General features: G+C 35.4%; 195 protein-coding genes, 3 tRNA genes, 6 pseudogenes and 1 riboswitch (2 of these 205 cut by a window edge). Of the genes and pseudogenes, 108 read left to right on the top strand and 96 right to left on the bottom strand.

What is annotated here, in order from left to right; all coding sequences use genetic code 11:
• On the bottom strand, positions 1 to 3,041 hold the 5' portion of the coding sequence (locus tag ACQH3L_RS03985) for a UvrD-helicase domain-containing protein (RefSeq protein ID WP_425384635.1). The gene continues 223 nt to the left of window position 1, outside the view; the window shows 3,041 of its 3,264 coding nt (coding positions 1-3,041); its start codon is at positions 3,039 to 3,041; its stop codon lies beyond the left edge, outside the window.
• Positions 3,042 to 3,122: 81 nt separating this feature from the next.
• Here ACQH3L_RS03985 and ACQH3L_RS03980 point away from each other — a divergent pair, with 81 nt between their 5' ends.
• The 9 genes and pseudogenes from ACQH3L_RS03980 (at position 3,123) to ACQH3L_RS03940 (ending at position 10,872) form a co-directional block, all read left to right on the top strand.
• Positions 3,123 to 3,989 carry a 4-(cytidine 5'-diphospho)-2-C-methyl-D-erythritol kinase gene (locus tag ACQH3L_RS03980; protein WP_010082535.1) on the top strand — a complete coding sequence of 289 codons (867 nt, stop codon included), beginning with the start codon at positions 3,123 to 3,125 and terminating at the stop codon, positions 3,987 to 3,989.
• A gap of 3 nt (positions 3,990 to 3,992) precedes the next feature.
• Positions 3,993 to 4,358, top strand: a complete 366-nt coding sequence (locus ACQH3L_RS03975) for an Mth938-like domain-containing protein (protein WP_425384634.1) — start codon at positions 3,993 to 3,995, stop codon at positions 4,356 to 4,358.
• Between the two features lies 1 nt (position 4,359).
• On the top strand, positions 4,360 to 5,160 hold the full coding sequence (locus tag ACQH3L_RS03970; protein WP_010962536.1) for a metal ABC transporter permease: 801 nt from the start codon (positions 4,360 to 4,362) through the stop codon (positions 5,158 to 5,160).
• A 172-nt stretch (positions 5,161 to 5,332) separates the two neighbouring features.
• A complete protein-coding gene (locus ACQH3L_RS03965; protein WP_341820248.1) occupies positions 5,333 to 5,470 on the top strand; it encodes a hypothetical protein in 138 nt (45 codons plus the stop codon).
• A 5-nt stretch (positions 5,471 to 5,475) separates the two neighbouring features.
• The gene (holA, locus tag ACQH3L_RS03960) at positions 5,476 to 6,468 is read left to right on the top strand and encodes a DNA polymerase III subunit delta (protein WP_010962537.1); all 993 of its coding nucleotides are present in this window, start codon (positions 5,476 to 5,478) and stop codon (positions 6,466 to 6,468) included.
• A gap of 169 nt (positions 6,469 to 6,637) precedes the next feature.
• Positions 6,638 to 7,672 (top strand): Fic family protein, encoded by a 1,035-nt coding sequence (locus tag ACQH3L_RS03955; RefSeq protein ID WP_209472855.1) that lies wholly within the window; start codon positions 6,638 to 6,640, stop codon positions 7,670 to 7,672.
• Between the two features lie 494 nt (positions 7,673 to 8,166).
• A complete protein-coding gene (gene dapB, locus ACQH3L_RS03950) occupies positions 8,167 to 8,952 on the top strand; it encodes a 4-hydroxy-tetrahydrodipicolinate reductase (RefSeq protein ID WP_010962542.1) in 786 nt (261 codons plus the stop codon).
• Entirely contained in the window at positions 8,949 to 9,707 is a 759-nt protein-coding gene (gene pstB, locus ACQH3L_RS03945; protein WP_006280935.1) for a phosphate ABC transporter ATP-binding protein PstB, read from the top strand. Before dapB ends, pstB begins: the two co-directional genes overlap by 4 nt.
• Before the next feature lie 78 nt (positions 9,708 to 9,785).
• A pseudogene (locus ACQH3L_RS03940) lies at positions 9,786 to 10,872 on the top strand (IS3 family transposase).
• A gap of 136 nt (positions 10,873 to 11,008) precedes the next feature.
• Here the strand turns inward: ACQH3L_RS03940 and prfB are convergent.
• A protein-coding gene (gene prfB, locus ACQH3L_RS03935; protein ID WP_425384633.1) for a peptide chain release factor 2 occupies positions 11,009 to 12,113 on the bottom strand; the annotation gives its coding sequence in 2 pieces (ribosomal slippage) (positions 11,009 to 12,037 and positions 12,039 to 12,113; 1,104 coding nt in all).
• A 153-nt stretch (positions 12,114 to 12,266) separates the two neighbouring features.
• Here prfB and mgtE point away from each other — a divergent pair.
• Positions 12,267 to 13,637, top strand: coding sequence for a magnesium transporter (gene mgtE, locus ACQH3L_RS03930; RefSeq protein WP_006280192.1), 1,371 nt, complete (start codon positions 12,267 to 12,269; stop codon positions 13,635 to 13,637).
• Positions 13,638 to 13,892: 255 nt separating this feature from the next.
• Here the strand turns inward: mgtE and ACQH3L_RS03925 are convergent, their stop codons facing one another.
• Positions 13,893 to 15,356: a TrkH family potassium uptake protein gene (locus ACQH3L_RS03925; protein WP_425384632.1), complete on the bottom strand. Its 1,464-nt coding sequence runs from the start codon at positions 15,354 to 15,356 to the stop codon at positions 13,893 to 13,895.
• Between the two features lie 281 nt (positions 15,357 to 15,637).
• Here ACQH3L_RS03925 and ACQH3L_RS03920 point away from each other — a divergent pair, with 281 nt between their 5' ends.
• Positions 15,638 to 16,570 (top strand): hypothetical protein, encoded by a 933-nt coding sequence (locus tag ACQH3L_RS03920; protein ID WP_425384631.1) that lies wholly within the window; start codon positions 15,638 to 15,640, stop codon positions 16,568 to 16,570.
• Between the two features lie 72 nt (positions 16,571 to 16,642).
• Here the strand turns inward: ACQH3L_RS03920 and ACQH3L_RS03915 are convergent, their stop codons facing one another.
• Entirely contained in the window at positions 16,643 to 17,659 is a 1,017-nt protein-coding gene (locus ACQH3L_RS03915; protein WP_070356802.1) for a substrate-binding domain-containing protein, read from the bottom strand.
• 141 nt (positions 17,660 to 17,800) lie between these two features.
• Between ACQH3L_RS03915 and dcd the strand changes: the two genes are divergently transcribed.
• The gene (dcd, locus tag ACQH3L_RS03910) at positions 17,801 to 18,358 is read left to right on the top strand and encodes a dCTP deaminase (protein WP_006280485.1); all 558 of its coding nucleotides are present in this window, start codon (positions 17,801 to 17,803) and stop codon (positions 18,356 to 18,358) included.
• On the opposite strand, the gene ACQH3L_RS03905 is transcribed toward dcd, so the two are convergent.
• A complete protein-coding gene (locus ACQH3L_RS03905) occupies positions 18,359 to 19,369 on the bottom strand; it encodes a hypothetical protein (protein ID WP_425384630.1) in 1,011 nt (336 codons plus the stop codon).
• A gap of 281 nt (positions 19,370 to 19,650) precedes the next feature.
• Here ACQH3L_RS03905 and ACQH3L_RS03900 point away from each other — a divergent pair, with 281 nt between their 5' ends.
• From ACQH3L_RS03900 to ACQH3L_RS03875, 6 genes are all read left to right on the top strand, one after another.
• Positions 19,651 to 22,986 (top strand): glycoside hydrolase/phage tail family protein, encoded by a 3,336-nt coding sequence (locus ACQH3L_RS03900; protein WP_425384629.1) that lies wholly within the window; start codon positions 19,651 to 19,653, stop codon positions 22,984 to 22,986.
• Between the two features lie 57 nt (positions 22,987 to 23,043).
• Positions 23,044 to 23,859 (top strand): hypothetical protein, encoded by an 816-nt coding sequence (locus ACQH3L_RS03895; RefSeq protein ID WP_022626257.1) that lies wholly within the window; start codon positions 23,044 to 23,046, stop codon positions 23,857 to 23,859.
• A gap of 394 nt (positions 23,860 to 24,253) precedes the next feature.
• Positions 24,254 to 25,417 carry a multidrug effflux MFS transporter gene (locus ACQH3L_RS03890; RefSeq protein ID WP_425385014.1) on the top strand — a complete coding sequence of 388 codons (1,164 nt, stop codon included), beginning with the start codon at positions 24,254 to 24,256 and terminating at the stop codon, positions 25,415 to 25,417.
• Between the two features lie 133 nt (positions 25,418 to 25,550).
• Positions 25,551 to 25,916: an ankyrin repeat domain-containing protein gene (locus ACQH3L_RS03885; RefSeq protein ID WP_425384628.1), complete on the top strand. Its 366-nt coding sequence runs from the start codon at positions 25,551 to 25,553 to the stop codon at positions 25,914 to 25,916.
• An 11-nt stretch (positions 25,917 to 25,927) separates the two neighbouring features.
• Entirely contained in the window at positions 25,928 to 27,241 is a 1,314-nt protein-coding gene (locus tag ACQH3L_RS03880) for an ankyrin repeat domain-containing protein (protein WP_425384627.1), read from the top strand.
• A 36-nt stretch (positions 27,242 to 27,277) separates the two neighbouring features.
• Positions 27,278 to 27,451 (top strand): hypothetical protein, encoded by a 174-nt coding sequence (locus ACQH3L_RS03875; RefSeq protein WP_425384626.1) that lies wholly within the window; start codon positions 27,278 to 27,280, stop codon positions 27,449 to 27,451.
• 260 nt (positions 27,452 to 27,711) lie between these two features.
• Here the strand turns inward: ACQH3L_RS03875 and tkt are convergent, their stop codons facing one another.
• Positions 27,712 to 29,784, bottom strand: a complete 2,073-nt coding sequence (tkt, locus tag ACQH3L_RS03870; protein ID WP_425384625.1) for a transketolase — start codon at positions 29,782 to 29,784, stop codon at positions 27,712 to 27,714.
• Between the two features lie 113 nt (positions 29,785 to 29,897).
• On the opposite strand from tkt, the gene rpsD reads away from it, so the two are divergent.
• The 8 genes from rpsD (at position 29,898) to ACQH3L_RS03830 (ending at position 34,706) form a co-directional block, all read left to right on the top strand.
• Entirely contained in the window at positions 29,898 to 30,512 is a 615-nt protein-coding gene (gene rpsD, locus ACQH3L_RS03865; RefSeq protein ID WP_010962555.1) for a 30S ribosomal protein S4, read from the top strand.
• Between the two features lie 9 nt (positions 30,513 to 30,521).
• A tRNA-Leu gene (locus ACQH3L_RS03860) sits at positions 30,522 to 30,608 on the top strand.
• Positions 30,609 to 30,638: 30 nt separating this feature from the next.
• Positions 30,639 to 30,839 (top strand): Fe-S cluster assembly protein IscX, encoded by a 201-nt coding sequence (gene iscX / locus ACQH3L_RS03855; RefSeq protein WP_010962556.1) that lies wholly within the window; start codon positions 30,639 to 30,641, stop codon positions 30,837 to 30,839.
• A gap of 435 nt (positions 30,840 to 31,274) precedes the next feature.
• Entirely contained in the window at positions 31,275 to 31,616 is a 342-nt protein-coding gene (locus ACQH3L_RS03850) for a DciA family protein (RefSeq protein ID WP_425384624.1), read from the top strand.
• A gap of 37 nt (positions 31,617 to 31,653) precedes the next feature.
• Complete coding sequence (gene rpmB / locus ACQH3L_RS03845) at positions 31,654 to 31,968, top strand: 50S ribosomal protein L28 (protein ID WP_006279619.1); 315 nt, start codon at positions 31,654 to 31,656, stop codon at positions 31,966 to 31,968.
• Complete coding sequence (lipA, locus tag ACQH3L_RS03840; RefSeq protein WP_010082514.1) at positions 31,961 to 32,824, top strand: lipoyl synthase; 864 nt, start codon at positions 31,961 to 31,963, stop codon at positions 32,822 to 32,824. The genes rpmB and lipA overlap by 8 nt, the downstream gene beginning before the upstream one ends.
• 53 nt (positions 32,825 to 32,877) lie before the next feature.
• Positions 32,878 to 33,594 carry a bifunctional demethylmenaquinone methyltransferase/2-methoxy-6-polyprenyl-1,4-benzoquinol methylase UbiE gene (ubiE, locus tag ACQH3L_RS03835; RefSeq protein WP_010962557.1) on the top strand — a complete coding sequence of 239 codons (717 nt, stop codon included), beginning with the start codon at positions 32,878 to 32,880 and terminating at the stop codon, positions 33,592 to 33,594.
• On the top strand, positions 33,591 to 34,706 hold the full coding sequence (locus ACQH3L_RS03830; RefSeq protein ID WP_010962558.1) for an FtsW/RodA/SpoVE family cell cycle protein: 1,116 nt from the start codon (positions 33,591 to 33,593) through the stop codon (positions 34,704 to 34,706). The genes ubiE and ACQH3L_RS03830 overlap by 4 nt, the downstream gene beginning before the upstream one ends.
• Positions 34,707 to 35,076: 370 nt before the next feature.
• On the opposite strand, the gene ACQH3L_RS03825 is transcribed toward ACQH3L_RS03830, so the two are convergent.
• The 7 genes and pseudogenes from ACQH3L_RS03825 to ACQH3L_RS03795 form a co-directional block, all read right to left on the bottom strand.
• Positions 35,077 to 35,817 (bottom strand): Rpn family recombination-promoting nuclease/putative transposase, encoded by a 741-nt coding sequence (locus ACQH3L_RS03825; protein ID WP_010962559.1) that lies wholly within the window; start codon positions 35,815 to 35,817, stop codon positions 35,077 to 35,079.
• Positions 35,814 to 37,361 carry a group II intron reverse transcriptase/maturase gene (ltrA, locus tag ACQH3L_RS03820; protein ID WP_006280223.1) on the bottom strand — a complete coding sequence of 516 codons (1,548 nt, stop codon included), beginning with the start codon at positions 37,359 to 37,361 and terminating at the stop codon, positions 35,814 to 35,816. Before ltrA (ACQH3L_RS03820) ends, ACQH3L_RS03825 begins: the two co-directional genes overlap by 4 nt.
• Before the next feature lie 37 nt (positions 37,362 to 37,398).
• On the bottom strand, positions 37,399 to 37,542 hold the full coding sequence (locus tag ACQH3L_RS03815) for a hypothetical protein (RefSeq protein WP_173862902.1): 144 nt from the start codon (positions 37,540 to 37,542) through the stop codon (positions 37,399 to 37,401).
• A gap of 438 nt (positions 37,543 to 37,980) precedes the next feature.
• Positions 37,981 to 38,226: pseudogene (locus ACQH3L_RS03810) on the bottom strand (PD-(D/E)XK nuclease family transposase); the annotation flags it as partial.
• 307 nt (positions 38,227 to 38,533) lie between these two features.
• Positions 38,534 to 40,354, bottom strand: coding sequence for a glutamine--fructose-6-phosphate transaminase (isomerizing) (gene glmS / locus ACQH3L_RS03805; RefSeq protein ID WP_425385013.1), 1,821 nt, complete (start codon positions 40,352 to 40,354; stop codon positions 38,534 to 38,536).
• Positions 40,355 to 40,434: 80 nt separating this feature from the next.
• Positions 40,435 to 40,806 (bottom strand): preprotein translocase subunit YajC, encoded by a 372-nt coding sequence (gene yajC / locus ACQH3L_RS03800; protein WP_010081840.1) that lies wholly within the window; start codon positions 40,804 to 40,806, stop codon positions 40,435 to 40,437.
• Between the two features lie 137 nt (positions 40,807 to 40,943).
• Positions 40,944 to 41,020, bottom strand: a tRNA-Asp gene (locus tag ACQH3L_RS03795).
• 191 nt (positions 41,021 to 41,211) lie between these two features.
• Here ACQH3L_RS03795 and rpsB point away from each other — a divergent pair.
• The 7 genes from rpsB to ACQH3L_RS03760 are packed head-to-tail and all read left to right on the top strand — an operon-like array spanning position 41,212 to position 45,807.
• Positions 41,212 to 42,030, top strand: coding sequence for a 30S ribosomal protein S2 (gene rpsB, locus ACQH3L_RS03790; RefSeq protein ID WP_425384623.1), 819 nt, complete (start codon positions 41,212 to 41,214; stop codon positions 42,028 to 42,030).
• A gap of 10 nt (positions 42,031 to 42,040) precedes the next feature.
• Positions 42,041 to 42,901, top strand: a complete 861-nt coding sequence (gene tsf / locus ACQH3L_RS03785) for a translation elongation factor Ts (protein WP_070356839.1) — start codon at positions 42,041 to 42,043, stop codon at positions 42,899 to 42,901.
• Between the two features lie 16 nt (positions 42,902 to 42,917).
• Entirely contained in the window at positions 42,918 to 43,655 is a 738-nt protein-coding gene (gene pyrH, locus ACQH3L_RS03780; protein WP_425385012.1) for a UMP kinase, read from the top strand.
• Between the two features lie 7 nt (positions 43,656 to 43,662).
• Entirely contained in the window at positions 43,663 to 44,220 is a 558-nt protein-coding gene (frr, locus tag ACQH3L_RS03775; protein ID WP_010962658.1) for a ribosome recycling factor, read from the top strand.
• A 5-nt stretch (positions 44,221 to 44,225) separates the two neighbouring features.
• A complete protein-coding gene (locus ACQH3L_RS03770; RefSeq protein WP_010962657.1) occupies positions 44,226 to 44,489 on the top strand; it encodes a hypothetical protein in 264 nt (87 codons plus the stop codon).
• Between the two features lie 6 nt (positions 44,490 to 44,495).
• Entirely contained in the window at positions 44,496 to 45,191 is a 696-nt protein-coding gene (gene uppS / locus ACQH3L_RS03765; RefSeq protein ID WP_425384622.1) for a polyprenyl diphosphate synthase, read from the top strand.
• Entirely contained in the window at positions 45,181 to 45,807 is a 627-nt protein-coding gene (locus ACQH3L_RS03760) for a phosphatidate cytidylyltransferase (protein WP_010082212.1), read from the top strand. The genes uppS and ACQH3L_RS03760 overlap by 11 nt, the downstream gene beginning before the upstream one ends.
• A 16-nt stretch (positions 45,808 to 45,823) precedes the next feature.
• On the opposite strand, the gene ACQH3L_RS03755 is transcribed toward ACQH3L_RS03760, so the two are convergent.
• Positions 45,824 to 46,015: a zinc-finger domain-containing protein gene (locus tag ACQH3L_RS03755; RefSeq protein ID WP_006279326.1), complete on the bottom strand. Its 192-nt coding sequence runs from the start codon at positions 46,013 to 46,015 to the stop codon at positions 45,824 to 45,826.
• A 68-nt stretch (positions 46,016 to 46,083) separates the two neighbouring features.
• Positions 46,084 to 46,590 carry a pantetheine-phosphate adenylyltransferase gene (coaD, locus tag ACQH3L_RS03750; protein ID WP_006279325.1) on the bottom strand — a complete coding sequence of 169 codons (507 nt, stop codon included), beginning with the start codon at positions 46,588 to 46,590 and terminating at the stop codon, positions 46,084 to 46,086.
• A gap of 79 nt (positions 46,591 to 46,669) precedes the next feature.
• On the opposite strand from coaD, the gene ACQH3L_RS03745 reads away from it, so the two are divergent.
• The 3 genes and pseudogenes from ACQH3L_RS03745 to ACQH3L_RS03735 all read left to right on the top strand — a co-directional run.
• A tRNA-Phe gene (locus tag ACQH3L_RS03745) sits at positions 46,670 to 46,742 on the top strand.
• 218 nt (positions 46,743 to 46,960) lie between these two features.
• A complete protein-coding gene (locus ACQH3L_RS03740) occupies positions 46,961 to 47,824 on the top strand; it encodes a gamma-glutamyl-gamma-aminobutyrate hydrolase family protein (protein ID WP_022626263.1) in 864 nt (287 codons plus the stop codon).
• 221 nt (positions 47,825 to 48,045) lie between these two features.
• Positions 48,046 to 48,424: pseudogene (locus tag ACQH3L_RS03735) on the top strand (IS4-like element ISWosp8 family transposase); the annotation flags it as partial.
• 46 nt (positions 48,425 to 48,470) lie between these two features.
• Here ACQH3L_RS03735 and ACQH3L_RS03730 read toward each other — a convergent pair.
• Positions 48,471 to 49,556 (bottom strand): annotated as a pseudogene (locus tag ACQH3L_RS03730) (IS3 family transposase).
• A gap of 85 nt (positions 49,557 to 49,641) precedes the next feature.
• On the opposite strand from ACQH3L_RS03730, the gene ACQH3L_RS03725 reads away from it, so the two are divergent.
• The 3 genes from ACQH3L_RS03725 to ltrA (ACQH3L_RS03715) all read left to right on the top strand — a co-directional run bounded on the left by ACQH3L_RS03725 (position 49,642) and on the right by ltrA (ACQH3L_RS03715) (position 51,971).
• On the top strand, positions 49,642 to 50,184 hold the full coding sequence (locus tag ACQH3L_RS03725; protein WP_245994758.1) for a hypothetical protein: 543 nt from the start codon (positions 49,642 to 49,644) through the stop codon (positions 50,182 to 50,184).
• 382 nt (positions 50,185 to 50,566) lie between these two features.
• Entirely contained in the window at positions 50,567 to 50,695 is a 129-nt protein-coding gene (locus ACQH3L_RS03720) for a hypothetical protein (RefSeq protein WP_255324786.1), read from the top strand.
• On the top strand, positions 50,658 to 51,971 hold the full coding sequence (gene ltrA / locus ACQH3L_RS03715; RefSeq protein WP_006280268.1) for a group II intron reverse transcriptase/maturase: 1,314 nt from the start codon (positions 50,658 to 50,660) through the stop codon (positions 51,969 to 51,971). The genes ACQH3L_RS03720 and ltrA (ACQH3L_RS03715) overlap by 38 nt, the downstream gene beginning before the upstream one ends.
• Before the next feature lie 361 nt (positions 51,972 to 52,332).
• Here the strand turns inward: ltrA (ACQH3L_RS03715) and gatA are convergent, their stop codons facing one another.
• Complete coding sequence (gatA, locus tag ACQH3L_RS03710) at positions 52,333 to 53,802, bottom strand: Asp-tRNA(Asn)/Glu-tRNA(Gln) amidotransferase subunit GatA (protein WP_010962643.1); 1,470 nt, start codon at positions 53,800 to 53,802, stop codon at positions 52,333 to 52,335.
• A 389-nt stretch (positions 53,803 to 54,191) separates the two neighbouring features.
• On the opposite strand from gatA, the gene mtaB reads away from it, so the two are divergent.
• Both mtaB and ACQH3L_RS03700 read left to right on the top strand, forming a co-directional pair.
• Entirely contained in the window at positions 54,192 to 55,418 is a 1,227-nt protein-coding gene (gene mtaB / locus ACQH3L_RS03705; protein WP_425384621.1) for a tRNA (N(6)-L-threonylcarbamoyladenosine(37)-C(2))-methylthiotransferase MtaB, read from the top strand.
• A 66-nt stretch (positions 55,419 to 55,484) separates the two neighbouring features.
• Entirely contained in the window at positions 55,485 to 56,396 is a 912-nt protein-coding gene (locus ACQH3L_RS03700) for an outer membrane protein (protein WP_070357048.1), read from the top strand.
• Between the two features lie 7 nt (positions 56,397 to 56,403).
• Here ACQH3L_RS03700 and ACQH3L_RS03695 read toward each other — a convergent pair whose 3' ends face one another.
• The 3 genes from ACQH3L_RS03695 to ACQH3L_RS03685 form a co-directional block, all read right to left on the bottom strand.
• Positions 56,404 to 57,891: a type II secretion system protein GspD gene (locus tag ACQH3L_RS03695; protein ID WP_015588942.1), complete on the bottom strand. Its 1,488-nt coding sequence runs from the start codon at positions 57,889 to 57,891 to the stop codon at positions 56,404 to 56,406.
• Positions 57,892 to 58,025: 134 nt separating this feature from the next.
• Positions 58,026 to 59,390: an ankyrin repeat domain-containing protein gene (locus ACQH3L_RS03690; protein WP_425384620.1), complete on the bottom strand. Its 1,365-nt coding sequence runs from the start codon at positions 59,388 to 59,390 to the stop codon at positions 58,026 to 58,028.
• A 766-nt stretch (positions 59,391 to 60,156) separates the two neighbouring features.
• The gene (locus tag ACQH3L_RS03685) at positions 60,157 to 60,831 is read right to left on the bottom strand and encodes a septal ring lytic transglycosylase RlpA family protein (protein ID WP_010082236.1); all 675 of its coding nucleotides are present in this window, start codon (positions 60,829 to 60,831) and stop codon (positions 60,157 to 60,159) included.
• Positions 60,832 to 60,857: 26 nt separating this feature from the next.
• Between ACQH3L_RS03685 and murC the strand changes: the two genes are divergently transcribed.
• The 4 genes from murC (at position 60,858) to fumC (ending at position 66,421) form a co-directional block, all read left to right on the top strand.
• Positions 60,858 to 62,354 carry a UDP-N-acetylmuramate--L-alanine ligase gene (gene murC / locus ACQH3L_RS03680; protein ID WP_425384619.1) on the top strand — a complete coding sequence of 499 codons (1,497 nt, stop codon included), beginning with the start codon at positions 60,858 to 60,860 and terminating at the stop codon, positions 62,352 to 62,354.
• Between the two features lie 4 nt (positions 62,355 to 62,358).
• On the top strand, positions 62,359 to 63,633 hold the full coding sequence (eno, locus tag ACQH3L_RS03675) for a phosphopyruvate hydratase (protein WP_425384618.1): 1,275 nt from the start codon (positions 62,359 to 62,361) through the stop codon (positions 63,631 to 63,633).
• Positions 63,621 to 64,643, top strand: coding sequence for an Obg family GTPase CgtA (cgtA, locus tag ACQH3L_RS03670; RefSeq protein ID WP_006280016.1), 1,023 nt, complete (start codon positions 63,621 to 63,623; stop codon positions 64,641 to 64,643). Before eno ends, cgtA begins: the two co-directional genes overlap by 13 nt.
• 383 nt (positions 64,644 to 65,026) lie before the next feature.
• Positions 65,027 to 66,421, top strand: coding sequence for a class II fumarate hydratase (fumC, locus tag ACQH3L_RS03665; RefSeq protein WP_010962632.1), 1,395 nt, complete (start codon positions 65,027 to 65,029; stop codon positions 66,419 to 66,421).
• A gap of 194 nt (positions 66,422 to 66,615) precedes the next feature.
• Here fumC and grxD read toward each other — a convergent pair whose 3' ends face one another.
• Both grxD and ACQH3L_RS03655 read right to left on the bottom strand, forming a co-directional pair.
• Positions 66,616 to 66,939, bottom strand: coding sequence for a Grx4 family monothiol glutaredoxin (gene grxD, locus ACQH3L_RS03660; RefSeq protein WP_006280013.1), 324 nt, complete (start codon positions 66,937 to 66,939; stop codon positions 66,616 to 66,618).
• A gap of 15 nt (positions 66,940 to 66,954) precedes the next feature.
• Positions 66,955 to 67,173, bottom strand: coding sequence for a BolA/IbaG family iron-sulfur metabolism protein (locus ACQH3L_RS03655; RefSeq protein WP_006280012.1), 219 nt, complete (start codon positions 67,171 to 67,173; stop codon positions 66,955 to 66,957).
• 111 nt (positions 67,174 to 67,284) lie between these two features.
• On the opposite strand from ACQH3L_RS03655, the gene ACQH3L_RS03650 reads away from it, so the two are divergent.
• A complete protein-coding gene (locus tag ACQH3L_RS03650) occupies positions 67,285 to 68,211 on the top strand; it encodes a P44/Msp2 family outer membrane protein (RefSeq protein ID WP_425384617.1) in 927 nt (308 codons plus the stop codon).
• Between the two features lie 14 nt (positions 68,212 to 68,225).
• Here ACQH3L_RS03650 and ACQH3L_RS03645 read toward each other — a convergent pair whose 3' ends face one another.
• Entirely contained in the window at positions 68,226 to 69,548 is a 1,323-nt protein-coding gene (locus ACQH3L_RS03645; RefSeq protein WP_425385011.1) for a malic enzyme-like NAD(P)-binding protein, read from the bottom strand.
• 134 nt (positions 69,549 to 69,682) lie between these two features.
• On the opposite strand from ACQH3L_RS03645, the gene pgsA reads away from it, so the two are divergent.
• The 11 genes from pgsA (at position 69,683) to ACQH3L_RS03590 (ending at position 81,351) form a co-directional block, all read left to right on the top strand.
• Complete coding sequence (pgsA, locus tag ACQH3L_RS03640) at positions 69,683 to 70,216, top strand: CDP-diacylglycerol--glycerol-3-phosphate 3-phosphatidyltransferase (protein WP_425384616.1); 534 nt, start codon at positions 69,683 to 69,685, stop codon at positions 70,214 to 70,216.
• A gap of 120 nt (positions 70,217 to 70,336) precedes the next feature.
• Positions 70,337 to 71,278, top strand: coding sequence for a hypothetical protein (locus ACQH3L_RS03635; protein WP_010962628.1), 942 nt, complete (start codon positions 70,337 to 70,339; stop codon positions 71,276 to 71,278).
• Positions 71,279 to 71,338: 60 nt separating this feature from the next.
• Positions 71,339 to 72,046: an outer membrane protein assembly factor BamD gene (locus ACQH3L_RS03630; RefSeq protein WP_010962627.1), complete on the top strand. Its 708-nt coding sequence runs from the start codon at positions 71,339 to 71,341 to the stop codon at positions 72,044 to 72,046.
• Between the two features lie 59 nt (positions 72,047 to 72,105).
• Complete coding sequence (locus ACQH3L_RS03625) at positions 72,106 to 72,846, top strand: YebC/PmpR family DNA-binding transcriptional regulator (protein WP_425384615.1); 741 nt, start codon at positions 72,106 to 72,108, stop codon at positions 72,844 to 72,846.
• A gap of 3 nt (positions 72,847 to 72,849) precedes the next feature.
• Entirely contained in the window at positions 72,850 to 73,788 is a 939-nt protein-coding gene (locus ACQH3L_RS03620; protein WP_038198862.1) for a M23 family metallopeptidase, read from the top strand.
• A 7-nt stretch (positions 73,789 to 73,795) separates the two neighbouring features.
• The gene (locus tag ACQH3L_RS03615; protein ID WP_010962624.1) at positions 73,796 to 74,641 is read left to right on the top strand and encodes an SPFH domain-containing protein; all 846 of its coding nucleotides are present in this window, start codon (positions 73,796 to 73,798) and stop codon (positions 74,639 to 74,641) included.
• A 76-nt stretch (positions 74,642 to 74,717) separates the two neighbouring features.
• A riboswitch (TPP riboswitch) is annotated at positions 74,718 to 74,820 on the top strand.
• Positions 74,809 to 75,084 carry a SemiSWEET family sugar transporter gene (locus tag ACQH3L_RS03610; RefSeq protein ID WP_006280002.1) on the top strand — a complete coding sequence of 92 codons (276 nt, stop codon included), beginning with the start codon at positions 74,809 to 74,811 and terminating at the stop codon, positions 75,082 to 75,084. (Overlaps the previous riboswitch by 12 nt.)
• Entirely contained in the window at positions 75,065 to 75,757 is a 693-nt protein-coding gene (locus ACQH3L_RS03605) for a thiamine diphosphokinase (RefSeq protein ID WP_425384614.1), read from the top strand. The genes ACQH3L_RS03610 and ACQH3L_RS03605 overlap by 20 nt, the downstream gene beginning before the upstream one ends.
• Before the next feature lie 1,098 nt (positions 75,758 to 76,855).
• Complete coding sequence (locus ACQH3L_RS03600) at positions 76,856 to 78,250, top strand: malonyl-CoA decarboxylase (protein ID WP_038198837.1); 1,395 nt, start codon at positions 76,856 to 76,858, stop codon at positions 78,248 to 78,250.
• A 75-nt stretch (positions 78,251 to 78,325) separates the two neighbouring features.
• Positions 78,326 to 80,122 carry a translation elongation factor 4 gene (lepA, locus tag ACQH3L_RS03595; RefSeq protein ID WP_010082651.1) on the top strand — a complete coding sequence of 599 codons (1,797 nt, stop codon included), beginning with the start codon at positions 78,326 to 78,328 and terminating at the stop codon, positions 80,120 to 80,122.
• A gap of 854 nt (positions 80,123 to 80,976) precedes the next feature.
• A complete protein-coding gene (locus ACQH3L_RS03590) occupies positions 80,977 to 81,351 on the top strand; it encodes a TrbC/VirB2 family protein (protein ID WP_006279664.1) in 375 nt (124 codons plus the stop codon).
• Here the strand turns inward: ACQH3L_RS03590 and ACQH3L_RS03585 are convergent.
• The 3 genes from ACQH3L_RS03585 to ACQH3L_RS03575 form a co-directional block, all read right to left on the bottom strand.
• Positions 81,327 to 82,325, bottom strand: coding sequence for a pyruvate dehydrogenase complex E1 component subunit beta (locus tag ACQH3L_RS03585; protein ID WP_010082654.1), 999 nt, complete (start codon positions 82,323 to 82,325; stop codon positions 81,327 to 81,329). The two genes, ACQH3L_RS03590 and ACQH3L_RS03585, sit on opposite strands and share 25 nt — an antisense overlap.
• Before the next feature lie 547 nt (positions 82,326 to 82,872).
• Complete coding sequence (locus ACQH3L_RS03580; protein ID WP_425384613.1) at positions 82,873 to 83,868, bottom strand: ATP-binding protein; 996 nt, start codon at positions 83,866 to 83,868, stop codon at positions 82,873 to 82,875.
• A gap of 770 nt (positions 83,869 to 84,638) precedes the next feature.
• Complete coding sequence (locus tag ACQH3L_RS03575) at positions 84,639 to 85,586, bottom strand: IS110 family transposase (RefSeq protein WP_425384612.1); 948 nt, start codon at positions 85,584 to 85,586, stop codon at positions 84,639 to 84,641.
• Between the two features lie 483 nt (positions 85,587 to 86,069).
• Between ACQH3L_RS03575 and ACQH3L_RS03570 the strand changes: the two genes are divergently transcribed.
• On the top strand, positions 86,070 to 86,336 hold the full coding sequence (locus tag ACQH3L_RS03570; RefSeq protein ID WP_038198831.1) for a hypothetical protein: 267 nt from the start codon (positions 86,070 to 86,072) through the stop codon (positions 86,334 to 86,336).
• A gap of 178 nt (positions 86,337 to 86,514) precedes the next feature.
• Positions 86,515 to 87,717 (top strand): MFS transporter, encoded by a 1,203-nt coding sequence (locus ACQH3L_RS03565; protein WP_244226872.1) that lies wholly within the window; start codon positions 86,515 to 86,517, stop codon positions 87,715 to 87,717.
• Positions 87,718 to 87,757: 40 nt separating this feature from the next.
• Here the strand turns inward: ACQH3L_RS03565 and ACQH3L_RS03560 are convergent, their stop codons facing one another.
• The 3 genes from ACQH3L_RS03560 to secG are packed head-to-tail and all read right to left on the bottom strand — an operon-like array spanning position 87,758 to position 90,115.
• Positions 87,758 to 88,165: a nucleoside deaminase gene (locus ACQH3L_RS03560; RefSeq protein ID WP_010962617.1), complete on the bottom strand. Its 408-nt coding sequence runs from the start codon at positions 88,163 to 88,165 to the stop codon at positions 87,758 to 87,760.
• 25 nt (positions 88,166 to 88,190) lie between these two features.
• Positions 88,191 to 89,795, bottom strand: coding sequence for a CTP synthase (locus ACQH3L_RS03555; protein WP_015588967.1), 1,605 nt, complete (start codon positions 89,793 to 89,795; stop codon positions 88,191 to 88,193).
• The gene (gene secG, locus ACQH3L_RS03550) at positions 89,795 to 90,115 is read right to left on the bottom strand and encodes a preprotein translocase subunit SecG (RefSeq protein ID WP_010962615.1); all 321 of its coding nucleotides are present in this window, start codon (positions 90,113 to 90,115) and stop codon (positions 89,795 to 89,797) included. Before secG ends, ACQH3L_RS03555 begins: the two co-directional genes overlap by 1 nt.
• Before the next feature lie 144 nt (positions 90,116 to 90,259).
• On the opposite strand from secG, the gene ACQH3L_RS03545 reads away from it, so the two are divergent.
• The gene (locus ACQH3L_RS03545; RefSeq protein ID WP_425384611.1) at positions 90,260 to 90,775 is read left to right on the top strand and encodes a gamma carbonic anhydrase family protein; all 516 of its coding nucleotides are present in this window, start codon (positions 90,260 to 90,262) and stop codon (positions 90,773 to 90,775) included.
• Between the two features lie 50 nt (positions 90,776 to 90,825).
• On the opposite strand, the gene ACQH3L_RS03540 is transcribed toward ACQH3L_RS03545, so the two are convergent.
• Positions 90,826 to 92,025 (bottom strand): hypothetical protein, encoded by a 1,200-nt coding sequence (locus ACQH3L_RS03540; protein ID WP_425384610.1) that lies wholly within the window; start codon positions 92,023 to 92,025, stop codon positions 90,826 to 90,828.
• Positions 92,026 to 92,274: 249 nt separating this feature from the next.
• Here ACQH3L_RS03540 and ACQH3L_RS03535 point away from each other — a divergent pair, with 249 nt between their 5' ends.
• The 6 genes from ACQH3L_RS03535 to ACQH3L_RS03510 all read left to right on the top strand — a co-directional run bounded on the left by ACQH3L_RS03535 (position 92,275) and on the right by ACQH3L_RS03510 (position 100,693).
• Positions 92,275 to 94,890: a valine--tRNA ligase gene (locus ACQH3L_RS03535; protein ID WP_425384609.1), complete on the top strand. Its 2,616-nt coding sequence runs from the start codon at positions 92,275 to 92,277 to the stop codon at positions 94,888 to 94,890.
• Positions 94,891 to 94,915: 25 nt separating this feature from the next.
• Complete coding sequence (locus ACQH3L_RS03530; protein WP_425384608.1) at positions 94,916 to 96,355, top strand: AAA family ATPase; 1,440 nt, start codon at positions 94,916 to 94,918, stop codon at positions 96,353 to 96,355.
• Between the two features lie 176 nt (positions 96,356 to 96,531).
• Complete coding sequence (locus ACQH3L_RS03525) at positions 96,532 to 97,650, top strand: hypothetical protein (protein ID WP_182282615.1); 1,119 nt, start codon at positions 96,532 to 96,534, stop codon at positions 97,648 to 97,650.
• A gap of 168 nt (positions 97,651 to 97,818) precedes the next feature.
• Positions 97,819 to 99,141, top strand: a complete 1,323-nt coding sequence (locus tag ACQH3L_RS03520; RefSeq protein ID WP_010962610.1) for a hypothetical protein — start codon at positions 97,819 to 97,821, stop codon at positions 99,139 to 99,141.
• Positions 99,142 to 99,171: 30 nt separating this feature from the next.
• Positions 99,172 to 99,846 carry an orotidine-5'-phosphate decarboxylase gene (gene pyrF, locus ACQH3L_RS03515; protein WP_425384607.1) on the top strand — a complete coding sequence of 225 codons (675 nt, stop codon included), beginning with the start codon at positions 99,172 to 99,174 and terminating at the stop codon, positions 99,844 to 99,846.
• Between the two features lie 49 nt (positions 99,847 to 99,895).
• Positions 99,896 to 100,693: a hypothetical protein gene (locus ACQH3L_RS03510; RefSeq protein WP_425384606.1), complete on the top strand. Its 798-nt coding sequence runs from the start codon at positions 99,896 to 99,898 to the stop codon at positions 100,691 to 100,693.
• 192 nt (positions 100,694 to 100,885) lie between these two features.
• Here the strand turns inward: ACQH3L_RS03510 and ACQH3L_RS03505 are convergent, their stop codons facing one another.
• On the bottom strand, positions 100,886 to 101,179 hold the full coding sequence (locus tag ACQH3L_RS03505) for a hypothetical protein (RefSeq protein ID WP_425384605.1): 294 nt from the start codon (positions 101,177 to 101,179) through the stop codon (positions 100,886 to 100,888).
• A 48-nt stretch (positions 101,180 to 101,227) separates the two neighbouring features.
• Here ACQH3L_RS03505 and ACQH3L_RS03500 point away from each other — a divergent pair, with 48 nt between their 5' ends.
• Complete coding sequence (locus ACQH3L_RS03500) at positions 101,228 to 102,427, top strand: phage major capsid protein (protein WP_425384604.1); 1,200 nt, start codon at positions 101,228 to 101,230, stop codon at positions 102,425 to 102,427.
• Positions 102,428 to 102,817: 390 nt separating this feature from the next.
• Here ACQH3L_RS03500 and ACQH3L_RS03495 read toward each other — a convergent pair whose 3' ends face one another.
• Genes ACQH3L_RS03495 through ACQH3L_RS03485 form a run of 3 tightly spaced genes read right to left on the bottom strand, consistent with a single transcriptional unit; the run spans position 102,818 to position 104,824 of the window.
• The gene (locus tag ACQH3L_RS03495; protein WP_425384603.1) at positions 102,818 to 103,459 is read right to left on the bottom strand and encodes an amino acid ABC transporter ATP-binding protein; all 642 of its coding nucleotides are present in this window, start codon (positions 103,457 to 103,459) and stop codon (positions 102,818 to 102,820) included.
• Positions 103,443 to 104,090, bottom strand: a complete 648-nt coding sequence (locus ACQH3L_RS03490; protein ID WP_022626279.1) for an amino acid ABC transporter permease — start codon at positions 104,088 to 104,090, stop codon at positions 103,443 to 103,445. Before ACQH3L_RS03490 ends, ACQH3L_RS03495 begins: the two co-directional genes overlap by 17 nt.
• Complete coding sequence (locus tag ACQH3L_RS03485) at positions 104,090 to 104,824, bottom strand: ABC transporter substrate-binding protein (protein ID WP_038198776.1); 735 nt, start codon at positions 104,822 to 104,824, stop codon at positions 104,090 to 104,092. The genes ACQH3L_RS03490 and ACQH3L_RS03485 overlap by 1 nt, the downstream gene beginning before the upstream one ends.
• Positions 104,825 to 104,949: 125 nt before the next feature.
• On the opposite strand from ACQH3L_RS03485, the gene ACQH3L_RS03480 reads away from it, so the two are divergent.
• A complete protein-coding gene (locus tag ACQH3L_RS03480) occupies positions 104,950 to 105,405 on the top strand; it encodes an arginine repressor ArgR (RefSeq protein ID WP_010081874.1) in 456 nt (151 codons plus the stop codon).
• Between the two features lie 53 nt (positions 105,406 to 105,458).
• Here ACQH3L_RS03480 and tatC read toward each other — a convergent pair whose 3' ends face one another.
• The gene (gene tatC, locus ACQH3L_RS03475) at positions 105,459 to 106,220 is read right to left on the bottom strand and encodes a twin-arginine translocase subunit TatC (RefSeq protein WP_010962605.1); all 762 of its coding nucleotides are present in this window, start codon (positions 106,218 to 106,220) and stop codon (positions 105,459 to 105,461) included.
• Positions 106,217 to 107,314, bottom strand: a complete 1,098-nt coding sequence (locus ACQH3L_RS03470; RefSeq protein WP_010962604.1) for a type I glyceraldehyde-3-phosphate dehydrogenase — start codon at positions 107,312 to 107,314, stop codon at positions 106,217 to 106,219. Before ACQH3L_RS03470 ends, tatC begins: the two co-directional genes overlap by 4 nt.
• A 1,253-nt stretch (positions 107,315 to 108,567) precedes the next feature.
• Between ACQH3L_RS03470 and ACQH3L_RS03465 the strand changes: the two genes are divergently transcribed.
• The 3 genes from ACQH3L_RS03465 to ACQH3L_RS03455 all read left to right on the top strand — a co-directional run bounded on the left by ACQH3L_RS03465 (position 108,568) and on the right by ACQH3L_RS03455 (position 111,010).
• On the top strand, positions 108,568 to 109,101 hold the full coding sequence (locus ACQH3L_RS03465) for an HK97 family phage prohead protease (RefSeq protein ID WP_070357044.1): 534 nt from the start codon (positions 108,568 to 108,570) through the stop codon (positions 109,099 to 109,101).
• Positions 109,102 to 109,236: 135 nt separating this feature from the next.
• Positions 109,237 to 110,148, top strand: a complete 912-nt coding sequence (locus tag ACQH3L_RS03460) for a hypothetical protein (protein WP_425384602.1) — start codon at positions 109,237 to 109,239, stop codon at positions 110,146 to 110,148.
• The gene (locus ACQH3L_RS03455) at positions 110,114 to 111,010 is read left to right on the top strand and encodes a hypothetical protein (RefSeq protein WP_425384601.1); all 897 of its coding nucleotides are present in this window, start codon (positions 110,114 to 110,116) and stop codon (positions 111,008 to 111,010) included. Before ACQH3L_RS03460 ends, ACQH3L_RS03455 begins: the two co-directional genes overlap by 35 nt.
• Here ACQH3L_RS03455 and ACQH3L_RS03450 read toward each other — a convergent pair.
• Together ACQH3L_RS03450 and ACQH3L_RS03445 are read right to left on the bottom strand one after the other, a co-directional pair.
• Entirely contained in the window at positions 110,994 to 112,169 is a 1,176-nt protein-coding gene (locus ACQH3L_RS03450) for a CCA tRNA nucleotidyltransferase (protein ID WP_010962599.1), read from the bottom strand. The two genes, ACQH3L_RS03455 and ACQH3L_RS03450, sit on opposite strands and share 17 nt — an antisense overlap.
• Before the next feature lie 75 nt (positions 112,170 to 112,244).
• Complete coding sequence (locus ACQH3L_RS03445) at positions 112,245 to 113,177, bottom strand: hypothetical protein (RefSeq protein ID WP_095742689.1); 933 nt, start codon at positions 113,175 to 113,177, stop codon at positions 112,245 to 112,247.
• 117 nt (positions 113,178 to 113,294) lie between these two features.
• Here ACQH3L_RS03445 and ychF point away from each other — a divergent pair, with 117 nt between their 5' ends.
• From ychF to ACQH3L_RS03420, 5 genes are all read left to right on the top strand, one after another.
• The gene (gene ychF / locus ACQH3L_RS03440) at positions 113,295 to 114,389 is read left to right on the top strand and encodes a redox-regulated ATPase YchF (RefSeq protein ID WP_010962597.1); all 1,095 of its coding nucleotides are present in this window, start codon (positions 113,295 to 113,297) and stop codon (positions 114,387 to 114,389) included.
• Positions 114,390 to 114,656: 267 nt separating this feature from the next.
• Positions 114,657 to 115,850, top strand: coding sequence for an ankyrin repeat domain-containing protein (locus ACQH3L_RS03435; RefSeq protein WP_425384600.1), 1,194 nt, complete (start codon positions 114,657 to 114,659; stop codon positions 115,848 to 115,850).
• Positions 115,843 to 117,648 (top strand): pentapeptide repeat-containing protein, encoded by a 1,806-nt coding sequence (locus tag ACQH3L_RS03430; protein WP_070356815.1) that lies wholly within the window; start codon positions 115,843 to 115,845, stop codon positions 117,646 to 117,648. Before ACQH3L_RS03435 ends, ACQH3L_RS03430 begins: the two co-directional genes overlap by 8 nt.
• Positions 117,632 to 118,237 carry a guanylate kinase gene (gmk, locus tag ACQH3L_RS03425; protein ID WP_022626283.1) on the top strand — a complete coding sequence of 202 codons (606 nt, stop codon included), beginning with the start codon at positions 117,632 to 117,634 and terminating at the stop codon, positions 118,235 to 118,237. The genes ACQH3L_RS03430 and gmk overlap by 17 nt, the downstream gene beginning before the upstream one ends.
• A 294-nt stretch (positions 118,238 to 118,531) precedes the next feature.
• Complete coding sequence (locus tag ACQH3L_RS03420; protein WP_038198760.1) at positions 118,532 to 120,430, top strand: ankyrin repeat domain-containing protein; 1,899 nt, start codon at positions 118,532 to 118,534, stop codon at positions 120,428 to 120,430.
• Here the strand turns inward: ACQH3L_RS03420 and sdhA are convergent.
• Together sdhA and gltX are read right to left on the bottom strand one after the other, a co-directional pair.
• Positions 120,402 to 122,201 (bottom strand): succinate dehydrogenase flavoprotein subunit, encoded by a 1,800-nt coding sequence (gene sdhA / locus ACQH3L_RS03415; protein ID WP_425384599.1) that lies wholly within the window; start codon positions 122,199 to 122,201, stop codon positions 120,402 to 120,404. The two genes, ACQH3L_RS03420 and sdhA, sit on opposite strands and share 29 nt — an antisense overlap.
• Positions 122,202 to 122,945: 744 nt before the next feature.
• Positions 122,946 to 124,367, bottom strand: a complete 1,422-nt coding sequence (gene gltX / locus ACQH3L_RS03410) for a glutamate--tRNA ligase (protein ID WP_010962590.1) — start codon at positions 124,365 to 124,367, stop codon at positions 122,946 to 122,948.
• A gap of 149 nt (positions 124,368 to 124,516) precedes the next feature.
• Here gltX and ACQH3L_RS03405 point away from each other — a divergent pair, with 149 nt between their 5' ends.
• Positions 124,517 to 125,272, top strand: a complete 756-nt coding sequence (locus ACQH3L_RS03405) for an ankyrin repeat domain-containing protein (RefSeq protein WP_425384598.1) — start codon at positions 124,517 to 124,519, stop codon at positions 125,270 to 125,272.
• Between the two features lie 72 nt (positions 125,273 to 125,344).
• Positions 125,345 to 127,420 (top strand): acetyl-CoA carboxylase biotin carboxylase subunit, encoded by a 2,076-nt coding sequence (locus tag ACQH3L_RS03400; protein WP_425384597.1) that lies wholly within the window; start codon positions 125,345 to 125,347, stop codon positions 127,418 to 127,420.
• Here ACQH3L_RS03400 and ACQH3L_RS03395 read toward each other — a convergent pair.
• The 6 genes from ACQH3L_RS03395 to ACQH3L_RS03370 are packed head-to-tail and all read right to left on the bottom strand — an operon-like array spanning position 127,369 to position 131,963.
• Complete coding sequence (locus ACQH3L_RS03395; RefSeq protein WP_425385010.1) at positions 127,369 to 128,397, bottom strand: COX15/CtaA family protein; 1,029 nt, start codon at positions 128,395 to 128,397, stop codon at positions 127,369 to 127,371. The two genes, ACQH3L_RS03400 and ACQH3L_RS03395, sit on opposite strands and share 52 nt — an antisense overlap.
• Positions 128,379 to 129,977, bottom strand: a complete 1,599-nt coding sequence (locus tag ACQH3L_RS03390; RefSeq protein ID WP_038198745.1) for a glycosyltransferase family 2 protein — start codon at positions 129,975 to 129,977, stop codon at positions 128,379 to 128,381. The genes ACQH3L_RS03395 and ACQH3L_RS03390 overlap by 19 nt, the downstream gene beginning before the upstream one ends.
• A 5-nt stretch (positions 129,978 to 129,982) precedes the next feature.
• Entirely contained in the window at positions 129,983 to 130,459 is a 477-nt protein-coding gene (locus ACQH3L_RS03385; protein WP_070356812.1) for a hypothetical protein, read from the bottom strand.
• 8 nt (positions 130,460 to 130,467) lie between these two features.
• Positions 130,468 to 130,947, bottom strand: a complete 480-nt coding sequence (locus ACQH3L_RS03380) for an ATP synthase F0 subunit B (RefSeq protein WP_010962584.1) — start codon at positions 130,945 to 130,947, stop codon at positions 130,468 to 130,470.
• Positions 130,948 to 130,950: 3 nt separating this feature from the next.
• A complete protein-coding gene (locus tag ACQH3L_RS03375; protein WP_006014985.1) occupies positions 130,951 to 131,178 on the bottom strand; it encodes a F0F1 ATP synthase subunit C in 228 nt (75 codons plus the stop codon).
• 59 nt (positions 131,179 to 131,237) lie between these two features.
• On the bottom strand, positions 131,238 to 131,963 hold the full coding sequence (locus ACQH3L_RS03370) for a F0F1 ATP synthase subunit A (RefSeq protein WP_022626288.1): 726 nt from the start codon (positions 131,961 to 131,963) through the stop codon (positions 131,238 to 131,240).
• Positions 131,964 to 132,192: 229 nt separating this feature from the next.
• Between ACQH3L_RS03370 and ACQH3L_RS03365 the strand changes: the two genes are divergently transcribed.
• Together ACQH3L_RS03365 and pheT are read left to right on the top strand one after the other, a co-directional pair.
• Positions 132,193 to 132,456, top strand: a complete 264-nt coding sequence (locus tag ACQH3L_RS03365; protein WP_010962582.1) for a hypothetical protein — start codon at positions 132,193 to 132,195, stop codon at positions 132,454 to 132,456.
• A 112-nt stretch (positions 132,457 to 132,568) separates the two neighbouring features.
• A complete protein-coding gene (gene pheT / locus ACQH3L_RS03360) occupies positions 132,569 to 134,908 on the top strand; it encodes a phenylalanine--tRNA ligase subunit beta (protein WP_010962581.1) in 2,340 nt (779 codons plus the stop codon).
• On the opposite strand, the gene ACQH3L_RS03355 is transcribed toward pheT, so the two are convergent.
• Complete coding sequence (locus ACQH3L_RS03355) at positions 134,899 to 137,388, bottom strand: hypothetical protein (RefSeq protein ID WP_425384596.1); 2,490 nt, start codon at positions 137,386 to 137,388, stop codon at positions 134,899 to 134,901. The genes pheT and ACQH3L_RS03355 overlap by 10 nt on opposite strands.
• A 68-nt stretch (positions 137,389 to 137,456) precedes the next feature.
• Positions 137,457 to 140,792 (bottom strand): class I tRNA ligase family protein, encoded by a 3,336-nt coding sequence (locus ACQH3L_RS03350; protein ID WP_425384595.1) that lies wholly within the window; start codon positions 140,790 to 140,792, stop codon positions 137,457 to 137,459.
• 176 nt (positions 140,793 to 140,968) lie between these two features.
• Between ACQH3L_RS03350 and ACQH3L_RS03345 the strand changes: the two genes are divergently transcribed.
• Positions 140,969 to 142,435: a peptide MFS transporter gene (locus tag ACQH3L_RS03345; protein WP_425384594.1), complete on the top strand. Its 1,467-nt coding sequence runs from the start codon at positions 140,969 to 140,971 to the stop codon at positions 142,433 to 142,435.
• A gap of 139 nt (positions 142,436 to 142,574) precedes the next feature.
• Here the strand turns inward: ACQH3L_RS03345 and miaB are convergent, their stop codons facing one another.
• From miaB to hemJ, 3 genes are all read right to left on the bottom strand, one after another.
• Complete coding sequence (gene miaB, locus ACQH3L_RS03340) at positions 142,575 to 143,894, bottom strand: tRNA (N6-isopentenyl adenosine(37)-C2)-methylthiotransferase MiaB (protein ID WP_425384593.1); 1,320 nt, start codon at positions 143,892 to 143,894, stop codon at positions 142,575 to 142,577.
• 613 nt (positions 143,895 to 144,507) lie between these two features.
• Entirely contained in the window at positions 144,508 to 144,786 is a 279-nt protein-coding gene (locus tag ACQH3L_RS03335) for a hypothetical protein (protein WP_138265071.1), read from the bottom strand.
• Positions 144,787 to 144,839: 53 nt separating this feature from the next.
• Positions 144,840 to 145,268 carry a protoporphyrinogen oxidase HemJ gene (hemJ, locus tag ACQH3L_RS03330; protein WP_010082641.1) on the bottom strand — a complete coding sequence of 143 codons (429 nt, stop codon included), beginning with the start codon at positions 145,266 to 145,268 and terminating at the stop codon, positions 144,840 to 144,842.
• A gap of 55 nt (positions 145,269 to 145,323) precedes the next feature.
• Here hemJ and pdhA point away from each other — a divergent pair, with 55 nt between their 5' ends.
• Together pdhA and ACQH3L_RS03320 are read left to right on the top strand one after the other, a co-directional pair.
• On the top strand, positions 145,324 to 146,304 hold the full coding sequence (gene pdhA, locus ACQH3L_RS03325; RefSeq protein ID WP_006279887.1) for a pyruvate dehydrogenase (acetyl-transferring) E1 component subunit alpha: 981 nt from the start codon (positions 145,324 to 145,326) through the stop codon (positions 146,302 to 146,304).
• Positions 146,305 to 146,712: 408 nt separating this feature from the next.
• Complete coding sequence (locus ACQH3L_RS03320; RefSeq protein ID WP_006279888.1) at positions 146,713 to 147,636, top strand: RluA family pseudouridine synthase; 924 nt, start codon at positions 146,713 to 146,715, stop codon at positions 147,634 to 147,636.
• Between the two features lie 7 nt (positions 147,637 to 147,643).
• On the opposite strand, the gene ACQH3L_RS03315 is transcribed toward ACQH3L_RS03320, so the two are convergent.
• Both ACQH3L_RS03315 and aspS read right to left on the bottom strand, forming a co-directional pair.
• Positions 147,644 to 148,906, bottom strand: coding sequence for an MFS transporter (locus ACQH3L_RS03315; protein WP_425384592.1), 1,263 nt, complete (start codon positions 148,904 to 148,906; stop codon positions 147,644 to 147,646).
• Between the two features lie 61 nt (positions 148,907 to 148,967).
• On the bottom strand, positions 148,968 to 150,770 hold the full coding sequence (gene aspS / locus ACQH3L_RS03310) for an aspartate--tRNA ligase (protein ID WP_038198726.1): 1,803 nt from the start codon (positions 150,768 to 150,770) through the stop codon (positions 148,968 to 148,970).
• A 185-nt stretch (positions 150,771 to 150,955) separates the two neighbouring features.
• Between aspS and ACQH3L_RS03305 the strand changes: the two genes are divergently transcribed.
• From ACQH3L_RS03305 to ACQH3L_RS03295, 3 genes are all read left to right on the top strand, one after another.
• Positions 150,956 to 151,387: a hypothetical protein gene (locus ACQH3L_RS03305; RefSeq protein ID WP_010082661.1), complete on the top strand. Its 432-nt coding sequence runs from the start codon at positions 150,956 to 150,958 to the stop codon at positions 151,385 to 151,387.
• 3 nt (positions 151,388 to 151,390) lie between these two features.
• Positions 151,391 to 152,014 (top strand): heme ABC exporter ATP-binding protein CcmA, encoded by a 624-nt coding sequence (gene ccmA, locus ACQH3L_RS03300; RefSeq protein WP_007548816.1) that lies wholly within the window; start codon positions 151,391 to 151,393, stop codon positions 152,012 to 152,014.
• 1,028 nt (positions 152,015 to 153,042) lie between these two features.
• Positions 153,043 to 154,338 carry a Na+/H+ antiporter NhaC family protein gene (locus tag ACQH3L_RS03295; protein WP_425384591.1) on the top strand — a complete coding sequence of 432 codons (1,296 nt, stop codon included), beginning with the start codon at positions 153,043 to 153,045 and terminating at the stop codon, positions 154,336 to 154,338.
• A 1,000-nt stretch (positions 154,339 to 155,338) separates the two neighbouring features.
• Here the strand turns inward: ACQH3L_RS03295 and ACQH3L_RS03290 are convergent.
• The 5 genes from ACQH3L_RS03290 to ACQH3L_RS03270 all read right to left on the bottom strand — a co-directional run bounded on the left by ACQH3L_RS03290 (position 155,339) and on the right by ACQH3L_RS03270 (position 159,858).
• Positions 155,339 to 155,641: a type II toxin-antitoxin system RelE family toxin gene (locus ACQH3L_RS03290; RefSeq protein WP_233395579.1), complete on the bottom strand. Its 303-nt coding sequence runs from the start codon at positions 155,639 to 155,641 to the stop codon at positions 155,339 to 155,341.
• Positions 155,619 to 155,843 (bottom strand): hypothetical protein, encoded by a 225-nt coding sequence (locus ACQH3L_RS03285; RefSeq protein ID WP_010962565.1) that lies wholly within the window; start codon positions 155,841 to 155,843, stop codon positions 155,619 to 155,621. The genes ACQH3L_RS03290 and ACQH3L_RS03285 overlap by 23 nt, the downstream gene beginning before the upstream one ends.
• 94 nt (positions 155,844 to 155,937) lie before the next feature.
• Positions 155,938 to 157,644: an arginine--tRNA ligase gene (gene argS, locus ACQH3L_RS03280; protein ID WP_010962564.1), complete on the bottom strand. Its 1,707-nt coding sequence runs from the start codon at positions 157,642 to 157,644 to the stop codon at positions 155,938 to 155,940.
• A 93-nt stretch (positions 157,645 to 157,737) separates the two neighbouring features.
• Positions 157,738 to 157,956, bottom strand: a complete 219-nt coding sequence (locus ACQH3L_RS03275; protein WP_425385001.1) for a hypothetical protein — start codon at positions 157,954 to 157,956, stop codon at positions 157,738 to 157,740.
• Between the two features lie 195 nt (positions 157,957 to 158,151).
• On the bottom strand, positions 158,152 to 159,858 hold the full coding sequence (locus ACQH3L_RS03270) for an ABC transporter ATP-binding protein (protein WP_425385000.1): 1,707 nt from the start codon (positions 159,856 to 159,858) through the stop codon (positions 158,152 to 158,154).
• A gap of 1,064 nt (positions 159,859 to 160,922) precedes the next feature.
• On the opposite strand from ACQH3L_RS03270, the pseudogene ACQH3L_RS03265 reads away from it, so the two are divergent.
• The 9 genes and pseudogenes from ACQH3L_RS03265 to ACQH3L_RS03225 all read left to right on the top strand — a co-directional run.
• Positions 160,923 to 161,168: pseudogene (locus tag ACQH3L_RS03265) on the top strand (PD-(D/E)XK nuclease family transposase); the annotation flags it as partial.
• A 438-nt stretch (positions 161,169 to 161,606) separates the two neighbouring features.
• Positions 161,607 to 161,750 (top strand): hypothetical protein, encoded by a 144-nt coding sequence (locus ACQH3L_RS03260; protein WP_173862902.1) that lies wholly within the window; start codon positions 161,607 to 161,609, stop codon positions 161,748 to 161,750.
• A gap of 37 nt (positions 161,751 to 161,787) precedes the next feature.
• A complete protein-coding gene (gene ltrA / locus ACQH3L_RS03255; protein WP_006280223.1) occupies positions 161,788 to 163,335 on the top strand; it encodes a group II intron reverse transcriptase/maturase in 1,548 nt (515 codons plus the stop codon).
• Entirely contained in the window at positions 163,332 to 164,117 is a 786-nt protein-coding gene (locus ACQH3L_RS03250) for an Rpn family recombination-promoting nuclease/putative transposase (protein WP_425384999.1), read from the top strand. The genes ltrA (ACQH3L_RS03255) and ACQH3L_RS03250 overlap by 4 nt, the downstream gene beginning before the upstream one ends.
• On the top strand, positions 164,118 to 164,831 hold the full coding sequence (locus ACQH3L_RS03245; RefSeq protein ID WP_015588934.1) for a pyrimidine dimer DNA glycosylase/endonuclease V: 714 nt from the start codon (positions 164,118 to 164,120) through the stop codon (positions 164,829 to 164,831).
• A gap of 139 nt (positions 164,832 to 164,970) precedes the next feature.
• On the top strand, positions 164,971 to 166,413 hold the full coding sequence (locus ACQH3L_RS03240; protein WP_425384998.1) for a cytoplasmic incompatibility factor CifA: 1,443 nt from the start codon (positions 164,971 to 164,973) through the stop codon (positions 166,411 to 166,413).
• 53 nt (positions 166,414 to 166,466) lie between these two features.
• Complete coding sequence (locus ACQH3L_RS03235; RefSeq protein ID WP_425384997.1) at positions 166,467 to 167,456, top strand: hypothetical protein; 990 nt, start codon at positions 166,467 to 166,469, stop codon at positions 167,454 to 167,456.
• Positions 167,446 to 168,060: a hypothetical protein gene (locus ACQH3L_RS03230; protein WP_425384996.1), complete on the top strand. Its 615-nt coding sequence runs from the start codon at positions 167,446 to 167,448 to the stop codon at positions 168,058 to 168,060. Before ACQH3L_RS03235 ends, ACQH3L_RS03230 begins: the two co-directional genes overlap by 11 nt.
• A gap of 128 nt (positions 168,061 to 168,188) precedes the next feature.
• Positions 168,189 to 169,889 (top strand): hypothetical protein, encoded by a 1,701-nt coding sequence (locus ACQH3L_RS03225; protein ID WP_425384995.1) that lies wholly within the window; start codon positions 168,189 to 168,191, stop codon positions 169,887 to 169,889.
• Between the two features lie 486 nt (positions 169,890 to 170,375).
• On the opposite strand, the gene ACQH3L_RS03220 is transcribed toward ACQH3L_RS03225, so the two are convergent.
• Positions 170,376 to 171,710, bottom strand: a complete 1,335-nt coding sequence (locus ACQH3L_RS03220; RefSeq protein ID WP_425384994.1) for an ankyrin repeat domain-containing protein — start codon at positions 171,708 to 171,710, stop codon at positions 170,376 to 170,378.
• A 692-nt stretch (positions 171,711 to 172,402) separates the two neighbouring features.
• Positions 172,403 to 173,464, bottom strand: a complete 1,062-nt coding sequence (locus ACQH3L_RS03215) for an ankyrin repeat domain-containing protein (RefSeq protein WP_151808102.1) — start codon at positions 173,462 to 173,464, stop codon at positions 172,403 to 172,405.
• A gap of 825 nt (positions 173,465 to 174,289) precedes the next feature.
• On the opposite strand from ACQH3L_RS03215, the gene ACQH3L_RS03210 reads away from it, so the two are divergent.
• Positions 174,290 to 178,216 (top strand): ankyrin repeat domain-containing protein, encoded by a 3,927-nt coding sequence (locus ACQH3L_RS03210; protein ID WP_236514645.1) that lies wholly within the window; start codon positions 174,290 to 174,292, stop codon positions 178,214 to 178,216.
• 113 nt (positions 178,217 to 178,329) lie between these two features.
• Here ACQH3L_RS03210 and ACQH3L_RS03205 read toward each other — a convergent pair whose 3' ends face one another.
• The 26 genes from ACQH3L_RS03205 to ACQH3L_RS03080 all read right to left on the bottom strand — a co-directional run bounded on the left by ACQH3L_RS03205 (position 178,330) and on the right by ACQH3L_RS03080 (position 200,109).
• Positions 178,330 to 179,412 carry a WD_0033/WD_0034 family tandem repeat-containing protein gene (locus ACQH3L_RS03205; protein ID WP_236514646.1) on the bottom strand — a complete coding sequence of 361 codons (1,083 nt, stop codon included), beginning with the start codon at positions 179,410 to 179,412 and terminating at the stop codon, positions 178,330 to 178,332.
• A 67-nt stretch (positions 179,413 to 179,479) separates the two neighbouring features.
• Complete coding sequence (locus ACQH3L_RS03200; protein ID WP_425384993.1) at positions 179,480 to 180,967, bottom strand: recombinase family protein; 1,488 nt, start codon at positions 180,965 to 180,967, stop codon at positions 179,480 to 179,482.
• Positions 180,960 to 181,400 carry a DUF2924 domain-containing protein gene (locus ACQH3L_RS03195; RefSeq protein ID WP_236514648.1) on the bottom strand — a complete coding sequence of 147 codons (441 nt, stop codon included), beginning with the start codon at positions 181,398 to 181,400 and terminating at the stop codon, positions 180,960 to 180,962. Before ACQH3L_RS03195 ends, ACQH3L_RS03200 begins: the two co-directional genes overlap by 8 nt.
• Positions 181,401 to 181,405: 5 nt before the next feature.
• Positions 181,406 to 181,858 (bottom strand): ankyrin repeat domain-containing protein, encoded by a 453-nt coding sequence (locus ACQH3L_RS03190; protein ID WP_236514651.1) that lies wholly within the window; start codon positions 181,856 to 181,858, stop codon positions 181,406 to 181,408.
• Between the two features lie 33 nt (positions 181,859 to 181,891).
• A complete protein-coding gene (locus ACQH3L_RS03185; RefSeq protein ID WP_425384678.1) occupies positions 181,892 to 182,587 on the bottom strand; it encodes an ankyrin repeat domain-containing protein in 696 nt (231 codons plus the stop codon).
• Positions 182,588 to 182,755: 168 nt separating this feature from the next.
• Positions 182,756 to 183,922 (bottom strand): phage tail protein, encoded by a 1,167-nt coding sequence (locus tag ACQH3L_RS03180; protein ID WP_425384677.1) that lies wholly within the window; start codon positions 183,920 to 183,922, stop codon positions 182,756 to 182,758.
• Positions 183,923 to 184,193: 271 nt separating this feature from the next.
• Positions 184,194 to 184,985, bottom strand: a complete 792-nt coding sequence (locus tag ACQH3L_RS03175; protein WP_425384676.1) for a baseplate assembly protein — start codon at positions 184,983 to 184,985, stop codon at positions 184,194 to 184,196.
• A 2-nt stretch (positions 184,986 to 184,987) separates the two neighbouring features.
• A complete protein-coding gene (locus ACQH3L_RS03170; RefSeq protein WP_264376986.1) occupies positions 184,988 to 185,323 on the bottom strand; it encodes a GPW/gp25 family protein in 336 nt (111 codons plus the stop codon).
• Positions 185,324 to 185,325: 2 nt separating this feature from the next.
• Positions 185,326 to 185,580 (bottom strand): PAAR domain-containing protein, encoded by a 255-nt coding sequence (locus ACQH3L_RS03165; protein ID WP_425384675.1) that lies wholly within the window; start codon positions 185,578 to 185,580, stop codon positions 185,326 to 185,328.
• Positions 185,577 to 186,041, bottom strand: a complete 465-nt coding sequence (locus tag ACQH3L_RS03160) for a phage baseplate assembly protein V (protein WP_047759504.1) — start codon at positions 186,039 to 186,041, stop codon at positions 185,577 to 185,579. The genes ACQH3L_RS03165 and ACQH3L_RS03160 overlap by 4 nt, the downstream gene beginning before the upstream one ends.
• Positions 186,028 to 186,507: a hypothetical protein gene (locus tag ACQH3L_RS03155; RefSeq protein WP_425384674.1), complete on the bottom strand. Its 480-nt coding sequence runs from the start codon at positions 186,505 to 186,507 to the stop codon at positions 186,028 to 186,030. The genes ACQH3L_RS03160 and ACQH3L_RS03155 overlap by 14 nt, the downstream gene beginning before the upstream one ends.
• Positions 186,508 to 186,516: 9 nt before the next feature.
• Complete coding sequence (locus ACQH3L_RS03150; RefSeq protein ID WP_425384673.1) at positions 186,517 to 187,008, bottom strand: phage tail protein; 492 nt, start codon at positions 187,006 to 187,008, stop codon at positions 186,517 to 186,519.
• A complete protein-coding gene (locus tag ACQH3L_RS03145; protein ID WP_425384672.1) occupies positions 186,993 to 187,307 on the bottom strand; it encodes a head-tail joining protein in 315 nt (104 codons plus the stop codon). Before ACQH3L_RS03145 ends, ACQH3L_RS03150 begins: the two co-directional genes overlap by 16 nt.
• A 97-nt stretch (positions 187,308 to 187,404) precedes the next feature.
• Positions 187,405 to 188,409: a major capsid protein gene (locus tag ACQH3L_RS03140; RefSeq protein WP_425384671.1), complete on the bottom strand. Its 1,005-nt coding sequence runs from the start codon at positions 188,407 to 188,409 to the stop codon at positions 187,405 to 187,407.
• A 37-nt stretch (positions 188,410 to 188,446) separates the two neighbouring features.
• Positions 188,447 to 188,818, bottom strand: coding sequence for a head decoration protein (locus tag ACQH3L_RS03135; RefSeq protein WP_425384670.1), 372 nt, complete (start codon positions 188,816 to 188,818; stop codon positions 188,447 to 188,449).
• Positions 188,819 to 188,885: 67 nt separating this feature from the next.
• Positions 188,886 to 189,935: a S49 family peptidase gene (locus ACQH3L_RS03130; protein ID WP_425384669.1), complete on the bottom strand. Its 1,050-nt coding sequence runs from the start codon at positions 189,933 to 189,935 to the stop codon at positions 188,886 to 188,888.
• Positions 189,932 to 191,350 carry a phage portal protein gene (locus tag ACQH3L_RS03125; protein WP_425384992.1) on the bottom strand — a complete coding sequence of 473 codons (1,419 nt, stop codon included), beginning with the start codon at positions 191,348 to 191,350 and terminating at the stop codon, positions 189,932 to 189,934. The genes ACQH3L_RS03130 and ACQH3L_RS03125 overlap by 4 nt, the downstream gene beginning before the upstream one ends.
• Positions 191,351 to 191,478: 128 nt before the next feature.
• Complete coding sequence (locus ACQH3L_RS03120) at positions 191,479 to 191,676, bottom strand: type II toxin-antitoxin system RelE family toxin (protein WP_425384991.1); 198 nt, start codon at positions 191,674 to 191,676, stop codon at positions 191,479 to 191,481.
• Between the two features lie 93 nt (positions 191,677 to 191,769).
• A complete protein-coding gene (locus ACQH3L_RS03115) occupies positions 191,770 to 192,048 on the bottom strand; it encodes a hypothetical protein (RefSeq protein ID WP_425384990.1) in 279 nt (92 codons plus the stop codon).
• A gap of 39 nt (positions 192,049 to 192,087) precedes the next feature.
• Complete coding sequence (locus ACQH3L_RS03110) at positions 192,088 to 192,321, bottom strand: gpW family head-tail joining protein (protein ID WP_208571804.1); 234 nt, start codon at positions 192,319 to 192,321, stop codon at positions 192,088 to 192,090.
• Position 192,322: 1 nt separating this feature from the next.
• Positions 192,323 to 194,149 (bottom strand): phage terminase large subunit family protein, encoded by a 1,827-nt coding sequence (locus ACQH3L_RS03105; RefSeq protein WP_425384989.1) that lies wholly within the window; start codon positions 194,147 to 194,149, stop codon positions 192,323 to 192,325.
• The gene (locus tag ACQH3L_RS03100) at positions 194,146 to 195,630 is read right to left on the bottom strand and encodes an ankyrin repeat domain-containing protein (protein WP_425384700.1); all 1,485 of its coding nucleotides are present in this window, start codon (positions 195,628 to 195,630) and stop codon (positions 194,146 to 194,148) included. Before ACQH3L_RS03100 ends, ACQH3L_RS03105 begins: the two co-directional genes overlap by 4 nt.
• Before the next feature lie 18 nt (positions 195,631 to 195,648).
• Positions 195,649 to 196,134, bottom strand: coding sequence for a hypothetical protein (locus ACQH3L_RS03095; protein ID WP_425384988.1), 486 nt, complete (start codon positions 196,132 to 196,134; stop codon positions 195,649 to 195,651).
• A 175-nt stretch (positions 196,135 to 196,309) separates the two neighbouring features.
• The gene (locus ACQH3L_RS03090; RefSeq protein ID WP_425384987.1) at positions 196,310 to 198,193 is read right to left on the bottom strand and encodes a hypothetical protein; all 1,884 of its coding nucleotides are present in this window, start codon (positions 198,191 to 198,193) and stop codon (positions 196,310 to 196,312) included.
• Positions 198,194 to 198,326: 133 nt separating this feature from the next.
• Positions 198,327 to 199,538: a DNA modification methylase gene (locus ACQH3L_RS03085; RefSeq protein ID WP_425384986.1), complete on the bottom strand. Its 1,212-nt coding sequence runs from the start codon at positions 199,536 to 199,538 to the stop codon at positions 198,327 to 198,329.
• A gap of 103 nt (positions 199,539 to 199,641) precedes the next feature.
• Positions 199,642 to 200,109, bottom strand: a complete 468-nt coding sequence (locus tag ACQH3L_RS03080; RefSeq protein WP_425384985.1) for a crossover junction endodeoxyribonuclease RuvC — start codon at positions 200,107 to 200,109, stop codon at positions 199,642 to 199,644.
• Positions 200,110 to 200,334: 225 nt separating this feature from the next.
• Here ACQH3L_RS03080 and ACQH3L_RS03075 point away from each other — a divergent pair, with 225 nt between their 5' ends.
• Both ACQH3L_RS03075 and ACQH3L_RS03070 read left to right on the top strand, forming a co-directional pair.
• Positions 200,335 to 201,567, top strand: coding sequence for a hypothetical protein (locus tag ACQH3L_RS03075; protein WP_425384697.1), 1,233 nt, complete (start codon positions 200,335 to 200,337; stop codon positions 201,565 to 201,567).
• Positions 201,533 to 202,648: a hypothetical protein gene (locus ACQH3L_RS03070; RefSeq protein ID WP_425384984.1), complete on the top strand. Its 1,116-nt coding sequence runs from the start codon at positions 201,533 to 201,535 to the stop codon at positions 202,646 to 202,648. The genes ACQH3L_RS03075 and ACQH3L_RS03070 overlap by 35 nt, the downstream gene beginning before the upstream one ends.
• A gap of 625 nt (positions 202,649 to 203,273) precedes the next feature.
• On the opposite strand, the gene ACQH3L_RS03065 is transcribed toward ACQH3L_RS03070, so the two are convergent.
• The 6 genes from ACQH3L_RS03065 to ACQH3L_RS03040 are packed head-to-tail and all read right to left on the bottom strand — an operon-like array spanning position 203,274 to position 209,349.
• Positions 203,274 to 205,433, bottom strand: coding sequence for an AAA family ATPase (locus ACQH3L_RS03065; RefSeq protein WP_425384983.1), 2,160 nt, complete (start codon positions 205,431 to 205,433; stop codon positions 203,274 to 203,276).
• Positions 205,434 to 205,468: 35 nt separating this feature from the next.
• Entirely contained in the window at positions 205,469 to 206,644 is a 1,176-nt protein-coding gene (locus ACQH3L_RS03060; protein ID WP_264707735.1) for a helicase RepA family protein, read from the bottom strand.
• Complete coding sequence (locus ACQH3L_RS03055) at positions 206,641 to 207,132, bottom strand: hypothetical protein (protein WP_264687470.1); 492 nt, start codon at positions 207,130 to 207,132, stop codon at positions 206,641 to 206,643. The genes ACQH3L_RS03060 and ACQH3L_RS03055 overlap by 4 nt, the downstream gene beginning before the upstream one ends.
• 33 nt (positions 207,133 to 207,165) lie before the next feature.
• The gene (locus ACQH3L_RS03050; RefSeq protein WP_425384982.1) at positions 207,166 to 207,972 is read right to left on the bottom strand and encodes an AAA family ATPase; all 807 of its coding nucleotides are present in this window, start codon (positions 207,970 to 207,972) and stop codon (positions 207,166 to 207,168) included.
• Between the two features lie 23 nt (positions 207,973 to 207,995).
• Positions 207,996 to 208,808: an ATP-binding protein gene (locus ACQH3L_RS03045; protein ID WP_264707821.1), complete on the bottom strand. Its 813-nt coding sequence runs from the start codon at positions 208,806 to 208,808 to the stop codon at positions 207,996 to 207,998.
• 52 nt (positions 208,809 to 208,860) lie between these two features.
• Complete coding sequence (locus ACQH3L_RS03040) at positions 208,861 to 209,349, bottom strand: sigma-70 family RNA polymerase sigma factor (protein WP_264707737.1); 489 nt, start codon at positions 209,347 to 209,349, stop codon at positions 208,861 to 208,863.
• Between the two features lie 251 nt (positions 209,350 to 209,600).
• On the opposite strand from ACQH3L_RS03040, the gene ACQH3L_RS03035 reads away from it, so the two are divergent.
• The 9 genes and pseudogenes from ACQH3L_RS03035 to ACQH3L_RS02995 form a co-directional block, all read left to right on the top strand.
• The gene (locus tag ACQH3L_RS03035) at positions 209,601 to 210,284 is read left to right on the top strand and encodes a hypothetical protein (RefSeq protein ID WP_425384694.1); all 684 of its coding nucleotides are present in this window, start codon (positions 209,601 to 209,603) and stop codon (positions 210,282 to 210,284) included.
• 6 nt (positions 210,285 to 210,290) lie between these two features.
• Positions 210,291 to 212,228, top strand: coding sequence for a DUF4815 domain-containing protein (locus ACQH3L_RS03030; RefSeq protein WP_425384693.1), 1,938 nt, complete (start codon positions 210,291 to 210,293; stop codon positions 212,226 to 212,228).
• Between the two features lie 11 nt (positions 212,229 to 212,239).
• A complete protein-coding gene (locus tag ACQH3L_RS03025) occupies positions 212,240 to 213,421 on the top strand; it encodes a hypothetical protein (protein ID WP_425384692.1) in 1,182 nt (393 codons plus the stop codon).
• Positions 213,422 to 213,425: 4 nt separating this feature from the next.
• Positions 213,426 to 213,620 (top strand): hypothetical protein, encoded by a 195-nt coding sequence (locus ACQH3L_RS03020; RefSeq protein ID WP_214303255.1) that lies wholly within the window; start codon positions 213,426 to 213,428, stop codon positions 213,618 to 213,620.
• Positions 213,617 to 215,074 (top strand): hypothetical protein, encoded by a 1,458-nt coding sequence (locus ACQH3L_RS03015; RefSeq protein WP_425384981.1) that lies wholly within the window; start codon positions 213,617 to 213,619, stop codon positions 215,072 to 215,074. Before ACQH3L_RS03020 ends, ACQH3L_RS03015 begins: the two co-directional genes overlap by 4 nt.
• A gap of 317 nt (positions 215,075 to 215,391) precedes the next feature.
• Positions 215,392 to 216,558 (top strand): phage tail sheath subtilisin-like domain-containing protein, encoded by a 1,167-nt coding sequence (locus tag ACQH3L_RS03010; protein WP_425384980.1) that lies wholly within the window; start codon positions 215,392 to 215,394, stop codon positions 216,556 to 216,558.
• Between the two features lie 11 nt (positions 216,559 to 216,569).
• The gene (locus tag ACQH3L_RS03005; RefSeq protein ID WP_423348839.1) at positions 216,570 to 217,076 is read left to right on the top strand and encodes a phage major tail tube protein; all 507 of its coding nucleotides are present in this window, start codon (positions 216,570 to 216,572) and stop codon (positions 217,074 to 217,076) included.
• Between the two features lie 46 nt (positions 217,077 to 217,122).
• A complete protein-coding gene (locus tag ACQH3L_RS03000; protein ID WP_262986494.1) occupies positions 217,123 to 217,380 on the top strand; it encodes a phage tail assembly protein in 258 nt (85 codons plus the stop codon).
• A gap of 109 nt (positions 217,381 to 217,489) precedes the next feature.
• Positions 217,490 to 218,509 (top strand): annotated as a pseudogene (locus ACQH3L_RS02995) (phage tail tape measure protein); the annotation flags it as partial.
• 15 nt (positions 218,510 to 218,524) lie between these two features.
• Here the strand turns inward: ACQH3L_RS02995 and ACQH3L_RS02990 are convergent.
• The 3 genes from ACQH3L_RS02990 to wmk all read right to left on the bottom strand — a co-directional run bounded on the left by ACQH3L_RS02990 (position 218,525) and on the right by wmk (position 222,544).
• Entirely contained in the window at positions 218,525 to 220,585 is a 2,061-nt protein-coding gene (locus tag ACQH3L_RS02990) for a recombinase family protein (protein ID WP_425384979.1), read from the bottom strand.
• Positions 220,586 to 220,937: 352 nt separating this feature from the next.
• The gene (locus tag ACQH3L_RS02985) at positions 220,938 to 221,453 is read right to left on the bottom strand and encodes a JAB domain-containing protein (protein WP_425384978.1); all 516 of its coding nucleotides are present in this window, start codon (positions 221,451 to 221,453) and stop codon (positions 220,938 to 220,940) included.
• Between the two features lie 170 nt (positions 221,454 to 221,623).
• Positions 221,624 to 222,544, bottom strand: coding sequence for a WO male-killing family protein Wmk (wmk, locus tag ACQH3L_RS02980; protein ID WP_425384977.1), 921 nt, complete (start codon positions 222,542 to 222,544; stop codon positions 221,624 to 221,626).
• A 129-nt stretch (positions 222,545 to 222,673) separates the two neighbouring features.
• Between wmk and ACQH3L_RS02975 the strand changes: the two genes are divergently transcribed.
• A complete protein-coding gene (locus ACQH3L_RS02975) occupies positions 222,674 to 223,594 on the top strand; it encodes an Rpn family recombination-promoting nuclease/putative transposase (protein ID WP_425384976.1) in 921 nt (306 codons plus the stop codon).
• Here the strand turns inward: ACQH3L_RS02975 and ACQH3L_RS02970 are convergent.
• A protein-coding gene (locus ACQH3L_RS02970) for a hypothetical protein (protein ID WP_425384975.1) crosses the window boundary here: on the bottom strand, positions 223,576 to 230,686 show its 3' portion. 2,969 nt of this gene lie beyond the right edge of the window; 7,111 of the gene's 10,080 nt are visible here — the last part of the coding sequence; its start codon lies off the right edge, out of view — the gene reads right to left on this strand; the stop codon is at positions 223,576 to 223,578. The genes ACQH3L_RS02975 and ACQH3L_RS02970 overlap by 19 nt on opposite strands.

Here is a 230,686-nt window from a genome sequence, read left to right as displayed (position 1 = left end):
TCAATTGTTCCACTCAGTGTAATCTCTGATTTGCCTTCCAAGTCAAACAAATAGCCATATTTTTCATTAAAGGCTAATATTTTACTGTAAATTTCATCCTTATCTTCGCTGATGTTATCAAGGTATTTTCTGACCCAATTTTTTCTCCTTTCTTTTTCTATCTTGGGCATATACTGCAATATGCTGTGAATAATCAGGCCTCTTGCATAACCATCTGTCATCCAAGTAGCTGACACTGGGATCCATTCTGCTCCTTCTTTTTCACTGGATTCCAGCGTCACGCGCTGGGATGACACCGAAGAGTGGGCTAAAGCTGGTGGAAGGGAAATGACCGGAACGTCAAAATAATCACGTTTTTTATAAATGTAAGGGTAGTTTGCATTCACGCATAATACTTCAACTTTTTCTTTAAATATTGGCTGTAAATCCCTTTGTTTCTTTTCATATGGCTCTCCGTACTTAGTGATTAGATCATACCAAGAGCCCTTTTGCACTGGCTCTTTACTTAAGATGTATAACTCATCTTCAGCACGCGTGAGTGCTACGTATAATAAACGCAAATATTCATTATAATCCTCTAGTTTTTTCTCTCTTTTTACTTGATCGCAATAAGCGTTGTTGTTTTTTCCACACCAAAATGGCACTTCTGTTCCATCAAAGATAATGCTTTCACTGTTTCTTGGCACTGTGTTTGTATCAACCAAAAATACTATGGGAGCTTGCAGACCTTTTGATTTGTGAATTGTCATTATTCGCACAGCATTGCGTTCTGATTGCATATCATTCTTAATCTCCGGATTATTCTCCTTGATCCATTGAACAAACGCTTGAAGAGATGGGTTTTCAAATTGCAACACGAGGTTCATAAATTCGTCTAGAACCTCAAAGCACTCAAGACCTAGCCTTGCAGCAAATTTCTTCTTACCTGTACGCAATATATGTGTAAATAGTGCAAGAGGAGACTCTATGCGAGATAAGTTAATGAGATAGTTTAATTCACTATAGATAACCACAGAATAATCCTGAATTCTTTCCCATAGTGAATGCTCTTTACGGTCGTATGCAATGTTAAATAAATCATCCTCGGTGAAATTAAATAGCGGTGATTTTAAAGCATTTGCAAGAGCTAAATCATTTGCCTGGAGGAGTAAAAATTCGGCCAAAGCTATTAAGTCCTGCACGGCTATATAGTCCATAATTCTAAAATAATCCCGGCCTACAACTGGCACGTTTGCTTTTTTAAGTTCGCTTATTATGTAATCAACTAATACGTTTCGTTGCCGTACCAAAATCATAATGTCTCTTGGCTCTATATGGCGATCTTTAGCGACTAAAATTCGCCCTTCATTTAACCAATTGTGAATTCTGTTGGCTATTGTTTGAGCAAGTAATCGGTCTGCTATTATATAATTTTCCCTGCATGTCAGAGGAATTTGTAAAGCTTGCTGTTCTTTCTCTTTGCGCCTTGGTAACGCTGGCCAAATTTCAATATATCCTTGGTCATTTTCTCTATGTGGAACATGTTTTATTTCATTATCATTAAAAGATATTTCTGCGCGGAAGTTATTAAATATTCTATCTACAAGCATCAAAACTTCTGGAGTTGAGCGAAATGACTTTTCAAGTTGGCATGATATCCAATCTCTACCACCAGTTTTCGTATGAAAGTATTGTTGCATATAGTTGAATAGATGGGGATTTGCTCCTTGAAATCTGTATATGGATTGTTTTACGTCACCAACAACAAATAAGGTTCGCTTTTCATCATTACCGGCAAAAAATTCATCGCAGAGATTTGTTATAATTTTCCACTGGCTGATGCTATTGTCTTGTGCCTCTTCAACAAGGATGTGATCTATTTTTTGATCCAAGTTAAACAATATCCAATCTTTATAGTTTGGATTGCTAAGAAGATTTGTTGCTAAGTTGATTATATCATTGTAGTCAAGCAGTGCATTTTTTGATTTTTCACTATTATATAAATCAACATATACTTTAAATACACCAAGTAAGCTACTGGTTCTCTTGAATATTTGATAAGAGTTCATGTCTCTTATATGGGTAAATACTACATTCTGAACGCTCTCTATTATTTGCTCTGCATCTTTGAATTTCTCCAAAATACTTTTTGTTGCAATGGATGATATGCTCTTTTTTTCGTGCGATTCTGATTTTAAAAAGACCTTGGCTAGGTTTTCTACTTTAGTGTCATTCCAGCGCGTGACGCTGGTTCTTTTCTTCTGGATCCCAGCTGGGATGACAGTAGAATAAAGTATTTCACTATAACTCTGATCTCTTTTACTGCCTTCACTTAATATCTCGGCTAGTCTTTCCACGTGCTCAATTGTTTCACTCTGTAAGTCATGAATTTCATCTGGGGCGCTCAATTTATCTTTGATATATTTCGAATCATTTGCTGACGCTGATCTTTTTACACATAAAGTATAAAGCAAATCGCGTAGTTTATTTTCATCAATTTCAGTTGCAATAAGGTTGATATCATCCTGCACAGTTTCGTTATGAAGCACTTTATTGAATATGATGGAATGTAATTCTTTGCATTCGCTCAGCGTGCAATTTGGAGCAATGCCAGCTTCTATAGGAAAGCTGGAGATTAATTTGTAACAGAAAGCGTGTATGGTTTGTATAGTTAGACCAAGATTTTCCAGTTCAGAGAAAAGCCTTCTTGCTCTTGTTAAATAATCTTTATTTTTTCTGGATCCCAGTGTCACGCACTGGGATGACAAGTAGGGGTGCTGAGATCCCAGTGTCACGCACTGGGATGACATTGGAAAGAAATCTAGTTGTTCTAGATCTGCTGCCAACACACTATCTGAACATATTGCCCACTTACTGAGTATGCTGTGAATGCGATTCTCCATTTCGTTTGCTGCAGCATTGGTGAATGTTAAGCAAAGAATATTTCTTTTGTTTTCTAATAAAAGTCTCAATACTCTGTCTATTAAGATTTTTGTTTTGCCTGTACCAGCGGACGCATTTACCCACACAGAGAAATTAGGATTTATGGCATTTGATCTCATCAGAAGTGCGAGAACCTTATAAAAGTTGACTAGAATAGCATTATACATATAATGTAAAAATAGTGTTAGTGAAGATATATAATGAAAAGTTTTTGTGTAAAGGCGCCTGCAAAAATCAATCTTTTTTTGCATGTTGTAGACAAAAAAGAAACAGGGTATCACTTGATTGAAGGTTTATTTGTCTTTGCTAATCTCTCTAATTTTTTGGAAATAAAAGTAGGTGAGAAGGATTCTAGATACGATAACTCTACAGTTGAATTTATAAACTCCGAGTCTAAAATAAATAACCAATATAACACTGTAATGAAAGCGGTTAATCTGCTGCTTAGGCATGCTCCTGTACGCACTAAAGTCACTGTAAAGGTTGTAAAAAACATACCAATTGCTGCAGGACTTGGTAGCGGATCCTCAGATGCTGGAGCTGTGGTACGTACGCTAGGGAAGCTATGGGAGATTGATAGGACGATTTTAAATGAAATAGCCTTAAACGTTGGTGCTGATGTTCCCGCAAGCGTAGATAGCAAGCCAGTTTTTGTTAGAGGTATTGGCGAAGAATTATGCCACATTAAAAAATTCTCTTTACCTACAAATGTGGTGCTTGTGAAACCGAAAAAAAGGTTTTTGAGTACACCAGAGGTATTTTCCAAACATGAAGGAAAATTTTCTGAGCCAATTAAATGGAGCGATGACGCTGAAAAGGATTTGTTGAAGTTTCTAAAAGAGACGAGAAACGATCTTCAAGAAATAGCAATAAGCTTTGTACCTGAAATTAAGGATGTGATATCAACACTTAAGTCACAAGAAGGCTCTATACTTTCTCGCATGTCAGGCAGTGGTGTATCATGCTTTGGAATATTCGATAGTGAGGAAAATGCAAAAGCTGCTGCAGTTAATATCGGAAAAAAGCAACCAGAATGGTGGGTATGCAACACTCAATTAATAGTTTGACTTATGGATATAACTCCCTTAATTTCCGAGAATAAAAATCTTATAAATGGTTACAGGGAAGGAAAATTTTTGGTAAACAATCAAGAATATTGCGGCTCAATTATAATTTTTCCTGAAAAGGTGATAAAATTGAAAGAAAGTGATATAAACAACAAGGAGTATTTTGAATCTTTTTTAACAGAGGAAATAGAAATTTTGTTAATAGGTACTGGTAAAACACGCAATATACTAAGTTCTTCAGTGAAGTCCTATCTTATGGAACAAAAAGGTTTAAATTTTGAATTTATGACAACAGGTTCTGCATGCAGAACCCATAATATTCTGATATCCGAAGATAGATTTGTTGTCAGTTATCTAATAGCCATATAGCATGCTTACCCAGGACTTTTTCATCAACAGTCTAGTTGCAGTAGTTGTAATTAGCCTAGTAACAGGCGCTTTAGGATCGTTTATGATATGGCAAAGGTTATCTTATCTTGGTGATAGTTTGTCCCATTCTTCGTTGCTTGGTGTTGCACTTGCTTTAATCTTTAAGATTAGCCCATCGCTTAGCATAATGCTCATTGCAATTACATTTGCTATACTACTTTCTCTTAATTTTAACAGATTATATTCTGCTGATACGATATTGAACATTGTTACCAATGTAGTTTTATCATCGAGTTTAATACTTATGTCTTTTCTTCCATCTGGCAATAATAGTATTATTAGCTCACTGTTTGGTGATATATTAACGCTCGATCAAAGTGATATAGTATTGATTTTTTTAACCTCTGCAGTAGTTACTTTGATATTAATATTTAGATGGCGTTATTGGTTAATGATTTCAATTAATCAAGATTTAGCAGTAGTTGAAAAAATTAATGTTACCTTTGTTAGACTAGAATTTTTAATCACTCTTGCTATATTTATAGCAATTGCTGCCCAACTAATAGGAATATTACTCATTGCTGCATTTTTGCTAATACCAGCAGCATCTGCAAGGCTCATTTCGAAAACTCCAATGCAGATGATTATTGTTGCAACAGTTTTTTCTGTGATCTCTGGGATATCAGGTCTCATGTTATCTGCAAGTTTTGATTTGTTAACTGGACCTGCAATTATACTTGTTGCAGCGGTATATTTAATTATCGCTTATTTTATAAGGCTAGTATTAAGCAGGTTGGCTTAATTTTGATCTCGAATGTTAATAATTTTGTAATATACTCATTATAAAACATCACTATCTTAGCACAAAATAGTTTTTGCTATACTATTATTTATATGCTAATGATAAGTTGTTAATTTTATGGAGTAAGCAATATGAGCGAAGAAGGATTTTTTCCAAATATATATCTCAACCTGTGAAAAAATTTTATAATTATATTACAGGAAAAACAGAAGAGTCAGATGATGTAGCAGGTGATGTGCATAATATTGCACAAGGAGACTCAGAGTCTTTGGATACTCATGTACAGTCAAATGAGAATGATATCATATAGATAGCATGAGGGTCACACCATCCAAAGTTAAAAAATTCCTAGAGAAACCTGATGCTTTACGTGGTGTGTTAATTCATGGAAGTGATAACAGTAGGGTTGATTTTTATGTACAAGAAATAATTGCTAATTTGGGTGAGTATTCAGTTCAGGTGATGGATTTTGCAATAGTGAATAAGTCACCCAGTTTACTGTTTTCTGAATTGGCAAACGTTTCGATGTTTACCAGCAAAAAATTAATTAAGCTGATAAATGTGAGTGGAGGTATATCCAAGGAGTTAAAAAATGTATTGGATTATAACGCAAGTGGTCATTATGTAATGATGGTAGCAAATGATCTTCCATATAATTCTGCGACTAAAAGTTATATGGAGAGTTCAAAAATTTTTGGTGTGATTGCTTGCTATAAGGACAGCAACAGCAATCTTTATGACATTATATCAAGTTACTTAAAACAAAATGATATAAAATGCACAAATGAGATAATCTACCATTTGCAATCTTACTTTAATCATAGCAAGCTGCCTATATGTTCAGAACTTGAGAAGTTAGTTTTATACTTAGGGGAGAGAAAAGACCTAAAACTTACTGATATAGAATTATGCTTTTCAACTTCCGGCAACGACTATGCTACACTTGATGATCTATGCTCTGCCATAGCAAGTAAAGATATGTCGCGTTTCATTAGAATTTCTGATGCATTGATATCGCAAGAAAATTTTTCACCGATAGCACTAATTCGCATTATATCAAATTATTTCCTACGCCTTGAAAACGTTTTGCTGTCAGTGCAAGGTGGAATGAGTGAGCAGGCTGCGATTGATCAGCTAAGCCCTCCATTGTTTTTTAAACAATTGCAGAGTTTTAAATCTCATTTGAAAAGTTTGCAACTTTCAGAACTTAAGAAGATCTTGGAAAAATTGATAAGCTTAGAAGTTACCTGTAAAAAAACTGATTTAGATCATAAAATGATTTTTCAACATGCACTGACAGGTAGCTGACTACTCGGATCCAGCCTTTCTTATAATTTCATCAAAATGTTGTATTTTAACATAAAAAAGCTGCTTTTATGCCTACCAAAATTCATTCTTTAGTGTGTGTCTCATAAGTATTCTTTGCTAATAGGATATTTTCGAATATAATTGAATATAACTAGATAAAAATACAGATATGTTTGACATTTCAAAAATTGTAATAACACCTGAAATGTTAAAATTAGTTGCTGAAATTGATGAATTTAAAGGAGCATGGCAATTGTTTGGTAATTTAGCTCCAGAACGTTTACAAATGCTCAAGAAAATTGCAACAATTGAAAGTATTGGTTCTTCTACTCGTATTGAAGGGGCAAGATTATCAGACCGTGAAGTTGAGCAATTACTATCCAAACTTGATACACGCTCATTTCGTTCTCTAGATGAACGAGAAATAGCCGGATATGCGTATGTGTGTGAAGAAGTATTTCAAAACTTTAACAAGATGCCATTTACAGAAAACACTATAAAACAGTTTCACATCTGGCTTTTACAATTTTCATATAAAGATCAAAGGCACATGGGAGAATATAAAAAATTCCCCAATCATGTTGAAGCGTTTGATGAATCTGGAAAAAGCTTGGGCATAGTTTTTGAGACAGCCTCTCCATTTGAGACAGCAACACAAATGCAAGAACTTATTTATTGGACTAGCCAGCAATTAGAGGTGAAATCGTTACACCCTCTATTAATTATTGGCATTTTTATAGTTACTTTTTTAGCTATTCATCCCTTCCAGGATGGAAATGGCAGATTATCACGCATTCTCACAACTTTCTTGTTACTAAAGTTAGGGTATATCTATGTACCTTACAGTTCCCTTGAAAGTAATAAGGAGAGTTACTACTTAGCTTTGCGTCGTACTCAACAATCCTTGAAGACGAGCAGCTATGATTTTAATCCATGGCTTATATTCTTTTTAAGGTCACTACAAAAGCAAAAATTTCATCTTGAACAAAAGGTGTCACATGAAAAAGTGTTAAATCTCTATTTACCACCACTTTCTGCTAAAGTATTAGCACTACTCAGCAAACATGGACGTCTTACAATTAAGGATTTGGAAAATATTACTAAAGCAAACTGCAATACCTTAAAGAAGCACGTATCTAATCTCGTAAAGAGTAATCACATCACTCAGCATGGAAAAGGCAAAGCAACCTGGTATGTAATATAGAGCTCAATAGGATATGTATTCATTTTGAATTGTTAAATTATTCAGCTATAGAATATAGATCACAGCTGTACAAACATTGTAGTTTGAGCCCACTAGATCCCAGTGTCACGCACTGGGATGACAAAAAAAGGAGCACTGGAATGACAGTAGTCCTACGTCATACCGCGATTCATTCGCGGTATCTTTTAGCATAGATCCCGCTAACAAGTAGCGGGATGACGGTTGTCAGGGTGTCATCCCAGTGCCCAGACACTGGGATCCAGAAAAGTTTGCTTGTAAGCAAGCAAACTAGCATAGAAAAACGTTTTCGATGAGATTGCAGAAAGGCTAGATTCCAGACTGGAATGACATCGTTCACTATGTACCATATTGCAATAGTTGTGGTCAAGGCACTGGGATCTGAAATTGCAGTGTTCGTACAGCTATAGAATATAGATCAGAAGTGACAGAGCTTAAAAAAAGGCCTAACATTCTTAATAAACGTAAAAAGCTTTATGAAAATCAGAGTTGGAGTAATAGGCTGCTTAGGCAGAATGGGCAAAAAAATACTCAATGAATTAATTACAAATACCAAAGTGGAAATAGCAGGTGCTGTTGCCCGTTCAGGTAGTAAGTACATAGATTCAGATATTGGACCAATTATAGCCAATCTAGGAATTAAAGTTACAAGTTCTATTAGTGGCATATTTGAGTCATCTGACGTTGTAATAGATTTTACAACTAAAGAATGTATGTTAGACTGCCTTAAAGCAGCTGTAAAATTTAAAACACCGCTGGTTAGTGGCACAACTGGAATAGAAGGTGTCGATTTGAAAGAATATGCTGCTGAAGTTCCAATATTATGGTCAGCAAATATGAGTGTTGGGGTTAATGTGTTGCTGAAATTGGTAAAAAAAGCTGCTGAGCTTTTAGGTAATGAATATGACGTTGAGATTTGGGAAATGCATCATAACTTAAAAAAGGATTCACCATCTGGAACAGCTATAGAACTTGGCAAAACAATTGCTAACGCTTCAAAAGTGGATTTTCAGTCCAATCAATATTTACATAGTGGTTCAAACATAAGGAAAAAGGGGGGAATAGGTTTTGCAGTATCTCGTGGAGGTGGAGTAATAGGAGATCACAGCGTGATGTTTGTTAATTCTGATGAACGGATAGAACTAAACCACAAAGCAATTGATCGCACAACATTTGCTAGAGGAGCTGTTCAAGCAGCAGTATGGCTATACGAAAATAAAAGAGAAATTCCGGGGCTCTATTCAATGCAGGATGTGATATGAGCAATACACGTGCCTCTGTTAAAGATTTAAATCTCTGGTACGGCTCTAAGCAAGTTTTATTCGATATAAATTTGAATATTTATAAAAGAAAAGTTACTACTTTTATCGGACCATCCGGGTGCGGTAAATCAACATTTTTGCGTTGTTTTAATCGTATGAATGACTATGTACCAGGTTGCAAAACTGTTGGTGAATTAGATATCGATGGGCTGGGTGATATATATTCACGCGATATGGATGTTGTACTACTTAGAGCAAAAGTTGGTATGGTATTTCAAAAGCCAAATCCTTTTCCAAAATCAATATATGATAATGTTGCTTGTGGGCCAAAATTGCATGGTATGGCGAAGGATAAGCAAAAATTGAATGAGATGGTGGAAAATAGTTTAACCAAGGTTGGTTTATGGGAAGAATTGAAGGACAGATTGCAAGATAGCGCACTCAATTTATCCGGTGGCCAACAACAGAGGCTATGCATCGCTCGCGCAATTGCAGTGAAGCCAACTATTTTATTAATGGATGAACCGTGCTCTGCTCTTGATCCAATGGCAACCAATGCAATCGAAAATCTTATACAAGAGCTAAAATTAAGATTTACTATAATTATGGTGACTCATTCAATGAAGCAAGCTAAAAAGTTATCTGATAGTGTAATTTTCTTTCATAATGGCAGAATTGTTGAGTCTGGAAGCACTCAAGAAATATTCGAAAATGCTCAATCTCCCTTAACAAAGGAGTATATCCTGGATCATTAAATTTCTGACCTTACCCAGAAAAAGTGGAGAGAAAGAAAAGAGTTTTTTTGGGTAAAATAAAATTTTGGAGGATTAGAAATGGTAAGAGAATATACAGCAGAATTCAAATTGGAAGCTGTTAAACTGGCAAATGAACAAAGAAAGGCAGGTCAAACAATTACAAAAACAGCAAAGGATTTAGGAATAAAGGGTGGTTTATTAGGAAAATGGATAAAGAAACACAACGAAAAAAAGTCGGCAGCAGATGCATTTCCAGGTAGAGGTAACATGGCTCCTTACGACAAAGAGAGGTTTGATTTACAAAGCAAGAGTAACAAGGGAAAGAGACATTTAAAAAAAAGCCCTGGCCAGTCAAAAAGAGTAAAATATTTTTTTATATAGTAACTGCTATAAAGTACAGGAATTATGTAGGATTTTCTGCTAGTGGCTACTATAAGTGGACCACAAGAAAAATAAGCAGTAGAGAATCAGCAAATAAAGAGCTACTCGCAGCTATTCAAAAAATATATCAAGTTTCTAAATGTAGATATGGAGCTCCTAAAATTCATGCTGAATTGAAGGCTTTGGGTAAAAGTTGCAATTTGAAAACGGTGCAAAGTATTATGCAGAAAAATGACATCAGGGCTATACTGAGAAGAAAGTTTAAAATTAAAAAACAACAAACAGATAATAGAGCTGTAGCTCCCAATATACTAGATCAAAACTTTATTGTTGATCAACCAAATAAAGTATGGGATTACTTACATCAAAACCAAGGAGGGATGGCTATATTTGGCAGCAATAATTCTCACGTATGGTAGTTAATGAGTAGTGCAATAAATAAACAATTGGTTATGAACTCTTTATTAATGGCCATTAATAGGCGTAAACCTGTTAAAAATCTACTGCTGCACAGTGACCAAGGTTCACAATATACTGCGCAAGGGTATCAATATCTCTTAGCTGTAAAGAATATAGATGAGTAATAAAGGCTGTTGTTACGACAATTCTGTTGCAGAAAGCTTCTTTAGCTCATTGAAAAGAGAAATACTTATTGATACTTCACAACACTCTGCTCAACAAACTAGAACTGCAATATTTGAATACATAGAAATTTTTTATAACAAACAACGTCACTATTAACTATTGCATTCCAGAACAATTTGATGCATCATTCTTTTTGTAAAAAACATTCCACACTTTCTCTCCACTTTTTCTGGGTAAGGTCACTTTTCCACTGATCATATTTAATCGCCATAACTTTACTCCTACTTTAACAATATTTTAATTATCATATATTATGGCAAGAAAGTCAACCCTACCTAATTTTGCTTAGTAAGCACACTAACTATGAAACAATCTATATTACCATCAAAAACAGAATTTATATTGCCCACTTCATGTCCGGTTCTTAAATCCTTCACCATTTGATATGGATGCATAACGTACGATCTGATCTGATTGCCCCAGCCTATATCGCATTTTTTACCATATTCTTCAGCCATTTTCTGTTCTTTTTTTTCCAGTTCAATTTGGTATAAACGTCCTTTAAGTAATTTTAACGCCTCATCTTTATTTCTGTGTTGAGAACGACCATTTTGGCATTGAACTACAACACCAGTTGGAATATGCGTAATGCGTACCGCACTTTCAGTCTTGTTCACATGCTGACCGCCTGCTCCGGAAGCACGATAGGTGTCGATCTTTAGATCCTTTTCATCCACAGCAATATCAATTGAATCTTCTATCACTGGAGTTACTCCTACACTTGCAAAACTGGTATGACGTTTACCATTTGCATCAAATGGCGATATTCTAACCAGCCTGTGAATTCCACTTTCACTTTTTGCCCACCCATAAGCTTTTTCTCCAACGATTTTTATCATTGCAGACTTTATACCAACTGACTCTCCTTCTAATTTTTCTACAACTTCAACTTTAGAGTTGTGATAAATTTCTGCCCACCTTATATACATGCGCATCAGCATTTCAGCCCAATCATTGCTCTCGGTTCCGCCAGCTCCTGAGTGGATTTCTAAAAAGCAGTTATTATTATCTGCTTCACCAGTAAATAAGGACTCTGTTTCTTTATACTTGATTAATTTCTCTAGCTTAGCTAATTCATTTTCAACTTCAGAGAAAAATTCTTCATCATTTTCATCAATAGCAGACTTCATTAAGCTGATGGCATCGTTGTAATCGCTTTCCAGCTTTAAAAACGACTCTACGTCATTCTTAATTTTAGAACGTTCTTTTAAAACTTCTTGTGCTTTTTGGTTATCTTGCCATAGGTCATCATTCGACGCTTGGGAGTCAAGCTCTTCAAGACGCAACTTTAATTTTTCTATGTCAAAGACACCTCCTGATAAGAGAAATACTTTTATTTAAGCTTTGAAAGTGTTCAAGAATTTCTGGATAAGTTTTCATTATACTTTAGATTTTAATATATTTACTATCAATAACAATAACAGTAAACAAAATAGAAATTTAACCATATGATAGTTAATTTAAATAATTTCATTATACTTTAATGTTTAAGGAAATCAAGCGCGTATATTTATTAAAAAACAAGGTAAAGTAATGAATATTGAAATAAGTTCCCATTATGGTTTAGACAAAAAGGCTATTGATGACTTAATAGAGTCACTTGATAACGAGGAGCTAGAGAATGTTCGTAATATTGTAAAAACGATAGACAGTGTTCAGTTAGCTTATTTTTTATCTACTTCGATCAGTGATCACAGGGAGAAATTAGTTAATATCCTCGATCAACATTTGTTAAGTGATGCCCTAGTGCATGTAGTGCCAGATTTACAAATAGAGATCATAGAAACATTGGGAATAGAAAATACAGCAAAGTTACTAATGCTCCTTGATGTAGAAGATATAGTAACCATAGTGAAAGATTTAGATAGAAAGTCTGTAGAAAATATACTTTACTATTTGCCCAGCAAAACTCAGAAATCGGTAGAGGAGTTGCTATCATATCCAGAAGAAAGTGCAGGAAGGTTAATACATAAAGATATGGTTATAGCTCCATATTATTGGACAATAAATCAACTGACAGAATTTGTGTGCAACTATAAAAAAATACCAGAAAAATTTCACCAGATATTCATTATCAACTCAAAATTAGAGCCTATAGGCAGTGTTAATTTAAATAAGGTAATATCTCACTCAGGAGACACAATAATAAAAGAGATAATGGATCATGACATAAAAATCATTAAAACTGGAATAGACCAAGAGGAAGTAGCAAGAATATTTAAAGATTACTCTCTATTATCGGCTCCGGTAGTAAATAAGAATGGTAAAATTATTGGTGTGATCTTAATTGAAGATGTGATAAAAGTTGTTCAACAAGAAACAGAAGAGGATGTACTCAAAATAAGCGGTGTATCTTCTAAAGCCGATATAAATGCCCCTATACATAAAACTATAATTAAAAGGCTACCTTGGTTACTGTTTAACCTCTTAGCTGCAACAATGTGTTCCATAGTAGTTGGCTTTTTCGATGATGTAATAAAAAGTTTTATAGTGCTGCCAATAATCATGCCGATAATTGCATCAATGAGCGGAAATGCAGGATCCCAAACAGTAACGCTAACCATCCGGGCAATCGCAACAAAATATCTAACTGAGCAAAATGCAAAAAGAATACTGATGAAAGAATTTTTAATAGGTCTTATAAACGGGGTGATCTTATCTACTATTTCATTAGTAGTGTTAGCAATAAGGTTTCACAACTTCAAAGTGGAGATGATTTTTGTGGTCTCCATGATTATGATGTCAATTATTGCAACGTTCATCGGAACTTTCATTCCTATAATGCTTCATCGCTTAAAGTCTGACCCTGCCGTTTCTTCTTCAATCCTAACATCGGCAACAACTGATATTCTCTCAGCTTTTATATTTCTTGGTTTAGCTACGATCTTTTTATTAAATAGCTAATACTATCTATAGCTATACCGCCGCGAACCGTCATGCCGCGATTCATTCGCGGTATCTCTTAGCATAGATCCCGCTAACAAGTAGTGGGATGACGAGAAAGGGGCTACTTGGATGACATTCTTCTTGGTGTGCCCAAATCACAATGTTCGTACATCTGTGGATTTATTCGCGGTATAGATATCGCTAACGAGTAGCGGAATGACGGTTTTTCAAATTGTCGTAAGTCAGTTTAGCTATAATATCAAGTTTCACCAACTATTTCTCTCTATTAAATAAGAATAAATTACCTATACAAAAATAGATTGGCAATATTTTAAGTCTGCCAAGCAGCATTAAAAACGATAGAAATAATTTTACTTCATTACTGAAAGAAGAATAGTTACCTGAAGGACCTATTAAGTTGCTGAACCCTGGACCAGAGTTTGTAAGCGTTGCAGAGACTGAACTGACGCTAGTTATAAAGTCTGCATTGCTTAAGTAAGACATCACTATTGATGAAATGGTAAACGTTAACATGAAAATTGCAAAAAATATAAAGACAGAGTGAATTTCATCATTCTCCAGGGTTTTTCCATTGAATTTTACTCCATTGTCTGCATCAGGGTTTAATAAAAGGTAAAAGTAATTTCTTATAGACCTTAAAAGAACAATCAAGCGGAAGATTTTGACACCACCACTTGAAGAACCACTACATCCACCAACAAAGGTGAGAAAAAAAGCTAAGACTGAAATGAAACTCCAATCTATATGATTACAGATTGCATAACCAGTTGACGTAATCAAGGAAGTGATGGTAAATGTGCTGCATCTAAATGATAATGACACTCCTAAATCAACATTTTTATACAACCAAAAACAAGCAAATAAAGATGAGATAGTAGCTATCTTAACAAAGTAAGAGACCTGTTCATCATAGCAAATGTCTAACCGTCTTATAATTTTTAAATAGCTAAGAAAAGGCAGAGAACCCAAAATCATAAAAATGATCGTTATGACTTCTAACATAGGGTTATTATAGTGCCCTATAGAATCGTTATAGTTAGCAAATCCACCAGTTGATACAGAGGACATTCCGTGGCATATTGCATCAAACAGTGGCATACCAGCTAGATAATAGGAAAATATACATAACAAAATTAAGCCATAATATATTGCCGTAACATGAATCACTACGCTTCGCGTATTCGGCAACTTCCTTTTGGTAGCATCTGAATACTCAGAATAAAGTAAATTATTTAGGCTGAGAACCTTAAACATAGGAAAAACTGCAATTCCTAAAGTGATTACACCAAAACCCCCCCCCATGCCATGTAGCATTGCTCTCCATAGCAGTATTCCTGGAGATTGTTTTTCAATATCATTAAATATAGTTGCTCCTGTGGTTGTGATGCCAGATATCGTTTCAAACAATGCATCAACATAGCTCAGATTATCAAAATAGAAAGGAATAGCTGCAAACAGAGACAAGGCAATCCAGGTGCAACTAGTAATCGCAAAAATTGCTGGCATTCCATGCAATCTACTTAATTTACCGAGTAAAATAAAAATTGCGCCAGATGTGCAGGTAATTATGAATCCAGCGAGGAAATTTTTCCATTTGTAGCTGAGACATTTATTAGTAATAGCAGGAATAAGCATTGCTAAGCTAAACAGCAATAGGAATATTCCCACAATAAATACAATTGAACGCAAATTTTGTAAACGTTGATGATTTTTCATAGAATTACTTCCTCGCTATACAAAGCCATAAAAGCTACTCTAACGTCAAGCATTTTGTTGGCCTTTATTAACAGTTATTAACAATATACTTGATTTACTTGTAAATATGTGTGATAATTAAATTTTTATTAGAGGTAAGATATGGTTGAATTAACTGATATACAAAAAAAAATTCGAGCTTCATTAATTATAGCAATTAGCAATTAGCAATTAGCAATAACTACCCTCAAAAGGTCCAGGGCATATTCGACAATAATGAATGTGATAATATACAAGCAGTTTTGAACCACGAGGGGATTGGGGCTGGTTACAAAGATAATTTTTTAGATTTTGCTATTATTGGTCTTGACGCTGGAGTTAAAGTTCAAGGAGAAATTGGAGAAAACGTAGAGATCATTAAACAAATTTGGAAAGTTGCTAATCAGAAAACTCGTGATTTTGTGTGTTGTCGTGCAATAGAGAGTTTTCGAGGATTTGGCCTTTATAACATACCTGCTCTTAAAACAGTTATTCAAGAAATAGAAGAGCACAAGAGGGTAATGGATCTTGATATGGCACTAAGGCGTGCAATAAGAAGTCTTAATGTTGATCAAGTTAAAACAGCACTAGAGAATTGCGGTGAAGATGTAGAAAGTGTTTTGACGCGAAATGTATATTGGAGTGATGCTACTGATATTGATTGCTTGTTAATTTATCCTCTGATGGTTGACTATGAAAGAAATCTTGGCAAAGAAGAATTTGAAAAGATAAAAGAGATCACTAAACTTCTTTGGGATAAAGCTTCCCCTGATGTTCGTAACTTCTGGCTTGAAGACCACATGGTTAATAGAGAAGGTCAAAATACAGAAGATAACTATATAATAGGTTCTCTTGAAAAGCAACAAAAAGAGTATGCTAATGTAGCTGGTGAGGGATGGCTTGAAGACTTTATTCAAGAAGTTAAGGGTTATAAAAAGGACAGAGAAATAAAGCTTAATGAATACAAAGGGAAGATCGCTCTAGGCGTTGTTGGACTATGTGTAGTTGGTGCTATTGCAGCCTATGTGCTGGCATATCCTGTAGTTGCATTAGTTTTAGAAGTTTCAGCAGTTTCAGCATTGGCTGTACTAGCTTATATTGGAGGAGTTTGTGAGAAATCAGAAAGTCCAAATACGAAAAGTTTGAACCCGGTTGTTTCTGGGTGTTGCAACAACGCAGAACTGCCTAATCAGTAATCCATTGTCATCCCAGCGCGCCGCGCTGGGTCTGACTACGCTAGAACAAAGAATATAAAAGAAACGTTGCCGTCACGTTATATCATAAACCTTTGCTGAAGCTTTCTTTATATCTTCACTTGAAAGTGGAATTAGACCAAGCCTAGATAGGTACCCATCTTCAATGCCGATCGAATCTATAATTTCTTTTACGAATTCTCTTAATCCATCAACAGTATCCAAGTGTTCCCTCTTTATGTAAAGGTATAGAGGTCTTGCTAATATATATTTTCCCGATGATATATTTTCGTAAGTTGGCTCAATTCCTGCAATTGTGCTCCCTTGTATTTTATCTTGATTCCTCATTAAAAAGCTGAAACTAAATATCCCTAAGGCGTTCTTGTTACTTTTCAATTTTTGTATTATTATATTTTCATTAATTCCAACTTCTATATACCTTCCGTCATCCCTTATATTACCACATGCTTTCTTTCTTTCTTCCTGATCTTTATAATTCTCTTTGAAAATTCTCGAGTTCATGCATGAATATTGATCAAGCATAATAGAATTAACCAAAGTTTCGTATGTACCTGTATTTTGATGTGGACCATAAATTTCAATTTCTGTTTTTGGTAAGGCTTGATTGACATTAGACCAAAACTTCTTATTATTTTTTACTAATTTATCATTTTCTTGAGAATATGCAGATAAAGTTTCAAATAAGTCCTTCTTTGTGAAATCAAATCTATGGCTTTGATTTGAATTTGCAATGACAACTCCATCATAGCCAATGATGATTTCTATCACTTCATTAATTTTATTCCTTTTACATAGTTCTCTTTCTACTTCCTTCATAGGGCGAGATGAAGTGGTGATGTCTGGAGTGTCTTCCCCTATTCCTGAGCAAAACATTTTGAATCCTGATCCACTTCCTATCGATTCCACAACTGGAGTCTTAAAGGAGAATACACGGTTGAACTCTTCGGCTATAAACGAGATAAAAGGAAAAACAGTTGAAGATCCAACAATTCTGATGTATTTCCTGGCATCAGCATTTGATAGCGGCGTGAATAATACGAATACAAAAATCAGGAGAAAGTTTCTAAGCATTATTTTTAGTTAAGAACATAAATCTAATTATTGTAATAAAAAATCAAACTGAAAAGCTTTAATTGCATGACAAAAGCTACAGTTTACATTTAAATTTTATTTTATATTATTGTAAGTATTACACAACTTTAAGGGGCAATTATGGCAGTTATGCCAGATAAATGGATAAGAGAAAAAGCTGAAAATTTTGGAATGATAGAACCTTTTGTGAACCACAAAAGCAGCAAAGGTGTTATATCTTTCGGACTATCATCTTATGGTTACGATGCAAGAGTGGATAATAAATTTAAAATTTTTACTAACGTTAATTCAGCCATCGTGGACCCTAAAAATTTTTCTGAGAATAGTTTCATAGATAAGGAAACAGACGTATGTATAATTCCACCAAATAGCTTTGTGCTTGCAAGTACAGTGGAATATTTTCGTATACCAAGGAATGTACTGGTCATTTGTGTTGGTAAATCAACTTACGCAAGATGTGGAATTATAGTAAACGTTACTCCCTTAGAACCTGGATGGGAAGGTCATGTCACACTCGAATTCTCAAACACCACTCCACTTCCTGCGAAAATTTACGCTAATGAAGGCGCATGCCAATTCGTATTTTTAAGCGGCGAAAGTGAATGCGAGAAATCATATGATGATATGAAAGGAAAATATATGAATCAGCATGGTATTACTTTGCCGCTGGTGAAATAATTACTGCTTTCGTTGTGAGCTACCAAACTGCTCTATAGACAATATTCCACTATCACCAGATAGCAAAGTTCGCGCTGATTCACTTTGCTTAAGATGTTTAATTGCTTGCTTTTTGTCAGTTCCAGTGCGCATACTGCAGCCAAGTTGGAAATCTATTCCATTTTCAACAATGTTACATGAAAACCCCATAGCAGTAGCGAAACCTTCTTGTTTATTAGTAGCATTTCCGGTAACAATACCACAAGCAGTGAAGTTACGATCATTTCCAACTGTTCGCACCATCATTCCACCATCTCGTATACCATCATTATTTATATCCTTTGCTATAACAGTCTGGTCTACAAATCGCGTATTACCCACTTCTCGAGATATTACTTCTACAGTCGGTTGATTATGTAGTTGACCATTACTTACTAATGCTTGATTATATGCTGAATGGTGTTGTTCTGAATTACTTTGACTATTACTCCTTAGTTCATTTTGCTCGTGCTCTTCATTATTTTGATGTTGGTCAGTTCCTGATATGCTAGCTTCTTTTTCAACACGCTCATTGTATTCTTTATCATTACTTATCTCAACTTTATTTACTGGTTGACCTTGACTGTTTTCTATGTCTTTTTGACTAAACATGTCTTTATTAATGTAATAAAAAATAAGACCAGGTATCAGTGAAATTATTAGATTTAATACAATGCACGGAATTAAAACCACGGTAGCAGCTATATAGATTAGAGAGCTAACTATAAACTTTATTACTTTAGATAATTTAGAATCATCTTTTTGAACATTAACAGCATTCAAAAAAAGCATAGTTAAGCTAAGAGATAATGCTGTTATAGCAGTAGGCACGATGATTGGAACAAGTAAAAAAGCATTGATTAATTTTTTTCCAGAACTAGTTGGTTTAGTGCTATTATTCAGTGATGTAAGATAGTTTTGACCAACATTAGTAATCCATTTTGTACCAGACAAGACTCTTTTACTATTTTCTTCCGACATTTCAAATTTCATTGGCACCCCCAGATTATAATGCTAAATTGTACTAAAAATTAATATAAAATCAACATAAATTTTTCACTTCCGCACTTTTTCATTGTTGCTTACAATAACTATAGCTACACGATTTACTTGTGTGCTTTTCTTAATTAAAAGCTTCAACTATCCATTGTAAGCTGCTGAATTTCTTATCATAGTATCTGTCATCCCAGTACCACTTTCTTGTCATCCAAGTAGCGTGACACTTGGATCTTCTCTCAACAATTTCAAAAAAATCTATCAAAAGGAGGATTACCATGTCTACAATAATTTTATCATCAATTTTTGGTCAAGCAGGCAGCATTTTTGGTCCAATTGGCCGGATTATCGGCTCAGAACTCGGTGCTCTTCTTGGTGCACAGCTAGATGGGGCAATGTTCGGCCTTGATGCCGAGCAAAAAGTAACGCATGGTGCGAGACTAAAAAATCTGCAAGTTCAAACCTCAACCTACGGCAGAACGATTCCAATTATCTATGGCACTGCTCGTGTTGCAGGGAACATTATTTGGTCACAGCCAATAAAAGAAGAGGCGATAACCACCAAAAGCAAAATTGGAAGAGGTATGAACGTTACATATAATTACTACGCAACGCTTGCAATTGCGATCTGCAAGGGGAAAGTAGAAAAATTAAACAGAATCTGGGCAGATACAACATCACTTAGCTTTGATGAAATAGATTATACTTTTTACAGCGGCAGAGAAGACCAAAATCCTGATCCATTTATGTCATCAATTGAAGGAGAGGGGAATGTGCCGGCTTATAGGGGAATATCTTACATAGTCATCAAGAATTTTCCTTTAGCAGACTATAACAATCGCGTCCCGATATTTACATTTGAAGTGCGAACTGCATTAAAGCCCGTTGGGTTTTCAATAGCGGAAAATATTCGGAATATCAATATCATACCAGGTTCAGGTGAGTTTGTATATGATACAAAAATACAGAAGAAAATCGCGCAAGAGAAAATAAGCAGCAACCAATATATCCCATATGGGCTGGCGCAAAGGGTAAATCACAACAACCACACTAAAAAGAGCGATGCAATGCTTTCTTTGGATCAATTAAAAGAAGATTTGCCAAATGTTGAGTTGGTGTCGGTGGTAGTCAATTGGTTTGTGAATGATCTGAACATTAAAGATTGTAAAATATATCCTGCAGTTGAATTTCAAGATGATTCCGCAATATTACCTGATGATTGGCAAGTAGGGAGTGTAACCAGAGATAATGCTCAGCTAATTTCAAAAGATGCGAGTGGAAACCCAAGGTATGGTGGCACAGTTAGTGATGCAGCGTTGATAAGATATATAGAAGAGCTACACAGCAGAGGCTACAAGGTGATGCTCTATCCAATGCCCTTACTTGACACAAAGAACAAAGAGTGGCGAGGAAAATTGAGCGGGACCCCTGGGGATATAAGTGATTTTTTTGAGAATCAATATAACAAATTTATAGAGCATTATGCAAGCATTGCCAAACAAACTAAAGTGGAAGGGTTTATCATCGGATCTGAATTTGCGCAACTTACCAAAATCAGGGATGAACAAGGGAATTACCCTGCCGTTATAGAGCTAGTTAAGCTTGCAAAGCGAATAAAACTTCAGCTTGGAAAAGAAGTAACGGTAACTTACGCTGCTGATTGGAGTGAATACCATTCATATGATGGTTGGTATAATATGGATGAGCTTTGGTCTTCAGAGTACATCGACGTTATTGGCATAGATGCTTATTTTCCACTGACTGATGGTCCAGAGCCTCCTTTTGGTTATTCTGCGGAAGATGTAATGGGTGGTTGGAGCAGTGGAGTGGGGTATGATTATTTCTATGATTACTCAAAGAGTGAACCTGAAAAAGTAAAGTATAACGACAGCAGGTATGCGTGGAAAAATATAGAGAAATGGTGGAGTGAAACTCACATAAACCCCAGTGGTAGTAAAACGAAATGGCAACCAAAAATGAAAAAAATATGGTTTACTGAGTATGGATTTCCCAGTATGAACGGCTGCACTAATGAGCCAAATGTGTTTGTTGATAAAGGCAGCATAGAGAGCAAATATCCACGATATTCAAACGGAGAGGTGAGCTTTCTTTCGCAAAAAATTGCAATTGAAGGAACGCTAAAGAAGTGGCAAAGCTCGGAAATGGTAGAAAAAATGTTTCTCTGGGCATGGGATGCAAGGCCATTTCCTTATTTCCCCAATTTGTGTGATATGTGGACTGACTGCCATAATTGGCAGACAGGACATTGGATTCAGGGAAAGCTTTCACAGCTTAATATTTCCGATGTTTTATCGGATCTATTACAAAAAGCAGGTTTAAAAAGCGATCAGTTCGATACGAGTGATGTTAAAGGATTATTGTCTGGATATGTAATAAATGACCAGCAATCGGTACGTTCAATTATTAAAATGCTGCAAAGTTGCTATTTTTTTGATGTGGTTGAACAGGACTCTAAACTGAAATTTGTCCAAAAGGGCAGGGGAGTTACGACTGAAATACCAATTGGTGAAACGGTTTTCAGTAACAATTCAAAACTTGCTAATATCAGTCAATTAGATTTAAACAATAAAGTTAACGTCGTTTATTTTAATCGCAATTTTGGCTATCCAATTGATGTTAAATATGCTGAGTTGCCAAAGCAAGGCGCTGCTATAACAGTTGAAATACCGCTCATTATGGAGGAGGGAGAGGCGCAAAATATCGCTGAGGTTTTACTTTATTCTTCGTGGCAAGAGAGAAATATATACAATTTCAAGCTACCGATAAAATATGCGTGGCTTGTGCCAAGTGATGTAATAACGATTTTAGACAGTGAGAAAAAACATACGGTGAGAATTATAAAAACGAAATTTGAAAGCATGTCCATTCAAGTAATTGGCGTTGGTTATGATCACTCTATATATAAGCTTTCTTTTCCTTCAACAAGGTCACTTATGCTGAAGGAATACCCTCCTTCTCATATCAGCAAAACCATCGTAGAAATGATAGATTTACCGGATATTAAAGGTAATAGTGCAAGCTTTACTTTAATTAGTGAGGAAAAGAATTGGAAAGGAGCAACACTCTTTATTTCGTACAACGATAAGGATTATAAGCCTATCGCAAACACAAACAAGCAGTCTACTTACGGATATGTAATGGAATCTACCGACGAGGGGCTTATAGTAGTGTTACGTTTTGGTGTATTGAGTTCTTCATATAACCATTATTTAAGTGATGGTGTCATTCCAGCGCTTGACCATATTTCTCCTGGATCCCAGTGTCTGGGCACTGGGATGACAGAAGAGGGTTTTACAAGCACTAATGTTAGTACTATAAATGTAAGCAATTTAGCACTGGTTGGAAAAGAGATAGTAAAATTTCAGAGTGCCGAACTTATAGATAAAAATAAATATAAGCTTAGCAACCTAATTAGAGGGCAAGAGGGCACCAAAGAGTATCAGCACACCGCAGGTGAAAAATTTACTCTGCTTGATGATTCAGTAATATCTTTCGAAGTGCAAAGGGGAAAAAAGTTTTACCTAAAAGCAGTGACTTACGGTGACTCGCTGGAAAATACGGAAGTGAAAGTGATAAATTCATTTAGTAATTGAAATTTAATAAAGTAAGTGCTAGAATTAATATACAGGTATTAATGGTAGAGATATAACATGTCAAAGGAAATGGTCAATGCGTTGAAAGCTGAAGTGAAGAAGCTCAAATATGCTGATTTCAAAGCTAACACTTGGGACGAAGTAATTTCTGGTGAGGGAACATATAAGGATCTTAATAGAACACACGGCCTTGCTATTAACGGACAAAAAATAACTAACGAATTTATTAACAATCTGTATTCAAAACATAAAAATCTAATTCTACGGGATGAAAACGGAAAAGGGAATTATCGTCCATTTCTCAGACAAATTTTTACAGAAATGTTTAAACACGTTGGTGCAACAATTCCCAATAACTCTATTATTGAGGAGTTAATAAATAACTATTATCAGGGCGGATATACTCATTTTCTTCCTAATGATATGAGTCAAGCTCTTGGATCTTTTCATTTGTCAACGCAAAGCAACTGTATGACAAGAGAGTATATTATGGATTGTCGTGAACCCAATTGTATAAAGCTTAGTTTTAGCATGAAATATACAAAAATGCTTAACTATGATGATTGTACATATATCGAAACACCAGGTTTTTGCAGTTCAGCGGAGTTTAAACTGAAATGTGAAGATAAAAATGTAACATATGAAGATGGTAAAGTACTTCTTACCATTCCTAAAGAGCTAAAAAACTACAAAGTAAGTGGTAAGAATTTGTTTGATGTTATTGTTGAATATTTTCAGAAGCTTTGCGAAAAATTGGGCTTTAAATTTGAGACAAAAGTGGAACATAGCCTTGGTGAACCACTAAAGGTAGTAAGTGAGGCAAATGCATCTTCTGTTGAAGACTTAAAGCTTAAAGTGAATAATCAAAGGTAAGATATTGAAATTCGTGCTTTTCATGATTTTAGCTTAAGATTTCAGTGTCAAAGCACATAACTGTACGAACATTGTGATTTGAATCCACTAGGAGGGTGTCATCTAAGTAGCCTCCTTCTCCTGTCATCCCAGTGCCATGACTACTTGGATCCAGAAACTTAATTGCAAGTAAGTAAACTGCTTTGATGAAATTGTATAATGGAAACTAGATCCAAGTAGTCATGGCACTGCCCTACTGGATAGAGCCTTCACAGGCTTTTTCTTGAATAGCTACTCTTAATTTCAGTAGTTAATTTAATATACTAATGAAAAAAATACATTATAATTAAGTATATTTAATCCAGTAAATCATTAAGTGAAAACAGCTCTTTCGCAAAATATCATCTCTCTTATTATGATATTGTCTGTAGCAATTGTCGATATGGCAACTGACCTATACTCAGTTGCACTACCAAGCATTGCCAATTATTTTAAAGTAGAAGGCAGTGTAGTGCAGCTTACAATTAGCTTAAATCTAGTTGGATTTGCGGTATCTGGCTTAATTTATGGTCCATTATCGGACCATTATGGTAGGCGTCCAATGATGCTGATTGGTATGACAATTTTTACTTTGGCAAGTGTCATGTGTTATATAGCCGACAGTATTATGCTCTTGATACTAATTCGCTTCATACAAGGGGCAGGAGCTGGTGTTGCAGGTGTTGTTGGGTATGCAGCAATAAGGGATATGTACTCGGGTAGTGAATACTCGAGAGTAATTTCAAAATTAAATATGGTTGTGGCACTCTCACCTGGAATAGCTCCAGTGGTGGGCAGTTATATAATTTCACATGGGTATCATTGGAAATTTTTGTTTTTTATGATGTCACTCGCGGCAATTGCTATACTTATTTTTATCTACTTTAAGTTACAAGAAACACTCACTGTAAATAAAAATGAAACCAGTATAACTAACATAACTACTAATATCTTCAAGCAATATATATCAATATTTAGAAATTATCGTTTCCTTGGGTTTTCAGCCATTCATGGATTAACTTTCATGTGGCTTTGGGCATACATTGCTAACTACCCGTTCATATTTGAATCGATGGGCATTGAAGTACAGTATTTTGGCTACCTCATATCGATCATAGTCATATTCTACATAATTGGAACTTTAATTAATAGAAGGTATGTACCAAAAGTAGGGGTTAGCAAAATGCTAATAATAGGTTTGGTGTTACCGATAATATCCGATAGTTTATTGGTATATTTTTATTTCGCGGACAAGTTGAATATATTCATTCTTCAAACTGCTTGGATTCCAGCCAATATCGGACTTGCATTAATAATAAGCAATAACGTAACTTCTGCTTTAGAAACGATCAAAGGTATAGGGCTTGGTAGTGCAGTCCTCTCATTCTGCAATATGATGTTTGGGGCTATTGGAATATATATAGTAGGAAAATTTTTTCGCTATGGTATTTTACCAAATTTACTATTAACAATAGCATGCTCTACAATTGCGATTCTTATGTACAGCCAGCTCAAATGTACTGAAAAACACAGGGAATAACCATTATTTGCGTGATCCAGAGCTCATGGGTTATTAATGACTTTATCATGATAATATAATTTTACAGGGGGTGAGAGCTCATAGATTATTAACGACTTTATCATAACAATATAGTTTTACAAAGAGGTGTAGGATGAGTAGTTCACAAAGTAGAGATAATTTTTTTAAGGCTGTTGAAAGAGGTGATATTGATGCAGTAAACCGTCTAATAAGTGAAGGAGCAGATGTTAAGGTAGAAAATGATAAAGGAGAGACTCCTTTACATATTGCTGCTGTATGGGGCCATAAAGAGGTAGTAGAAGCCCTATTGGGAAAAGATGGAATCAATGTTAATTTACCAAATAACAAGAAAGATACTCCTTTACATTCTGTTCTTAAAAAGGACAACATAGATATAAATGTATTGAACGCTCTACTGGGAGCAGAAGGAATCAACGTTAATGCACAAGATGAATATGGCGAAACTCCTTTACATTTGGTCCTTAAAAGGGCAATATAGACATAAATGTATTGAACGCTCTACTGGGAGCAAAAGAAATCGATGTTAATGCACAAGATGGAGATAGGGCTCCTTTACATTTGGCTGCTGAAAAGGGCCATAAAGATGTAGTAGACGCCCTACTGCAAGTAAAAGGGATCAATGTTAATGCAACAGATTGGTCGAAAAGGACTCCTTTACATATTGCTGCTGTATGGGGCCATAAAGAGGTAGTAGAAGCCCTACTGCAAGTAAAAGGAATCGATGTTAATGCAACAAATCAGCAGAAAGAGACTCCTCTACATTGGGCTGCTGAAAAGGGCCATAAAGAGGTAGTAGAAGCTCTATTGGACAAAGGGGCAAATGTTGATGCAGAAGATGAAAATGGAGACACTCCTTTAGATTTAGCCACTACTCAAGACATACGAACTCTATTACAAAACACAGATGAATTACTTAAGGCTGCTGGAAGAGGTGATATCGATACAGTAAACGATCTAATAAATCAAGGAGCAAGTGTTAATGCAACAGATCAAGATGGAAAGACTCCTCTACATTGTGCTGCTAAAAATAGCCATGAAGAGGTAGTAGAAGCCCTATTGGGAAAAGATGGAATCGATGTTAATTTAGCAGATAAGAATAAAGATACTCCTTTACATTCTGTTCTTAAAAAGGGCAACATAGATATAAATGTATTGAACGCTCTACTTAGAAAAGAGGGAATTGATGTTAATTTAGCAGATAAGAATAAAGATACTCCTTTACATTCTGTTCTTAAAAAGGACAACATAGATATAAATGTATTGAACGCTCTACTGGGAGCAAAAGAAATCAATGTTAATGCACAAGATAAAGATGACAGGACTCCTTTGCATTTGGCTGCTAAAAAGGACAACATAGATATAAATGTATTGAACGCTCTACTGGGAGCAGAAGGAATCGATGTTAATATAAAAGATAAACTTGCAGAACAGACTCCTTTACATTGGGCCGTTGTAAAGGGCCATAAAGAGGCAGTAGAAGCCCTATTGGGAAAAGATGGAATCGATGTTAATATAGAAGATAAACATGGAAACACTCCTTTCAAATTAGCCACTGATGAAGGAATAAAAACTCTATTGCAACCCGCAGAAAAATCTGATGATGGTTCAGCGGGTGGATCATCGACAGATAGTGAAGGGGGGCAAGAGGAAGAAAAACGAGTAGGTGATGATACTGAACTACAATCAGATAATAGCAAAGAAGGGGAAAAAACCAGCACCACCAGTGCAGAACAAGGAACTGATGTACAAGACAACGATGTAGGTCCTGTTGCTTCCACAGAACCTGCACAAACAGAAGAATAGCCGAGCTCTTTTTTTGGTAGTTTGTTTAGTATACTTATGAAGCCTTTTTCATTAATTGCATCATTTTTTGGTGGTTTTTTTTCATGGTTGTTTGGGTCTGACGAAGAAAAGTCTGACACACAACCTTATGATGATTCTTCTTCACCTGGGGTCGATCAATCAGTTGAACAAAATAATGGTGATCATAATGACCAGAGCAATGTGATTTGATAGTGATCTTCTACCGGAAAAGGTGTCATCCCAGTGCTTGACACTGGGATCCAGGAAACTTAATTGCAAGTAATGCATTGGGTTTGGTGAGTATGGGTTTTGCGGTATAGAATGAAGCACTTTTGGTGAATTTGTAAAGAAAACTAGATGCCAGTGTCAAGTGCTGGAATGACATCATCTTGGATGGAAATAACGTCACGTAAACGTCACGTACTGGGATGACAAAGAAGAGTGGGCTTTCATATGGTTATGCAAGAAGTCTACTGAATGTAAACCAGTTTCTCACACACACATTTTACCACATGATCTGCGCTGATATTAAAATGCTCATAGAGTGTTTTATAAGGTGCTGATTCTCCGAAGCTTTTCATGCCAATAAATATACCGTTTGAACCTATATATTTATGCCAACCCATTTCACTTCCGGCTTCAATTGCAACTTTAATGCTGTCATTATTTAATATTGCCGCTTTATATTCATCGCTTTGCTCGTCAAAAAGCCTCCAGCATGGCATAGAAACAATCCTTGTACCTATACCCTTTTCCTGCAATTTCTCCCTTGCTTCAACTGCAATTTCAACCTCGGACCCCGTAGCAAATATCGTCACTTTTAATTCTTTTGAACATTCACACAAAATATATGCACCAAACTTCGATAAATTAGCAGATTGATCGATATCAGAGTAGAACTTGCGCATGTAACTTACGTTTTGCCTTGAGAGCGCAAACAGTGCTGGAGATTCTTTCTTTTCGAGTGCAATGCTAACACACTCCAGAGTTTCAACTGCATCGGCTGGCCTAAAAACATATAGATTTGGTATAGCACGCAAAGAGGCTAAATGCTCTATTGGCTGATGAGTCGGGCCATCTTCTCCCACTCCAATTGAGTCGTGAGTCATGACATACATAACCTGCTGCTTCATCAGAGCTGAAAGACGTATAGCAGGACGACAATAGTCGGAAAATACCAAAAAAGTGCCGCCATAAGGAAGAATCGCGCCGTGAAGTGCCATACCATTCATACATGCTGCCATAGCGTGCTCTCTCACTCCATAGTGGACATAAGAGCCACTATAATTATTGCTATTTATTACCTGCATGTGCTCATATTTAGTGCAATTTGACCCGGTAAGATCAGCAGAACCGCCGATTAATTCCGGCATAGACTCAGTTAAAAGTTCCATTACTCTGCCGAAAGAAGATCGAGTAGCTTCGTTTGGCATTAGCTCACATATTTGTTTCTTCAGGTCAGCTAAAACACCAGCGGTATTATCTGGTAGATGTTTATCTAACCGTCTTTGAAGTTCTGCATGATACCCTGTCATCCCAGCATTCTCTTCTGTCATCCCAGTACTCTCTCTTGTCATCCCAGTGCTTGACACTGGGATCCATTCTTTTTCTTCTTTCCTGGATTCCAGCGTCACGCGCTGGAATGACATCGTGTAGTTTTGTTTTGCTCTCTCAACAGTTTTCTTCCAGGCATTTTTCACATCTTCTGGTACATGGAATGGTTCATAATTCCAGTTTAATTTCTCTCTCATCTGTTTTATGTCTTCCTCCGAAAAAGCACCACTGTGAGCAGAGGATGTGCCAGCACGGCTTGAAAATTTTCCGATAATAGTTTTGCAGCAGATCATTGTAGGTTTATCAGACTTTTTTGCTTGCTCTATTGCAAGGGATATGACATCAAAATCATGGCCATCAATTTTGTCAACATTCCATCCATACGCTAAGAAGCGTTTCTCTACATCGTCAGAACAGGAAAGGCAAGTAGCGCCATCTATAGAAATATCATTATCATCAAAAAGAGCTATAAGCTTATTCAATTTAAGATGCCCAGCAAGTGATGCTGCTTCATGGCTTATTCCTTCCATAAGACAGCCATCCCCTAGCATCACATAAGTGTAGTGATTGATTCTAAACTGCTTTTCAAGTATCGATTCAGCAAGTGCCATGCCAACAGCAGCGGCAAACCCCTGACCGAGCGGGCCTGTTGTTGCCTCTACCCCGGAAGTCAAGCCGAACTCTGGATGACCTGGGGTCTTGGATCCCATTTGTCTGAAGTTTTTTAGCTCATCTACGCTAATATAACCTGTCAAATATAATATTGAGTATAGTAACATTGACCCATGACCGTTTGATAAAACAAAGCGATCTCTATTGAACCATTTAGAATCATCAGGATTATGATTCAGATATTTAGCAAACAAAACAGTTGCAACATCTGCCATGCCAAGTGGCATACCTGGGTGTCCAGAGTTTGCTTTTTGTACTGCATCAATTGATAAAAAACGGATGGCGTTTGCCATAGATTTTAAATGTGAATGATTCATGTGTTAATAGAAAAACTTAAAAATGAAGTATAAAAGATTATACCAGCAAAAACAAGTTGACACTGAGTGCTAAAATCCTTAATAATCTAAAGTTAAATCGTGAGAGTTTTTATATGACAACTGTTATCACTAGAAAGTATAGGATTAGCCGTAGACTTGGTGTAAATTTATGGGGTAGAGCTAAAGACCCAGTAAACAAAAGGAAATACCCTCCAGGTCAACATGGTATTCTTGGATTCAAGAAGTTATCCGACTTTGGTAAGCAGTTTGCTGCGCATAAGAAATTTAAGTTTTACTATGCGATTTCAAGTAAGCAGCTCAGACGTACATTTTTAGATGCTTATAACAGAAAGGGTTATACGGCTGATAATTTTATCGGTATCTTAGAATCGAGATTAAGTTCTGTTTTATACCACTCTGGTCTTGTTCCAACAATTTACTCAGCAAAGCAGCTCATATCTCACAAGCACGTTACAGTTAATGATAAGGTGGTTAACATATCGAGTTATCGAGTGAAGCCAGGTGATATAATAAAAATAAGAGAAAGGGCAGCAAAAATCCCTGTAGTAGTAGAGGCTGAACAAAAACAAGAGCGCAAGGCTCCGGATTATTTAGAAGCAGATAGTAAAGAGCATTCAGTGAAGTATTTGAGGTCACCTCAATATTCTGAGGTTCCTTATTCAGCAGACATGGAAGTCAATTTAGTAGTAGAGTTTTACTCTAGATAGATAAAAAAAGCCCGTGTGGCGGAATCGGTAGACGCAGCGGACTTAAAATCCGTGGGTTTTGCGACCTTGGGAGTTCAAGTCTCCCCATGGGCACCAATTTAACTTAGCAGATAAATACAAAAAAGTATGAAATGGCTTGATATAGAAGATATTGTAGAAGCTCTGGAAGAAAAATTTCCAGATGAGAATATAATTAGTATTAGATTCACTGAGCTTAAAAAAAAGGTATTGAGTTTAGAGGAATTTGATGATGATGAAAAACGCTGTAACGAAAAAATACTCGAAGCTATTCAAGCAGCTTGGATTGAGGAAAGATTAACTGCATAGCAATAAACCATACGCAAACGTGATTTCTATTGCAATTTGCATATTGATTATGCTATTTTTTGGATCTAGCCTGGCAAGTTAATAATAATTTAACCAATTACAATTAAAACAGCTATAAGGTTAATTATGAGGCAAAACAAAAATTTTTGAATGGAACGATCTTGACAAGTGCTACGTTGAGATAAGTTTTGCATAAAAATACTGCTTTTGCGGTGTGAGGCCAGAGGGTAGAGTCTTTGTAAAGCAGTCATCTAAGTAGCGTGACCAGAGCTAGATTCCGCGAACACGCCGCGGAATGACGACTATGCAATATGCGTTGCGGAGTGACGATTATGGTCATACCGTCACGGTATCTCACAAACATGTAGCAGTAATGACAAAATCTCAAGTTATATGTATACTTTTATATTATCTACTTACTAAAAAAACAGAAAAATGCTCAAACGTAGCGGTCCAAAAAAATTAAAGTCTATAATTCAAAACTATGCATTAAAATGCATGAAAAATAAGATTAGTAAAAATGAAATACGTCTTATTTTAAACTGGCGAAATATAGTAGGGAAAGAAATAGCAGAGTGTACAAAACCGAAAAAGATCTCATATGCACAGAATATAAATTCGGGTGTGTTGCATCTGGTAGTAACAAATGGCAGCAAAGCATTGGAAATTCAGCATATGATTTCTCTTATAATAGAAAAAATTACGATATTTTTTGGTTATAAAGCAGTATATGGTATAAAAATTAAGCAAGAGAGTATTGACTATTTGACTATATAAGGTAATCTAAGTACATAGAATAATTTGGTATATTGAAGTGAGTAGAGTTTGTGAATTAACAAATAGAAAAAAATCTTTTGGTAATAAGGTATCACATTCGAATCGTAAAACAAAGCGTACCTTTCTTTTAAATTTACATAAGGTTACGTTGACAAGTGATATATTGAATAAAAAGTTTAGATTTCGTGTGGCAACAAGAACTTTGAGAACTATAGATTACAAAGGTGATTTAGATGCTTTTTTGCTCAACACAAGAACGATTAAACTAAGTGAGAAAGCGCAGAAGATAAAAAGAAGGTTGAAAAAAGTTTTAGTAAAGCAAGAGGTAGAGTTAGCAGTTTCAGATGCATAGCAAACCTCAATGGCTCAGAGCAAAAGCTCCGACCGGTGAAGTATTCAATGAGACCTTAAACATCGTTAAACTGCATAACTTGCATACAGTGTGCGAAGAGGCTGCATGTCCAAACATTGGTGAATGTTGGAATAAACGTCATGCTACTGTGATGATTCTCGGTTCTGTTTGCACTCGTGCTTGTGCATTTTGCAACGTTGCAACTGGCATTCCTGATAAACTAGATCCTCATGAACCAGAAAATTTAGCAAAAGCAATAAAAAAGTTAAACTTAAAACATGTTGTCATTACTTCCGTTGATCGTGATGATTTGCCAGATGGTGGCGCAAATCAGTTTATACAGTGCATAGAAGAAATTAGAAAGATAACTTCAGAAACAACAATAGAGATTTTAACTCCTGATTTTTTAAATAAGAAAGGAGCATTTGAAGCAATCGCTGTTGCATCACCTGATGTCTATAACCACAATATTGAAACAGTGCCGAGATTGTATGCAAAAATAAGACCACGAGCTCGCTATTTTCATTCACTATATTTGTTGAAGATGGTAAAGCAGATTAATCCTAAAGTTTTCACAAAGTCAGGGCTTATGGTTGGTCTTGGAGAAACAAAAGAGGAAATACTTCAGGTTATGGACGATTTGCGCAGTGCTGAGGTTGATTTTATTACAATTGGTCAATATCTACAACCAACTCCAAAACATGCAAAACTTGATAGGTATGTTACCCCAGAAGAGTTTGAGCATTATAAATACATTGCTTACTCCAAAGGTTTCTTAGTGGTTGCATCAAGCCCACTAACTCGGTCATCATACCACGCTGAAGAAGATTTTAACAGGCTCAAGGCCTGTCGTTGACATTTGTGTTAATTCAAATTAATTTTTACTAATTATAAAGGAGTTTTTACGTAATGTCTACTATAAAAATCGAGAAGAAATCACAATTAGTTAAAGAGGTATTCGATTCCGTGGCAAGTCGCTACGACACCATGAATGATATAATGAGCCTCGGAATGCACAGATTATGGAAAGATAAGATGGTAAATAGTGTGCATTTTACAAAAAACTCTAAGGTTTTAGATGTTGCTGGAGGAACTGGAGATATAGCAATAAGAGTAGTAAGAAAAGAGCCAAGTGCTAAGGTTACAGTATGCGATATAAATCAAAACATGCTAAACAGAGGACGTGATAAAGCTATAAATTCAAACCAAATTAATTTTGATTGGGTATGTGCAAGTGCAGAAAGTTTACCATTTGAAGACTCCGAATTTGATTATTGCACAATAGCTTTTGGCATTCGAAATGTTTCTGACCGCAAGAAGGCTTTAAATGAGGCGCACAGGGTATTAAAACCACATGGGAAATTTATCTGCTTAGAATTTGCCCCTATGCACTATCAAAATGAGATATTTACCAAACTTTATGACTTATATTCATTTAAAGTAATTCCTAAAATTGGCAGCATAGTTGCTAAAGACAAGAGTTCTTATGAATATTTAGTGAGGAGCATTAGAGAGTTTCCAACTCAGGCTGATTTTAAAATGGAAATTGAAGAGGTAGGCTTTAAGAATGTTGAGTTTCATAATATGAGCTATGGAATAGTGGCATTACACATTGGAACAAAATGAATATTAAACTCTGGTATAGAACGCTGGATTATTATCTCATCCTTCCAGTGTTTTTTTTGCTCACTATAAGCTTCATTCTCGTTTATTCAGCAAGCCCTGTAATTGCGCAGCGTCTTTCTCTACCACAGGATTATTTTATACGGCGCCATACAATTTATATAGTCCTGTCACTAATTACCTTGGTGACATTTTCTTTTCTCAACACAAGAACTATACTTAACCTCTCATTCGCAGGTTTCGCTTTATTTACTATTCTAGTAGCAACTGCGATAATACTTGGTATAGAGGTAAAAGGTGCGAAACGATGGTTACATATTGTCAAAATTTCTGTTCAACCATCTGAGTTCGTAAGGCCATTTTTTTCTGTTGTTATAGCTAGTATCTTGGCCAGCGAAATGAAGTTTAAAATACACATATCAATCATAATATTTCTGTTAGTTTTTGTGTTGTTACTTTTGCAACCTGATTTCAGTATGTCTATGCTTTTAACATATTCTTTTATCGGTCAAATGTTTATTGCATGTATACCATTTTTATACTTTCTATGCATAATAGGAATGGCCACAACTGGAACTACAATAGCTTACTTATGCCTCCCACATATAAAGCAAAGGATTTACAATTTTGTCTTTTTTACGCAGCGCGATAACTTTCAAGTCACAAAATCATTAGAAGCATTCAAAAGAGGTCAATTAACTGGAGTTGGACCTGGTGAAGGTAGCGTAAAAGCCTCTCTTCCTGATTGTCATACAGATTTTGTGTTTTCTGTTTTAGCAGAAGAATTTGGTTTGATTACGTGCTTAGCCACATTGATGTTATTTGGCATCATTTCCGCCCGCTTGCTTTACATTGCATATAGGGAAAATGAATTATTTAATCTGTTGGTGATTCTCGGTATCTCAATGCAATTCATCACACAATTCATAATAAACATAGGGGTAACATTGAGTGTTTTTCCTACCACCGGCATAACCCTGCCGTTACTTAGCTATGGTGGTTCTTCTCTTTTATCTTCGAGCATCGCACTTGGCATAATGCTGTCTTTCAGTAGAAACCAAGCTATCGCATTAAAGTTTCGTGAGCGTGTTATGCTTGGAAGGTATATGGACTAAACTTGTACCGCTCACAACTATTATTGGTATCCCTCCAAAATGGGTATCTGTTCAGATGAGTGGCAAAATAAGGTAGACGAGAAAAGCAACTATAGGAACAAATGGGTGTCATGCAAGTAGCTGACACTGGTATCCAGTCCTTTTGCACAGTTCCATCAAAAACGTTGTAAAGCGCTTTCGTGTTTACCAACTTAGTGCCCAATCTGGATCCCAGACTGGGATGACAAAAAAAGGAGCACTGGAATTTTTGTTTCAGCATTAGCCATGCATCTGAACAGATACCAGAAAATATTCCACTGACATGCTGAACAACAAATACATCACTATGTCGTTTATCGCAAAAACTTATATTTTTCGTAACCATTCACACTTAATTCTGCAATTCTTTGATCTCACTCATAGAAAGACCAGTAGTTTGAGCTATAATATTAAAAGAAACACCTGCTTTAAGTAGATTCTTTGCGACTTCAATTTCCCTCTCTTTTCTACCTTCCTCTTTAGCAAGATCAAGTCTGTATTCAAGAATGGCTTCTTCTTTGCGCAGATCCATTATTCTTTCTTCATAAGTTATTAGATCTTTTTCATTCCAGTGAAACTTATCTAATTCATCATATGCTAGCTTTATTATTGGTGATTTTTCCGCAATTTTTCTGAGATCTTCGTCCGTTGTTTCATCTGCATATTTGAAAAAAAATAGCCAACGGTCTACTACACTTTCTAGTTGTTCTTCTCTACTCTTAGGAAATTTTGGCAGCTCTATGAAGATAAATTGAAAATCTTTTAAGTCATGCTCATTGGTTTTTTCATCTCTTATGGTATGGCTAGATATATAGTCAAGCTTATCAGGGAATAAGGTACAATTTGAAATCGCGATAAAGAAAATCTTCTTTAAATCAACGTATTTACCAGATTTATCAGCTTGTCTTGAGTAAGCCTTAGCAGCATAAAGTTGTGCGCGTTTTTCAAAGCCTTTAGTTTTGGCAACTTGGTTAGGTAAGGAAGTAGTATTGCTACTACTCCCTCCCTTAGAAACGCAGCATGCAGGTTTCCCCACACTACGCTTGAGCCCCTTATCTAAGTCCTTCTTTTCTCGAACCGGCTTGTCCTTCATGATTCCTCAGAAAACATCATTCTTAATGGTGACACCAACAGTAGAGAACCTTCTCTTGAGAAAGAGCTTGCTAACATTTTTGTTTGTTTCACTCTTTCATCAAAATACTTTTTCCATTTTAAGTCAAGTGGATTTGCATCCGCCCTGATTTTAACATGTCGTCTGATAGGTATATCAATCAACCTAAGCAGTCTTAAATACCTTATCTCTTTCGGTTTGTTCTTGCATATGGGTGCAGCAAAGACCCATTGGCGTTGTTTCATTACCTTGAAGTAACGATTCTTTATCCAACGTAATCCTTTACGAGGATGTCTTTTCTTTGCCCATTTCCATAGAGCACACATAATTTCATGGTCTATTTTGTTAAAAGCTCTTTTCGCACACACATGGCTGTAGTAATTTCCCCATCCCCTTAATAGGGAATTGAGCAACTTGATTAGTACGGCCTGAGTGTTCGCTATGTTTGCCTTTATCAATGTACGTGCTTTATTAAGAAGTTTCTTAATACTTTCTTTTGAAGGTTTTATAATTAACTTCTTATTATACCTGCGTACATTACAACCAAGAAAGTCAAACCCTGTTGTAATAGATGTAATTTTTGTTTTCTCTTCGGAAAGGATAAGACCTCTCTCCTGAAGAAAGGACGATACTAGAGGTTTTACTTCATTTTCCAGTACTTCACGTGTGATTCCTGAAATGATAAAGTCATCTGCGTACCTGATTACATTTACTCCACTTCTGATTTTGCTTCTTCTTTTACTGCCAAGTTTACCAAATTGACTTTCCAATGATTTTTCAAGTCCATTTAGGGCTAGATTTGCTAGTATTGGAGAGATGATACTACCTTGTGGGGTACCTGCAGTTGTGGAATACAGAGTTTTTGATTCTAGGAAGCCAGCTTTTAACCAGCTATGAAGAATTTTCTTCTCCATAGGAATATGCTTCATGAGCCATTCATGGTTAATGTTATCAAAACACCCTTTAATATCACCTTCGAGTATCCATTGTAGTTGGTTACGGCTTGCCAGTAACAAGTGACAAGCCACAGTAGCGTCTGCGCAGGATCTTTTTGGTCTAAAACCATAAGAGTGACGATCACTGATCGTTTCAGCTATCGGTTCCAAAGCAAACAAGTATAATGCTTGCATGGCTCTATCTTTTATCGTAGGGATTCCAAGAGGTCTTCTTTTGCCATTAGACTTACTGATGTATATCCGTTTTAGCGGAGAAGGTTTGTATCCTCTTTGTTTTAATAGCTTTATTCCTTGAAATTTTGTGTTGCAAGTTGACCATATTTGACGATCTACACCTGCTGTGTTTTTTCCTTGGTTTTCAGTTACTCTCTTAACCGCCAAAGCTTTGCCGCTAAAAGAGCGTGTGAGAAGGTGTTGTAAAGTTTTCACCTTACCCCATCTGCCTTGTTGGACAGCCTTAACAATACGCCTCTGTAGCCTCATAACAACTTTTTGGCATTTCTTCCAGGGTAACTGGTTCCATGCTTCGGAGTTATTGGTAGGTGCACTTACAGTTGTACTTGTAATCATCTGCTTTCCTACCTTAAGTGGTTAACAAAGTTTCTTGTCATGAGGGACCAAATGGAAGTCTGCTCGTTTTCACGCGAATTAATGTTACAAATTCTATCCATTTCGTTACAAAATGGCATTCGCTTTCTCCATTATCCTTTACCTGCACATCCATCAGCATTCCTTGCGGGTTGCCTGCCATATAGGCGAAAATACAGGCTTATCCTGTTCCTTTTGTCATACAATAGTGGGTTAGGTGGCTTCTCTATACCGGTGATTTGCGTACATCCAGAAATGAAAAATGTCACATTACCTTTTGGTCGGAGCTTATCAGCATCTTTAGCTCTTTAATCGTTACGATACTTATGAAGCTTCACTTACGTTCACCATACCACTAAGCCTAGCCCTCCAACCACATGATGCTTGTAGTTTATGCTTTCTCTCACGATTGAGCATCTTCTTTATCAAGAGGAGGTTCATTGTCCGCGTCGCTCGGCACCAACTGGTTACCCAATTCGCACTGATGCGTAGACTCAGATGGCAAAACATCTGGTTCAATAAGCTTTAGAATCCTTTCAGTTTCTTTCTGAATGAATTCCTCTCCTTTTAAACAATATGACCGAAGGCTTTCAGGTCGCACCATCTCAATTATATACCTGTTCCCACTAGAGTCCCTGCAAAGAACATCAACTATACTTTGCTTATCAGAGGCAATTTCAGGATCCATTATAGTACTGAGGAATTCCACTTCTTGTATAGTATTTATCTCGGTAAACCCTAAAATATCATTCAAAAAATGTACGAGAATATTCTTATTTTTTTCAGTGCCAAATATTTTTTTGAAGGTTAAATCCAGCTTAGGGTCGAGAAACTTAGATAAAGCCATAGCCAAAGTGCTTAAAAATATTAATAATTATACACTATTATTAACAACTATTCAACCATATTTTTGAAGATAGCTATGCCGCCGCGAACCGTCATACCGCCGCGGTATCTCTAGATCCCGCTAACAAGCAGCGGGATGACGAATTACTTAACCGTCATACCACCGCGAACCTTCATACCGCCGCGGTATCTCGGCATAGATTCCGCTAACAAGTAGCGGAATGACGATTGTGTATCGTGTTTTGCTAAAAATCACAGAATGCAGTCTGGTCACCTTAATTAGAAGTTTAGCTTTAACTTTAAATGGACTACTCAACCGTGACAGACTTAGCTAAATTTCTTGGACAATCTGCATCTAACCCTTTTTTTGCTGCAGTAAAGTAAGCAAGGAATTGCATAGCAACACTGTAGATGATTGGAGAGATAAAATTATCAGTGTCTGGAAGTTGCACCACATCTGCGCAAACTCCCCTTAGGAATGGCGCTCCTTGTTTATCACTGAAGGCAATTACTTTGCCTTTTCTTGCAATAATCTCTTGTATATTAGATAGCGTTTTAAAGAATAAATCATCATAAGGGATAATTGCTATAACAAGCACAGTAGAGTCTATTAAAGCAATAGAACCATGCTTCATTTCTCCCGCTGCAATACCAGTTGTATTGATATATGAAAGCTCTTTTATTTTCAATGCGCCTTCCATTGCAACTCCGTATGAACTTCCTCTGCCGATTAAAATAACGTTATTGTGTTCTAATATACTGTCCGATATATGTTGTATTTTCATCACATTCAAAACGTGCTCAACATACTCGGGAATAGAGTTAATAGCGTTGCTTAGCTGTTTTACTCTCTCTCCACCCAGTACACCTTTTATTTTTCCAAGCTCCACGGCAAAGCATGCTAAAGTTGCAAGTTGCGCAGAAAAGGTTTTTGTTGAAGCAACACCAATTTCTGGCCCAGCAAGAGTATGTAACACAATATCTGAGATCTTTTCAATGCTGCTGCTAAATGTATTAGTTATACTAATGATTGTTTGCTTCTGTGATTTTGCATAACGCAGCGCTTCTATGGTATCTGCAGTTTCACCAGATTGAGAGATAAATAACCCAATGCTGCCTTCTTCCAGCTTGACGTTGCTATACCTAAATTCTGATGAGATTTCTAGATATACTCGAACTTGAGCGACATTTTCCAGCCAATACTTTGCTATTAGCCCAGCAAAATAAGATGACCCGCATCCAACTATAGTAATGTAACTCAGCTCAGAAAACAATTTTTTGTTAGCAAATATTACCTCTTTATATTGCTTGTAAAATTGATTTATTGTTTTGTTTAATGCACGCGGTTGCTCAAAAATCTCTTTTAACATGAAGCTAGGGTAACCATTTTTGCTAATTAGAAAATCACTTGGACTACTATTTTCTATACTGCGTTTAACTTGTGTACCATTGTTGTATATACTAACTCCACTAGATTTTATCACTGCAATGTCATCATCTTCCAAATGCGATATTCTTTCCACAAATGCACTTAAAGCATTAGAGTCAGATGCAGCAAACACTGTGTTACAGTTATAGCCTATTGCTAAAGGCAAATTTCTCTTCGCAACAAATAAGGCGTCTGGATATTCTGCAAATAATAAGACCAAGGCAAATGAGCCATGTAAGTTGTTTAAACACTTAAATAGAGAATCAATTGGCGACAATCCTTCATCAAGATATAAGGTTAGCATGTTTGGTATGATCTCTGTGTCAGTGTCAGTATGGAATGACATGCCCCTTTCTTCTAGACCCTTTTTTAGCAGATTGTAATTCTCAATTATGCCGTTATGAGCAACAACAACATTATTTGTACGAATGGGGTGAGCATTTTTAAGGCCTGGGACTCCATGTGTAGCCCAGCGAGTATGTGCTATACCAACTGTACTGTGAGACATCTTGCTGTCATCAACAACTTCACATAACCTTTCGACTTTACCTTCTGATTTTTTGACTTCTATCTTACCTTCGTTATTTATGATTGCTATACCTGAGGAATCATATCCCCTATATTCCAATTTTTGTAACCCAGTTAGTAAGGTTGGTATTACTGAATCACCGCTACTTACTACACCAAATATTCCGCACACAAATGGATCACCAAACAAACTTTTTTCTAAACATGTTAAGCATTTTTGCCTTTATTACTGGTTGATTTATATTCTTTTTATCATTCTTTCGATTTTACCTTTTTAATTGGTTTAGCTGCTACTTTTTGAGTTTCTTTGCTTAAAACCTCAGATATAGCGGACTTTAGAACTTTTATCTCAACTTTTGGTGCTATTTCTATTATAAATTGTGCATTTGCCTCATCAACTTTATTAACTTCACCTATTATTCCACCAGAAGTAATGACTGTATCACCACGTTTTATTTGATCTATCATCTTTCTATGTTCTTTTAGTTTTTTTTGTTGCGGGCGAATAATGAGAAAATAAAATACCACAAATATTAAAATCAGTGGAATAAAACTAGCAAAAGATGCGCCGATACTTGATGTATTGCTAGTTGCATCTGCTGCAAAAACTTCAGAAATGAGCATATTTAATCCTAATTGTTAATGATAAAAACAAACCTATTTAAGTATTAATTACAATACCATGCCATGTCAAGTTTGGTGAAGGCGTTTCTCAATACCGGCAATAATACTGCGAATTCTAAGTTATGCTAAAACTAATATGGCGGGAGTGATGAGACTTGAACTCACGACCTCATGCGTGACAGGCATGCGCTCTAACCAACTGAGCTACACCCCCCTAATTTCTTTTTAGCATTTTCGGGCTTCAACTTTAAAGCTAATAAACATGTTGCCCTTTGTCAATATTTTTTGTTTGCGCTTTGCTGTCTTTTCTATTACTATGTAAATAATTTAATTTCACACATGGCTTGTACAAGTAGTCCCATTAGGGTTATGCCATGGAAGATAAACTATTTGGAGGAATGATATATGACAAATTTGCCTAAAGTCACTGTGCGTGATTTAGCTGAATCTGGTGTACATTTTGGTCACAAAATTAGTCGCTGGAACGCAAAAATGGCTCCATACATATATGGAGTGCATCAAGAAAATCGTATACATATAATTGATTTGCGAAAAACACTACCATTGCTACAGGTGGCCATGAAGGCTTTATATGACGTTGCATTTCAAGGTGGTCGCATTCTATTTGTTGGTACAAAGTTTCAAGCTTTTGATATTATTGCAAGTGAAGCGATTCGTTGTGGTCAATATTATGTGAATCATCGTTGGCTTGGTGGTATGCTTACTAATTGGGGCACTGTTTCTTCTTCGATAAAAACCTTGATGCAATATGAGAAAATATTAAATGACGAGGATAGCATTTTAACAAAGAAAGAATTGGGAAACATTGAAAAGAAAAAGCAAAAGCTTGATAAGGCGCTTGGCGGTATTAGAGAAATGGGAGCAATTCCTGATATCTTATTCATCATTGATACTAATAAAGAGCATATAGCGGTTAAGGAGGCTAAGAAGTTAGGAATTCCAATAGTTGCAATACTTGATACTAATTCTGATCCAGATGGTATTACTTATCTAATACCTGGAAATGATGACTCAAGAAAATCAATAGAGCTCTATTGTAAATTAGCTACCGACTCTATATTAGCTGGAATAGAGTCTAGTCTAGCAAAATCTGGAGTTAAGATTGATGATATAAGGGGTGATGAGTTTATTCAAGAAAAAGAAGATGGTATTGTGCAAACTAAAAGGAGACGTAGTAAAGTTTACAAAGAAGAAGAAAGGTAGGTAGTAACAAATGAAGATGAATCCAGATGATATAAGAGAATTACGTGATAGAACAGGGCTTGGCTTAAGTGACTGTAAAAAAGCATTAGAAGAATGTGATGGTGACATTAAGAAAGCCGTTGATAAGTTACGTACAATAGGTCTTGCTAAAGCTGACAAAAAATCTGATAGAGTAGCTTCAGATGGGCTCGTTGCTATGTGTTTGACTGAAAATTGTGGTGTATTGATTGAACTCAATTGCGAAACCGATTTTGTCGCAAGGAATGAGAAATTTATAGAGTTAGTTTTAAATTTAGCATCAATTGCTCATCAAGAACGCTGTACTAGCGTTGATGAGTTAAAAAATGCCAAGTATGAAAGCATTGGCACAGTGCAGGAAGCTATTATGAATGGTACGTCAGTTCTTGGTGAGAAGCTAGAGTTAAGCAAGCTTTGTTACTTAGAAGCTAAGGATGGAGTTATTGCTGGCTACGTACATGGTGATGTGTGTGGCTTAGGTAAGATTGGTGCTTTAATTGCATTGCAATCATCTGGTGATAAGGCGAAGCTACAAGAGATTGGGAAACAAATAGCTATGCATGTAGTTGCTATGAAGCCTGAAGCTTTGTCTATAGATGATTTAGATCAAATGAAGTTGAACAACGAACGTTCTATAATTGAAGAGCAAGTGAGGAGCTTAAATAAACCTGAAGAAGTAGCAAAAAAAATAGTAGATGGACGAATGGCTAAGTACTATGAAGAAGTTGTTTTACTGGAGCAAAAATTTATAAAGGATGATAAGATGAAGATTTCTGATTTTATAAAATCAAGCGAGTTGAGTGCTGTTAAACTCTCTAATTACAAGTTACTTGTTTTGGGTGATGCAGATTAAATAGCAAAAAATGTTTATTTCAACAAATGAAAAAAGCGAAATAAAATATTCCAGGGTGTTATTTAAAATCTCTGGTGAGGCTTTGATGGGATCAAAGCAATTTGGTCACGATATGGAGACTATAGGTGAGTTATCTAAAGGCATAGTTGAAGTTTGTAATCTTGGAGTTCAGGTATGTATTGTTGTTGGTGGTGGTAATATCTTTCGTGGCACATCTGCGTCTTTAAGTGGTTGTGAAAGAGCAAGCAGTGATTATATTGGAATGCTTGCAACTATAATCAATGCTTTAATTTTACAAAACTTTTTAGAAAAAAATTTAGTAGCTTCTAGGGTATTATCTGCAATACCCATGGCCACTGTATGCGAACCTTACATCAGAAGGAAAGCTATTCGTCATTTAGAAAAAGGTAGAGTGGTAATTTTTGCAGCAGGCACAGGCAACCTATTTTTTACTACAGATACAGCTGCAGCCTTACGTGCTGTTGAAATGAATTGTGATGTTATTCTAAAGGGTACGCAAGTAAATGGTGTATACTCCGCTGATCCGAAAAAAAATGAGGATGCTGTAATGTATGATAGGCTTTCTTACACGGATTTATTGACTCGTGATTTAAAAGTTATGGATGCATCAGCAATTTCACTTGCTCGTGAGAATTCTATTCCAATTATAGTTTTTTCTTTGAAGGGAGAAAAAATAGTCAATATTATTAAGGGTCAAGGTACTTATACTATAGTTTCAGATTGTAAACAGTAGGTAATTTATGTTAAATGAAATAAAAGCTAAAACAAAAGAAAGAATGCTAAAAACTATTCAGTCCTTTCATGATGATATTAAAGGCGTACGCACTGGTAGAGCTAGTGCATCTTTGCTTGATGGTATAGTTGTAAACATCTATGGTGGGCATCAAAAGTTAAATCAAGTTGCAGGCGTTTCGGTTATAGATAACAAAACCCTATCAATTAAAGTTTGGGACATTAGTGTTGTAGGTGAAGTGAAAAACGCTATATTAAATGCTAACCTGAATTTAAATCCTGTTGTCGAGGGTAGCACCATACGTATAGCTCTTCCGGACTTGACACAAGAAACCCGTGAAAAATTAGTGAAATTATTGCATCAGTTTGCTGAAAATGCACGGATTGCCATTAGAAATATACGTAGAGATATTATGGAAGAAACAGAAAAAATGAAGGAAAATAAAGAAATCTCAGAAGATGATTTTCATGGTGCTAAGAAGGAAATACAAAATATTACTGATGATAATATAAAAAAGATTGATGGTGAATTGTCCATCAAAGAAAAGGATATACTGAATCACTAAATGATATGGAGAAAGCTTACATAGCAAATGATGTCATTCCAGTGTTTGACACTGGAATCCAGTCTTTACTATACAACTATCTGATGCACTTGTTTGAAATCAAATTTCCTGGATCCCAGTGTCGGAGCACTGGGATGACACCAATTTTGCATTCAAGTATCAACTATTGGTGTCACTACAGTAACTCTCTTCCTGTCATGCAAGTAGCTGACACCTTCCAGGTGTCCATTGAAATCCAAAAAATTTCACTCAAGTCAAAATTAGGTTAAATTTAAATGTTGAATCAAGAATCTTTACCGAAACATTTAGCAATTATTATGGATGGTAATGGTAGATGGGCGAACAATCAAGGAAGGGTAAAAATTGATGGTTATAAAAAGGGCAGTGAAGTTGCATACGATATTGCCAAGTATTGTACGGACTTAACTATACCCTACTTAACTTTGTATGCATTCTCTATGGAGAATTGGCTTAGACCTAAAAACGAAACTGACTGTCTATTTGATTTATTTTACTCCGTTTTAACTAATGAAGATAAAGTCAATTTCATTTACAATTGTAACATTAAGTTGAATTTTATTGGCAATTTAAGTCTGTTACCCAGTAAAATATTGGATCAAATTAAAAAAGCAGAAGAAATGACACATAAGAACGATGGTTTATTACTCACTGTGGCAGTCAGTTACGGAGCAAAGCAAGAAATTACACAAGCTATAAGCAATATTATAAAAGATAATATTGCTTATGTATCAGAAGAGGAATTTGAAAAATTTCTGTATACTAAAGATTTGCCAAAATTGGATTTATTAATTCGCACTGGCGGCGAAAAAAGGTTAAGCAACTTTTTATTATGGCAAGCAGCTTATGCTGAATTGTATTTTTGTGATACTTTATGGCCTGATTTTTCTTGTCAAGATTTGAGTAAAGCATTAGAAGATTATACAAAAAGAGAGAAAAAATATGGTAGATAATAATTTTATAATTAGAATGTTGTCCTCAATAGTAATATTATTCATATTTTCCTTTGCTACATATTTCAGTGATTTATCGTTTTACCTATTGATTTTTTCGATAGCAGTTTTATCTTCTTTTGAATGGTATAATCTAACCCAGGGAAACAAAATTTTATACGTTTTTGCATTATTATTGATTGCACTACCAAGCGCCTCATTAATATATTTATATAATCTACCACAGGGAAAATACGCATTAGTATGGTTCGTCTTAACCATTTGGGGAATTGACGTTACTGCCTACCTGTTTGGCAAGAATTTTGGTGGAGCTAAAATTTGCCCAATTATTAGCCCTGGAAAAACTTGGGCAGGACTTCTTGGTGCGATTTTAGCTGGAGTAGTGTGCACAATTTTTGGATCAATATTTTTTGGTCTATTTTCAATTTTTTATTCTCCAATCATTGGCCTTGCAATTGCTATTCTAGCGCAACTTGGCGATTTCACTGAGTCGCTTGTTAAAAGAGCTTACGGTGTTAAAGATAGTGGAAATATGATACCTGGCCATGGGGGAGTGCTCGACCGTATGGACAGTTTCATTTTTACTGCCCCTCTTATTGCTATTTACATAAGCTAAGTCTGCAGAAGTGCCATTAGAGCTCATCCCTAGTCAGCTCCCCAACCGCTTCTACAGTGCAGTCATGGACAAACGTCTTTTCACAATAAGGGCAGGCTATTTCCTCTTCTTCTCCCATATCTAAATATATTAATGGATGGCCGGAACCCTCATCATTCTCATCACCATGACAACAAACTTTTCTATTATTAACCCTCACTTTTGACATGCTGCCCCTTTAGCTTATAACATTTTATATATTGAATATACCCATTCAGAAATAAAAAACAACAAGCACTATTCTCCATTTTTTATCCTATTCAGGTTAATCAATTCGTTTTGAACACCTTTTGATACAAATTTGCTAACATCTTCTCCTAATCTTGCTATTTCCTTTACAAAGCTTGATGAGATAAATTGAGTATCTTCAGAAGCAGGAAGAAATATGGTTTCGATTTCAGGAAGAAGTTTATAATTTACCCAGCTCATTTGAAACTCGTAATCAAAATCCGATACTGCTCTTAATCCCCTAATAATAACAGAAGCATTCTGCTCTTTGGCAAACTTCACTAGCAACCCATTAAAAGATATAACATCTGCATCAATTCCTAGCCCTTTGATTTCATTTTCAGCCATGCTTGTGCGTAGCTTTGTGTCAAAGGCAGTATGCTTATTAACGTTTTCTGCAACTCCTATTATTAATTTATCGACTAGTTTACACGCTCTTTTGATTATGTCAAGATGCCCAAAAGTTATAGGGTCAAATGTGCCAGGGTAGATTCCTATTTTGTCATTAATGTTCATCCTTTATTTTTATAAACTACTTTAAAAACTTTTGATAGACATAATAACATTTTTTATCTAAAAATAAAAGTATACAGTTGGCCTGATAGCTCAGTTGGTAGAGCAAAGGACTGAAAATCCTTGTGTCGCTGGTTCGATTCCTGCTCAGGCCACCTTCTCTTTCTTGGCAAACTTGCCTTTTTGTTATAAAATACTCTATATCGTAATATAAATATTAGGGAGGCAAGTCATAGTATATAAATATTATAATAAACTATTTAATATCTTATTAATTATAGTTCTATTATTAAGCAATATTACTTATGCTGGCGTTAGTGAAAAACCGGCATCTCAACATGTAACCAGAAAAGAAGAACCAGCGTCAACTGTCTTGACGGCAGAAAATACAGTAAATAATGACATAGTTGTTGGTTTGTTGAAAACGGAAGAAGCACATGAGCTTGGGCTATCTCAAAATATCTACGAGATGTTTAATAACTTTGGAGTTAAAACCGTACTCATTGACTACAATAAAATAATTAACTTAAAAGAAATCCAAGAAAAGTCGCTTATCTTTGCAAAACAAGATGAAACATTGGCAAAGAAGCTAACATTAGACCGAATAAAAGTTGAAGTTGCAAAGTTTGTTAAAGAGCACAAAATAAATAGAATATTTATTCCGGATAATTTACACTCAGCACCCACTCCTTGTCGCCAGCTTGTTACTGAAGCAATTGTAAAAATAGTGGATGATAACCCTGCAATTCATTTACTTGGCATATGTGAAGGCATAATGAATGCAAAGGGAATTGAAGTAGTGAGTGTTGTGAGTGATGAAGAGAAACGAAGATCTCATTTAAAATCAGCACCTAATCCACAGAAAGAGGATCTACCTCTCCAGCAGATAAAGATCGTTCCAAATAGTCGTTTAGCAGAAGTAGTAGCCAAATTCCTAATACCTAATGAAAATGGCTGGTTTTCAACATATTTTCCAGATGCTCATTCAGGAGCAGTAAGTAATACACCAGAAAATAGAAGAAAATTGGAGTCACTTGGATATAAAGTTGCAGCATTTTCCAGTGAGGGGGTAATAGAGGCTATTGAAGATAAGCATGGTAATGTTCACTTTCAAAGTCATCCAGAAGCCCTTGTTGTGAAGTCAGATAAAAACCTCTATTTATCAAATCACAAGGAACGTCAAGTGTCTACACTAGTTGCTATAGCGATTATGAATGATTTTCTTTATCGTGCTTAATGGCTATAGCTTTAGGCTTACCGACGATTTGATAAACGATAGATTTGTCATGTATCCGTTCAGGCAATGGCGTCAACTTAAGGAAAAATATCAGCGATAGTGTATAAAATTTCTCTCCAAATTTTTTATCATTAAATTATCCAAAGAGTGCAAGGGACAGCACTTTTGTTTCTATTTTATTGCAACAAAAAAGTTTAAAATGTGTCTTTTTTAGGTGAGGCATGCAAAAAGGAAAAGATCTTATCTTACAAATTAAAAATGCAATATACTCGAAAACTTTTCAGAAAATCCATTGTGTTGAGTTTTACACGAACAAGAAAACTTCCTTTTTCGACAGTATTTTCTATGATTTTAAAGTTAGTTAAAAAAAGTTTGGGAATAGAATGTGAACTTATGGAGCCATTGACATGTACCCTCAAAGCAAGCTTTTTCTAAAGCAAGGTATAAGATTTGCCATACAGGCTTTCAAGAATTTAAGCATCCAAACAGCCTATCAGGATGAACCTGAGTTGGAGAGGCTATAGACTTATTGCAGCAGATGGTTCTGGTATGAGATTACCCAGCTCTGGGGAAATTGTATCCGAGTTTGAACCAAATGGAAACTGACCTTACCCAGAAAAAGTGGAGAGAAAGTTTGGAATGTTTTTCACAAAGAGAATGATGAATCAAAATGCTCAGGAATGCAATAGTTAATAGTGACGTTGTTTGTTATAAAAAATTTCTATGTATTCAAATATTGCAGTTCTAGTTTGTTGAGCAGAGTGTTGTGAAGTATCAATAAGTATTTCTCTTTTCAATGAGCTAAAGAAGCTTTCCACAACAGAATTGTCGTAACAACAACCTTTATGACTCATCTATGTTTTTTATGGATAAGAGATATTGATAACCTTGCGAAGTATATTGTGAACCTTGATCACTATGTAATAGTAGATTTTTGGCAGGTTTACGCTTGTTAACGGCCATTAATAAAGAGTCCATAACCAATTGTTTATTTATTGAACTGCTCATTAACTACCATGCGTGAATATAGATCGATTATTGTTGCCAAATATAGCCATCCTTCTTTGGTTTTTATATAAGTAATCCCATACTTTATTTGGTTGATCGACAATAAAGTTTTGGTCTAATATATTGGGAGCTACTGTCCGTTTGTTGTTTCTTAATTTTAAATTTTCTTCTCAATATAGCCTGAATACCATTTTTCTGCATAATACTTTGCACTGTTTTTAAGTTGCAACTTTTACCCAAAGCCTTTAATTCAGCATGAATTTTAGGAGCTCCATATCTACATTTAGAAGCTTGATATATTTTTTGAATATCTGCTAATAACTCTTTATTTGCTGATTCTCTACTGCTTATTTTCCTTGTAGTCCACTTATAGTAGCCACTAGCAGAAAACCCTACATAATTCCTGCACTTTATAGTGTTTACTATGCTCTTTTATGAAAAAATATTTTACTCTTTTTGACTGGCCAGGGCTTTTTTTAAAATGTCTCTTTCTCTTGTTACTCTTGCTTTGTAAATCAAATCTCTCTTTGTCATAAGGTGCTACATCTGGAAATGCATTTGCCGCTGACTTTTTTTCGTTATATTTCTTCATCCATTTTCCTAATACACTATCCCTTATTCCTAGATCTCTTACTACTTTTGCAACTGGTTGACCTACCTTTCTTTGTTCATTTGCCAGCTTAACAGCTTCCAATTTGAATTCTGCCGTATATTCTCTTGCCATTTCTAATCCTCCAAAATTTTATTTTACCCGAAAAAACTCCTTTCTTTCTCTCCACTTTTTCTGGGTAAGGTCAGTATGGGAAAAGGTGAAAGATGTACTAAAAAACCCAGAGATGATAAAAAAGGAATACCAACGTAGAGTATTAGAAAATAAAAATGATGAATCATCAGAGAAAAAGTTTGCAAGAAGAGAAAATCAAATAAAAGAAGGTATCGAAAAATTAATGGAAGATTATTATAGTCAAGAAAATGCAGGAGAGAAAGGATATATAAGCGAGGAAGAATTTAAACAGACAATGAGAAAAATGAAAGAACGCTTACAAGGGATAGAAGAAGAGAAAAAAAAGGTAGTTGATCAGAAGGCAGTAGAAAAAGGAATAAGTCTTATTATAAATAGCATAAAGAATTTTTATTCTAGTGTAAAATCGAACCTGGAACAGCTAGATTGGCAAACTAAGCGCGGCATTATTAAAGCATTAATAGGACAAATTAACATTGGTTGTGATCAGGTAGAAGTAGGATTTCAGATCGAAGAACCAGCACAGGATGGGGGAATTCTTAATTTGTATCATTGTACTACACATCATAATAAGGGGGTTGGCAAAATGTGTGCGCCAAGAAGTGCGTAAGGAACAGTTGGTGAAAATCCAACACGGGTAAAGCTTAGCCGGCAACCTGGAACAAACCATTATGCTGCGTAAGGTAACGAGCGTAGTAAAGCTAATGGAATGGACAACATAGGGTGCAACGAAAGTGAAGGTATTGAGTCCCGTAATTCACGCGTCATGGGGGCTGACACTTTACATTTGGTGGAAGGCAACATGGGTAATAACGCTAAGGCAAGATATTACTCACCTCATCGGGATCGAAGGCCGCGTCATGTGTTGAGATGGACCTTACGTGAACTTGGGAGATCCTTTGTATTCCTGTAAGGGTACTCTGGAACAAGTCAATAAAGGCGAGGACTGGAGGAAGATGCAAAGGAAGTCGGACTAACTGATAGTACTCGGAGTGTGGGAAAGCCACATACAAGGGGAAGCGGTTAGCAATATAGTGACTGGTATAGGGATTGCTATACCAATACAACAGAGATTAGAGGAGTATGCAAGGAAAACTAAACCAGATAGCAGTAAGGGCTAAGCAAGATAAGCGAGTAAAATTTACATCATTAGTTCATTTGATTAATGAAGAGAATCTTGCAGAGTGTTATAAGGAACTAAAACGCAACAAGGCTTGTGGTATAGATCGTGTGACAGTGGAAGCTTATGGAGAAAATCTAGAAGAGAAACTTAAAACACTAGTGGATAGTATGAAGAGAAAACAATATCAACCGCTACCAGTGAAAAGGGTATACATACCCAAAGCCGGGAGCAAAGAGAAGCGCGGTCTCGGAATACCATCAACGGAAGATAAGTTGGTACAGGTAATGCTAAAGAAGATATTAGAAAATATTTATGAAGCAAACTTTATGGACAGCTCGTATGGATTTCGACCAGGAAGAAATTGTCATCAGGCGATAAACGCTCTAGATAAAGCAGTTATGCACAAACCAATTAACTATATTGTAGAAGTGGATATCAAGAAGTTCTTTGATAATGTTCAACATAAATGGCTAATGAATTGTCTAAGGGAACGAATAGCTGACCCAAATTTATTGTGGTTAATAAAACGATTTCTAAAGGCAGGAATAGTCGAAGTTGGATGTTATAAAGCAACCGATCAAGGCACACCACAAGGTGGTATAGTAAGCCCTGTATTAGCTAATATATACTTACACTATGTGCTGGACTTATGGTTTGAAAAGAAATTTAAGCCAAAAGCCAGAGGATATTTACAGCTAATAAGGTTTTGCGACGATTTTGTAGTTGGCTGCGAGAGGGAAGAAGACGCAAAAGAATTTCTAGAATTACTGAAACAAAGACTAAGTAAATTTGGGTTGGAAATAGCTGAAAATAAAACAAAAATAGTAAAGTTTGGTAAGAAAGAATGGTATCAAGCAGAAAGAGAGAAACGTAGGACGGCTAGCTTCAACTTTCTAGGATTTACACATTATTGTGGAAAAAGTCGTAATGGTAAACTTATGATGAAGCAGAAAACTTCAAAAATAAGCCTAGCCAGAAAGATTAAAGAAATCAAAGAATGGTTGAAGATGGTACGAAGTCGTATCTGTCTCAAAGATTGGTGGCAGAAACTTAAAGCCAAACTAACAGGACACTATAGCTACTTCGGAGTTAGCGGAAATTATCGGTGTTTGATTCAATTCTATCGACCGGTAACAAAGTTAGCATTTAAGTGGATAAACCGACGTAGTCAAAAGAAAAGTATGGATTGGGAACAATTTATACACTATTTAAAAGTAAATCCATTACCAAAACCAAAGGTATATGTTTCTTTATACACAGGAGCACTAGTGTGAACGCTGTATTGTGGAGCCGTGTGCGGGAAATCCGCAAGCACGGTTCTTTTGGGGAGACTATGGTTATGAGACCAAATCGCTGGTTTCAAGGTCATGAGTCTCTACCAGACGTCAAGCAAGTTTTTTCGTTTCTATAAATCTGGATTTCAGCGTTATGCGCTGGAATGACAACGTGAGGTAAATTTTTCAACATCCCAAAATTACAGAATTCAGTCTGTTTAATTAAGTGTGAACTGTTACACGAAAATTTTGTAAACAGATTAATATACCCTGTTTTTGCTATTCATCTAAAAATGGAACCATAGAGTACGTTGAGGAGCGTAAGCAAATTTTAATGCAAAAATTACTATCAAAAAATAGATTATGCAAGAGGTCTAATTATTCTGCCGCAATTTTGCTCTATCACACTTGCCACATTTAATATTCCAGCTTCATCATAATAATTTCCAATCACTTGCAAGGCAAGTGGTAAACCCTCATTGGAGAGCCCAACAGGAACAGAAATAGCAGGCAATCCTGCCAGACTTGCCGGCACAGTAAACACATCATTGATGCACATAATTAGCGGATCTGGCTTTTCATTTAAGCCAAAAGCTTCTGTTGGAGCAGATGGCACAAGTATGTAATCTATTTTTTCAAACGCTTTTATAAAATCATTTCTGATTAATGCCCTGATACACTGTGCTTTTTCGTAATATTCATTGTAATGACCTGAGGAAAGCGCATAAGCGCCAATTAAAATTCTTCTTTTCACCTCTTTACCGAAACCTTCTGCTCTTGTTAGTGAATACATTTCTTCAAGGGTATCAGCATCAACCCTGAACCCATAACGCACACCGTCATAACGAGCAAGATTGGATGAAGTTTCAGCAGAACAAATTAAATAATAGACTGGTATTGCATATTTAGTATGTGGCAGAGTAACGTCAACAACTTCAGCGCCATTTTCTTTTAAATAGGAAGCAACTTTCTCCCAATTATGGACTATTTCCTCTGAAATTCCATCCATCCTATATTCTTTTGGTATACCAATACGCTTACCCTTGACATCACCATTTATAAAGCTAGAAAATTTAGGCACTGGCTTTTCGCTTGATATTGAATCTTTTGTATCATAGCCACAGATTGCTTCCAGCATTAATGCTGAATCAGAGACAGAACGAGTAATGACTCCTGCTTGATCTAGAGAACTCGCAAATGCAATCATACCAAAACGCGAGCATCTTCCATAAGTTGGCTTTATTCCAACCACTCCACAATAAGCTGCTGGTTGGCGCACAGATCCACCGGTGTCACTCCCTAGTGCTCCAGCGCATAAAAATCCAGCCACCGATGCTGCAGATCCACCAGATGATCCACCAGGAACAACTTTTTCCCCATCGCTTTTTCTAATCCACACATTCTCAACAGGGCCAAAATAGCTATTTGTGTTCGCAGAACCCATAGCAAATTCATCCATATTAAGCTTACCGAGCATGGCTGCTCCACTTTTTAAAAGCAAGTCAGACACCGTAGATTCGTAAGTCGGAACGAAATTTTCCAGCATTTTTGAGCATGCTGTTGTTTTTATTCCTTTTGTACAGAATAGATCTTTGATGCCAACTGGTACACCCATGAGCGGCGAGATTAAATCATCCTTTTGCCTAGAGAAATGTTCATCTGCAGCTTTAGCAGCTTTCATTGCTATCTCTGGGGTTTTTGTTATAAATGCATTTAATTTCTCATTTTCAACCGCACTGATGTGCGCCTCTACGAGTTCAACGGCAGAAAAACTCTTTTTTTTGAGCCCGTCATGCATTTGTGTAATACTTAACTTTCTTAGTTCATTCATCAATATTTAATTTTTAGCAAGACGTTAATTATAACATGGCACGATAAAAAATCCATACATTTATAGTTACAGCTAGAAATGTAGTTAAGGTAACTTAGATTCACCGACAATCGTCATCCCGCTACTTGTTAGCGGCTAAGAGATACCGCAGCGGTATGACGTAGAAGCTATACTTTTATACTCACCAACTCAGTATCCAATCCGGATTGTATCTTAAAAAGGTCAAAAGACTATAATAAGCAAAGGAGTGATACTGTGTCTGAGTGAAAATCGTTGAGATCCCAGTGTCTGCTGCTTGCATAGCATTTATTTACAAAAAAATAGTCATGCAAGAGACTTTGCTTGGATATTTGATATAATTTAGGTCTATTAAAGCAAAAAATACTAACATGAATGAAGTGATAACATTTGGTTGTCGTCTAAATTTTTACGAGAGCGAGTTAATCAAAAAAGCATTAAAAAAAGCAAAGAGAGAAAATGTTGTTGTGGTGCATAGCTGTGCAGTGACAAACGAAGCAGAACGTCAGGTAAAGCAAAAGATACGTAAGATTTACAAAAATGATCCAAATAAAGAAATTATCGTAGTTGGTTGTGCTGTTCAGTTGGATCCAGAAGTTTACAGTAGCATTCCTGGTGTAAGTAAAGTGCTCGGTAATCAAGATAAGCTAAAAGCTGAAAATTACTTACTAAATGACGATAAAATCTTGGTCAGTGATAACCAAGTAGAACCTGTTCTAATTAATGGATTTGAAGATAAGTCAAGGGCATTTATTGAAATTCAAAATGGTTGTAATCATAGCTGCACATTTTGTTCAATTACTGAGGCAAGAGGGAATAATCGATCTGTGCCAATAAACAGTATTATAGAGCAAATCAGGATCTTTGTAGAAAATGGATATCAAGAAGTAGTGTTTACAGGGGTTGATATTACTGACTTTGGTACAGATTTGTTGGGTAAGCCATCACTTGGTTCAATGATTAGGAGAGTTTTAAAGGATATACCAGAGTTGAAGAGGCTAAGACTTTCCTCTATCGATGTTGCTGAAGTTGACGACGAATTAATGGATTTAATAGCTAATGAGTCAAGACTTATGCCTCATTTACATTTGAGTCTACAATCTGGTAATAATTTAATACTAAAGAGAATGAAGCGTCGTCACAACAGAGAACAAGTGATAGAATTTTGTCATAAAATGAAGAGCTTGAGGCCTAATATAGCATTTGGCGCTGATATTATTGCTGGATTTCCAACAGAAACTGATGAAATGTTTCAGGATACAGTTGATTTACTGAAAAAAACAAATATAGTTTACCTACATGCTTTTCCATATTCAGAGCGGAAAAATACACCTGCTGCACGAATGCCACAAGTACCAGAGAATGTGCGTAAAGAACGAGTAAAAAATTTAAGAGAAGTAAATAAAGAAATTATGAGCAGTTTTTGTCAATCCTTGATCAACACTAAGCAAAGTGTTCTGGTTGAGCAAAATAATGTCGGTAGAGCAGAAAATTTTGCATTAATAAAGCTTGAATCAAAAGCTCAAGCCAAGAGTATTGTGAAAGTTAATGTTAAAGGAGTGGAAAATAATTATCTAATTGGAAATATTTTTTCTTAATTTTTGTACATTGAAGAAATATACGATATAGTAATTATACTGTAAATGATAATTGTGAATTCATTTATGATAACTAGAATATCTATTACTTTATTTTTGATTTTCATTTCATGTGTCTATTTTTTTATTACTTATATTAGTAATGATACACACATTGAGCAAGTACAACCCTTAAAATTAGAAACAGACAATAATAAAAGTGTGATACGTTCTGAGGAGGTTACTGCAAAAGAAATACCAATAAAATATCAAGAACTTGAAAGTAGTCCACCTTCTGTTTTCCAAGTAGCTGATCAGAAAAATATGTGGTCACGTATTGCAGATCAAGCTGAGCCTACAAAAGAAAAATCAAAAAAACTTGATTTTTATGTTAGCGCTAACGGTGGTAAGGTATACCATGATAATTCAGAAATATTTGTAAAGGGTATACAAGAAATAGGAAAAAGAGTCCTAACTTTAGTTGAAAGTCATTATGGTTTTATAATAAAAAATATAGTGGCAGATGAAATTAAAAGTATACAGCAATTTGATGGTAAAATTGATTTCCAGTGGTTTAGCAGCATGTCTTTAGGTTACTATGCTGGAGAAAATGGTAAAATTGATTTTGAAGCCGCGTATTCTATAGCCAATATTGAAGATAGTAATTCTCCTCCGGTATTTGATAAATCAGCAAGTATATTTGCGTTTTTGTTAAACTTCTATTATAATCCCAGCGTTCAGGATACACAATTTGCTCCGTACATCGGTCTTGGTATAGGACCAACAGTTTTTAGATTAAAAAGGATTAATGGGTCACCCCAAAATTCAATGCCACTGAATGTTCCTTGGTTTGCTTATCAAATAAAACTTGGTGTTGATTATTCAATAATCCCAGAAATCAAAACCTTTCTCGGCTATCGTTACTTTAGCGTTCCGATACCTGTTGCAGATGACATATCTACTCACAATATTGAAGTTGGTTTGATATTTAATTTTTAGTGATAATTTAATATATATATAAATTCTTATCTTTTCTATCTAACAAACCAAATGTTGGTACGATTGTTGCTTTTAAAAAAATGACAGTTTCTACTGTTCTAATATTATTCGCTAGCCTTTTTGATTTCTGATGCAATAAGCTTTGCTTATCTTCTCTATGTTCTATAAGCCCGCCGATTACCATAATTTCACCGCTCTTAATTTTTAACATAGAGTTCATTTCTCTGATTTCAACAATTGGAATGTCGCTATTTAATTTCATTTTACTCTGCTGTGCGACGTACTCTATATCTGGATCTTTAGTGTAGCCGTTAATTCTTGATAAAGTTGGATGTATATCCATGAATATTTCACTAGTATCAATGTTAATGCTTGGGTGGATTATTAGCACAACACCTATTGGGACGCTATTCATCTTGGTAATTAAGGTCTGATTAGAGTTTCTAGTATCTTTTTGTATATCGGAGGTAAAATAAATATGGTTTTTAGTAAATGAAATCATCGCTTGCTGATTATTTATAGCATGTACTCTGGGGCTTGAAATTACAGTTGAAGTGCCAAATTTGTCTAAATTTTTTACTAAATCTCCTAGATCATTTGCACCAAAGTTCATTGCTAGGTTAATAATGGAGTTATCTTGATTTATTATAGACTTAGTTCCATCTTGTAAGTCATTTAAGTTCATACCAGAAAGGTATTTGTCATCTAGCACAACTTCAACTATTTTTGCCTCTATCATTACTTGAGAAGACGCTAACTTCTTAACCTTATTAATATATTCTTCAACAGCTTTGTGGATATCTTTTCTAGCATTCAAAATAATAACACCAGCTTCTCTGTTGGATGAAAGGAATTCGCCATCATCCACCCCGTTAACATCCATTATTGCATTCAAGCCTTTTTCTAATGAATTCCATAAGTCACTACTGTATTGAGACTTCATAACATTGTTATAGTCCCTATCAACGTTACTTCCATCACTGTTAGTAATATTGTTATTAATGACGAAACTGCTTTGAGCAGAATGTTGAATATTGATGAAGTCTACGTAATAATTTTGTGCGTATGGCAAGTCCTGCTCAATTCTAATTACACCATTACTTGTTGAGTAACGCAGTTTGGCGCTATTTGCTATACTCTGAATTACTTCGTTTATATCCTTATCTTTTAGCTTTAAAATAATATTACCTGATATTTTTGGGTCCATATCCAAGTTAACGTCAGAAAGTTTTCCTATCTCAATCAGCAAATCCTTTACTGATACTTCTTCACTAACATTAATAGAAATAAGCTGATTACTGATTGTGAGATCGGGAAACTCTATTGGTAAAGGCATAATTTCTGGTATTGCCGGTTCATTAATCTCCAAAGAGGTGTTATATTGTTGCAACGGATAATCGTGCTTATAATTGTCTATGTTAATAGGATATTGCTTGGTAGGTAGATGTGTGCAAGAAATAATGAAGAGGAGTATTAAGCATTTAAAAATAGCCATTAGAACAGCATACAAAATCTATACTAATAGATTTCTATAAAAATATTAAAAATGTATTTAATCTCATTTTCATCGAGCAGATAATTGTCGTGTATTAGCTTTGGCTATGTATTTTTTGTATACTCTTCTTGTACTTAAATGTAGACCAGCATAGCCCTAATTTTTTTATATATTGTACTTCTTTCTCTGTATTTAATAATAGGCTTGAAAATAAATGGTAAGCCTATAATTGTTAAGCTTAGAGCTAGGGTTGAAAGTATACAACAGGCTTTGTGTTTACTATGTAGCTCTTTCAGATAAAGCATCAAAAATCTACAAAATTTTTTGTAATTTTCTTCGATGTTTTTTTTGCTATTAGCCTTGCTAATGAACATATCTATTGCGGTATGACCGTTATTGCACTTAATGTTAAGGTCTGCACCTTTTTCTGTTAACAACTGAGCTATATCAAAATAATCCTTTTGAACAGCAAGATGTAGAGGTGCAAAACCTTGTTGCTCACAAATGTTCATATTGGCTCTAACTTCCAATAACATTTTCACAATTTGTGTATGGCCTTTTTTAACTGCGAGTAGCAAGGGAGTTCTGTTACATTTAGTAACAGCATTAACGTTTACCTTAAGCTTCAATAAGAGCTTAACTGTTTTAGTGTTACCATTATGGCTAGCTTTATGCAGCCTAGCGTTACCATTAAAATCTTGATCGTTTGCTTCTATTCCCTTTGAAACAAGAAATGTTACCATTTTTCTATTATTATGCTCAATAGCGCAATCTAACGCATCAAAACCATGGTTGTTTTTTGTGCAAAAAAACTCTTTAAGTTTAATTTTATCGTTACTTGCTTGCTGTTTTTTTGCAATAAGTTTTACTATTTGCATTTTGTTGTTATACGCTGCTAGGAAAAGCGTAGTGTTATTTTCTGCATCTTTGGCTTCTATATTTGCACCTTTCTTTATCAGATATTCTATAATTTCTGCTCTGCTGTCATAATGTGCGGTGCATTGATAAATGGTTAAAAACAAAGGAGTACGAAAATTGTTATCTTCACATTCGAGATTTGCTCCGCTATCAATTAAAATTTGGACGCTTTTTTTAGAACCGTATAGTGAAGCTATATGAAGAGGAGTATAGCCCTCTTTGGCATCTTTTTCATTAATTTTTGCGCCTTTTGTTATCAAAAAATCTATTAATTCCGTGTCATCTTGTAGTGCAGCAAGGTGCAGTGGAGTGAATCCATTTTTATCCTTGGAATTAATTGTCAGTTGGTTAACAAAAAGTTTAGCAACTTTCTTGTGTCCATGCATAATGGCGTAATGCAGAGGGTTTCTATTTTCGTTGTCTACGACATTGAAATCAGCTTCGTGCTCTAGTAATGACTTTACTCCAACTAAATCGCCTTCTTTTGTGAACTTATGCAAGAGAGTGATTCCACTTGCATCTTTTGAGTTAATATCAAATCCATTTTCTACTAATTGGTTTATATCTTCCTCACGCGCCATATCACTTAAATCTCTAATTAAACTCTTTTCGCGTTAATAATACTCCTACTTGATTAAGTTTAAATGAATCTGTGAGAAATGGCTAGTGCATTCTTGCATAACAAACTTTTGGCAGCGCATTGGATGAAACGAAAAACTTACTTGACAAACTCCGCCAGCCCTCTTATCATGAAACTGAAGCTATTTATTTATCTTCGCAATCTCTGCAGTGGATTAATGACAAAAAACTTAATGTATTTGGCGTAAATCATGCTTAATTTTTTGCACTATGTGCACCTCATGTCTTTATAAAACTTTTAGGTTTCTACCTATACAAGCCGAAACGCGCTTATAAAGTGTTTAAGACAGTAAAAGACGTCAAATAGACAAGGGAGAATTTGAATACTAGCTACCCTAGGGTTTCTTTGCCTTTTTTTTTATTTGGTAAATTTCTTAACATTTATAGCTAAACGACAACTGTCATTCCTGTAAAGGTCAAGTATCCCGCTACTTGTTAGCGGGATCTAGAGATACCGTGACGGTATGACGTAGGATTGCTGTCATTTCGCTACTTGTTAGCGGCTGAGATACCGCGAATAAATCGCGGTATGACGGTTAGCGGTGGCGTGACGATAAGCTCGTCATTCCGCTACGTGTTAGCGGCTAAGAGATATCGCGGTGGTATAGCTATAAATTGTTGATATCTTTTTTATATCACATTTTTAACTTACAATAGTTAGCCAGCGTTCCTTACATTAACCAAATCTTTCAAATTCTGCACTCACCACTACCTATAACTCACTTTCACGCAATATTGATCGTTCTTAAAAAGCAATCTAACATTTTTTATTCCTTGATTGCGAAGCTTTGATGCAGCTGATTTAGCAGCCTGAGCACTTTTAAAAAATGCAACATATCCCTTACTTTCTGCACTGTCTTGTTTCGGATGACGTTTCTGCATTTCTTTTTCATATTGCTTTCTGTAATGAGGAGTATTTTGTATCAATTGTTCTGACATCTTTCTTAGGTATTGAACTTTTACTTTTGCAAGCCCAGATTTATGAAATCCTAAGACTTGAGCTGCTTTTTCTGATAAGTCTATTATTCTGCCTTCAATAAAAGGCCCTCTATCGTTAACCCTTGTAACAAGCTTTCTTCCGTTTTCTAAATTAGTGACAAGAACAAAGCAGGGTAAGGGCAAAGTCTTATGCGCTGCAGAGATCAAGTGACGGTTAAACGCTTCACCATTTGCTGTAAGTGTGCCATGATCTTCTATTCCATACCACGATGCTATCCCTATCTCTTCATAGTGTTTACAGTTTTTTGGATAATAAGTTATACCATTTATTGTGTAGCTGCTGCCAATTTTATAATGACCTGCAGTGCAGTTAAACCTGTTGCTAAAACTGCAGCTACTTATCAAAACAAATATTAGACATAGAAAGGTTAGGTTTTTTATCATTGTATTCGGTAAGAGGGTTCGATACTATGAGGATTTTAAATTATACTATAATAAATTTAGTAATGAGTAAACATCTACTGCTAAATATTAACAAAACTCAAAAAGGAATAATACATATTATTGGTATAGGTGGAATCGGAATGAGTGCCATTGCTGAAATTCTTCACAATTCCAATTGCAAAGTTCAAGGCAGTGATGCACAATCAAACGACAATATAAATAAGTTACAAAAGCTAGGTATAGAGGTTTTTATTGGTCACAATGCTAATAATATAAGCCAAGCTCAAATAGTTGTACATTCTTCTGCAATAGAATCTGATAATGCGGAGTTAATTGCGGCAAAAAATAACAATAAAACCGTTTTGCATAGATCAGACATACTTGCTGAAATTATGAAAGGTAAATATGTGATAGCGGTTTCAGGTTCAAGCGGAAAGACAACAACAACCGCTATGATTGCTTCCATTTTTGATCATTCTGGCATTGATGCGACTGTAACTGTAGGAGGGATATTAAATTCCTATAAGAGCAACTTCAAACTTGGAGGGAGTGACACTTTTCTGATCGAGGCTGATGAGTCTGATGGAACTATGCTAAAAATCCCTGCAAAGATTGCTGTCATAACAAGTATCAACAATGACCACATAGATTATTACGGCACATTTGATAATATCAAAAATGCATTTTCCCAATTCGTGAATAATGCAGGTTCTGCAGTTTTACCTGATTCTGTAGACATCGATTATGATGCGGGTAATTCTATAACGTTTGGGTTTGAGAATGGTAGCATAAGAGCCAGCAACATTAAACAGCATGCTAACAGCATAGAATTTGATGTGTTGAACAACTGGATTCCAGCATTACGTGCTGGAATGACAAAAGGAAAGTGTACAGAGATGTCATCCCAGTGCGTGACACTGGGATCCAGCCCTTTAAAAAACATAGTACTATCAAATGCAATTGGAATTCACAAAGTAAGCAACGCCCTAGCTGCAATATCAGTTGCGATAAAGCTCGGAATTAGCGATGCAGATATTAAAAAAGGCCTTTTGGAATTTCAAGGAGTAGCAAGAAGATTCTCTTTGATTGCCGATATTAAAGGTGTTAAGTTAATTGAGGATTATGCCCATCATCCAAATGAAATATATGCAACTTTAACGGCTGCACGTTCGATTACTAAAGGAAAAGTAATAGGAATTATCGAACCACTTCGTTTTGCCCGCATTCGTAATTTTTTTGATGAATTCATACGCATTTTCATGATGTTTGATTATGTCATCCTCACTCCTGTTCATCCCCCAGAAGACAAGCCTATTCCTGGTTGTGGGATTGATGATATACAAAAAGCTTTAATCAGTAATGGATTTAATAACACAAAAATTATGAATGATGCTTTGCTCATTTCACATTTTATTAGTGATTCGACAAGTCCAAGTGATATAGTATTATTTATTGGTGCTGGTAGTAATATAGCTAAATTGGCAAAGGAAACTGCAGCACTTATTGCGGAAGTTAAGGTTTAATGTAATGAATAAGATAATCAATAACGTATTTGCAAGAGAAATTTTAGATAGCAGGGGTTACCCCACTATTGAGGTAGAAATTGAGCTCTGTGATGGTGCAATGGGCAGGGCATCTGTACCTTCTGGAGCTTCAACCGGTAAATTAGAAGCCTTGGAACTCAGGGACCAAGATGAGAAAAGGTATTGTGGTAAGGGAGTGCTGAAAGCTGTTCAAGCTGTAAATGGGATAATAGCAGATGAAATCATTGGAATGAATGCAGCGGACCAAAATGCAATTGATAAAGCATTAATTGAACTGGATGGAACAAAAAACAAATCAAAACTTGGAGCAAATGCAACTTTGGGTGTGTCTCTTGCAGTTGCAAAAGCAGCAGCAAACAGTTTCAAAATGCCGCTATATAGATATTTGGGAGGAAAGCAGACGAGTGTTATGCCGGTTCCACTCATTAACATAATTAATGGTGGAGTACATGCAGACAATAAGCTCGATTTCCAAGAATTCATGATTCTTCCGGTCGGTGCTGAGACTTTCAGCGAAGCGATTAGAATATCTGCGGAGGTATTCCACAACTTACGTAGCATTCTTAAGAAAAAAGGTTATAGCACAAATGTAGGGGATGAAGGTGGTTTTGCACCAAATATTGAAAGTACTGAAGAAGCACTTGATTTGATCATATACGCTATAGAATCAGCAGGTTATTCAGCGCAAAGTGATTTTGCACTAGGCCTTGATGTTGCTTCATCTACTTTTTATGAAGATGGAATTTACAAATTTGAACACAGAGATCTTACTTCAGAAGAGTTGACTGAATATTATTGTAATCTTGTGGAAAGATATCCAATAATTTCTATAGAAGATGCAATGAGTGAAGACGACTATGAAGGTTGGAAATTACTTACTGCAAAATTGGGGAGTAAAATTCAATTGGTTGGGGATGATTTGTTTGTTACAAATTGTGAACTGATATGCAAAGGAATAGAGGAAAAAATGGCAAATGCTGTACTGATCAAGCCAAATCAAATAGGGACGTTAACAGAAACTTTTGCTGCTATTGAAATGGCAAAATCAAATGGCTATAAAGCTGTTGTTTCTCATCGCTCAGGTGAAACAGAAGACACAACAATATCTCATATAGCAGTTGCGTCAAATTGCGGGCAAATAAAAACCGGGTCGCTATCGCGTTCTGATAGACTCGCGAAGTATAACGAGCTAATCAGAATAGAAAGCGCATTAGGAAAGGATGCTAAATATTATCGTGGGTTAGCATGGGTTTTATAGACGAAGTAAAATTGTGTTTAAAAGCTGGTGACGGTGGTGATGGCTGTGCAAGTTTTCGTCGAGAAAAGTTCGTTGAATTTGGTGGTCCAAATGGTGGTAATGGAGGAAAGGGTGGAAACATAGTTTTCATCAGCGACGCTAATCTCAACACTTTGCTTCATTTTCGTTATAGAAGACACATTAAAGCAGATAGTGGAAAAAATGGTGCAGGCAGGGATAGATCTGGCACAGCAGGGAAAGACGTTATACTTAAAGTTCCAGTCGGTGCACAAATAATTGATGAAGAAAGTGAAGAGATAATAGTAGACCTTGACAAGCCTGGTATGGAATTTCAAGTAGCACAGGGTGGAAAAGGTGGACTTGGAAATACTAATTTTAAATCTTCTACTAATAAGGCACCAAGACATTTTACTTACGGTCAGCCTGGCGAAGAAAAACATGTATTATTAAAACTAAAAGTTTTATCAGATGTTGGAATTATTGGCATGCCAAACGCAGGTAAATCAAAATTTTTGACTCGCTGCTCAAATTCCGATACAAAAGTAGGCGATTATCCATTTACCACCGTAAGACCTCATTTAGGCATGGTAAAAGTGGATGATAGCGAAGTTGTAATAGCAGATATTCCTGGAATAATTACTGATGCTCACCTTGGAGTTGGGCTCGGGCATAAATTTTTAAAGCACATAGAAAGGTGTCAAATTTTACTTCATTTAATCGATGTAACTCACGATGACGTTGTTTCGGCTTATAGTTGTATCCATAATGAATTGGAACTTTACAATAGTGATCTTGTTGAAAAAGAAGAGATTGTAGTATTAAACAAATGCGACTTATTGAGGGAAGCAGAAATTCTGGAAAAGAAGAATCACCTAGCTAATTATCTCAATAAAGAAGTGCTGTGCTTATCAATTAATGGTGATTTACAGCCTATTTTAAGATTATTAAGTGAAAAGTTGAAAAAGAGTAATTCTAAGGAAATCGATGTATATGATCCTTTTAAAGCGTAAATTTTCTATTTATGGATGTACAAGAATGGTAGCGTGCAACCAGAACTAAGCGTACAGCTGTGCAAACATCGTGATTTGAGTCCACCAGAAGGGTGTCATTCCAGTCTGGGATCCAGGAATTTTATTAAGTTGGTAAGCATAAAAGTAGCCGTTTTATGTTAAAATACAACGTTTTGATGATTATGAAAAGGCTGGATTCCAGACTGGAATGACACCATCATAAAGTGAATCAGTGTCAGCTACTTGCATCTACCATGCAAGTTAACTGAAAATTGCAATGTTCGTACACTTGACTACTTGGATCTAGTATGATTTAATTAACAAAGAAGTAGGCATGAAAAAATTATGTAGTGAACCAGTTTGCATAACACCAGGAGGAAAATATGGATAGAAAGACGAGAATAGAATCAGACAGCTTAGGGGAAGTAAAAGTACCAAGTGAACATTACTGGGGAGCACAGACTCAGCGTTCTTTAGAAAATTTTAAGATTGGCACAGAAAAAATGCCAGAGCCTCTGATTAAAGCATTAGCAATAGTAAAACTTGCAGCAGCGCGTGTTAATATGAAACATGGTGTTATAGATGATAGGGTAGGGGACGCAATTTGCACAGCCGCGAGGGAAGTAATAGATGGCAAATTTAATAATGAATTTCCGCTTGTTGTTTGGCAAACCGGATCCGGAACGCAGACTAATATGAATATGAATGAAGTGATCAGCAATCGTGCAATAGAGATTTTAGGTGGTAATTTGGGTAGTAAATCTCCAATACATCCAAATGATCATGTGAATTATGGTCAGTCGTCAAATGACACCTTTCCAACAGCAATGCATATAGCAGCAGCAGAGCAAATAAACTGCTTGCTTATTCCAAATCTTGAAAAATTGCATAAGGTGCTGGATAATAAGGTTCAGGAATTTAAAGATATAATAAAAGTAGGACGTACTCATCTGCAAGATGCAACGCCCCTAACACTAGGACAGGAGTTTTCTGGCTATGCAGCCCAGATTAAAAAGGGGATAGAGAGAGTAAAATCAACTTTAAGTGGTATATACGAGCTTGCACAAGGTGGCACTGCGGTTGGCACGGGACTCAATACTAAAAAGGGTTTTGCTGAAGATTTTGCAAAGCAAGTTGCAGGAATTACTAACCTTCCATTTACTTCAGCAGGCAATAAATTTGAAGCGCTAGCAGCAAATGATGCTTTAGTTGAGCTCAGTGGAACACTCAATACAGTAGCAGTCAGTTTAATGAAAATTGCAAATGATATAAGGTTGCTTGGTTCTGGTCCAAGATGCGGAATTGGGGAAATAATGTTACCGGAAAATGAGCCTGGTTCTTCAATTATGCCAGGTAAGGTGAATCCAACTCAGTGTGAAGCGGTGACTATGGTATGCACTCAAGTTATGGGAAATCATGTTGCTGTAACCATTAGTGGTTCAAACGGTCATTTTGAATTGAATGTGTTTAAGCCAGTGATAATTTACAATGTTTTGCAGTCTATAAGACTTTTAGCTGACGCAAGTTTAAATTTTACAGAAAAATGTGTAGTTGGTATTAAAGCAAATGAAGAGAGGATAAAAGATTTACTGAATCAGTCGTTGATGTTGGTCACTATATTAAATACGCATATAGGGTACGACAATGCAGCAAAAATAGCGAAGCTTGCTTATAAAGAAAATATCACTCTAAAAGAAGCAGCAGCAAAACTTCAACTGCTCACTGAGGAAGAGTTTGAAAGGATAGTGAAACCAGAAGAAATGGTAAATTATTTGTAACCGCTCACACTTAATTCTTCAATCTCACTAATAGAAAGGCCAGTAAACTTGACAATAGTGTTAACATCAACATTATTATCTTGCTTTGCCTACCTTATTTTGCCGCTCCCCTGAACGGATACGGTTTAAGACATAAGATCCTTTTTCATAGCTATACTACGTTATCCAGCGTCTGGGCACTGGTTTCTTGGTACTTATTCCGCAATAATTTTTTTTTCCTTCAATAAACTTTGCAGTTCGCCTTTTTCGTACATCTCGCGAGTGATGTCGCAACCACCAATAAACTCTTCCTTTATATATAATTGTGGAATTGTTGGCCAATCAGAAAACTTTTTTATAGATTCACGTATTTCATCATTCTCCAACACGTTAATATACTTAAACTTCACGTTCAATTTTTTTAGGATTGACACGACGAGTCCAGAGAATCCGCATTGAGGAAAATCAGAAGTGCCTTTCATATACAATACCACATCATTTTCTGTTATATCTTTTTTTATTTGTTCAAAATTGCTCATAAATTCACCTTATTTTTAAGTATTAGTTTCCAGTTGCAAGGCGTGTATAGACTGACCTTCCAGAGCTTTATATACCATTTTATGCTGTTCTATTTTTGTCTTTCCAAGAAAACACTTGGAGTTTATTTTTAAATGATAATGGTCATCATCTCCAGCAAGATCATGAATCTTTATATCAGCGTCGGGGAACGATTGTTTGATGATCCTCTCTAATTCGTGAATTGCAATAGTCATTGATTTACTTTAAATTACAATACTTTCATTATAAATCTAAAACGATTGAGCGCAATAAAAAGTTGCTATCATAAAAAATAGAAGCATACTATAATAATGGAATGACAAATTATGCAGGGAGGCTTTGTGGTGGGCGAAAGATTTAAATTCACATATCTATTGGTTTTGCTAACTTTTTCATTTAGGTGCTTATCTTACGATGATAAAATAAATAACTTAGAGAATGTTTACATCAAAGCTAACTATTTTGGAGCATTCTTCAATGCAATAGGTTCTCTAGAAGGAAAAGAAGATGCAGGTGACAATATAACAGAGGGGGTTTTTAGTTTTAATAAGAAGGAGCGAATTGAAGCTGGATACAGTCCTAAATATGTTCCAGGGTTTGCCGGTAGTGCTGCAATAGGGTATTTATTCAAAAATATGAGAGTTGAGTTTGAAGGCTTATATTCTCAGACTAACTTATATGATGAAGATTATTCAGATAAGAAAAAAGCAAGATATATTGAACTTCGTCGTCACAATGATGCGTCTACTGGAGCGGAATGCAATTCACCTTGGAGAAGTGGAAAGGTTGATATTCACATTCAAGAAAATTGTAGTGTTGAAGCAGAGTTCAGAGCTGCATTTAAGATGAAAAATGAAGGTTTTAATAACTTAGCTGGAATGGTCAATGTGTATCGTGATTTTAATATAGCAAAAATGCCATTCACCCCATATGTTGGTATTGGTGCAGGTGTAACTAGGGTTAAATTTCTAGGAAAAACCAGATATGCCTTGGCTTACCAAGCAAAACTTGGTATCAATCACCAACTTACAGCACAAACTCAAGCATTTGCTGGTTTACGCTATTTTGGTATCCTTGATAACCAATTTAAAGATATTGTACCAGGAATAAAGATACTAGCTGGTGAAGGATATATTCCTGCCGGTGGAGGAAGTAAAGTTGATGAAACTGCATGTGTTGAATCAACAACTGCAACCATTACCAATAGGTTTGGCATATATGGCTTAGAGTTTGGGTTGGTTTATCACTTTTAACTTTATCCAATAAATTACATATGTGAAGATAGTAAATTCAGCGTGCTGAGAACATTAGAAAGACGAGATTTTAATTGATTTTCATATTTACTCCAATCTTGTATTGCCTTTCTTGCAACACCTGAATCAACTGCGGCTTTTGCAACAGCAGGAGCTACTATAGAAATTAATCTTGGGTCAAATGGAGTAGGTATTATATATTCACGTCCATAGCCCATTTTACGACCGCCATAGACTGCAGATATCTCACCTGGTACTGGCTCACGGGCAAGCTTTGCTATTGCATCTGCAGCTGCAATTTTCATTTCATCATTTATTGTTGTTGCATGTACATCAAGTGCCCCTCTAAATATATAAGGAAAACCCATTACGTTGTTGACTTGGTTGTTGTAATCTGACCTACCAGTTGCAATTATTGCATCTGGCCTCACAGATTTTGCAAACTCAGGCCTTACTTCTGGATCGGGATTGGCAAGAGCAAAAATAATCGGGTCTTTGCCCATACTCTTTAACATCTCTTCATTTAACACATCTTTTGCAGATAGTCCGATGAATACATCAGCGCCTTTTATTGTATCAAGTAGAGAACGTTCGGAAGTATCAATTGCATACTTTTCCTTCCACTCATTCATATCCTCGTTTCTACCTTTGTATATTACTCCTTGCTTATCACACAGCACTATATTTTTAGCGCCCATGGACTTTAGTATTTCTAAACATGCAATACCGGCTGCTCCAGCACCATTCATAATGATCTTAACGTCCTCTAATTTCTTTTCAACAATATCAAGAGCATTTTCTATGCCAGCTGCAACAACCACCGCAGTTCCATGCTGGTCATCATGGAACACTGGAATATCCATCAGTTCATTCAGGCGTTTCTCTATTATAAAACAATCGGGAGATCTTATATCTTCTAAATTTATCCCCCCCCAACTTGGCCCAAGATACCTTACTGCATTGATGAAATCTTCTATATTTTCTGTACCAACTTCTATATCAACTGCATCAATATCAGCAAAACGCTTAAATAAAACAGCTTTGCCTTCCATGACAGGTTTTGCAGCAAGAGGACCGATATTACCAAGTCCAAGCACTGCAGTGCCATTTGAAATGACAGCAACACAGTTGCTTTTTGCTGTATAATCATAAACAACCTCAGGATTTTTAGCTATTTCAAGGCACGGAGCTGCAACACCAGGGGAATAAGCAAGTGACAAATCATACTGGGTAGATAAAGGTTTTGTTGGCATGATTGAAATTTTACCAGGTTTACCACCTCTGCTGTGATACTTAAGCGCTTCTTGTTTTGTGGTACTATCTAAATCATCGTTCATCATTACATCCTTATATTTTAAGCTTGTATTTTTTAAGTATATGGAGTTTTTATAAATGTTCAATTGTAAACTATTAACTTGTGAACTCTGTTGTACTTCTGTATAAGTTTACCTATTACGTAAGATGATATTACATGCTTAAAAAAAACGTGCCTAATTTGCTTACAATTTCTCGTGCACTTGCAATACCAGCAATAATATTAAGTTTTTATATAGAAAATAAATATGCAGGCCTGATAACAATATCAATCTTTGTGTTTGCGTGCATTACGGATTTTTTTGATGGTTACCTGGCGCGTGCGTGGAAAGTCCAATCAAAGTTTGGCAAGCTATTTGATCCAATTGCTGACAAATTAATAGTGGTTTCAACGATAATTATGCTAGTTTATAAGCATAAGATAAATGATTTTACAATAGTACCATCGATTATCATCATCTGTCGGGAGATATTAGTCTCGGGTTTACGGGAGTTTCTGATAGCTACAAATGTTAGTCTACCTGTAAGCAAAGCTGGAAAAATTAAAACATTTTTGCAGATGGTTGCTGTAGTAGCGCTAATAATGAACGATTATTATATGATTCAATATATAGGTGCGATTTGTTTATGGGTTGCAGCTATTATAACTATGTGGTCAGGCTATAATTATATCCTAGCCGGCATCAAATAGATTGATTAAATCTCCTAGGAAATAGTTAATAGACAAGAGTAGTTAATATCTTAGTGATATTGACTCAGAAAGCAAAAAGGTGTATAATTGTATTAACTTACTACTAATTAGGTTAATATTATGAAAATACCTAGTGGCAAATTTTCTTCTACTAAAAAGGTTCCAGGAAAGAATAAGAAAAAAAGAGATTTTGAACCATTAGAAGAGTTTTTTTGGGATTTTTGGCCAACAGTTGATAAAGAAGTCAAAAGAGAAAGGCTAGAACAAGAACTATTAGCACTAAAAAAAAGAGAGCTATATAGAAAATGTGCATCATTGGCAACAATGGTCCCATTTACATTGCTGATGGCGATTGAACTGGAAAAAACATATAGCGATCAGGTATTACTTGGCGTGATAAGTGGCGCGCTAAGCCACACTATATTACCTTTTACAGTCTTATCTCTTATTTGTACGCTATATTTAATTTACAATAATAGGAAGATAGCACAAAAAGAACGAGAGTTGGAGATTATTGAAAATGGAGAGGAAGTAAAGGAAAAAGAGCACAATATTTCTGATATAGGTCAGTGTTTGATCTATATTGAGGCTATAACAACTGCACTGGTTATTGTAGGTATGATAATGGGTGAAACATCTTCACTTGAAGCAGCAGAGGATGCAATTTTATTTCTTGCCAATGCAATTGCTTTTCTTGCAACTCTTGTTTCTTATATTGATAAGCATGAAAAAAATAAGAAAAAGGAAACAGAAAAGTCTGATCTTGATGAGAAATCTAGCAAGAAAACTAGCAATATATCTGTAGCCGGATTGGCGCTTGCTGGTTCTTCTGTATTTTTAATAAGAAGGATAATGTTAATAGCATTAGCATCGTCCTTAAATCCTGCTGTTGGACCTACTTTAGGCTTGGTAGGTATTGCAATTTTTATGGCTGTACAGGTCTTAACTATACATTCCTACAGTAAGACGCTGAAAGATCCAAAAGTGGAAGGACGAGGTGAATCAAGAAATGCAGGTAGTTCTGACCGTAGTTATAAAGAAGAAGGACCGGCTATTGCCTAAGAAATTTATTTATTTAAGTAATATTTAGGTCTATACTTTATTTTGATCGAAAAAAATCTTATGTATAAGACTTTAATCACGTGCTTTATTTTCCTAATTTGCTCCTTTACACAATCGTATGCGGATGATCTTGAAAAAACTGAAACTGAACTATATGAAGAAGCAGTTGAACTTTTTGACCAGAAAAAATATAAACAAGCTATTAGGGCATTTCATAAGATAGAGGATTTGTATCCTTTTTCTTATTGGGCAATGAAAGCAAAATTATTATCTGGGGTCTCTCACTATAATATGGGTAACTATAGCAGTGCTGCAAGTGATATGGCTGATTATATATATGTTTATTCAAATGGTGAAGATTTACCATATGTATACTACTTAAGAGTATTATCTTATTACATGCAAATTAATAAAGTGCAACTTGGACAGCAAACTGCATATAAAACTTTAGAGCTAGCCACTGAGTACATTAATCTCTTTCCAGGCAGCGAATATGTAGACGAGATAAAGGAAAGAGCAAAATTAATCACAGAACATATATCAACAAAAGAGTATTCTATCGGTAAATTTTACCTGAGGCGTGGTGAATATTTAGCAGCAATTAAGCGTTTCCAAAATATGGCAAGCTATAAGGATTCTAAATATTTTTCTAAGTCTATTAACCATTTAATAGCAGCCCATTCAGCTCTTGGCCTTGACTTAGAAGCTGAGCAGTATGAAAGTATGTTATTAGCAGAAAACCTGCAAGATGCCAAGCCAGAGGCTTGAAAATTTGCTTTAGCTTTTTCTATGCTTTGATATATAATTAGGTTTTTAACTATTTGAATATGGCTGGTCATTCACAATTTTCAAATATAAAACATCGGAAAGGCGCTCAGGATGCAAAGCGCTCTCAAAAATTTACGAAGCTGATCAGAGAAATAACAGTTGCTGCAAAGCAAGGGCTGCCCGATCCCGAACTCAACCCGCGCCTTCGCTCTGCTATATTTGCTGCACGCAAGGAAAATCTACCAAAAGATAAAATAGAAACAGCAATAAAAAATGCAACTGGTAACGTTGCTGGAGAAAATTACGAGGAAATCCAATATGAAGGTCATGGGCCTTCTGGCACTGCACTCATTGTCCATGTTTTGACTAATAATCGCAACCGAACTGCTTCTGAGGTACGTTATATATTTTCTCGCAAGGGTGGAAACTTGGGAGAAACAGGAAGTGTTAGTTACCTTTTCGATCATGTAGGCTTAATCGTCTATAAAGCAGAGGGTGTGGATTTTGATGATTTATTCAGTCATGGAATCGAATTAGAAGTATTGAATGTTGAGGAAAATGACAAAGAAGGATTACACGTTATAACTTGTGAAATAAAAGATTTTGGTAAAGTACGCGATGCCTTTTATGCAAAATTCGGAGAACCAGAACTTGCTCGTCTTTCATGGCAGCCAAAAGATCTGATTGAAATTAGCGATAAAGAGTTGATTGATAAATTATCTGCATTGGTTGAAGAATTAGAAGATAATGATGATGTACAGTATGTGGAAGGTAATTTTACTTTTGTTGATGCTGTTTAAATGATGAAGCTGATTGTATTTATGCTGCTCTTTATCTTACCGTTATATACCGCTGAAACATCAACAGATCTTGCACAGCCATTCCAGCATGGAATCAGAAAAAAAAAAGCTACTTTGACGACAGAAAGTGATAGAAAGTTGTTATTCATATCCAGTACCATAAAATCTTCCTTTTTTGCCACGGAAGGGTTGGCGCCAAATACAGTGGTGAAATTGATCAACATATATAAAGATTTCGGTGTTGATTTTAAAAAAGACATTGTGCCGAAGAGTAAATTGGAGGTTCTTTTTGAGAGATTGCCTAATAATCAGAAGACTGAAGAAAAAATTTTATATGCTTCACTGATAATAAACAAGAAAGCTATTAGTTTATATCATTATAAATCGCAAGACGGCAAAGAAAGGTATTTTAATAAAGAAGGAATAAGCTTAAAAAATGGCGAAATTTTTGCAAATCCTTTAAATGGAGATTATCGCATATCCTCAAAATTTGGCAATAGAAAGCATCCTGTTCGCGGTAAAATTGCTTTTCACAAAGGAGTGGATTATGCAGCTAAACTTGGCACTCCCATATACGCTGCTGCAGAGGGTGTGATAGAATATATAGGAAAGAATGGTGGCTATGGAAATTACATCAAAATAAAACACAAAAATGAATATTCAACCTGTTACGCGCATATAAGTAGATTTAGTGGCGATATAAAGTTAGGCTCTAAAGTAAAGCAGGGGCAGGTCATCGCCTATGTTGGTAGCACTGGTGTTGCAACAGGCCCTCATTTACATTACGAAGTTATATATAACGGCAAACACATCGATCCGCTTACGATAGCACATAAAACTGAAGTAAAATTGCCTGATCATGAATTAAGAGAGTTTAAACTATTTGTAAATAAGATAAATAAAACGATCAACAGAGAGAGTTCAAGTGAAAAAGAAGTTTAAAGACAATATGGATAAGAATACGATAAACGATAGAAATTTGAGTCAAATTCGGGCTTTTCCTGTACTAATAGCGCTAGGATTAATTTTATCGCTGCTTTTTTTGGCATATGACAGCACAATTGCACTTGGAGTTGCTGCCGTTTCAATTTTGACTTTTCTTCAAGGATTTTTTATTAATGACCCTAATGAAGCAAGAGTGATAGAATTTTTTGGTCATTATATTGGAACTTATTTTAAGTCTGGAATATGTGTAACGCTTCCCTTTTCAAGCAAATATATAGTTTCCCTAAAATTTCAGAATATTAACACAGAAAAAATAAAAGTTAATGATGCAAATGGAAGTCCAATAGAGATTTCTGCAGTAATTGTTTGGAGAGTGAGCAGTCCTGCAAAGGCGTATTATAATGTTAACAACTATCACGAATTTGTTTTTGTACAAAGTGACTCGGTAATTAGAGAATTGGCGAGCAATTATCCGTATGACAGCGAGAGCAATGAGGAATCTTTACGTAAAAATTCTGATAAAATTTCAGATGAATTGCGGTCAATGTTACAACAAAGATTAGATATTGCAGGAATTGAGATTACAGAAGCAAGAATATCGCATTTGGCGTATTCGTCCGAGATTGCACAAGCAATGTTAAGGCGTCAACAAGCACATGCTATCACTTCGGCAAGAAGGCATATAGTGCAAAATGCAATAGGAATTGTCGAGGAAGTAATAGCTCATTTTGAAAAAAACAAAAGCTTACAATTAGATGGCAAGCAAAAGGTTCAATTGATAAATAATTTGTTGGTTGCCCTAATCTCTGAGCAAGATGCACAACCGACGATTAGTTTAGATAATAATTAGCATAGAAGCCGATTGGGTTTCATAAATGCAAGTCACTATTAATTTCTTGATTAATAGACTAAATGATGTTATAAATTACACGCATTAGGGGTGCTCTAGAAAAGCTGAGAGTACATAAAGTACAACCCTTTGAACCTGATATTGTTAAAGCAAGCGTAGGAAAATGTATGTATATAAATATTGAAGAATGCTTCGGCTTCATTGCGTTAATTGCATCTCTAATTGGATTATCACCTCAAGTATATAAAGCATATATCACTAAAGTTACTCGTGATGTATCGATGTTAATGTTAGTAAACTATCTTATTTGTTCATTGTCTTGGATTGGCTATGGTCTTTACCAGAGCTCAATTTTTGTGGTGCTTAGCAATATTGCTGGATTAGTGATTAGCATAATATCAATTATTCAAAAATGTTACTACGATGCAAAACCTGCACCATGATCATGTGCTGCACTGCAGTACACAACAACAATATCGTTCTATTGTAGTGCTAAATGGAAAAATACCGAGCTCATCGTTTTTTAAACGAGATATACCTATTATTGCTGTAGATGGAGGAGCAAACAAGCTTCTATCAATTGGCGTAAAACCTGATCTTGTAGTAGGAGATTTGGATAGCGTAAATCTGGATTTACGTGCTAATTTGAATACGATATATCTACCTGATCAAGATTATTGCGACTTTTCTAAAGCAATGGCTCACTTAAAAACAGTAAAGTTATTGCCATCAATAGTAACGGGTATTACTGGAGGAGCAATTGATCACATACTACAGAATATTAACATTTTTCTAAGTACGGGCAGTATCTTTTACACACCTTCACCTCCCATGTTAGGTTACACTTTACAAAAAGGTATTACCCATTTTTTTTCTTTGCCAAAAAATACTAAAATATCTTTACTTGGTATACCGAGAGCTCAAATATCAACTAAAGGATTAAAATGGGAACTGCACCTTAGTAATCTTGCTTTTCCGGGAAAAAATTCTTGCTTTAATCGAAGTTTAGGCAATAAGGTATCCGTAGAAGTACACAGTGGTATATGTCTAGCAATGATTTATTTAGAGACAGTAGATGATGCTGCAAGACATCATGTGCGTCAAGTTAAGAAGTAAATAGACTTCTTGCATAACCCAAACTAAGTAGAAAAAAGGTATCATCCAAGTAGCTGACACTGGTTCCTTTATGACGTGTCATTCCAGTTTCAGCTACTTGAATGACAGCAGTCCTACGTCATACCGCCGCGGTATCTCTTAGCCGCTAACAAGCAGCGGGATGACGAATTGCTTAACCGTCATACCGCCACGAACCGTCATACCGCCGCAGACCGTCATACCGCGATTCATTCGCGGTATCTCTTAGCTGCTAACACGTAGTGGGATGACAAATTGCTTAACCGTCATACCGCTACGAACCGTCATTCTGCCGCGGCGCTAACAAGAGATCCCGCTAACAAGCAGCGGGATGACGGTTGTCGTTTAGCCATAAACATTAAGAAATTTACCAAATGAAAAAAAAGGCAAAAGAAGCCCCGTGGTTATTATCCGCTTTAAAATATTGGCGTTTTTTATGTTTTAAACGCTTGACAAGCGAGATTCAGCCGCTTTTAATTGCGACTAACTTACGCTGCAAATGTTTAAGAAATTTACTAAGCAGAAAAAAAGACAAAGAATCCCCGAGTTAGCTAGTCTTTTACTATCTCTGTCGAGTATTGGCATTTTTTGATGTCTTGTAACGCTTTATAAGCGCGTTCAGCTTATTTAGATAAAAATCTAGATGTAGATGAAGTTTTGTAAAGACATACAGCATCTATATACTGCAAAAAATTGAACATAAGACGCCGATACATTAAGTAATCCTTACCTTTTAATCTGCAGATTGGCGAAAGCAAATACAATAGCTTCAGTTTCATGATAGGGGAGCTGGCGGAGTTTGTCAAGCAAGTTTTTTCGTTTCTACTGAATGACAGTTGTGGCTTGGGAGGTAGTGCAAGAAGTCTATTGTATTACTGAATTATTAATAATCTAGTAATAGTGCCTGCTATGTAGCTAAAATTTTCCTTTAACTTAAGCTATATGTAGCTAAAATAACTTGGGTTTACCGACGATTTGACAAACGACAAATTCGTCATCCCGCTACTTGTTAGCGGGATCTAGAGATACCGCAGCGGTATGACCCTGACTTGCATTAGCTATGTATAATAAAGGGAATCTATGACAAAAGAATCATTGGTAAAAACTGATATAGTGAAAGTTGAAGACAAAAAGGCGGTAAGAAGCTTTTTTAAAATACTAGGTGGAGTGGCAGATGCTGTAAGATCGTGGATTGGTAACATCAGTCCTGATTTAAGCAACAGTCGCGATATCGATAGTTTAGTCTTGAAGATGAACGAGTGCTTAAATCCAAAGGGAGGGGAGGTTTCAGCACGTAAAAACGCTGTATCTCTTGGTAACTTGTACTTAAGCTTATCAGAGAAAGGTAAAATAAAATTTCTACAAACCCTGGCAGAAAAATTTAATCCGAATAAAGCGGAAATAGATGAGAAAATTAGAGAGTATAAGAAAAACCAAGATCCCGAGTTAAACTATAAATTTGAACAGGATTTAATAAAAATTCTTGAATCACCGCGTTCTAAAATATTGAAGCAATTTATTTCTTTACCAGAAGGCCTTAAGTTTATTGTTGATATGCGTTCTGACGTGCTTAAGCTAAAGAACCAATATAGAAGCTTGAATCCACTAGAAAGCGAATTAAAAAATATACTCTATACTTGGGTTGATGTTGATCTACTTGATCTTCGTCAAATCACCTGGGATTCACCTGCATCATTGCTAGAAAAACTTATAAAATATGAAGCTGTGCATAAAATTTCCTCTTGGGATGACTTAAAAAACAGGCTGGGTCTCTGTTTTGCTTTTTTTCATTACAAGATACCAAACGAACCTCTAATTTTTGTAGAGGTTGCATTGGTGGATAAGATTGCAGATAGTATTCAACACCTTTTAGATGAGTCAGTACCTTCAAATGATCCGAGTAATGCAAGCACTGCTATATTCTATTCAATATCAAACACTCAAGCAGGGTTATCTGGAATCAGCCTTGGTAATTTTTTGATCAAAAGGGTTGTAGAAAAGCTATCACAGGAGTTTAAAAGTATAAAAACATATGCAACTCTTTCTCCAATACCTGGCTTTACGAAATGGCTAAAAAACAATCTAAACCAAGATGTCACTTTATTGGGCAAACTAAATATAAAACAATCTAGTGCAGAAATTTTAGAAAGTGCAGAGCAATTAAAAATTAACGTTGAATGTATAAATGAAACTAAACAATGCATGCTTAAACTATGTGCATATTATTTACTAAAAGTGAATAATAGTAATGGGAATGCTTATGATCCGGTGGCGCATTTTCATTTAAGCAATGGTGCATCGATAAAACAATTAAACTGGATGGCGGATACTTCTGAAAAAGGTATTAGTCAGTCGGCTGGAATGATGGTAAATTATCTGTATGAGTTGCCTAAAATAGATAATAATCATGAAAACTATATGGTTAATAAAGTGATTTCCTGCTCGAAAAAAGTGTCGTCTATGTTGAAGGAGTGAATAGTCTCTTAATAAAGGATTGCCCTCACAACACTTAAAATGTAAAATGGTTCTACTTAAGTAAAATAGCCATAAATGAACAACATAAGAAATTTTGCAATAATAGCGCATATAGACCACGGTAAGTCAACGCTTGCTGACCGTTTAATAGAGGAATGTAACGGCCTTGAAGCAAGAGAAATGATCAATCAAATACTCGATTCAATGGATATAGAACGCGAACGTGGGATTACAATTAAGGCACAGACGGTAAAACTCAATTATACGGCAAACGACGGTAATCAATATTGCCTAAATCTCATGGACACCCCAGGTCACGTTGACTTTTCTTACGAGGTAAGCCGAAGCTTAGCCGCATGTGAAGGTTCACTTTTAGTGGTAGATAGTAGCCAGGGCGTTGAAGCACAAACCCTTGCAAATGTATATAAAGCTATTGACAACAACCATGAAATAATAGTTGTGCTCAATAAAGTTGATCTTCCTGCTGCAGATCCAGAAAAGGTAAAACTCCAGGTTGAGGAAGTAATTGGCATTGACGCAAGTGAGTCAGTTTTAATATCAGCAAAAACTGGACTTGGAATAAAAGATGTACTGGAAGCAATAGTAGCAAAACTTCCAGCTCCTCAAGGTGATGTAAATGCTCCACTGCAAGCAATTTTGGTTGATAGTTGGTATGACACTTACTTAGGAGTAGTAATTTTAGTGCGAGTTAAAAATGGAGTGCTAAAAAAAGGCATGAGAATTGTTATGATGTCTAATAATGCTACATATCAGATAGATAATATCGGTATTTTCACCCCTAAAAAAGTGATGACGGGTGAACTTTCAGCGGGTGAAGTTGGTTTTATAACTGCTTCAATGAAGGAAGTAGCAGACTGCAAGGTAGGAGACACTATCACTGAGGAAAAGAGACCTTGTAGTGAAGCACTTCCTGGATTTAAAGAAGTGCATCCTGTGGTATTTTGTAGCATTTTCCCTCACAAAACGGATGATTTTAAATATCTAAGGGAAGCTCTAGAGAAGTTACATTTAAATGATGCAAGTTTTACCTTCGAAGCTGAAACTTCAAATGCACTAGGCTATGGATTTCGTTGTGGTTTTTTGGGAATGTTGCATCTTGAAGTTATTCAAGAAAGACTCGAGAGAGAGTTTGATTTAGATCTAACAGCAACTGCACCGAGTGTTATATATAGGGTTACAACACGAAGTGGTGAAGTTTTGAATATTCATAACCCAAGTGATATGCCAGATCCAACGAAAATTGAAATTGTGGAAGAACCGTGGATTACCGCAACCATAATGGTTCCTGATCAATACTTAGGTGATATTCTATCTCTATGTGAAGAAAGGAGGGGAGAACAGGAGGATTTATCTTACATTGGTAACACAACAACAGCATTGTTAAGATATAAATTACCACTGTCTGAAGTTGTTTTTGACTTTTATGATCGATTAAAATCAATTTCCAAAGGATATGCAAGTTTGGATTGGGAAATTTCCAGCTATCTGGTAAGCCAAATAGATAAATTAAGCTTTTTAATTAATGGAGAGCCCGTAGATGCACTGGCTTGTATCGTTCACAAAAGTAGGGCAGAAAAAAGGGGGCGTGAAATATGTGCACGCTTGAAGGATTTAATACCACGTCAGCAATATAAAATCGCGATTCAAGCGGCAGTGGGCGGAAAAATTATTGCCAGAGAAACGATTAACCCATACAGAAAAGATGTAACAGCTAAACTCTATGGTGGAGATGTAACGCGAAGAATGAAACTACTTGAAAAGCAAAAGAAGGGTAAAAAAAGGTTACATTCTATAGGGAACGTAAATATTCCACAGAATGCTTTTATTCAAGCCTTGAAGATAAGTGATTGATCTTAAAAGACTTCTTGTATAGTTTTTGGCAACAACCGTTAGAAACGAAAAAACTTACTTGACAAACTCCGCCAGCCCCCTTATCATGAAACTGAAGCTATTTATTTATCTTCTCTGTACAGATTAAATGACAAAAAAACTCACGTATCTTGCGTCTCATGTTTAATTTTTTGCACTATGTGCACCTTATGTCTTTATCAAACTTCTACCTACATAAGCTGAAACGCGCTTATAAAGCGTTTAAAACATAAAAAAACGCCAACTTAAAAAATGGATAGTGAATAACTAGCTACCCTAGGGTTTCTTTTGCCTTTTTTTCTGTTTAGTAAATTTCTTAATGTTTCTAATTTAGATTAGTTGCGGTTTAAAAGCAACTGAATCGCGGTTATTAAGCATTTAGAATAAAAAAACGCCATACTTGAAAGTATAATGTAAGTAATTAGCCAACCACGGGGCTTCTTTTGCCTTTTTTTTCATTTGGTAAATTTCTTAATGTTTATGGCTAAACGACAACCGTCATCCCGCTACTTGTTAGCGGCTGAGATACCGCGGCGGTATGACGTAGGACTGCTGTCATCCCAGTGCTTGACACTGGGATCCAGTTGAGCTATTTCAACAAAAATACTGCATTTGAGATGAACGTTCCAGACTTATTTATAAATATAACAATTAAAGTCTGGATTCCAGCGTCAAGCACTGGAATAATATCGTTTACTATGTCTATATTACAATATTTGTGCAGTTGTGTGTCAACTACTTTTGTGGCACCGTTTGTTATTCAATCTTTATGCTAGTTTTACTAAAAATTATAGTATTTTAGGTATAATTGCAATATCTAAATTTAAGGTATAGAGATGAACCCTAGGAAAGTTTTTAATATTCTTTTTATAGTATTATTTATTTCTTTTTCTCATGTTGGGAGTGCTGCCGCTGACACTAATACTGATACAACTGCTCAAGTAATATGTAACATTATTGGCTACGTTTGGGGAATAGGCGGACCGCTTATGACCGTAGTGATAATAGGTGCAGCTTTGCTTGCGATATTTGGTAGAATGCCATGGCCAGCTCTTTTTGCACTCGGTATATTTTGTGCTGTATTTTTCGGTGCTAAAACTATCGTCATAAAAGTAATGGGTGGTATAGGCGGCACTGGAAATACTTCTTTGATGGACCAATGCGGAACAGGAGACACAAAAAAGAACTATTTTTTTCTAAAACAGACCTGATGCACGGCTTCAACTATATCTTCCACTTGCGGTAATGCTTTTTTTTCTAGATTTGCAGCGTAAGGTAAGGGGATGTCCTTGCCAGTTACACGTACAACTGGAGCATCAAGGTAGTCAAATCCTTGTTCCATAACAACGGCTGACAGCTCTGCTCCTATTCCTGCAAATGGCCATCCTTCTTCTACACTAACTAACCTATTAGTCTTCTGAATAGAGTTAATAACAGTTTGAGTGTCAAGTGGTCTTAAGGTTCTGAGGTCAATAACTTCAGCTTCTATACCTTTACTCGAAAGTAAATCTGCTGCATTTAAGGCATCCATTAATTTTAATGAAAAAGCAGTGATAGTTACATCCTTTCCTTCCCGTATAACAGCAGCTTTGCCTATCTCAAGTAGATAATCTTTGTTTGATAGCTCAGAGTCAGAAACTTCATGCTCATGTCCATAAGCTATTTCGTTTTCTAGAAATATTACCGGATTAGGGTCACGAATTGCAGCTTTAAGCAGACCTCTGCAATCTGAGGCAAAATAGGGTGCTATTACTTTTAACCCCGGTATATGCGAATACCAAGCTGCAAAGCATTGAGAATGTTGTGCAGCAACTCTTGCTGCAGCGCCATTTGGTCCACGAAATACTATAGGGCATCCAAGTTGTCCGCCTGACATATAATTTGTTTTTGCTGCGGAATTCACAATTTGGTCAATAGCTTGCATAGAAAAATTAAAAGTCATAAACTCGACTATTGGCTTTAATCCAGCAAATGCCGCTCCAACAGCAAGGCCAGCAAATCCATGTTCGGTAATAGGCGTATCAACTACTCTGTTTTCTCCAAACTCTTTCAGTAATCCTTTCGTTACTTTATAAGCACCATCATACTCTGCAACTTCTTCACCCATGATAAGCACATCAGAGTCGTTTTGCATTTCTTCTCTAATTGCTGTGCATAAAGCTTCTCTTACACTTAAGGTTGCCATTTATAAACTTTTATAGACTTTAACTAAAGTAACTATATCAGAATTACTGGGGGTAAGTAAAGTGTACAAATTAAGTTTTACAAACATCATGACCAACTCATTCCAAAAAAAAATCTTCTCACGCTTGCTGGTTTTGGTTGCTAAAAATGATTGTATTGCTTGTGTTTTTAATAATATATACTGCTAAGTTAATAATAATTCACTTGGGAATAACAGAAAAATACATGATAATTTTATATTTCAAATAGAATAAAATCCTTTTTATTGATACTGTCTTTTTTTGTAAAAAACATTCCTAACTTTTCCACCACTTTTTCTGGCTAAGGTCAGTATAACTTTTGCTTGAAATAACTGTTTATATGGTGCAATTTACAGCTTTTAGTTGCTAAAATTATAACTCTTAATTTAATAATTTTAATCCAATAAGCTTTCAGGTTAATAAAATTAAATTATTTGAGTAAATGCAATACCATGTCTTTATTTGTGGGTAATAATAAGAATAACGAAGGTTGGCTCAGCTACACTTCTATAATTTCAATTTTTATGTTTACCGTATAAAAGAAGTTTCTTCTATCTGTGTCTTCGCGTTTGAAACTAACTTTATTCTATCTCTTTCTTGTTCTGGACTTAACCTGTGAAGCGCGTAACTGAAATCTTCCTCACTCACTATAAGCCGTCTTTGCGCACCAGCGCTAATTTTTGCTTCATTCACTAATTGCTCTAACTCAGCCCCAGAATAGCCTTCAGTCTTGTCTGCAATGTCTTGGAGGCTTAGCTTTTCATCAGTTTTTGTACCTCGCATATAAAGTGCCAATATCTTTTGTCTCACCTCTATGTTTGGATTAGGGACATAAACCTTCTGACCTAAACGTCCAAGTCTAATAAGTGCTGGATCTATACCACCGATAAGGTTAGTTGCACCAATTACTATTATATCTTTTCTGCTCTTAAATCCATCTATTTCAGTTAACAACTGTGTTAAACTCTCTCGACAATGGTAAGCTGAGTTATTAGCGGTACTTCTTTTTTGTGCAACTGCATCTATTTCATCTATAAAGACTATACAAGGAGAATATTTTTTTGCTATTTTAAAAAGCTCGCGTACAGCATGTGCACCATGACCAATATATACTCCAATAAGTTCAGGACCTGAGATGCTTATGAAATTCATATTTGATTCACCTGCAATTGCACGAGCGATAAGTGTTTTACCATTTCCAGGAGGGCCATATAATATGTAACCTCTTAGTGAATTAATACTTTTATTTCCAAACAGCTTGCGCATTTCTTCTGTCATTTGGTCACAGCAAATCATCTGCAACCGTTGTTTTAAGGAGTCATCAATTATAGCATCAGCAAATGTTATTCTTTTATCATCTGAATTAGCTAATTCTATCGATATAGGCAGCTCTACTTCCTTTAGTTTGCTGAATACTTGATCATATACAAACCAAACAATAAAAAGGAGAACGACAAGTAACACACAAGGCATAGCTTCACTAACATAATGTGCAGCTAACTCATACCCTTTACTAAGCAACATTGTATGCATATAGGCAAACAAAAAAGCGATAGAGACAATAGTTGCCACGCATAGTAAACAGATTGAAATTCTTTTTAGTAATTCTGAAATTTCAATTTTTTTCATCTTAATACCTTATACCAATTTTAAACTAAGAATAATTTTATCTAGCTTACCTATTTTAGCTTGATTAGAGCGTTCAGAAAAATTATCAAGTACGTACTTTATTAAATACTAAAAACAATATATCACCATATTGTCACATACATCTTTAAAGTTTACCAAATTCATTTTCAAAAAACAAGATTTTATTATTAACCCGAATTCTGGATTAGATTTTAGGTAAATTATTGAAAGTCTTGAATTTTACTAAATTAGTAACTAGTCTTAAAATGCTTACTGCTTTATCGTAAATGCTAAAACAATAAGCTATTGATATTCTTGTTTTTTTAATCTCCAATCCAGAATTCGGGTTAAAAACGCTAACTTGTATCTTCAAGAAGTAAGACATAATAGCTCTAAAATGTCTTGCAAGGAAAGGTAAAGCTGAACGCTAACTTATGCCAGAAAAATATCAACTATGTTTTTAAAAAAATTTCTTATTTGTGTGATTTTGCGGTTTTACCCAATTATATGGGCAATAAAAACCCGTTTGCCATAGAAATAGAACTTTATATCAAACAGCTACTACAACAATTCCTGTTTAAGCCAATGAATATGTGAATAAGTACTTTAAGTCTGTATGGGCGTACTTATTCACGATATTCATTTCAGTTACTGTTGTGTAAATTTTAAATATTCGAATTAATTGCTTCTTTAAGTCTGGCATTGGCAATAACTATAATTTTACGCATAAGTGCAGTAAGCGCGACCATCTTTCTTTTACCACTATCAACAAGCTTGCAATAAAAAGTAGCAAGTTCGGACTTAGAGTTTCTAGCGGCCATAGCGGCTGTAAAAAGCTTTGAACGAACGTTGCTTCTACCACCTATAATTCTTCGGTAACCAATAGCTTTACCACTTTCCTTAGGATGAGGTGCAACACCTGCAAGACTTGCAACTTGCTTTTTGTTTAAAGAACCAAGCTCTGGTATAAGACATAATAAACATTGAGAGGTTTTTCTACCTATTCCAGGAACTGTTTCAAGAGTTTTTTGGCATTGTTGCAATTCAGGACTTTCATCGACTATTTTTTGTATAGCTTGGTCAAGCTTTTCTACCTGGCTATTAAGGAATTCAATAGTTTGTTGACAACTTTCCTTAATGTAATCATTTCCAGGAGTTTTTAGCCTATTCTTCTCTTGAACAAGCATTTTCGTAATATCGTCACGACGCTGACAAAATGCAAACAAGGTAGTTTGTTCTTTTGAGATAGGTGTAAATAGCTGCAGACGTCTGCAACGCTCAGAGCCATACCGGGCAAGTGCTTTTGCGTCCAGATTGTCAGTCTTTGCCAAAGTTCCATGAGATAAAATGAAGTTTTTAACTTGGCGAGTATTAGCACGATGCACAGCAATGTTTCTATCAATAAGAAAATACAATAAGCCAAGCTCATAACCTCCTGTAGCTTCTAAAATTACCATGGAGTTGGGCAAGATATTTGAAAATTTTTGGTAGAATTGCTTCCAACCAGCACAACTATTGTCAAATTTGATGACGCCTTTTTGTTCATTAACTGTAGTAACAAATTCAAGTTTTCCGATATCAATGCCGATAAAATTTTGATAAGATGTAATCATAAAGAACCTCGAGAGTTTAAGTTAAAATTTAAGATTGTAAACGGATGCATATATATGTCCCAAACAACTATTCAAACGTCTCGAAGGATAGGCTTGAGTACCTTGATATCTGCGTATGTTATAATACTACTGTCTTACGGTCGCTCAAGCCTGTGATAACTACTTTTTATAGAGTTATCTTCCTTCTTGTTTTTTTATATCACATTTCCGACTTACAACCGTCTTGTTTGCCTTTTTGAGTAGTATCATCTTATTTTTCCTGTAAATTTTGTTTATAACGCCTAAGATTTACGATATTTTAATCCCGGTAGAATATCTTATAAAATCAGATTATATGTTATACCTATGGAAATAGATAACTTTCAGCAATATTACAACCAAGAAGAAATGAAGACAGTAACATTAGCTCAAATTTATAAAGACTTGGTAATAAAGATATTCGATATAGCCACAAGCAAAATGTAAGCTACTATTAATGGTATTATGGAAATAGCACCAACGATACCACCTACTATACCTACTACCAGAGGTGACGGAGTAGTAAGGCTTAATATAATAAGTGGGAGAGATATAATTGATAGTATTATAGAAATTACACCTACTGTTTTCAGAAGAGATAGAAATCCTTTTGAATCTAAGTGTTCTTTAATTCCCTTAAATAATATAAAGAAAATGCTTATACACATTATAGCACAAAGTATTACTGCTGCTATTTTTATTATAGCTGCTGCTATAAGTGCTGCTAAATAAGCTATATTCATTGCAATTATCACACACCATAATAAAAAAGTCAACTCCATATGTTTAGGTTGTAAAATCCCAAAAAGCAGCCAGAATAGAATAAGCAAACATTTACGAATTGAATTTAGTGCAAACAAGGGTGTTGATATCAACCATACTCTGCAGAATCGCAATATGGTATGACTACATGCTTTTTATTGATTTGATTAACATAATCAGCAGAGAGTTTTGTTTTGCAAAAGATGTCTACAGTAACATACTGCAATTATTTGGAATTGTAGGGCTAGGTGCAATTGTAAGGCCACTTGGTGCATTCATATTTGGTCACGTTGGTGACAGGTATGGAAGGAGGATAGCATTAATAATTACTATCTTGCTAATATCGATACCATCAAGTCTCATTGCATTTATTCCAAGTCACAATCAAGTAGGTATAATTTCTACTATATTGCTTCTTGCAATCCATATAACACAAGGAATTGCACTTGGTGGTGAACAAGGAAGTTCTGTTTATCTTATAGAGCATTTATCCAGTAGGAAAGAGAACTTAGGGATGTATTTTGGAATGATGGGTTTTGGTCGCTCCATTGGCGTCTTGCTTTCTGCGGTGATAGTGATTATCTGCAAAAAAACTACTGATTTTTGTACCTGGGGTTGGAGATTGCCATTTATTTTCTCAGCTATTTTAGGATTAATTAGCGCGTATAGCATATACACATTGGGAGAAACTCCAGCATATGAAAAAAATCGAAAACAAAGAAATTTACCTGATTTGCCAATAATAGAGCTTATAAAACGCCACAAGAGAGCTCTTATACTTGCTATTTTAATATCTGTACCTGTTAATGTTGCTGTTGGATTTACCATATTTCTTCGAACTCTCGCAAAGGAAATAGCATCAGTGGATGTTTATGTAACAACATATATCAACGAAATTGTATTGATTATAACCAGTGTATTAATGCCGATATCTTCAATAGCGTTTGGAATGTTGGCTGATAAAGTTGGAAAAGAGCGCACTGCAATCTTATTTATAGCAATTACAATGGCACTGTGTTGTCCTGCGTTATCTATTGCATATTACTATAAAAATTATCTTGTGATTGCGTTGAGCGTAATGGTTCTCTCTATAATAGAAAGGGGTATAGTTCCCATAGGAATAGTTGCATCTGAACTCTTTCCTACCAATGTTAGATTTAGTGGTGTGAGCTTATCACGCAATATCTCTTATGCGTTACATGGAGGATTTACTCCTATGGTTTGTATTTGGTTGACTGTAACATTTCCTCAAACAAACCTTGCTGCTGGGCTTTATATAGTCTTCTGCTTGTTGATCAGTGTGGTAGCAATATTGCAAATAAAACCGCAAGATAAAAATTTTGATTTGTGAAAGTTCTCAGTTTTCTCTTAGATTTATACCGTAACCTAAATTAGGTCCTTAGTTTCTCAAAAAAATCCTTTAACAAAAAAGAGCATTCTATTTCTAATATCCCACCATAAACTTCAGGTATATGGCTGCAAAATTGAAATATCTTAGCACCATTTTCAATTCCTCCACCTTTTGGATTATAAGCTCCAAAGTACAATCGTTTAATTCTGGCAAAGGAAATAGCTTGAGCACACATCGGACATGGTTCTAATGTTACGTACATATCAGCATCACAAAGCGTGGGAGTTGAAAATGCTTGTCTGATCGCTAACATCTCTGCATGTGCAGTTGGATCGCTGGATATATTGTGTGCAGAAGAAATGATATTGTCTCCACTCACTATTACAGCACCTATGGGCACCTCATCATTTTTTTGAGCGAGTTTGGCTTGCTCTATGGCAAGCTCCATATATTGATACTTAAACACTAGGCACTTATTTCTTATCAATTGCTGCTTTAACGAACGACACGAAAAGAGGATGAGGAGAAAACGGCTTTGATTGAAATTCTGGATGAAACTGCACACCAATAAACCACGGATGACTCTCTAACTCCACTGCCTCTATGCACGTTCCATCTTCTGATATGCCACTGCATAGCAGCCCATTTTTTTCCAAATCATCTTTATAATCTGAATTGATTATGTATCTATGCCTGTGTCTTTCTGAAATAGTAGTGTTACTATATGCATCCATCATTTTAGAGTTTGCATTTATATTACATTTGTATGCCCCAAGTCTCATGGTTCCACCAAGATCGTCATCTTGATCGCCAGCTAACTTAACGATTGGATGTTTACAGTTACGAAATTCTTCAGAGTGTGCATCTTCAAGCTTAACAACATTACGAGCAAATTCAATAATTGCAAGCTGCATACCAAGGCAAATTCCGAAAAATGGGATATTATTTGTACGGGCATAATTTATTGCTAATATTTTACCCTCTACTCCGTCATCACCAAACCCCCCTGGAACAAGGATTGCATGAGAGTTCTGTAATTTCTCTCCTATAAGTTTTTCATTTATAGGTTTTTCTTCCTTCTCTCTTGAGTTAACCCAATTTATCTTTACTTTGACTTTATTACTAATCGCACCATGATTTAATGCTTCAACCAGTGATTTGTATGCATCAGGGAATTCGGTGTATTTTCCCACTATAGATACAGTAACTTCCTGTGTTGGGTGCCTTATGGAATGCACTATTTGATCCCATTCAGTCAAGCTTGGTTTTGGCTTACTTAAATGAAAGTGCTCCAAAATTTGCGTATCAAGCCCACATTGGCTATACAACACCGGTAACTCATATATATGACTCACATCAGGGGCAGGTATCACATTGGATAAAGAAACATTGCAAAGCTTAGCTATTTTCTCTCTTTGATTATCGAAAATTTCTTTCTCACTGCGGCATAATATAATATCTGGTTGTAACCCCGCGGAATTTAACTCTCGAACTGAATGCTGCGTTGGTTTTGTCTTTAATTCTTGCGCTGCGGTAAGATATGGTATTAAAGTTAAGTGAATAAGGATAACTCTTTGTTTTCCTAATGTGTAGTTAACTTGACGTATAGCCTCCAAAAATGGTTGGCTTTCAATGTCACCTACAGTTCCGCCTATTTCACATATTACAAAATCTAAACCTTCCGTACCATTAAAAATGAACGATTTGATCAAATCTGTCACATGAGGAATGACTTGCACAGTTTTGCCCAGATAATCACCACGCCTCTCTTTCTTCAATAACTCATGATATATCTTACCAGTTGTTATATTGTCATCTTTTGTTGCTTTAATTCCAGTAAAACGCTCATAATGCCCAAGATCCAAATCAGTTTCAGCACCATCCTCGGTCACAAATACCTCTCCGTGCTGAGTTGGGTTCATTGTCCCAGGATCAATGTTGAGATACGGGTCAAGTTTTCTGATACGGATCTTAAAACCGTGAGCTTGAAGAAGCGCACCAACGCTTGAAGCAACTAAGCCTTTACCAAGCGATGACACAACTCCACCTGTAACAAAGATAAATTTAGCTTCCTTCATTAATTTTCAAATGGAACAGAAGTAGGTTCACTTTCTTGCTTTTTTTCTAATATAATTTTCTCTGCAATCGATTTTTTATGTACGTCTTTTGAATATAATCCTGACAATAGCAATGTGTTTATAATAAACAATCCAGCAACAATAGCCGTTATTCTGCTGAGCGGGTTTTCAGAAGATTTCACTGGAATCATCGAATTGACCCCCTGTTGTGTATTACTAAAACCACTTAACGAACTACTTCCAGGCGGCTGCAAGAGCACTAAAATTACTAACACAACAACCAATATTATTTGAAATATACTTAATACCGCTACTGACATTATAGATAGGGCTGAAAATAAAAATCTTAGCAGTACAAAGCACGTAAGTCAAGAACATCTGTCACCCAAATAACTTGAAATCTAAGTATGTATTTACTGCTTACCTTATTTTGATTAACATATGCATAAGACTTTGGGCTTAATATGTATCACATTTTAAAATATAAAGATTATGAACCAAAAATAGACGAAAGTGCTTTCATCGCAGGTGGTTCGCATATCATAGGTAAGGTTGAAATAGGAAGAGATGCAAGCATCTGGTTTAATTGTGTAATCAGAGGGGACGTTGGATCAATAAAAATAGGTAATGGAACAAATATTCAAGATGGAACGGTAATTCATGTGGATAGAAACCCAGGTGGTGACACAATTATTGGCAGCATGGTAACAGTGGGACATTTTTGTGTGTTGCACGCATGCACGGTGCATGATAAGGCGTTTATTGGTATGGGCTCTACCGTGATGGACCATGCAGTTGTGGAGCCTGAAGCTATGGTAGCTGCTGCCTCACTGGTAACACACGGAAAAGTGATAAAAAGTGGGGAAATATGGGCTGGCAGGCCAGCAAAATTCTTCAAAAAAATGTCGAATGAAGAAATTAAACATATTACACAATCAGCACAAAATTATATTATGCTAATGAAGGAATATAAAAACTGAAGTTCGCGTCAAGTGTTTTACTTGACACGTACATTTCGGCTTAACCCTTGTTACTTCTTTTTCCCATTCTCATTTACTTCTTGTGCTTTTGCCCCATCTACTTGAGTACTAGGTAATACTGCATATGTAATACCACCGGCTACGAGTGCAGATGCTACTGCTATACCAATCATTACTAACATCTCTAACTTAACTGTACGTTCAAGTGCAGTAAATGCTATCAGTCCAGCAGCAAGACCCATACCAACAGTAGCAGTGTACCATGCTCCATTGCCTTGTTTTGGTTGCTCAGTTGTTTTGCTTTTATCTTCTAGTTTTCTATTTTTCTCCTCAGCTTCAGTCAATCGATTTTGTAAGTCTTTTGTTTCATCCTTTTTGGCTTTTAACTGAGCAGCAGTATCATTTGGTGCTGCCTTTAACTGCGCAACTTCATCATTTAGTTTATTTATTTCATCCTCTTTGGCTTTTAACTGAGCAGCATTTGGTTGTTTAACTGTGCTTCTAAATCTTTTATTTGTTAGTGTTGTTTTTTCACCCTCTAACTTCGTAACAGCAGCATCTGGTTGAGCTTTTAATGCTGTCATTTCATTCTCTTTCTCTGTTAACTTTTGCTGTAACGCCACAGCATCTAATGCTTCCAATTCTGTTATTTTAGCATTTTTCTCTTCTAACTGCTGCTGCAACGCTGTAGAATCTATTGCCTTTAGTTTTTCCACTTCAGCTTCTAAGTCTTGTTTTTCCTGCTGAGCTGTGTCCAATTGATCTTGTAATTCTTGTGTTTTAATTCTCAATTCCTCCTCAGCTTTCTTCTTTGCAGCTTCTAATTCTTCATTTTTCCCCTTTAACTGCTCTTCTGCAGCTTCCAATTCTGTTGTTTTAACATTTTTCTCTTCTAACAATTGTACTGTGGGATGGAAAGATAGGGCTTTTACCATAATCTCCTCTTTCCCATCGTTAAAGCCTAACAGATTTTTCATTTCTTCTAGGCGACTAAAATCTTTGCCACACTTTTTCCCAACGGATTTTACATTCATGATTGTATTATCTCCTAGTTCTTCTTGAGGATAAGAACCAGTAATATATAGTTGTTGATCATTTAGCGTACAGCCCACATAAAACTTGTCATCAATTATAGCACCACTCTTATCTACGTTTTTATACTTTTTAAATTCTTCATAATCATCTTTTTTTATAACAAGCACTATTTTATCATCGGCAACCTGTATTGTACCACTCTTTAAGCTTAGCATAACGAACCTCAATTATAATTTAACATTACATAATACCCTTAGAACCTAAGGTCAAGTAATATTTTTATCATAGCATAGAAAATTTATGTTCGTAAACAAAAAATTTTGGCGTAAAATTGCCGTAATTGTGCTATAGCTAAAGTAATTTAGGTTTACCGACCATCGTCATTCCGCTGCTTGTTAGCGGGATCTAGAGATACCGCGGCGGTATGACGTTGCTAGCTTAAAGTTTAAAATTGAGAAATATTTATGTTAAAAGAAAAATACGGCTTTAAAGAAGTTGAAGACAAATGCAACATATTGTGGGAAGGCAGTAAAGTTTACAGGTGGAATGGTGAAAAGGATAACACTTTCACTATAGACACACCTCCACCGACAATATCGGGTAAATTGCATATTGGCCATATATTTAGCTATTGCCACACGGACTTTATTGCAAGGTTTCAGCGCATGCTGGGAAAAGATGTGTTTTACCCAATTGGGTTTGATGATAATGGGCTTCCCACTGAAAGATTGGTTGAGCAAACCTATAAAACCCGCGCAAAAGAAGTTGGCAGGGAAAAATTTATAGAGATGTGCCATGAGGTTATTGAAAAATCAAAGCAAGAATTCAAGGAACTATTTAAATCGGTCGGCATTAGTTATGACTGGGATTTGGAATATCACACGATCAGCAAGGAAACTGTGACGCTTTCACAGATGTCGTTTATTGATCTATATAATAAAGGGTATGCATATAGAAAAATGCAGCCCATCCTTTGGGACCCGGTTGATAAAACAGCAATTGCGCAAGCAGAAATAGAAGATAAAGTTTTTGAGTCATCCTTAAATACGATAGTTTTCTCTACTGAAGAAAATGAGCAGATCAACATTGCAACTACGCGACCTGAGTTACTTCCAGCATGTGTTGCAGTTTTTTGTCATCCAGAGGATGCGCGCTACACCCATCTGATCGGAAAAACAGCCGTGGTGCCGATCACAGAGACAAAAGTTCCAATAATAGCTGATGATAAGGTTAAAATAGATAAAGGCACTGGGCTTGTTATGTGCTGTACGTTTGGTGATGAACTCGACATATATTGGCAGCAAAAGCATAATCTACCGATGAAAATTATCATCGATCAGGATGGGAGGATGAGCCTTCATTCAGTACATGGTCAGAAGAAAGAAATATGGATCCCAGTGTCTGGGCACTGGGATGACACCATAGGGGCTACTGGGATGACAGGAGAAAGGGCTACTCAGATGACAAAGGAAGGTGGGTGTGATCAGAAAGAAGAATGGATCCCAGTGTCAGCTACTCGGATGACAGACGATATACTAAATGAAATAAATGGATTGAAAGTTACAGCAGCAAGAAAGCGGATAATCGAAATCCTAACTGAAAAAGGACTTTTGGTAGAAAGCACTAACATTTCTCATTCTGTTAAGTGTGCAGAAAGATCTGGTGCACCACTTGAGATATTGCCTACTTATCAATGGTTTATCAAGACCTTAGAGCAAAAAGCTCAAGTATTAGATAAAGTAAAAGAATGCAATTGGCACCCAAGCAATATGCGTAAACGCATGGAAGTGTGGATAGAAGGGCTAAATTGGGACTGGTGCATCTCAAGGCAGCGCTATTTTGGTGTGCCATTTCCAGCGTGGTATTCCAAGCGTAAAGGAGAAGAGGGCAAAATCATCCTAGCTGAAATAAAGGACCTACCTATAGATCCATCGAAAGATTTACCAAAAGGGTATAGCAAAGAAGAGATTATCCCAGATCAAGATGTAATGGATACTTGGGCCACAAGTTCAATTACTCCTCAACTAAGTGCACTGGCAGTAAACAGTGAGTTTAGCTTACCAAATCATCGCTATGATACGATATTTCCTGCAGATCTGCGCAGCCAGAGCCATGAGATAATAAGAACTTGGGCTTTTTATACTATTTTAAAGGCACATTATCATGCAAATTCTTTACCTTGGAAAAACATTATGATCAGCGGTTGGTGTTTAGCAGATGATAAGAAAAAGATGAGTAAATCAAAGGGTAACATCATCACTCCTCATGTAATACTTGAAACTTATGGAGCTGATGTAGTGCGCTATTGGGCAGCGAACTCAAGGCTTGGAGTTGATACAGTCTACTCTGAAAATACATTCAAAATTGGCAAGCGCCTCGTTACAAAACTTTGGAACGCTAGCAAGTTCGTTTCCATGTTCATGGAAAAGCATCAAGTGATGAGCATAAATTCTGCTCACGAGACAATGGATAAGTGGATATTGTCTAAGTTATACAAAGTTATAGAAAGAGCAACAAATAACCTATTACAGTTTGAATACTGCGAAGCTTTGGGCGCAATAGAGGAATTTTTTTGGAAGGATTTTTGTGATAGTTACTTGGAGTTAGTAAAAAAACGTGCGTACGGAAGCAGTGAAGCAACCTTAAGTGCAAAACAAAGCTTGGCGTATGTGTTAAATGTTATTTTGCGGTTATTTGCACCTTTCTTGCCATACATTACAGAAGAGATATACCACCAGTTGTATAGTTATAATTCTGTACACAATCAAAGTAATTGGCCAAGCAAAGAAGAACTTATCTACGATAAATATTCAGAGGAAATGGGAGATAATGTTATTCAGATATTAAACATTATCAGAAAGATAAAGGCAGATAATAATGTATCAGTTAAGCATCTGATAAAAAAGTTGATGATAAAAGCAGATCTACGAGAGGATAAGTTGGATCAATCCGCACAGAATGATTTGCAGGCAGTTTGCAATGCGGAAACGATAGAGTGGATGCAGTCTGAGCTTGAAACTGAAGACGAGAAATACATAGTGAATATAGATTTACTTCCTTTAATATCCATGCTATTGTAATCATTATTAGTATGAGGGAATAATAATGGGGGATTTATATAATAAAGCCAATGCACCGTATCTTATAGCTGGTGCTCTTGCTACTTTGGTATTGCTTGCGTCTGGGACACTTGCCGTTGCCCCTTATGTTGAGTTCTTGTCTTCAGTTGCAGCCTTTAATGTAGCTGTTGCTTTGAGTTTGTCTATACTTTCTGTTCTGGTGCTTGTACTTTCATGTAAAATGATCAGCCAGAATAAAAAGCTTGATGCACAAAAAGCAGAACCTAATGAAAAAAATGGATTAGCTAAAGAGCAAGAAAATATAATACAAAGCTTAGAGCCTCAAATCAAAGAGCTAAATAAGAGGCTTAGTAGTCAGTACAATGAGATTGAAAAGCTAATTGCTAGTGCTGCAAAAAAAGAGGAGCTAAATAAGCTTAACAATGAAGTGAAAGAGCTAAAGGTAAAGATTGCTGGTGCTGCAACAAAAGATGAAATGGAAGAGCTAAAGGCAAAGATTGCTAGTGCTGCAACAGAAAGTAAAACACAAGAAAAGATTTTTATGAAATTTTGCGCAAAAGGTGAAAAAAGAGGGAAGAAAGCATTTGAGGATTTTATATTTATAAAAGAGATAAAAACAAAATTAGTAAATATTTATGAATCAATAAAAAATAATATTAATATAGTGTCTTCAGCAAAATCAGGTGATTCAGAAGAAGAGCAAGAAAAAATACAAAGAGGATTCATTTTTCACGGTCCAGGAGGAACTGGTAAGAGTTCAATTGTTGAGGCGATTGGGGATCAGCTGATATCTCTAACTACATTTATAAAAGTTTCTGGAGCTGATTTGCTTGAAAAATCAAATATAAATGAGCTTTTTAATAAAGCAAACGAAAACGCTCCTTGTATAGTTCTTATAGATGAAATCGACAGCTTTGGCAAGGGACGCACTGATGCCAATCGAGTACCTTTAAATTATTTTTTCACTAGATTCGATGAAGCTGATAAAGGTGTGACGGTGTTTGCTACAACTAATGTTAGTCTGCAAGATTTAGATGCATCACTTGTTAGGGGAAGTCGTTTGAGTAGTAAACTCAAGTTTACTATGATAGAAGGAAGTATACTTAAGAATATACTGAAGGATGGTCTGAATGAAAAATTAAAAAATAAAAAGTACAAGCATGCTATCTCAAGAATTTTAAACGAAACAAGACTTACAACACTCTCTATCTCAGCAGCAGATGTGGAATGTTTTATAAATTATATAGTTGAAAAGTTAAACAACAAGATTGGAACTTCTGCTTATACTATAATTAAAGATTTTTGTATTAAATATAATATTGGAGAGGTGTCGAATAAGCAGACTAACAGGAAAATTGAAAATTCTATAGGAGAATCACAGCAATACACATCCAGACCATCACATAAGCTGAATGACGCTTTATGTGATTCTGGATATACCAGTATGTTCTACCCCGATCAATAGCTAACTAGACTTATAAGTACAATGGTACACTCGATACACAAGGTCTAAGTCATTTTTTAGCTAGCAGACTGAAGATGGGAAGTTTGTTGTAGGTGCAGCACTATAATTCCTCCACAGATAAGAGAATTTTAATAAATATATACAAGACTGCTGAACGTGGGGGGAGGAGGGGAGTAATGAGCAATTTGCTTAGTGAGGCTAACACATTTTATTTTATAGCTAGTTCCTTAGCTACTCTTACGTTACTTACATCTTTAGCGCTTATTGTAACTTCTAATGTGCCTCTTCCTCTAATTCTTGCTTTAGCTACATTATCTATTTTGGTGCTTGCACTTTCATGTAAAATAATTAGTAATAATGTAGAATTGGAAGCAAAAGTAAAAGGTCAGTTAGAACATAAGGAGGAGATGCTTTCTCTTGAACACCAAGAGTTACGTGATGAAAATACAAGATTGAATGAAAAAGTGGATTCTTTAATGGAGGAATTGTGTCAATGCAAATTAGAAAGTGAAAAGAATAAGTTATGTTTAAAGTCAGAATATGAAGATGAGTTACGCTTAAGATTGGAATATGAAGATGAATTAAACTTGGAATTAGAACATAAAAGTAGGGAAGCTTCTTCTCTGCGTACTCAATTAACTATGTTAAGAAAAAAAGTAGAAGTAGAAGAAGTAAAACAATTAAAAACTTTAGAATCGGAAGAACAACATGAGAGCTCAGAAAGCGACATAGAAGAATTAGAGAAGAAGTTATGCCAGTCGGAAAAGGAAAAGAAAGAATTAGAAGGTAAAGTTAGTGATGAACGTCAAAAGCGCACTGATCTTGAAAGTAAAGTTGATAAATTGTGTACAAAGGAGAAAGAGTACTTATCTAAAATTAAGGAGCTGGAAAAGGAGTCATTATCTTTACAAAAAGAAGAGAAAGAATCTGATAACACATTAACAACAGTGAATGATGATCGCGATAATAAGGTGAAAGAATTAAACAGTTCACTTTTGAAGCAATCCTCTCAAATAGAACAACTTCAAAAAGCTTTATTGGAAAAGAAAAAAGAAGAAGTGCTTTTTTTGCAACGGATGATAGAATATGTAACAGATGAGGTAGAAAAATTAGTAAGGGAAAATGAAGTGATCAGAGATGATGATAAAAAAGTAATATTACAAGTGATTCAAGCAACAAAGTCTGTGTTAGTAGAAGAAGCTGCACAATATTTGCCAGGCGAAACGTCTGTTCCTTCATTTGTGGAAGATCCTGGATATACCAGTGGATGTTCTACCCCGATCAATAGCCACTAGACATTTTGAGTACAGTTGTACACTGGATACATAAAACCTTAGCCATTTTTAGCTAGTAGACTGAAAAAGGAAAGTTTGTTGTAGGTGCAGCACTATAATTCCTCCACAGATAAGAGAATTTTAATAAATATATACAAGACTGCTGAACGTGGGGGGAGGAGGGGAGTAATGAGCAATTTGCTTAGTGAGGCTAACACATTTTATTTTATAGCTAGTTCCTTAGCTACTCTTACGTTACTTACATCTTTAGCGCTTATTGTAACTTCTAATGTGCCTCTTCCTCTAATTCTTGCTTTAGCTACATTATCTGTTTTGGTGCTTGCACTTTCGTATAAAATAATTAGTAATAATAAAAAAATAGAGGTTGAGAGAAATAAATTCGCTCAGAAAGAGCAAGAGTTAGAAAATAAAATAACTCTAGGAAAGGAAGCTGAAAAAGCTGCAAACAAAGAAGTGGAAAAATTAAAACATGAATTAACTCGAGAAAAGCAAAATTTAGACAAGAGAGCAAAAAGATTGGATCAGAAAGTAAATGAGTCAGAAGTTGAGAGAGAATCTCTTCTTGAAGAAAAAAAATCTTTAGAGAAAAAATTAGAAACAGCAAAGAATCGTACGTTTGAAATAGACAATGAATTGGACAAAACAAGAAAGGAAATAGGTAAGCTTAATGAGCAGGAAGAGAAATTAAAACTTGAAATCTCATGTTTAAAGAAACAGTTGGAAGAAAGAAGTAGATTTATTGCAAAGCTGAAGATGGAAGTGGATGATAATAAACATTTAGAGCTAGAGAATAAGGGGTTAAATGATAGAATAGAAACGTTACGTGAAGTACAAAAGGCACTACGTGAGAAAAAACATGAACTTAGTGAAAAAGTAGAGGCATTGAATAAGGAAAAAAATAAACTTTCTAAAGAAGTAGAGGAATTACGTGAAGAACAAGAAAGGCTGCATGCAAACTTAGATAAGCTACAATGTAAAATTAAAGAGGTCAACAAAGAAAAGAAAAATTTATCTAAAGAATTAAAAGAGAAATTTGAAGAGTTAGATGAAGCAAATGGTTTAATTAAAAATCAATCTTTTGAGTTAGATGGGATAAGAAAAGATTGTAATAATGAAGTAAAAAGTTTAAGAAATTCACTTTTAGAACGAGACAGTCAAATAGAAGATTTTTTGAAAGAGAAAGAAAAACAAGTGAATTTTGCGCAACTGTTGATAAGATGCGTAACAGACAATATAGAAGAACCAATAAGAAATAATGATGGAAAAGCAATATTAGATACGATTCAAATATTAAAGTCTGCGTTACAAGGAGAAATTGCACGGCTTTTGCCAGACGAAACGCCTTCTTCTTCGCTGGAAGATCTTGGATATGAATCATTATTTGTCAGTCGCTCATCCACCCCGACCAAGTTGCCAAATTCACTATTGACAGAATCTTATGAACGCAGTCAGTTCAATCAGAGTGAAAGTATTTGCAAAACACAACAATGAGTCTTATTATAAGATAAATCATGCAAGATAATGAACCCAATAATATGCGCACTGGATACACAAGACTTAAATAAGGCTATTTCTCTAGCTAATGCTCTGCGTGGTAAAGTTGGCATGGTAAAGCTGGGATTAGAATTTTTTGCTGCTCAAGGTCTTTCTGGAGTGCAAGAAGTTGCAAAATGCAATGTACCAATTTTTTTAGATCTGAAATTGCATGACATTCCAAACACTGTAGCTAAAACAGTTGAAGTAATAAAAGTTCTGAACGTTGAAATGTTAACTCTGCACATCAGCGGTGGGACAAAAATGCTTGAAGAAGCGCTAAGTGTAGTGCAAGGCACAAAAATAAAGCTGATTGGAGTGACAGTGCTAACTAGTATGAGCAATGAGGATTTAAACGAGCTTGGAGTAGCAAGAGAAGTAAAATCACAGGTAATTTTGCTTGCAAAGCTTGCAAAAAAGATTGGACTCTATGGAATAGTCTGTTCTGCATTGGAAGCTCAGGAAGTGCGCCGAGAATGCGGTGAAGACTTTAAAATTATTACTCCAGGAATTCGTATAGATCCAGGTCATGACGACCAAAAAAGAACAGCAACACCAAAAGAAGCAATAAATTCAGGAGCTGATTATATCGTCATTGGCAGACCCATTATAAAAACTACAAGTAGTGCGGAGCTAATATTGAAATCCATGAAAGAATTTTAATATAATAACTTAATTTATAAAAATACTAACATATTAATTAGGAATAAGCATGAGTAATATCAATAGAATAATACGCGAAGTAATCAAGGAATTCCGCTCAAAATTACCAGATAAGGAAATAGAGGAATATTCTGGCAAATTGAATAAGCTACATATCTACCAGTGCAATAAGCATATAATAGAAAATAAGAAGCTATATCATTATACAATAAATGGGAAAACCCATGCTATGGGTCAGCATGGGCATAATTTTGTCAAGAGTTTAGAAGTTATCTTGAGGAATAAGCCACAAATTTCCTTAGAAGAGGCAATTGATTTTATGGAAAAAATAATTAATTTTGGTATTGATAGTTGTTATGGAGCATTTGAGATGATATTTGAATCTCGCTCTGGTGTTACAATAGATGATGCAGTTAATTTTGTAAAAGATAGCTTATCTAGTAAATTTTATGGATTCCATGGCAGTGGGATTTTCAAAGTAATATTAGAACTTAATCCAGAGAGCTCTCTTGAAGAGATAGAGAAACAATTTAGCAAAGTAGTAGATCCTTACTTTCTTAATGCTTGGAGTCGAGAAAGTGAAAGGGCTTTTGCTAAGATATGTAGGTTATGTAGAGAAGGACATGTGGAGAATATGCAGAAATTTGATTTTAGCAATTTTAATTTAGATCAAGATAGTGCTGGAGCATTAAGAGCACTGTTACAGTATTGTGTTGACGTTTCTAATCAAAAAGCTTTAGGTGATTCACATGAATTGCATAGAGAAGAGATGGAGGGGATATATAAATTTGATGATAATTACGATTTAAATTTAGATAGTGATCATAATGATAGTATCTGGCATTGAAATTATACTACAATAATAAAATAACTGGATAAAAATTATCACCAAAAAAATTCAAAAAAGTGCTTGACATAAAAGAACGAACATTATATAGTGTCATTATCTTTTATTTTACCTCGCTTAATTTAATTACTGGATTAAGCTTACAGCACTAAGCGTGGCACAAAGTGCCACGCTATTTTTCGGTTTACATTTTCAACAGATAAAAAATGATGCCATTTCAGTGCCAAGCACATAACTGTACGGATATTCATTTTTAAAGGTAAATTGCACAACAGATGATGTCATTCCAGTGCTTGACACTGGAATCCAGAAATTTTGCTTATAACTGAGCTGATGAGCTAAAGGTAGTTGTCTTACGCTAAAACAAACGTTTTTAATTAAGTTGCATAGAAGCTGGATCCCAGTGTCAAGCACTGGGATGACATCGTTTACTATGTACCATATTGCAATATTCGTACAACTGTGGGGAACATCTATGGATGCCATTCCTATTACCTTATTTCCATTTTTATTTCATTTTCAAAGGAGGCTATTATGTCACTTACCGATATCGCTCACCGTATCAATGAACTCGCTTCATCATGGGAGCAATTTAAATTAATAAATGATCGCAAACTAAAAGAAATTGAAAGCAAAGGGCGTGCTGATTCTGCAACAATTGAGCAGCTATGCAAGGTAAATAATGCCATTGATAGTTGCAAAGAGCGTTTAGACTTGATCGAAACTGCAGCTCAACGCCCAGAAGTAAATACAGATTTTAGCACAAGCGATAAATATTTTTCTGATTATATCCGCAAGGGAATGGAAAGCGGTTTATCACACAAAACCCTCAGTGGAGATGACAGTGATATCGGGGGGTATCTAGTTACTCCGCATATTGTAAAACGCATAAACAAGCGCGTAACTGATTCGTCCCCAATGCGACAAATATGCTCCAGTCAAAGAATCTCTACTGAAACATTGGATTACATTATAGAAGATTTTGACCGCGCCGGTGCAGGTTGGAGCAGTGAAACAGTAGATGATGAGGACGGTGGCAATAAGTCTAAGTATGATTTTGCAAAAGATACGGACACGCCCAAAATCCAAAAGATTTCCGTCACAACTTACGAGTTATATGCTCAACCACAAATATCACAAAAGTTACTCGATGATGCGTTTGTCGATGTTGAGAGTTGGCTGGTGGAAAAGATTGCCGAGACTTTTAGTAAGGAAGAAAGCGAAGCCTTCATTAAGGGTGAGGGCACTTTTCAACCAAAAGGAATTTTAGCTTATGAAAATGGAAACAGTTATAATAAAATAGAGCAAGTTAAAACTGAAAAATTAGATAGTGATTCAATAATGATGTTGTATTACTCTCTGGACGAATATTATTCCAAAAATTCGTCATTTTTGATGAACAGGAGTACGTTGAAGGATATCAGGCTGCTAAAATCTCAAACAGGTCAGTATCTCTGGCAGCCAAGTCTGTCGCTTGAAGCTCCAGATACTTTAATGGGAATACCAGTATATCAATCTGCCGATATGCCACCAGCGCCAAACAATCAGCTACCAGTAATTGCGATGGCAGATTTCAAACAAGCTTATAAGATTGTAGATAACAGAGGAATGAGAATATTAAGAGACCCTTATACGAATAAACCTTATGTGAGGTTTTTTGTCACTAAGCGTGTCGGCGGAGAGGTTGTAAACACCAGTGCTATTAAATTGTTGAAAGTTGCGAGCAAGTACTAAAAACTTCCGCAGCATCATCTTTATAGCTGATCAAAGCAACACGTCATACCGCGATTCATTCCATAACTGTACGAACATTGTGATTTTGGCCCATCAGGAGGGTGTCATCCCAGTGCTTGACACATATAGCTAAACTGACTTAGATTTACCGACAGTTTGAAAAACAAAAATTCGTCATTCCGCTACTTGTTAGCGGAATCTATGCTGAGATATCGCGGCGGTATGACGTAGGAAAACCTTTCTTGGGTTAGCTATAGTTTGCTATATTATGTGATTTTATTTTTAGCATTGCTTCTTACATTATGTAATTTTGTTTTCCATAATGTATATTATGTAATTTTCGATGCTAAGATCTGTTATAGCTTTCAGTATGATATGAGTGATTCTCTTTTAATAATTATTTTTTAAATAGTTTGTTGGTTCATCAATTTCTTTAGGATTGATATCTACAATTATTTTTCCGTTTTTTAACAGAATAATCCGATCTGATATTTTTGTTAAAAAATCCAAATTGTGAGAAGCGATAATCATAGTAATACCCATATCTCTAACTGATTGTAGTAGTTTCACAACGTCGACTATTGTTGCTACATCTAAACCAGACGTTGGCTCATCGCATAATAGAATCCTTGGATTCATCATTAAGCTTCTGGCAAGCGCAACCCGCTGTTTTTGCCCACCGGATAGATTACTAGGGTAATCATTTTTTTTAGAGGCAATACCCAAAGACTCAAGTAGTGAATCACTTTGATCCTGAGTTTTGTTTTTAAGTTTGGGAGCATATGTAAGATTTTCCCAGACAGTCATATGTGAGAAAAGTTGAAAATCCTGAAATACAAAACCAGTACTATCATTGCATTCAATGCTACCAGAATCTAAAACTTCGAGTTTTTGTATACAACGTAACAATGTTGATTTACCACTACCAGAAGGACCAGCAAGACCAACTATAGATTGCTCTATAATCAGGTTAATATTATTAAGTACTGGAACATTATTAAATAATTTACAAACATTATGCATTTTTATCATATATACCTTTCTGTTCAATCTTTTTGCCTATATATTCAATTAGTAATACAAGAGCGTAATAATAAGCCCCAGCAAGACAAAGTGGTATAAAATAAGTAAATTGTTCTGCTGCAAGCATTTGCGCAGAGCGCATAATATCAACACCACCAATAGTAGAGATTAATGCCGTTTCTTTAAGGAGTGCAATGATCTCATTTATCATTGCAGGAAGAATATTTTTAATAACTTGTGGTAATATAATATCTCTCCACATATAGAAACTAGGTATTTGTAAAGTTTTAGCTGCTTCAAACTGGTTTTTTGATATAGTTTCAATACCAGCTCGTAAAATCTCAGCAATATAAGCACAGCTATTTAGACCAAATGCTATAATGCCAGCACTAAATATGTTTAATTTAATTCCTGCAATGGTTGGGGTCATAAAATAAACAACACTTAACTGTAATATAAGGGGGGTGCCACGTATTACAGATATAATTCCATTAATTAATGGAATACAGATCTTATTATATCTGAGTACTGACAATAATCCCCCTAGACTCACACCTAAAAGCAGTCCTCCAATCAATAATTTTAAAGTAAAGGCAAGGCCTGTTCCAACAAACAAGAAATTAGAAATTAATTCCTGCATCAGTTATCTCCTAGCCATTTTTCTGCTATTTTTTGTATTACACCTTTACTTTCTAAACTTTTTAATGCCTCGTTTATTTTATCCTTTAAAGCAGATCCTTTATTCACAGCAATAACATAACCACCATCTAACTTGGCAGTGGCTGACCATGATAGACCAGGATTTTTTTTGCTAAATACTTTACCTTGGAATTCATCAATTAGGACGCCATCAACATGACCAGACTTTAATGTTTCTACAGCTTGATTATTATTGTCTATAGCAATAATTTGAGCTGTTGTAGGAACATGCTCTTTTAGCCAAATTTCCATGACAGTTCCTAGTTGAACGGCTATCTTCTTGTGAGTTAAGTTGTTTATACCGGCTATGGGTTTATTTTTGTGATATAGAATACCAAATTCCCCTGTATAATAACTATTTGAAAAATCAAAATTTTTTTCACGCTCTTCTGTGCTACCAATAGTAGATATAGCAGCATCTACAGAATTACTTTGCAATGCTGCAAATATAGCACTAAACTGCATATCTTTAAATATCGCTTCTTTACCTAACTCTTTTGCTACTAATTGAGCAAGCTCAATGTCAAAGCCAGTAAATTTACCATTTTCATAATATTCAAAAGGTGGATAATCTGCAGAAATTGCAAATCTAATGATATTATCGTGTTTATTTTCCTTGCATCCTGTTAATAGAATACTTATCACTATAATAGCATTTAAAATATATTTTTTCATATTACTAATTTATATTCATATTTTATTCATCTTATGAATATAGACATTAAAAATTGAATAGTCAAGAAATAATGAATATAATTTCAAATATACTTATTACATATTCAATATGAGGAAAATGCATAATGCATGACAACACACTAGGTGAACATATTTTAAATATTATTCAAAATCACGAAATTTTAGAGCAGAGCGATTTACAGACCTTGCTTAAAGAAAGAGGGCACAACATTCCTCAGGCTACTTTATCAAGAAAATTAAAAAAACTTAAAATTGCCAAAGTTGCTGGTATGTATAAAGTAATTGACATCAACCAATATCGATTACCATTAATACTTAATATGCAAATTTCGGATTTTGGTTTAATAGTACTACACACTCAACCAGGACAAGCTAGCAGCCTAGCTTACTTTCTAGATCAGAAGTATGTTATTTATTCATTAAATAATAGCAAAAACATAGGAATTATAGGAACTATAGCAGGTGATGATACAGTATTATTGATCATCAAAAGTAAGGCTGAACTTAACAAAGTATTACAATCAATTTATGAAACATTTCCATATTTAAGTCCTGAATAAGAATGTTGTAAGTTAAAAATGTGATATAAAGGAGATAAGAGGGATTTCTTTGTTTAAATCTTTGTCTTCTTTTTTTCAATATACCTACATATCAGAATGGACAATTCATATAGAATCAGCATAGGTATTGCAAGCCCTACTTGGCTTAATACATCAGGTGGAGTTAAGATTGCAGCGATAATAAAAATTACCACTATCGCGATTCTGCGTTTATTTGACAAACTTTGTGTAGTGAGTAACCCTACTCTCACCATTAATGTGAGTATTACTGGAATTTGAAATGCAGTGCCAAAAGCAAACATAAATTGGAGAACGAGGTCTAAATATTCGCTAACTGATGGCATAAACTCTATTGGTATACCGAAAGATTTCCCACTATGTTCAAAAGTGATGAAAAACTTCCAGGCTAAAGGAAATATATAGTAATAGACTACAGTAGCTCCCGTTACAAATAAAACCGGTGTTGCAATCAAGTATGGCAACAACACTGCCCTTTCACTTTTATATAACCCAGGTGCTAAGAACATATAAAATTGCCATGCAAACACAGGAAAAGAAAACAAAAGTGCGCTCATTATTGCAACTTGGAGATACACAAAAAATGCCTCTGTTAAGTCTGTGTAAATTAAAGAAAAACCTTCGCTACCTTTTGTTGCTTCTATTAAAGGTGCGAGTAAAAAACGGTATATATTTTCCTTAAAGTAATAACAAAAACCAAAAGCAACGCAAAAAAATAGAAAGCAAAAGATAACTCTTTTTCTGAGTTCCGCAAAGTGCTCATAAAATGAGGCGTATTTGCTTGAGTTCCAGTTCATACTTTACTATAGCTCAATAATGCTATGTCTAACATTCTCAGCGAAAAAGCCCACTCATTGTCATACCACGCTGCAACCCTGCATATATCACCTGTAACATATGTACCAGTTAAATCCACAATTGCACTATAAGGGTTATGCACAAAATCTATTGAGACTAAAGGTTCCTCGCATATAGAAAGTACATTTGACATTGGATAACCCTCTGTCATCCTAGTACCCTCTGATGTCATCCGAGTAGCTGACACTGGGATCCAGAAATTAGATTCCAGCGTCACGCGCTGGAATGACGTAGAGGAGAGAGCTGCATCCTTAAACATTTCATTGATTTCTTTAACGGTCGCTTTCTTATCAGTCGTAAATGTAAAATCAACCATAGAAACATTGCTAACCGGAACTCTGACGGCAGTGCCATCTAGCTTGCCCTTTAATTCAGGAATTATAGAACCAATTGTTTTTGCTGCCCCGGTTGTAGTTGGCACCATAGATAATCCGCAAGCCCTTGCTCTACGCAAATCTTTATGATTACCATCAAGAACATTTTGATCATTCGTGTAGGCATGTATAGTAGTCATAAAACCGCTTTTTATACCTAAACTGGAGTGTAGGACTTTCACAATCGGAGCAAGGCAATTTGTAGTGCAAGAACCTGCTGATATCACTTTATGCTCTTTTTCGAGCATATCGTCATTCACACCATAAACTATAGTGACATCAGCATCCGGAACTGGAGCAGAGACAATTACTTTCTCTGCATTGTGCCTTATTGCTTCTTCACGTTTATTGAATGCACCAGTACATTCAAGTATTACATCAACATTCCAAGGAATATTTTCAGGATTCCGTTCTCTATATAAAGAAAACTTTTTGCCATTTATAGAAATCCAATTTTGAGACTCATTAAAATCAATATCACCACTGAATTTGCCATGAACAGAATCATATTTAATCAAATGTGCATGCTGCTTTGCACTGAGCGATCCATTGACAGCTACAACTTCTATTTGTTTGCTATATTCTTCTATTTCGAAAATAGCACGCAATACGCCTCTGCCTATTCTACCCAGACCATTAATTCCTACACGAATCGTCATCTCTTCATTCAAAAAATTTAATTATAGAGGATATCACTTGATATTTCATTTTATTCTTTTGCTTTTCTATCGATATGAACATTATAGCAAGGAGACAGGGCTAAAAACTTGCTTGACAAACTCCGCCAGCCCCCTTATCATGAAACTGAAGCTATTGTATTTGCTTTCGCCAATCTGCAGATTAAAAGGTAAGGATTACTTAATGTATCGGCGTCTTATGTTTAATTTTTTGCAGTATATAGATACTGTATGTCTTTACAAAACTTCATCTACATCTAGATTTTTATCTAAATAAGCTGAACGCGCTTATAAAGCGTTACAAGACATCAAAAAATGCCAATACTTGACAGAGATAGTAAAAGACTAGCTAACTCGGGGATTCTTTGTCTTTTTTTCTGCTTGGTAAATTTCTTAAACATTTGCAGCGTAGGTTAGTTGCAATTAAAAGCAGCTAAATCTTGCTTGTCAAACGTTTAAAACATAAAAAACGCCAATATTTTAAAGCGGATAATAACCCCAGGGCTTCTTTTGCCTTTTTTTTCATTTGGTAAATTTCTTAATGTTTATAGCTAAAAGAGCCCAAGAGAGGTCAATGCCCCTGTGATGTCATTCCAGTGCTTGACACTGGAATCCAGCCTTTATTATGCAGCCACTTGGTTGAAATTAAGTCTTATGGATCCCAGTGGGCTTTGTTGCATCGCTAGCTATGATGGATTAAAGATAAAAAAGATAGGGAATATCAGTAGCTTATTATTCTGGTATTTATAACAAGAACGGTCAATGAATACCTAAATTTGAGTAAAAGAAATTTCACTACCATTTACCAATCCGGCTAAAATTCAAGAATTTCAATGCTTTAGCTATTTTCAATAGAATTAAATTTATTAATATAAATAACAAATTACTATTCTTAAATTTGATCAGATTGATTGCAAAAAAACAAGATTTTCAATAGGTTGCTTATAATCCTAACTATAGTTAGCCTTTCATAAGTAGCGATGCAACAAAGCCATCCCAGTGTCAAGCACTGGGATGGCAAAAAAAGGAGGCTACTCGGATGACAGGAGAAGGTACTGCCGTCATAAAGGAACCAGTTTCAGCTACTTTCATGACATCGTTGTAACATTGTACCATATTACAATTTAGCGTTTTTAGTAACTAAGAAAGTGCTTCCCCCTTTTAGAGCACTGCATATAATAGAATTATATCGCAGTGCATTGCGAAACAAAATTCCCAATACTACAGGAGGCTTTATGAATAAGAAATTTCTCTATTCACCATTGTCAATAAAAAGTATAGGAGAAAACGGTGTATTTTCTGGTTATGCGAGCGTTTTTAACATAGTTGATAAACAAAATGATCTGATATTGCCCGGAGCATTTAAGGAAAATTTAAACAGAAATAAAATAAAACTCCTTTGGCAGCATAATCCTGACGAACCTATAGGTAGTATCATAGATATTTATGAAAATGATGTTGGCCTGTATATAACCGCACATTTACTTTTGGGTATTCAGAAAGCAGAAGAAGTGTATTTGATGCTCAAAACTGGGGCAATTAACGGACTTTCCATCGGCTATATACCTATAGAGTATGATGTTGATCATAAAAGTGGAGCTAGAGTGTTAAAACAAGTGGAATTATGGGAAGTCAGTTTGGTCACTTTTCCTGCAAACTTGGCTGCTCAGGTAATCAATGTGAAAAATCAGAACAATGAACAGGGAGTGTTAGCAAGAGCGATAGAAAAAGCAAATGCTGTACTTGCAGACATGTACATTTCTGCTTAAAGTGTATTAGGCGGGCAAAGACTTTACCATAATTTGACACCTGCGTTAGTATTTGTTTAACATTTATACTAATATATATAACTTTATTACTATTAAAATTTTCTGTAAATTAAAGTTAAAAAATAAGGTAATTTTATGCTAAATATTAATAATAAGGTTAATTATGAAATTAATATTAAGCGAAAGGAAAAAAAATACAGCTGGTCTACTGTATTTGCTTGGTTATATCTAAAAACGATTGGACGAATATTGCCCAAGAGATGGAATAGATGGGCAGAAAATATTTTGTACTACGATAAAACTACTGCAAACAATGAAGTTCAAACTGATGCTTTTAAGACAATAGATGGAAGTGTTCAAGTTGACTTAAAACCTGAAGTTGTAGAGAAAGAGAGCCAAAGTGTAGTGATAAACAAAGATGGAGGGGTTCAGACTGATGGAGTAGCATTGATAACAGAGGAAGATGATGAAGCATTAGAAGAACAGCTGGAGGGCATAAATCAGGAATTAGAACTTGAACGTTTACAAAATGCTTCCTTAAAAGAAGAAAATAGAGAATTACGATCTGCAATTGAAGGACTTGAAAAGAGTTATAAGGGACTTACAGAAGATGCAGGCGAACGAGAAGAGGAACTAACCAAATACAAACAAGATAAAAAAGCAATGCAGGATAAAGTTGATGAACAACAGAAAACTATATTTGATCAATACATGATAATAAGAGAGCAAGGAGAAGAAATTGAAGCTACTAGGAAAGATAATGAAAGTCTGCAAGCACAAATAATAGAACTTAAGAGTAGGTTAAAGGACAAGGAGGATAAATTAATTGAATTGAATCAACAATGGCAAGCTAGCAAATTAGTGGCTTTACTTAAATCACAGACTGATAAATTGTGTCAGGCTAAAGACAAAAATACTGAATTAGAAAATAAAGTCAGTGACTTAGGTCATGAAAACAAAGCTCTACGATTAAGTGTGAATACATTGACTGCTCAATTGGGTGAAGGAGAACTTGGGGAAGCAATTACAAAGTGTTCAAGAATCTAAACAACAATTGGAGATTGATTTAGAAGGTCAATTGAAAGCTGACACTAAGAAACTACAGGAAGCAAAAGAAGGTCAATTGGCTAAAAAGGCAGGTGCAGTGAGTACAGTATCTACTGCAAAATCAACTCTTTCAAAATTACGAAACTTGCCCAATAAGCTTTCTAGGGATAAGGGTCTCAATAACTTTTTATCTGGGAAAAACGAGGAGTTAAAAAAAGGTTTTCCTGAATTTAAAGAGAAACACTTTTGCCATAACGTGCTTAATGAAACTATAAAGTCTCTATCAAATCAAGATGATGGCAAATTTGAAAGCAGTAAGCTGCTTGAATTATTAGAAAGTAATTTGAAACAATCCGCAAGGGAGATCATAGAAGCTAAGGTTAAAGAAGTTGTCAACGAACATTGTAACATTGGAAAAAATATGGGTAAAGAACTACGAGATGACACGTTAAAAGCCAAGTTGTCACCTTCTGTTAGAAAATGCGTAAAAAAATTAGAATTTAACAAACAAGAAGGGGTAAATAAGATTGTAGACTCTATCTTGCACAGCTTTAATAGCAAGAATAATAATAATAACGACTCAGGAGAATTGCTTAAAGAAATTGTTACAGGAAAATTAACAGAGGCTAAAATGAAATGTTTTTCAAATAAGATTCAAGAGTTACAACTGGCATTAAGCATAAGAGATAAATTTTTATCTCCAGATCAGGGAATGTGTAATCAAACTCAAGGAGGAGTAAACGAATATCAATTAACAGAAAAAGCTAAAAAAGAACATATACCTAATTCCTCTGTGAGTTCCCCTAATATTGCAAGCATACATTCATTGAACAGTCAGAAAGCAGTTAGAATAGGTTCTTAGCATAAAGCACCAGCTCCTCTTTTGTTAAAGTGTAGGAGCTATCTTCCCAATGTTGTTTTAGCAATTCCAAGTTTCTACCTAAACTTTTTCCTGGCTGGTGACCTATACTTATTAAATCATCGCCAGATAAAGGAAATTTTGGAATATTGAATGTGTTAGCAAATGAAATGTATTCATCAACATTTTCTCCAGACTCAACACCACAAATTTTCACTAAATCACAATATAATTCTCTACCAAATAAAGATATGTATTTTTTTTGCTCTTTTTCTGAGAGTTCTGTTTTGATATCGTTGGATAGTAAAAATAGCAGCTTTTTCTTTTGCTTGTTCGAAAGACGTAAAAATTTGCTTACATATTCTCCAAGACTTAACCTGTCATTTTTTTTAGTAGCCCTAAGGAGTAACGCTAATTTTACTAGTGCATCAGTGCCCAAAAGAAGTGGCGAAGACAGAATTTCGCATTTTACTTCTTTTGGGATAATCTTTTGCAAAACATCAGATTCTTGCATGCTCTTAAGTGTTGGAAAAGGATCATTGCACTCCAGCAATTTAAGTATTTCATCTCTTATTCTCTCTCCAGAGAGGTTTTGGATCATATGCGAATGCTTTTTGCATACGCTTAGTATTTCATCACTCAAATCTCCGACACATATTTTTGCATGAAAACGAAAAGCTCTTAGAATACGTAGATAGTCTTCTTTAATTCTATCTTCAGCGTTGCCTATAAAGTTTAACCTTCGCGCTTTTAAGTCCTCTATACCACCAAAGTAGTCATATATATGGCCATGCTTATCTGCATACAGAGCATTAAATGTAAAGTCGCGCCTTGAAGCATCCGCTTGCCAATTATTGGTAAATTCTACTTTTGCATGCCTACCATCACATTTCACATCATGCCTTAGTGTCGTAATTTCAAAAGACCTCTGATTTAGAACCGCAGTGATAGTTCCATGTTTTAAGCCAGTTGGAATAGTTTTTATATTACGGAGTTTTAGCGCTTTAATCGTTTGATTGGGAAGCAAATTAGTAGCTAAATCGATGTCGTGGACATCACGCTGCAAAATTGAGTCTCTCACACACCCGCCGACAAGCCTAGCCTCACCACCAAATTCCTCTATGGCATCAATAATTAAACTAGTCTCATGGTCAACTTGCATTTAGGTTAGTACGTACTGCAAGTTCATATTATATGAAATGCTTGCAAAAGCCCTATATAAAAATATACAGGGCTATTAAGATTTTACAAGTTGTGGTGCTCGTTGTTGATGAAATGGTTCTGCCATCGATTCCGTACCACATCTTAGTAAACTTGAAGGGTTTTGCTGCTCTATGCGCTGCTTTATATCACTAACGCACTGCCCTACAACATCACCAATTTTTCCATCAGCATTTTCTGCCAATAACTTATCAAATCCCTTTTCAACCTCTGCTCTCTCAGAGATATCCTTTGAAAGGTTACAATATTCTAAGATCTCGTCTAGCTGCAGTTTTTTTGCTAATAGGAAATCTTCTTGTTCTTGCTCTTGTTTAAGTTTGGTTTCCTCTTGCAGTTGTTTTGCTGAACTTTTATTTCTATCAAGCAATGGTTCGAAATGCAATCCGCCTTTGTTTATTATATGCACAGTACTACTATCATCATAATCAACTTTATTGTATTCACCTGCACTTTTTGAACCTGAATTGTCTATTAATTCATGCAAAGACAGATCTTGGTTATCAACAGTCTGGTTCTCTATAACATGTAGCTTTACCTTATACTTTTCACAAAGTATTCTGCCTTCAACGTCAGGATCACCCCACCTACTGTTACGCATAATGTCTGCTGTATAATCATCTACAGTTTCACTACGGTGCTGGCCATTGTTATCATGACTATTGACAATTGCATTTGTAAACCACTTTGGTGGATTCTTTTGCGCAAATTCCCTACAATCATTTCTTAATTTTTCGGCAGTAACTTGCTCTCCTGTCTGTTGTTCTAGACTTTGCCTGAACGAGTCAAAAAAACAGCTTCCATTACCAATTGCTTGTCCTACATAGAAATTGTCAGGGTAAGGGTTACTATTTAAAAGAGTTATTTCTTGCCCTGAGATCCTGGGCCTTTTTATTCCAACCTCAACATCATGAAAGTCACTTGGTAGTTTCCGTTTCTTAGCTGTAGTCATAGTTTTACCTTAATTTAAGCTATATATTATTATACCAACAAAATTGTCAATAAGCGACTAATTAAGTATAGCAGAAATTTTTAAATTATGCAATAGTTATAATTTTACATAGCAAATATGAGTTTTAACTGCGGTATAGTTGGGTTACCAAACATAGGAAAATCAACCTTATTTAATGCGCTTACAGAGTCAAGTGCAGCCGAAGCTGCAAATTATCCTTTTTGCACAATCGAGCCAAATATAGGCAAGATTTCGATAAAAGATCAACGTTTGAAACAAATCGCAGCAATTGCAGGCTCAGAGAAGGTAATCTACAACCAATTAGAAGTTGTAGATATTGCAGGTCTGGTAAAGGGTGCGAGCAAAGGCGAAGGGCTTGGCAATAAATTTTTAAGCCATATCAGAGAAGTTGATGCCATCGTTCATCTGCTCAGGTGCTTTACGGATGACGATATCAGCCATATACACAGTAAAATAGATCCAATATCAGATGCTGAAGTGGTAGAAATGGAATTAATCCTAGCTGATATTGATAGCATAGAAAAAAGGCTTCCTCAATTGGAAAAGAAAGCAAAGCAAGGTGATAAAGAGCTAAAGAGACAACTTGAATTAATGCAAGAGGTATTAGCTACTTTAAAATTAGGTAAACCTGCAAGAAGTTTGGAGAATATCAATGAAGATGAGATGAAGTTGCTTCAATTGCTGACAACAAAGCCCGTTATGTACGTTTGCAATGTTGAAGATACAAATGTTATAACTGGCAATGAATTATCTAAAAAGGTAGAGAGGATGGCGGAGGAAAATAAAAGCAAATTTTATTGCATTTCAGCAAAACTCGAAGCAGATATTGCAAATCTTGATAGTGAAGAGGAAAAACAGAGTTTTTTATCAGAATTTGGCTTACAAGAATCAGGCCTTGATGGAGTAGCGCGTATTATGTATGAAGTGCTGAGTATGATAACTTTCTTTACTGTGGGCCCCAAAGAAGCACGTGCATGGCCAGTAAAAATAGGGTCAACAGCCGATAAAGCAGCAGGTGTAATCCACACTGATTTTGAGAAAGGCTTTATAAAAGCAGAGACAATAAGCTTTGCAGACTACATAAAGTATGGAAGTGAATCAGCTTGCAAAGACGCAGGAAAAATTCGCTTTGAAGGCAGAGATTATATCGTGCAAGATGGCGATATAATGCACTTTAGGTTTAATGTGTAGTTTATTATGCAGCCACTTATTTAAAGTTAAGTTTTCTGGATCCCAGTGTCTGGGCACTGGGATGACATCCTCCCTAGCGGAGATTGCTCTCAAACCACAATGTTCGTACAGTAAGCACTGACCACTTTGCTTCAATATTTGCGATGCCCCTGAACAGATACAAAAAATCTATTGTTTTTTTATAAATTAAATCCTAAGGCATTTTTTACTGTAGATTAATCATTTGATTATAGTATCATTTTAATTAAGCTTATGCTTGGGATATTTATGAAGAATATTTTATATTTTATATTATTAGCTGTCGTATTCGGATCACCCATCCTGTTTGCCGTAGAGCAGCTTGAAGAAAAGAAAATTGAATCAGTTCATAAAAACGAAAATGTAGGTGTAAGGAAGCAAGATAGCACAAATCAAAAAGATGAGTTAAAAAGCAACGTCGATGCTAAACAAACACAAGAGGCTGAGAGCAAAAGATTAGACGGCACTACCGATAAAGAGAAACTGCAACACAACGAGAACAAAGCTTTCGTGGTTGAAAAAACTATAAGTGAAGGTGAAAGGATTGATAAAGATTTGCCAAATGACCAGCTAGAAGGAAGCACAGACAAATTTGCTCAAAATTTACCAAATGTGGCCAATAAAGAAGTGAATAAAGATTTGAAACCAGAGCCTTTGCCTTTAAGTGCTGATTTAAATGAGAATACAGCTAACCCGCAAAAAAATCTACAAGCTGATCAGAAGATTGATATAAAAGATAATGAACTTTCAAAAAGTGATGCGAGTCAATTATTAGAGGGAAAAAAAGAAAAAGTAGAGAATCAGTCTGAAGAAAAAAAAGTGAAAGAAACAAACAGTAATTCCAAGGACCGCAATAGAGTAAAACCTATAACTAAAAAAGATGAAGAAGAGCAAAGTGAAAAGAAAAGTTTACAAAAATGGACAAAGCTAAACAGAGAACCAATAAAAGAATGGAGTCATAAAGACATACAAAGCAAGTCAATATATAAACGACAATATGATAGCCTTAATGAGCATCTTCCTACAACTGTGTTTATTGATGATTACAGTAAGCAATTTTTTTACTGCATTAAGAAGAACAACTTAACTTGCTTAAGAGGAGTAATAAGTAAGCTAGAAAAAATTGGATTAACAATTCAAGAGATACTAAGGTTTAGAAATAAATTGGGTGATACTCCTCTCATTTATTCAGTTAAACAAGGTGAGGTAGACATAGTGCGCTTTCTCTTATTACAAGGTGCTGATCTTAGAGTAGTTAACAATAATTTTCAATCCCCAATTGATATAGCAATCGAAAAAAAGCAGATCAATATAATAAATGCGATTGCCGAAATGATGCCACATCTTTTGGAGGATAGAAAAATAGACAATAAAGAAAGCTCAGCAATGTACGATTGGGCTGTGAAAACGAAAGAAATACAGTGCGATAAGCAAGATGATTAGATTTTTGATATTAATTTTAGTTGGTCATTTATGTTATGGAAACGAAACAAATGATGAAAAAAATCAGATTAGTGATTTTTTAAACGCTTTGCGTGATGCAAAATACGTATCTTACAGTAAAAAAGACTTTGCTGAATTTTTGGTGCAGTGCCACAAAGAGGGCGTGCCAGAAGATTTTAAGAAAGGTTTTGGTTCTAACTTAAATGGAGCTAATTTTAACCAACTGTACCTAAGTAAATCTGTTTTTGATGGAGTAAGTCTGATTGGTGCCGATTTTTCTAACACCGATTTATCCGATGTGTCTTTCATTGATGTTGATTTACGTGGTGCTAATTTTTCCAATGCTAATTTACATGGCATTAAAATAAAAGGTACAAATTTGAGTTTTACAAAATTTGTTTCTGCAAACTTAACAGATATCGTATTTGATCAGTCTAATGTTAGTTATGCTGATTTTATCAGTTCCGATCTCAAAAAAGTAAGTATGCACAACGTAATTGGTTTGCATACTAATTTCTCGAATGTGAAAATGAATTTCTCCAACTTATCAAACTCGAATGTTAGCCACGTAAATTTTAGTGATAGTGAAATAAACGATACTGTTATGCAGAAAAACAACCTTGATAATGCAAGTTTCTTTGGAGTGGATGCATATAAATTAAAGATACAATTTTCTTCATTAAAAAATGCTAACATATATGGTGCAGAGTTAAAAGAATCAGACTTTACAGGTAGCAATCTTTCCGATGCTTGCCTTAATTCTTCTATCATAATTAACAGTAACTTCGACGAAACTGATTTAAGCAACACACAAATTTCCTATGTGAATGACGATAATTCAAGTTTTGTTCAATCTATACTAAATGGTTCCAAGATAAAACATGCATATGTTTCTGAAGCAAATCTTCATGATGCTGATTTATCCAATATTGATTTTAGTTTTAGTGAACTGCATCAAGTTAATGTCTCTAATGCTGACATTCGTCACGGAAAGTTTCATAATACTAAAGTTGCAAATTCTAACATGAATGGCTCATTTTTTGACCATTCACTATTCACCTATGTGAAGATAGAAGATTCAGACCTTTCTACAACTTCAATGTATAAGATAAAAATCCAAGACTCTCAAGTTTATAACAGTACACTTTCTCGCCATAATATTGATTCCAGTGAAATAGAAAATTCAACATTCTTTAATTTATTAGCTGATAATTCGAGTTGGTCCAATTTAAAAGTAACTAATTCAAATTTTATTGAAAGCGATTTCAGATCTTCTTTGCTTCACGCTAATGCCTTTAGGAAAACTAGTTTTTTTCTTAGCAATTTGAGTAATTCAACAATTAGTGATATGTCTTTTCACTCTTCAAGCATATATAAAAGTTCAGTTGCTGATGTTCATTTAACAGATTGCAAGTTTGATAATTCGATTTTGATTGACAATCAAGGACAGAAAAAACTTGCAGGGTTAGAAAATGCTATAACTTCAATTGGAGATTTGCAAGAGAAAATATCACAGGGTGAAAAATTTAATGTAAATTATTCTTACTTTGAATTTAAGAATATGAATTTAGAAAATGCCGATTTTTCTAATTCAACATTGAGTAGAGCAAAGTTTGTAAACGTTAATTTGAATAAGGCAAATTTTGAAAAAACCGATTTGCGCTATACTGTCTTTGATAACTCTTCTCTCATTGGCACCAACTTATCAAATTCTAATTTAGAAGGTTCTAGCTTTTTAAACTCTGATCCAAAAAGCACCATGTTAAAAAATGCAAAGAAAAATGACCGTAAAAAGTGAGGGCGTATTATTGGTTCTATCCTCCCCTTCTGGAGCTGGAAAAACTACTATATCAGCAAAATTACTTGAGCAATCAACTAATTTAGTTAGGTCTGTTTCTATGACTACACGCAAGCCTCGCCCCGGCGAAATAAATGGAAAAGACTATTTTTTCGTTACCGAAGAAAAATTTCACGAGTTATGCAAAGCTGGCCAAATGCTTGAATACGCCAAAGTTTTTGAGAATTTTTATGGTATACCAAGAGATTTTATAGAGCAAAACCTGAGCAGTGGAATAAGCGTTTTACTCAGCATAGACTGGCAAGGAGCATTTCACTTATTCAAGCTCATGAGAAAAAAAGTTGTGAGTGTTTTTATACTTCCCCCTTCAATGGAAGAGCTTAGGTTGCGTTTGCAAAAGCGTAATAGTGATGATGCAAGCGAAATAGAGCGCAGATTAGCCGAAGCTCAAAAAGAGATAAGCAAACGTGATAAATATGATTATGTAATAATCAATGATGATATTGATAAAAGTGTAGAAGAGATAAGCTCCATACTAAATAAAGAAAGACTTAAAAAACTAAAAGAAAAACCAAGTCTGGAAGACTGATAAAAACATCAATTTGGATATTTGCAGCTATAGTTTCTTATCCTATTTTAGCCAATAGCACATTTCACAGTTTAGCTATATTTATTATTTTTTAAGATTAAATGGTTAAAATAGTAGCAACTGTTCAAGTGAGGTTTAACTATGACGGCAAATTTTCTCACAGAAATTAATTTTCTGCCTTTCCACCTATATTTTGATCACATATACAACGTTTAGCTCAATTTAAAAGTCAAACTTCTTGGTTGTTAGTTTAGTGCTGACAACTTAAATAGCTTTTAATATTGAGGTTTTAGTATGGGTATAGATATAACTGCACTAACTACTAATGCAGATAAATTAGGTGAATGCATAGATAAAAATAAAAAGCAAGAGCAGGATAGAAAAGACGAGCAATTGTATGGCATTATAGAGAGAAAGGTAAAAAAAGAAGAACACAAGCGTGAAAAACCAAGAGGTCAAGATGGAACCCTCAAGAAGTGTAAAAGGTTATTTGAAAAAGATGCTAGTCCTGAAGTATTAACTAAATTAGAAGAATCACTTAGAGAACAAGAAAAATATTATAGGTATTATGTCCAATGCTTCCTTCCAGTGCTAGATAAAGCAATAGAACGATCGAAAAAAATATCAAATGAAACAAAAGAGCGAGTAAAGCAAGCAATTTCAGAAATTACTTATAATAGCAAATATTGTAACCAAAATGATCGTAGGGACAGTGGAATTGAAAGTGACTACAGTAGCGATGCTGGTGATGATTATGAGAAACATTCAATCAGTAACCCTAATACAGCAAATGAAGATCAAGAAGTAGAGAAAAGCAACGAAATAACAAATAGCAATGCTCTATTACTAAAAGCGATCAAAAATGGAAATAACAGGAAATTTGAAAAATATCTAAAAGATTGTACGGATATTAGCAGCATAAAAGATGAAAAAGGAAACAATATTTTACACCTTATCGTATCGTTGGAAAAGAAACAGAAACGCAAGTTTCTAGGTATTCTAATAAAAACGGTCACCAAGAAAGATCTAGCACAACTCATTAATAGTGAAAATCAGACCCCTCTTCAGGTGGCACTAATTAACAAGATAACAAAAGAAAAACATGAGTCTCACACAATCCAAGATAACGATAACACACTTAAGTTTCTTACAAAATTGTTAGAGCATGGAGCCAGCCATGATCAGTTAGAATTACCTGAGGAAAGCTTAAAAAAATTGTCTAAGGGGCAAAATGAATACTATTGTAAATTTTTAAAGAAATTAGCTAAAAAGGCTGAGCTAAAGCAGGAAATAAAAATCAAGACAGAAGCAAAAGTTAAAGAAATTGTGGCACATACTGTAAACACTCCAAATAGTAATAGTGATTATCCGTTACATTTAGCAATTAAAAATAATGATAAAGAACTTTTTAAAGAACTATTGCAAGAGGGGGCGAACATTAGCCTTGAAGGTGCAAATAAAAATAATGCCTTACACCACATTGCTTTACTTAAAGGAGAATATAAAATCAAATATTTGAAGTTAATATTAGATTTTGAAAAAAAAGGAGTAATATCTTCAGAAAAATTGCATAAGGCTATAAACGCTCAAAATAAAGATGATAAATATCCAGCGCAAGTTGCTTTAATTAGACAAACAGAGAAGATACCTAGTAAGTTAAAAGACTTTTCTAGGTGGGTTAGATCAAGGCCCACAAAACATTATTATACTGCTGAATTTTGTGCAGAATTGTTACAAAATGGTGCTGAGAATAAAAGTGACCATATAACAATACCTAAAGAGCATCGTAAGCAAAAATATTATCAGACTACAAAAAGAATCAAAGATATAACAGGTGTTAGCCCTGACCCAGAAACACAAGAAGAACTTGAAGAGCATTTTTCTAAGAAGAATGCTCGTAAGAATATAAGTCTTCCAGTAAAATGGATACTCGGAGGTTTAATTTTTGCAACAGTATTTAGTGCTTTAGCAGGAAACATGATAGCTGCAGCCGCTTTATCGGTGACCATAGCGGTTTGTGCAATGTGTTACCCTATTTACTTAAAGTTAGAAAATGCTCTTAATGCTAGAGCATCAGATCAATCAGAGCATACAGAAAACCCAGCTACTAAAATGAGCGATGTATCAATACTACGTCAATTCATGAATAAGCTAGATGGGCTGACTAATAAACCCTCTTCTCTGGCGCTATGAAATCAATCCCACCGCTCAGAGTTTTTTCAGCCACTTTTTTATAATCAATTTTTACGTTAATTTGCCCTTTCTTTTCTTCAAGCCACGCTATAGTGTGCTTCATCCAGTTTTTGTCATCACGTTCAGGAAAGTCTTCACGAGCATGTGCACCTCTGCTTTCCTCGCGATTAGCTGCGCATTCCATGGTAATAACCGCTTGTGGGATCATGTTAGCAAGCTCCAGCGCTTCAACTAAATCACTGTTCCACATCATACTGCGATCCTCAAGTGAAATATCAGGCATCATTTTTGCTACCTTTTTTATAGCTTTTTTGCCTTCTTCTAAAACTTCAGCAACACGGAAAACTGATGCGTATTTTTGCATAGTGTTCTGCATTTCACCGCGTATTTTTGCTACTTTTAGCCCACCGGAAGCAAATCGCATTTTATTAAATCTATCTACTATCCAGTCTGTGCAGTCTGAATGCAATTTTTTATGTGGTGTACCGGACTTTAGCTTCTCTTTTGCTCTGAGCGCTGCAGCTCTACCAAAAACCACAAGATCAAGAAGCGAGTTAGAGCCAAGTCGATTTGCACCGTGCACAGAGACACACGCAGCTTCTCCAATTGCAAATAGTCCATCTACTACCTCTTCCTTACCTTGCTTCAGCGTGATCACTTCTCCATAATAATTGGTTGGAATGCCACCCATGTTATAGTGAACAGTCGGAATGACCGGTATTGGATCTTTAGTGACATCAACTCCAGCAAAAGTTCTTGCGGTTTCGCTGATGCCCGGCAATCTGAGTTTTATTACTTCCGGATCAAGATGCGCTATAGTTAAATACATATGATCTTTTTTTGGTCCAACCCCCCTTCCCTCTCTAATTTCAATTGTTATTGCGCGACTTACCACATCACGGGAAGCTAAATCTTTTGCTTTTGGTGCGTAACGTTCCATAAACTTCTCGCCCTGAGAATTAACGAGGTACCCCCCTTCACCACGGCATCCTTCTGTCATCAAGCACCCTGAGCCATATATTCCTGTTGGATGAAATTGTACAAATTCCATATCTTCAAGTGGTAATCCAGCCCTTACTACCATGCCATTACCATCACCTGTGCAGGTATGCGCACTTGTTGCAGAGAAATAAACACGTCCATATCCACCTGTTGCTAGCACCACTCTATGCGCACGAAATCTATGTAATGTGCCGTCGCATAGCGACCAAGCAAGAACTCCGCAGCATGTTCCGCTATCCATAATTAAATCAATCACAAAGTATTCAACAAAAAATTCAGCGTTGAATTTAAGACACTGCTGATATAGAGTGTGAAGGATTGCGTGCCCAGTCTTATCTGCTGCCGCACAAGTGCGCTGCGCTGATTTTCCTTTACCAAAGTGAGTTGTCATTCCACCAAAGGAACGCTGGTATATTTTGCCATCTTCTGTACGAGAAAAAGGTACGCCAAAATTTTCAAGTTCAATAACAGCTTTAGCAGCGTTTTTACACATATATTCTATTGCATCTTGATCACCAAGCCAGTCTGAACCTTTTATTGTGTCATATGCATGCCAGCGCCAATCGTCTTCACCGATATTACCTAAAGCTGCACTAATTCCGCCTTGTGCTGCAACTGTATGACTTCGTGTAGGGAAAATTTTAGAAATGCAGGCAACTGAAAAATTAGTTGCAGCCATCCCAAGCGTTGCTCTGAGCCCTGCTCCACCTGCACCTACTACTACCACGTCATACTCATGTTCTATGATCTCATACGCTGACTTATCCATATTTACTTATTTTATCATTACAGGCTTATGATATCACAGAAGTAGAAAAAATCTATACAAGTTTTCTATAGTTAAGACGTCATGCCGCCGCGGCGCTAACAAGTAGCGGGATGACAGCAATCCTACGTCATACCGCCGCAGTATTTCAGCCACTAACACGTAGCGGGATGACGAGCTTATTGTCATGCCGCCACGAACCGTCATACCGCGATTCATTCGCGGTATCTCTAGATACCGCTAACAAGCAGCGGGATGACGATTGTCGTTTAGCTATAAACATTAAGAAATTTACCAAATGAAAAAAAGGCAAAAGAAGCCCCGTGGTTATTATCCGCTTTAAAATATTGGCGTTTTTTATGTTTTAAACGCTTGACAAGCGAAATTCAGCTGCTTTTAATTGCAACTAACCTACGCTGCAAATGTTTAAGAAATTTACCAAGCAGAAAAAAAGACAAAGAATCCCCGAGTTAGCTAGTCTTTTACTATCTTTGTCGAGTATTGGCATTTTTTGATGTCTTGTAACGCTTTGTAAGCGCGTTCAGCTTATTTAGATAAAAATCTAGATGTAGATGAAGTTTTGTAAAGACATACAGTATCTATATACTGCAAAAAATTAAACATAAGACGCCGATACATTAAGTAATCCTTACCTTTTAATCTGCAGATTGGCGAAAGCAAATACAATAGCTTCACTGTCATGATAAAGGGGCTGGCAAAGCTTGTCAAGAAATTTTCTTATTTCATTTAAATTGCTTGTAACCTTCTTATACACTCATCTTTACCAAGAATCACCATGATATCAATGATTCCAGGTGCATCCATTACTCCAGTTATAGGGGCGCGTAATGAGTGGTATACATCGCTTATTTTCATATCGTGCAATTTTGCACATTCCTTGATCTGAGAAGATAAAAAACCCTTATTCCAATTTTCATCACCGATCTTTGACAGAAATGACGCAAGTAACTTGATTATATCGAGGTTAGATTTGACAATTTGCTCAGCCTCTTCACTTAAATCAAGTGGCGGATCTTGAATATAAAATTTTGCTAAATCCAATAATTCGGTCAGGTAGTTTGCTCTTTTTTTTAGCTCTGTCAGTCCCTGCAGTAAATAGCCCTTTTTTTTGTCAGTTAGAGTATTTTCTCTAAGCATTAGAGTCAGAATATCTTCATTGCTCATATTACTAATATAGTGGTTATTCAAATGCTCCAGTTTTTTGAAATCGAGCCGTGCAGGTGAACGACCAATACTTTCTAAATTAAACCACTCTATTGCTTGCTCATCGCTAATAATCTCATCGTTGCCGTGACTCCAGCCAAGTCTCAGCAAGTAATTACGCATCGCTTTTGGCAATATTCCCATCTTTTCATAATCGCAAACGCTTGTGGCACCATGCCTTTTGGATAGCTTATTCCCATCTTCCCCATGGATAAGCGGCACATGTGCAAAGCGTGGAATGTCAAAATCAAGAGCCTGGTATATTAGCAGATGTTTAAAGGTATTAGTGAGATGGTCAGAACCACGTATTATATCAGTTATTCCAGCATCATGATCGTCAACTACCACGGCAAAAATATATGTTGGAGTGTTATCAGAGCGTAAGATCACTATATCATCAAGCTGGTCGCTATTTACTTTGATTTGGCCGTATATTTTGTCATCAATGACGATCTCTTGCGAATCTGGCACTTTAAAGCGGACAACTGACCTCACACCCGATGTCATTCCAGCGCGTGACCACATATTTTTCCAGTGTCGGCTACTTGGATGACAAGAAGGAGGTTTTGTAGTACATTTATGCTTGTATATCTTGCCCTCTTCTCTTGCTTTTGCCTTCTTTTCTGCAACTTCATCTTCAGGGCAGTAACAGTGATACGCCCTACCCTTTTCAACTAAAAGGTTTGCTACTTCTTTATGCCGCTCTATTCTTTTTGACTGATATACTATTTCCCCATCATAGCTCATACCGAGCCATCTTAGCCCTTCTATAATTGCATCAATTGCTTCTTGTGTTGAACGTTTTCTGTCGGTGTCCTCAATTCTTAGCAAAAACCTGCCACCATGATGCTTTGCATAGAGCCAATTAAATAACGCAGTACGAGCTCCTCCAATGTGCAAAAATCCTGTTGGTGATGGAGCAAATCTCGTGACTATACCTGGCATATTTGTCTGTTACAGTAATGTAAATAATGATAGCTAAAATTTATGTTTGTAACAATTTAGAATTTATTTGTTCTGAGAGATAAAATTTACTTGTTTTTCATAAATTGTGTTGTATAATTTAGTATTGGTTGAATATAGCGAGGTGAGTTATGGATGGACTTGTAGATATAGCAAAATTGCTTTCAGATAATGAAGCTAATATCAATTGGCGTTACACCGGCCCTTTTGATAAAACAAAACAAAGAGTACAGGCAGGCAATCTCCTGCATTTAGCTGCAAGAATACAAAACAAAGGTAAATTTGTAGACATTTGTAAGAAGAACATTGCTTCTGTAACTGCGCATAATGAATATGGAGATAATCCATTTTATGAAGCAGCAAGAAGTGGAATTTTGCTGCCTGCAGTACAAGAGATTGTGAATGACTTAGAGAAGGAAGCTAATAACAAAATTACGAAAGCAGAAGAAGCTGGAGATCGGAAAGAAGTAAGCAGATTGAAAGAGGAACTCAAATGTAATAAAAAATATATTAAAGATGCGCTCTGCAGTAAAGGCTATGCTTTTAATAAGAAGAGGGAAACTCCTCTTTATTACTTAAATGCTGCACAACAGAAAGAAATTAAGCAAATCGCAGGCATAAAAGACAGCTTTATATGTAACCAGAAGTTTCACCTGTGCTTATATATAATAGGAGCGATAGCATGTATCGCTGCTTTATGTTTGTCTTTATGCTTTTTATTTTTAGTTTCTCAATCTTTTGCACTAAGCTCGATGGTTGCAATAGCTTCTGGCGGAGTCACATACCTGTCAGTTAAAGCATGTAGCGAGATACATGCCTTGCATAACGAAAGCACTTTAGTGGAAAATGCTAATGTACAACTTGCAGGAGAAAGTTTAGGTGTTTGATGAAGCTAGAAATTACTTGCAGGCAATGATATAGAAATTTACTTTCTTAACTTCAGAAAGTATACTCATACGATGATAGAAAAGAAGTACAGTAAGATTTTAATAGCAAACAGAGGAGAGATTGCCTGCAGGATTATCAGAACTGCCCATAAGATGGGTATATCTTGTGTGTGCATATACTCGGATGCAGATGTAAATTCTGTGCATGTAAGACAAGCAGATGAGTCAAGATATATCGGCCCTTCGCCATCTTGCCTCAGTTATTTAAACATTGAAAAAACATGTGAAGTAGCAGTTGAAACAGGTGCTGAGGCAGTTCATCCTGGCTATGGTTTTTTAGCAGAGAATCCAGGTTTTCCACGTGCTCTTCAAAAACATAATATAGACTTCATCGGTCCCAGTGCAGAAACAATAGAAGTTACAGCCAACAAAATAACAGCAAAAGAAGCTGCAAGAAAAGCTGGAGTGAATGTAGTGCCAGGATATATGGGTAAGATCAGCGATGCTGCCCACGCAGCTCAAGTTGCTAAAGAGGTCGGTTTTCCCGTTATGCTCAAAGCTGCATCAGGCGGTGGTGGCAAAGGAATGCGAATTGTAAACTCCAAAAAAGAAATTGAACTAGCATTTACATCAGCCACAAATGAAGCAGAGAAAAGTTTTAAGGATGGCAGTATCTTTATAGAGAAATATATAGAGTTGCCAAGACATATTGAAATACAAATCATAGCAGATAAATATGGCAATATAGTTTGTCTTGGAGAAAGAGAATGCTCGATACAAAGGAATAATCAGAAAATAATAGAAGAAACGCCAAGTCCATTCATTAGTGAAGAAGTAAGACAAAAAATGTATGTTCAATGTGTTTCTCTGGCAAAGCAAGTTGGCTATTTTTCAGCAGGCACTGTTGAGTTTGTTGTAGATAAAGACCAAAACTTCTATTTTCTTGAGGTAAATACGAGATTGCAAGTTGAGCATCCAGTAACAGAATTTATAACTGGAATAGACATAGTAGAAGAAATGATTAGAACTTCCTGTGGAGAGAAATTGAGATTCAATCAGGATGATATTAAACTTACTGGTTCTGCAATAGAAAGTAGAATTTGCGCTGAAGACCCATCGAAGAAATTTTTCCCTTCCAGCGGAAGAATAAAATATTACGATAAACCGGGTGAAAATGATTATGTAAGAATAGATGATGGAGTTGCTGCAGGTTCAGAAATTAGCATGTTCTATGATTCGATGATTGCCAAAGTGATAACATATGGAAAAGATAGAGTAGAAGCGATCAGCAGAATGCAAAAAGCATTGTCTGAATGCTATATAGAAGGAGTAACAAATAATATAGAATTTCTAGAATCCATCTTCCATCACCCAAATTTTATCGCAGCAAAGCTCCATACGAGATTCATTCCAGATCATTACCCTAGTGGGTTTCACGGCGATTTTGTTACAGAGGAGTATATTAAAATATTTATTTTCACTGCGTTATATGTTCATTTGGAAAATGAAGAAAGGTACCATCATAAAGCAGTGAATGAAACATCTCAGGTGTCATTCCAGTGCGTGACACTGGAATCTAGTAAAAAAGAAGGGGCATCAGTATCAGCTACTCGGATGGCAGGTGACCGTGCAAGAGATTTATTCATAGTGAATATAAATGACAATGAGTACTCCGTAAATGCAAAATACCAAGATAATATATTAATAACGGTATATAATCACAATAAATACTCCGTTATAGGCAAGTGGAAATCAAGTTATAGATTGCTATATATCACAATTAATGACGATACCAATATAGCACTTAAAATAGAAAGACAAGGCAGCAAGTACTTCATAAGGCATGCAGGCATGAAAGCTGAGTGTTGTATATTTAAGCCTCATGTAGCTGAATTAAGTAGGTTAATGCTAAATAATGAAACAGAAGGGATTTCAGCAGATGCTGTAAAATCCCCAATATCTGGTTTATTAGTTAAATTGCACGTAAATGTAGGAGATCAGGTGGAAATAGGACAACCTTTATTTGTGGTGGAGGCAATGAAAATGGAAAATATCATATGTGCTGAAGCAGCAATGGTGATAAAAAATATTCCCGTTCAAGAAGGAAAAAATGTGCAGATTGGTGATGTAGTCTGCTTTCTTAAATAACATAAGAAGTACAAACTTGACCCAAACAAGATAAATGAAAACACTTGATGAGCTATGGCAATGGCTATTGGTATGTGCAATAATAGAGTAATTACACCTAAAATGATCTGAATGACGACGGAGAGCAGCATAATATATACCGGTTTTATGCCAGCATTTTTTACTGTGAGTATTACTACCAAAGTTAGTATTAGCAATGCCAGTGCTCGATGTATAAATTGCACTGTCGCTCTGTTCTCAAAGATATTCAGCCATGTAGGCTGTAAGAAAAATAAATCTTCTGGAACGATTTGTCCGTCCATTAGTGGAAAGGTATTGTAAATTAGACCAGCATTTAATCCTGCAACAAATGCGCCGAAAATTATTTGTATCATGATCAGAACTAAAATAATTCCTACGTAGTACTTGGTGTTACAACTAATCTTAAGTTTAGTTTGCTTTGGCCTGATTTGGTAATCAAAAAATTGATATGAAAATAATGCAAAGATAATTAATGCTAATAATAAGTGAAGTGCGAGCCTATAGTGGCTAACATGAGGCTTGGCTACCAAGCCGCTTTTTACCATATACCAACCAGCAAAAGCTTGTAAAGCTCCAAATAATAATGCCACAAATAGCTTTATTACTACCTTTTTAGATATTTTTCTTCTTAATGTAAAATATATAAATGGCAGGACAAAAACTAAACCTGTTAGTCTTGCAACCAATCTGTGTACATATTCTATTAAGTATATAGCGCGAAACTCCTCCATACTAATACCATAGTTAAGTGCTTTATATTCAGGTGTAGCTTCGTATTTTAATTTTTCTTGTAGCCAGTCTTGTTCACTCAGTGGTGGTAATGTTCCAGTAATGGGTTTCCACTCCGTGATTGACAATCCTGCTTTTGAAAGTCTGGTAAATCCACCAATCCCTACCATGAGAATTACCATGACCGAGCAGAGAAAAAGCCAAATAGCTACAGGTTTTGCTTCCATAAACCATGCTGAGTTTTGTTCCATCGCTCAGGGTAAAGAATAAATTCCCATAAGGCAAGAAAAGCTGCAACACTATGTAGCAGACTATAGACCGGAAAAAATATCGATACTATATAAAAATAAAAAGGCATCTTTTGCTGTTTGACAGCTATTACCAAAAGAATCAGGTTAGTAACGTATACCACTACAAAGTAGTACAAAAATAATTCATTTAAAACTTTAGTTAATATCAATGAAAGCAGTAAAAATGGAGTAGTAAAAAATATAAAAGCTGCAGAGCCAACAAAAAGATTCAATAGCAAAATTCCCTTAAATCCAGTGTGTTTATAAAGTGACTTTATATTTTTTAAATGAACAATATAAGTTTGCATATAGCCTTTGATCCAGCGCGCTCTTTGCTTAATCCAAGCAAATACAGCAATTGGTGACTCTTCCAATGTTTCTGAGTCAATCATCCTGGTTTTATATCCCATTTGCGCAAGTCTCAAACCAAGGTCAGCATCTTCGGTAACACTATAAGCATCCCAGAAAAACACTTCTTTTAGAATTTTTACTGAAAAATGATTACTGCTACCACCCAAAGGTATCGGCATGTTCATTTTTTGGAATCCAGGCAATAAGTATTGAAACCAGTTCATATACTCCAGAGAAAAGAATTTTGTGAGAAAATTGTAATCACAATTGTAGTAATTTAATTTCGCCTGTACACAGGCAAGCTTATCGTCGTCCTTATTAAATTCAATCAGTGCTTTTTTTAACTGCAATGGGTCTGGTTTATCGTCCGCATCATATATTACTGCATACTTTCCTCTAGCAAAGCTCATAGCATAATTGCATGACTTGGCTTTTGTTCTAGGCAAAGAATGAGGCACTTTTATTACTTCAAAATACTGCGGTAAAGTGTACTTTTCTATAGCTGCTAGCGTTTCTTGGTCATCACTTTCTACCTGAAGCTTCACATCTAATTTTGATTTTGGATAATCCAAACTTTCAATGCTTTCGATCAATTGCTCTATCACTGCACTTTCTTTAAAAGCAGGCAATAAAATAGTATATATAGGAAAATCTTCTTCATTCAGCTTACTATAATCCACTTTTTGATTAGAGGTTTCACATAAGCTAAAAACTGTAGCTATAAACTTGAATAAATAACTAGAACATCCGATTATAAATATCAACATCAAAGCAAAATATGTATATTTCTCTGTTAGTGTTAAAATTGAAGTTACAATAAAGAAAGAAGCAAAAAATATTGAGCTTAGTTTAATGCTTTTAGCTGAAAAATTAGGATTCTTGTAATATAAGTAGTTGCTTGCAAATTCTGAAATACCAAAGTGCGAGTTAAGAAGATTTAAAATCTGTTCGCTATCCACTTTTATTAATACATAGTCAATGCCGTAATGAGCTTCGACCCAACGGTTGATATCTCGGCTTGTGTCTTCAACCATAAAAAAAGTAGTATCATTTAATTTTTGCCAAGGAATTATATTAAATTTATAGTAAAAAAGTTTCTCTTGCTCTTTGCACAAACTAGAATCAAACTTAATTTTTTCTACATTATCAGCTTGAAGTATAGGCATTAAACCTAATGCAATTTTTTATTTAAGTCACGTGAAAATGAAGATATGACCTCGCTACTACGCTTATCATCTTTACGTTCATGCATTATTTTTTTTACAGCATCAGCAGCTATACTCGCTGTGTTAGCCTGTAAATCTCCAAGAGCTTTTTCAACTTGGTCAGTGACTTTCTTCAAGTTAGAATGGGCATTGTCATCTAATGTCTGATCTAGCTGCTGTCTATTGTGCTTAATGATACTATTAGCTTTATCAAGTGCTTCATTCATCATTTTATTAACTTCTGCATCTAATTCTTTGTATTTTTTAGAAGATTTTTTGTAATACTCCAACATATCTTTCCTGAATTTTTCAGTTTCTTCACTTGAAAATTTGCTTTTGTTACGCTTATTGTTAAGCGCATTTTTTATCACTTTCTTTAGCAATTTATACGAAAGGACAAAACTTACCAAGAAGGCAAGACCGATAATCAGTGATGTAGACATAAAAACCCCTAAAATTCTTTGGACACCAAGTCAGCAATAAATTCCTCTTCAATTTCAGAATTAGTCAATTTAGTATAATAAATTAAAGCAATACTAGTAGCCATTTGTTTTAACTGATCAGTATATTCAGATTTAAATTCTGCCACTTTTTTTTCAATAAGCTTGCTCTTTTTTTTATCTTCCTCTTCTAATATATTCTTAACATTAGCTCTCATTTCTTCTACCTGAGCAAGTGCATCATCTATGATTTTTTTTGCCTGTATTCTAGCTTGGGTTAAAGCTGCGTTATACTTGGTAATCTGATCTTCCGTAAGTCTTAAAAGATGAACAGAACTATTAAAAGAACCCAATACTTCTTTACTTCTAGTGCTTATTATTTCATCTAACTTTGGCAAAAATAAACAACTTACTACGAAAAAAAGTGAAGAGAAAAAAATTAAAAACCAAAAAACTTGAGAAAAGAAGGTTGAAACATCAAGCTGTGGCATCTGTTAAGCAGCAAATATTAATAACATTGCAAGTACAAACGCAAGCAACCCCATGATTTCAACCATGGCAGCACCAATATAAACATAACTTTTCATTTTACCTTCTGATTCAGGGTTTCTCGCAATCCCATTTAACATAGCAGAGAAGATATTAGCTATACCTAAACCAGCGCCGAGCATTCCAAACACAGCTAAACCAATTGCTATAAATTTTAAAGCTACTAAATCCATATATTACCTTTAATTATTTCTTTATAATATAATTGTAAAATATTCTACAAGGAAGTCAATTACTTTACTGCATCTGACAAATATACACATGTTAATATAGTAAATATATAAGCTTGTAAAATTGCAACAAATACTTCAAATCCTATCAATGCAATTATGAACAAAAACGGCGCAGGAGTGAAAAATATGTTCATATTTACAATAAACCCTGCTATCACTTTGATGATTGTATGACCAGCAATCATATTTGCTGCAAGCCTTATTGATAGGCTAACCGGCCTTACTAAATAAGCAAACAACTTAATAATAATTATTATAGGTGCAAGCCACGAAGGAGTTCCTTTTGGTAGCAATATGCGTAAAAATTCTACTCCCCTTTCTTTAAATCCAACAATCGTTATATAAATAAAAACCACCATCGATAAAGCGAAGGTGACTATCACATGACTTGTGACCGTGAAACTATAAGGAAGAACACCAACTAAATTACACGATAAAATGAAAATAAATACTGTGAATATCAATGGAATGTGCTGCAAGCCTTTGCTTCCAGTGTTATTTTCTATTATTGAAATAACAAAATCATATACATACTCAACTGCAGCTTGCAAATATCCTGGTATTACTGACCCCTTCTTTATTCCAAAAAGCAAAAAGAGTATCATCAATATCACCGAAATCATCGTGAAAAAAGATGAATTGGTAAAGCTTACGTCATACCCAAATAACCTAGGTAACTCTATTATTGTATATACCTTAAACTGTTCCAGTGGATTTAGTGCCATTTTAATCTGAATTATAAACAGTAAATAAAGTATGAATTTTATAGGACAAAGTCAAGAATTAAGATAAGGCTCTGTATTATTATAACATTAACATATTAACAAAATATGTAATTAGAATGTTAATTACAGTCAGCTCTGTATTTTAAAATTTACTAATCTTGTTAAATTATTCAATATCTTGACTTAATATCTTATTTTGATTATAATTTAATTTTTAGTGAGGTATATAATGAACGAAATAGATTTTATTAACACTAATCATCCTTTAAATTTGGAGCAGGAATTTGGTAACGGATACATCGAATCAGTAGATTGTTTCCTTGACGAAGATACTCGCGATTATTACATAGGACTCAACAATGCAATAATACACTTCTTTTTTGATGGTAACATTGATGAGGATGCCTGGGATTATGAAAGTCTTAAATTCTTTCTGGAGATAGATTTAAAAGGTGATATAGAAAAAATTCTTTCTCTTCGCAAGAAGATATAAAGTTACAAAAGCTTCTACATCATAAACAATGATATAGAAGTATTCCACTACAACAAGCTTTAAAAGCACTACATTTTATATTACAATAACTTTTTCACTTCTTTTTAGGTCCATGAAATTCACATTATCTTGGTTATTAGAGTACTTAGAAACCAATGCTAGTTTAGAAGAAATTACCGATAAATTAACTCACATAGGGTTAGAAGTAGAAGATGTGATCGATAATTCCAGATTGACTGGGTTTATCGTTGCAGAGGTATTAGAAGTCGTACCTCATCCAAATGCTGATAAATTAAAATTATGTAAAGTAGATGACGGAAGTAAAATTCTACAAATAGTTTGCGGAGCAAACAATGTTAGAGAAGGTATGAAAACTGTGCTTGCATCTCTTGGTAGCACATTGCCAGAAAGTGATTTCACAATCAAGCCCACAAAAATACGAGGAGTGCTAAGTGAAGGGATGCTCTGCTCTGCTTCTGAACTTGCGCTGGTTCAAGAGGAAAGTGAAGGAATAATCGAGCTTTCCGATGATTATAAAGTAGGGGATAAATTTTTCAATTGTGACCCTGTAATTGATATAAATGTTACTCCAAACCGTGGAGATTGCTTAGGCATTTATGGAATAGCTCGCGACCTTGCTGCAACTGGAATTGGGACATTAAAGACTTTAAGCATTCCACAACTTACCAGCTCCATAAATTCACCAATCGATGTTGAAGTTACTGACGGGGAAAGTTTTATTAGTGGAATATACATCGCCAATGTAAAAAATCAAGAAAGCCCAAAATGGTTAAAAGATAGGCTGGAATCGATAGGAATGCGCTCCATTTCTGCAATAGTTGATATCACGAACTATATTATGATATCTTTCAGCCGCCCAATGCACGCGTATGATGCAAAAAAAATAGAAGGAGAGCTCACAGTACGCAAAGCAAACGACGGAGAAAAATTTGCTGGTTTGAACGGTAAAGAATACTTATTAAACAAAGACATAAGCGTTATTGCAGGTGATAAAAATATTCATGGAATTGCTGGAATTATAGGTGGTAAGTGCAGTGAATGTACTCTTGAAACTACTGATATCTTTTTAGAGTCTGCTTGGTTCGATCCCATCTCTATTACTAAATCTTCAAGGCAGCTCGGCATCTCCACAGACGCTAGTTACAGATTTGCACGTTCAGTTGATCCTGAATTTACTTTTGATGGACTCAACCTTGCAGCTAAAATGATTCTGGACTTATGTGGTGGAGAAACCTCAAGCGTAGTGTCTGCTGGCAGTTTAGATAGTGCTGACACCAAGGTGAGCTTTGATTATCAGGATGTGAACAAGTTTGGAAGTGTGTCTGTATCGCCTGATGAGGTGCTTGATATCTTAACGAAACTAGGGTTTAGTATTGATAAAAAAACCGAAGGCAATTGGAATGTACAAGTACCAAGCTGGAGACCGGACGTGACAATACCGGCTGACCTAATCGAAGAAGTAACAAGGATATACGGCTATGACAAAATAAAAGAAGAACCACTACCAAATAATGTTGAAGAAGTAGATAGTACATACGACAATTTGCGTATTTTGATGACAAACAGAGGGTTTCATGAAGTGCTAACCTGGTCGTTTATGAGTGAATCAACAGCTGAAAAATTTGGTTACTCGAATAAGTTATTTATCATCGATAATCCGTTTAACAATAGCTTTAATATAATGAGACCAAGTATTATGCCAAATTTATTGCAAGTTACTGCTGATAATATTGCCCATGGAATATCTGATCTTGCAATCTTCGAAATCGGGCCGATTTACGATGGTGAAGCTCAGTCTAAGTATGTTTTAAGTGGAATTAGGTCAGGAAATAATTTACCGCGAAACCATTATAATACTGATAGGAAAGTAGATGTTTTTGACGCAAAGGCTGATTGCATAGCAGCTTTGGAGTTTTTTAACGTTAATTGTGATAATTTAACGATAGAGAAAGCAGAAAAAGAACATTACCACCCAGGAAAGTCAGGCACTCTCTCTTTTAAGAATAAAGTAGCAGGTTATTTTGGAGAGTTGCATCCTAATATATTAGATCTTTTTGATATCAAGCAAAAAGTTGTAGGTTTTGAGGTAATACTAGAAAACATTGAAAATTTACCTGTAAGTAGAAAGAAATTTATCGATTATAAATACCAAAGTGTAAAACGTGATTTTGCATTTATAGTAAATAAGGATGTGGAAGTAGGTAACATAATCAATGTGATAAAAAAAAGCTCAGAGCTCATCACAGAAGTTTTGATATTCGATGTATACCATGGAAATAATATAGAACCGAATAAGATGTCTATAGCGTTGTCAGTTACTTTTTGCTCTCCAATCCACACTTTAACTGAAAAAGAGATCCAAAAAGAATCAAGTGCTATAGTTAATTTAGTATGTGAAAATACCGGAGGAACTTTGAGAACTTATCGTTGAGTCACAATCATAGTTTCCTGCCGTTGCTGTGTCACACTTACTTCATCCAATTTATTTCCAATATTGAATTCAATATCCTTGAAAAATCTATCCCACATTCCATGCAAATGCTCTTCTATTTTAGGCCACACATCATTTTTAAATGTTACCCCATCATCAGAAAATAAATTACCTAAAAAGGCTCCAATACCTTCATAATTTGACTGAAAACATTGAAGAAATGTCTCTCCTTCTTTATAAGTATTATGTGCCACATTTAACGCTTTTCTCTCTGTAGTCTCTTTATAAGCATTTGATGCTCCAATCTTTATTGCACCAAACATAACTTTACTCCAGTTCTTAACTTTCTGTATACAACCTTCACTATTTCCTGGTATATTATTTATTATATTTTTTGTCAAATTGTCTATCAAAGGAGACAATAAATTTTGACTAAAATGTTTGATATTATCTTTTGTTTTAATTACAGGATATTTGATGCGTTTTTCTGCTAAACAGTACTCCAGTTCTGCTCTTTCTAATAACTTCTTGATTTCTTTTTCATCAAAAGTTTCAAGCTTGAACACCTTCAGTAAATCATCTTCTATTACTGCAAATTTTATTTTTTCACGAGACGTTAGTTCTTCTTTATAATCATTTTTTGTTTCTTCATTTATCAATAATTCTTTTTTGCCTAATTCTAACTGTTTTAATGCTTTCAGAATTTCTTCATTCCTTTTTAAGAGCACTTCTATTGATCTTGTACCCGGATGCCCTTTTTCCCTGTTATTTTGTTCAGCTTGTAAACGCTTATTTTGATCTTTGAGTGTTTGTTCTAATGTAGATTTTTCTAAATGTCCTTCATCTTGCACGCGAAAAGCTTCAATTATTTCTGCTAGACCTGATTCACCATATTTTCTTAATTTCTTGCATAAACGTAAAACACCCTTTTTTTGTTCTCGAAGTAACCTTTGCACTTTATATTTTTTTATTTCTAAATACATCTTTTCTATAAAGTCATTTATTTTAGCTGAAGCTTCCTTATCCGATGGAACCTTTACTTTTTTTTCTAAATCTTCAAGCTGCTTCCTTAGGCTTTGCTTCTCCTTATCCGGTATATCTGATTGACTTAACTTACCTTGAACTTTTTTCATTACTGATTTTATCAGCCTGCGCTCAATCTCTTGATCATCATATTCGAATTTAAAAAGGTCTTCTAACCCCCTTTTTAAGGTGTCATTTGTTAAGCTACTGTTTTCATGTATTTCTTTTAATTTCTTATATATATTGTTACACCTTGTTTGACCTATTCCTCTTAAACTCTCTAATTCCTGTCTCACTAAAGAATTTTTTATCTCATCTTCCAGCGAAAAATCTTCTCCCCGTCTATCTCGCTGAAACTTAATTGCTTGTATAAAGGCAACTTGATAAGCACTTTGTATTAAGTGACTTGTCAAATTAGGACCTATACTATCTACCACTTTCGACTTGAATTCGTTCAATAATTCCTTCAATTTATCATATGTAATCTCTTTCTTTTCTAGCTTTATCAGTTCTTCCATAGTCTTCGCAAATTCCTGAATAGAAGTTGCAAGCACATCCTTGATTTCATTGCGTAAGGGCTTAAGACCATTTTTTAAATTGATGTTAGTTGACAATTTCAGTACGATGCTATGCTCTGAATTCCGCGTCACATCAAACCACTTGTTATTTTCATTTTCATACAAATCTCTAAGCAATCGTTTAAATTGCGGTGGAAATTCTATTTCCATATCCCACGCAATATTTGGTCCAGTAACTTCCTTTTCATGAAAAGACACCTCAATATTTTGATGCTTATTAGAATACCGCCCCATACTTATTTTAAGAGCAGTAACTAAAGAGTGAGATAAATCTCTATTTAAAAGATAAAAAGTAGCCAAAGCAATTGTTGCAGGAACAACTAAGGCTACAAGTACAGCCATATTAACAAAAATTGCTATTGCAGCAAGAACACCATATGCCAATCTTTTTGGCACGCCAGTTTCACTCTTTTTTGTCTTATCTTCCCCTACACTGTCTTGTGTCTTGCTGTTTGCTTGAAATCTACTGCATACGACTAATCCCAGTGCAGTAAAAGCAATATAAGGAAGCATTAAACCTGACAGAGCTAAATTTAATATTTTCTTTTCTGGGCAAGTTCTATTTATTTCCTTAAATATTTCGCTTGATATATTATACCAGGAAGTAAAAAAATCAGAGTTATAATCTTTATAATGAAATATACTGAGTGTAACGTTAAAATTAGCTAACGGCTCTTGTTCTTCCACAGCATCAAAAAATTCTTCTTCCTCTTCTGAAGTAGCAAGACCTAAATTATTCCCTTCTTCTACATTAGAAACAGCTTCCATAGCATCAAAAAACTCTTCTTCCTCCTCCAAAGTAACAACAGATTCTGCTTTACCTAAACCACCACTATTGTTAACAACTTCTTCATAATCATCTGCAACAGCTTTATTCATATTATAACCTTATCCAATTACCTTAAGTATAGCATAAATACTGACAATCTTGCAACTTTATTAAAAATTTAACGCTCAATACTAACACTTAAATCCTGATATTCCTTAGAATAGAAGTTAGTTCCAATTTCTGTATTAATGTCCAAAGATAAGGCAAGGGTCTGCTCTTTTATATATTCAAACCACGTATTTATTGCTTCCTTAATTTTCTCTTCTTCTGTTTTGATTATTACTCTGATTCTATCTGATATATGAAAATCAGCTTGTTTTCTGGTTTCTTGAATGAGCCTCACGACATCTCTCGCTAACCCTTCTAGAATTAATTCATCATTTAGTTCAGTATTTAGAATGACAATCCCTTTATTGTTATCAAATACAGAGGAATATTCACTGTTTGCTTTTAACAATAGTTCATATTCGCCTTTTTCTATAATATAGTTCTCTGATTCGTCTCCTAGAAATATCTGCTCATTCTCAACTTGCTTCCATTTTCCCTCCTTGACATATTGAACTAGCTTCTTGATTTTGTCTGGAATTCTTTTCCCAAGCAGTGGGAAATTTAGCTTTAACTCTAGTGATGCAATACCTTCAAGTCTGTTTACTAATTCCAAGCTTTTTACATTCACCTCATCTTTTATCATCTCCTGGTACTCATTTGAATCTGCAGCACACTGGATCCCAGTGTCAGCTACTTGGATAACAGGAGAGAACTCTGGGATGACAGAAAGCGGTTCACCTTCAAGAAAACTACAGGAAGACTGATGATAAATGATCATACTGCCAAGCGGCTGTCTGATACGTATATTAAAAGTGTTTCTGATCGAAAGTGCAGAGTTGCACACCTCTCTCACTAGATCCATCTTGGCAATGAGCTGACTATCAAACTTCTCTAATTGTGGAAAATTAGCCAAATGAACAGATGTTTCTTCATACTTAAGCCCTTGCCATATATTCTCTGTTATAAGTGGCAACAAAGGAGCTGCAGCTCTTAGTATGTAATAAAAAACCGTATATAGAACATTATAAGCATCAGTTTTATCCTGATCCAAATCACTTTTCCAAAAACGCTCGCGACTGCGACGAATATACCAGTTATTCAGCACTTCAAAAAAATCTATCAGAATTTTGCAAGCCTCTTGGGAGCTATAGCTGTTCATAGAAGCTTGGATACTTTCTACAGCTTCAAAACATTTGGAAATCATGTAGCGATCAATAGTACTTTGATAATCCTTACAAACTTCAGCTTTAATTCCATCTGCATTTGCATACATAGTAAAAAAGTGATAACTGTTCCAAATAGGTTTTATTACGTTTTTCAGAACATCTCGTATTGAGTTTCCTTCTTTATCGAGTAGCAAATTACCACCACAAATAATAGATCCAGAAAGCATAAGAAAACGCAGTGCATCAGAACCGTATCTATCAAAAACCTCCATTGGATCTGCATAGTTATTCAAACGTTTGGACAATTTTTGCCCTTTTACATCCAAAACAACACCGTGGCATATGCAGTTCTTAAATGGTTCCCTATTAAACAAAGCAGTGGACAATACAAAGAGCGTATAAAACCACCCCCTGGTTTGCGCTATGTATTCAGTGATAAAATCCGCAGATTCAAACCACTCCTTATTTTCAAACGGATAGTGGATTTGCGCAAATGGCATCGAGCCAGATTCAAACCAGCAGTCAAACACGTCAGGTACACGGCGCATAACTGATTTTCCTGTTGGATCATCAGGATTTAGTCTTGTTAAAGTATCGATAAATGGTCTGTGCAAGTCGTCTATTTTAACATTAAAATCTCTCTCCAGTTCTTCTATTGAACCATATACATCTACTCTTGGATATCTCGCATCATCTGATTTCCATACAGGGATTGGCGTACCCCAGAATCGATTGCGTGAAATTGACCAGTCGTGTGCCCCTTCAAGCCATTTTCCAAATTGACCATCTCTAATGTGGTTTGGTATCCAATTAACTCTCTTATTTAGCTCTACCATTCTGCTTTTGAATTTTGTAACAGCAACATACCAAGAAGTCATAGTTCGATAGATCAAAGGAGTGTCAGTTCTCCAGCAGTGTGGATAATTGTGAATATATTGCTCAGTCTTAAACCAACTTCCCTGCCCTTTCAATTTTTTTATTACTGTATCATTGGCATCAAAAACATGAACCCCTGCCAAATCTGAAACTTCAGCAGTAAATTTTCCACTGTTATCAATTGGACAAATAACTGGAATATCATGGCTTTGGCAAAGGTAAAAATCTTCCTCACCAAATCCAGGAGCAGTATGCACAACGCCAGTACCGTCTTCTTCCGTCACATAATCAGCAATAAAAACGCGAAATGCATTTTTTGTGTCTTTAAAATAGTCAAACAGTGGTTTGTAAGAAAGACCTGCAAGATCATTCGCTTTAAGTTTTATATTGCAGTTTTCATATGGAATATTGTTTTGTTCAGAGTGGCTGATAAATTTCTCTAAGTAGCTTTCAGCAAAAATGTATATTTCACCATTCATTGAACTTCCTTCACTACTCCCTGTCATCCCAGTGCCCAGACACTGGGATCCAGAAATAGATTCCAGCGTCACGCGCTGGAATGACATCAAAGGGTGGACTGACACTGCACAATACTTAATATCTTTTCCTATTGCTAAAGCCAAGTTGCTCGGCAACGTCCAAGGAGTTGTAGTCCAAGCAAGTAATTTACACTTTCGTTTAACACTTTTAAATTGCTGTGGGTTTTCTAAAAGCTCAAATGCAACAGTTACAGCTTTGCTAACTTTTTCTCTATACGCGTTATCAAGCCTTGTTTCGAAATTAGATAATGGAGTTTCGCATGCCCAGCTATATGGTACAACGCGCACTGATTCATACACCAGACCCTTATCATAAAGCTGCTTGAATGCCCACATGACCGACTCCATGAATGATTTATCCATAGTCTTATAGTCATTGTGAAAGTCTACCCACCTTGCTTGCCTATTTACATACTTCTCCCACTCTGATGAAAATTTCATCACAGAAGTACGGCAATGATCGTTAAATTTATCTATACCAAACTTCTCTATCTCAGTTCTACCAGATATTCCAAGTTCTTTTTCTGCACCCATCTCAGCCGGCAATCCATGGCAATCCCAGCCAAATCTACGTTCAACCCTTTTTTGAAGCATAGTTTGATATCTTGCAAATGCGTCTTTGATGAAACCAGTGAGTAAATGTCCATAATGCGGAAGTCCATTTGCAAACGGAGGCCCATCGTAAAAGACAAAACAATTATCCTTGGAACGTTCTTCAACTGACCGCTCAAAAACTTTGTTTTCCTGCCAAAATTTTATGATTTCCTTTTCTAACGATAAAAAATCAGGACTACTTACTGTATCAGGATAATGCTTTGACTTCATGTTCGCTATGTAAAACTAAAGAATATAGGGCTTTCTGAAAAATTACAAATTCAAAAATATTTCCGTAGCTCACACCCCAACAAACTATTCTGCCGAGCTTCCAATACCTTTTTTTAAGTTTTACTTGCAGTTTTTATTGTTTTACTTAACATTAACCCAAACTTTAGGGGTATTTTATGGATCAGAAGACAGATAAGTTTCCACAATTTTTAAAAATGTTGTGCTTTGTTGAAATGTGGGAACGTTTCTCTTACTATGGAATGAGGGCACTTTTGGTCCTATTTTTGACTTCTCACTTAGGTTTCACTGATGAGAGGGCCTTTACTATTTACTCATTATTTGCTGCAACAGGTTATTCTATACCAATACTTGGAGGTTTTTTAGCTGATAAGTTGATGGGATTCCGCAACATAGTGTTGCTTGGAGGGATAGTGATTATAGCAGGTCATGCTTGCATGTCATTGGTTAAGTTTGAACCAGGTTTATTATATTTAGGTTTATCTCTAATAGCCATAGGTACTGGTATGTTTAAAGGGAACGTAACTAACTTACTTAGTTCATGCTATGGCAAAGACGATCCTGAACGTAGCAGAGGCTTTACTTTATTTTACGTAGGTGTGAATATTGGAGCAATATTGGCTTCTATTTCATGTGGTTATGTAGCCCACTTGTTTGGCTGGCACTACGGCTTTGGTTTAGCTGGTATTGGGATGTCTATAGGGCTAATCTTTTTTCTCAAATTTCAGAATCTTTTAGGAGATAGCGGCCTTTCTCCTTATCCAGAGCTTATGAATAAGCGCATATTAGGGATTAAAATTTTTGGTATAGTATTGATAGGAAGCTTTCTGTCATCATCAATAATTGCTAAAATGCTTATACATAGTGAATTTTTTACTAATATGCTCATATTTATTGGAATAACAGCTCTGGGCATATTTATTTATATAATATCTAAATTATCAGCAGAACAAAGACGAAAATTAGTGGCATTATCTATTCTTGTGGTATTTTTCTTGTGTTTTTTTGCTTTAGAAATGCAGCTTGGCTCTTTGGTTAACTTATTCACCGAAAGAAACGTTATTAACAATGTATTAGGTATAACAATCCCAGCTTCAGTTTCTCAAGCCATAAATCCTTTGTCAATTATAATATTTGGCTTTCTTTTTGGAACATACATGAAGTTTAAGCAAAAATATGCAACTTCCATGTTTACCCTTGGCCTTCTGACAATGGCTATGTGTTTTTTCACACTGTACATAGGATGTTTAAACTCTAGCATTGAAGGTAAAGTAGAATACTTATATTTAATAATTGCTATCTCCTTTATGGGACTGGGAGAATTATGTATTGCTCCATTAGTCCAAGAACAAGCAACTACACTAGCCCCCAAAAACCTTAGAGGAGTAGTGATGGGTATAGTAATGCTGTCATTAGCGTTTTCTAACCTAGCCGGAGTTGCAATATCAAAATTTATGTCAGTTCCTTCAGTAAGTGGTAAAATAAATTATTTAGAATCTTTAGAAATATATAAAGAGGGTTTTTTAAAGGTGGGAATATTTAATTTAATGCTCGTTATTGTATTTTTATTCTTCTTCAATTTTATACATAAAGTTGTTACTAACTCATCTTGTACAAAAAATTGATATAGGTAAGCTCAAATTTGTAGGTTTAAGGTACCCGTTCAGCAGAGGTAGCAATTAAACTTTGTAACTTTTGAAAAAGATTATTATTGCATTTTTTCAATACTCTTTGCTTAAGATTTATATTTAACGCTGCTTAAAATCAGTGAAATGCACACCCCAGCAAACTACTCTGCCGAGCTTCCAACACTTTCACATTTACTATTTTGTCCCTGTATTTATCTTCAGAATCATCAATGCACACTGATTGCATATATGGGCTTTTACCAATAATTTGGTTTTGGTGTTTACCTTTTTTATCGCTAAATAGAACAGGTATAGTTTTATCTACCATACTCTGGTTAAACTCAAGTTGTTGCTTACTAATTAATTTCTGTAAACGAAGAAGGCGCTCTGTTTTAACCTCTTCTGGTACTTGATCTTTTCTTTCCGCTCCCGGTGTGCCTGGTCTTGGGCTGTATTTAAAACTATAAGCCTGAGCATATCTAACTTTTTCTACTAATTTCATAGTTTCTTCAAAATCTTTTTCGGTTTCTCCAGGAAAACCAACAATAAAATCAGAAGAAAATTCGATTTCAGGTTTCAATTTGCGAAATCTGTCTATTATTTCCAAATACTCCTCTGCAGTGTGTTTCCTGTTCATCGCGTGCAATATTTTATTCGAACCAGACTGCACAGGCAGGTGAACAAACGGCATGAGCTTTGGCTCTTCCGCATGTGCCAAGTAGAGAGATTCATGCATATCTCTTGGATGAGAAGTTGTATAACGAATCCTCTCTAGCTTTTCAATTTTAGCAATATGACTAATTAATTTTCCTAAATCCCACACTTCCCCTTCGCACTCCCCATGGTAAGCATTGACGTTCTGACCAAGCAAATTGATCTCATTTGCCCCATTTGCAACTAATTTCAATGCTTCACGAAATATTTCATTCACTGGCCGTGAATACTCAGCTCCACGAGTATAGGGCACTACACAAAACGTACAAAATTTATCACAACCCTCTTGTATGGCAAGAAACGCAGAAGACCCCTGGCTATTGCCATAGCATTCATCTGGCAATTTATCAAACTTTGCAACTTCAGGAAAATCAGTGTTTATTACATGACCTTTACTTCTGCTTGCTTTGACTATCAGCTCCGGTAAGGTAGCGATACTCTGCGGACCAACAACAATATCAACAAAAGGAGCCCTTCTGAACACTTCTTCTCCCTCTGCTTGCGCTACACACCCAGCCACCACTATAGTCATTTCTTTTCGTAACGAATGAATCTTCCCAAGCTCTGAGTAAAGTTTTTCTGCTGCCTTCTCTCTAATGTGACAAGTATTCAGTATCACTAAATCGGCTTTCCCTGCATCACTAACAATGTTGAACCCCAAAGGTTTAATTACATTTTCCATTAAAACGGAGTCATAAACGTTCATCTGACAGCCGTAAGTTTTAATATATAGGCCTTTCATATTTGGTATGTCTTTTTCAAAATTTCTTCACCCTACACGTAAATGTCTAACAGACCAGCGCGTGACGCTAGTGAACTTGCTAGCACAATAGATTTTGACAAAATTATACGAAAAACTGGATCCCAGTGTCAAGCACTGGGATGACAAGTTCTCGGCAACCCCTACGTCATACCATCACGGTATCTCTAGATCCCGCTAACAAGTAGCGGGATGACGGTTGTCAGGGTGTCATGAAAGTAGCTAACACTGGCTTCCATCCAAGAGGGCAGTGCCCTCTTCTTGTCATCCCAGTGCTTGACACTGGGATGGCTTTGTTGCATCGCTACTTATGAAAGGCTAACTATAGTTAGGATTATAAGTAACCCATTGAAAATCTTGTTTTTTTGCAATCAATCTGATCAAATTTAAGAATAGTAATTTATTATTTATATTAATAAATTTAATTCTATTGAAAATAGCTAAAGCATTGAAATTCTTGAATTTTAGCCGGATTAGTGAGTGGTAGTGAAATTTCTTTTACTCAAATTTAGGTATTCACTGACCGTTCTTATTATAAATACCAGAATAATAAGCTACTGATATTCTCTACCTTTTTTATCTTTATCCATCATAGCTAGCGATGCAACAAAGCCCACTGGGATCCAGGAAAAAGAATGGTGTCATGCAAGTAGCTAACACTGGGATCCAGGAAAAAGAATGGTGTCATCCGAGTAGCTTGACACTGGCATCCAGGAGACTTAATTGCAAGTAATGCATTGAGTTTGGTGAGTATGGGTTTTGCGTTATAGAATGAAGCACTTTTGGTGAATTTGTAAAGAAAGCTGGATCCCAGTGTCAAGCACTGGGATGACAAGAAAGGGAGCACTGGAATTTTTATTTCAGTATTGTACATTAGCCATGCATCTGAACAGATACGAGCTTTCTGCTTTTTTTGGGTAAGGTCAGTCAAAAAGGTTTTACAACAACCATAATAACTATAACTATTATCAATACTGTAACTGCTTCATTTAAAACGCGAAAATAAATATGTGACTTCTTATTCGAACCCATTGCAAAATTTTTCCTATATTTTGCAAGTAGCATATGAATAATTAACATCAAAAGTATTGCAAATGCTTTTACATGAAACCATCCTTCACGATATGCTTCCCTAATAACCATTAGTGTAATTCCAAGACCAAGTGAGAAAAGCATTGCAGGGTTTATGATATATCTAAGTAGCCTCTTTTCCATTGTTTGAAGCAAGCTATCATTTTCCGATCCCGGTTTTACAGTTGCATGGTAGACATAAAGCCTGGGTAAATAAAGCATACCTGCCATCCACATGATAACAGAGATAACGTGAAAAGCCTCAAGCCAGTGGTAATAGTTCATTAGCAAAAATTTAAAATTCCTGGTATTGTGTTAGTTTAATGAAAAAGAAATCGATATGAAAGCAGAAAATTTCACTAAAGAACAGATAATTGGATTCTACAGGAAAATGCTACTCATACGCAGATTTGAGGAAAAAGCAGGACAATTATATGGGATGGGATTAATAGGCGGGTTCTGTCACCTATCAATAGGACAAGAAGCAGTTGCAGTTGGAACTCAAGCTGCATCAAAATTAGGTGACGCTTTTATCACAAGTTATAGAGACCATGGCTTAATGCTCGCATGTGATTCTGATCCAAATGTTGTAATGGCAGAGCTTACCGGCAAAGAAACAGGATGCTCGAAAGGTAAAGGTGGTTCGATGCACGTATTTGACGTTGAAAAAAAATTCTTCGGCGGGCATGGAATAGTGGGAGCACAAGTTCCAATTGGCACAGGAATAGCATTTGCTAATAAATATAAGAAAAAAGATAATGTAGTATTTACATATTTTGGCGACGGTGCTGCAAATCAAGGACAAGTATATGAATCGTTTAATATGGCATCTTTGTGGGAGTTGCCTGTGGTTTACATCATAGAAAATAATGAATACGCAATGGGAACCTCCGTGCAAAGGTCAACTTTAGTAACAGAGTTATATAAAAGAGGAGAAAGTTTTGGTATTCCTGGAAAACAAGTTGATGGAATGGATTTTTTCTCTGTTTATGAGGCTACAAGCGAAGCAGCGGAACACACACGCAGCGGAAAAGGGCCTATCCTGCTTGAAATGAAGACATATCGATATCGCGGTCACTCAATGTCAGATCCTGCTACTTATCGCTTAAAAGAAGAAGTTGAAGATATGAAGCAAAATCATGACCCTATAAGCACTTTAAAGAAATACATGACAGATAATAAAATGGCTTCAGAAGAAGAGTGCAAAGTAATTGATAAGGAAATACGTGATTTAGTAAAAAAGTCGGAAGATTTTGCCAAAAATAGTAAAGAACCAAGCGTTGATGAGCTGTATACTGATGTTTATAAATTTGTTAGCTAATTTTTTTATCCAGAACTGTACAAACATTGTATAGTAAACGATGTCATCCAAATAGCTCCTTCTCCCGTCATCCAAGTGCCCTCCTTTTTTTGTCATCCCAGTGCTCTGACTACTTGGATCCAGCTGAGTTGGTGAGTATAAAAGTATAGCTAACGCAAGCTCTACGTCATGCCGCCGCGAACCGTCATACCGCGATTCATTCGCGGTATCTCTAGATCCCGCTAACAAGCAGCGGGATGACGGTTGTCAGGCTAGCTGTCATCTCAGTAGTCTCCTTCTCCTGTCATCCGAGTAGCTGACACTGGTTCCTTTATGACGGCAGTAGCCCCTTCGGTGTCATTCCAGTGCTTGACACTGGAATGACACCAATAATTGACATTTCACTAGATATTCATTATAAATAATGGAATGCTGCAAAGTATAAAAACCATATTAATAGAAGACGATAACGTTAGGCTGGATAGGTACATCAGAAGAATCTTTCCTGATCTAAAGCAATCTGTAATTGAAAAATCTTTAAGGAAAGGATTAATCAAAGTTGATGATTGCAAAGCAAAGTCCAGTGATAGAGTAAATTCTGGGCAAACTATAACGCTGAAGCACTTGAATTATATTGAAAACGCTAATTCTGATCGCAAATATAATGAAAAGTTAGTGAATCTACTAAGAGAGAACATATTATATGAAGACGAATATATACTAGCTATAAACAAACCCGCAGGGGTCATCGTTCAAGGTGGCGTAAAAGTAAAGATTAGCATGAGTGATTTGCTTGACCAAATAAGAGAGGGAGAAACATTTAAAATTGTCCATAGGCTAGATAGAGATACGAGTGGAGTGATAATATTCGCACGCAACGCTAATGTTGCCAGATACCTTATGGAAGAATTTAAAGGACGAAGAGTAAAAAAAACTTATTTAGCATTAACTTCTGGCATACCGAGCAAGGATAGTGGAACAATAGACTATCCATTGGTGAAAAAATATGTTTCAGGTCAAGAAAAAGTGGTCGTTGATGAAAATTCACCTCAGAATGCCACTACGCATTTTTCAATTATAGCAAAATCCAAACACAATGTTGCTTATTTAAAATTACAACCAATTACCGGCAGAACCCATCAGTTACGTGCACATTTAGCTCATATAAATTGCCCTATTCTTGGTGACGGTAAATATGGTGGTAAAAAAGCTTTTATTGATGGGATAGCAAATAAAATTCACCTTCATTCGCATTCTTTATCTTTAAAACTGCCAAACAATAAAGAAATCACTATCACCGCTCCTATCACTAAACACATCGAAAAATCCATTGAAGCGCTATTTTTCGACTGAAACGATTTCACCAATCAACTTTTCTGTCTTTGGCTTTAATTTGAAGCACAGATATTAGGCTAATTAATGCGCAGGCAGTAAGATAAATGCCTGCTGCAAGTTTTGTTTCGGTTTTTTCTATAAGCCACATGCATATGTATGGAGAAAGGCCACCAAAAATTCCTGCAGATATATTATTTGCTAAGCTTACGCCAGTGCATCTTACTTTTGTTGGAAACAGTTCACAAATAACAGAACCATATATTCCAAAAGATGCACCTACTGGTATAGTAATCAATAAGTAAGTTATTATTACGACATAGTGGTTAACGGAAGATAATAATGGTAATACACATGTACCAATCAGAGATAGCATAATCAGTACAGGAATCATTACGCGTTTTCTTCCAACTTTATCAGATAAAATTGCAAAAAGTACCGCAGATGCTGCAAATACAACCTGTATTACTATCCTCATTAAATCTTTAACACTAATAGATAAAATAACTAGCTCTTTTATTGATATATTATAAAACATTATTGCTGCGTAGACAATTGCATTCTGAGCAATTCCCAGATTGATTGAAATAATAAGCGGTCTTTTATAGTTTCTTACTAGTTCTAACAATGGTGAATGTGCTAAATTATTAGCGTACTTATTAGTTTTATATGCTAAGCTTTCTTTTAATATGTACCTAGTTAAAAAACCTATTGTCCCCCAAAAAAAGCAAAAATAAAAAAGCAACTTCCATCCCCATATTTCATAGTTCTCACCTGTAACTCTTTTGCAGATAAATATCATTGTTATGCATAAGAGCGTTCCAAGGGCTCCGCTAAAGGGCTTCATACTTCCTAAGAAACCTAGATTTTTTTTATCTTTTGAATGCTCTATCGTAAATGCTGTATTAATGCTTGTTTCACCTCCTGCAGTTATTCCTTGCACTATTCTACAAAACACAAGCAATACAGGTGAAAGCAACCCTATTTCTTTATACCCAGGTATAATTCCCATAATTGTGGATGATATTGAAATTAATATTGCTGAAGTAAGTAAAGTCTTTCTTCTGCCATACTTATCTCCCATATAACCAAAAATTACTGCACCAATTGGTCTAAACGCAAAACCAATTGCAAAAACACCAAGGAATTTGAGTGTACTCAAATAATGATCTTCTGATGGGAAAAAAACGTTGATGATTGTATCTGTTAATACTCCAAAAAGAGTGAGTTCATACCACACAATCATGTTACAGATCATGCCCGATAGTATTGCTTTTTGGATATTATTCATGGTCTTTCAATTTAACATAACCTAATATATCATTAACCGGTGCTCCTTGCTATAAAATTTTTCATTCAATAACCTTCAAGGATAATTCACGTAAATGCTTATCCTCCACCTTGGAAGGAGCACCCATTAGAACATCTTCACCTTGCTGGTTCATAGGAAAACAGATTACTTCACGAATATTTGGCTCATCAGCAAGCAGCATAACTATTCTATCAACTCCTGGTGCTATTCCACCATGAGGAGGAACACCAAATCTGAATGCACGTACAAGTGCACCGAATCTTGTATCAACTTCTCCCCGGCTATAACCTGCAATGGCAAAAGCTTTATACATGATATCCAGTTTGTTATTACGAATCGCCCCACTTGACAGTTCTATTCCATTGCAAACAAGATCATATTGGTAAGCAAGGATATCCAGTGGATTTTTGTCCTCTAAATCTTTCAGACCACCGTGTGGCATGGAGAATGGGTTATGAAAGAAATCGATTTTTTTACTTTTATCGTCATATACAAAATATGGAAAATCAATGATCCAACAAAACTTGAAGATATTATCATCTATAAGACTGAGTTCTGACCCTAAAAGAGTGCGTACTTTTCCTGCAATGTTTGCCGCCTCATTCTCTTTGTCAGAAGCAAAAAATACACTATCTCCTGGCTCTATGTTTGTTGCTTCTCTTATGTGGTTTAGCCTATTTTCATCAAGAAATTTAGCAATTGGGCCTTTCGCAGTTCCATCTTTATCAAACGTTATATATCCGAGACCCTTAGCACCGAATTCTTTTTGCGCATGTTCTATCTTTTTATCAAAGAAGCTGCGTGGTTCCTCTGCTGTTTTAGGTGCAGGGATGGCTCTCACTACCATACCACGCTCAATATTGCTTTTGAAAATATTGAACCCTGAATCACGAAAAATTTCTGTAACATCGCTGATTAATAGTGGATTACGCAAATCTGGCTTGTCAGAACCATACTTAAGCATTGCCTCTTTGTATGTAATGCGTGGAAAATCTTTATCGACAGACTTGCGAGAAAATTTAGCAAACACTCTATATAAGGTAGACTCAATAATCTGAAAGATGTCTTCTTGAGTTACAAAAGACATTTCAAGATCTAGCTGATAAAACTCTCCCGGAGAACGGTCAGCCCTTGCGTCTTCATCACGAAAACACGGTGCAATTTGGAAATATTTATCAAACCCTGAAACCATGAGCAACTGTTTGAAAATCTGCGGAGCTTGTGGCAATGCATAGAACTTGCCAGGATTTAGCCTGCTTGGCACTAGGTAGTCGCGTGCTCCTTCAGGAGAGGAAGCAGTGAGTATTGGAGTTTGAATCTCTAAAAATCCTCGCTCTATCATGAGCTTGCGGAGCTCTGCAATAATTTGTGAGCGCAAAATAATATTGTTGCGGACTTTTTCACGTCTTAAGTCAAGAAATCGATATTTGAATCTCATGTTTTCTGGGTATTCTTGCTCGCCGGTAATGCTTGCCAATATACTTCTTTCTTCTTTTGCTATTTCTTCATCAAAGTGGAACTCAACTTCCGACTCAACGCGCAAATTGTTGACTATCACCTCGATTTCTCCGGTAGAAATAGAGCTGTTTACCGTATCTTCAGTTCTAGCTTCAACTATTCCTGTAACAGTAATTACACTCTCCAATTTTAAATTTGATATCTCATCAAAAAAGTCTTTGTCATTATTAAATACTAGCTGAGTGATTCCGTAGAAGTCTCTTAAATCAACAAAAATTAGGTTACCATGGTCGCGCTTACGATATAACCATCCAGAAAGGGTAACTTCCTTTTCTACATCATTCTTTCTTAATTCTTCACACGTGTGAGTCTTGTAGCAGTTCATATTTGTTTCACTTCTAAATTCTTTAAAAAGTATAGAAATAAACCTTACCACATACAAGCCCATTCGTCAGATATTTGTCCAGTTTACGAAATAGAGCAGTATTACTTTTATACTGTCTTTACTCACACAAAAATTGCACAATTTCTATAATTATGGTATAATGTGGCGTAAGCTGAGTACAGAAAATGTCTTTCGGACAAATTATTATATATAGTATAGCATTACTTGCTATAGTCAAAGTATTTCTCTTTTTGAGAAAAATATACAAAAATCGCATTAGAAAAATCATATTTCCTAGAAAAGTTTTTAAAGAAGAGTGGGAAGAAGACAGAAAATTCAATGAATTATATCAAAAAAATAAGCAAAAAGAGTTGATGAAACAACAGGAAATACTGCGTGAGAAGCAAAAAGATGTGCAAGTTTATAAAGAAGATCCAGAAATAGTTGACATAGCAAAACCGGTAGGTAAATGGACAAAGATGGTTATGATGGGTAATGGTTTAATGCAGCGTTTTGCACAATTGATACATAGAGAAGGCGGACAGAAAGGATTTTGGGAGCTGTTTGTAAAAGCTCAGGCTTCAACTCAAGGTAAACATAAGGGAAAGGGCAGATAATCCATGCTTGAATGTGAAAATTTATCCTGCACTCGTAATAATAAGGTACTATTTAAGAATCTCAGTTTTAAAGCTGAGCTAAAATCAAAGATTCTAATCACTGGTCCAAATGGTAGTGGTAAAACCAGCTTAATTAGAAGTTTATCTGGACTTTTACCGCCGGTATCAGGCAATATAAGGCACTGCGGAAAAGATATATATGATGATCCAAAATCCTATATATCTTCTATGGTCTATATAGGCCATAAGAATGCCTGTAAAGATAGCTTAACTGTTGCTCAAAACGTAGAATTCTGGGCAGGAATACGAAATACTAGAGAATTGATTGTGGCAGCTATTTGTTGCTTGCAGTTGCAACCTGTACTTAATATTAGATATGGCGAACTTTCTGCAGGCTGGAAAAGGAGAGTTGCGCTTGCTCGCCTCTTGATTTCTAATGCAAACGTTTGGCTGATAGATGAACCATTTTGTAATCTTGATAGTGCAACGTGTGAATTAGTGCTGAACCTAATCTCAATACGCTCTGAGCAAAATGGTATAGTAATTATTACAGGGCATAGCTCTACAGAGCAATTGTGTGATTTTACAACGATTGATATACGTAATTTCAATAGACTTCTTGTATAGTTTTTGGCAACAACCGCTAGAAATAAAAAACTTGCTTGACAAACTCCGCCAGCCCCCTTATCATAAACACTGAAGCTATTTATTTATCTTCTCTGTACAGATTAAATGACAAAAAAACTCACGTATCTTGCGTCTCATGTTTAATTTTTTGCACTATGTGCACCTTATGTCTTTATCAAACTTCTACCTACATAAGCTGAAACGCGCTTATAAAGCGTTTAAAACATAAAAAAACGCCAACTTAAAAAATGGATAGTGAATAACTAGCTACCCTAGGGTTTCTTTTGCCTTTTTTTCTGTTTAGTAAATTTCTTAAATATTTATAGCTAAGGTTAGTTGCATTTAAAAGCAGCTGAGTCGCGGTTATTAAGCGTTTAGAATAAAAAAACGCCATACTTGAAAGTATAATGTAAGTAATTAGCCAACCACGGGGCTTCTTTTGCCTTTTTTTCTGTTTAGTAAATTTCTTAAATATTTATAGCTAAACGACAACCGTCATCCCGCTGCTTGTTAGCGGCTAAGGGATACCGCGAAGGGATACTGCGAATGAATCGCGGTATGACGGTTAATTATTCTGCGGCGGTATGACGTAGAGCTCGCGTTAGCTATACTTTTATACTCACCAACTCAGTATCCAATCTGGATCCAAGTAGTCAGCTACTTGGATGACAACCTGTTGAGGCTGCGCTTACACATTCCACTTTCTATGCTCACCAAACAAATTTGCTTACTCGCAGCAAAATTTTCTGGATCCAAGTAGTCAGCTACTCGGATGACATCCTTGTGTTTGAGGCAAAACCAGCTATAACATTTCTTCGCAAACAAATGTTCGTACAGTTGTGCGCGTGATGCTGGAATCTAGACAACAATTAGATCCTATTGTCAAGCAATAAGCTACATGTGCTATTTATTTAGTAGATTAAATATGAAGTTTAAAACTCTGCTATTGACTTCCTGTAGAACTAGTGAAAACCAAACTTGCTTAAAACCACTTAATTAGTTATAGTTATAAGTTTAGGTACAGTAAAATGACAGCTTTTGTCCCCTTGATTATTTTTTTAATCTTGTATCTTGGAAGTGGTGCTTATTTTTCTTTTATCGGAACTGATAATCCACTTCATCAGGTTTCACCAGTAATCTGCTTATTACCAGCACTATTTTTTGCTGTCTCACGTGGTACAAATAAAATTCAGCATAACATCGATACTGTTATCAAGGGCATGGGTGACAAAAACACCCTTACTATGTGTTTAATTTTTTTATTTTCTGGAGCATTTTCTGCGGTGACTCAATCAATCGGTAGCGCAGACACTGTTGCTAATTTAATTCTTAATTTCCTTCCAGCAAGATTACTGCTGCCTGGAGTATTTTTGGCTTCTGCTTTTATTTCAACTGCAATTGGCACATCTATGGGAGTTGTTGCGCTGATGGTACCTATAGCTGTTAATCTGGCAAAAAGTGGAGCTTTTGGTCTCGAAATAGGAACTGCAACTGCAGTAGGTGGTGCCGTGTTTGGCGATAACCTTTCGATGATATCTGATACCACCATTGCATCTGTTTCTTCACAGGAAGCTTCAGCAAAAGATAAACTTAAAATGAACTCTAAAGTTGCACTTATTGCCAGCATTATAACACTCATCTACCTAGCAGTTGCCTCAAATAGTACAAAAATTATTTCTATATCAAATTTAGATTATTATTCTATAATAAAAATTATTCCTTACATTTCTTTAATAATCATGGGGCTGCTTGAAGTCGCCACTTTAGTAACAATAACTATAAACATAATTATTGCTGGTGTGCTAGGAATAACTTTTTTTGACTATGCTATCATTCAATTTCCTCATGACGTGTATGACGGTTTCAAAAAAGTAAACGAAATAGTGATATTTGCTCTATTTATCGGTGGATTGAGCCATATAATGTACAAGCAAGGTCAAAAAGCGTTGCATAAACTCATCGATGAAAGCAATATCACAAAAACTAAAGCTGAATTTGTGATAGCAGGAATTGCGTCTATGTTTACTACCTTAGTTGCCAATAATACCATTGCTATTTTACTAAGTGGTGGCATTGCAAAAAGGCTCGCACAAAAACACAGTATTGCGCCACATCGCAGCGCATACTTATTAGATGTTTTTGCTTGTGCTACAAAAGGTATCTTACCTTATGGTTCCCAACTATTGCTAGCAGGTAGCATCGCCTCTGTATCACCTATTTCTTTATTAACACAGGTATATTATTGCTTTATTCTAGCGGCAGTTACAATAGGCGAAATAATCATCAACAGCAGAAAAGAGAAACATTGTGCGGCTGCAACTTAGAGTTTCTCTTTTTTTACCCATAAGGAACGGAATTACTTGACACCCTTCGCCAACCCCCTTATCATGAAACTGAAGCTATTTATTTATCTTCGCAATCTGTGCAGGTTAATGACAAAAAACTTAGGGTATTTGGCGTCTCATGTTTAATTTTTCGCACTACGTGCATCGCATGTCTTTAAAAATTTCTGGGTTTTTACCTATATAAGCCGAAACGCGCTTACAAAGCGTTTAAGACAGCAAAAAACGTCAAATTGACAAGGGAGAATTTGAATGCTAGCTACTACGGGGTTTCTTTGCCTTTTTTCCTGCTTAGTAAATTTCTTAAACACTTGCGGTGTAGGTTAGTTGCAAGTTAAAAGCAGCTAAATCGCTCTTAATCAAGCGTTTTAGAATAAAAAAAACGCCGATATTTTAGTACATAGTAAATAGCCAACCACCATGGGGCTTCTTTTGCCTTTTTTTTCATTTGGTAAATTTCTTAAACATTTATAGTTGCAATTTAAGAGCCCGTAAAGGGTGTCATTCCAGTGCCCCTGTGATGTATTCCAGTGCTTGACACTGGAATACAGTTTTCCATATAATCTCATCGAAAATGTTGTAACCACTTTCCATGCTAGTTTGCTTGTTCACAAGCAAACTTTTCTGGATCCCAGTGTCTGGGCATTGGGATGACAAGAGAAGGTACTAGCCTGACACCCTGACAACCGTCATCCCGCTGCTTGTTAGCGGGATCTATGCTAATGCCCTTTTATTCTTTCAATTATGTTATTTCCATTTAAATCTGTCTGTTCCGCAACTTCAGTGAATACAGTTGAATACTCCCTAAAACTGATCGTCATAACTTTACCCTACTTTGAATAATATTTTGATCATTACATATTGTAACAAAAAAAAATCAACTCATTTCTTCTAACGGCTCTATATTAAGATAGAAAGTCCAGAAGCAATGACGTGTGCTAAGGCTTGGACAAGTTGCAGCGGTGAGATCTTTCTTATATTTTTAATTGTGTAATCTTCTGTGTTTGTAAATGTTTTTTCTATACCCCACTGCAGTAATAAGTACTTTACGTTCTGAATGATTTATGATGTAAATTATACGGTAGTTGCTAACCCTTATCCTATATTGCCCTCTAAAGCTATGACATAAAGGCTTTCCTAGATTAAAAGGATCAACTGTAAGGCGTTTCTTTATGGCCTCCTGAACCATTAATTTAATCTTTGCCGGAAGAGCTGGAATTTCTTTTTCAATAACATTTTTTAAGAATTTTATAGTGTAAGTTTTATTTCCAGATGTTTTCATCATCCTCTACTTCTTCTTCACCTTCAGAGAGGCGATCGTCAGCTATTTTGGATAGCTCTACATCTTCTTCGAACTCTTCTTCCACTAAATCTACTAAAACTTCAGGAATAGTTTTATTTTGAGTCTCTGCCATTTCTGTAAGATACTGAGCCAATTTACTGTCAAAACTTACATTAACATTGAGCTTTTTTTGACTGTGAGCCATATATTAACCAGAAAATACTACTATAAACTATAACATTTTTACTTAATTTTGTCAACTTCTCTATTCGTTGAAAAAACAATCTTGCATAAAAAAATCAACTCATCTCTTCCAAAGGCTCTATATTGAAGATAGAAAGTCCAGAAGCGATGACGTGTGCTAAGGCCTGCACGAGAAACATTCTTGCAGCGGTGAGGTTTAAGTTGTCTTCCAGTATGAAACGCATGTTTAAATCACTCTTGCCATACCCCCATAAAACGTGAAACGCTTCTGCAACTTCAAGTAAGTAGAAAGTAATTCTGTGTGGCTCACAAAGCCTTGCTGCAATTTCTACCACATCTGGCCACTTTGCTAAGGTTTTTATGAGGAAGAGCTCTCCACCTGTCCTTAAAAGTGAAGGATCTGCTGTTGGGAGCTCTTTTGGAGCATTACGCATTAACGAATGAGCACGAGCATGCGCATATTGCACGTAAAAAATAGGGTTGTCTTTTGACTGTTCTTTAACTTTAGCAAAATCAAAGTCCAAGACCATATCATTCTTGCGTGTTAGCATTATAAAACGAGTTATGTCCCTGCCAACTTCTTCCACTACATCTCTTGCTGTTAGGAAGTTTCCTGATCTTTTGGACATCTTAACAGGTTTGCCGTTCTCGAAAAAATTCACAATATTATGCAGTTTTACCTCTATTTTTGCTTGATCATCACTGAGCGCAGAGACGACTGCTTTGAGTCTTTTGACATAACCGCCGTGGTCACTACCAAGCTCTACGATCATATTGTTAAAACCACGCGATATCTTATCAAAATGGTAAGCGATATCCGAGGCAAAATAAGTCCAACTGCCGTCCTCTTTCTTCAATGCACGGTCAACGTCATCACCAAATTTTGTAGAGCGAAATAGCATCTCTTTTCTGGAAGTCCAATTTTCGCTTTCTTTGCCTTTTGGTTTCTCCAGGTACCCTTCATACACTAGACCCTTGTCAGACAATATCTTTATACTCTCTTCAATTTTGCCACTTTTTTGTAGCTCATACTCTGAAGTAAAAACATCATGATTTACTCCAAGTAAGTTCATGTCTTCCTTTATGATTTCTAAGATAGAACTTAAAGTATAGTCTCTAATCACTTGATTATCTTGCTTTTCTAGAAGCTCTGCGCCATATTTTTTGGCCAGCCCAGTCCCTATTGGTTTTAAATATTCACCTGGGTATAAACCTTTTTCGATGCTGATTTTTTCTCCCAGAGCTTCCTTATACCGCAAATATACTGACCGAATTAGCGTATCTATCTGCGCTCCAGCATCATTAATATAGTATTCCTTAGTAACTTTATAACCAACTTTTTTCAATAAATTTGCCAGAACGTCACCAAATACTGCCCCTCTTGCATGACCAATATGCAGTGGACCAGTTGGATTTGCAGATACAAATTCAACATTAATGGCCTGATTGTTCCCTATATCTAGGGTGCCAAACTCTGTTTTTAGCTCATTTATTTGTTTTAAAATTCCATGCCACACTTCTATTTTTAAGTGCATGTTGATGAAACCAGAGCCTGCTATTTCCACTTTTGCAACTTCATCAAAAAGTTCAAATTCTTTGGCTAAAACCTCTGCAATTTCAATGGGATTCTTCTTTTCATGCTTTGCAAGCACCATAGCAACATTTGTGTAAATGTCTCCATGGACTCTATTGCTTGGAGGCTCTATGATAAAGTTTGCTGCACTTGTGCTTATAACACCCCTTTGTTTCAACTCATTCAATTTACTAAAGATTAGAGAGGAAATCTGCTTAAAAATGTTCATTCACTATATTGCTATAGAATCTATAGCAGTATAGTGAATAAGTGGGACTAGTTGAAGGTTTATCTTAACTATTTTATCTTCCTGGATCAGAGTTTATATTAAGTCGTTGCCGTAACCATGGTAAGAGAAAGCCATACCTTCGCTGTAACCATCATTACCAGCATCAGGCTCTTCAACATCATCAGTTACTACCTGATTTTCAGTTGTGATTTTATCCTTGATCGTCTCGTCTACACCCTCATCACTATAAGAAAATTTGTTAGTATATGAATAGCGATTATTGATTTTATCACTATAGTTATGTTTTAACATAGAGACCTCCTATACAGTCAAAATTGGAATTACATTAAGATAGAACAAGCTATGAATATAACGTGAATGAAAGAAACTACAGATCACGAAATTTCCGGATAACTATGGAACCATTATAAAATAATATAATTAAAAATTTAATAATTTTAATTATAAATCTAGCATATCAACTAACGGTATGATTTAAATTTTCTTTCAATTCCACTGTATCTTCGCCAGTTTTGCATACAGCCCGTCTTTACTCATTAGAAAGTCATGAGTTCCTACTTCTTCTACTTTTCCATGATTAATTACTATAATCTTGTCAGTCTTGAGTGCGGTTGATAGCCTGTGTGTAATTACGATTGTTGTTCTGTTTTGCATTAACTTGCTCAATGCTTTTTGCACGAGGTTCTCACTTTTGTAATCAAGGGCAGAGGTTGCTTCATCCAGTATTAAAACCTGAGGATTGTTGAGTATGGCCCTTGCTATTACAATACGTTGTTTTTGTCCTTCAGAAAGTTTTAATCCTCTTTTTCCTACAAATGTATCAAATTTATCAGGCAGCTTATCAATAAATTCCATCGCATAAGCGCTGATGGCTGCTTGCTTCACTTCCTCATATTCGGCACCTGGTTTGCCATATAGTATATTTTCCATTATTGAGCAAGAAAATATCATGTGATCTTGTGGCACTAAGCCAAACAACGATCTGAGGTCATTTAGCGCAATTGACTTAATATTGTGCCCATCGATAGTAATGCTACCTTTGTTTGGATCATGAAAACGGAGCAGAAGCTTTAAAATGGTGCTTTTACCACTGCCAGATGGTCCAACAATTGATACTGCTTGACCTGCCTCTATAGAAAATGATACGTTATCTAATGCTGGCTTATCAGCATAAAAAAATGTTACACCATTAAACGAAATTCCTTTTTGAACACTATAAATTTTTATAGGATCATCGGCATCTACTATAGAGCTTTTCATATTTTTAAATTCAAATAAACGCTCTACTATTCCAAGACCTCGTTGTAAATCACTGATATTATCGCTCAAATTATTTATAGCTCCTGCCGCAAGCGCTGAATAAAACACAAATGAGGAGAGTTCTCCAATAGTTATATTATTGCTTAAGACTTCTTTAATACCAAAAAAGAGCAAAACAACTAGTGAACCTATCACACACGTGATAACTAGAGTTACTAGAATAGCACGCAAGAGTACTAATTTTACGTATGATTTTGATACTGAGTTTAAATACTCCTTAAAACGGGTTTTTTCATTTTCTTCGAGTACAAACGATTTGATAGTCACTATAGATCTAAAATTTTCCTCACTAAATGACGCAAGCTCACTTAATTTATCCTGGGCAAAGCGTGCATAGCTACGCACTTTTTTTCCAAGTGAGGTCATGATAATGAGTAGTATAGGTATTATTGCGGCTGCATACGCAGTTAGTTGTATATTTGTATATAATAACATAGCAACACTGCCAATCAGAATCACAAAATTTCGTAATATGGTTAGTAAGCTGCTGTTTATTATTGATTGCAGCACAGAGGTATCAGTAATTAACGCTGAGATAACATCTTGTACGCCTGTGTTCTCAAAGAAACTTGGTTGCAAGTTAGTGATACTGCTATATAAGTCATATCTGATTCTTGCGATAACTTTCTCGCTGCCAATGCCAATGAAATATAACCGAGTAAATGCAGTGAGAGAAATGGCTAAAACTATAAGTATTGCAACTAATAGTTTGGTAGTAAAATTGTGCTCTGTGCCAGAATCAATTATATTGCTTAAGCCTCTGCCAAAGAGGAGGATCGTTAAGGCTGAAAATAAAACTGCAATAAAAGCTATGACAAAATAGGATAGATTAGGCTTTATATAGTAAAATAACTGCCTAATATTAGATCGCATCTTATTTTAAAGTTTCTAAAGTTAAGTATATAGATTTTAGTTTCAGGGGAAAGGGGAAAGGTGTAGTATGAAGCAATTTAGGTTCTGCAGCTGTTGTGATTTTAGTCCACCAAGAAAGGGTAGTAGCTCGCAGAAACAAAAAACTTACTTGACAAACTCCGCCAGCCCCCTTATCATAAAATTGAAGCTATTGCATTTGCTTTCGCCAATCTGCAGATTAAAAGGTAAGGATTACTTAATGTATCGGCGTCTTATGTTTAATTTTTTGCAGTACATAGATACTGTATGTCTTTACAAAACTTCATCTACATCTAGATTTTTATCTAAATAAGCTGAACGCGCTTATAAAGCGTTACAAGACATCAAAAAATGCCAATACTCGACAGAGATAGTAAAAGACTAGCTAACTCGGGGATTCTTTGTCTTTTTTTCTGCTTAGTAAACTTCTTAAACATTTGCAGCGTAAGTTAGTTGCAATTAAAAGCAGCTTAATCTTGCTTGTCAAGCGTTTAAAACATAAAAAACGCCAATATTTTAAAGCGGATAATAACCCCAGGGCTTCTTTTGCCTTTTTTTTCATTTGGTAAATTTCTTAACGTTTGTAGCTAAACGACAACCGTCATCCCGCTACGTGTTAGCGGCTAAGAGATACCGCGGCGGTATGACGGTTTGCGGCGGCATGACCTCGTCATTCCCCTACGTGTTAGCGGGATCTAGAGATACCGTGACGGTATGACGGTTCGCGCGGTGGCATGACCTCGTCATCCCGCTACTTGTTAGCGGGATCTATGTTAAGGTATGACGGTTAAGTAAGGGATCTATGTTAAGAGATACCGCGGCGGTATGACGGTTCGTGGCGGCGTGACGATAAGCTCGTCATCCCGCTACGTGTTAGCGGGATCTCTTGTTAGCGCCGCGGCGGTATGACGGTTCGTGGCGGCGTGACGATAAGCTCGTCATCCCGCTACGTGTTAGCGCCGCGGCGGTATAGCTATACTTAAAAATATGGTTGAATAGTTGTTAATAATAGTGTATAATTATTAATATTTTTAAGCACTTTGGCTATGGCTTTATCTAAGTTTCTCGACCCTAAGCTGGATTTAACCTTCAAAAAAATATTTGGCACTGAAAAAAATAAGAATATTCTCGTACATTTTTTGAATGATATTTTAGGGTTTACCGAGATAAATACTATACAAGAAGTGGAATTCCTCAGTACTATAATGGATCCTGAAATTGCCTCTGATAAGCAAAGTATAGTTGATGTTCTTTGCAGGGACTCTAGTGGGAACAGGTATATAATTGAGATGGTGCGACCTGAAAGCCTTCGGTCATATTGTTTAAAAGGAGAGGAATTCATTCAGAAAGAAACTGAAAGGATTCTAAAGCTTATTGAACCAGATGTTTTGCCATCTGAGTCTACGCATCAGTGCGAATTGGGTAACCAGTTGGTGCCGAGCGACGCGGACAATGAACCTCCTCTTGATAAAGAAGATGCTCAATCGTGAGAGAAAGCATAAACTACAAGCATCATGTGGTTGGAGGGCTAGGCTTAGTGGTATGGTGAACGTAAGTGAAGCTTCATAAGTATCGTAACGATTAAAGAGCTAAAGATGCTGATAAGCTCCGACCAAAAGGTAATGTGACATTTTTCATTTCTGGATGTACGCAAATCACCGGTATAGAGAAGCCACCTAACCCACTATTGTATGACAAAAGGAACAGGATAAGCCTGTATTTTCGCCTATATGGCAGGCAACCCGCAAGGAATGCTGATGGATGTGCAGGTAAAGGATAATGGAGAAAGCGAATGCCATTTTGTAACGAAATGGATAGAATTTGTAACATTAATTCGCGTGAAAACGAGCAGACTTCCATTTGGTCCCTCATGACAAGAAACTTTGTTAACCACTTAAGGTAGGAAAGCAGATGATTACAAGTACAACTGTAAGTGCACCTACCAATAACTCCGAAGCATGGAACCAGTTACCCTGGAAGAAATGCCAAAAAGTTGTTATGAGGCTACAGAGGCGTATTGTTAAGGCTGTCCAACAAGGCAGATGGGGTAAGGTGAAAACTTTACAACACCTTCTCACACGCTCTTTTAGCGGCAAAGCTTTGGCGGTTAAGAGAGTAACTGAAAACCAAGGAAAAAACACAGCAGGTGTAGATCGTCAAATATGGTCAACTTGCAACACAAAATTTCAAGGAATAAAGCTATTAAAACAAAGAGGATACAAACCTTCTCCGCTAAAACGGATATACATCAGTAAGTCTAATGGCAAAAGAAGACCTCTTGGAATCCCTACGATAAAAGATAGAGCCATGCAAGCATTATACTTGTTTGCTTTGGAACCGATAGCTGAAACGATCAGTGATCGTCACTCTTATGGTTTTAGACCAAAAAGATCCTGCGCAGACGCTACTGTGGCTTGTCACTTGTTACTGGCAAGCCGTAACCAACTACAATGGATACTCGAAGGTGATATTAAAGGGTGTTTTGATAACATTAACCATGAATGGCTCATGAAGCATATTCCTATGGAGAAGAAAATTCTTCATAGCTGGTTAAAAGCTGGCTTCCTAGAATCAAAAACTCTGTATTCCACAACTGCAGGTACCCCACAAGGTAGTATCATCTCTCCAATACTAGCAAATCTAGCCCTAAATGGACTTGAAAAATCATTGGAAAGTCAATTTGGTAAACTTGGCAGTAAAAGAAGAAGCAAAATCAGAAGTGGAGTAAATGTAATCAGGTACGCAGATGACTTTATCATTTCAGGAATCACACGTGAAGTACTGGAAAATGAAGTAAAACCTCTAGTATCGTCCTTTCTTCAGGAGAGAGGTCTTATCCTTTCCGAAGAGAAAACAAAAATTACATCTATTACAACAGGGTTTGACTTTCTTGGTTGTAATGTACGCAGGTATAATAAGAAGTTAATTATAAAACCTTCAAAAGAAAGTATTAAGAAACTTCTTAATAAAGCACGTACATTGATAAAGGCAAACATAGCGAACACTCAGGCCGTACTAATCAAGTTGCTCAATTCCCTATTAAGGGGATGGGGAAATTACTACAGCCATGTGTGTGCGAAAAGAGCTTTTAACAAAATAGACCATGAAATTATGTGTGCTCTATGGAAATGGGCAAAGAAAAGACATCCTCGTAAAGGATTACGTTGGATAAAGAATCGTTACTTCAAGGTAATGAAACAACGCCAATGGGTCTTTGCTGCACCCATATGCAAGAACAAACCGAAAGAGATAAGGTATTTAAGACTGCTTAGGTTGATTGATATACCTATCAGACGACATGTTAAAATCAGGGCGGATGCAAATCCACTTGACTTAAAATGGAAAAAGTATTTTGATGAAAGAGTGAAACAAACAAAAATGTTAGCAAGCTCTTTCTCAAGAGAAGGTTCTCTACTGTTGGTGTCACCATTAAGAATGATGTTTTCTGAGGAATCATGAAGGACAAGCCGGTTCGAGAAAAGAAGGACTTAGATAAGGGGCTCAAGCGTAGTGTGGGGAAACCTGCATGCTGCGTTTCTAAGGGAGGGAGTAGTAGCAATACTACTTCCTTACCTAACCAAGTTGCCAAAACTAAAGGCTTTGAAAAACGTGCCCAATACTATGCAGCTAAAGCGTATTCAAGACAAGCCGATAAAGATGATCAATACCAAGACCTTAAGGAAATTATCTTCATTGCTATAGCAGATTGTATCCTGTTTCCGGACAAGTCTGAGTATAAATCAAAGCATACTATTCGGGATGAAGATACTAATGAACACGATCTAAAAGATTTTTACTTCATATTTATTGAATTGCCAAAATTTCCAAAAACCAAAGAGGATCAGCTTTCAAATATAGTTGAAAAATGGATCTACTTCTTTAAATATGCAGATGAGACTAGTGAAGAAGAGCTGGAAAAAATAATAGGTAGTGATGTAATAATTAAAAAGGCATATGAAGAACTAAATAGATTTAACTGGTCAGAAAAAGAATTTATTGCCTATGAACAGGAAATAAAACGTATTCTTGATGAACAGGCTGTCCTCGCTCAAAAACTTGATGATGCTACTGAAAAAGGTAGAGAAGAAGGCATCCTTATCGGACATGAAAAAGGCAGAAAAGCAGAGAAAATTGAGGTCGCAAAGAATCTACTAAAAGCAGGTGTTTCTATTGATATTATAGCTCAAACTACTGGTCTTACAGCTAATGAAATTAAAGACTTAAGCTCTTTGGATGTTTAGATGAACATCTTTGTACTAGATGAAAACCCAGAGATTGCGGCAAAAATGTTATGTGATAAGCATATAGTAAAAATGCCATTAGAAACTGCTCAGTTATTAAGTAATGTTTTTTCAATAGCATTAAAAGCGCCAAATCCTTTTGTTAGTGTCATAGATCAGGATATAGAAGTTCCATATAAACTCACTCACAGCAATCATCCTTGTTCTTTGTGGGCTAGGCAATCGAAAGGAAACTTTTGTTGGTTGATAGAGTATGGAAAAGAATTGTGTAAAGAGTATACACAGCGATACAAAAGGAAGCATAAATCAGAGGAAGTAATAAATTGGTGTGATAGTAATAAGGATTTACTCATTTTTCGATCAACTGATATGCAAGCTTTTATACAAGCACTGCCGGATCAGTATAAATGCAGCAGTGCTGTGGAAGCTTATAGGAGATATTATCTCAAGGAAAAGATGAGATTTGCTAAGTGGGAAAATGGCAGAGAAGCACCAGATTGGATAATCTGCTACACAACACCACAGCTAATACAGCTCATAAATAGAGAAGCCATCCAAATCGGACATGAAAAAGGCAGAGCCGAAGGCAGAAAAGCAGAGAAAATCGAAGTTGCAAAGAATTCACTTAAGGCCGGTGTCTCTATAGATGTTATAGCTAAAATGATCGGCCTTTCTATTGATTACATTAAGGACATTCAAGAAGAAAAGTTTTAGCCATAACGTTTTTTTTATTAAGTCCTCTATTCTAGTAATTTTTATGTTGCAATCCATTCTAATGTATGTACGATGCCTTTTTTATATAAATACTTAATAGGAGGGGTTAATGCCAACACAGAAAGAGCTTCGGGCTACGATGTCCAAGAAATTACAGGAAGCTATTAAACATCCAGATCCAACAGTTGCTGCCGGGAGGAAGTCAGCTATCAAGAGATGGGTGGGAGTCCTTCAAGATAACTTTATGGAGCACATAAAATACTTTAAGGGTGATAAGTTGAAGTTTTTGCACAATGTATTCCAAGATGAAGGTTGCTGGTCAGGTGTAAGGTTGGATAATGCTGCTTTAGGTCAAAGGTTTACTGAAGCAAAAATAGGTGGAATAGATAATCCACTTCGCAAATATGAGATGGCTTGTAGTTACTGTGTGGTAGATAAAATTCATCCACTCTTTCAAAAAAGATTTGAATCTTATAGGAACAATTTTCCTCCTGGTGCATTTGATGGTAAAACTGAAACTGAAATTGGCAAATACGTACGAAACTCGTTACTAGATAGCATAAAGAGGAAAGGTCCTGTGTTTGATTTCTGGATCGATAGAGAATCTGGGGGATTAAAGCAACCAAGTAACGCGTCAGAAGGTTTTGACAGTGCTGTAAAACTTAAGTGGAGTGAAGGGGTAGAGTATTTTTATAATCATTTAAAAGAAGAAGATAAGGAAAAGAAGCTCACAGAAGCTATTCTTGCTCTTTCTCGCGTTCAATCTGTTGAGAAAGACGCCCCTATTTTAGATTTTTGTGTAAATAAGATAGTCGATAAAGATACTCTTTTACAGAAATTATCACAGAAAGATAAAGGAGTATATTCCCTTTTTGCTGAATTAATAGAGTCATGTTTTTTTGATACGGTTCATGATTTGGTACAGTGCTGGTGTTATAAAGAAGTTTCAGCAAGAGGAGACTGTTCGGACAAAATATTCTCACAGCGAGACTATGAGCTTTTTCTTTCCTCTCTTTCAGATGTGATGTTGAAAAATCCTGAATCAAATGTTCAAGCTAGATCTCTTATTATGGAATTTTGGGAATGTGGTAGCTTGTATCAATACAGAAAAGCTGCTGTTAATACTTCTAATTATACAGTTCCTACAAGTGGTGTATTTGCAGAGTTAATAGTCAATTGGAGACGAGAAGACATTTATAAGACTGATGAAGAAAAAGAAATAGAGAAAAAAGAAATATTAGATATGATGTCATTTGCCAAAGATTGCTTTCCTGAAAAGTTTGAGCTCTTTAAAAAACTAATAATAAGAGACCTTAGATTATGCGGTAGGGAAGGTAAAAGAGTAAATGTAGATTACGGTCTGTTTGCAGAAGAATTATTCTCTGAGTTAGAGAAAACAATTTTACCACCTGGAGGTGATGGTCCTTGTAGTAATTTGCGATCACGATCTAAAGCTCATGGTAGTAAGAAAACAACTTTGCCAGTAGATGATAGTCCGCAGTCTGAGCTTGGAACTCCTAGTGTAAGTGGTGTTTCTTCTTATAAGAAAAAAAGCATCTTTACGCTTAGTGGTAATAAGTAATCCACTTATGAACTCTTGGTGTTTCTGGTCGTAGTAAATAAGGGGTATTTTGTATGAGTAATGGTGATGGACTTATTAGGAGTTTGGTGGATGGAGATCTTGAAGGATTCAGACAAGGATTTGAATCTTTTTTAGATCAATGTCCATCTTTCTTGTATCATGTAAGTGCAGGTCGTTTTCTTCCTGTATTCTTTTTTAGTATGTTTGCTACTGCACATGATGCTAATATCTTAAAAGCAAATGAGAGAGTGTATTTTCGTTTTGATAATCATGGTATTGATACAGGTGGTAGAAATAGAAATACAGGGAACCTAAAAGTCGCTGTTTATCGTGACGGACAGCAAGTTGTCAGATGCTACAGTATTTCTGATCGTCCTAATAGTGATGGGTTGAGGTTCAGTACAAGGGAAAGAAATGCTCTAGTGCGAGAGATTAGAGGGCAAAATCCAAATTTAAGGGAAGAAGACCTAAATTTTGAGCAATACAAAGTATGCATGCATGGAAAGGGCAAGAGTCAGGGAGAGGCAATTGCAACGGTATTCGAGGTAATTCGTGAAAAAGATCGTCAAGGTAGGGATAAATTTGCCAAATATTCAGCATCTGAAATCAATCTTATTAGACGGCTCTTAGGAGATCACAGACTAACAATTAAGGAAATAGAAGGAAGACAACTCAATCAAAATCAGCGTAGACAACTTGGTGAGTTGGTCAATTTTGTGCAAGTTGCACCAGGTCAACAAAGAATTGACGGTTTTATAGAAATGCTGGCGAGTAACGAAGAACTAGATGTAAGAGATAGAATGTACGAAGAAATTGTCCCATACATAGCTCGCATCTATCATAATTATAGGCAGGAACTGGAATATAATATTGAAAACCGCAATCAAAAATTTGAGAGTCACGGGTTTTTATTAGGTTTCTTAGCAAATTTTAGTCATCGCTACACAATAGGCATCGATCTTGACTTATCTCCTAGAAACTCACATGTTGCATTTCTTGTACGTCACCAAGCAGAAAGAGAAAATATTCCTATTGTTGTTTAATCTTGCTACAAGGGCACCGTCCAATATCGCATTAAACCGCGCCAGAAGTCACGCTGAAAGATTGCATGTTTTTTCATTTATACCTATCCATACTGAATCAAGAAATACTGTCTGTGTTGGATTAAATTTTAATTTAAATCTAGATCCTTTTAGTGTTGATACAGTAGGGCTTCAACAGGATAGATTTCCTTTAGTACAAAGATTGTTTGAGTATATAGAAGATGAAGAGGTTGGAGAGAATATTAGAGATTTCTTGCTTCAACATCTTCCTGGTGAAATACCAAGAAATGCAGATAATTATAACAGAGTATTTGATTGTATAACTGGTTTTACTTTTGGAAGTAGTGCTTTTGATAGGCACCCTTTAGAACTAGAAGAAGAAGACGAAGCACCTATAACAAAATACATATTTAGACATGGTGATGAGGGTTTAAGATGTTTAACTATGGTCTTTCATGCTGAAGGTTCTGGTATAGTTATACTTCATATTAGAGCTCACGATGCACAACAACAAGGAGCAATCAATTTAGAAATCTTAATATTAATGGAAATAATGTTCATGTATGGGAAGTTTCATGCACACTTAATGACCAATTTGAGCTAGATATTGATCAACCAAATGACCTTGGTTTATATCACGATTACCAAAATAATAATGCAAATAATTTTCTTGATGGTGATCTTGCACAAGTACCTAATGCTGAAAATGTACATGGTATTTCAGAAAGGGTTATGAATGATGGCTGGCAAGATGTAGGTCATCATGGAGAGCTGTTTCAAGAGATCTCTGGAATATTGATGCCACTTAGGGACGCAATAAATGTTAATAGTGAGGATAAGTTTCGTTCTATACTACATGGTACATTTTATGCTAGTGATAATCCTTATAAAGTGCTTGCTATGTATAAAGTTGGTCAAACATATAGTTTGAAAAGGGGTCAGGAAGAAGAAGGAGAAAGGGCAATACTCACAAGAATTACAGAACAGAGATTAGACCTTTTATTATTAAGGCAACCTACAGCAGATACTCATCCAATTGGATATATATTAAGATTTGCTGGTAATGCAGAAGAAATAATACAAAAGGAGAATAACGCAAAAGATCAAATAAAAGAACTTATAAACAAGCAGAGAGGATATGTGCCTATTACTTCTGGAAATGAGGTGGTTTTACTTCCTCTTATATTTAATGCAGGTGCAGAGAGAGTAGAAGGTCTTATATCTATTCCAGAAGGAATAGGAAGAGAAGAGTATGTACATAGACTTGATCGTGGTGGTCGTGACTCAAGACCAGGAGTATTAGTGGGACCTGAAAGTGTTATTGATGAAAATCCACCAGAGGGTCTATTATCAGATCAGACTCGTGAAAATTTCAGGCGCTTTTACACGGAAAGAAAACCAGGACAGAACTCGATTTTTTTGCTTGATATAGATGATAATCTGCACGTTCCATTTAGTTACTTGCAAGGTACTAGAGCACAGGTAATAGAAACATTAAAGTCAAGAATAAGGAGAGGTGATAATTCCATTCCTACAGCACAAGAGATAAGAAGACAAATAAGAGATATTCTTAGAAATCAAGGGATAGAAGTAAATGATCTACTTACGCTAGAATTTGCGACGAGAAATGGACATTATGATTACTGGCTACAACAAATTGATATAGCTCACGCTGGAAGATTGCGATATCAGCTTCGTACTGAAGGTAATCACACTTTTGAAGTAGCTAATTTGGCAAGGAATGACGGTAACGAGCACATTGTTAGAGTATTAAATCAATTTAGGGAAAATGAAAAACAACAGCGTTTAACTTTAATCATTACTTTAAATAATACTCATTGGGTTACACTAGTGATTGAACGTCAAAATGGGAACTATGTTGGGTACTATGCTGATTCAACTGCTACTGCTGTTCCAGGTGGTATTACTGATATCATTCAAAATAACTTAGGAAATAATATCAGGATTAATAATGTTTCTGTTAGTCAGCAAACAGATGGTTGGAATTGTGGTTTATGGGCATTAGAAAATGCTAGTGATATTAATCGAGTTCTAAACGAAAATCCTGTTGGGCAAGTGCAGAATATCATAAATATAATACGCGATTTTCTTGGAAGAGGCCACCCAAACAGAGATAGAAATTACTTTCAGAACATAAGAGTGGGCATTTCGCAATTATTCAGGAATAATCCGGGATTTCAAGATGTGCAATTGCAAGCATACATTCAAAATAGAGAACAAATTGATCCATTACTACGTACTTATCTAGAATTAGGATATCACAGAGTGGGAGGAGGCTGTGGACCAGTAGAAGCACCTATATCGCTTGGTGTTAGTGATTCCAGTAATTTTGGTGACCTGCCACAGTCAAGCTTAGAAAGTCCTGAAGCTAGTCGTGTTTCTGACCTTAGCCAAGGTAAAGGCGGTAGGTAGAGGTAATCGGTAGATGAAAGGAGTGTAACAAAAACCTTATGCATCAAGTAAAGATTGTGAGCAAATTTAAAGAAGTTAAGGTGGGTAACCTGTTTTTTTCTACTTGCAGCAATGTTTCAAAAAGTATATGTGTCGAGTTGGGTAAAGTTGAAGGAGGTTCTTAAATGAGCAACTATTAATTTGGTAGTGTATAACATTAATAAATTTAAACGATGCAACCATTTCTAGCAACCAAAACCAGCCAGCGTGAGAACAATTTTTTTTTGGAATGGGTAGGTCTTGCAGCACACTACCCCTAGATTTTTCACTTTTTCATATAGCTTGAACAAACTTTTTCTAACTCATTCATGTTTGTACTTTAACATATTTAATAATTGAAACGACGTCTATGAGTCAGATACCGCCCATACCACTACACTTTGGGGATGCACATCAAGCCGATAGTAGTTGCATATTCCATACACAAGGAGCTAAACTTCAACAAGCCTAAGTTCTGCAGATGTATGTTTCTTCACATTCGATTCTCTCTATTTTAGCACTGGGCTTTAATATCATATATGTAGTCCCACCAACCGCTAACGCAAGTGTTGTGGCTGCAGCAACCGCCCCTACTATAGGCAGAAATCCAATTGTAAATACTGTTGCAAAAATGGTTGTCGCAGCTATACCTAATACTGCTGTTGATCCGCCACTAACAAGACCCCACTTGGTTGCATTATATTCTTGTTGTTTTATTTCTGCTTCCCCGAAAAGCTGTATTAAACTTTCATCTGTGGCTAACTCTCTTGGAGTTTTACCATTAGTGTCTTTTAACAAAGGATTTTCCCACTTTTTCAGTAAAGACTCTGCTACTTCTGTGCAGTCATAAATAGCAGCTAAATGTAAAGGAGTACGACCTTTTAGTAACGTATGTGCTCTATCTTCTACTACACACCTCACTAGATGCTCTACAACTTCTTTCATACTTGGTTCTTTTCCTATTAAATACTTAACTACCTTTGTGCAATTATTATAGAAAGCACTATGTAAAGGAGTATTTCCGTCTTTATTCACTACATTAAGATCTGATCCTTTTTTCACTAGAAGTTCTATTATGTCTATATGGCCATTTGCAGCAGCTAAGTGCAAGGAAGTATTTCCGTCTTTATTCACTACATTAAGGTCTGATCCTTCTTTCACTAGAAGTTCTATTATGTCTATATGGCCATTTGCAGCAGCTAAGTGCAAGGAAGTATTTCCGTCTTTATTCACTACATTAAGGTCTGATCCTTCTTTCACTAGAAGTTCTATTATGTCTATATGGCCATTTGCAGCAGCTAAGTGCAAAGAAGTATTTCCGTTTTGATCTTTTATATCAACACCTGCTCCTCCTTCTAACAGTAATTTTGTAACATTTATATCCCCAAAATTTGCAGCAAAATGTAATAATGTATATTCTTTTGTATGGTTAGAATCATCTTGTACTTTGAAAATGTAATTTATATCAAACCCATGGTTTTTCCACTGATTACATTCATGCATTATATGTTTTATACTACAACGCTCCTGCTCTAACTCTCTGAGCTCATTCTCATATTTCTTGAATTCCATATTAAATTTTGCTTCGCTATCTTTCAAACTATTATTATACCTTTCATATTCCCAATCATAATCAGGTATAGCATGTCTAGAATCATAATTGGATTTACTACTATTGGCATTGTTATGCAGCTCCTGTAACAATTTACTATTGTGCTGGTAGTTTAACGACTGTATCTTTCTGCCATAGTTTTCACTCAATAACTGTGTCTCTCTGTTATAGTTTTCATCCAATAGCTGCATTTTGTGGTGAATAGATTCACTAGATTCATTAATTTCGCTTGACCTTCTTGAATTATATTCTTGTAATTCATTTGCTATTCTTGTAGTTGTGTTATTGCTGTATATACTTGGATTTTCCTCTATCCCCTACAATATTATTTCAAATTCATTCTTCATAAAGTCTATCATACCTATACCTCAAAATTAAAAACACATGCCTAAATTGTACACGTATTTAATAAAAAAGCAAGTTTTTGCTTGTCAGTTCTAATTTCTTATATTCTTTTCTTCTGTCTTTTTCTTAATTATATGTATGTCTTTATGTAGATATTAAAACAATATTTCTACTATTCCACAAACCAATAAATGCAACAGAGAAGAAGTTGCTTTGGAATCGGAAGGTCCGCTGCGGAGGCTTAAGACCTGCTGCAAAAGGAAAGCCCAGTTTTTGTGGTAATTATGATCTTTAAAAAAACCACGTTTAAAAATACTTCATACAAGCGAGGAACACCTCTTCTTGTTTTCGCAGCAGGTCTCCATGTATCCTTCTTTAATTAAGAGACTGACTAGCTCCTTGAGTTTGTTCAGTGCTTGGGCACTCAAGGTTACTATTTATATCTTTATTTTTAACCATCTCTGCAAATGTCTTGACTTTCAGTGTAGGAACATGTCTTGTTGTAACATCTTCGAAGTCTACAAAGTAAATTAGTGTATTATTTCGTACTCCTGTTCTTTATACCAGTAAATGTCATTGCTTGAAAATTACTTCCATAATGCGTCGATAAAGCATCAATCAATGGTTTATGATTATGTAGAAATATTCTTTTTTCTATTTCTGGCATTATCTGAGCTTTAAGTTGTATATTCTCTGGACTGACATATAGGCCAGTAGCTTCCAGTTTTGCTATGTGATTTACTATTAACTCAGCATTGTCTATTTTATTCGAGATAATAACGCAATTTAAAGGAGTATTGCCATCACCATCTATCACATCAATATTCGCTCCTTTTTCAAGTAAAGACTCTATCACACCTTTTTGGCTATGTTCAGCAGCCCAACTTAAAGGAGTATTGCCATTATCATCTATCGCATCAATATGCGCCCCCTCTCCGATTAAAAGCTCTACCACTTCTCTTTTGCCACTTAAAGTAGCAGCATGTAAAGGAGTATTTTTACTCTCATTCACCGCATTAATATTCGCCCCTTTTTCGATTAAGAACTCTACTACTTCTCTTTTGCCACTTAAAGCAGCAGCATGTAAAGGAGTATTTTTAACCTTATTCACCGCATCAACATTCGCCCTTTTTTCGATTAAAAGCTCTACCATCTCTCTTTTGCCACTTAAAGCAGCAGAAAATAAAGGAGTATTGCCATTATCATCCACCGCATCAACATTCGCCCCTTCTTTGATTAAAAGCTCTACCACCTCTCTTTTGTCACTGAAAGCAGCAGCATAATGTAAAAGAGTAGGTCCATCTTCACTTACCATATTAATATTTGCCCCTTTTTCGATTAAAAGCTCTACCATCTCTCTGCCACTTAAAACAGCATAATGTAAAGGAGTGAGTCTAAGTTGCTGAATATTCGCTGCCTCTACTACCCCTCTTTCCCTTGTATTACTTAAAGCAGAAAGACGTGAAAAAGCTTTTTCACCCTCATCTACCGCATTAACCTCTGCTCCAGCTACTATTAACTCCTCAATTTGCCCTATATTACCCTGTACAACAGCATTAAAAAGTTGTTCATTTAACTCTCTTTGTTGTATTTCGTTCATAAATTACCTCTAATTTGTTAGTATGCTAGATGATAATGCAGTATAAATATTTGATATTTATTAATATTACTACACTTACATTATATATAAAATTTTTAATTCAATTCATCATCACCTGCACCATCAGCAAGCCAAACGCCTCCCTTTTTTCGTTGAGCGTCATAAAGCTTTTTCTATATACTTCCACAATCTTTGCCTCTTTTCCATGAGAGTTTCTATTGTATCTTTGTCATAAGATGAGCACAAACCTTTTTTGCTATAAATTTACCTTAGTTTTCCTTTTTATCCTCAAATGAATTGGTATTAATTTAGTAAAATATATTACTAATAACCTAACCGATACAACCACTTTCAGCAACTTAAAATAACAAGCGTGAGAACAAGTTTTTTTGGGATCAGTTGGTCTACCAATTGTACCATACGAACTTTTTTATATGGTAATTTGATTATGCGCTAAAATCATCTACATTGGCTCACTTTAGCCATATTTACATATGAACCAATTTGTCTAAACCTTGTTGCAACAATTTGAAGCTTCTATTTCCACGATTCTATTTTACGCAACGCATTCTCACAAATATACGATCATTTTTATGTTTTTTGGAGGAAGTAAATAATTAAATTCTCGTTGATACTAAAAAGTGTAGTGTTTTGTTAAATCAGAACGGACTTTGCAATATAGTTTAATAGCGCTTTAGTATACTCTTTACATTGGAGAATTTTGATGTAAATTACGTTTCCAATCCAATTTAGAAATCAGCAATATATATTGACAAAAGTTAGGGTTAATGATAACATAACAAAGAGAAAATTATCAGGAAATTTATGCCGCCAGTTAATGATTATACAAGTATTAACACACCTAAACGTGTTATTAACTTTGATATTGACTATTATGAAATATTGGGAGTAAAGGTAAATGCCAGCCTGGATGAGATAAAAAATGCATATAGAAATTTGGCAAGAAAACATCATCCAGATAAAAATAGTAACAAAGAAACAGCAAAAAAAAATTTTCAAAAACTTGAAGAAGCATATAGCATCTTGAAAGATTCAAAACAAAGAGCGGAGTATGATGAAGAAAGGATATCCAATGAACGTCTTGGAAATGAATTGTTCGGAGCCATTTCTTCTAAAAATTTAGAAAAAGCAAAAGACCTAATACAGAGAGTGAAGAACTTTAGTATGTTTCGCAATCAAAAAGTGATATTGACTTGTTTTGCTATGAATGCCTGTGAACATAGCAATTGGCTTAATTTTTATAAAGACTTTTTATTACGAGACAGTAAAAAAGTTGATGCTAATATCTCTTTTAAAGATAAAGCTTTAAGCCATATATGCAAAAACTGCTCAGGCATGATAAAGGCTAAAAGATTTTCATTAAGGGATGAGGTTATAAAATCACTATTAGAATACAGAGCTGATGTTAATAAAGTTAGTCAGTCAAAAGATAAAGCACCTATTTATTACGCTCTGGAAGATAATGACCATAATTTAGCAAATTTGCTTTTTCAGCATGGAGCAAAGATTAATGTTACTGCTGAGTTAGAAAAAGCAGTTATCGCTAATAGCTGTAAATATACAAAAGAAACGATAAGGATTCTGTTGAAATATACTTCCCCTGAACAAAATACTGAAATACTAAAGCATTTTTCAAATAATTCTATCTTACAAAGTGAAGGTATTGAAATTGTAAAGTTGCTTTTAAATAAAGGAGCTAATCCTTTTCTTGGAGAATTTAATGCAATGAAAATTGCTACTGATAAAGGTAATAGTAAGCTTATAGAGCTATTTAATTTAACACAGCAGGAAAACGATAAAGTTTCAGAAGGGTCGCATGAAAAATTCGATGTTTTGAACATTAAAACCCTTGATGAAGTGATAAATATTTTGAACGAAGCAGTCAAGCATAATGACTATGAGCAGTTAGACGAAGTTATAAATAACATAGATAAAGATGATGTGTTCATGAGTGGCCTGAATAGTGATAATTTTAAAGCCTTTTGTTCACGATACCTTAACTTGGATTTGCAAAAAAGGGACGATCATAAGTATATATATGACAATATGTTGTCAAAGTATAAACTTGATACAGAAAGTAATAATTGCAGCTTTTTAGTAGAAGAATTAGTGCTTCTAGCAATTGCAGCTAATGATAAGCTTACAGAAAAGTATCAGAGTAAATTGTTTGATCAAAAGGAACTGGAATCTCTATTACTGCTTGTAGGTCAACAAAAATACATTGATATTTTATCCGGCAGATTAAAAGAAAAAGATAACGGTATAAGAACTGTAAGCCATGCATTCTTTCCAACCATAGCATTAAGAAAAGAATTTAACCAACTCTTTACTGACCACGTTACTGAATACTTGAAAACATTAGAAGATGAGAATGTTGTTGATAAGATACGTAATATACTTAATTCGGCGTTATCTGTTAAAAATGAAGAGTGCATCAAAACGGTGCTATCTCCATCCCTAGAGGCTAAAGTTAGTGGTGCTAGTCTTTTGTATCTTGCTGCCCTCTACAGTAAAGAAGTAGCACAAGCTCTTTTGAATGGTGAAGTTTATGTTGACATTAAAGACGTTAGTGATATGACAGCTTTACACTTTATAGCTCGTGATGCACGTCAGACAGCTCAAAAAGATACCAATAACGGGTGGATGGAGTACATTTGGTCTTTTTTTCCTAATAGCAGCAAAGATAACGATGATGTAGCACTCTTTCTAGAAGGTGCAAAGTTTCTCCTTAGTAAAGGTGCTGATGTTGACGTCAAAGATAATAATGGTATAACACCTTTATACTTTGCGGTTTGCAATGGCAATTTGGAAATAGTAAAGCTTCTTGTGAAGAACGGTGCTAACTTCAACATTACATATAGAAATAGCACTGTTTTGAATTTAGCAAAATCATCCAAAACAGAGAAAAGAGAAGAAGTGATAAAATTCTTTAAGGAGGAAGTAGAAATAGAAAAGAAGCGTACACCTTTACATTACGCTGTTTTAAATGATAACAATGAAACACTTAATCTTCTTCTCAAAAAAAGATGCTATGATGTTGATGCTAAAGGTATTGATAATCGTACGCCTCTAGACCTTGCTATTCAAAATAGTAAACTAGAAGCTATTAAGCTTTTACTTAATTGTGATGCTAACTTTAATATTGGATATTTGCACTTAGCAATGCCAGATAGTGTTCAAACAAAAAAAATAGCTTGTCTTCTGATATCTAACCTTAAAGAGAGACTTAAGAAAACAGAAGCTGAACTTGCAAAGAAAAAAGAAGAGATGGAAAGCAAAATTGGAAAAGTAACTAAGCTTGATAATACTATAAAGGAGCTTAAGGAGACAAATGCTGGACTAGAAAGAAAGAATAGTGACCTAACTAGTCAGATAGATGATTTGAATAAAGAAAAAAATGTACTTGATTGCCAATTTGCAGAGAAGGAGAGAGTACTGAACAGAAATGTATGGAAATTAGAAGATCAGCTCAAAAAGCAGACGAAAGAGTTGGATGACGCAAAACAAAACTTGGATAGCAGAACTAGTGAAGTAGCTAAACTTGAGAGAACAAAAATCGAGCTAGAACAAAATATTAATAATCTGACTGGTAAAACAGCTCAACTTAATAACGAAAGAAATATACTGAGTAATACACAAACTCGATTAAAACAAGAGCATGCGGAACTTACAAAGGAAAATAAGCAGCTAAAGGATGTACAAGTTCAATTAGAACAAGAGCTGGAGAGTGCAAAGCAAAGCTTAAATGAAAAAATTAGTAAAGTGACTACACTTACTGAAGAACTTGAGGAAACAAAAACTCAACTTGCAGGAAAGGTGGAAGAGCTAAATATTGTAAATGAAAAGGTTTCGCAATTGCAAAAGAAGCTTGAGGGCATGGAAGTTTTGTTGAGACAAGCGAATAAAGAGTTAATGCAAGAGCAACAGAAGGCTAGTCAACTCAATGATCAAGTAGATAACCGTACTAAAGAACTTAAAGAGGCAAAGGCTCAGCTTGTAGACTTGCAAAACAACCTCGGTGATGCAAAGCAAGATTTGGCTAGAAAAACTAATGAAGTAGTTCAACTCACTGAGAAAAAAAAACAACTAAAGGGGCAGTTAAATACTGTACTTCAAAAGCTAGAAAAAGCTGAAAGCAAAAATAAAGAGCTGAGCACACAAAATGTAGCACTGGGGGATCAAAATAAGGAGCTGGAGAAGCTTAAAGATGAAAGTGAAAATAAAAGCCAGCAGCTAGAAGCACTTGAAAGTCAAGGTAAGCAGTTGAAGGGTCAAATTGAAAGTCTAAAAGCACAACTTGGCAACAGAAATCGAGAGCTGAGTAGCACAAATCAGAAGGTTGCACAGTTAGAACGTGAGCAAGATAGTATAAGGCAAGATTTAGCTGCAAAAACTAGAGAACTTGATGAAGCAAAAGTTCAATTTGAAGAGAATTTAAATGAAATACGGCAAAGCCTAAAAGGTCCAAGTCCAGACAATGGAAACAAAAAACTCTCAGCAGCAAGCGCCCAGGATAGAAAGCAAATAACCTATGCTTCTATTTCTTTTGTATTATCTGGAGCATTTGCTGTTGGTGCAAGTTTAACAATGTTTCATTTAGCAATCTGTATTACACTTGCTGTAGCTGCATTAACTTTTCTCGCAGTAGGGTGTTACTGTTCACATAAGGCAAATACAGCACTTAGTAATGTTGAAGTTAAAAATGGTGTTGATCCTGCTGTGAAGGTTTAAAATAGCTCAAGGTAATGAGAAACAGCAGGGGTACAAGATAAATGTTGTGTTAATAATTTAGATAGTATTCTAAATAAATTATCTTATTAAAAAAAATTATTGGACATATTCTTTTATACTGAGTTTAAAGCAGGAGAAGCAATAATAGACTGTTTTATATCTCTAATTTTCTCGAGCTTAGTATTTGGCTTATATAGCACAAGACCTATACATGCTAATCCAACTATTCCCACAACCACTGCTACTACAGGCATTTTCATGATATACAGTGCAATGCTGCTTACCAGTAACGCTGTACTAACAACACTAGCTAGAATTGCTTGCCTTTGCTGCGTTAATGGTTTGTCTTTTTCGTTTGTAGCATCAAAACATGGTTCAGCGGAAGATGGGCTGTCAGAAGCGTTTAGCCCTTGCTCATCTAAAGAGTTCTTAGCTTCTTTGTTGCTTTCACACATGAGTTGAGGATTTTCACTTTCTATTAAAATATTTCGAGCTTCTTCACTGTTTACAATTCTAGATTCATGTATTTCATGGTCTTTATTGATATCTTCACATCTAGTTTCAGCATTATCACTTACAGGTATATCATTTTTAACTTCTATATTCAGAATTTCTTCAAATCCCTTGAGAATCTTTGCACTTTCTTTGCAATTGTGTTTATTAGCATAGTCAAGTAGTGTAGTATAGCTTATCTCTTGACCTTCTGCTTTCTCTACTTTCACTTTCTGGTTGAGAATTTCTTTTAAAAAACCATTCTTTTTAGAAGCTTCTAAAACTGCTCTAATAGCTTTACTATCTTCCTCTAATATGCAGGATACCAGTGCCGTGTAAGTTATTGTTAGACCATTTGGCAATTTTTGGATCAATTCCTCACTAAGAACATCCTTTAAGGTTCCTTGATTTATTGCTTCTTGTAAAAGCTCCTCAAAAGCTTGATTATTTTTATAGAACACAGAGTGGCACAGTAGCGTCAGAGTCCCTTCCTTTTTCTCATCCTTGTAAATTATTTTTTTTGTAAGAAGTTTCTGCGTGTTGTAATTAGATTTATTAAATTTTCCACTAATATTTTCACCGTTTTCTATCTTCTTTAACAACTTGAAAAGCTTTTTTTTATCTTCATTGGTAAAATTATCCTGATCACCTGCCAGCTCATAGATTATATTTTTTGCGTTCTTAATCTTTTTAAACTTTGGCATTACTTTCCTTGCTCTACAATATTTAATTTTATAAATTAGTTATATTAACAACTTATTAATTGTTCAATTAGGTTGCTAATCCATAAAATTTCTCCAGTTGGTTACTCCATAACATCGGTATTTCCCTCAAGTCAGCTAACTTCAAACCCCTTGGCTGCCTCCCATTTACTATGTCTTCCTTAATCTTCGGCGCTAAATAATTCAGCCTTAAAATTTGCTGTATTCGTCTTGTACCTATATTAATTTTGGCACTCAGCTCTTTCACACTTCTATATTTTCCCTCTTCTAGTTGACGTTTCCAGGAATGGGCTCTCACCACTGCTTTCAGTAGTGCATTATTTGTTTTTCCTTCAGGTTCTACTACTGTGCATTTGTTTCCTTTCTTTTTTATTGGTATAAATTTTTTCTCTGATTCAGAATGCACCTCCATTCCATCCTCTTTCACCATTACTCCCTTTATTAACTTTTTCACTATTTCTTTCTGCTTTCCAAAATTTAAATTTTCCCATTTTTCTTCGGTCTTGTCTTTCCAATTTTCATATAGCTGCTCTGTTTTCCTCATTACTTCTTTTTCGACTTCTCCGGCTATTACATTTCTTTTTTCTGATTCACAACCTTTTCCCCTTAAATGATTATTGCATACGTAATATCTATATCTCTTATTCTCTTTTTTTGAGTACGTTAGCGTCATATTTACATCACAGCTTTTGCACTTAATTATTCCCCTAAGTAGCGCTTCTTCATATTTTGCTTTTCTATATGGTTGATTCCTTATCAATTCCTGCGCTTTTTGCCACTTTTCTTCCTCTATTATTGCTTCATGTTTTCCTTCATACTCTTTCTCATAATGTCTGATTTTTCCCATATATATTGGATTTGTTATTATTCTTCTCACCGTCGCTTTTTTAAAGATATCTGATTTTGTTCTGTAACCTTGACTATTTAGCTCCCTTGCTAGTTCTGCCATTGACTTCAGCTCTATATACCTCTCAAATATATGTTTTACCAACTTTGCTTCTTTCTCATTTATTATTAATTCCTTATCTTTTGCATCATACCCAAGCGGTAAAGTTCCACCCATCCACAATCCCTGCTCCTTTGATGTTGCTATTTTATTTTTTACTCTCTCTACTATCATTTCTCTTTCTAGTTGTGCTGCTCCTGATAACACTGTTTGTACAAATTTTCCCATTGGCGTATTATTGTCAAATATCTGCGTTACTGCTATAAAATTTACTCGATGTCTTCTAAAAAATGATGTTACTTCAATGCTGTCTTTTGTTTCCCTTGATAGCCTATCCAGAGTATACACCACTACACAATCTACTTCTCCTTTTTTTACATCTTCAAACAATTCCTTTATCGCTGGTCTTTCTAAATTTTTCCCTGAGAAGCCTCCATCGTCGTACCTTTTGGCCGATACTACCCAGCCTTCTTTGCTCTTTATATATTTTTCACATGCTACTCGCTGCGCATCTAAACTGTTAAACTTTTGTTCTAGACCGTCTTCATTTGACTTTCTCGTATATATTCCACATCTTATCCCTTTACACATTTTCCTTTCCCTTTTGATCACGCAAACCAAATAGGAGCGGCCCATTGTAACTCATTCCCATTATTTTTCCGGCTACTGCTGACAATGACGTGAAAAATTCTTCTCTGTAGATTAAACCCTTATCTGTTACCATTACTGCATGCGTCTCTTCCCCTCTCTCTAATATTAGCTCTGTTCCTTCTACTGGCAGTTTGTCACTACTTATTCTTTTTCCCTTCTCCAGCCGATCTGCTAAATAATCTAGTCTTTTTGACCCTTTTCTTGACATTTCTCCATACACTTTTTCCTGCATTCTATAAGCTAATCTTGGTATCAGATATTTCTTTGAATGTTTAGGTGCCTCTTCCCCAAATACCTTCTTCCACGTTTTTCTCAGCTCACCCAAAGGTTTTCTCTCTAAATTCATTACTTTCTTTTCTGTTTCTTCCTCCATATTTTCTATCCTCTCATAAATAACTTTTCAATTCTGTCTATTTCTTTCCTCAATATTTCAGTGATCTCTTTGCTATAATCCATCGCTGTCATTCCAAATTTATCTGCTTGCTCTATTTCTGCTCCTGCTTCTACTAGCTCCTCCACTATTTCTTTTTTTTCCACCATACATGCAAGGTGCAATGGAGTGCATTTACTTCCATATTCCTCAGCATTTACATTCCCTCCTGATTTTATTAATTCTCTCACGGTTTCTAGGCGTTTTTCCGTTACCGCTAGGTGCAGTGCTGTATATCCTTCTACATCTGCTGCATTCACATTCGCTCCTTTTTCAATTAATAACTTCACTGTTTTTGCGTCTACTGCATAATGTAGAGCTGTTCTTCCCTTTTCGTCTCTTGCGTAAATATTTTTGTATGAGTACTCTAATAGTGACTCCTCTTTTCCTTTTTTACTCATAACCTACCTCACCTTTTTTTTGAATTTAAATTCCTAAGCCCTCCTTTTCACCACCTCATCTATCATTTCATTTACTTGGCTCATTATCTTGCTTGCTAAATTTTGACATTCTTTCTTTATTAGCGATTTGTCTCTCTTCCTTATTTCTCCTATCTCTATTATTTTTAGCTCCGGCATGTAGCTCCCATTCAACATGTCTGCTATTTCTCCCACTAGCCTCTCTATTCCATAGCACGTCAGTTCTCTACTTTTTGTTATTCCTCCTTTTTCTCTCAAAAATTTACTCGCCTCTTCACTCTCTTTGCTATCACATAGACGATACTTTTCACTTTCCCAGATGTAATACATTGGTGTTGCACCATATTTATTCAGTTGATTAACTTCAGCTCCAGCCTTTACTAGCTCTTTTATTATTTCAACTCCTCCTATTTTGCACGCAGAGTGCAGTGGCGTACATCCACTGACATATTGAGTGGCATTTACTTCTGCTCCCGATCTTAGCAGCACTTTTATATTTTCTAAGCTTTTCGCAAATACTGCACAGTGTAGTGGTGTATAACCATTTTTATCTCTTGCATTAACCTCTGCCCCTTTTTTTATTAATAATCTCACTGTTTTGTAATCAGAGATTTCTACTGCTTGGTGTAATATCGTCTCTCCTTCTTCATTTCTTTTATTAATATCGTTACTTGATACTTCTTTAAAAAACTTACTCTTGCTAAAACTCATTTCATACCTCACAAAATTAGCTTTTCTAGCACCAGACAAATTTCTTATATTTACCTGCTGCTATTCAAGTCATGTCCTTTTTAGCATAAGAAAGCAAGTCTTTTTCTGTTTATTTCATACACTTTAACCTGTTATTAATATAATATATGAGGATCTAAATATAAGTACTTAACTTATTAGAGATATTACTTGACTATTTTTCCAACTTCTGTGCAAGTGTCGATGTTCGTGCCACTTCAGTACTCCTGGGTAAAATACTAAAATGTAATTTTCTAATTCGTGTATTGAGTCTTTTTGCTCTGAATCTGAGTCATTTTTATAGTAAACGTTGTGTTCTGCTAAACCATATTTTGTAATCTTCTGATCTGTATAGTTTTCTATTTTGTAGTGGTGAGTAACGCTAAACCTTTCTAAAATTGGCTTGTGTTTTAAACTCCAATGTTGCCCTGAAAGTTTATCGTTTCCCAATACAAATTTATTTCCTTCTTCTTCTATTCTACCAACTGGAAAACAGCTATTTATTTCTCCTAATTTCCAGCTATCTGACAGTACAATCTGCGCTTTTGCAAATTTAATCGATGGTAATAAACTCTGTGGTAATGGATATAGTGCTTTTAAGTTGTACCACAAATGATCTCTTTCATAGATGCCTTTATAATCCCTTGTGTGAGGCTCGGTTTCTCCAAGGATTCCTACATCTAGGCGATATATATCATTGCTTAAAGCTCGTTCATAATGATCGCGTAGATAGTTTTCTATAATCCTAATAACTGGACCACTAGACCTGAAAAAATTTACTCTTCCAAACGATAACACTGGTCCATCTTTTTCTATTTTTACCCCTGAATAATCAGAAAGAAGATCTCCAAATAAACTCTCATCCAATATAAATCTCTGCACATTATAATAATCGTTAAAAATCCTCATTAATCTGGATCTTACAGGCAGTGATAGTTTTGCCAGCTCTACTACTGCATCTACGAAGAAGTCATTTGGTACCTCTTTTATCCCTACTTGCAACTCAAAAAAGTGTTTACCGGGTGGCTCTTCAATAATTGTAATATCTTCTATATTTGCCCACTTTAGTGCTATTTTGAGTGATGCTGGGGTTCCACGTAGTCTTTGAAATTTTACTCCTTCTACTACGGCTTTTCTTCTATCTTTTACCCAACGCAGTATCTCTTCTAAACCATATTCTTCTATTATCCACGGCAATGTTTCTTCTTTAAGATTAAACTTAAATCCTTTGATACAGCTTGGATCAACCTTATAATCTATTGCATCAACCAGTGCTTGCTCTTGCTTTGTTGCGTTTGGCGGTAATAAACTTTTCATTTGTCTTTTCTTTCCAGTTGCTTTAATTTCCTTTATTTAGGTAGCTTATGAGTGAGCAAGAGATCATTGCAAAACTGATAAAAAACAAAAATATTCTCGGTATTAAAAATACTTTCTTTGATATTTGACTATATTGTTAATACCTTAAAAAATAAGTTGCAACAGCTAGGAGAAGGAGAGTCTTTTCGTCTGCATAACATTGGTCGTTTTTATCCAGTAAACCACTTATTGCACGTAATCCTCTCACTGGCACAAAGCAAAAAAATACGTTTTAAATCCTATCTAACTTGACGTAGCTAAGCACCGCACACTCATTCCCCAGTACCACAACATCCTCTTTTGGTTCTATTAATTCTACATTCTCTACACCCTCTACAAATAGATTTGCTATTATCCAAGATCTTGTAACATTCCATCCCAGCCTTCTATTTGCTTCAAACTTCTTAATGAACTGCTTCTTGATTTCTTCCTCTGATATTACAGGACTTATGCTCATTCTACTGTGGATATCTATTTCCGTAATATTGCAACCAATTACTGTTACTGTATCGGTTAAAACCCTTATATCATCTCTAGTAACCTGCTTTTTTACAATTTCTAGTAGCTCTTCTGACACTATGCCAGTTTGTGTTGATAAGATTGAAATTTGTACTTTCCCTGGTATAGGTGATTCCACTAGTGCATCTTTTACTCTACTATCTGCTGACAGTGCATGATATTTATAATATTCCTTACTTCCTCCTGTTGACCAACCTGCTATTTTTGCTTTTACCCTCTTTCTAAATCTTTCATCCTCTTCTTCTTTTTCTCTCTCTACTCCATAAAATTCAGCTAAGTTATCAAGATCTTCTCCCGTTGCAAATTTAAGTAAATTACCCTTTACAGCTTCGTTTATCCTTTGTCTGAGTAAAAGTTCTCGCCATGCTGCTACCTCCAGAACTTTCATTGCTGGATCCGATTCTACTAATCCTGAAAAGGTTTCATCTCTACGGACTAACTCTTCTTTCATTCTTGAAAAGATTTCCTCGAAATTTGGCTTTTCTACAATATTTAGCTGCTGCATCTTTAAACTACAATTTCATCAAAATGAATGTTTTTCCCGCTTGGTAAGTATAATCCTTCTAGGTCAAGCGTTACTTTTCCTTCTTTCACCTCTGTCATTTTTACTTTTTCTAGCTTAAATCTTTCCTCCCACCTTTGTAGAGCTTCTGCTACTGCTGAATAGATTTCCAAAGTTAAATCTCTATTTATTGGCTTATCTACTAATTCAAATAGTCTTGACCCATAATCTCTCCTCATTATTCTACTGTTAATAGGAGTGGTCAATATATCAATTATCGACTGCTTTAAGTGCTCTATTCCTTCTAACGTTTTTCCTGTTTTAGCATCCATACCCTTCATTTCTATTTTGCAAAGACGCTTTCACTGCCTTTTATTACTTTAAACCCACATGAAACTATATCTCCTACTCTTCCTACACTAAGACCATTTGCAAACACTGTTTTTGATCCTTGAATCATTACTTTTCCTTCACTAAAACTGTCTCCTTTTCTACATATTGACTTACCGTTTACAAAAACATTATTACTTCCGCTAATGCAGAAATGTGGTATAGCTTCTCCACAGTAGTCTCCTAACCTCACTATTCCTTTGTTCAATTTAAGTCGATCCTTTCTGCTTTCAGTTTTATTCCACTTTTTGTCATTTCTATCTCTGATTTTCCTACTTTGAAATTTAATTTATCCACTACAGAAATTTCAAGATTCTTGCTCTCTTTGTCATACAATAACTTTGTTCCATCTTGAAATACTAAACTGTTAATCATTTCACTATTCTCTGGAGCAGAATAATTTTGCTGATATATTCCAGCTAGTACTACTCCTAATGATAACTCTCCCAATGGTGACAATATTACTACCTGTTCATTTATGCTTGGTGGTAGCCAGCTTCTTTCCTCTCCTGCTCTAGAAGTTATCCATGGAAGAAAATCTGTTAAAAGTTCTCCTATCTTCACTCTTACTTTTGCTTTCTCATAATCTACTTCTTTTACAACTCCTATTCGTACAATGTTTGCTAACTTTCTTTGCAGCTCTGAAATTGCAAAATTACTCTCTAACATTTTCTTCTATTATAATCGTATGTGGCTTAATCTTATTTTCTGTCCATATCGATTTACCTAAATGAAGCTGATGACTCCAATCAACCATCCACACCAAATATGCATCTAATTCGGGTCTAAATCCGTCAATTTCTGCAGAGATAAATTCTCCTGGTGAAACATTTTTTATATTCCATGTATTTTTGTTTACAACTTTTGCCACCTCAGCAGCTAATGTTCTGACAATAATAGCTGCATTTTCTATTGTGCTATCAATCACAATTCGTGCTTCAAATCTTGCTTTCAGTGCTAATTCTTCTGTTCCTGGATCTTTTCCCGATTCTAAACTCACAAGCTCTACAAATAACGCTGGCGCTACTAATTCTTTCCTTATTGCTGGATAAATTTCACATGTCTGTATAGCCAGTATTTCTTCCTTCAGTGTGCTGCAAATTGCTTTATGTAAATCTTTCCAGAACTTTGTCATGCATATAATTTAACTTATGTAATGTATAAAATATTTTTCAAATACCTTTTCAACTTCATAATTAACAAGATTCCCTATTATCCTTGAAGCCTCAGGTTCGAGTGGCAACTTAACTTCCTTTATTGGCAATGCTGCTCTTCCTTCACGTTTAAACATACCGTTATTTCCTTTTGGCATAACTGCTGCAAATCCTCCTATAAACTCATGCTTTCCTACTTTCGATCCTCTTCTTGTTTTTTGTATTTTACCAATTATCGATGCTCTAATGTCATAGAGATTTGCTCTAATTAACACTTCTAATCTGCTAGTTTTCGCCTTAAAAATTCTTAATCTCTTTCTTATCAAACTTAATTTTATCTTCTTTTCCTCACTAATTTCTTTTGCTGTCTTCAATTTTAGCCATAGTGCTGTTCTGTTTAACGCTCTCACTATTGCTAATTCTATTTTTTTTCTTTTAGCATTTACACTTTCTGTTACCTCAACTTCTATATGAACAGACATTCAGATGCTTCGATTCGCCAGACCATTCCAGATTTATCTCTAAGTGGTGGTGTGTGTATTTTGTATTTGCAATCACCTATAACAAAAATATCTCCTACAATTGGCCTCAGTATATCAAAAACGCTTACCTCAAGAAAAAGCATCTTTCCCACAAATTGTCCTTCACCAATCTCGTATAATTTATCTGGCTGTTGCTTTAGTACTTGCACCATATATGACTTACCCTTTGACTCATATAAAGCCAGCTCCCCTAAATGGGCAAGACAATCTTCTAATAATCGCTTAATATTCTCTTGCATATTTCTTTTTGATATACTAACCTTTACATGCTAAGAAAGCGCATACCGGTAGAGTCGTTCTGTGCCTCACCACCTTGTAGTTACTCTACCAGTATTGTTATGCTGCAACGATCTTGACCAAAACGGCCGGGCGGTGGCACACTGGCAGAGGATTTGACTGCGTATGTAAATCGGTCCCTCTATCAAATCTCCTTGGTTCTTGTTTTACATATAGTGGCTGTCCAAGAGTATTCACTGTTTCATTAAAATCTGCTGGTGCAAAATATGTTGTAAATGTGCTTGCTGTTCCTACTGGAAAACAGTGTCCTGTATCTCTTTCTATAAACCTTCTTACGGTTCCTTCAGGGTCAGTTGCTTGACCTCTATATTCCTCAAATGTGATTCCGCAGAATGTAAATCCTGACCTCATATCATTCCTTAGCGCTGCTCCTTCTTGCCATCTCTCATATGCCTCTTTCACCTTACTATGGGAAGTTAATGCATCAAAAAACTCAGGGCTTACCAGTGCATGAATTCCCGTCATATATTCACCACTTAGATTATCTTCTATATGCCGGAGTACTTCCAGACACTTACGTTTTACATCTGTTGTTGCAGTTCCTAGTGCAAAATTTACTACTTTTGGTGTGATTTCAAATTCGTTGTACAGATTTAATAATTCTGACCCATCAGCATCTAAAATTATTCCTTTCAGCGCTCCCATCCGCAAATGTTCCAACGTTATCGCATGTTTGTTTCTCATCAATTGCAAATGGTCCGTTATTACATCTGCCAGCGCTTTCAGTTCACTCTCTGATCCAAATGCTCTTATTCCCTGTACTTCCTCTGGTAATACTACATCATCATGTGGAATATGTGGAATCGTAAATGTTCTTACCTTTCTTTTGCCACGTTTTCCTACTGTTGCTGGTGCCCCTGGTACTTGCGTTGGTAGTAAACTTAAAACTCCGTTATGTTCTTCTATGGTAATATGTCTAAATCTTACTGACCTATTTGGAAACAAGTTTAAATTTTCAACACGTCCATAATTTATCGGCAATATATTCATCGCATTTGTTAGTGCCGTCATGCTAAATGCTGTGTTTGTAAATGGATTTTGCATTTTTTATTTTCCCCCTTTTGTATTTTTAATAGTTTTTTTAAGCTCCCTTGCGGACAATGATTCCTCGTACTTCAAGTTGCTTTATTGCTGCAGCTTTCTGTTCTTCAGTGATATTTGCTGGCCACACCACTGCATGATCAGCAAGAAGAGAAATACGAGTAATTATTATTGCTTTAGTATCTCCATCTTTGCTATTTACATCGCTTGTTATTACACCTATTGCTGTTTGTGTACCATCTGTGGCAGTTGGATTTATTATCTTAACCATGCTATCTTTATCGAGAGCCACTACTGTACCAAGCTTTAGGTTCTGCCCTTTTGCTACTGTTATCTGATCTCTTGAATATAGACTTGATGCTTCATACTTTAATAAGTCACCCAGATTATTTTGTTCGCTTATACAACTCATAAATTTCTCTCCTTAACTGCTTACCGCCACTTTTATCAATGCTATATACGGCGGTTATAAAAATACTTTAACTCCTACGACTTTTCGCTACCTGCATCATCAATTCTTCTCCTGAATTCTGTGGTATTGCACTCAGTATCTCTGTCTTCTTTGTTCTATCTGCAAGTAATTCCATTAAAACTTCCCTAGCTTGCTCAACACTTACACTTTGCTCAATAAATTCTCCTATCTTTTCTGGCATCTTCGATAAATTACATAAACGTATTAATTCAAGAACTTCAGTACGATACTTGGTTAAATTATCAGTTTCTTCTTTTACGTTATTTGTAGTTTGTTCATTCATAGTAATACTCCTGTTTTTATTAATAGATGAAAGAATTGTAATTCCATCTGCAAGACCTATTTCTACTGCTTTCTCGCCAAAATATAGCCCTGCTTCTGTTGATTTTATTGCCTCTACAGAAAGGTTTCTATTGCGTGCTATTAGCTCAACCAGCATTCCATATAAACGATTCACTTCGCTTTTTAGGCTTTCTAAACTCTCAGAAGTTATTGGCTCATGTGGATTTAAATCATTTTTTCTACTTCCTGCAAATACTGTCGTATATTTTATTCCCTGTTTTTCATCAAACCCACTTTGATCTATATGACTTGCTATTACTCCTATGCTTCCAACTCCTGAAGTTCTAGTTACCAATACTTTTTCAGCACTTGATGCAATTGCATACGCCGCAGAATACGCATCATCATTTGCTATTGCCACAATCCTCTTTTTTCTCCTTGCTTGGTAAATAAAGTCGGAAAGGTCGAATAAACCGTTTACTTCTCCTCCGGGGCTGTCTATGTCCAAAATTATTGTTTCTACTTCTTTATCTATTAAAGCTTCTTCTATCTCTTCACTTATCTTCTCATACGATGTCATCCCCAATACATCATCAAAAACTTCTGACTTTTTCGTCAAGATTCCATGTATTGGTATTATTCCTCTTTCACTATTTCTTACCGCATGTTTTATATTTTTAAAGATAGGCTGCTTTCCTGTTTGTAGTGACAGTAATTCAAAACTCCTTGGTTCTACCATTACACATCTGTTTAGCCATATCGCTTGGTTTTTCATATTATCTCTTGATTAGTAGTAACGTCGGAATCAAAACTTAAACCCAAGGAACTAGCACGTCTTTGATCTTCTGCAATTTCTTGGTCTATTTCTTCTACATCATAACCTAGCTCTGAAACCACTTCTGATCGACTCTTAAATCCATTTCTTACTGCCATTTGTTGTGCTTGCTGGTCTTTTAAAGGATCCACCCAATCAAATCCCTGTGGTATCCATTTTACTTCTTCTTTCGCTGCTTTTGCTACTTTTTTATCTATACTCAGTTCTCCACAGAGTACTGCTAATTCTAGCCATCTACTCCATACTGGTCTGCAAAATTGAAATACCATAATGTTGTGTTGCAGCATAGCACATCTACGACGAAACTCTATTAATCCTGCTCGAATGGATGAATAATTAACGCCCGTTAAATCTCCTGTTAGTTGCTCATATGTTATCCCTGTGCCTATTGCTATTGCCCTCAGCTGCTGTCTCATGAATGCTTCATAACTTCCTCCTACATCAGATGGCTCTGAAAATTTTATGTCTTCTCCTGGGTCTAAAAGCTGCATTGTTCCTGGCTCTAAACCTGATAGTGCTACTCCTTGCTCATTACTTTCACCTTCTCCTAAAATATTTGCTTCAGGATCTAGCCTTGTAATAAACCCTGCAAACATCGCTGCTGTCTTTTTTCTCACTAATTCTGCATCATCATATTGATCAAGTTCATAGAGCTTTAGCAGTATACTCGAAAGCCATGGCTCTCCTCTAATTTGCCCAGGTCTTAATGGTCTATAAATATGTAAAACATCATTTGCTGGCACTCTCACTGATTCACCAAATGAGCCTTCACCAGGGTGTTCTTTAAATAGGTAATATGCTTCTCTTTGCCCAAGCTTGTTAAACTCAATCCCGTTTCTTATTACATTACCATTTCCTAAAGTTTGATTTGTTTTATTATCTAAATGTTCAGACTCAAGTACTTGCAGTTGTAATGGCACAGAAAATCTATCTTCCAGCTTTCTCGTTCTTAAACGTACAAAACATTCTCCTCCCTCTATCATACTTCTGCATACTAGAGCTTGTAATCCATAAAAATCACTTACTCCGTTACTGTCTGCTTCATCTGTCCATCTTAGCCATAATTCTTGCACCCTCTTTCGAAATTCTGCATTCTTTGCTTTTGATTGTGGTTTTATTCCTGTTCCAATAGAGTTACTTACTATTGTATCAATAATATTTGCTGCATATGGATTTTTTCTCACCATATCACGTGATCTACTACGTAAAGTTTCAAGGCTTTGAGACAGCAAATTGTTTATACTTCCTAACTCTGGTTGAAAGTGAAAAAATCTTCTTCCTGAGCCTGCTGCATCCCACGCTGAGCTTTTGATTTTTGGCTTACTAAATAGTTGTTTGAACGATTTTAATAGCATTTTGCCTCTTTGATTATGCAGCAGTTTGTTGCGCAATTTGACATTAAAAAATTACAGCAAGCTGCTGGATAGTCTGGCTGTTAACACTTTATAAATTATGCATGAGGCTCTTGCACAAATACCAACGCTTATTCTGGGCTGCGTTCATAAATGTCCTTCCGATGTCCCATTGCAGTAATAGTTACTGTGTGTTTTGAGTAATTTATCCTATAAATTACACGATAATCACTTACTCGTATCCTAAAATACCCTTTGAATTCATGCGATAATGCTTTGCCTATTGCTTTAGGGTTGGTTGCAAGACAACTATCTACAGCTCTTCTCACTCTAGATCTTATCGTTGGTGGTAATGCAAGAAAGTCTTCCTCAAGAACTTTTTTTGAATAGATAATATCGTATCTCAGCTTGTATCTCCACCTTTAGACTGTTTTTGCAGATAATATTCTATTCCAATCTACATCCTCACTTCTAATTTCTTCATCACCTCTAGCATCACGCTCAAGAGAAAGCTTAGCCAACTTTATATCTACTTCATCATCTTCTTCAGATAATTTACTTGCTTCAATTTCTTCTTCCACTAGGTCCTTTACAACCTCTTCTATAGTTCTATTTTGAACTTTTGCCATTTCTATAAGGTAGTGAGCAAATTCCCCCTCAAAATTTACATTAACATTAAGCCTTTCTTGACTTTGATCCATATTTTAACTAGAAAATACCAATTTTAAACTATAACATTTTTACACAATTTTGTCAATCCCCTTACTTGTCGCAATCACAATTCTTCTCTTCGGTCTCACACCTGCAACTTTCAGTTCAGCCTTAATACGTTGCCGTAGATTCAGCAGGTCATTTATCTGAACTTCAGCATATCTCACCACATGGTCACCATATGCAATTGATACTACTCGCTCTCCGCTTTGCAGTTTTTTTATCGCTTCTTCGACTTGAATTAAATATTCTTGATTGTACATTTTACTTCTCATTCAACCATTGACTTCTTCTTACTTTTTTTACCCTTTTAGCTTTTTTATCTGCTAAATTTTCCCATTTACTCTCTGGCCATCTATCTATTCCCAGTGCTATCGATGCTGCTCTTGCATAAATCCTACAGTCTAATACTTCATTTCTTTCTCTTACCTTTTGCCACTCTTGTTTGGTATAACCTTTTACTACTTTGCTGACTAATTGCTCTGCCGTTAGCTGCTTAAAATATTCAGGTGCATACTCGGGAAAATGACAGTATCCTGCTGGAGCTTCTTCACCGTCCTTTAAAACATTAAGTAATTGAAAAAGTTCTGACTTTAAAATCGATACTCCCACTGGCCAGAGCTTTATCCCTCTTTTTAGCTTTTGACCACCAACTGTTATATCTACTCTACTTGGGCTGCTAAGTGGTACTAGAGCTTTATTTACACCTTTCACTGCCATTACTCTTCCAGAGCCTTGATGACCTCTTACCCAATTGTATACTTCTTGTGTCGCATACCCAGCATCAACCGCCATCATACTTATCATGTATTCAAGACCATTTTCACCGATAAAATGATGATTTAAGAGCTCAGAGAGTTTTCCCCATACTTCTCCTCTTCCAGTATCACCTTCAAATACTCGGTATTCTATTGACCAACTTTCGCGGCTTTTTCCCCATGCTACAACTTCTACTTCTAAACGATCTTTTTGGACATCTACTCCTGCAGTAAGCACCACTTCTCTCCTAGGTACTGTGCCTACGGGAAAAAATTCTCTCCTGTTAAATAATTGCTTCCAATCAGGTACTTCTCCTTTGTCTACCCAGGTTTCTCCAAGCGTTGTGTTGATCCAAACTTTCAGTAATTGTTCACTTTCCTTTGCATGCAGAAAATCCTCTACTGCTTGTTGCCAACTATACCACCCAACTGGGCTATAAAGACTTGAAAGGTGAAATCCTATTACTTTGCTATTGTGTACTTGATTTGTAGCTCTCCATTCTCCACGTTCAAGCATCTCTGTCTTTTGATGATTTTCTATCTTTTCACCACATTCTATACATATATAGTGTGCTGTACTTGGATTTTTATCTTCCCATTTTATTTGTGACCATTTTAGAACTTGATAGTAATTACAATACGGACATGGTACAAAAAAGTACTGCTTATCTGTTGCTTCAAATTCTTTCTCAATTCTGCTTATTCCATGAATCGTTGGTGTTGATACTAAAAAAATCTTTCGCCGTGCAAATGTATTGGTACGAGCTATGCTGAGTAAAACTGGATCTCCTTCTCCACCTGAGTCTCCTGGATAGGCATCTATTTCATCAAGAAAGAGGTATTTTACTGGCATAGATCTCAGTGCTACACTGCTATTTGCTCCGGTTATTACTACTATTCCACCTGGAAATTCCTTACTTTGTACAGTATTGCCTGAGTCTCTTGACCTTGGGTCTTTTACTTTACTCTTTAAACATGGCGTACTCTCTATTAACGGCGCAAATCTTCCTTTTGACCAACGCTTTCCCATTTCAACTGTTGGCTGCACAACTAACATTGGACCTGGTGTTTGATCGATAATATAGCCAATCCAATTGTTACCAGCTTCTGTTCCTCCAATCTGCGCTCCTTTCATGAATACTACTTTTTCTGCTGGTGAGGACGGAGAAAGTGAATCCATGATTTCTTTTAAATAAGGAGTTCTTTCTGTTCTCCATTTACCTGGCTCTGATGCTGCAGTTGGCGCTAAAACTCGATACTCATTTGCCCACTCTGATACTTTAAGCTCTGGATCTGGTTTTAAACCTTCAGAAAAAGATGTGGCGTATATCATTGTCTGCATCTACTCATCATTGGTTCTATCTCAACATCATTAACAGTAGAACTACACTCTTCCAATTCCATAAACATCTTTTTCTGAAATTCCTTTTCTATATATCTTTTGCTCATCTCACTTATCATTAGTGCTATAATAAGCGCAAATATCCCTGTTGTTGTTGCAAAAATGATTGCACTGCTTATTGTTGTTGCTGTTAAACCTATATATGCTGCCATTGCTACTGCGCTAACTGTAATACAGATGCAGATAATATTATTATGTTTTTTCATCCTTTTATCTGCTATTTCTCTCTGTGCTATATATTTATTATGAAGGGTTGGAAAATTAATAACGGTATCTCTGCAGAGCAATGCACCATTTTTTTCAGTAAATAAAACTTTAAGTAACTCTAAATTGTTTGATTTAATTGCTAAATGTAAAACAGGTGTATAATTTGCTCCTTTTTTCAGCAATAACTTTACTACATGTAAATGCCCTTTTTCCGCAGCAAGGTAAACCGGTGATAAACCTTTATTATTTACAATATCAATATCGATTTCTTCTTTTAAGATAGACTCTACAAGCTCAATTTCTCCTCTTTGTGCAGCTAAATGTAGTAGACTATTCTTTTCAGAACCGTATTTATTACTCATCAAAGCCTTCTTTATCTCAGGTTTAGCGTAATCAAATGGTGTCTTACCATTATCATCCCTGATTAAAGGATCTATATCCTCTCGAGTTAGTAAAACCTCTATTGTTTTAAGTCTTTCAGCGTAATGTAGTGGTGTTTTACTTTCGTAGTCTTGCAAATTGACTTGAGCATTAGGCTCCTTTATTAAGCATTTGAGGATATCAAGACATAAGTCTCTTTCATCGTAATTAGTATTACTTACAGCTATATGAACAGGTGATAATTTCATCGAGTTTTGTCCTACACGTGCGCTATTTACATCTGCTCCTAGCTCCAGTAATAACTTTACTATCTCCAATTTGTTGTTGTTAACTGCATAGTGCATCGGTGTCTGATTTCGTGCATCAAAAACCTCGATTTCAGCTTTTCCTTCTCTTATCAAAATCTTTACAACTTCTGCATGTCCTATTCCTGCTGCTAGATGTAATGGAGTATGGTGCAAAGCATTTCGTACATTAACGTCAATACCTTTTCTGATCAAATATCTAACTGCATTAACTTCACCTATCATTGCAGCTAAATGAAGTAAGCTATCTTGTTCTGACCCGTACTTGTTATTAATTAGCGCTTGTAATATTTCTGCTTTTTTCCCTTCTTTGGCGTAATCAAGAGATGTTTTACCTTCATTATCTTCCACAAAAGGATTAATATTCTTCTTCGTGAGTAACAAATCCACCATGCTTAATTCGTCAAACTCTATAGCGCAATGTAGTGGTGTCTTTCCATTTAATCCTCTGACATTAACATCTAATCCAGGTTGATTGATGAGACATTTTATTAACTCTAAACTTAAGTTATCAGCCATTTTATATTCAAAATCTTTTTATATTTTAAATTTAGCGTTAGATAATTCTTCAAGTGAGTTTGTAATCTCTTCAGTTAGCGTCTCGTGAATTTTTTCAGTGTCACTCAGTGATGCAAGCAGTGCTGAAACTCTATTTGGAATATTAAGCAAATTATTACGGACAACTCTTGCTACATTAAATGCATCGCGCTTTACTTCCTCTACTGCTACAAGTTCACCAATCCCAGCCTTAGCTTTCGCCTCAAGCAGTTTACCACGTTCCATCTCATTTTTTATTCGCGTTTTTAGCAACATTGTAGAAAGGTTATTTGTATTTTCGTTTTTTGGATTTTTTCTCCTAAGTGGCTGACTTGGATCTCTTATTGCTGCCACCGCTTCATTTGCTTGTTCTCTACTGATCAAACCATCCTCCAACTCAACTATTCCTTTCTTTACTAAATAACAGACATATTGCTTTGATACTCCTATCTCTCTTGCCCATTCCGTTTGTGTGATCTTTTCCACTTTTTTTGCTTCTTTTTTACAAATTTTCTTCTTGAATCTCTGAAAAGGTTTTGCCAGTATCAGCAATTTCCTACCTGTTTATACTTGCCGGCGTCTTAGAGATATTTTACTAATATAGAGCGAAGTACTCCGGTTTATAGCTGCTTTCTTTTTACATAGTGAAATTTGTCCATTTTCAACTAATACTATAAATTGCATCTTTGTAGTTATGAGATTCAACCACTACTTGCTCTAGCGTTAAACTGCTGCATTTGGCATCTTTACTATGGTTTTCTTCAAGCACTTTTGTCCTTGCTTCCTTTATTTCCTCAATGAACTTTCCATTAACTTTTTCTGGTTCAATTCTTTCCTCACAATATACAAGATTTGTGCAATTTGTTTTTCTGTAGTAATGTACTCCAAGGAATATCACTGATAGTGCAAGTATACTCGAGCCTATAAGTAGTGATAACCCTACGTTATTAATCAAAGCGTTCTGGTAAAACTTCTGTACACTATTAATACCACCTTCTACATACAGTAATAAAGGCAATACTATATTTGCAGCAACCAAACTGCTTAATAATGCTGTAAATAATGGCCTATCTTTGATTACTGATTCTACTTTATTTCTTCTACTAATGACTTTGTCGTCAATATTAATGAAGTTGTTCTTACCCTCCCAAGCGTTAAGTGTAAAATGCGAATGAGTACCATTGCCGTATTCCAGTTTGACTGATTTTATTACTTTATCTTTTGATTGATACTCTCGCACCTGATTCAAAGTTTCATTCGCATTCTTTCTCCCTATTTGACACTCTTCAGTATCTCTAAATTGCTTTATTCCACAAAATATCGGACTAATTGCAACCAATAATGCAACAGCTAGAATTGGTATAGTTACATAGATGACACTGTTTGCAAAAAATGCAATAAATTGTGCTTTATCCTGTAAATATACCAAAGCTGCAGAAACGCTAAGTGCAACAGCAGCTATACCGAAAATTATAAATTCCTTCTGCTGCACTGCATATTTTACTCTTGGCAAAATTCTATTTGTTTTCTTTTCTTTTTTAATTAACGGGGTTTCTTCATTATCACTTTTTTCTGATGAGCTAGTTGAAAGTGTAACTGGACTATCATGATTTAATGACATATTCTCCCATCCTTGATTGCCACAAGACTCACTCATTTCTGTTACTTGAGAATTTGATCTTGTCATCTCTGCACTTCTATTGTCTATTCCACTATCACTTCCTTCCAAACTCTTTTTTAAAAATTTTGTATTCAGATCTACAGGTTCACCAATTGATCCTTTCTTAATTGATGTTTCTTCAGAATTTGACTTTTCCATCTCCGGACTTTGATCGTTTATTTCACCATCTAACCCTCTTTTCGAGAATTTTTTATTTTTGTCTATAGTTGCATACATAGGTTCTCCTATAGCTTCTTGCTCATCACATTTTTCTCCATTTAATTGGAAAGAAGAATGTGGTAGCTTTGGTGGTGCAATATCCTGAATAATACTCAACCGATGATTTTCTGCTGTTCTAGGTGAAGGTGGAGCTACATTTCTAATATTGTCCTTCTCCAACATTCCATTCCTAGGTAACGGCTTTGGTTTATCTCCTAATTCTTTATCCTCTTCCTCTTTTTGCATTTCTTTTGTATTGTCTATTTTGGGGTTGGAAGATGTGTTGGATGCTGCCTCAAACTGATCAAGAGAATACGGACGGTTATATTCTATTCCATTTGCCTCACAAACTGCATTAAATTCGTCCTCTATGTCTTTACCATCATCAAATACTAAAGAAGAACAACTCACTGAAAAATCAGCACCTGCTTCGTCTATTTTTGCTGTAATACTGCTATCGCTACTATTGCTAATCACATTTAAAGAAGCTAGTTTGCATTCAGTGTTCAGGTCAGGTTCTTGCTTCGTACCTTTTTCAAACAATTCAATTCTCTCCTTAACAGATAGTGTAGAATTTGAAACATTATTTTCTACTTCTTCAGAAAACGATGCTTCATTATTTGTTTGCGACGTTACTACTCCAGCTAACGTCTTTTCTTGATTCATTGAGTACACCACATTTAATCCAAAGTTATTTGTTACGCTAAACTCATTAAAATACGGTATATACCAGTAAATTAATATTACAACTACCAAGGCTTACTAAATTTCTGTTTGCGTTATCTTTTCCACTTTTTTCTTACTGTTTTTCTTCTTGAATCTCTGAAAAAGTTTTACCAGTACCGGCTAAAATGGCATCTCTTCCAGTATATATTTGCCAACGTTTTATAGTTACATCTACAAATTTTGAATCTAGCTCTATTGTCCTACAAATTCTTCCTGTTCTCTCGCATGCAATCAGTGTACTTCCAGAGCCGCTAAATGGATCAAGTACGATATCTCCTGATCTACTGCTGTTTACTATTGCTCTCTCCATTAGCTCTACTGGCTTCATTGTTGGGTGCAGTGAGTTATGTATTGGCTTATCATAAAACCACAGATCACTTTGATTTCTACCGCCATGCCACTCACGTTTATTGCCGCTTTTCCATCCATAAAGCATTGCTTCGTATTGTCTTTGATAATCTGATCTTCCTAGCGTAAAGTGATTCTTCGCCCAAATGATAAAAGTTGACCATTTTCCTCCCGCTTCCTCAAATGCTTTTTGCAACGTTGAAAACTCTGATGATGATGCACAGATGTAAATTGCACCTTTAGTATATGCTAAAATATGAGTACAAATATCATAGAGAAAAAGCTCATACTTTTCACCTTGATTATCGTTTAGTATCTTTTTATCTTGACTGCTACCATAATCAACGTTATATGGAGGATCACAAACAGTAATGTCTGCCATTTTATCATCTAACAGCGCTTTATATGATTCAACTACAGAGCTATCACCACAATAGATTCGATGATCACCTAAAATCCAAAGATCACCTGGTTTTGTTATTTCTACCTTTTTGTCATCAACAACTAAGTCAGAAAGATCTTCTTCTTCACCATCTAAATCATCAAGAAAGTTTTGAACTTTTTCTAGCTCAAATCCAGTCATTTTAAGATCAAACTGCAAATCTTCTAATTCTTGAATTTCCACTCTCAAAAGATCATCGTCCCACTTTGCCCAATTAGCTGATTGATTTGCCAGTAACCGAAAAGCTTTAGTTTGTGGTTCATTTAAATTATCACTTAAAACCACTGGAATACTTTCCATACCAAGTTTTCTTGCTGCTTTAAGTCTTAAATGACCATCAACCACAGTACCATCACTTTTTGCAACTATTGGAATACGAAAGCCAAATTCCCGAATAGAAGCACACATTCTGTTGACCACATCGTCATTTTTACGTGGGTTACGCTCATATTCGACCAGATTTTGAGTAGGATAATAGTGGATTGCTAAATTCATATCTTAATAATTAAAAAGTTAATATTCAAAATATCTCTGACGCTAAAGAAGGCCTGGGGTCTGACCCACCAAACCCGCCATTATGGCCGAAAGGACCCACTTTTTATGGATTTTTCATCTTATTAGTATCTTTACTGAAATCCATAACATAGAACATTAATGCTAAAGCATCAGATTCATTATCATCTTTAGGCAAACCCCCTTTTTCCTTTACAGCTTCAATAACTTCACTCTTACTTGCATTACCTTTGCCTGTTATAAAGCGTTTTATAGTTTTAACATTAACACCTTGGTAGGGAATATGATTCTCTTCACACCAAGCAGATAGAACGGCAAGAAAACCACCGTAGCAATGCGCTGCATCAGTTCCTAGATGTCTTCTCACTTCTTCAAAATACACTGCAGTGAACTCATATTTCAAAGAATTAAGCCAATTACGAAAATTTAAGAAGTGCATGCCACCTCCACTGAAACGACTACCATGAAAACTTTTGCTTCCACTTTCAATTACTCCATCTGTCAGAATTGCCCAGCCTGTTTGTTTGCCGAGGTCCAGTGTTAGGGTTGACATTTATATTCAGAATTTGTTTTGCTAGAGTACGTGAAGCCTATATAATATATATTCAGGATTTGAAAAATTTTTGTCCAAAAAATCTTCTTCTTAAGCAAACTTTTTAGAAAAAACTTGGTTAAAAATCAGTAAACAGCCATTGTATAATTATTAGTCAAGATTTTCAGATTTCTATCTTAACTATTTAAATAATTTATTATTCTATTATGGTGTGATTAGTTTCTTATGAACATTTATCCAAATCGTAAATTTTGGGAAGATGATTTAGAAGTCCCTGTTAACCATTTGCTTGACCGTTTTCACAATACAAAAATACGTCAGTCCTGGATAAATTCACTTTCAGGTAGGCAGTTAAATATTATTTTTCAAAATTCCTTTAAAGATAAATTAAATGCTCAACTCTTTGATGATGAAAGTTATGATAATACATCTGTACAATACAAACGTAAAGTGATTGCTAATTATTCCGATTCTCTCGTTACTTACTACTTGATTACCTGTTTTGACCGTGCAAAACTAGAAGTTACTGTCAGTGAAATTGCAAGATCTGCATTAACTACGGAACTCATGAAATCCTACCTTGTAAAAAATAATAATAAATATGATAAAAAGTCTTTGCTGTTTCTACTGTTTCATGCAGATTACAATCTTTTAAAGTCTGTCTATCACTTTGAAAAAATACAAAGAAAGAGTTTCATGTCTTTTGCCTTACAAAAAATACCAAGACGACCAAGTACTCCATTTAAGGACTTTATCTCAGAGGAAATCATACAACAAATACTGAAAGAAGATAACATTAAGAGAAATGACAGTTTCGAGAATCAACTACAAGGTTTCTTCTATCATCAGAATCGTTTATATGTGTTAATACGAAAAGCTAGCGATATAGATTTGTTGTTAAATTCAAACAAAGTTATTCATGGCCATAAGGCAGAGTGGATGATTTTGGATTTTCTACTAAATGGCACTCAGGTAGATCTTGGTGCTAGAAATATTGATCAAGCTATAGAAATAGCAAATAGCATTGCAAGTTGTTACTTTGGCTGCGAATGTATTTTTGTAGATGTGCAGGATAAAAACTTCGCGGAACAGGTGCATAAATTTATAGAAACTTGTATTAATGAATCTGATTCAAATATTCGTGTTTTTGAGTTAAAGTTTCAGTCAAATCGTTTCAATTACAGCTATACTAATATCACTTTGACTGTCGCTCCATATGATCCTATTGCACCGGAATTGCATGTTTTAAAGCCATTTGTAGGAAACATAGTGCCATTTATAGAGTCGATTAAAGTAATATTTCAAGGCAAAAAGATAGGCTTATTTTTCAAGAGAAGTGATGAGTATATAGCAATTTACTACTCTGAACATCCTCTGAATAAAAGGGAAAGAGAGGATTTTAAAGCATACATAAAACAATTTTATGGTCTTACAATCTTGCCAAGAGCAAATCTCTGATCTTCTTAATTCTGGCAGCTCTTGGGTTAATCCAAATCAAAATTACATCAAAGCAGCAAGGTATTTGTCAGATCTTGAATTAATTAAGATGCAAGAGAGGTCTTACATTATCTGCTCTCGTAGACAAGATAAATTAGATTGGCCAAATATAGTTGATCCATACTGTAACAATGAGATTTTCATTGATGAGGACTTTAACGAAGCATGCGATAATATAATTTGTGAAAATTGTAACCGTGATATTTTACCTAATACCTACAAGAAGCAAAGATTTCACCGCTTATCTGTATATTTTAACCCAGAGAAATTTATGAATTGGTTTGAAGGTCAGCTAAGTGATACAAATTTTATGTGGCAAAAAGTGGAAAGTGGAGTTTATCATGTTGGTGGACAAGGTAAGATTGTAAGTTTAATCATACTTGATTTTTGCACCAATCCAACATTCTTAACGATAGATAAGCTTAAAGCTAATCCAACTGTATTAATAATACTGAGAAAAAATCCATCAAACATACCTCTTGATTTGCCCATAGTAAAAATGGTTGACCTTTTCTTTCAGCATCAGACTTTAATTGAAGTATTTCAAGAAGCAGTACAAAGAGGAGTACCAGAGTTAATACCAAATACTTCAATGCAAATTTTGCATACTTCACTTAATCTAATTGAACCTCCTAAAGAGAAGGAATTACTAAAGTTGCAATTGATAGAGGGCTCACTTTACGTAAACAATATAGAGATTCTAAATAAGAAAGCTGTAGCATGTATGAAGGTTTTTCGCATATTATTTGAACAGTTTTTGCATGATTGTAAAAAAGAATTACCTCCTGAAAAACACATGTTGCTTAGCATAACTGAAATAGAAAAACGCCTAAATCTCGATCCAGAAGCAGATCCAGAACATTACATTAGAAAACCAATAAACACAATTCAAAGAACAATAAAAACCACCTTAGCTAAAAAGTTAGGACTAAACATCGAACGTAATGATGTGATTCAAACAGTTGGTTGGCCTGGATCATCACGTAAAGATTATGGCTACCGTATTAACCCTTTTACTTTGGTTATAAAAGCAACTCGTTAAGTTTTAGAGATACTAAATAACCAATTAAGCGCCATAAGTTACGTAAAATATCGACTATACAAATCTGTCTCATACATTAAAAAAATTTCTTTACAACTAAAGTAAAACGTGATAAAATCAACATATGGTCTTTCTTATAAGTTAAGACATGGTGTTAATCGGCTTTTAAGGGCTGTTATAAGCGTTCTTTAGGTCAAGGTGGTATAATTGTACCCTGAAGTTGTAGGATGACTTTAAAACGCAATTACGGGCCATTTGTTTTTTCTGAGCGTTTTCTTTCGTTTCTTTTATCAGATAACTTTGAAAGAGAGCTTTCCATAGCTTATTATTGTAAGTAAAAGAGAAACGAACAGAGTAGTATGTTTTAAAGTCATACTACTATATTATTATATAATAATAGGAGTTATTCTGAAAACTGAGAGTTGAACAAAACCCTCTATATTCCTGAACTTTTTCCCTATTGCTCAGTCTGCAGCTATAAAATTCAACAATCCCTCTAAGTTGTTGAAAATCTCGCATTTCTTTCATCCTTACTAAATTCAGTCTGCATAGACTAAGCAAATTCTGAAGACAAACTGAGCAAATCCGAAGACTGAAATAACTCATATTTTCTATTTTAATTTTATTAATCGCAGATGCTATGATGAACCCAAGTATTCGGATTTTCAACTGGTAAAATGCTACCATTCTCCGTTGATTTATAGTCGGTTGGTAAGACCTTTTCATAAATTGTCACTTCTTTATTCAGTTGGTGATCAAATACCTTACTTTTCTTTTCCATGCCTGCAACACAAAGTACTCCATATCTAGTTCTTGCTCCATTTTTACCTTCTCTGTTAAATTTTATATAGCCTTTTGTAGCTAAAGTATCAATACGTTCACGGATCGAATGTTGACTACCAAGACCTGCTTTATTCTCAAATGCCTGACAGAACGAATTTATTGTATATAGACGTCCCTTCCGTGCTTCATCATAAATTAATTGTAGAATAGTATCATACCTACGCGAACGTTCTGCATCTAACCTTTGGCCATAATCTTTGTTCACAAGTCTTTGCGATTCATAATCAACTACGTACCAGTTATTGTTAATCTTATCAATGTATTTTGATGCAATAGCGTGGCCATTACGTAACTCAAAGATTAGTTGACGTTTACTTTGTTGTTCATCTGGTCTGTGCATAATTATTCCTGTAGTATAAAATCCCCTTAAACTGCTTGCACCGCTAAAACTTTGAAATGGGTCTTCTTCCAATGATTTCTTTTGCATCTTCTTTGTGTGGTGTACTAAAATAACTCCTGCATCTTGATTAGCCAGCTTTCTCAATTTACCAACCCTTTCTTGTAGAAAGAATAACATAGCATTGTTGTCATTTTCACTACTATTCTCGCCGGCATCAAAAATATTGCGTAGTGGATCTATTGCTATTATATCAACTGCATTCGAGCCAAATGAACTTTCTATTTTATCTACAATAATCTCTATACTATCATCATTTAGAAGTAACTCCACTTGTGGTGTAATAACTAAGTTATATCCAGCAATTTCAAGAAGTTCTTCATTTAGTTTAATTTGCTGAAGACGTTCACGCATATAGTGATAGCCAATTTCAGTTTGTAAGTAAAAGATTTTCAAAGGTCTTGTGGGCATCATGTTCAAAAATGGAATTCCTCCTGCCATGTGTAATAACCAAGAAATAAGAAAATCACTTTTTCCAACCTTAGGTGCACCTGCAAACACCAATAGTCCTCCTGGAGTTAAAATTCTTGGAACTATTATGTCTTTCGGCATTGGTGATTTATCGTTTAAATACTTTATTACTGGAATTGCTGAAAGTGAAATGCAACATCCTGCTTTTTGAACTTTCGAGAATTCCTCGGTAGTTGATAGTTTTTTCACATATGGAACTTGAAGAATTAAAGATAAGAATTTTTCAACATTTATACCTTCTTTCACGCAATCAGCAGCGTCCCAACCCTTTGGTTTATCTTTAGGTATTTCCAAAATGCAAAGTTCTTCAACTCCAAGACAAGTAAGTTTCATAGCAGATTTTTCAGCGTATTTCTTACCTGCTTCATCATTATCTGGCCATATAATAATGTGTTTACCTTTAAGTGGAGTCCAATCTGTTTTTTCAATAGGTGCATTTGCTCCAGACATTGCAGTTGTGGCAGTAATACCTTGCTCTATGAGAGCATTTGCACACTTTTCCCCTTCTACAAGAATAATTTTATCGGACTTTAAAATACCTGGAATATTATATAGCGGCCTTATCTCTGGTACACTAAAGGTGGATTTTTTGATATCAAAAGGAAGATATCTCTTTCCACTATCATCATCATAACGATATACTCTAACAATAGCTTGGCCGTTTTCATCGTAATAATCCCAATATGCAGTTGGATTACCTGCAGTTTTGTCAGTTTTGATCTTTTTAAAATGACCAAGCCATTCAGCTATAGAGTCGATTACTTCAGTAAACTCTGTTCTAGTACTTTTTCTATGCACTTCTGCCCAAAGATCAATTATATCTCCACCTTCTTTTGTTGCAAAATCGTGCCATAGTCCAGCTTCACTACCACTTAATTCTACTACTAGACTTTTTCCTTTATCGCCTTGTACATTGCCTACATAAAACTTATCACCACGAAAAGTTCCTCTTGGTAATAGATATGAAAGGCATGATCTGATATTTAACAAAAGCTGAGCTTTAAGCTGTTCTTTTTCTACTAACGATGCATTTTTTCGTGAAGCTGCAGTATTAAAATTGCAATAGATATCCATAAAATCTCCAATATATTTAAAGTTTAGAAATTTGGTTAAGCTGTAGCTATCCAGCGTCCGTTAACCATATTTATGAATTTTGTTGGTATTGGTTTGCCATTTTTAAGTTCGTACATCAATTGCAGAGTATTCCTTTCTGGCCTAAATATCATTACTCCAGATGTATATAAACTTCTTAAAACATTAGCACCACTCAATGCTTGAAATGGATTCTTTTTTAACGTGGTTGTTGACACTTTTTTGGTGTAATGTGTAACTATTACTCCAGCCATAGGATTAGTGATAGAGCGTAGTTCATCAATACTATTTTGCAGAAAAGAGATCATACTCCTATAATCAAAAAGAGAGTCTATCACTATAAGATCAACTGTTTTTACATCAAGATTTTCCAACATAATTTCTTTTATTTTTTCCACATTCAAAGTTAACTGTACTTTTTTAGTAATAACTAAGTTTTCTGTTCCTTCATCAAGAATTTTCTTGCTGATTCTTAGCTTCTGTAAGCGCTCTCTTATGTAATCATATTCCATTTCATCCTGTAGATAGAATATCTTAAGTGGCCTTGCAGGCTTCATACCAAGAAATGATACTCCAGCAGCTAAATGTACCAACATGGAAAGTAGAAAATTACTCTTTCCTATTTTAGGAGTTCCACCTATAACCAAAAGACCGCCTGGAGTTAGAATTCTTGGGCCTATTATATCTTTTGGCATTGGTGATTTATCATTCAAGTAATGCCTTGCTGAAAACGATGTAATTTTATGTTCTGTTGTGTTTTCTTTAGTATTTAACCACCTCTTAGCGGAATTTATATCACCTTTAACTAAAGTCCAAAGATCAATAATATCACCACTAATTCCTTTAGTAAAATTACGCCAATTTCCAGCTTCTTTACCCACTATTTTAACCGTAATCATATCCCCGTCACAGTTGCCAACATAAGTCCTCTCTCGATAAAAATTACCGTTTGGAATTAGGTAAGGTACACACTTCTTAATATTATCAATCAATAATCCTTTTATTTCCTTTCTCTGCATAAAACCCCCATACATACTTTTCATACGTTTAGAGCTGAGATTAGCTAGCTCACAAACAGTTTCAAAAGACTCTGAATCAAACCATTTAATTGCTTCTTTCTTTAGCTCTACTGCTGCATCTTTGATAGCTCTCTCAATTACAGCAATCCAGAGCTTCTCTTCGTCGTACTTCAAAATGGCACCCAATCAACTTCAGGTTGCTCTGGGATAATAACCGTAGCAATCTTGTTTTTTTCTCCATATCGATCAGCTTCAATACCAACTTTTGCAGTAAACTCTAACCCGTTAAAATCAGCTATAGAGTTGATTTTTCTAGCAATAACTGCTTTCTCTGAAGTGTCATGTGCATGAATATTTCGTGCTGACTCTAAAATACTTCTAAGCATAGAACGTCCAGATTCTCCCCAAGTATCTTCTCCTTCAACGCTTGCTTTGCCACTTTTAATACCAATTACTTGAAAAATCTTGCGTTTTGCATATGGACCTTCAGTGACAGTAAATTCAACGTTTAAATAGATGCTGCCAGTAGTGTAGCTTTTAGTGAACCAATTTTCATAACCTCCTGGTTTAATTGCCATTTTTACCTTGACTATTGTACCTTTTGGTATTAAATTACTTTGTAATTTTGCAGTATTAAAATCAGTTAAAAAATCTGATAACATATTGTCTCCTATAAATTAAGTGAAAAAAAGGAATCAACTCCATTGGTCTGCAAGCTTCCAACGACCATCTATCTTATCAACAAGCTTACTTGCTACACGTTCACCATTACGAAGCTCAAATACTATTTGACGGACAGTGCTTTCCTCATCATGAGCAAACATCACCATGCCAGTGCTATAAAATCCACGTAAAGATCCAGCACCGCTTAGGCCTTGAAATGGATCTTCTTCCAGCATCTTTTTCGATAATTTTTTTGTGTGGTGAGTGAGTATTATGCCCGAATCTGGATTGATAACATTTCTCAGTCTTTCAAGCGTTTTTTGCAAAAAGAATAGCATAGCGCTATTGTCATTTTCATTGCCATATTCACTTGAGTTGAAGATGTTGCGAAGAGGATCGATTGCAATAATATCAGGTTTAAAACGCTCTTTAATAACATTTTTAATTTCATCTATTTCTTCACTGCTGAAAGATAATTGTACTCTTGGTGTAATGATTAAGTTATTGGCAGCTATATTCAAAAGTTCGTTATCCAGTTGAAGTTGTTGCAAACGTTCTTTCATATATTCATATTCAATTTCAGTTTGCAGATAGAAAATTTTCATAGGTTTGCTTGGAGTCATACCCAAAAATGAAACTCCAGCAGCCATGTAAACAAGCCAAGAGATCAAAAAGTCGCTTTTGCCAATCTTAGGTGGGCCACCCAGTACTAATAGACCTCTTTTAGTTAGAATCCTTGGTGCGATTATATCTTCTGGTATTGGTGATTGATCATCTAAGTATTCTTTCACACTGAAAAAGGGAATTTTTTGACCGATATTGAAAAAGCTTTGTTCCATAATAACTATTCTCCAATTTTTAATTAAGCAATAGGCGCAAAAGTTTTGGCTTTAATTTTCGCAAGTAATTTACCCAGATGCGGTTCTTCAACCATATCAAGGCAGCCACTTCGATCTTTAGCAGGGTATCCCCAAGTATTAATAGTCTGACAGACAAATGAACGTTTCTCCGTGCCATCATCTTTCTTGATTCCAACCATACTGATTACTTCGTCAACTATCCCTGGAATCTCACTAGCAGTTTTAGCCCCTTCACATTGAGGTAGCCATGTTGAACGATTACAGTCATCGAGATATTGACCTAGTGTGCCAACTATGATGATGTCTTTATCTCTGATGTGTTGAAACTGATTGAGCCATGCCATCATCTCTTGAGCAAGCAACCCATAAGCAGCTCTTTTATCTTCTTTTCCTGATCTATCTGAAAAAGCTTCAGGTTGCATCCTTGCCCATAATAGACATAAACGTGAAGCAACGGTTATACTATCCACAAAGATGCATCGGTATTTAGACACTTCAGAAAGAAGATCTTTGTGCTTGCTACAGACATGCTCATAGTGTTTTTGACTATACGCCTGATCAGATTTTAGTGCAGGGTTCGGACCACCAATTAGGCAGGCAATATCCCGAGCTTGATTCCAAGTACGAACACTAATTGAATCTCCCTGCCAATCTTGAACAGCAAGCAGACCTGCTTCAAAGTCAAGACATAGTGTTGGTTCACTTATAGTCTTTAAGAGGCTGGTTTTACCAATACCGTAAGGACCAAAAATTACTACTTTTATGCCTGTAGTTGTTTTCAATCTTTCATTATTGTTTAAAATTTTAAAAGTCATTTATTCACCTCAATGGTATATGTTATATATTCAGGAAAGGTAGAATTTATGTTCAATTTTTCTTTTTGCCCTTGTAGTAGATGGAAGAGAGTTTTATACGTATTTTTCTTACCATAGTATTTAAAGTAGTTCTTGATATGTTATTCATCTTAGCAACTTCATATAAGTTAAAGTACTTGAGTTGTTCGCATATCTTTTGCATCTTTCTTGGTAGTGTTGAAATCATGTAATCTACATCAGTACGTTTTGCTACTTCATCTTCAAAAGCTTCTGTTTTCTCAATATTGACGTAGTTATTAATATTGCGTTTAATACATAGTTGTTTCTCCAATAAGTTATTGGCACGACGTTCAGTTAATCTTGCTACAAAAGTGTTAAAGCTACCTTTACTTTCGTCATATCTATCAAGATAAGTCCAAATTTCACAGAAAAGTTCTTGCTCAAGATCTTCATGAGTTTCATGAGCAAAGCATTCAAAAAGTTTTAATCTCTTAGCTTGATACCGTATATTTTGAACAACTATGGCAGTTTTTAGTTTCATAACTTTTCCCTAAAACAATTAATGCTTTAAGGATGAGAACTTATAGGTGCACTTTGTAGGACAGGAGCAAAAATAAATAATACAGATGCAATTTTTAACCTATTGATATTCTATTGTTTTTTTTCGAGAATAATACAGTTCGATTTTTAAATAATACTGCAACAAAAAATTAGGCAAAAATTCATTTTTTTTGGACAAAAATTTTCCAAATCCTGAATATATATTATATAAGCCTTTCAAACTCATCACAGGTGTCAATTCTTACACAATCAGGAAGAGCAGCAATAGCAGCAAGTATAAAAGAGCAGTCTATCCACCTTGCTTGGGGAACAGGTGATACGAGCTGGGAAAGTAGCCATCAGGTCGAAAAAGTTTTTATTGAGGGTGAAATAGCTCTAGATCACCACACTATTAAAGATGTAAGGGTTTTTACAGGACAAACAGTGTATCAGTCAAGTGTTGACTATACAGTTGATAGCAGTACTGGTGTAATAAAACTTACGGAAAATAGCTCTATCACGGCAAATAGTGCAGTTACTGTAGAATATACTCAAAGCACACCACCTGAATCTATAAATTCTATAAAGCTCTTGAATGAACTTGGCAGACGTACTGCAGATGAGGTTCTCTTCTGCACGGGTGATGAGAATGGAGAACTTGTAACTCCTTCTGGAAGGTTTAGACCCTCAAATGTACCAACCAATAATCTTTTTCTCAAATTCACTTTCGATTTCACGGACGCAGCAAATCAAGTTATACGGGAATTAGGGGTTATGGTTGGTACTAAAGTAAAAAAAGAATTGCCTGAAGGACAGAGATATTTTGAACCAAAAGAAGTGGAAAATCCTGGAATTTTGTTAGTTTTAGAACACACCGTACCACTTATCAGAACATCTGCAACTCGGGAAACTTTTTCATTTGTTGTAACTTTTTGAAACAAAATGACCTTAAATAGTTATTATAACCGCTTTAATCCTGACAAAGAATACGAAAAAAGCTTATTTCTTGCTGGAAGAGGTTTGCAATCTGCAGAATTAAACGAGACTCAGGAGTATGCTCTCTCTAAGCTTAAAGGCATAGGCGATGCAATATTTCGTGATGGTGATGTTATAATAGGAAGCAATTGTATTATAGATAGAGAAACTGGTAAAGTTACGCTTGAATCAGGAAAAATCTATCTTCGTGGAGCGGTTAGAAAAGTCGAAAAAGAAGAGTTTGTTATTCCACTGAGTACCACAGTGCGTATAGGTGTTTATTACGTAGAATCTACCATTACAGAACTTGAGGATGAAAATCTTCGTGATCCTGCTGTTGGTACAAGAAATTATCAGGAAGTAGGAGCAGCAAGACTTAAAGTTTCTACCATTTGGGGTTATCAATCTGAAGGTGTTTCTTCCCCTTTTTCTGTAAATGGAGAATTTTATCCAATTTATAACATTGAAAATGGAGTATTAATAGAACATTCACCGCCACCACAAGCAAATATAGTAACTACTGCTCTTGCTCGTTATGACAAAGAAGCCAATGGTTCCTATGTCGTAAATGGTCTTGAAGTAATGTTCCTGCAAAAGGAAGAGGGAGAAGGAGGAAAAAAAATATTTGTGATTAATGAGGGTAAGGCTCATGTTGATGGTTACGAGATTGAACTTCCTCACAGTATTCGCATTTCTTTTGATGAAGATCCAGACATAAAAGCAGTTGAATCAGAACCACATACTTTTCAGCCAAATAGCCAAAGAGTAATGGAACTGAAGGTTAATGATTTTCCAATAAGTGAAATTAAAAAAGTAGATATAACTGTTCAAAAAACCATTACTGTTACTCACGGTTCATATTCTGGAGCTATTGATCCGATACCTGACTCTGCAGTACTTGAAATTATTCAAATTAAACAAGGCAATGTTATTTATGAAAATAGTATAGATTACGAACTAAACGCAGGAAACGTTGATTGGTCATTACCTGGTAAAGAACCAGCTCCTGGAAGTAGTTACCTGATAACCTATCGCTGCCGCACTCATATAAGCCCTGAAGATATAAGCGAAGAGGGATGTAAAGTAAAAGGAGCAGTTGATAACAGCTTGGTTCTGGTTGATTACACCTGGAAAATGCCACGCTATGATTTAATTACTATCGATAGCAAAGGAGCAGTAAGGAGAATAAAAGGTATAGCTCACCCTTGGCGACCATCGATGCCTAAAGCACCTAGCGGACAACTTTTGCTCTGCTACATTCATCAGACATGGAAAAACGGAGAAAAAGAAGGGGTAAAAATAGTGAATAATGCTATTCATGCTGTACCGATGAATGAGCTTGAAGCAATGAAAAAAGGAATAAATGATCTTTATGCTCTTGTTGCACAGGAACGTCTACGCAGTGATGCAAATTCAAGAGAACCTACCACCAAAAAAGGAGTATTTGTTGATTCATTCTTTGATGATGATATGCGCGATCAAGGAATTTCGCAGTCTGCAGCAATAGTAAATAGAGAGCTAGTTCTGCCAATAGATGTAGAAGTTGCAGATATTGAAAAAGGTGGGGAAAGATATCTTTTGCCATATGAACTTGAACCGGTACTGGAGCAGCTTTTACAGACCAAAGGAGAAAAGATCAATCCATATCAAGCTTTTGATCCAGTCCCGGCACAAATTACTCTAAATAAAAATATTGATCACTGGACGGAGGTAAAAACAAATTGGAAAAGTCCAGTAACCAGAGTATTTAATGTTAAAGAAACGACAGAGCTGCTGTCAAGTACTTCATATGAAACTGAATTTATGCGAGAAGCAGTACAGAATTTTGAGATCGAAGGTTTTGAGCCAAATGAAAAACTTAAAGAAGTAAAATTTGATGGCATTTCTATTATACCTATGGCATAGAGGAAAAAAAAGTGGAAGCGAACAACCAGGGAAAATTAAAGGGAAAGGTGAAAGTGCCAGCAAACATTCCAGCAGGTACTAAATTAGTACAGTTTTACGGTGATAAAGGCAGTTATGGAGAAGCAACTTATACTGGTAAAAAAACAATTACCATAGAGGAAAGAAGAAGAGTTATCGCAGCAAGAAGAGTTGATCCTTTAGCGCAAACATTTACGCTAAATGAAAGTAGGCACATAGGAGGCGTGGAACTATGGTTTGTAAATAAAGGCAAAAAACGTGTTGTTGTGCAGATTAGAGAAACAGCAGTGGGAGTGCCCTCGCAAACTGTCATTGCTGAAAGCTATATTGAGCCAAAAGATATAAAGATAGATGGCACAGCAACACGTATAGAGTGGTCACCAGTGTTTTGCCATGCAGGAGAGGAGTATGCAATAGTACTGCTTACTGATGATCCTGGTACTGCAGTAAAGATAGCAGAACTTGGCAAATATGATGCAGTAAATAGCCGTTGGGTAACAAGTCAGCCATATCAAGTAGGAGTATTACTTTCATCTAGCAACGCAAGTACTTGGACTCCACATCAGAACTTAGACTTAACGTTTCGGCTTTTGGCTGCAAAATTTAGCGAAGTTTCTCACATTATTGATCTTGGCAAGGTTACTGCAAATAACGTATCAGATTTAATTGTTTTGACGAACGTCGAAAAAGTAGCATTTGATACCAATGTAGAATTTATCTTAACAGATGAAGAGGGAAGAGAAAACTTTTTGTCTGATAATTTGCCGCTTGCACTGCGTGAAAGAATAAATGGGGAATTAACGGTAAAAGCAAGCCTAAAAGGAGGGCGAGAGAAAAGTCCAGTGCTATATCCAGGGTTACAGCTAGTTCTAGGTAATCTTTTAGAGTCTGGAGATTATGTTACAAGAAGTATTACAGCAGGAGCTAACACTAAGATTACCATAACATATGATGCGCTAATACCTGGCACTGCAGATGTTAAAGCATATGTACAAAAAAACGTGGATTGGCAATTAGTAAATTTAACATCAGGAAAACCAATTGGAGAAAATTTGGTAGAGAGAACTCATGTGCTATCAAATTTTAATGGTAATGATACAAGGATAAAATTGGTTTTAAGTGGAACAGTTGTTTATCGCCCTAAAGTCAAAAATCTACGAATCATTATCACTTAGCAGAATGTCAGATGATAAAACAAGTAGAGGATATTCTTTGCCTCATCCAGAAAATATTGCTGTGCAGGATGTTGTTCGTATCCGTACCACAATTGAGAAAATAGATGAAGATATTACCGAAAGAGAAGATGAGCATAATCAACTTAAGAGTAATTTTGAGCGGTTTAATTTTGAGACTTTTTTAAATTTTTGGAAATGAAAGAAGCAATATACCAAAGGATAAAGGATTTAGCAGCAAATAGCACACCTGATCAACTGGCATATCTTGCAAAATCGCTGGAATTGATAGCAGATAAAAAAGCTATTGCTGACATTGTGCAGATGACTGAGGTAAAAGAGATAATTGATGCACTACAAAAAAGACTTAAGGATTTAGCGGCAAATAGTACACCAGATCAATTAGCATATCTTGCTAAAGCACTTGAATCAATAATCGGCAAAAGTTCAGTTTCTGAAATTGTACAGATGACTGATGGTAAGCTAAAAGAACTTCTTGATAGTGCAAAAAAACACTTAACTGATCTGGATAATAAAAAAGCTAGTTCTTTAGCAGTGATCTCTGAATCAGAGAAGCAGTTATTAAAGAGAATTGATGAAAAAGGAACAACAAATTTATCACTACTTGATACAAGAAAGAATGCCAATATTGCAGCAATAAACAGTGTTGGCAATGATCATAAAGATGGTCTAAAAGGTTTAGTGAATAACTTCCGTACTGTTAATGATGTGCCAAGCGGTTCATCGATTATGAGGGAGATAAGGAGCAGAGAAAATCAACTAACAACTAAGCTTAACTCTATAAATGATGTACCAAGCGGCTCATCAATCATGAAAGAAGTAAGAAATCGTCACATGATTGAACCTGGAGCATTACCTTTTTTATTTGGTGTACTAAGTAGAAAAAATAATTACTTTGGTCACGGAACTTTTACAACTGAGCTTGGTCAGTGGAGTAGTGATATAACAAAAACAGACTATATGCTACAACTACTAGCAGGTAGCCATAAGTACGATACAGATTACGTTAGTTTTTATCGGCCAAGACAATTGTGCTTTTTAGAGGGAAGCAAAGGTACATTTATCTATGGAGAATCATACCCAAGATTCATGTATGATGGATTTTCTGAGCAATTCAATATGCTGAAATACCCTTATGCTGCATTGGGAGTAATATTCGTAAAAAACACAAGCAATGTAGATATAAGTAAAACTCTAAACTTTGTTGGATCTGCAATGTGGTATAAAGATGAAGTTAATTATGGAGGAGCAGGATTATTTATAGGTACACCTGATAAAACTAATACAAGGAAGTCAGAGATTTCGAGAATTACTTGGACACGTATTTACCAGCATGAAATTAGCAGTTCTGAATTTATTGGATCAGGTAACATAATCATTCCAGCAGGAAAAACTGTTACAGTGTTACTTTATACGTCATCTAATCTTCACTCAGAAGGTGAAAGAGTTGGTGAGACACCTGAGTTCTTTGCAAGTGAGCATACGTATAGCACAATCTATGGTCAATTTATCCAGTGGGGAATATACAATTTTCGCAGCAATTTTTTAACTACAGGGCTTGAGGTGGACGTAGAGAGGACGCTAAGAGCTTGGCAATGTCCAGGGTTAGATGCAACATATAAACTTTGGCATTAAAAAAATATATAAGTTGAAACCAAAATACTTGTATCTTTCACTACGTAAGATATTAGAGCTTAAAAACAAGCCATAGGCACCAAAGAATTTTTATTGGTAAAAAAAGTTACTATTTAACAAAAGAGTATTAAACGAAGTGAAAAGAATATTCAAGAAGACTTATTACAAAATGCGTAGTTTTCTATATTTTCTAGTTTTTGTCTTTATTTTAATAAATATACTAAATCTTAAAAAGTAGTAATCAAAAGAAAATCAAAGAGTTTTCTTAACAATTTTAAAAAGCAAGTGAAGAATTCTTTAGAAAGTTTATAATAGCTATGACAGAACAATTTTTACATGGGGTAAATGTTATTGAGGTTACCTCAGGGACAAGATCAGTGCATACAGCTAAATCATCAGTGATAGGTGTAATTGGTACTGCACCTGAAGCAGATGAGCAAAAATTTCCGCTAAATAAACCAGTGTTAATTGCAGGAAGCTTAAAAGAAGCAGCAAAGCTTGGAAAGAGTGGCAGTTTACCTTCTGCAATAAATGGAATATTGTCCCAAATTGGTGCAACAGTAGTAGTTATTAGAGTTGAAGAAAGTGAAAACATCAATCCAAAATTAAAAGAAGAAGAAACGCTGAAGAATATAATTGGCGGTGTTGATAAAGAGACTGGAGAGTATCAAGGGATAGAGGCATTCCTCAGTAGTGAAAGCATAGTTCATGTTGCTCCAAGAATATTAATTGCACCTCAATTTACTCACCAACTACCAGAAGATGCAGTGGTTGCAGCATTAATTCCTATAGCAGAAAAGCTGAGAAGCATAATAGTAGCAGATGGACCAAATACTAATGATGAAGAAGCAATCAAGTGGAGAAAAAGTGTAGGCAGCTCAAGAGTTTATGTTGTTGATCCGTGGGTTAAAGTATTTGAAGGGGAAGAAAAGCCAGCAAGTCCGTTTGTAGCGGGTTTAATAGCTAAAATAGATAGCGAGCAAGGATTTTGGCACTCACCTTCAAATAAAGAGATAAATGGTATTGTTGGAACAAGCAGGCCTATTGATTTTACGCTCGGTAATACAAATTGTAGAGCAAACCATTTAAATGAAAATGAAGTAACAACGATAATTCATCAAAACGGCTATAGGCTTTGGGGAAATAGAACATGTTCAAATGACTCAAAATGGGCTTTTCTGTCAGTGAGAAGGACTGCAGATTTAATCAACGATAGTTTACTTCGAGCTCATCTATGGGCAGTTGATCGCAATATCACCAAAACTTATATAGATGATGTGATTGAGGGGGTGAATTCTTATTTGGCCAATTTAAAAGCGCAAGGAGCGATTATCAGTGGAAAATGTTATGCAACTCCAGAACTCAACACACCGGCAAACATTGCAAGCGGGAAAGTATATTTTGACTTTGAGTTTACACCACCATATCCGGCTGAGCAAATAACATTCAAATCTCATCTCATAAATAATAGTGTAATAAGTTAGGAGAAAGCAAAGTGTTACCGAAAATACTGAGAAATTTTAACGTATTCGTTGATGGTCGTGGTTATGCAGGAAAAATAGATGAAATAACTTTGCCGAAGCTTACCATAAAAACAGAGGAGTACCGTGCTGGTGGTATGGATATCCCAATAAATATTGACATGGGCATGGAAAAGCTTGAAGCAGATTTCACTTTTTCTGAATACGATACAGAGCTCTTTCGGCTATTTGGGCTGATAAATGGGAATTCAGTAGCTTTGACGCTCCGTGGAGGGATGCAAGGAAGTGGTAGCAATGATATTGAAGGAGTAATAATCAACCTTAGGGGCATATTCAGAGAATTTGATTTTGGCAGCTGGAAACCTGCTGAAAAAGCCACTCTCAAATGCACTGTAGCTGCCCATTACTATAAACTTACGATAGGTGGTAATGAATTAATAGAAATCGATGCTGAAAATATGATTAGAAAGATAAATGGTGTTGATCAAATGGCCTTGCTGCAAACGGTTTTAGGTATTTAGGTTTAGTTTTAAAAAGATTTTAGAATTTTATTTTTTAGGAGAAAGTATGACAACAGTAAAACTTAATAACCCAATAACAGTTGATGGAATTTCTGTCTCAGAACTTACCATTAGACGTCCAAAAGTTAGAGATTATTTAGCTATTGAGAGACTTAATGGTAGTGATCTAAGTAAGGAAGTAACTTTGACTGCCAATCTGACATCAGTTGCAAAAGAAGCAATTGAAGAGTTGGATATTGCTGATTATGTAAAAATGCAAGAAGTATTAAAGGATTTTTTTTCACCAATTATCCAAAAAACTTGAGATTAGAAATACTAGTGCTTGGCTCTATCATAGGTGGTGGAGTTGAGCACATTCTTGATATGGAGATTAGTGAATTTATTTCATGGAGCAAATTAGCAAGGGAGCTTAAATGTCAACGTTATCTATAAAAATCGGAGCTGTTTTAGATGGCAGTTTTAATACTGTAATAAAGGGCAGTAGTAATCAACTTACTTATCTTGGTGAGAACATAAGGAAGCTTGACTCATCTTTAAAATCAGTATCAAAATTTAAGCAGTTGGGTCATGATGTTTTGACTAGCAGGAGGTCGTGGAAGGGCTTTGAAGATCAAGTAAAATCTTTAGCTAAACAAATGAAGGCAATAGAGAAACCGAGCAAAACCTTAAAAGCAGAATTTGACAAGGCCAAAACCTCCGCAATAAAAGCAAAAGAAGCATATTTGAAAAAGAGAGATGCTTTGCATTCATTTAATGAAGCAGTAAGAAAAAGTGGAAGAAATATTAAGTCATTAGTAAGTGATCAATATAAACTTGGTTCTTCTATTGAAGTGCTAAAAGGTAAGTATGGTAAGCTTGGGTCTGCAATACGTAGTCACCAAAGTTTTTTAGCAAGCAAAGCACATTTTAAGTCACAAATTATAGAGACTATTGGGCTAGGGCTAACGCTTGCAGCGCCAATTAAAGTTGCTGTTGATTTTGAATCGGCTATGGCTGATGTAAAGAAAGTAGTAAAATTTGTGCAAAATGACACTAAAGATGAAGCATTAAAGTTTGCTAAAGAGTTAAAGAAATTATCTCGGGAGATACCCTTGTCAGCTGCAGAATTAGCACAAATAGCTGCAAGTGGTGGTCAACTTGGTATTGACAAAAATGATCTTATTAAGTTTACAACAGTAGTTGCCAAAATGACCACAGCGTTTGATATGTCGGCAGAAGAAGCTGGTAATGCTATTGCGAAAATATCCAACGTCTATGGAATTAAAGTTGATGGTATGGAAAATGTAGGTAACATAATAAACCATCTCTCAGACAATACCGCTGCTAAAGCACAAGAAGTGGTTCTTACATTAAATAGAATTGGTGGTAATGCTAAACAGTTTGGTTTAGAAGTTGATCAAGCAAGTAGCTTAGCAAGTACGTTCATACGATTATACATATTGATACTCCTATAAAAAATTTGGGTTGTTGAGTTTACCATTTTTAAAATCCATAAGGGTTCTAACAGTTTCTGGTGTATCTTCAAATAAATACTTGCCTCTGGTTTTGCTATAGTCTTTTTGTATTTTTATTTTACCTCTCCTTATTCTATCGTAAAGCCACTGCCTGGAAACTTCAAGGATTTTTGCAATTTGTGAAATAGTAAGGTAGCCAGGCACTTTAATGGGGTGTGATTGCTCCTTTTTTCGCATAATATTATTTTTTAACCGAATATTTTTTACTGTATTTTCTAAAACAATATTCTTTGATTGTGAGGGAGAACGATACCCTTGTGTTTCTAAGTACTTGGCAATTTCTATATCCGTTTTACCCTCTTTACTTAACTTTATTATAGATTGCTCCATTTCTGTTGCAGTAGTCAATGCACGAAAGGAGCTTACTGGAATAGGAACATGGAAAGTGGTAGTTTCTCTACCATGCCATACAATACGTATCTGCAAGCAATCACGCCTGATTCGGTGTGCTACTACCTTATCAATCAGACAACGAATAAAAGATTTTCTTTGCTGACGTGATAGAACTGACTTATGCCAAATTTCTGGTAGTTTCTTACCTACATCTAAAAATATTGTTTTCAGTTCCTCGGATAATTGAGGAGTCGGTTTACTTGGATACTGACGTTCAAATGTAATTTCCGCTTGCTTGAGTTCATTCAATGCCTGTTCCCAACGTCTTTCAAGTTCTGCAGCTACAAGACGATTGTCAGGATCAACTTGATTAAATTGTCGTTCTGCCAATCTTACTTGGTATCTTAAGCGTTCTAATTGTTGTAAATGAGCTTTATTAATTTCTTGTTCAGATTGTAGCTGCGAGTTAATAGCCTTAGTATAAGCATCTAGCTCAATTTGACTAAGTGCTGCAAAAAATTTAGGAACTACTTCATTATCAATAATATCAGCCGGTAAAAACTGACATGAAGGGGAAAGATCACGTTGGTGTTGGTAACTGCATTTATAATGGTTTCCTCCTTTATACTGTACTATCATTTTGTGTCCACATTCTCCACAATAGATTATTCCATGTAATAATGCTGCACCTGGTCTAGCTATCCCACGTGTTCTACAGCGACGGTAGTCCGCATGATTATCTTTAAGTATGATCTGAATCTTTGTAAAGGTTTCCCAATCTATGTAAGCTGGGTATTTATCTTTAATTAGAACTTTCCATTCTTCCATTGGTAGTCTTTTTGTTGTTTTATTAGCAGAAGATAGTTTGTGACGCGTAGTACAAGAACGACCATAAGCAAATGCTCCAGCATAAGCAGGGTTTTTGAGCATTGAGATAATTGCGTCAAAAGTTGGCTTTTTCCAATGCACTTCTTTAAAATTGTCATACCTAGGAATGGTAAGTTGGTTATTGTTAAAATACCTTACAACTTGTGCTGCTGTTCGTTTTTCTAGAAAAGTGTCAAAAACAAGCTTAATATGCTGCTGAACTTCAAGGTTAGGATCCTTACTCACGGAATCATCAATGTTACGAACGAAACCCACTGGAAGAGATAAGGCTAAATCTCCTCTGGTTGCCTTATTTACTAGTCCAGCATTTAGTCTGGCTCTTATAGTAGATAACTCCATTTCAGCAAGCTGTCCTTTCAGACCAAGTAACAACCGACCATTAATAGTACCAGGGTCGTACACACCATCCCGATCAGCTATCAAACACTGTTTATAGCCACATATATCCAATAACGGATACCAATCAGAACAATTACGTGACAAACGAGTCACATCGTAGGATAGGATAATCCCTACCTTTGATAAAGTGACTTTAGCGAGAATCTCTTTATACCCTTCACGCTTTTCAGCACTAGCACCTGTTAAGCCGAGATCATTATCAATAACAACAATATTATCAGCTTTCCACCCAAGATCAATTGCTCTTTGTTTCAGCGCATACTGTAACTCCAAACTTTCTTGATTGCTCAGTGCTTGATGAGGTGTTGATTGTCTTATGTAAATTATCGCTTCGCGTGTTAAATGTTGTGCTGTAATTAGCTCTGATGTATTCATGGATGACCTCTTTGGACACTAATAATATGTTTTCTAAAATTTCTGATTTGAGACATTGCGGCATTTTTTTCCACACTCTATTTGGGTTACATGGCATAATTTATACTCCTTTGCTAAAGAAACAAATTCGTATAATGAATCCCATGTTAATTTACTTGTGAGAAAATCTTGCTTACTGGCTAAGTTGGTAGCAAGAAACGGGATACGCAGAATTATGTTATTACGATGAATAACAAATACATTACTACTACAATGGGCTCTTGAACTGATAAAGGATATAGGAAAAGTTCTGCCAAATAGCGGATGAGTTGGATCTGTAACTGTAATCTCTTTTTGGTTGTTGAATGGGGTATTAAGGTGGTTGATCGTGTGACATTATTACTAATGTTGCATTCTTTATTAATGCTTTTCTTATAATTTCCTTTATGTATACCGGTGCTTTTTCCATTTCACCAATATAGGATTCTTCTCCGATTAATTGGCGCCTTTTATTCAAGTACAGTATTTTTACACATTCCCTTTCTGAGTGGCCTATACTTACGTTCAAATATTCTACTAGCCCTTGTAAGTCCATGATTGGTTCTCCCTTGAGCTTTTCTCTCAGTACCCTTTCTAGTGTTTCCTTAACGCACATAATCATTGCTACTGCAGAATCAGTTACTCCTTCTATAACTTTCAGGTCATCCATTTCTCGACCTAGAATCCTTCCTACTCCTGCATAAGTATTCACCAGATTTTTAGCAATTTCTTGAGCTTGTGGCCTTTCATGTACTGCACTTAAAAATGTTTCCATTATTTCACGATCAAGTAGTGCTTTGCCTTTGCTTTCTAATATTCTGAATTCTATTTCTTCTTTACTTTTATTCATATAATTTACCCTTCACTAACAACAAACTTTTTTTAAATATTTACTGCTGTTTTTTTATCAGCATTGGCATAGAGCCATAGCTTCCGAGTGAAGTCAAATCAATTTTTCAATCTTTTTTACTTATTTTTTCATTAAAAAGTAAAGATGTTAATAGATACTGATTTTTTTACTTAAATTTGTTGAATTTCGCCTAAAGAGAGGCCTGTTATTTGCAAAATAATATCGGTAGAAATTCCTTCCTTAACTAAATTCTTTGCAATTTTCATCTTTTCTACTCTCTCCACTTTCTCTTTGCAAACTTGTATACTTTCAAACAGAGATTTTATTAGTACATTACGTAGTTCTTGGCTTTTAATCTTTTTGTATTCTTCTATTAACTTTGATAGCTCTGCTTCACTATTCTCATTTTCTCTTGTTTCTGGAAGCAGATCTGTAATATTAATTAATAGCATCTTTGCTATTTCATCTAACATTTCAAGTGAAACAGCAGCTCGTCCTTGTTCATATTCATATATTCTTTGATTTATTATGCCCACTTTACTTGCTAAATCTTCCTGAGTGTATCCTCTTCTCAACCTCCATTCTTTTACTCTTTGACCTACTTTATACGGAATGGAAATTTTTTTCTCATCATTATCATATTCATCAACAGATAAATTGGTTGTTCGAGAGATAACATGAGCAGAAACTCCTTCCTTAACTAAACCCTTTGCCACCTCTATTTTTACTACCTTTCCACTTTCTTCCTCACTAATACGGATGAATTTAGTTAATAAATAAAACGTTTCACGTAATTCTTGGTCCTTAATCTCTTTATGTCTTCTTACTAGATTTAATATCTCTTCTTCCTCATACCTTTCCTCATTTGATACTTCTTGTCCGCAAGCTAGATCTCTAGCAATTGTTGATAATGCTTCTGCTAATTCATATAACTTCTTAATTGAAATTCTGCGTGTTCCTTTTTCATATTGCAGTATTACCTGATATGTTGTTCCGATTTTTTTTGCTAAATCTTTTTGAGTATAACCTTGCTTTAACCTCCATCTCCTTACTTTTTGTGCTATTTGATGCCTTATTGAGATGTTTGCCATAAATATTATACAAGTTAATACTACCAAATAAAGATATACAAAAGGGATGCTTCTTTCTATGTTTGAATTTTAGTTGAATATTTCTTCAAAATTGTGTATAATTATTAATACTTTTTAAGTGGATTTTCTATGGCTTTGTCTAAATTTCTTGATGCGCGCAATGATTACGCCTTCAAAAGAATATTTGGCACCGAGAAGAATAAAGATATTCTCATTCATTTCTTGAACGATATTTTAGGCTTCACTGGCTTAGCTGCTATTCACGATGTTGAATTCTTAGCTACCATTTTAGACCCTGAAATTGCTGCTAAAAAGCAGAGTATTGTCGATGTTCTTTGTAAAGACTCTCAAGGTTCAAGATACATTATAGAGATGCAGTTCACTAAGACCAAGGGCTTCGAAAAGCGTGCTCAATACTATGCTGCCAAAGCCTACTCAAGTCAAGCTGATCAAGGTGATGATTATCATAACCTCAAAGAAATTATCTTTATTGCTGTTGCTGATTGTATTATTTTTCCAGATAAGGCTGAGTACAAATCTAATCATGTCATTTTAGATCAAAATAGCTTTGAACATGACTTAAAGGATTTTTACTTTGTATTCATAGAACTACCAAAATTTACAAAGACAAAAGAAGACCAACTAGAAAATATAGTAGAAAAATGGTGTTATTTTTTCCGATATGCAGCAGAAACAAACGAAGAAGACCTAGATAAAATAGTTGGTAGTGACGTAATAATAAAACGAGCTTATGAAGAGATGAATAAGTTTAATTGGTCAGAAGAAGAGTTACTAGCATATGAGCAAATGAAAAAACGCATAATGGATGAGATTGCTGCTTTTGCTCAAAAATTTGATGAGGGTCTTAAAGTTGGTCACGAAAAAGGTAGACAAGAAGGCATCCTCATCGGCGAAGAAAAAGGTGAAATGAAAGCTAAAATAGCTGTTGCCAAAAACTCACTCAAGGCCGGTGTCTCTATAGATGTTATCGCTGAAATCACTGGCCTTTCGGTAGATGAAATTAAACAACTTCAGGAAGAAATGGCATGATATGACCTTTGTAGCTGTTTGTCTACTGTTGTATTACTTAAATAGCTTCTAGGTTTACTATCAGCAATGTAGTTAGGTTGATATCCACTATTAACTATCTGCTGCTCATTAAACATCTTTTCAATGTTACCTTTTAAAATACTCAGAAACTTCTCATTTTTCGGACATGCTTCTTTTGTAATTAAATATAAAGTATTTGGTATTTGAGAGTACCTCTCGTTTCTTACGTGGCCTGCTATATCTAGATACACTTTAAAAAAGTCAAAACCTTTGACTGACACACCAGATTGTTTAGCTGTTTTTTCAAGTGTCTTTTCAAATTCTCCTACGATATTCAGTGTGTCAGCCAGAGCTTCTTTAGGAGTAACGGAACAAAGGTTAGGAAGAGGATATTTTTTATCTAGAAAACTTTGCAACAAGAAAAATGCCAAGCCAACATTATTACTCACACAAACTTCACTACTAAATTGGTTGGTGTATTGATTACTTGGATTTCTTACTGTATCAGAATGATCTGAGCCATTTTCTGGAATCTCAGGTAATTCAACTTTTAAAGGGGAATATACAAACCGAGAAATACCTTTAATAGCATCTACAATAGTATTAGCAACAATATTTATCCATGAAGATGGTCTTGCTGCACTATTTGTTGCTATTTCAGATTGATCTATATAGTAATGGCTATCTTGGTAATTAATGTTACGCTTCTGTACTCTATGATGCTTATGTCTTGTACGATGCATACCATCTCCATGTCTACTATGATCCTTATGTCTTTTGTGCCTAATAGGATGATTACTACTTGCAGCCTCTAAAGGTGCAAAACTTTGTAACTTAACGATAGAACTAATGTAACCATTCATATTTAGTTTGTCACTAATACTATCTGCATTATTTATTTTATCTATTTCATTACTTAACAATATTTCTGTGTCATTAAATTTTATAGATAATGTTCCCATTTTAGGCTGCTCATAAAAATCTTTAAGACATATAGTACAAAACTTGCTTATTTCCATATCAGCATTAAAAACGTTGGTAATCATTAAGTCATATCCAGAATAAAGAAAAGTATATTGCCCTGCTTCTTTAGATATAATTAATTCACTTTTTTCTTCTACGTCTTGAGATGCAACTACAATTACTTCTTTATCCTTATCAAATATCAAAGGTAGTGGTTTTAACTCTAATTCAGAACTTATTTTCATAGGCGCATTATTAAGAATAACTTGTAGTTCCCTATACCAGCTATTTACAAATGCATCTTTTAGTCTAACTATTACTACATCTTGCTTTAAGCCAGTAGCTGATATAGATAACTTTATCAACAAATCATTTCTATCTTCGATAATTTTTGATATTGGCTCTATACTCAAGTCACCATTTACTTGTCGTACTAACTGACGTAAATCTAATATATCCTTTATACTGTTCTTTTTATTAAAGTCGTCATAAATTATAGCTTCTGGAATAGGAAGGTTTTCTATATCAAGTATCTCATGACCTGAGGTAACTACATATACATTTTCACCACCACTGCCAATTAAATGACTTTTTTGTAAAAAATTATTATTAATTATATCATGATTTCCATGCCCAATAATAACAGTTTCGTTGTTTGTACTTACAAAAAGAGACATCCTTAAATGGTCTGCTACAGTTGGATAACTTTGAACAACCTCATCAGTAGTTTTATCAGTACTATGAATTGCATATAAATTGTTTTTTCCTATTTTTATCTCAGTATTATCACTCAGTATATAAGAGGCGTTAGCTGGAATATCTGAAATAGTTATATCAAATTTTTCATTGATAGACTTATCTTTTAATGAGGGTGACAGGAAACTAAAAGTAACATTTCTTATTGTATGAGTCATATTCCCATAACCAGAATGCCAATGATTGATATCTTTAATGTTTTTAATATCAACGCTTGCTAAATCAAAAAGGGTATAGTTAAATAAAAAATTATGCTTTCTTTGTCTTGTAAAAGTATAATCAGGTTCAATATTAATGTTAGCTTTTCCCTTATCAGGAAGAATAATGTAATCAAAATTTCCGTTACTTGATTGGTCTAAGTTATTTATTTCACTACTAGGTCTTACTATTATTTTCTTTTCACTAGGTCTATAACAATATGGTATGGTAATATTATCAGGACTGTTGTTACTTAAGCCGCCTTGACCATCTATATATCTTACATCGCACCCACAATCCACTATATCCTGTTTTCCTTTCCTACCATAAATTATATTCATATTTTTTATTGTAATATCATTATAGGATGAGGATATTGAACTATCATTTTTACGTGAATCAGGTTTTATGTTGAGATTCTCATTCAAGGAAAACTCTGCTAAGTTTAGTGTATTATTTCCACCACCTCCATCTAACCTGCCTGTAACCCTATTACCTACTAGGATGAACAAATCATCTTTATCACCTCCAGTAAAGTCCTTATCACCATCGTCTACCAAGAAAACATTAGGACTATATTTAAATCCAATTGCTCTATCTTTGCCTTTTCCCAATGCAATTAAAGTATAATCTCCTGTTCTATTTACCTGATAATCCAAGCCTATTGTATCATAACAAAGGTAAGCATTTTCACCTCCGCTTTCAGGACGTATTGGATCAGTTGGAAGACAGAATAACCTCCCTTCATCTGGAGCATCTGGTTTTGCTCTGTCATAAACTACATTACTTACTTCCTTATCAAAAAAGGCCACATTATCTAAATCATCCTGAATTTCAACCTTACATCTTTCTTTTTTTAATACCGTAAAATGGCCTTTCATGCCAACGATTTCTCTAGTAAAAGTCTCGCAAGAATCTACAACGGATCTTTTAGTAGGAAAAACATACCTTTGAATATTATTGTGTTCTTTTAAGTATTCAAGCCCTTGCTTAACTAATTGATCATTAAGCTGTTTTTTTTTCATTAATTCTTCTATATATTGTTCAGGTTTTATACCTACAAATGCACGTAACCCTTCAATAATTCTTTCTCCTCCAGTTAAGTGAACTATCTCATCAATTTTATCAACTCTTTTTACTGCCATATAAATATCAGTACCAATAAATACTACAGCTCCAATTGCAGTACCAATAGGACCAGTAACACTTGATATCCCCTCTAGTACTTCAAAAGCCTCAGCAACTTCTATACCAATCTCTGCAGCATCAGCTCCCAAATAAATGCTATCTCCTATAACTGGTATTAGAGCATCTTTATCACCACTTCTTAGTTCTTTAATTTGATTCACTAAATCATAAACAACAAAAGCTGAAGTACTACGAGCAAGAAAAGGCGATGCTGCCTTTAAAGATCTACCAAGAAGTAACTTACCATCTGTAATGAAATCAATTCCTTTAGCATTAACAACTTTCACAATTTTAGTAAGCCCTCGACCTCCAGCAATAAACCCTAAATTAATTGCTACTCCTGTATAATCACCGCTTAAAAAATCGGCTAAAGCATTTTTAGCAATCATACCATGCATTAGAATGCCAGAAACTTTCCCTACCTTGTTTAAGTGGCTTATAGCCTCTCTACTACGAACTATTTTATTGACTAAACCTTGGAACTTACCTGTAACTTCAACTTGACTTGCTAAATCAATGAACTGAACACGTTTACTTTCATCTTCTATACCTTTTATATAATAAACAAATATTTCGCTATTGATTTTAATTTTATTAACGTTTCTTTTCTCACTCTTTTCTTCATTAAATTTGTCTATATCTTTCCATAAAGCTAAACAGCGGTTGGTATCCCTTTTCCTTCTATGACCTAAACAACTACCTAAATTGAACCTATTTTTTGGTTCGCTTAATGACCTTCCTGAAGTAGCAGCTATAGGATGTAAGAGAGTAAACTTTTCAACACTTTTAACCATAGAAGATATTTTACTTTGCTGATTATTTTCTTCAGCCAATATTAATTTGGAGCACTTATCTACTATATTTTGATCATATCCATTTAACGAAAGATCGTTTTGTAAATTCTTTGATAACGCTGAAACCTGAGTGCTATTCGATTTATCTCTAAATTCAGTGAGTTGCTCTAAACTACAGAAATTTTCTGTAAAGCTAACCTGGTCCTGAAGTGAAGAAAAACCAAGACATTGATATGTTGGTTCTTTGTTTTCTCTTTCAAAACCTTCAACTGATATTAAACATTTAAAGTCAGTTTCTACTTTAGGAGTATATTTACTTTTATTCTGGTAATTTTCTGAAGCTTTACCAATTAAACTTTGTATTTTTCCTACCTCGTGTAAGCTAAACTTATCTAATCTGCGTATTGTTATTGGTTCTAAGCCTAGATCAAACTCCAATGTAGAAATCCTATAAGACTTACTATTATTCCAACCTTTTATCTTGATCGTATGATTGGACCTCTTATCACAAAATATCAGATCTGTACCACTACTAGAAACTTCAATCTGATTAGGAGCAATATTCTTTAATATCATTACTCCTATGCGTTCCTCCTCTTGCCCTACAAAAGTTGAAATATTTCTCTCTAATTTTTGATTATGCTCAATATTAGTAGAGTTACTAAAATCTATAATGTATTCTTTTACAACCTTTTTATAGTCATCTCTAAGCTTGTCTTTATACTCCATTACATTATCGATGTTCTCTAATAAACCAGGAGATGGAAAAAGATCATTGTTATTCCAGAGAGAATAAGAAATATTTTCCCATTTACTTCGATCAGTATAGAATCCTTCTATTCTAATGATAAAAGGAATTTCACTTTCTCTTATTAATAAAAGAGCATCTTTATCTTTGTATTTCTCAATATCTTCAAGACGGGAATCTATCACTACATGATCATCTTCAAAATCTTTAGGCAATAAAAACATACTCTGAGCTTGTGTAGCTTGTAAAAAGGGAACTAATTTGCCTTTTCCTGAAGAAGAACATGACATTGACTGTATGTTAGGGATAAAAGCTTCTCCTTTTTTGTTCATAATTATAAAATGCCTATGATTATGATCTTGCAGGTAGTTTTTTACTTGAATACTAATGTTGCTATAATTTAAATGCAAGTCACATTGCTGGATTGAAAAACCTTTTTCAACCTCTGGTATAAATAATGTGTCCACTTTTTCATCATCTGAATTATTATCAATCTTAACTTCTTTATTATTTATATCATCAGTAATAACATATACGTCCCTTCCTTTTCCTCCTCTCGCAAACATAGTGCCTTGATCAAAGTTGATTACATCATCTCCTGAAGAACCAAAAACCATATGTGGAACAACACTATTATCTTGACTCTGTGTTTTGTCTCTAATAACACTCAAAACTTTATAATCCTTATCATCGTTTAAAATCTTTTTGTAATGAGTTTCAACATCCTTAAAATTACCTAAAGAATGTTCTGAATGTAATTCAAATGAATTAATCTTTATAGTTGCTGAGTCTGATCTCTCAATCTTAGGAACAATATTACTACCATTTTTATCTATCAGTACAAAGTGAGGTTTTTTACTGCTCTGCTCGACATAATTTTTTACATCAAGAGTAAATTGATTATTTTGACCAAAATTTATTTTCAAAGATAAAGTATTACTCTCTTTAGAGTAGGTTATCTGATCACAATCACTTAATAAATCAATCTCTGGAAAAACTACAGTTCCTGTTCCATCTACATTAATTTCTGAATATAAACCCCTACCTTCATAGTCTGCAACTTTTACGTAAAAAGTATAATTGCTTTTTCTACCCTTGACTGTAGTATACGGCGAAATAATTACTTTTCTGCAATTTTCAACTACATCTTCTCTATTTCTATTAAGACCACCGCCACTATCTATTATAACATCACGGCTATCACTTTCTGTAAAATGCTCAGAATAACCCATGCACAAGATCTCATCTACCTTGTTCTGCCTTCCAATATAATGGTAATTAAAGAGGTTGTTACTAACATCATCATCAATCAACAAACGATTATTTATTCTTACCTTTAATCTCCCATAGGCATTAGGCTTAAAACGATAGTCAATCACACCTGTAACTTTATTTTCTGCTAATTGACTTAGATCAAGTATATTAATAGAGTTACTTCCACCAATCATTTTGCCTGAAAAGCTAGGGTTATTTACAAGAACAAACCTATTTACTACATTATTACCACCAGTTATTTTTGTTGTACCTGGATAAATGAGAAAATTATTGTTCCATTTATTGCTTCCAACAATTTCGCCTTTATCTATATTTTGTAAATCATAAACAATTGTACTACCTTTTTGTTTCGTTTTTACCCTACTATCGTGACTAATAACCATTGCATTCTCACAGTAGTATAAAGGCGGTTGAACTGAACTTGTAATACCTTTTTCATAATCCTGCCCAGTAACCTTTGGCAAACAAATCCTGCTGGCACCTGGTATACTATCAGGTATGACACGTGAAAGATCTTTGGTACTGGTATCTTCTTTATCCATCAAAATCTTTGCATAATCAGGCCGAAGAGTATTATCACTTACTTTTCCAAGACCAACACCATAAGCAACAACACTATTAGGAGCATTATTTAAAGCCTTCCATACTTCTTTAGCTAGACTATCAACTGTGTTTTTTCTATCTGCAAGGTGTTGCACATCAGATGCCATATCTTGAAATAGAATCGTTCTCCAAAATATGCTCCAGTTTTCTCCATGGGTCGTATCATACTTTTTCTCGTACTCTACAATATTGCTGACACCACTGTAAACTCCATAACCTACCATGAGCCCAAATCCAACTGCAATACCAACCACCGGCATACCAGCTGCTGTAAGAGCAACACCAGAAACAAATGACACTCCAGAAAAGGATATAGATGCTATATTATCCCTTATTTCTTTCTCTCCGCATGGATTATCACTACTTTCTCTATTTTTACAGTCTACAAGATTATTTGCTGATATGCCTATATCAATAATATCAAAGACACCACCTACAGCCCCTGCCACACCTTTTGCTACTGTACTTCCAAATTTTACTCCTGCAACTCGAATAACAAATTTTGTCTGTTTACCTAAAGTACCTGGTATAATTTTTCCTACAACCTTTTCAGCTGATGTTACAACT

Source organism: Wolbachia endosymbiont (group A) of Sturmia bella (assembly GCF_964030905.1).
GTDB classification, from domain to species: Bacteria; Pseudomonadota; Alphaproteobacteria; order Rickettsiales; family Anaplasmataceae; genus Wolbachia; species Wolbachia pipientis.
The sequence above is the reverse complement of the archived record's forward strand: the minus strand, read 5'-3'. Positions and strand labels throughout refer to the sequence as shown.

What these genes read in the sequence shown, in the direction of transcription:
- ACQH3L_RS03980 (WP_010082535.1), top strand. Translation starts at nt 3,123, where the DNA reads ATGAAAAGTTTTTGTGTAAAGGCGCCTGCAAAAATCAATCTTTTTTTG.
- ACQH3L_RS03975 (WP_425384634.1), top strand. Translation starts at nt 3,993, where the DNA reads ATGGATATAACTCCCTTAATTTCCGAGAATAAAAATCTTATAAATGGT.
- ACQH3L_RS03970 (WP_010962536.1), top strand. Translation starts at nt 4,360, where the DNA reads ATGCTTACCCAGGACTTTTTCATCAACAGTCTAGTTGCAGTAGTTGTA.
- holA (WP_010962537.1), top strand. Translation starts at nt 5,476, where the DNA reads ATGAGGGTCACACCATCCAAAGTTAAAAAATTCCTAGAGAAACCTGAT.
- ACQH3L_RS03955 (WP_209472855.1), top strand. Translation starts at nt 6,638, where the DNA reads ATGTTTGACATTTCAAAAATTGTAATAACACCTGAAATGTTAAAATTA.
- dapB (WP_010962542.1), top strand. Translation starts at nt 8,167, where the DNA reads ATGAAAATCAGAGTTGGAGTAATAGGCTGCTTAGGCAGAATGGGCAAA.
- pstB (WP_006280935.1), top strand. Translation starts at nt 8,949, where the DNA reads ATGAGCAATACACGTGCCTCTGTTAAAGATTTAAATCTCTGGTACGGC.
- mgtE (WP_006280192.1), top strand. Translation starts at nt 12,267, where the DNA reads ATGAATATTGAAATAAGTTCCCATTATGGTTTAGACAAAAAGGCTATT.
- ACQH3L_RS03925 (WP_425384632.1), bottom strand. Translation starts at nt 15,356, where the DNA reads ATGAAAAATCATCAACGTTTACAAAATTTGCGTTCAATTGTATTTATT.
- ACQH3L_RS03915 (WP_070356802.1), bottom strand. Translation starts at nt 17,659, where the DNA reads ATGCTTAGAAACTTTCTCCTGATTTTTGTATTCGTATTATTCACGCCG.
- dcd (WP_006280485.1), top strand. Translation starts at nt 17,801, where the DNA reads ATGGCAGTTATGCCAGATAAATGGATAAGAGAAAAAGCTGAAAATTTT.
- ACQH3L_RS03905 (WP_425384630.1), bottom strand. Translation starts at nt 19,369, where the DNA reads ATGAAATTTGAAATGTCGGAAGAAAATAGTAAAAGAGTCTTGTCTGGT.
- ACQH3L_RS03900 (WP_425384629.1), top strand. Translation starts at nt 19,651, where the DNA reads ATGTCTACAATAATTTTATCATCAATTTTTGGTCAAGCAGGCAGCATT.
- ACQH3L_RS03895 (WP_022626257.1), top strand. Translation starts at nt 23,044, where the DNA reads ATGTCAAAGGAAATGGTCAATGCGTTGAAAGCTGAAGTGAAGAAGCTC.
- ACQH3L_RS03890 (WP_425385014.1), top strand. Translation starts at nt 24,254, where the DNA reads ATGATATTGTCTGTAGCAATTGTCGATATGGCAACTGACCTATACTCA.
- ACQH3L_RS03885 (WP_425384628.1), top strand. Translation starts at nt 25,551, where the DNA reads ATGAGTAGTTCACAAAGTAGAGATAATTTTTTTAAGGCTGTTGAAAGA.
- ACQH3L_RS03875 (WP_425384626.1), top strand. Translation starts at nt 27,278, where the DNA reads ATGAAGCCTTTTTCATTAATTGCATCATTTTTTGGTGGTTTTTTTTCA.
- tkt (WP_425384625.1), bottom strand. Translation starts at nt 29,784, where the DNA reads ATGAATCATTCACATTTAAAATCTATGGCAAACGCCATCCGTTTTTTA.
- rpsD (WP_010962555.1), top strand. Translation starts at nt 29,898, where the DNA reads ATGACAACTGTTATCACTAGAAAGTATAGGATTAGCCGTAGACTTGGT.
- iscX (WP_010962556.1), top strand. Translation starts at nt 30,639, where the DNA reads ATGAAATGGCTTGATATAGAAGATATTGTAGAAGCTCTGGAAGAAAAA.
- ACQH3L_RS03850 (WP_425384624.1), top strand. Translation starts at nt 31,275, where the DNA reads ATGCTCAAACGTAGCGGTCCAAAAAAATTAAAGTCTATAATTCAAAAC.
- lipA (WP_010082514.1), top strand. Translation starts at nt 31,961, where the DNA reads ATGCATAGCAAACCTCAATGGCTCAGAGCAAAAGCTCCGACCGGTGAA.
- ubiE (WP_010962557.1), top strand. Translation starts at nt 32,878, where the DNA reads ATGTCTACTATAAAAATCGAGAAGAAATCACAATTAGTTAAAGAGGTA.
- ACQH3L_RS03830 (WP_010962558.1), top strand. Translation starts at nt 33,591, where the DNA reads ATGAATATTAAACTCTGGTATAGAACGCTGGATTATTATCTCATCCTT.
- ACQH3L_RS03825 (WP_010962559.1), bottom strand. Translation starts at nt 35,817, where the DNA reads ATGAAGGACAAGCCGGTTCGAGAAAAGAAGGACTTAGATAAGGGGCTC.
- ltrA (WP_006280223.1), bottom strand. Translation starts at nt 37,361, where the DNA reads ATGATTACAAGTACAACTGTAAGTGCACCTACCAATAACTCCGAAGCA.
- ACQH3L_RS03815 (WP_173862902.1), bottom strand. Translation starts at nt 37,542, where the DNA reads ATGGCAGGCAACCCGCAAGGAATGCTGATGGATGTGCAGGTAAAGGAT.
- yajC (WP_010081840.1), bottom strand. Translation starts at nt 40,806, where the DNA reads ATGCTCATTTCTGAAGTTTTTGCAGCAGATGCAACTAGCAATACATCA.
- rpsB (WP_425384623.1), top strand. Translation starts at nt 41,212, where the DNA reads ATGACAAATTTGCCTAAAGTCACTGTGCGTGATTTAGCTGAATCTGGT.
- tsf (WP_070356839.1), top strand. Translation starts at nt 42,041, where the DNA reads ATGAAGATGAATCCAGATGATATAAGAGAATTACGTGATAGAACAGGG.
- frr (WP_010962658.1), top strand. Translation starts at nt 43,663, where the DNA reads ATGTTAAATGAAATAAAAGCTAAAACAAAAGAAAGAATGCTAAAAACT.
- ACQH3L_RS03770 (WP_010962657.1), top strand. Translation starts at nt 44,226, where the DNA reads ATGGAGAAAGCTTACATAGCAAATGATGTCATTCCAGTGTTTGACACT.
- uppS (WP_425384622.1), top strand. Translation starts at nt 44,496, where the DNA reads ATGTTGAATCAAGAATCTTTACCGAAACATTTAGCAATTATTATGGAT.
- ACQH3L_RS03760 (WP_010082212.1), top strand. Translation starts at nt 45,181, where the DNA reads ATGGTAGATAATAATTTTATAATTAGAATGTTGTCCTCAATAGTAATA.
- ACQH3L_RS03755 (WP_006279326.1), bottom strand. Translation starts at nt 46,015, where the DNA reads ATGTCAAAAGTGAGGGTTAATAATAGAAAAGTTTGTTGTCATGGTGAT.
- coaD (WP_006279325.1), bottom strand. Translation starts at nt 46,590, where the DNA reads ATGAACATTAATGACAAAATAGGAATCTACCCTGGCACATTTGACCCT.
- ltrA (WP_006280268.1), top strand. Translation starts at nt 50,658, where the DNA reads ATGCAAGGAAAACTAAACCAGATAGCAGTAAGGGCTAAGCAAGATAAG.
- gatA (WP_010962643.1), bottom strand. Translation starts at nt 53,802, where the DNA reads ATGAATGAACTAAGAAAGTTAAGTATTACACAAATGCATGACGGGCTC.
- mtaB (WP_425384621.1), top strand. Translation starts at nt 54,192, where the DNA reads ATGAATGAAGTGATAACATTTGGTTGTCGTCTAAATTTTTACGAGAGC.
- ACQH3L_RS03700 (WP_070357048.1), top strand. Translation starts at nt 55,485, where the DNA reads ATGATAACTAGAATATCTATTACTTTATTTTTGATTTTCATTTCATGT.
- ACQH3L_RS03695 (WP_015588942.1), bottom strand. Translation starts at nt 57,891, where the DNA reads ATGGCTATTTTTAAATGCTTAATACTCCTCTTCATTATTTCTTGCACA.
- ACQH3L_RS03690 (WP_425384620.1), bottom strand. Translation starts at nt 59,390, where the DNA reads ATGGCGCGTGAGGAAGATATAAACCAATTAGTAGAAAATGGATTTGAT.
- ACQH3L_RS03685 (WP_010082236.1), bottom strand. Translation starts at nt 60,831, where the DNA reads ATGATAAAAAACCTAACCTTTCTATGTCTAATATTTGTTTTGATAAGT.
- murC (WP_425384619.1), top strand. Translation starts at nt 60,858, where the DNA reads ATGAGGATTTTAAATTATACTATAATAAATTTAGTAATGAGTAAACAT.
- eno (WP_425384618.1), top strand. Translation starts at nt 62,359, where the DNA reads ATGAATAAGATAATCAATAACGTATTTGCAAGAGAAATTTTAGATAGC.
- cgtA (WP_006280016.1), top strand. Translation starts at nt 63,621, where the DNA reads ATGGGTTTTATAGACGAAGTAAAATTGTGTTTAAAAGCTGGTGACGGT.
- fumC (WP_010962632.1), top strand. Translation starts at nt 65,027, where the DNA reads ATGGATAGAAAGACGAGAATAGAATCAGACAGCTTAGGGGAAGTAAAA.
- grxD (WP_006280013.1), bottom strand. Translation starts at nt 66,939, where the DNA reads ATGAGCAATTTTGAACAAATAAAAAAAGATATAACAGAAAATGATGTG.
- ACQH3L_RS03655 (WP_006280012.1), bottom strand. Translation starts at nt 67,173, where the DNA reads ATGACTATTGCAATTCACGAATTAGAGAGGATCATCAAACAATCGTTC.
- ACQH3L_RS03650 (WP_425384617.1), top strand. Translation starts at nt 67,285, where the DNA reads ATGCAGGGAGGCTTTGTGGTGGGCGAAAGATTTAAATTCACATATCTA.
- ACQH3L_RS03645 (WP_425385011.1), bottom strand. Translation starts at nt 69,548, where the DNA reads ATGAACGATGATTTAGATAGTACCACAAAACAAGAAGCGCTTAAGTAT.
- pgsA (WP_425384616.1), top strand. Translation starts at nt 69,683, where the DNA reads ATGCTTAAAAAAAACGTGCCTAATTTGCTTACAATTTCTCGTGCACTT.
- ACQH3L_RS03635 (WP_010962628.1), top strand. Translation starts at nt 70,337, where the DNA reads ATGAAAATACCTAGTGGCAAATTTTCTTCTACTAAAAAGGTTCCAGGA.
- ACQH3L_RS03630 (WP_010962627.1), top strand. Translation starts at nt 71,339, where the DNA reads ATGTATAAGACTTTAATCACGTGCTTTATTTTCCTAATTTGCTCCTTT.
- ACQH3L_RS03625 (WP_425384615.1), top strand. Translation starts at nt 72,106, where the DNA reads ATGGCTGGTCATTCACAATTTTCAAATATAAAACATCGGAAAGGCGCT.
- ACQH3L_RS03620 (WP_038198862.1), top strand. Translation starts at nt 72,850, where the DNA reads ATGAAGCTGATTGTATTTATGCTGCTCTTTATCTTACCGTTATATACC.
- ACQH3L_RS03615 (WP_010962624.1), top strand. Translation starts at nt 73,796, where the DNA reads ATGGATAAGAATACGATAAACGATAGAAATTTGAGTCAAATTCGGGCT.
- ACQH3L_RS03610 (WP_006280002.1), top strand. Translation starts at nt 74,809, where the DNA reads ATGTATATAAATATTGAAGAATGCTTCGGCTTCATTGCGTTAATTGCA.
- ACQH3L_RS03605 (WP_425384614.1), top strand. Translation starts at nt 75,065, where the DNA reads ATGCAAAACCTGCACCATGATCATGTGCTGCACTGCAGTACACAACAA.
- ACQH3L_RS03600 (WP_038198837.1), top strand. Translation starts at nt 76,856, where the DNA reads ATGACAAAAGAATCATTGGTAAAAACTGATATAGTGAAAGTTGAAGAC.
- lepA (WP_010082651.1), top strand. Translation starts at nt 78,326, where the DNA reads ATGAACAACATAAGAAATTTTGCAATAATAGCGCATATAGACCACGGT.
- ACQH3L_RS03590 (WP_006279664.1), top strand. Translation starts at nt 80,977, where the DNA reads ATGAACCCTAGGAAAGTTTTTAATATTCTTTTTATAGTATTATTTATT.
- ACQH3L_RS03585 (WP_010082654.1), bottom strand. Translation starts at nt 82,325, where the DNA reads ATGGCAACCTTAAGTGTAAGAGAAGCTTTATGCACAGCAATTAGAGAA.
- ACQH3L_RS03580 (WP_425384613.1), bottom strand. Translation starts at nt 83,868, where the DNA reads ATGTTGCTTAGTAAAGGGTATGAGTTAGCTGCACATTATGTTAGTGAA.
- ACQH3L_RS03575 (WP_425384612.1), bottom strand. Translation starts at nt 85,586, where the DNA reads ATGATTACATCTTATCAAAATTTTATCGGCATTGATATCGGAAAACTT.
- ACQH3L_RS03570 (WP_038198831.1), top strand. Translation starts at nt 86,070, where the DNA reads ATGGAAATAGCACCAACGATACCACCTACTATACCTACTACCAGAGGT.
- ACQH3L_RS03565 (WP_244226872.1), top strand. Translation starts at nt 86,515, where the DNA reads ATGCTTTTTATTGATTTGATTAACATAATCAGCAGAGAGTTTTGTTTT.
- ACQH3L_RS03560 (WP_010962617.1), bottom strand. Translation starts at nt 88,165, where the DNA reads ATGGAGCTTGCCATAGAGCAAGCCAAACTCGCTCAAAAAAATGATGAG.
- ACQH3L_RS03555 (WP_015588967.1), bottom strand. Translation starts at nt 89,795, where the DNA reads ATGAAGGAAGCTAAATTTATCTTTGTTACAGGTGGAGTTGTGTCATCG.
- secG (WP_010962615.1), bottom strand. Translation starts at nt 90,115, where the DNA reads ATGTCAGTAGCGGTATTAAGTATATTTCAAATAATATTGGTTGTTGTG.
- ACQH3L_RS03545 (WP_425384611.1), top strand. Translation starts at nt 90,260, where the DNA reads ATGTATCACATTTTAAAATATAAAGATTATGAACCAAAAATAGACGAA.
- ACQH3L_RS03540 (WP_425384610.1), bottom strand. Translation starts at nt 92,025, where the DNA reads ATGCTAAGCTTAAAGAGTGGTACAATACAGGTTGCCGATGATAAAATA.
- ACQH3L_RS03535 (WP_425384609.1), top strand. Translation starts at nt 92,275, where the DNA reads ATGTTAAAAGAAAAATACGGCTTTAAAGAAGTTGAAGACAAATGCAAC.
- ACQH3L_RS03530 (WP_425384608.1), top strand. Translation starts at nt 94,916, where the DNA reads ATGGGGGATTTATATAATAAAGCCAATGCACCGTATCTTATAGCTGGT.
- ACQH3L_RS03525 (WP_182282615.1), top strand. Translation starts at nt 96,532, where the DNA reads ATGAGCAATTTGCTTAGTGAGGCTAACACATTTTATTTTATAGCTAGT.
- ACQH3L_RS03520 (WP_010962610.1), top strand. Translation starts at nt 97,819, where the DNA reads ATGAGCAATTTGCTTAGTGAGGCTAACACATTTTATTTTATAGCTAGT.
- pyrF (WP_425384607.1), top strand. Translation starts at nt 99,172, where the DNA reads ATGAACCCAATAATATGCGCACTGGATACACAAGACTTAAATAAGGCT.
- ACQH3L_RS03510 (WP_425384606.1), top strand. Translation starts at nt 99,896, where the DNA reads ATGAGTAATATCAATAGAATAATACGCGAAGTAATCAAGGAATTCCGC.
- ACQH3L_RS03505 (WP_425384605.1), bottom strand. Translation starts at nt 101,179, where the DNA reads ATGGCATCCATAGATGTTCCCCACAGTTGTACGAATATTGCAATATGG.
- ACQH3L_RS03500 (WP_425384604.1), top strand. Translation starts at nt 101,228, where the DNA reads ATGTCACTTACCGATATCGCTCACCGTATCAATGAACTCGCTTCATCA.
- ACQH3L_RS03495 (WP_425384603.1), bottom strand. Translation starts at nt 103,459, where the DNA reads ATGATAAAAATGCATAATGTTTGTAAATTATTTAATAATGTTCCAGTA.
- ACQH3L_RS03490 (WP_022626279.1), bottom strand. Translation starts at nt 104,090, where the DNA reads ATGCAGGAATTAATTTCTAATTTCTTGTTTGTTGGAACAGGCCTTGCC.
- ACQH3L_RS03485 (WP_038198776.1), bottom strand. Translation starts at nt 104,824, where the DNA reads ATGAAAAAATATATTTTAAATGCTATTATAGTGATAAGTATTCTATTA.
- ACQH3L_RS03480 (WP_010081874.1), top strand. Translation starts at nt 104,950, where the DNA reads ATGCATGACAACACACTAGGTGAACATATTTTAAATATTATTCAAAAT.
- tatC (WP_010962605.1), bottom strand. Translation starts at nt 106,220, where the DNA reads ATGAACTGGAACTCAAGCAAATACGCCTCATTTTATGAGCACTTTGCG.
- ACQH3L_RS03470 (WP_010962604.1), bottom strand. Translation starts at nt 107,314, where the DNA reads ATGACGATTCGTGTAGGAATTAATGGTCTGGGTAGAATAGGCAGAGGC.
- ACQH3L_RS03465 (WP_070357044.1), top strand. Translation starts at nt 108,568, where the DNA reads ATGAATAAGAAATTTCTCTATTCACCATTGTCAATAAAAAGTATAGGA.
- ACQH3L_RS03460 (WP_425384602.1), top strand. Translation starts at nt 109,237, where the DNA reads ATGCTAAATATTAATAATAAGGTTAATTATGAAATTAATATTAAGCGA.
- ACQH3L_RS03450 (WP_010962599.1), bottom strand. Translation starts at nt 112,169, where the DNA reads ATGCAAGTTGACCATGAGACTAGTTTAATTATTGATGCCATAGAGGAA.
- ACQH3L_RS03445 (WP_095742689.1), bottom strand. Translation starts at nt 113,177, where the DNA reads ATGACTACAGCTAAGAAACGGAAACTACCAAGTGACTTTCATGATGTT.
- ychF (WP_010962597.1), top strand. Translation starts at nt 113,295, where the DNA reads ATGAGTTTTAACTGCGGTATAGTTGGGTTACCAAACATAGGAAAATCA.
- ACQH3L_RS03435 (WP_425384600.1), top strand. Translation starts at nt 114,657, where the DNA reads ATGAAGAATATTTTATATTTTATATTATTAGCTGTCGTATTCGGATCA.
- ACQH3L_RS03430 (WP_070356815.1), top strand. Translation starts at nt 115,843, where the DNA reads ATGATTAGATTTTTGATATTAATTTTAGTTGGTCATTTATGTTATGGA.
- gmk (WP_022626283.1), top strand. Translation starts at nt 117,632, where the DNA reads ATGACCGTAAAAAGTGAGGGCGTATTATTGGTTCTATCCTCCCCTTCT.
- ACQH3L_RS03420 (WP_038198760.1), top strand. Translation starts at nt 118,532, where the DNA reads ATGGGTATAGATATAACTGCACTAACTACTAATGCAGATAAATTAGGT.
- sdhA (WP_425384599.1), bottom strand. Translation starts at nt 122,201, where the DNA reads ATGGATAAGTCAGCGTATGAGATCATAGAACATGAGTATGACGTGGTA.
- gltX (WP_010962590.1), bottom strand. Translation starts at nt 124,367, where the DNA reads ATGCCAGGTATAGTCACGAGATTTGCTCCATCACCAACAGGATTTTTG.
- ACQH3L_RS03405 (WP_425384598.1), top strand. Translation starts at nt 124,517, where the DNA reads ATGGATGGACTTGTAGATATAGCAAAATTGCTTTCAGATAATGAAGCT.
- ACQH3L_RS03400 (WP_425384597.1), top strand. Translation starts at nt 125,345, where the DNA reads ATGATAGAAAAGAAGTACAGTAAGATTTTAATAGCAAACAGAGGAGAG.
- ACQH3L_RS03395 (WP_425385010.1), bottom strand. Translation starts at nt 128,397, where the DNA reads ATGGAAGCAAAACCTGTAGCTATTTGGCTTTTTCTCTGCTCGGTCATG.
- ACQH3L_RS03390 (WP_038198745.1), bottom strand. Translation starts at nt 129,977, where the DNA reads ATGCCTATACTTCAAGCTGATAATGTAGAAAAAATTAAGTTTGATTCT.
- ACQH3L_RS03385 (WP_070356812.1), bottom strand. Translation starts at nt 130,459, where the DNA reads ATGTCTACATCACTGATTATCGGTCTTGCCTTCTTGGTAAGTTTTGTC.
- ACQH3L_RS03380 (WP_010962584.1), bottom strand. Translation starts at nt 130,947, where the DNA reads ATGCCACAGCTTGATGTTTCAACCTTCTTTTCTCAAGTTTTTTGGTTT.
- ACQH3L_RS03375 (WP_006014985.1), bottom strand. Translation starts at nt 131,178, where the DNA reads ATGGATTTAGTAGCTTTAAAATTTATAGCAATTGGTTTAGCTGTGTTT.
- ACQH3L_RS03370 (WP_022626288.1), bottom strand. Translation starts at nt 131,963, where the DNA reads ATGGCACTAAATCCACTGGAACAGTTTAAGGTATATACAATAATAGAG.
- ACQH3L_RS03365 (WP_010962582.1), top strand. Translation starts at nt 132,193, where the DNA reads ATGAACGAAATAGATTTTATTAACACTAATCATCCTTTAAATTTGGAG.
- pheT (WP_010962581.1), top strand. Translation starts at nt 132,569, where the DNA reads ATGAAATTCACATTATCTTGGTTATTAGAGTACTTAGAAACCAATGCT.
- ACQH3L_RS03355 (WP_425384596.1), bottom strand. Translation starts at nt 137,388, where the DNA reads ATGAATAAAGCTGTTGCAGATGATTATGAAGAAGTTGTTAACAATAGT.
- ACQH3L_RS03350 (WP_425384595.1), bottom strand. Translation starts at nt 140,792, where the DNA reads ATGAAGTCAAAGCATTATCCTGATACAGTAAGTAGTCCTGATTTTTTA.
- ACQH3L_RS03345 (WP_425384594.1), top strand. Translation starts at nt 140,969, where the DNA reads ATGGATCAGAAGACAGATAAGTTTCCACAATTTTTAAAAATGTTGTGC.
- miaB (WP_425384593.1), bottom strand. Translation starts at nt 143,894, where the DNA reads ATGAAAGGCCTATATATTAAAACTTACGGCTGTCAGATGAACGTTTAT.
- ACQH3L_RS03335 (WP_138265071.1), bottom strand. Translation starts at nt 144,786, where the DNA reads ATGTACAATACTGAAATAAAAATTCCAGTGCTCCCTTTCTTGTCATCC.
- hemJ (WP_010082641.1), bottom strand. Translation starts at nt 145,268, where the DNA reads ATGAACTATTACCACTGGCTTGAGGCTTTTCACGTTATCTCTGTTATC.
- pdhA (WP_006279887.1), top strand. Translation starts at nt 145,324, where the DNA reads ATGAAAGCAGAAAATTTCACTAAAGAACAGATAATTGGATTCTACAGG.
- ACQH3L_RS03320 (WP_006279888.1), top strand. Translation starts at nt 146,713, where the DNA reads ATGCTGCAAAGTATAAAAACCATATTAATAGAAGACGATAACGTTAGG.
- ACQH3L_RS03315 (WP_425384592.1), bottom strand. Translation starts at nt 148,906, where the DNA reads ATGAATAATATCCAAAAAGCAATACTATCGGGCATGATCTGTAACATG.
- aspS (WP_038198726.1), bottom strand. Translation starts at nt 150,770, where the DNA reads ATGAACTGCTACAAGACTCACACGTGTGAAGAATTAAGAAAGAATGAT.
- ACQH3L_RS03305 (WP_010082661.1), top strand. Translation starts at nt 150,956, where the DNA reads ATGTCTTTCGGACAAATTATTATATATAGTATAGCATTACTTGCTATA.
- ccmA (WP_007548816.1), top strand. Translation starts at nt 151,391, where the DNA reads ATGCTTGAATGTGAAAATTTATCCTGCACTCGTAATAATAAGGTACTA.
- ACQH3L_RS03295 (WP_425384591.1), top strand. Translation starts at nt 153,043, where the DNA reads ATGACAGCTTTTGTCCCCTTGATTATTTTTTTAATCTTGTATCTTGGA.
- ACQH3L_RS03290 (WP_233395579.1), bottom strand. Translation starts at nt 155,641, where the DNA reads ATGATGAAAACATCTGGAAATAAAACTTACACTATAAAATTCTTAAAA.
- ACQH3L_RS03285 (WP_010962565.1), bottom strand. Translation starts at nt 155,843, where the DNA reads ATGGCTCACAGTCAAAAAAAGCTCAATGTTAATGTAAGTTTTGACAGT.
- argS (WP_010962564.1), bottom strand. Translation starts at nt 157,644, where the DNA reads ATGAACATTTTTAAGCAGATTTCCTCTCTAATCTTTAGTAAATTGAAT.
- ACQH3L_RS03275 (WP_425385001.1), bottom strand. Translation starts at nt 157,956, where the DNA reads ATGTTAAAACATAACTATAGTGATAAAATCAATAATCGCTATTCATAT.
- ACQH3L_RS03270 (WP_425385000.1), bottom strand. Translation starts at nt 159,858, where the DNA reads ATGCGATCTAATATTAGGCAGTTATTTTACTATATAAAGCCTAATCTA.
- ACQH3L_RS03260 (WP_173862902.1), top strand. Translation starts at nt 161,607, where the DNA reads ATGGCAGGCAACCCGCAAGGAATGCTGATGGATGTGCAGGTAAAGGAT.
- ltrA (WP_006280223.1), top strand. Translation starts at nt 161,788, where the DNA reads ATGATTACAAGTACAACTGTAAGTGCACCTACCAATAACTCCGAAGCA.
- ACQH3L_RS03250 (WP_425384999.1), top strand. Translation starts at nt 163,332, where the DNA reads ATGAAGGACAAGCCGGTTCGAGAAAAGAAGGACTTAGATAAGGGGCTC.
- ACQH3L_RS03245 (WP_015588934.1), top strand. Translation starts at nt 164,118, where the DNA reads ATGAACATCTTTGTACTAGATGAAAACCCAGAGATTGCGGCAAAAATG.
- ACQH3L_RS03240 (WP_425384998.1), top strand. Translation starts at nt 164,971, where the DNA reads ATGTCCAAGAAATTACAGGAAGCTATTAAACATCCAGATCCAACAGTT.
- ACQH3L_RS03235 (WP_425384997.1), top strand. Translation starts at nt 166,467, where the DNA reads ATGAGTAATGGTGATGGACTTATTAGGAGTTTGGTGGATGGAGATCTT.
- ACQH3L_RS03225 (WP_425384995.1), top strand. Translation starts at nt 168,189, where the DNA reads ATGAATGATGGCTGGCAAGATGTAGGTCATCATGGAGAGCTGTTTCAA.
- ACQH3L_RS03220 (WP_425384994.1), bottom strand. Translation starts at nt 171,710, where the DNA reads ATGCAGCTATTGGATGAAAACTATAACAGAGAGACACAGTTATTGAGT.
- ACQH3L_RS03215 (WP_151808102.1), bottom strand. Translation starts at nt 173,464, where the DNA reads ATGAACGAAATACAACAAAGAGAGTTAAATGAACAACTTTTTAATGCT.
- ACQH3L_RS03210 (WP_236514645.1), top strand. Translation starts at nt 174,290, where the DNA reads ATGCCGCCAGTTAATGATTATACAAGTATTAACACACCTAAACGTGTT.
- ACQH3L_RS03205 (WP_236514646.1), bottom strand. Translation starts at nt 179,412, where the DNA reads ATGCCAAAGTTTAAAAAGATTAAGAACGCAAAAAATATAATCTATGAG.
- ACQH3L_RS03200 (WP_425384993.1), bottom strand. Translation starts at nt 180,967, where the DNA reads ATGTGTAAAGGGATAAGATGTGGAATATATACGAGAAAGTCAAATGAA.
- ACQH3L_RS03195 (WP_236514648.1), bottom strand. Translation starts at nt 181,400, where the DNA reads ATGGAGGAAGAAACAGAAAAGAAAGTAATGAATTTAGAGAGAAAACCT.
- ACQH3L_RS03190 (WP_236514651.1), bottom strand. Translation starts at nt 181,858, where the DNA reads ATGAGTAAAAAAGGAAAAGAGGAGTCACTATTAGAGTACTCATACAAA.
- ACQH3L_RS03185 (WP_425384678.1), bottom strand. Translation starts at nt 182,587, where the DNA reads ATGAGTTTTAGCAAGAGTAAGTTTTTTAAAGAAGTATCAAGTAACGAT.
- ACQH3L_RS03180 (WP_425384677.1), bottom strand. Translation starts at nt 183,922, where the DNA reads ATGAAAAGTTTATTACCGCCAAACGCAACAAAGCAAGAGCAAGCACTG.
- ACQH3L_RS03175 (WP_425384676.1), bottom strand. Translation starts at nt 184,985, where the DNA reads ATGCAGCAGCTAAATATTGTAGAAAAGCCAAATTTCGAGGAAATCTTT.
- ACQH3L_RS03170 (WP_264376986.1), bottom strand. Translation starts at nt 185,323, where the DNA reads ATGAAGGGTATGGATGCTAAAACAGGAAAAACGTTAGAAGGAATAGAG.
- ACQH3L_RS03160 (WP_047759504.1), bottom strand. Translation starts at nt 186,041, where the DNA reads ATGTTAGAGAGTAATTTTGCAATTTCAGAGCTGCAAAGAAAGTTAGCA.
- ACQH3L_RS03155 (WP_425384674.1), bottom strand. Translation starts at nt 186,507, where the DNA reads ATGACAAAGTTCTGGAAAGATTTACATAAAGCAATTTGCAGCACACTG.
- ACQH3L_RS03150 (WP_425384673.1), bottom strand. Translation starts at nt 187,008, where the DNA reads ATGTCTGTTCATATAGAAGTTGAGGTAACAGAAAGTGTAAATGCTAAA.
- ACQH3L_RS03145 (WP_425384672.1), bottom strand. Translation starts at nt 187,307, where the DNA reads ATGCAAGAGAATATTAAGCGATTATTAGAAGATTGTCTTGCCCATTTA.
- ACQH3L_RS03140 (WP_425384671.1), bottom strand. Translation starts at nt 188,409, where the DNA reads ATGCAAAATCCATTTACAAACACAGCATTTAGCATGACGGCACTAACA.
- ACQH3L_RS03135 (WP_425384670.1), bottom strand. Translation starts at nt 188,818, where the DNA reads ATGAGTTGTATAAGCGAACAAAATAATCTGGGTGACTTATTAAAGTAT.
- ACQH3L_RS03130 (WP_425384669.1), bottom strand. Translation starts at nt 189,935, where the DNA reads ATGAAAAACCAAGCGATATGGCTAAACAGATGTGTAATGGTAGAACCA.
- ACQH3L_RS03125 (WP_425384992.1), bottom strand. Translation starts at nt 191,350, where the DNA reads ATGCTATTAAAATCGTTCAAACAACTATTTAGTAAGCCAAAAATCAAA.
- ACQH3L_RS03115 (WP_425384990.1), bottom strand. Translation starts at nt 192,048, where the DNA reads ATGGATCAAAGTCAAGAAAGGCTTAATGTTAATGTAAATTTTGAGGGG.
- ACQH3L_RS03110 (WP_208571804.1), bottom strand. Translation starts at nt 192,321, where the DNA reads ATGTACAATCAAGAATATTTAATTCAAGTCGAAGAAGCGATAAAAAAA.
- ACQH3L_RS03105 (WP_425384989.1), bottom strand. Translation starts at nt 194,149, where the DNA reads ATGATATACGCCACATCTTTTTCTGAAGGTTTAAAACCAGATCCAGAG.
- ACQH3L_RS03100 (WP_425384700.1), bottom strand. Translation starts at nt 195,630, where the DNA reads ATGGCTGATAACTTAAGTTTAGAGTTAATAAAATGTCTCATCAATCAA.
- ACQH3L_RS03090 (WP_425384987.1), bottom strand. Translation starts at nt 198,193, where the DNA reads ATGAATCAAGAAAAGACGTTAGCTGGAGTAGTAACGTCGCAAACAAAT.
- ACQH3L_RS03085 (WP_425384986.1), bottom strand. Translation starts at nt 199,538, where the DNA reads ATGAATTTAGCAATCCACTATTATCCTACTCAAAATCTGGTCGAATAT.
- ACQH3L_RS03080 (WP_425384985.1), bottom strand. Translation starts at nt 200,109, where the DNA reads ATGTCAACCCTAACACTGGACCTCGGCAAACAAACAGGCTGGGCAATT.
- ACQH3L_RS03075 (WP_425384697.1), top strand. Translation starts at nt 200,335, where the DNA reads ATGAACATTTATCCAAATCGTAAATTTTGGGAAGATGATTTAGAAGTC.
- ACQH3L_RS03070 (WP_425384984.1), top strand. Translation starts at nt 201,533, where the DNA reads ATGGTCTTACAATCTTGCCAAGAGCAAATCTCTGATCTTCTTAATTCT.
- ACQH3L_RS03065 (WP_425384983.1), bottom strand. Translation starts at nt 205,433, where the DNA reads ATGGATATCTATTGCAATTTTAATACTGCAGCTTCACGAAAAAATGCA.
- ACQH3L_RS03055 (WP_264687470.1), bottom strand. Translation starts at nt 207,132, where the DNA reads ATGTTATCAGATTTTTTAACTGATTTTAATACTGCAAAATTACAAAGT.
- ACQH3L_RS03050 (WP_425384982.1), bottom strand. Translation starts at nt 207,972, where the DNA reads ATGGAACAAAGCTTTTTCAATATCGGTCAAAAAATTCCCTTTTTCAGT.
- ACQH3L_RS03045 (WP_264707821.1), bottom strand. Translation starts at nt 208,808, where the DNA reads ATGACTTTTAAAATTTTAAACAATAATGAAAGATTGAAAACAACTACA.
- ACQH3L_RS03040 (WP_264707737.1), bottom strand. Translation starts at nt 209,349, where the DNA reads ATGAAACTAAAAACTGCCATAGTTGTTCAAAATATACGGTATCAAGCT.
- ACQH3L_RS03030 (WP_425384693.1), top strand. Translation starts at nt 210,291, where the DNA reads ATGACCTTAAATAGTTATTATAACCGCTTTAATCCTGACAAAGAATAC.
- ACQH3L_RS03020 (WP_214303255.1), top strand. Translation starts at nt 213,426, where the DNA reads ATGTCAGATGATAAAACAAGTAGAGGATATTCTTTGCCTCATCCAGAA.
- ACQH3L_RS03015 (WP_425384981.1), top strand. Translation starts at nt 213,617, where the DNA reads ATGAAAGAAGCAATATACCAAAGGATAAAGGATTTAGCAGCAAATAGC.
- ACQH3L_RS03010 (WP_425384980.1), top strand. Translation starts at nt 215,392, where the DNA reads ATGACAGAACAATTTTTACATGGGGTAAATGTTATTGAGGTTACCTCA.
- ACQH3L_RS03000 (WP_262986494.1), top strand. Translation starts at nt 217,123, where the DNA reads ATGACAACAGTAAAACTTAATAACCCAATAACAGTTGATGGAATTTCT.
- ACQH3L_RS02990 (WP_425384979.1), bottom strand. Translation starts at nt 220,585, where the DNA reads ATGAATACATCAGAGCTAATTACAGCACAACATTTAACACGCGAAGCG.
- ACQH3L_RS02985 (WP_425384978.1), bottom strand. Translation starts at nt 221,453, where the DNA reads ATGAATAAAAGTAAAGAAGAAATAGAATTCAGAATATTAGAAAGCAAA.
- wmk (WP_425384977.1), bottom strand. Translation starts at nt 222,544, where the DNA reads ATGGCAAACATCTCAATAAGGCATCAAATAGCACAAAAAGTAAGGAGA.
- ACQH3L_RS02975 (WP_425384976.1), top strand. Translation starts at nt 222,674, where the DNA reads ATGGCTTTGTCTAAATTTCTTGATGCGCGCAATGATTACGCCTTCAAA.